Raw genomic sequence first — 230,686 nt, forward strand, 5'->3', positions numbered from 1 at the left:
ATCCGATATCACTACTCAGGTAGTAGGGATGTTGAACGCTTGGAAGCTTATTACGCAAACATTTTCATGGGATGCTATTAACAGTCACTACAAATTGCTTACAGCTATTCAGGAGGGAGACAGTGACGAAATCAAACTGGCTTCAGAAAAATTGGAAAAGGCTTTAGATTCTATTCCCAGAAAAGATAGAGAACATATTACCAACTGCTTTGAGTTGATTGATGAATTTTTGAAAGGGTATGCAGAAGCTAACCCTCGATTCCCACTGGAAGTATTGCAACAGTATATGTTCGTCAGACTATTTATCATATTTACTGGTAGCCTTCAGAATGACGTAAGCCTGTTTTCTCTTGTAACTATTGCCAAGCAATTTGGCATTACCAAAGCAGACGATGAAACGCTAGCGCGGCTGTTTTCAACAGCCGGAGATCGTGGCCTTAAATCCTATTGGGAGAGTCGGTCAGGCTCGGAGTGTGACCTATGGCGTAAAAGTTTGGAGATTTTATTAGCGAAATAACTATCTCATACTGCTTTTGCAGATCGCTAAGATCTGCAAAAGCAAAATCCCTAGTTTCCAGCCACTATCCTTTACTAGTCATATAAGCTCGCCAGCCACCAAAATGAGTAATCTCTTCCGCACCTTCGATTCCACAAGGCTCACAGATAAAGCTGGTTACCCACCGACCATCAGCCAACTCAACCTTTCCCAGCCCTAACGGCGCAGGAATACCAGCTAGGAAACTGCCCACATGCTGCAGAGGCACTGCCCAGGTTTCCACTTCAATTACGGAATCAACCTTTTCATCCCTTACCAGCCCAGGGCGGAATGGAGGGCCGCCAGCTAAGGCATACAGCTTGTGGCCTGGCGCAGTAGTGGTTTTCGAAACCAGGCTGGCATTGCGCTCCTGAAGCTGAACATTTAAAGGCATTCCAGACAGATGCGCTCCGCATACAGCAATCTCCAGGCAACCTTCCGGAACAGGGTTTACTGCTTTTGGTTGCCAAGCAAAACCGGTAGCGCCCATTTGCTCCTGCTGGCTGGCTTCTACAAACTTGTGCCCAAGAGCCAACAGGAACTGATCCGCAAATGCTTGTGAGAAAAGGGTAATACCGAACGGCAATCCTTCCTTTGTAAATCCTGAAGGTACAGACAGCGCTGCGTAGTCCAGCAGATTCATAAAGTTGGTATAAGTGCCCAATCGGCTGTTCAGCTCAATAGGATTATCTTCCAACTCGGCAATGGTGTAGTGGCTGGGAGCTGTTGGTGTGATGATAGCATCCACATTCTCCAGAATCTGGTCAGCCTGTTGCTTCAGTGCCTGCAAACGATAGCTGGAAAGAAAAGCATCTGTGGCAGACTTACCCTTTCCCTGTTCAATAATGGATCGCGTGATTGGCAACATGGCTTCAGGGTTATCATCCAATAACTCTTTGGTAGCCAGATACCTTTCTGTTACCCAGGGGCCTTCATAGAGAAGAGCGGCAGCTTCCTGAAAAGGAGAGAAATCAATTTCTACAACCTCAGCTCCAAGCTCTTTCCAGCTGCTAACAGCCTGTTCAAATAAAACCTGATATTCGGTGTTACCAAAGAAACTTAACTGGTCAGCTTTGGGAACACCTAGCTTTAATACCTGAGGCAGGTTTGCTCTTTCTGCAGCGGATGCTTTTCGTGACCAAGGGTCTTCAGCATCATAGCTAGAAGCAATATCTAACAGCTCTGAACCATCATCCGGGTTCAGGGCAAAGATAGAAACACAATCCAGGCTGGCGCAGGCTGGCACTATACCTTTGGTACTCAGTAAACCACGTGTTGGCTTAACGCCCACCAGATTATTAAAAGCGGCAGGTACTCGGCCGGAACCGGCTGTATCTGTTCCTAAACTAAACGACACCAGACCTTTCGCCACCGATACGGCTGAACCAGAACTGGAACCACCGGAAATATAATCGGGATTGAACGCGTTACGAGTTGCACCGTAAGGAGAACGGGTACCAACCAAGCCTGTAGCAAACTGATCAAGGTTGGTTTTCCCTAAAGGAATAGCTCCAGCTTCCAGAAGCTTCTGAACAACTGTGGCACTGGTCTCTGGTGTGTAGACAAATTCTTCACAGGCCGCGGTGGTTGTTACTCCTGCCAGATCAATATTGTCTTTAATTGCAAAAGGTACACCGTACAGAGGCAATTCTTCTGGCGATTTTCCTTTAAGAGCATCCAACCAGGGCTGGATGTCTTCTTTGGAAAACAGTTTGATCCAGATATTGTCCTGCTTGCTTTCAGCAGCTTTGCTTAACAGTGCTTCGATCAACTCTGCGGGAGTAAAATCACCTTCACTGTAGTGTCGGCGAAGGCTATCCAGTGTCAGGCTTATATTCTTAATATCCATCAGGCAACCTCCTCCTGCTCTTCGCTCAGTACCAATAAACGTTGCCCGGCAGCTACTTGTGCCCCCTGATCCCGGGTTAATGTTTCAACAACACCGGCTACAGGCGCGGTCACTTCAATTTCCATTTTCATGGATTCCAGCACTACAACTGGCTGACCTTCTTCAACTCGATCGCCGGGTTTGACCAGCAGATTCCAGATACTGCCAGCAACATGGCTCTCTACCGCTACACTGCCATCGGGCAACAGGCTCTCATCATCGGACTGACCACCAAGCTCCTGATCACTCTCAAAGTTGATCTGCCCGGTTGCCACCCAACGTTGCAGTTCCTCATCAAAAGCCTGCTGACGTTTATCAGTAAACTCAGAAATTGTGTTTTCATTGTCTGCCAGAAAAGCCTGGTACTCCTTCAGGCTGAAAGAAGACTCTTCAACCTTCAAAGGGTACTGGCCGCGGGGGAAGTCCTTGCGAATCTGCTGCAGTTCTTCGGCACTCACTTCATAGAAACGAATCTGGTCAAAGAAACGCAACAGCCAGGGTTTTGAAAACTCTTTGGTTTGCCGATAGCGATTCCACATCTGCAGGGTTCGACCTACAAACTGGTAGCCGCCTGGGCCTTCCATGCCATACACACAGAGATAGGAGCCACCAATTCCCACAGAGTTTTCTGCGGTCCAGGTACGAGCGGGATTGTATTTGGTGGTCACCAGTCGATGCCTTGGATCAAGTGGCGTAGCAACAGGCGCTCCCAGATAAACATCTCCCAAGCCCATAACCAGATAGCTTGCATCGAAGACGATACGTTTTACTTCGTCGATAGAATCCAGCCCGTTGATTCGACGGATAAACTCAAGATTACTTGGGCACCAGGGCGCATTACTGCGCACTGACTGCATATATTTCTCAATAGCCTGACGACAAGCGTCGTCATCCCAGGACAGTGGCAGATGCACAATTCGGGAAGGAACGGTTTGATCTTCCAAGCCTGATAGTTGCGCTTCACCCTGTTCAAGAAGATCCAGCAAACTTTCAACAGAAAGCTGTTGGCTGTCGTAATGCACCTGCAGAGAGCGAATGCCTGGCGTCAGCTCTTTTATGCCAACAGCATTCTGTTCCTGCAGCCAGAGCATCAATGCATGAACACGGAAGCGCAGCTCAATATCCAGCTCTAGCGGGCCGTACTCCACTAGCAGATATTTATCACCAGACGGGCGATAAACGACTTTTACACCGTATTTCTCTTCAGATATTTCTTTCAGAATTGGGCTGGTAATACCGGACGACTCAAGAGCGCCTTGAGCACCATAAAGTGATTCCAAAACCCGATTCTGCTGAGTTTCAAACTCAACCGCAGCTTCCATGGAAACAGGGATAAAGCGAACCTTGTCTCCAGCCTTTAACTGCCCCATCTTCCAGCGTTCGGCAGAGATAATAGTTACCGGGCAAACAAAGCCGCCCAGTGACGGGCCGTCTGGCCCCAGGATAACCGGCATATCGCCAGTGAAATCTACAGTGCCGATGGCATAGGCATTATCGTGGATATTGGAAGGATGCATGCCTGCTTCGCCGCCGTCTGAGCGAGCCCATTCCGGCTTTGGGCCAACCAGGCGAACACCGGTACGGCTGGAGTTGTAATGAACTTCCCACTCGGCTTCAAAGAAGGTTGCGATATCTTTTTCGGTAAAGAAGTCCGGTGCACCGTGGGGACCACAGATCACATGGATATCCCATTCATTATGAATTACAGGCTTCAGGCTCTCAGGCAGGGTCGCGGCTGGTTGCTGTTCCTCGTGCTCAGAAACCTGTAATACATCGCCAGGGCGCAAAGCTCTGCCAACATGACCGCCAAACTGACCCAGAGTAAATGTAGACTTTGAACCCATATAATCCGGGCATTGAATACCACCGCTGATCAGCAGATAACTACGGGCACCTGCAGCTTCGACTTTGCCAACTTTCAAAACACTGCCAGCAACAACATTCACAACCTGCCAGAATGGAACAGCTTCTCCATCCAGCGTGGCTTTCATTTCTGCACCTGTAAGAACAATCTGGGTATCAGAATTAAAACGCAGAGTTGGGCCATTCAGGGTTATCTCTAAACCTGCGGCATCTTCCGGGTTATTCAGCAGGCGGTTACCCAAACGGAACGACCAGTCATCAAACGGGCCAGAAGGCGGAACGCCAATATCCCAGTAACCGGTGCGTCCAGGATAATCCTGAATAGTGGTCATGGTGCCACCTGCCAGCACATCAATGGTGTTTCCCTGCCACACATAACTGTTCAGCGTTCGGGTCGTTATTTCGCCTTTTTGGAATAGCTCACCCTGCAAGACTGAGCTGACATAACCGATATTGGTTTCAATACCGTAAAGTTCGGTGCTTTCCAGAGCATCAACCAACTGCTGAACAGCCTGCTCCCGTGTGGCTCCAGTAGTAATAACCTTTGCCAGCATGGGATCAAAGAAAGGAGAGACTTCCACGCCGGACTCAACCCAGTAATCAACTCTTACGTTGCTACTGCTTTCAGGAAATGAAACATGGCTCAACAGGCCGGCGGATGGCTGGAAGTTTTTAGCCGGATCTTCGGCATAAACCCGCACCTGAACAGAATGACCTTCAGGCTTCAGAGAGTCTTTCAGTTCATTTAAATGACCAAGCTCTCCCGCACCCTGCTGAATCATCCATTCAACAAGATCAACACCCCACACCTGCTCGGTCACACCATGCTCAACCTGCAGCCGCGTATTTACTTCAAGAAAGTAAAAGTCACTGGTCTTTTGGTCGTAAACAAATTCAACCGTGCCGGCATTTCTGTAGTTCACCTGTTCAACAAGGCGAACTGCAACATCCTGAAGCTGCTGTCGAATCTCATCGGTTAAGCCCGGTGCGGGGGTTTCTTCAATAACCTTTTGATTACGACGCTGGCTGGAACAGTCACGCTCTCCCAGAGCAATGGCTTTGCCCTGACCATCACCAAACACCTGCACTTCAATATGCCGTGCCTGCTCAACAAACTTTTCGAGGAATACACCACTGTTGGCAAAGTTGTTATCTGCCAGTCGTCGTACAGAATCCCAGGCTGCTACCAGTTCACCTTCATCAAAACAGAGCTGCATGCCGATTCCACCGCCACCAGCGGTAGACTTCAACATCACCGGATAACCAATCGCTGCTGCTTCTGCACAAGCCTGCTCTATAGTCTCAAGCAAACCTGTACCGGCCAGTAATGGAACACCAGCCTGTTCAGCCAGTTCACGAGCTGTGTGTTTCAGGCCAAAAGCGTTCATCTGCTCGGGTGTAGGGCCAAGAAACACCACACTGTTTTGTTCACAACGCTCTACGAAATCCGGGTTTTCACTGAGGAACCCGTAGCCGGGGTGAACAGCTTCGGCTCCGCTGTTTTTGATAACTTCAAACAGCTTGTCCTGATTCAAATAGGTATCAGCAGCGGCGCCTTCACCCAATGAATAAGCTTCATCGGCCTGTGAAACATGAAGAGAATCCGCATCAGCTTCGGAGTAAACAGCTACGGACAGAATGCCCATGCTTTTCAGCGTGCGAATTATGCGGGTGGCGATGGCGCCACGGTTGGCAATCAGTACCTTCTTGAACATTCTCTGCTTTGATTATGGTGGGGCAGGTCGTCCTGCCCTTCTTATAGGCAGCCAGAGGTCGTCCTCTGACTGTAATCTTTTACATCAATCCCAGATCAGCACTTCAACCGGAGTCGGGTTATAGGCATTACAGGGATTATTGAGTTGCGGGCAATTGGAGATCAGCGCAATCACATCCATCTTTGCTTCCAGCTCAACATACTTGCCGGAACCACTGATGCCATCTTCAAACGTCAGCCCGCCATCAGGAGTGACCGGCACATTCATAAAGAAGTTGATGTTGTGGGTAATATCACGCTTGGTCATGCCAAATTGCTCGTTCTGGGCAACGGCCAGCAACCAAGAGTCACGACAGGCGTGCATGCACTTTTTTCCCAATGCATAACGTACAGTGTTGGATTCTGTAGCGCAGGCACCGCCAAGAGTGTCGTGACGACCACAGGTATCGGCAGTGATTTCCAGCAGAGTGTTCCCTTCAGTGGACACCAGTTTGGTACCCGCTGTCAGATACACATTGCCCTGCTCGCGAATGGTATCGATGGCGCTGTAACGCTCGGTTGGATCCCAGGCACTATAGAACAGTGTGTCGGCAGCCTGATTTCCTTCCAGATCGAGAATACGCAGGGTCTGACCTTTGCCTACGGTATGCATCCAGTAATCACCGGCGGGGATTACTTTGCGATACATGGCATCATCGGGATTGAGAGTGCTTTCCTTAATCATTATTCCGCTCCTCAACCCTGCAAGTGATAAAGATCATTATTCTTAAAGCCACGCAGATTCTCCGGGCGACTGTTTTTACACTCATCGTTATCCGCTACCGGATTAGCCTTGAGAATCTGATAAGTAATGGGTTTGCGAGGGTATTCTGCAACCGGGTTCAGTGGATGCGGGCAGGTGTGAAACAGCACCAATGTATCCATTTCAAAACGCAACTCTACCGCATCACCTGCACGGGAATAGTTTTCCTGGTAGGTCAAACTACCTTTCGCATCAGGAGCCACCTTGCTGAACCAGTTAACATTGGCAGCCATGTCCTTCTTACCTAAACCGTATTTCGCCAGTTCAGTCAGAAAGCTATCAGTGCCATTCTGGTTTCGATCGTTGTGGTAATCCTGATAGGTCTTTTTGCCCCACTTTTCTTCCACCAAGGCACGGGAAGTATTACCGCATACAGTGTCATGCCAGCCCAGACTGTCGGACACAACAGAGCAGAAAATCCGCCCCATATCAGAGTAGAGACAATGGCCTTGAGTCAGCTTAAAAGTGTGCTGACACTTTAAAGTGTCCGGGGCGTTATAACGCTCCAGCAGGTTGGTTGGGTTGTAGAACAGCATGCCAACATTGGCGCCGCCCTCTTCATCAATCAGACGAAGGATATGGCCACGCTTCATGGTCAAAGACCAGTGCGATGCTGCAGGAATCTGATCCTGATAAAGAACCTTGTCGCTCTCTTCCGTTGTCATTCGAATTGTCACTCCAAACGTTACACAGCCGTGGGTATTGTTGTTCTCCCGGGCTTTTATCCCTCCGTGTAACCTTTGAAATGAAGTGTTGAAAAACACGTTTCAGAAAGGTCGATAACTCTCGGACCAGACACCCCATTCATTGCGTTTTATTGAGCAACGGGATCGGAACCCTAGTTATCCATTACTAATTGTCTAACACCACAGCCTGATTATTTTTGATCAGGCAGCTATTGCTTCTGCCTTGGTTTTTATCTGTTCCTGCAGCGATATCTTGTTTGATTTTTCGGTATACACATCGGTACGTTTCAGTGGCAAATCATAAGTCACTGTCGCGCCATAACGCTCTGGCTGTTCTGCATCGTGGCGAGTTTTATCCACAACCATCAGTCTGCTTCCCAGCCGGAAACCTTCTTCAAGGTCGTGAGTCACCATAAAGACTGTGACACCGGTTCGGTCACACAGCTCCAGCAGCAGATCCTGCATCTCCCGGCGAATACCCGGATCAAGGGCGGCAAAAGGCTCATCAAGAAGTAACACTTTAGGCTGCAGAATCAAAGCCTGAGCAATTGCCAAACGTTGCTGCATTCCACCAGATAAAGCAGAAGGATACTTATCCGCTGCGTGAGCCAGCCCAACTGCATTAAGCATGCTACGGGCTTGGGCCACAGCATCCTTTTTTGCCTGCCCAAACAATTTCCCCAGCCATTTACTGCGCTGCAGTTCCAACCCAACCAACACGTTTTCCAGGGCGGTCAGGTGCGGGAAAACCGAGTACTTCTGGAACACAATACCCCGGTCAGGTGCCGGCTCATTAGCCATAGGTTCATCATTCAACAGAACCTTACCGCGGCTTGGTTTTTCTGTGCCCAACAGCATGCGCAGCAGAGTAGATTTACCACACCCGGATGCACCAACGATGGTGACAAAAGAACCTTGCTCGATAGTGAAGTTCAGGCGTTCCAGAACAACCTGTCCATCATACTCCTGCCAGACATTCTTGAACTCGATCATCAGCGCACCTCCTGTTCTGCGTGATACCAGGGGTACATTTTGCGAGAGAACTGCCTTAAGAACGCATCCAGCACATAGGCCAGCAGAGTGATCCACACTACGTAGGGCAGAATAATGTCCATAGACATATAACGCCGTACCAGGAAGATTCGGTATCCCAAACCTTCGGTAGAAGCGATCGCCTCCGCCGCAATCAGGAACAGCCATGCAGCACCCATAGATAGACGAACAGCGTCTATCAACCGAGGCATAAGCTGTGGCAGAACAACCCGTACAAGTGTCAGCCAGGTTCCCGCGCCAAGGGTTTGAACCTTAACGATCTGCTCCAGCGGCATAGCCTGTGTACGCTGTTGCAGGTCTCGTACAATGAACGGTGCAACACCAAAAACAATCAACGCGACCTTCGAAACTTCTCCCAGCCCGAAAATAATAAACAGGATGGGAAGCAGAGCCAGTGGCGGAACCATTGAAAGCACAGTAACCAAAGGTGACATCTTTGCCCGAAACAACGGTATCAAACCGTTCAGGCTGCCAAACACCAAACCAATCAGGGCACTGATGGCAACACCAATCCCTAAACGTTCAAGGCTTGCTGCCGTGTCTTGCCAGAAAACATACTCACCGGTTCGGCGGCTGGGTTCAAAAGCCAGGCGCTCTATTGCTTCTCCCATAGAGGAGAATGCTGGCAGCAATTTATCTGCGGGGTTTTCTGCCAGACGCATAGACGACGCAGACAGATAAACCAAAAGAAGAACAATGAACGGTGCCAGCCCAAGGGCCACCCCGAGGGGGCGACCAGGGCTGATATTCATCAGCCGTTGCATAATGATTACAACTTACCTTCGGCGGCCATGGTCATGTAATCGTCATTAAAGCGCAGCTTGATGTTGTTTTTGTTACCAAGCACTTCACCAGGAAACTCCATACCGATAAAGCTGGCATCGGCAGCACCTTCACCCAGCAGACCTTTATCGAAGGAGAAGTTGCTTACGTGTTCCATAGTTTCTACCAGCTTCTTGCTGGCTGTAAACTTGGCAGCATCAGCAGCTTTGAAGAACATCTCAGTAGACGCCAGCTGGCTGTTGTAGCCGGCCAGATCGGTACCAGAAGCAGTTGCCATTTGAGTCAGAGCAGCCTGGTCCTTCTCAGCCATCAGACCCATGATTTCATACCAGGCACCCGTCAGAGCCTTACCCAGCTTAGGGTTAGCGTCCAGGGTTTCAGTATTCACAACCAACATGTCTACAATTTCACCGGGAATCATGCTGGAATCAAATACCTTGGCACTCTTTGGCGTTGATTCAATTTCGCTGAGCAGTGGGTTCCAAGTGGTTACAGCGGTCACATCGGAAGTGGACCATGCCGCTACCAGATCAGCATCAGAAGTGTTGACAACCTTGAGGTCTTTTTCACTCAGGCCAACTGAATCAAGAGCACGAGCCAGCAGGTAATGAGATACGGAAAGTTCAACCAGATTCACGTTCTGGCCTTTAATAGCTTCCAGCTTGTCAGCACCTTTCAAAACGATACCGTCGTTACCATTGGAGAAATCACCAACAACCAGAGCTGTGGAATCAACACCACCAGCTGCAGGAATTGTCAGAGCATCCATATTGGTCATGGTGCAGGCATCAAACTCACCAGCAGTGTACAAATTAATTGATTCAACATAGTCGTTAATCTGCACTACATCGATATCAATATCGTACTTATCAGCCCACTTCTTCACTATGCCGCTTTCATTACCGTAACCCCACGGCATCCAGCCCACATAGATTGACCAACACACTTTAAAGCTGTCTTTCGCCTGCACTGATTGTGTCCACGAAAGCAATGATACGCACACTAGCAGTGCAGCTGTGAGACGTGAGAAAAGAGATTTACTGTATTTATTATTCATGGAGGTCCCTCCCGGTTATACAACCCTGTTACCAACACCGTAATGGCACCAGACCCAGGTTGACTGGATTACATGGCGGGCCGTGGAGAATAATGGATAAAATATCCATCAGCGTGTGCAACGCCTGATCTCCCGGGCTTTTATCCCTCCGTGTAACCCCCTACTGCATACCAAGAGGAGGTCGGCGACTCTCGGACCAAACACCTTTTTTCAACTGCCATACAGCAATATAAAAACAGGCCGGAACCCTAGTCCCCTATTCAGCTGCGCATGGTAGTTAATTCACCACCAGCACTCTCCACAGCCTTCACTTAATTTGCACAACCTTATGCAAAGCAATTAACAGGCCAAAATTAAAGCCAAATTAACTGCAACAGCGACTACATAATCAACCAACAGGTGGCGATTATGAACACCAAATCAATCCACGAACGCGACAGGATTATTTAACTTTTCTTGTAGTTCAATCCAGCCGAAAGCCAATGTGTGAACCACGTCACAAAATAAGAAATGGTAATAATATTTAAGATACAAGACTTCGAACAACTATGAATAATGTCCGGTTTTGTAGTACCTGAGACATTAAGGCGGCGCACCCTTAAATATCAAACTGCCTGAATCAGGAAAAATTATTAGGTGTGTAATTACAATTTGGAGTTGGAGCGACAACTGTCGCTACAAAAAATAGACAACTAGGGTTCCGGCTTAATTTCTGCATAGAGATGCAGTGGAGTTATTAAGCGTCTGGTCCGAGAGTTGTCGACCGGTTAATTATCAAACTCTATAAAACGAGCAGGTAATTAAAGGTTACACGGAGGGATAAAAGCCCGGGAGATCAGGATCTGTCAGCAAGGAGTCTGGTGGTGTCTGCTTCATCTCCCAGAGTTTAGAAGTCAATCTGGAGTAACCATGTTCAAATCTTGCCTTGGCCGTTTCAGGCTCTTATCAACAGCAGGTGCATTTGCACTGATTTCTGCTTTCTCAGTACAGGCACAGGATCTTTCCCCTAAACCTCTGATCGATATCATCAACACCCCTGTTGGTGAAGTTAAGCCATCAGATACCATCAAGCTGCCGATGATCACCTGGGGCGGTGATATGTTCACCGTGAATGCCAATGGTTTAAGTAGCTCGACTCAGCCAGGCAGTATTTTTGATCAGGCTGGCCTGAAGGTTGACCTGGTACGTCAGGATGACTTCAAGCAGCAGCTGCGGGAGTATATTTCCGGTGAAACACCCTTCCTGCGCTGCACCGTGGGTATGTGTAATCAGGCTGTAGAGCTTCTTTCCCAAGACCCTCGCACCAAACCTGTTGTTATTTACCAGATGACCTGGTCGAAAGGTGGCGATGGTCTTGTTGCCAAGAAAGGCATTATGAAAACCCGCCAGCTGAAAGGAAAAACCATTTCTCTTCAGGCCTATGGTCCACACGTAGATTTCCTGACGACAATCCTTCAGCAGGAAAAACTGTCTATGAAGGACGTATCTATTAACTGGCAGCCAGACCTGACCCTTTCCAATGATGCTCCCCCTGCTGTGTTCGTAAGAGACGATATTGATGCTGCCTTTATGGTTCTTCCCGATGCGCTGGTACTGACCAGTAATCGCTCCACAGGCACAGGTCGCAGAGGCTCCATCAAAGGTGCCCGTATGATTACCTCCACAATGTACGCCAGCCGCATTATTGCTGATGTATATGTGGTTCGGAGTGACTACCTTAACGCTAACCGTGAGCAGGTCAGTCGTTTTGTAAAAGCAATGATGGCCAGTCAGGCTGACGTTCTTAGCAAGATGGACAACCTGAATTCTCCAAACCGCATAGCCATGCTGGAAACAGCAGCTGAACTGTTGTTGGATGACAAAACTGCCATTGGCCCAATGGAAGACCTGTTTCTGGATGCAGAGCCTGTTGATCTAGAGGGGAATATTCAACTGCTGCAAGACGACAGCTTTGAATTCAACCTGAAAACACTGAACACCAATATTCAGAAAGCATTACTGGATATTGGCCTGCTGCACAAAACTCATCAGCTTCAAGGTGAGGTGTGGGATTACAACCAGTTATAATTCCCACCTATAAAACGAATGAAGGGCAATTCTCTTGCCCTTCATCTTATACAACAATGGGCTTTAACCTACTTCAACCCGATCAACCTTCTGGAATCCACGAGGCAATTTGTTTCCTCGGCGACCGCGCTCACCGCGATAGTGATCCAGATCGGTAGTTTTCAGAGTCAGGTGTCGCTTACCGGCATAAACCGTCAAACTCTGGTGCTCGCCCAGTACAGTCATCGCCACCATAAACTCTTCACGGCTAGAGGCTCGGGCTGACGGAATATTGATTAGCTTATTACCCTTGCCTCGAGCCAGCATTGGCAGGTCTTTCAGTGGGAACAGCAACATACGGCCTTCGTTACTGATAGCCGCCACCATTTGATTCTCCAGGTCTTCAACCTTCACAGGCTGCATAACCCGGGTAAATTTCGGCAGAGTCAGTGTTGTTTTACCGGCCTTGTTTCGGGAAACCATATCGCTGAACTTCACCACAAAACCATAACCGGCATCACTTGCCAGAAGATAATGAGCGTTCTCATCATCAATCACCGCAGCCTCAAAGGTTGAACCCGCTGGCGGATTCACCCGGCCAGTTAATGGTTCACCCTGACTTCGGGCAGACGGCAATGTATGGGTAGCGATGGAATAAGTGCGACCAGTGGAATCGATAAATATTGTCGGCTGGTTACTGCGCCCTTTCACAGTAAAGCCAAGACTGTCACCAGATTTGTAGCTGAGCTTGGCAGGATCAATATCGTGGCCTTTAGCGGCACGAACCCAGCCTTTAGCAGACATAACCACGGTCACAGGATCAGAGCTCATCAGTTCAGTTTCGGAAAGCGCCTGAGCTTCCTGACGAACAGTGATAGCTGAACGACGGTCATCACCAAACTTTTCAGCATCGGCAATAATCTCTTTCTTGATCAGCGTCTTCATACGACGATCAGAGCTTAGAGTCAGTTCAAGATATTCCCGCTCTTTGTTCAGCTCATCCTGCTCGGCACGCAGCTTTTCTTCTTCCAGTCGAGCCAGGTGGCGCAACTTCAATTCGAGAATAGCTTCGGCCTGCTTGTCGCTGAGACTGAAACGGCTCATCAGTTCGGCCTTGGGATTATCTTCGTGGCGAATAATCTCAATAACTTCGTCGATATTCAGGAAAGCGGTAATCAAGCCTTCCAGCAGGTGCAGTCGGCCAAGAACTTTCTCAAGACGAAACTCCAGACGACGGGTAACAGTTGCCTGACGGTAAGTGAGCCACTCCTTAAGCATCGCATCCAGGGCTTTTACCTGTGGACGCCCGTCGGTGCCAATCATATTCATGTTGACCCGATAGGTACGCTCCAGGTCGGTAGTGGCAAACAGGTGATTCATCAGCTGTTCAACATCTACACGGTTAGAACGGGGAGTAATTACCAGACGGGTTGGATTTTCATGATCAGACTCATCACGCAGATCAGCCACCATTGGTAGCTTTTTCTTCTGCATCTGATCTGCGATCTGCTCCAGAACCTTGGCACCGGATACCTGATGAGGCAGAGCCGTGATGACAATATCGCCCTGCTCTTTGATGTACACCGCACGCATACGCAAGCTGCCACGGCCAGTGCTGTACATCTTCTGGATATCAGCAACAGGAGTGATGATTTCTGCATCAGTTGGGAAATCCGGGCCTTTAATATGGCCGCAGATTTCTTCCAAGGTTGCCTTGGGGTGTTCCAATAGATGAACACAGGCTGACGCCACTTCTTTTAGATTGTGAGGCGGAATATCTGTGGCCATACCAACGGCGATACCAGTGGTGCCGTTTAACAGCAGGTTGGGTAAACGAGCTGGCAGGGTTACCGGTTCATCGAGGGTGCCATCAAAGTTTGGCGTCCACTCAACAGTTCCCTGACCCAGTTCACCCAGTAGGACATCGGCATACTTGCCCAGACGCGCTTCGGTATAACGCATGGCAGCGAAGGATTTGGGGTCATCGGGAGAACCCCAGTTACCCTGCCCATCCACCAGCGGATAGCGATAAGAAAATGGTTGAGCCATCAGCACCATGGCTTCGTAACAGGCGCCGTCACCGTGGGGATGATATTTACCCAGAACGTCACCCACAGTACGGGCTGACTTTTTGTGCTTGGAACTATTTTTGAGGCCAAGCTCGCTCATGGCGTAAATAATGCGTCGCTGAACCGGCTTGAGACCATCACCAATATGTGGGAGTGCCCGGTCCAGAATGACGTACATGGAATAATTCAGGTAGGCCATTTCTGTATAGGCCTTAAGCGACTGGCGTTCGACACCATCGTCGCCGATCACGATCTGGTCCGTCATCAGGGTATCCGTAAAAGGAAAACTTCAGAGTATATAAACTTTACTGGCAACAAGTTTGCCAGCTTGGGGGGAATCTGTCAGTTATCACATTTGATTATGTACGGTGTTTACTCCCCTACCTTAGGATAAAAATGTACAAAGAACTCACCATATGAATATTGCCCGATACTCCACGAAGAGCCCCTTGGCTAATGTTCAGCAATTGCTGCTATTGAAAATCATGTCCACACTTTTCTTGATAAATATAAATCACTGCTGTCGTTTCATTATTTTATCCATCAACCAACAGATAGACATTACTATCACGATGTCAGTTTCTAAATGATATGTTAATTATTCGCTACCAATTATGTGAAAAATAAAAATGGTCAGGTTGCCTGCAAATCATAGAATGATTTGTGCTTCGGCAAAGAATAAATTACATAAAAAATAATAAAAAAGGTTAACCCTGTGAAATCTCTCTCAGCTACGTGTTTCCTGGCAGGATTCACGCTTTTCGGCAGCCATGCTGCTATGGCGGCAGACCAGGTCTGCTTCTACGAACACAATCACTATAAGGGCCGCTCTTATTGCCTGACTGGAGACAAATCTCGATTCACGTCCTCCATGAATGATCGGGTCTCTTCTATTAAGGTGTCAGGGCGGAGCTATGCAACTGTGTATCAGCATACCGGTTATAAAGGCGACACTGTTACTATCATGGAAAGTGTTCCTGATCTGGAAAAGCTTAATGACAACATTTCCTCTGCCAAGATTAGAAATAGACAAAGTAATGATTTTGCCTGCCTGTATGAAGATTCAAATTATAAAGGTACACCTGACTGCGCAGAATCTGGTCAGCAACACCGAAACCTTCCCGGGCAGGACTTTAACGATCGAATCTCATCCATCCGAGTGCATGGAAAGGCCAAGGTTACCTTTTGGAGGGATACCTGGCAGGGCAATATCCATTCAACAACACTGGTGGATGTACCCTCTCTGGATCGTATGAATGATGATATTTCTTCCTTTGCAGTCAGTCGTCGTAGCCATGATAACTATGCCTGTGTCTACGAACACCCTGATTTCAAGGGGACACCTTACTGTGTAGAACAGAACCAATCAGCAGGGAATCTCAGTGCTCTCCAGAATCGAGGAAGCTCAATCAAATTGAAGGGGCGGCTGAAAGTTGAAGGCTTTTCCCATCCAAACTTAAGAGAAACACGAACTCTGGTTAAAAGAAGCTGGCGTAATCTGCGCAGTAAACTGGATGGATCCCGTCACTGGAATGATGATTTTGATTCAATCAAAGTTTCTGCACTTAATGAACCCTGCCCAGCCCCATGGAAAGGGGATCAGTGCCAGTTCCTGGACATTCAACCAACGGTATCCGGTGTGGGGCTGGATGTACCTGGCGAATCTACATGGGGTGGCAGTACGGTAGTGGGTGAAGATGGCCGCTACCATATGTTTGTTTCCCGTATGACCAATCAGTGCGGTTTGAACAGTTGGCAGAAAAACAGTGAGTGTGTAAGAGCTTCTTCCAGCAGCCCAATGGGACCTTATGCCATTGAAGAGGTTGTAGATGGCACCTTCTGTCATAACCCTACGGCTTTACGTGCCAGTGATGGTAAGTTTCTACTTTACACAATTGGTACATCACAATCCTCCAGCAGTGAACTGCGGGACTGCAGCAATGGTGCTACCCGCAGTAAACCAAGCACTATTGTTCAGCTGGGTGCCTGCAAAGTACGGTTAAGCACAGCAGACTCTGTTTATGGCCCCTGGAGCGACCCTAAAACAATTTCCCGCCTGGACTGGCCCGGAACCTGCCCAACCAATCCAGCCCCAGTTATCCACAGTGATGATTCTGTCACCATGGTTTATCGCGCCGTGGATCTCGCAGATACAATCCTTGATCGTCGGGGCGTAGAAATGATTTACGTGGCTAAAGCCAATCATTACAACGGGACTTATCGTAAAGCCGCTGATGGAGCCGTTCTCAACAAAGAAGCAGAAGATGCTTTCACATGGTATGACTCTGGTTCAGGCTTATTCCATATGATTTACAACAACAAGTTTGTCGATGGCTGGAATGTAGGTGGGCATGCTGTGTCTTATGACGCAGTGCACTGGGATGATGATGAGCCGGTATACAGTCGCAAAATAGAGTTTTCCGACAAAGCCGACTTGAACAGTAATCGCCGTGAGCGCCCCCAGATTCTCCAGCTTGGCGATGGCAAAGCTGTACTATTCAATGGTGTTCGACCTTCCGGTAGCAATGACCGGGTTATCACCACGGCGGTCCCTATTGGTGGCAGTACAGAGGCAATTAACAGCCTACGCCCCTGACCTGAGCTAACTTCTACACTCTGGGTGAGTTCTAATGATAGGGCTCACCACTCATGTAAAGAGTGAGCAGGCAAGGCTTTACAAGTATTTTTCTTCCTTTGCCTAGCCCCTATGGTCTAAATGCCAAGTAAAGAAGTATTTTGTAGATCATGCTTCTGGCAGACTCCAAAAAGTGCCACACCCCTAGATTACTGCCTGGCACATGATGTTTATCAAGCTTCTGCAACGACTCTCGCGTAAGACTGCTGGAATCAGTGGACGTGTTAAGCCATAAACTAGGCATAAACAGCATCCTTACCCCACCCCATTCTCTTATGTAATTGTGATCTGCAAGAAGAAAACCAGACTCCCCTCTACCAAAAAGATCCATATTTTTCTCTTCAATAGCAGTTACGACAACTTCACTGACAGGAATAGCTGGCGGCATCTCCAGCCCAGACAGAGATTGTTCAAACTCTTCATAAGTTTTGGCTTTCTCCCAGAGAGTTTCTATTCCGTTATAACTCAATGGCAATAACTCCGCCATGCGCTCAAAAATACCATCAGTCAGAGGTGAAGCAATTAAATACTGTGAAGCATCCGGAATGCCCCGTTTAAGGATGGAATCAGTAATCCAGTGTATATCTCGATCATCACCATTTTTATCAACCTGAAAAACTGTACAGGCAGATGGTTTAGATTTGGAAAGTGCTGTGTATTGGCAGGCATATAGAAAACTTTTGAACTCTCCCATTCCAGGAACAATCACCAAACCTGTAATTTCATGCTTCGATAAGCGACAAAGCATTTTTTGTAATGAATTGCTTTGCGCCATTTGGCATTCATTCTGAAAAACCTCCTCATGAGGTTTGATATGAATCTGGGGATTTTTCGTATCAGTGGCATTAGAAAAATAAATACGACCATACTTTTTATCGTTAGTACCAAGATTGAATTCTGCTATGCCCTTTGGTGCAGTGAAAGTCGCCAATTTCCAAGACCAGTTGGGCTCAAACATTTCACCAAAATTTAATAAATTAATGGCAAGTTCAGGAATCGCATAGGCAGCAAACGGCCACCTCTGCCTGAAATTGTTGCACTCAGGCAATACCGCAATACCTGCGGAGAAAACACCTCTAAACATTAACTCCAAAAGATTCTGAGATGTTGAAGCATCCATTGCCAGATTAGAAAAATACCGTAAGGCCGGTAGCAGGTTCGGAGGTAACGCTTTTTTTCCAATAACGTTTATCAGGAAAATGGCTACAAAAACATTAAAGTGCTTAACTTCGCTACGCAGGTGGCTTGCAAAGCGTGTTCTTCCATGAGTGTTAAGATTGCTTTCAAAACCTTCAGGCTGAACCGGATTCACCTGATAAGGCGCTGCATAAGACACTTGCGACAAGACAAATATCACTAATAGGCAACTTATTGTGTTTATTCTGAGTCGAAACATCTCAGTACATCAACAACAAACCAATGGCCATTCAAGATAGATAGTTTCTGAGTAAATAAGTTTTCTATTTGTCAGGACTCGTTAAATTTTGTCCCCGACACTGCCTAATTCGCTGGCCGATACACATATCGTTTAGGCAAGTTCCTGCCAGCGTATATAGACATTCCACTGATAATGCCTCTTGCAAGAGCGGCATGCCGCCAACCGTACTTAGCATGAAGAGGAGTGGTCACAAACCAGGATGACGCAAGCTCACCAATGAGTGACAGTGTAAAAACGAGCTGGTAATCAGAGCGGATTGCTCTTTCAAGACCATCCCTTCGAGCTGGCTCTCGAGGATATCTGCCTGCTGCATGCGCAAGAGTAAAAGCAGCTCCATGCATAAAAGCTGCATACCTGTTATATGCGGGATAACCATCATTAGAAGTTGAACGTAACCTGAACAAAAGAGCGGTCAATCCATCGATTACAATAGGTGCGATGACGCTTTCATTAAAAAGCAGGTTCATAAACTGTGGGGCAAGATTCCAGTACCGTTCAGCAGGTTTACCAATCAGAATTTCCCCCGACGCGCGGACAAGGTCACCTCCTGGCAGAAGGAAATCATTGACAATCAAGGGAGCAAAAAAGCTGATGGCATAAACTATGCCGCCAAAGGTTAAACCTGCTTTAATACTTTCGTAAATGCCTTCTCCCACCTTTGGCGCTGGTGTTGCCAACCATTTCAGAGATTTTTGCGTAAGCTCACTGCCTCGGAATGATTCAAGCGCTTTAATAACCTCAGATATCTCCAGATTATTGGCCGGATAAACCAACTCCGGGTATGAGTCAGGCTTCAATATCCACAAAGGTTGTTGATCATCGTAAAGCAGTATTAGCTGGCCTTCCGTTTCTGGCCTCTGGAATTGCCCGCCCAATAAATAGTGGCCAACAAGCTCAGGAGCATCCCATTCCTTCTTACAGCCTTTCCATAGGCTGATATAACCTCCTTCGCCCACTCTTCCATAGTGAGTGCAGCCAGATTTATCAAAAACACTGTAATACTGAAGATTTTTATCCTCTTCAGACAAGGGAGCAGGCTGCTCTTCTGTTAGCAATAATGGAGATTCAAGAGCCTGTAGTGAGGGAGCCCCCATAAAGGCAACTATTAGAACGCCAAAAATCAAGGGCAACAGATAGGGAGAATCAACTGACTTACGCAGCATTGCTTTCAGGATATTCGTTCGAATACGGAACAGCAGTATAGAAAGGGATTTATTTTCTATTGTGGATAATTGTTTTGATTATGTGTTCTTTGTGAAATAACAGCCCTCTCACAAAGAGAGGACGGTCATCAAATCGCCTCCAGCAACCCTGTACGCCGTTTGGCCCGAAGCTGTCTGATCTGCTTTCTGTCTTCACCTGCAAGGGTTTCTCGCACGTAAACCATATGCTCTTCTGCTGCCAGGCGAGCCTGCTCTGGATGACCTGCCAGAATGGCTTCCATAATGAGCTTGTGCTGCTGAAGCAGCTGAGTGCCCGTTTCCTGATTGTTATAAATACCGCCAATATTGGTAGCAATATTATGTTTCAGAAGGCTGAAAATACCGCGCATGGTATGCAGGAGAATAATGTTATGTGAGGCTTCAGCTATGGTCAGGTGAAATGTCAGGTCAGCCTGGCTTTCCTGATCAGTCCCCATACTGTCTTCCAACAGCTTGAAAGCTTCCAGAAGGTTTTGCTTATCGTCGTCTGTTGCTCTTTGTGCAGCATAAAATGCACAGGTGCCTTCCAGCAGTACCCGAAACTCCAATACATCATCCTGAGCTTCAGGGTGCTTGCTCAACATTTCTACCAGTGGGTCGGCAACCGAACGAGTCAAGGTATCGGTTATGTAGTGTCCGCCACCCTGGCGCGACCGAAGAATACCTTTGGCCGCTAGCGTTTGAAGAGCTGTACGCAGTGATGGGCGGGAAACTTCCAGCTGCTCTGCCAGCTTTCTTTCTGGTGGCAGGCGATCTCCTGGCTTGTAAACACCCTCCACAATCATGGTTTCCAGCTTTGCGGTAATACGGTCTGCCAGGGTTTGTTGCTTCACTTCTTGTTCTCTCTCTTAGCCCCTGCCGGTATTGGAACCGCCTCGGTTAGTAGATGCAAGCCCCGTGTTCAACCGAACAAAAATAAACATTTATTCGTTGACAATACTTATACAGAGTCATTATTCTGCGCGAAAATTGGATAATTGGTAAGACCAATTATTATTTTAAGTGTTTTGTTGGCCGCAAAATAAGAATAAGAGAGGTAACACCCCATGAGTCCTGGCGTTCAGGCCTTGCTGGCTTTTGCTCCCATTCTTGTCACCGCTGTTCTGCTGCTTGGCTTTCGCCTTCCAGCAAGAACCGCAATGCCTGCAGTCTTTCTTCTAACTGCTGGTATTGCCGTGTTTGCCTGGGATGTTTCATTTAACCGCGTAATGGCGTCCTCCCTGCAGGGGCTTGTTATTACAATTGCCGTACTGTGGATAATCTTTGGCGCAATTCTGCTGCTGAATACACTCAAACATTCTGGTGCGATAACAGCGATTAAAGCTGGCTTTGTTGGTATAACACCAGATCAACGTATTCAGGCAATCATTGTCGCCTGGCTGTTTGGTTCCTTTATTGAAGGTGCATCCGGCTTTGGCACTCCAGCGGCTATCGCAGCACCTCTTCTGGTTGCAATAGGGTTTCCGGCACTGGCTGCCGTTATGGTTGGCATGATGATTCAAAGTACACCAGTGTCGTTTGGTGCTGTAGGTACACCCATCATCATTGGCGTAAACAAAGGCCTGGATACTCAAACTATTGGTGAGCAACTGGTGGCTCAGGGTTCCAGCTGGGATGCCTTCCTACAGCTGATTACCAGCGAAGTTGCCATCATCCATGCCGTTGTCGGTACTTTGATGCCTCTGTTCATGGTTATGATGATGACCCGTTTCTTCGGGCGGAATAAATCCTGGAAAGATGGTTTACAGGTTCTGCCATTTGCAATTTTTGCCGGTCTCGCATTCACCATCCCCTATGCGTTTACCGGCGTTTTCCTTGGTCCAGAGTTCCCATCCCTGCTTGGCGGGCTGGTAGGTCTGGCAGTAGTTACAACAGCAGCTAAAGCCGGCTTCCTGATGCCTGAGAAAGTGTGGCAGTTTGCACCGGCTGAAAAGTGGCCTGTAGAGTGGACAGGGAAACTGGAAATCAAGCTGGACAGCTTAAGCGCTGGCAAAGACATGTCCCTGTTCAAAGCCTGGATGCCTTATGTACTGGTTGCAGCACTACTAGTTCTCAGCCGAACCAGTGACACGGTGAAAGCTCTCACGAAATCTGTTTCTCTCAGTTTCAGCAATATTCTGGGAGAAGCGGGCATCAGTGCCATCATTCAACCTTTCTATCTGCCTGGAGGCATACTGGTCGCAGTAGTTTTAGCGACAGTGGTTCTGCATCGCATATCTTTGAAAGAGATGGGGGCGGCTCTCGGGGAATCTACCCGTACGCTGCTGGGAGCTGGTTTTGTACTGATGTTCACCATTCCCATGGTCCGCATACTGATTAACTCTGGTGTGAACGGTGCGGAACTCAGCAGTATGCCAGTGGCTATGGCCAGCTTTGTGGCAGACACGTTTGGCAGCGTTTACACCGTATTTGCTCCGGCCGTTGGGGCACTGGGCGCCTTTATTGCAGGCTCCAATACAGTGAGCAACATGATGCTGTCTCAATTCCAGTTTGGTGTGGCTGAAGCTCTTAGTGTTTCTGGTGCCATGATGGTTGCCATGCAGGCTGTCGGGGCAGCAGCAGGCAATATGATTGCTATTCACAATGTGGTGGCCGCCTCCGCGACGGTTGGTTTATTGGGGCGTGAAGGTGCAACTCTGAGAATGACCATTCTGCCCACTATCTACTATGTGATATTTGCCGGTATTCTGGGCACATTAGCCCTGACTGTTTTCGGTATCACTGATCCTCTGGTCAGCTGATCAGAAATCCGGAGTCGGCCAGGCTGGCTCCGGTTGTCGAGGTTTTCTGTATGTCAGAACTTTTCGTAGATGCCATGGGCGAGAGCAGTCAGCAACCCACGCCCAACGTCCAGAAAAAAAGAGCCTACCCTTCCCGGCCTGAGACAGTGTATTTATACGGAACCTGTCTTGTTGACCTGTTGCAGCCTGAAGCTGGCCTTGATGCTATAAAGCTGCTGGAAAGAGAAGGTATCAGGGCTGTATTTGCAGAACAGCAAACCTGCTGTGGCCAACCCTCCTATACCTCCGGGTATGATGACGAAGCCCGTGATGTTGCCCGTTTACAGATGAACATCATGCCGGAAAACTGGCCGGTTGTGATTCTGTCCGGCTCCTGTGGTGGCATGATGCATCACCATTATCCCAAACTGTTTGCCGGCCACCCTGAAGAAAAGCAGGCTCTCGCATTTGCAGAAAGGGTATTTGAATTCACCGAATTTCTTGTACATGTTCTGGGTTATCAGCCGGAAGATAAAGGCAAGCCAGAAACTGTAGCAGTACATACGTCCTGTGCCGCACGACGAGAAATGAATGTTCATCAAACCGGCTGGGCTTTAGTTGACAGTCTCAGCAACGTTACCCGCATTACTCAGGATCACGAGTTTGAGTGCTGTGGGTTTGGCGGCTCCTTCTGTGTCCGTTACCCGGATATTTCCGGCGCCATGGTAAACGACAAAGTAAAAGCCATTTCCGATACCGGAGCGGATCGGCTGGTAAGTGCAGACTTTGGCTGCCTGATGAATATAAACGGTGCCTTTGAGTTCCAGGATAAGGAAATGAGAGGAGAACATTTGGCCTCTTATCTCTGGGAACGTATCGGAGGTGATAGCTTATGAGCGAACGTATTCCAGCCCAGAACCTGAGTTTTGACGAGCGGGTTGATCGTGACCTGAATAATCCTCTGCTACGCACTAACTTCCGGGAAGCCATGGACTTCCTGATGGATAAGCGCAGTGGTCGCTTTACTGATGATCAACAGCTGCAAATTCTCCGTGATCTTGGGGCAAGCATCCGCAAGAGAGCTCTATCCAAACTTCCGGACTTACTCGAGCAGCTGGAAGTAAAACTGCGTGACAATGGTATTCGTGTGCACTGGGCTGAAACCCCTGAGCAGGCCAACCAGATTGTTCTGGATATAGCCCAGCATCATGGTGCTAAAACCATGATTAAAGGCAAATCCATGGTCAGTGAAGAGACTGAACTAAACGAGTTTCTCGAACGAGAAGGTATTAGTCCGGTAGAAGCCGATATGGGGGAATATATCCTTCAGTTGGCTGAAGACAAACCTTCTCACATTGTGATGCCAGCCATTCACAAGACGAAAGAAGACATTGCCCGCCTGTTTGAAGAAAACCTGGATGAGTGTGAATACACAGAAGATGTTGATGAACTGATTCAGGCCGCCCGTAAAGAACTGCGAAAGGGTTTTCACGGAGCAGATATTGGCCTTACCGGGGTAAATTTCATGGTGGCTGAAACCGGTACACTGGTACTGGTGGAAAATGAAGGCAATGGTCGCATGGCCACCACTGTGCCAAAAATTCATATAGCCATGACCGGCATCGAAAAGGTTATTGAATACCTGGATGACCTGCCGCCTTTGCTTACCCTGCTGACCAACTCGGCAACCGGCCAGCCTATAACCACCTATGTGAATATGATTTCCTCTCCCCGTAAAGGGAGCGAAGACGGGCCGGAAGAAGTGCATCTGGTTCTGCTGGATAACGGTCGCACCATTCCTTATGCCGACCAGGAAATGCGCCAGACTTTGCAGTGTATTCGCTGTGCAGCCTGTATGAATCACTGCCCGGTTTACACGCGTCTTGGAGGTCATGCCTATGGCACCACTTACCCAGGTCCAATAGGTTCAATACTTTCGCCTCACCTGCTGGGTATGGAAGAAACCAAAGATTTACCCAGTGCTTCCACTTTATGCGGTGCCTGTTCAGAAGTTTGCCCTGTGCGTATTCCGATTCCTGATTTACTCAGGCGTCTGCGCCATGAAGGTGTCCGTAAACTCAAGAAGGGTGAAGAGGCCGTTATCCGCGGGCATGGCACCAAGTACACTCATACAGAAAAAGCGGCCTGGCTCAGCTGGAGCAAACTCTACAGCTCGCCGGCTCTTTATAGAAGTTTTGCCCAGTCAGCCACACTTTTCAGAGGTTTAACTCCATCGAAAATGAAAGGCTGGACTGACTATCGAACGTCTCCCAAACCATCAAAGAAAAGCCTGCACAGTCTGGTAAAACAATATAGAAAACAGCAGGGAGGCGCTGACTAATGAGTACAAGTATTGAGTCCAGAACCAATATTTTAAATCGCCTGCGTAAGGGGTTAGGTGAAGATCCAAGCCTTTCCCTGTCTGATGATCGCGGGCAAACAGCTCGTTATGATTGGGATAGCAATCAGCGTATTCAGAACTTTATTACTGCGATGACTGCGGTAAAAACAGAAATTCACCGTACAACTGAAGAACTCTGGCCAGAGCTTCTTACGAAGATACTGTCAGAGAAAAGCATCAACAGCCTGCTGGTATCTTCCAAGAGAGAAACTGGTAAACGCATGGCAACCCAGGAATTCGTTTTTGAATCCGGGTTAACTTTGCAAACCGTGCCAGATGACCCGTTAAGCCTGAAGGACGAACTATTCTTTGATATCCCGGCATCACTGACAACTTGCCGAAGTGCAATTGCTGAAACTGGAAGTCTGGTTCTCTGGCCTGATGAGCATGAGCCCAGAGCCATGTCATTAGTTCCACCTGTCCATTTTGCTCTGCTGAAAGCAAAAGATATCCACAATACCCTTGCCGATGTTATCAGGCAGGAAGACTGGGCTATGGGCATGCCCACAAATGCTTTACTGATTTCCGGGCCATCCAAAACTGCAGATATTGCCCGGATTCTCGCCTATGGCGCACATGGTCCACGTGAACTCATTGTCCTGCTGGTTGAGTAAGCAGTTTGCTGCCCTGCTGCTCAGGTAGAAGAGAGAATAAAAAATGAACACTGCTGTCACCGGCTTTTATAACGCTATCAAAAACGCTATTCCAAAGGATCGCCTGTTAACCGATGCGTCCCGGTTACTGGCATTTGGCACGGATGCCTCTTTTTATCGACTTATTCCACAGCTGGTGATTCTTGCCGAGAACGAGCAGGAGATTCAGTTAATTCTCTCTGAAGCAGATCAGCGACAGGTGCCCGTTACTTTCCGGGCAGCTGGCACGAGTTTGTCCGGGCAGGCCATTACCGATTCAGTATTGGTTATTGCCAGTAAGGGGTGGACAGGACACCAGCTTCTCGAGGATGGCAAAAAAATCACTCTTCAAGCCGGGGTCATTGGTTCGGAGGCGAACGCTATTCTGGCACCGTTGGGGAAAAAGATTGGTCCAGATCCAGCTTCCATCAATACATGCCGGATTGGGGGAATTGCAGCCAATAATGCCAGTGGTATGTGCTGTGGTGTGGCACAAAACACTTACCATACATTAGACAGCATTCGCATGATCATGGCCGACGGCACCCTGCTGGATACAGGCAATACCAACAGCGTTGAGGCATTTCGCAGCAGCCATAATAGGCTTCTGGAAGGTCTGACGACACTGGCCGAAGGGGTTCGACACAACACTGAACTGACGGACAAAATTCGCCACAAATACCGCCTGAAAAATACCACAGGGCTGAGCATCAATGCCCTTGTGGATTTCAGTGACCCCGTGGATATCCTTGCCCATCTTATGGTGGGTTCTGAGGGAACTCTTGGCTTTATTTCTTCAGTCACCTACAACACAGTTCCTGACCATGCCCACAAAGCATCATCTCTGGTTGTGTTCCCCGATGTCGCAACCTGCTGCCGTGCCGTTACAGCACTGAAACCTGCACCGGTATCCTCTGTTGAACTGATGGACAGAAGGGCTATGGCTTCGGTCGAAGGCAAATCTGGATTGCCGGAGTTTATCAACAGTCAATTAGGCGCAGATGCTTGTGCCTTACTGGTAGAAACCCGCGCAGAAAACCAGAGTTCTCTGCAGGAGCAGGTTACAGCAATTGAACATATCATCGCCGGTTTCGAAGTTTTGGAGCGTGTGGCATTTACGGAGGTAGAGGCTGAATACTCCGCACTGTGGGCTATTCGTAAAGGGTTGTTCCCTGCTGTTGGTGCAATACGCCAGACAGGAACCACCGTTATTATTGAAGATGTTGCCTTTCCCGTTGAACAACTGACTGAAGGTGTTATTCGTCTTCAGCAATTGTTTGATAAATACCATTACAGTGAAGCCCTGATATTTGGCCACGCTCTGGAAGGCAACCTCCACTTTGTATTTACCCAGGCTTTTGATTCCACGGAGGAGGTTGAACGCTATCGCCAGTTTATGGATGACGTTTCCAGATTGGTTGCCGTGGAGTTTGGTGGCTCCCTGAAAGCAGAACATGGTACCGGTCGTAATATGGCGCCTTATGTTGAGCTGGAATGGGGCAGTGACGCCTATCAGTTAATGAAATCCGTCAAGCAACTGTTTGACGAAAAAAACCTTCTTAACCCCGGCGTTATTCTTAATGATGATGAAAACGCCCATGTCTCCAACTTAAAGCCTTTGCCTGCAGCCGATGAACTTGTGGATAAGTGTATCGAATGCGGTTTCTGTGAACCTGTCTGCCCATCTCAGGCTTTAACTCTGACTCCCAGAAAGCGCATCGTATTGTGGCGTGAAATCAGCAGGCTTAAGCGAGAAGGACAATCTCCGGAAGAACTTCAGCGTTTACAGGAACTGGAAAGTGAGTACGCCTGGCAAGGCATCGATACCTGTGCAGCATGCGGTCTGTGTTCTACCCGCTGCCCAGTAGAAATCAATACCGGGAAACTTACCCTCAAACTTAGAGCAGATAAGAACAAAGGCTTTAACAACACAGCACAATGGGTCGGAGACCACTTCGGTGGAACCACGGCAGGCGTTCGTACGGCATTAAGAGTTGCTGATACGGCTCACAGCCTTCTGGGAACAAATGCCATGGCTGGAATATCCGGCGCTATGCACAAGCTGTCCGGGCAACGTATTCCACTGTGGAACGATGCTATGCCAAAAGCGGCCAGTCAGACGCCTCTGAAAGAAGACTCTTTGCCAGAGGTGCAGGGGCAAAAAACAGTCGTCTACTTTCCCAGTTGTGCCAGCCGTAATATGGCGCCATCCCGGATGGACTTTGAACAGGAACCACAGGCCACAGTTGTAAAACGTTTGCTGGAAAAAGCTGGCTACAGGGTTGTTATACCAGAATCTGTTTCCAGCCTTTGCTGTGGTCAGCCCTTTGCTTCCAAGGGGCAACCAAATACAGCAAAAAGCAAAGCCGACGAATTACACCAGATACTCTGGGAAGCAAGCAGACATGGTGAGTGGCCGGTTATTTCCGACACCAGCAGTTGCACCGGACAGCAACGAAACGAAGACGGTGCCAGAGGCTTACAAATCTATGACATTGTTGAGTTTGCTTACGAACACCTTCTGGATGAGTTGGACATTCAGCAGGGTGACGAACCTGTAATGGTACATGTTCCCTGCAGCCTCCAGAAACTGGGGGGAGCAGAAAAGATAAAAGCCATTGTCAGCCGCTGTACATCACAAATGGTTATACCAAAAGACATCACCTGCTGTGGCTTCGCAGGTGACAAAGGATTTACCACACCAGAGCTGAATGCGAGTGCCCTGGCGCCTCTTAACACTCAGGTACCGGAGAATTGTCGTGAAGGTGTTTCTGCCAACCGTACCTGTGAGATTGGCTTAAGCCACCATAGTGGTGTGCCCTATCACTCTGTTGCTTATTTGCTGGATCGCTGCATAAGAGATGAAGCTTGAGGAAACGGCGTCAGTCCCAAACCACCATTTCCTGAACAATTGCCCTGCTTTCAATCCAGCCTTTGTAATGTTGCTCTAACTGGTGACGCTTGATCTTCATGGTTGGCGTCACCAACCCATTATCAACAGTCCACTGTTCCCGGGTTATATACACTTTGCCGATTCGTTCGTGGGGCATTAGATTATCGTTTACCTGTTCAACCTCAGATTCTAATTCCTGTTGCAACAGCTCTCTTTCCAACAGCTGGCCAGAGTCGGACAGGCTGACAACCAGAACCGGGGAAGTCATATCCTGCCCCATAAGACAAAGCTGTTCGATGGCGTTATGGGTAGATAAGCGATCTTCAATAGGAACCGGAGCAACAAATTTACCTTTGCTGGTTTTAAAATGGTCCTTGATACGGCCGGTCAGAAAAAGACTCCCATCGTCGTTAACGTGACCAACATCCCCGGTAAAGTACCAACCATCTTTTAAAACCTCTGATGTTTTCTCAGGCTCCCGGTAATAGCCCCGCATAACAGCAGGACTACGGAACAAAACCTCTCCCTGATCATTAAATTTAATCTCACAACCCGGCATAGCTGTGCCAACAGAACCAAACAAAGGTTTGCCACCCTGGGAGAAAGTTCCATAGGCAAGATTCTCAGTCATCCCATAACCTTCGCGGATATCCAGCCCCAAGCGGTTATACCATTGCAGCAAATCTTTTGGAATTGACGCCGCACCAGACAAGCAGATACGAGCCTTATCCAGTCCCAGACCTTTCAATATCTGCTTTGAAAGCAATTGCGACAGAACAGGAATCCGCAAAAGCATCCGCAATCGTTTAGGAGGGATTTTCTCTTCAACACCTGCCTTAAACTTCTGCCATAAACGGGGAACCGAGAAGAACAGTGTTGGCCTGGCATTCTTCAAGTCATCCAGAAATGTATCTATATTTTCCCCGAAATGTACCCTGGCACCGGAGTAAATACTGGCCATCTCAACCACAACTCGTTCAGCCGCATGGGAGAGTGGCAAGTATGAGAGATAGCGATCCCTTGAATCGACATTAAACACTTTCACTATACGGGAGCAGACAAAGGCTACTCCGCCATAGGTGTGCATTACACCTTTAGGGTTGCCGGTTGTGCCTGAGGTATACATGAGCGTGAATACTTGGTCTGGGCCGGGGCGAGGGCTGTCTTTATAGGGCGTTCCAGTTGTCAGTATGTCATCAAGGCTGAAATCCGTTTCCAGCGCACAACCGCTCATACCAATGGTCTGGCAACTCTCAGTGAGCGCCTGTTGCAACCATTCCGGCTGATCCAGACGACCGGCAAAAATCAGTTTTATATCGGCATGCTCAATAATGTAACGAAGGTCATCTGGGGATTGCCCTGGATAAAGCGGCACGCTGATATGGCCGCTCATCATTATGGCCATGTCGGCAATCAACCATTCCGCACAGTTTTTCGCTTGAATGCCTATACGGCTGCCGGCTGGTAAATGTTGGGATTTAATCCAGCTGGTAACAATACGCACCTGCCTGGCAAATGTTTTCCAGGTGTAATCTTTCCACTTTCTATTTACAGGCTGGCGAAGATAGATCTGCTCTGGGTGATTCTGTTCCCAGTAATAGAGCATATCTAGAGGAGTTGTGGTCAGCCCGGAGAGGGGAGCACTCTTTGCTGCCATGATGAAAGTCCATTTTTTATTTTTATTTTTACCCAGTACAACACAATAAAAGGGTGATAGCCAATCGAGGGGTTTTGGTTGCTTGCTGAGGCCAGCAGTGGAACAATCACGTTACTCGGAAAAAAATAAAGCCATACCGATGAAAGATGAAAGGCCGACCAGAACGATAGCCAGTATTTTTGTTCGCTCCTGTCTTGCCGGATATGAAAGCCGAAAAGGTAGTAGTGTTGCTTTACTGGATCAGGCAGGCATTGATCCTAATATCCTCACCAATGCCGAGTTAAGAGCCGACCCAGAGGCTTACAGCAGACTTATTCAATTAATCTGTATTGAGCTTGAAGACGAGTTCTTTGGCCTGTCTGGGCACTCCTCTCCCGCAGGTGCTTTTAATATGATGGCTCGGGCCTGTATTACCAGCGCCACTCTTGGTGATGCCCTGCGTCGCTGCTTTAAATTCTTTTCCATGGTTACCCCCAGCATGAACTTCAGCCTTTCCTGCCAGGGAGAGGAAGCAAGAATTGCGATTGAGCATGTTGATAAGGGAGAGCTGGACGACCACTTCCTTATAGAATCTTTAATGATCTGTCTGGTGCGCTGGAGCAGCTGGCTTATTGGACGTCACCTATTACTTAACCGGGTAGATTTCTGCCACTCAGAGCCAAGGGATATTGATGAGTACAGCCTGATGTTTCCCTGTGCTCGCAACTACGGCCAGCCTGTTAACCTGATAGTGTTCGGCTCCCGTTATCTTTCCATGCCTGTTGTTCAGGATGCTCGTAGCCTGAATGAGTTTCTGTCAGAAGTGCCCGGTAACCTGCTAACCCGTTATCGCCACGATGACAGCCTTTCTGCCCGCATCCGCCGACGTTTGGCCAACACTCGCTATGAAGAGTTGCCCTCCTTTGAAGATATTGCCAGCGGTCTGAATATGTCGACCCAGACTCTGCGCAGGCGCTTGAAAGGCGAAGGTAACTCCTACCGGGAGATCAAGGACAGTATTCGCCGGGATATTGCTGTTTACCACCTGCTGCGCCAAGACATGTCAATTAATGAAATTGCTGAACTGACAGGGTTTGCAGAACCAAGTACTTTCCACCGCGCCTTCAAAAAATGGACAGGACTAACTCCAGGAGCCTGGCGAGAAGAGCGGGTTACGGCTGAATAACAGGTCAGCACAGACATAGTTTTCTATTTTTATGTAAGCACTTGATTTCTATGGCAATGACGCATTGCCATAAAATTTGTCGCGATTGATAGCCTTCCCTTTTGAGTAAATTCGCAGGTAAACTGAAAAAACTCAACGGAGGGGAGAGTGCCATGATAAATAAGAAAAGCCCCAGTTCGGAAAACGGAGTTTACCGACACAAGGACTTGCTCAACCGGTTCAGAGACTCAAGGCAAACCCCCAAAGAGTTTATTACCCAGTGTTTACAAGATGGTATGGTCTCGGGTGCTGACGCTCTTGAGTTGATGTCTGTTCTCAAATCAAAAATCACAACACGCACCTTTGCCCTGGCCGATTTGACTGATGAAGATCACTTTCGCCATGGCTTGTATGAAACCACATTGGAAGACAGTGAAAACAACCCGGTTTTCGTCATTCAATTTGACCAAAAACTCACAGAGCATTCCAAAGAGATTCAAGAGCTGCTGGAAAGTTTTTCAAGAGACGTAGCAGAACTCGTGAGCGAAAGTGAGGATCCGCATATAGACGAAGTTGATGTATGTGTCTCACGGGAAGAAGCGATGGAAACTATTCTTGAGAGCCTTTCAGGGGATGCTGTTCGCCATTAAATCCCCCCATAATCCTAAAAGCCACAACTCTGAAAAGGAGTTGTGGCTTTTTTATTACGTCATCGTATCAGGCAGCAAAGAACAAAATAACAGCGCTCATTACCAAAGCAATGATCAGAAATGGAGCAACCCATTTCAGATAACGATCGTAAGGGATTTTTGCCAAAGCCAGACCTGCAACAAGGTGACCAGCAGTTGGCGCTGCCAGATTGATCCAGCCAGAGGCCGATTGATAGGCAGTGATAACAACATCACGGCCAACATTGGCAAAATCAGCCAGAGGACCCATAAGAGGCATAGATACTGTGGCAAGACCTGAGGTTGATGGGATAAAGAAAGACAACACCACGTGTACAAAGTAAGAAACCACAGCAAATGCGCCGCCTGATTCCATACCTGTCACCATACCTTCTGCCCAGTTGAGGATGCTGTCGATAATCATACCGTTATCCATCACAACATAAATACCGCGAGCCACGGCTACAACCAGAGCAACACCAATCAGGTCTTTCGCACCTTCCAGGAAGCTCTTGATAAACTCCCCTTCCGGCATGCGGTTAATCAGGGCAACCAGAATAGCGGAAGCAAAGAACAGAGTGGAAAGTTCATCAAACCACCACCAGAGAGTAGGAATAGCGGTTACTCCAATATCTTCCAGAGGCATAACGCCGTAAATCATGACAATAAATGACAGGAAGAACACAGCCATAGTGAGCTTTCTGGCACCGGTAAACTCTTCAGCTTTTACCTCCCGACTGAATTCATCGTTAAACTGAATATCAGCCAGAACAGACGCAGCTTTGTCAGCCTTAACCTTGGCGGCATAACGCATAACATAGAAGATCGCTGCGGCTTCCAGAATAATGAACATAACAACCCGCAGGCCAATACCCTCACCAATCTGCAAGCCTGCAAAACCGGAAGCGATACCTGTCGCGAAGGGGTTAACTGTTGAGCAGAGTACGCCAACACCGGAACCAAGAAGGATAACCCCTGCGGTGACCATACGGTCATAACCGGCAGCGCTCATAACGGGTAATATCAATGCCCAGAAGGCAACCGTCTCCTCAGCCATTCCATAAGTAGAACCGCCAATGCCAAACAACACCATCAGGATAGGAATCATCACCTGTTCCTGACCTTTGAACCTAGTGACGATTGAGGCAACACCGGCATCAAGTGCTCCACTCCTCATGATCACACCAAGGTAGCCACCGATAACCAACACAAATAAAGCAACATCTGCAGCCCTATGGAAGCCCTGAATCGGAGCCATTAATACGTTGAAAAAGCCCTGGGGTGATGATTCAAGCTCTGTGAAAGTACCCGGAACAGGAAGCAGTCGCTCATCGCCGCCGTAATCAAGTGATTCAGCGGCCGGAATTAACTGCCCGGTATCTGCTGTTATGTAGTCATATCTTCCCGCTGGAAGAACCCAGGTCAGCAATGCAATCAAGGCGATAATAGCGAACAGTATTGTATATACCGTTGGCATCTTGAATGCCTTCTTTCTGGGTGCAGAGTGAGTGGCTGCAGTATCCATATATCCCCCAGTATTGATTGTTGTATCAACCAGTCGTGACTTCGTTTTTCAGAACGGTCAACCAGAACTTCAGGACAGCACGATATACCCAGAGCACGTGAAATGAGCCCCGAAGGTGTAGTTAGTGTTTGGCAGATATTTAAATTCGTTTTTATGAGTAAATTTTATCAGCCTTAAGTTTTGATAATTTGAGGCAGATCAAAGATGACTTTTATTTTGTCAATTCTTAACAAATTGGGCTTTCATCAAGACAATAATATTGGGAGCCTTCTCTTATTAAAAAGCAAAGCGGAAATAAACTCTTTAAACAGTGAAAGCAAGACAACAACGCCTACGTTTCATTCCTGGTAAATAGTTCTTTAGTCGAAACCTCTCACTGTACGGTATTAAACACGTTTTTTACTGCTGTACCTGTTTGTTATGAACTTCATTGCTGGCAGCGTGTCTATAACCCCTGATTACCTGCCAGATAAAAGGAGTTATCTATGCGTAGTGTATTTGTTGCTGTTTTGGCTTTTGGACTGCTGTTTAGCGGATTAGCCCTGTCTGGAGAAGCAGAAATGGCTCGCCGTATTACTCCCGATGAGAGTTACTGGACTGGCCACGGCGGAACAAATCGTGTCATCCCTTTAGAGGGTCAGAACCCAGTTAAAGCCCACTTTCGCAGACAGAATCTTCAAAATACCTTTTGCCAGACTTTCGTCGAAAAAAAAGGTGCCTGGTATCCCGGCGTTCCCGTATTTGAAAAGACTAAAAACAAAAACGGAAAAGAGTATGACAAAGAATTTTGTTCAGTTATTTTCAAAGATGATACTCAGGAAAAATTCACTAAATTCTTTTACTTGGATTTCTATGAAGTCACATTTGTCGACCAGTCTGCATGGTTTTTTAATCTTTCAAATAATTTCCTGAACCTACCTGATTCCGGCTCTGCGATTTGCCGAGTTAAATTACCGGTTGATGATTCTGAACCCTATCGAGTAAATGACGAATTTCGCTGGTTTGCTGGCATCGTTGTCAGAGATGGCTGGTTTGATAAAGGCTGTGTCATTGGCAGTAAATCCTATGATGAATTCGAATTGATTGTTCCAACCACAAATCGTGACGAGCTGTAATAAATCAACCAATTCCCTCTCTGATTTATAGATAGCTGTGGCCTGTTAGGCCACAGCCTCTGTCTGCTTTGGTCATTGTGACTTTACCTGTCTCCGCTATGTTGTAGGGCACAATTTATGGAGGGGGAACGATCAGTGAGCGAAGCTTATATTTACGATGCCATTCGCACGCCGCGCGGCCGTGGCAAAAAGACCGGTGCACTGCACGAAGTGAAGCCCATCACTCTGGTGGCCGACCTGCTGAAAACTCTGCAGGAGCGCAACGGCTTTGATACTGCCGATGTTGATGACATTGTTCTTGGCTGTGTAACAGCTGTTGGTGACCAGGGCGCAGATATTGCCAAAACCGCCGCTCTGGCTGCTGGCTGGAAAGACGATGTTGGCGGTGTCACCCTCAATCGTTTCTGTGCTTCCGGTGCTGAGGCCGTAAACCTTGCCGCTATGAAAGTGCGTTCCGGCTGGGAAAACCTGGTTGTTGCCGGTGGTGTGGAATCTATGTCCCGCGTACCAATGATGAGCGATGGCGGCCCATGGGCTCTGGATCCTGAAACTAACCTTGATACCGGCTTTATGCCTCAGGGCATTGGTGCAGACCTGATCGCCACTCTGGCTGGTTTCACCCGTGAAGATGTTGATGCTTACGCCGTTGAGTCTCACAAGAAAGCGGCAGCGGCGTGGGAACGTGGCTCTTTTAAAAAGTCTGTGGTTCCAGTAAAAGACACTAACGGCCTGACCATTCTAGAAAAAGACGAGCTGGTGCGTGCGGACTCTTCTGTAGAGGCCCTGTCTGGCCTGAAACCTTCTTTCCAGATGATGGGTGAGATGGGCTTTAACAGCGTTGCCCGCGAGAAATATCCACAGGTTGAGAAGATTGAACACGTTCACCATGCCGGTAACTCTTCCGGTATTGTCGATGGTGCAACCCTGCTGCTGATCGGCAGTGAAGAAGCTGGCAAGAAGATGGGCCTAAAGCCTCGCGGCAAGGTGATCTCGACGGCAGTTGTGGGCACCGACCCAACCATCATGCTCACCGGCCCGGCTCCTGCCACTATGAAGGCTCTGGAACTGGCTGGTCTGTCTATCGACGATATCGACCTGTTTGAAGTGAATGAAGCTTTCGCTTCTGTGGTTATGCGCTTCCAGAAAGAAACCGGCGCATCCTGGGAAAAGATCAATGTAAACGGCGGTTCCATTGCTATGGGTCACCCGCTGGGCGCAACCGGTGCCATGCTGGTTGGCACTGTGCTGGACGAACTTGAAGCCCGTCAGCAGCGTTATGGTCTGGTCACCCTCTGTGTAGGTGGTGGCATGGGTATCGCAACCATCATTGAGCGCGTATAAGGGAGGGATACGACATGTCTAATGCTATTCGCTACGAAAAAGACGCCAAGAATATTGTCCACCTGATCATGGACAACCCCAACGGTTCCGCCAACGTGATGGACAAAGATTTTCAGGACAGTTTTGCTGCTGTGACTGAAAAGCTTGTTGCTGAAGCCGATTCCGTAACCGGTGTTATCTTCCGTTCCGCAAAGAAGACTTTCTTCGCCGGCGGTGACCTGAACAGCATCTACAAGGTTACTCCTGAGCAGAGCCAGGAATTCTTCGATATGGTGGAAGGCCTGAAGGCCAACATGCGCCAGATCGAAACTCTGGGTAAGCCTGTTGTTGCTACTATTAATGGCGCAGCTCTCGGCGGCGGCTGGGAAATCTGCCTCTCCGCTCACCACCGTGTCGCTCTGGATGACGAGCGCATTAAAATCGGTCTGCCAGAAGTGACTCTCGGCCTGCTACCAGGTGGTGGCGGTGTTGTTCGTACCGTGCGTATTCTTGGTTTGGAAAAAGCCTTCCCACTATTGATGGAAGGCAAACAGATGTCTCCGTCCAAGGCATTAAAAGCTGGCCTGATGTCTGAACTGGCTACCGATGCGGACGACCTTCTGGCTAAAGCTGTTACCTTTATCGAAGCTAATCCGAAATCTGCCCAGCCTTGGGATGTGAAGGGTTACAAGATGCCTGGCGGTAAGCCAAGCAGCCCGGCTATGGCGCAGAAGCTGGTTATTGCTCCAGCCATGTTGCGTGACAAGACCAAAGGTTGCTTCCCGGCTCCTGAAGCCATTATGAGCGCAGCCGTTGAAGGTGCTCAAACTGACTTTGAAACTGCTACCCGTATCGAATCTCGCTACTTCACCAAACTGGTTGTTGGTCAGGTCAGCAAGAACATGATCGGTACCTTCTGGTTCCAGCTTAACGAGATTAAAGCTGGCGCTCGTCGGCCAAAAGATATCGAGAAGAAGCCAGTTAAAAAGGTAGGTATTCTCGGTGCCGGTATGATGGGCGCAGGTATTGCCTGGTCCTGTGCCAGTAAAGGCATTGATGTTGTCCTAAAGGATGTGTCTCAGGAATCTGCCGACAAGGGTAAGGCTTACTCGGAAGGTCTGCTGAAGAAACGTTTATCTCGCGGTCGCACCACACCAGAAAAGAGCGAAGCGATTCTGTCTCGCATTCTGCCAACCACTTCTGCAGAAGATCTGAAAGGCTGCGATCTGGTTATCGAAGCCGTATTCGAAAACCGTGATCTGAAAGCCAAGGTAACGCAGGAGGCTGAAGCCCAGCTGGAAAGCTCTGCAATTTTTGCCTCCAATACCTCCACCTTGCCGATCTCCGGCCTGGCAGAAGCCAGTGCCCGCCCCGATAACTTTATCGGCCTGCACTTCTTCTCCCCGGTAGACAAGATGCCTCTGGTAGAAATTATCTGTGGTGAGAAGACATCTGATGCCGCTCTGGCCTTTGCTTACGACTTTGTACTGCAGATCGCCAAGACGCCAATCGTGGTAAACGACAGCCGTGGTTTCTTCACTTCCCGCGTATTCGGCACTTTCCTGAACGAAGGTGTGGCGATGCTGGGTGAAGGTGTTCCTGCGTCGTCTATCGAGAACGCAGGTCTGCTGGCCGGTATGCCGGTTGGCCCTCTGGCTGTAGCTGATGAAGTGAGCCTGGAGCTGACTGCCAAGATCCGTAACCAGACCATCAAGGATATGGAAGCGGAAGGTAAGACCTATACGCCTCACCCTGCAGAAGCTGTGATCGATCGTATGCTCTCCATCGAGCGTGCAGGCCGTCTCGCTGGCGGTGGTTTCTACGACTACCCACAAGGTGGCAAAAAGAAGTTGTTCGGCGAGCTGAAGAGCATGTTTGGCGACGAGAACGATATGTCGCTGGTAGATATCAAAGAACGTCTGCTGTTCATCCAAGCTGTAGAAACCGCCCGTTGTTTTGAAGAGAACGTGCTGACTTCCGTACGTGACGCCAACATAGGCTCCATTTTCGGTATCGGCTTTGCTGCCTGGAGTGGTGGCGCACTACAGTACATCAACCAGTATGGCCTGCCTGAGTTTGTGACCCGCGCCAATGAACTGGCCGGCAAGTATGGCGAGCGTTTCACACCGCCAGCACTGTTGGTAAACATGGCTGAGAAGGGTGAAACCTTTAAGGACTGATAACTGGTTCTTATCCTCCCATAAACCCAAAAGCCCTTGCTGAAGATTTCAGCAAGGGCTTTTTTAATAAGGAGCTGATGAAAACTAACGTGGGCAGTAAGCAAAAACATCAGAATGGAAGTTCTGCTCAGGAAAACCTGCTTCCACCAAAACATCCATCGTCGCATACACCATATCCGGTGAACCGCTGATATAAAAGTGGGCACCAGCCAGTTGCTCTTTGTCATCAAGAATGGCTTTGTAGAGCAAGCCATGACGACCATTCCAGTCGCTGTCTGCTTCAGGCTCACTTACCACAGGATGATAGCGAACACCTTTCTCGCTGGCCCAGTACACCGGCAGGCTTGGCATATAAAAACCGCTGGGATGACGCACGCCCCAGTAAAGGTGCACGGGATGCTTATGCTCTTTGGCAAAGGAAAACTCAACCATGGCTTTCATTTGAGCGAAACCGGTTCCTGCAGCCACCAGCACTAATGGCGCATCCGGACATTCGCCAAGATGGCAATCACCATTTGGCAAACGGATGGTCACTATTTCTTCTGACTCAAGATGGGTAATCACCTGGCGTGCACGTTCATGCCCTGGGAAACACTGGATATGAAGTTCTAGGGTTTGCCCATCTTCCGCAGGTGCTGAAGCAATGGAATAAGCACAGGGATCCCCTGCAGGCATAATAATTTCCAGATACTGACCAGCAGCCCACTGTAATAGTTGACCATCTGTAGCTTCCAGAATGACCTGATAAACATCACCGGAAATTTTGCTCAGTCGCTGAACTTTGACTTGCTTCTGTACTGCTTGCCCAGACACAGGCTCCCCCGATTAAATAATTCTCAGCCGCATAGTAACGACCTGCTACCCCCTTGTGAAGCCAGGGTGTGTTCACGAAGGGTTAAGGAAGAATAAACTTCCATGGATTAGTATTTTCATACTGGCGACCAGAAATTGAAAATGTACTTTCCCCTTTCAAAACAGCTGTGGCATCCCGCACAACTTCAGGGCACTCGGTATAACCCCAATGATCGAACATATTGTTCACCATCCCTACACTCTTGGTGTTGGTGATATCCACAACATACACAAAGTCAGGAAGGTTTTTGGGAGAAGCCGGGCCGCTTCGCCCCAACCTGCGTTTGCCATTTTTTGTATAGCGGGAAACGAGTAAAGCTTCATCGCTGCGGTGCATATACACATGTACACGATCCGCAATAGATGTCAGGCGACGCATACCGCCTTCATCGGCAAAAACATCGTGATCGACATCCGGGTTAAACAGTATGCTCTCCGCGAACAATGGTTTCAGATCATCAGTCTCCAGACTCTTAAGCATGTGATCCAGAACTTGATTTCCCATTGAGTGGGCAACAAGGTGAATATTGTTACGACAGGGTTCGAGACAATCTTTCTCAAACATATCTGCAAAGAACATTCTCAGATTTCGGAATAATCGCCCCAGCATAACTCCAGTATCCCGGGCATCTTCCTGATCACGCTCGTACTTCAGGTCGGACTGAGAAGGCCAGGACAGATAAACAAGATGTTTTACTTTTCTTTGAGGATGCTTTGCACTGTGAAGGTATTGCTCTTTGAGACGCTCAATACCTTCAAACTCATCATGAAGATCGTTTTTAAACCCATGAATGAAGAACATAACATCGCCTGATTTCTCAGTCATATCTTCATAAAGATTTCCGAACAGTGCCTGAGTCCCTTCACGCTGCTCCGCTGGAGTCTCAAGAAGTTTCCGATACCCCCGCAGGCCATAATCGCCCAGCAGTGAGTAGCACTCATGGATTTGCTGATCGCTGATACCTTTTTGGTACTCGTGAAACTTTGCTATCCGAAAATTACTCTGAGCTTTCTCTCTGCCATCTATGGAGATTTGATTATTCTGATCAATTCTGCGGTTCGTTACGATATAAACAGCCACAGCAGTACTCCTTTTTATTCTTCTTAACTAACGGTACTGCTGTGACAGCTAGTGCTATGGCAGCTAGTGACACACCCACTATTTACTCAATACCTAACTCATCCCACAGTTCATCAACCCGGGACTTCACTTCATCAGTCATGGTGATTGCACGCCCCCACTCCCGCTTGGTTTCACCCTGCCACTTATTCGTAGCATCAAAACCAACCTTGGAGCCTAAGCCTGCTTCCGGTGAAGCAAAGTCCAGATAATCAATGGGGGTGTTTTCTATGAAGACGGTGTCCCGCTTGGGGTCCATCCGGGTAGTCATTGCCCAGATAACATCATTCCAGTCACGGGCATTTACATCATCGTCACAGACCACCACAAACTTGGTGTACATAAACTGGCGCAGGAAAGACCACACACCCAACATGACCCGCTTGGCGTGTCCAGGATATTCCTTGCGAATGGTGACAACGGCCATGCGGTAGGAGCAGCCTTCCGGCGGCAGGTAGAAATCAACAATTTCCGGAAACTGTTTCTGCAGAATCGGCACAAAAACTTCGTTCAATGCCACACCCAGCATGGCTGGCTCATCGGGTGGACGACCTGTGTAGGTACTGTGATAAATCGGGTCTTTACGGTGAGTCATACGCTCAATGGTAAACACCGGGAAGCTTTCCACTTCGTTGTAATAACCCGTGTGATCACCGTAGGGGCCTTCATCTGCAAAATCATCCGGGTAGATATAACCTTCCAGAACAATCTCTGCGCTGGCTGGCACCTGCAGATCAGTAATCGTGCCTTTCACAAGCTCGGTGCGAGAGCCGCGCAACAGTCCTGCAAACGCGTACTCAGAAAGACTATCGGGAACTGGGGTTACTGCGCCGAGAATAGTTGCCGGATCAGCACCAAGCGCAACAGCAACCGGGAATGGTTCACCTGGGTTGCGTTCCTGCCAGTCACGCAAGTCTAAGGCACCACCACGGTGGGACAACCAGCGCATAATCAGGCGATTTGGTCCTAACAGCTGCTGGCGATAAATCCCCAGATTCTGGCGTTCTTTCAACGGACCTTTAGTGATGACCAGTGGCCATGTCACCAGTGGAGCAACATCTCCAGGCCAACAATGCTGTATTGGCAGTTTGGTGATATCAATATCATCACCTTCGAGAACAACTTCCTGACAAGGTGCCTTACGAACAACTTTGGGTCCCATATTCAAAACCTGTTTGAATATCGGAAGTTTTTCTAAAGCATCACGGAAGCCCTTGGGTGGATCAGGCTCCTTCAGGTAAGCCATCAGCTTGCCCACTTCCCGCAAGGCATCGGTATTGTCCTGCCCCATTCCCAACGCCACACGCTTAGGGGTGCCGAACAGGTTGGCAAGCAGGGGAACATCTGAACCTTTTGGGTTTTCAAACAGTAATGCCGGCCCACCGCGCCTCAGGGTGCGGTCACTGATTTCTGTAATTTCAAGATAAGGGTCGACTTCTTGTTTTATGCGTTTTAATTCGCCCAGCTTTTCCAGCTGATCGATAAAATCCCGCAAATCACGGTATTTCATTCACTGACCTTTCTACCATGGAGGTACTGCACACAATTTCGCGTACGGTCCCTAGGGTTTCTGCGTGTGTATCATATCTATAAAAGCGCCGATGAGCTAAGAAATGCCTGCCTATACTTGCCGCTCAATTAACGAGAAAGCAGCCGAGGCAGTTGATGAGTTCTGCAGAAGAAACAGAAAAGCCGTTGTTCAACCCGGTTTCACATGTTGGGGGAGTCACATTTGAAGGAACCAATGTTCTGGTTGAGGACTGGATTCAGTGCTGGGATAACGAGCACCCACTTCTAGATATTGGCTGCGGTAACTGTAACAACACCATTCATGCGCTGGATGCAGGTGCCAGGGTTTATGCCACAGAGCTGTCGATTGATACGGTTAACGCCCTGATTCCACAATATTCTCTGCGTCCGGAACTCAGCTTTCACCATCTTAGCCTTCCCGAAAATGTTCCCTTTAATGACAGCACGTTCTCTGGAATTCTTTGCTCTGAAGTTTTTCACTTCCTGCATCATGCGGAGCTTATTGCAACGGTTTGGGAGTTACATCGTTTACTGGTTTCTGGCGGTAAGGCGGTCATTACCTGCTGCAGCGAAAATGCGAAAGCTCTGGAGGGTATTGGGCTGAAAGAACAACGAGCTAAGCAACGCGAACAACGCCCGGATTATTTTACCCCCATTGAAAACATGCTTGAGACAGAGCGGGAAATATTCGCAGTCATTCCACCAACCCAGAAAGCTTTAGATATTCATGAGCTGCATAAACAGATATTACCAAAGCCTTACTTTAATGTTTTTAACCCGGGTCAGCTGGCAATGTTATTTGAACGAATGGGATTTGTGATTGAAAAACTAACAACAGGACCTGCGCCTCAGTATCCATTATGGATTCATGGAGAGAATGATCAGGTGCGCCTTATTGCCAGGAAAAAATAGTTTTCTTCAGTTAAAAACTCTTACTCAAAGAAAAAGCCTTCACACGTTTAATGTGAAGGCTTTTTCAAATCAATAATCAAATATGATTATTTACGCTTCATAGCCTGGAAGAATTCATTATTGGTCTTGGTATGTTTCATACGATCCAACAGGAATTCAACCGCTGCAATTTCATCCATTGGATGAAGAAGCTTACGAAGAATCCACATACGCTGCAGTTCTTCTTCAGTCGTTAACAAGTCTTCTCGACGGGTTCCGGACTTGTTGATATTCATAGCAGGGAAAACACGCTTCTCGGCAATACGACGATCAAGGTGCAGTTCCATATTACCTGTACCCTTGAACTCCTCAAAGATAACTTCATCCATCTTAGAGCCGGTATCAACCAGAGCTGTTGCCAGAATAGTCAGGCTGCCACCCTCTTCAATATTACGGGCAGCACCGAAGAAACGCTTGGGGCGCTCCAGAGCGTGGGCATCAACACCACCGGTCAGAACTTTACCGGAGGATGGAATAACAGTGTTGTAAGCACGAGCCAGGCGGGTAATGGAATCCAGCAGAATCACAACGTCTTTCTTGTGCTCAACCAGACGCTTGGCTTTTTCAAGCACCATTTCCGCAACCTGTACGTGACGGGAAGGTGGTTCATCAAAGGTTGATGCAACAACTTCACCACGAACAGAACGGGACATTTCTGTTACTTCTTCAGGACGTTCGTCAATCAGAAGAACAATCAAATGGCTTTCAGGGTTATTACGGGCAATGTTCGCTGCAATGTTTTGCAGCATTAAAGTTTTACCAGCTTTTGGTGGAGAAACAATCAATCCACGCTGGCCTTTACCAATTGGTGCAACCAGATCAATGATTCGGCCAGTTAAATCTTCTGTTGCGCCGTTACCCATTTCCATAACCAGGCGTTCCTGGGGAAATAATGGTGTCAGGTTTTCAAAGAGGATTTTGCTTCTGGCGTTTTCTGGCTGGTCGAAATTGATTTCATTTACTTTAAGAAGGGCAAAATAACGTTCGCCTTCTTTCGGCGGGCGAATCTTACCGGAAATGCTGTCGCCCGTACGCAGATTAAATCGTCGAATCTGGCTGGGGGAAACATAAATATCGTCAGGGCCGGCAAGATAAGAGCTGTCTGAAGAGCGAAGGAAACCGAAGCCATCCTGCAATATTTCCAGAACACCATCGCCGTAAATATCTTCACCACTGCGGGCATGGCGCTTGAGAATGGAAAAGATTACATCCTGTTTACGGGAACGGGCAAGGTTATCGAGACCTATCTCTTCCGCGATTTTGAGGAGCTCCGGAACACTCTTTTTCTTAAGCTCGGTAAGGTGCATAACTGACCGTGTGGGTTACTTTCTGAAAGGAAATTCTGTGGCTGTCGCTGGGAACGTCAGGCTTGAATTCGTTTTATAACTTTGGATTGAGATTAGCCTGAAAATTTAACCGCTGCACAAAAACTGTAAATCTTTAAAAATTATCACTTGGATAAAATAAATCAGTTTTTAGCTTACATGTCCGAAGCTCAATCAAAAACTGCTTTATAGCTACGGCGGTGAGGCGGCTTGTTGTAAATCTATCACCAACCCCACTGAAGCGTCCAGCATCAGTCTTCACAAAATAGTACGAAAGTTGTTAGAAAAGCAAGAAAAATCTTGCATTTCTAACAGACTGACAAAATCAGAGATTGCTGTCTAAAAACGCTGTCAGTTGGGACTTGGACAATGCACCGACCTTGGTTGCTTCCACACTGCCATTCTTAAACAACATCAGAGTTGGAATACCACGTACATTGTACTTAGGCGCAGTGGCTTCATTATCATCGATATTCAGCTTGCACACCTTCAGGCGATCGGAGTAGTCCCGGGCAATTTCATCGAGCACTGGCGCGATCATCTTGCAGGGGCCACACCATTCGGCCCAGTAATCAACCAGCACAGGAGTGTCAGACTTCAGTACGTCATCTTCGAAGCTGGCATCCGTGACGTTAACGATCTCGCTCATGGAATGTGTTCCTCACGTTGCTATTTTTGAGCTGTGAAAAGCGCAATCATAGCATTGGGAGAATATAGGGATAAACCCTGCATAACATCCAGAGTAAAACCCTCGGGATTTATTAGCATTAATTACTCCGATATTCTGTCGGCATAACCTTCTGGTATGCTACCCCTATGAGCATTCGAGGACAGACAGTGGCCATGAGCCGACCTACGACTGAGCAGACCGATAACGCCCCCCTGATTGCCGCTATAGATCTGGGTTCAAACAGTTTTCACCTTATTGTTGCCCGTGAAGATCATGGTGAATTACGCCCCGTTGAGCGGTTGGGGGAAAAAGTACAGCTTGCCGCCGGTCTTGATAGCAACAACAACCTGACAGAAGAAGCCATGGAGCGCGGGCTCGCCTGCCTGCGAAAAATGGCTCAGTACTGCGCAGGAATGCCGAAAAAATCTATTCGCGTAGTGGGCACCAATGCACTGCGCAAAGCCCAGAACAGCCAGGAGTTTGTACGCCGCGCGGAAGCTGTTCTTGGCCACCGGGTGGACATTATTGCTGGCCGGGAAGAGGCTCGCTTGATTTACCTCGGAGCCGCTCACACCCAATCCGATGACAATGAACGCCGCTTTGTTGCTGACATTGGTGGCGGCAGCACAGAATTTATTATTGGTGAACGCTTCGAACCCAAGATGCTGGAAAGCCTGCATATGGGCTGTGTTGTCTGGACCAGAAAGTATTTCGCCGACGGTAAAATTACTGCCCGTCAGTTTGATGAAGCTTATTATGGCGCGCGTCTGGAACTACTGAATATTGAACAGTCGTTTCGAAACCTGGGCTGGCATGATGCGATTGGTTCATCTGGCTCAATCAAATCGGTCTATACAATTCTTACTGAGCGCGGCCATGACGGCATCACCCGTGAAGGGTTAATGATGCTGAAGAAAGAGCTACTGGCTTGCAAACGCATTGATCGCATTTCCTTCCAAGGCTTGAAACCTGAACGGGTTAATATTTTCCCCGGCGGGCTGGCTATTCTCTGCGCCATTTTCGACAGTATGAAAATAGAAACCATGTCATTTTCAGAAGGTGCCCTGCGGGAAGGTCTTCTCTATGACATGATCGGCCGCAACAATCACGAAGATGTAAGAGACCGCACCCTCAAAGCTATCCAGAAACGTTACCACGTTGATATGGCACAGGCGGAAAGAGTCTCTCGCCAGCTGGATAAGTTATTGCAGGAAGCCAAGAAGCCCTGGGGACTGTCTGATGGCGACTGCCAGTTAGCACTCAGCGCTGCCATGGTTCATGAAATCGGGATGGATATATCCCATACCCAGTTCCATCGTCACGGCTCCTATATTCTCCGCAATGCAGACCTTCTTGGTTTTAATAAACGTCAGCAACAAAGTCTCGCCATGCTGGTAAGAGGGCATCGTCGCTCACTGCCTCTTCAGTCTCTTTTCCAGCTGCCAAGGCCGGAATGTCAGCGTCTGCTGAAACTGGTTATTCTGCTGCGTATTGCGATTCTTCTAAATCACCGCCGTTCAGACAAACACCTGCCGGAATACACCTTCAAGGTTTCCGGAACCAGCCTAACCATTACCTTCCCTGAAGGCTGGCTGGACAATCATCAGCTGACCTCCGCTGATTTTGAACAGGAGCAAGGGTACTTTATTCGGGCCGGTTACCGGTTAGAGTTTCAGTAACAGCTGTAGTCATAAATTACTCGGCCAGAGGTTGTTCACCAGAAACAGGAACAGCCTCTGTGCCCAACCGGTTGTTATCCCTGAACCAAAGAATCAATAACAGCACCAGGCACACAACACCGTTTGCAGTAATCAATTGAAAGGCTCCATCCCAGCCCCAGGAATCAATAACGCTTCCCAGCAACAAGTTTGCTCCCGACGCTCCCAGCAAATAACCAAACAATCCGCAAAAACCAACGCAGGCAGCAACATAACGCCGAGGGGCAATATCAATGATGTGAACATGCAGCAGCACGACACATCCATAAATCAAAAATCCGATAACAGCCAACATGCAAACAGGCTGAAGCCAGTGTTCAGCATTGCAATGCCAGTAACCAAGCAATGCCAGAAGAACCAGCGACATATTCAGTAAATTCACCGGCACTCTTTTGCCGTGAAAAACACGATCTGAGATATAACCGCAGAGCAAGGTTCCAGGAATCGCTGCAAACTCGTAGGTTGCAAAAGCCCAGCTGGCCACTTCAAAGCTGAACCCCCGCCCTTCGGTCATATACAAAGGAACCCAGTCAATCACGCCGTAGCGGATGAAATACACACACATATTCAGAACTGCCAGAAGCCACAGGTCTGGCATTGTCAGACAGGTTTGAACAAAACCTCTGACGCCCCCCGGATCATGGGTATCAAGCTGAGATTGCCCCAATTTTTCCTCGCTCTCTTTTTCCAGTAAAGGAGGGAGGCCACAATCTTCTGGGCGGTCTCGAATCCAGAATATACACAAACATGCACTGCCAATTGCCAGCAACGCTGGCAGTACCAGCTTACTTTGCCAGAAGGTAAATACTGTCAGGGCGAAAATAGCTAGCGGCCCTAACAAACCAGCCCCAAGGTTATTCGACAGATTCCAAAAACTCGTGGCTCGCCCGCGCTCTTCACGCTGAAACCAGTGGGCAATAATTTTGGCACTGGAAGGCCAGCCTAACCCTTGAGCCCAGCCATTAACAGCCATCAATAGTGCAATCACAAGAAACGGGCAGGAAGCCCAGGTTGCTCCGGCAAGAGCCAGAGAAACAATTCCCGAAACAAGTAAACATAACGGCATGATTGTTCGGGTGCTACAGCGGTCCGCAACAAAACCCATAACAAAATTACTGAGCCCGTAGGAGACGGTCATAACAGCCATAGCGGCACCCAGCTCACTTTTACTCCACCCCTCAGATACAAGATCCGGCATCACCAGAACAAAATCTTTTCTCACGAGGTAGTAAGCTGAATAACAGAAGAAAACACTGAAAAGAACCTGCAAACGCAAGCGCGCATAAACTTCGGCTTGAGCCTGATTATAACCTGCAGGTATATCAGGTTTGAAAGATAGTTTCATAGGTGGCAAAGCTGGGTTGTCCAAGCATTGCTCGGGAAACTTAGCAGATGCTGAATGAAATGCAGGGTTATTGTTTTATAGATACAGCCGGTACAATTAACACTTTTTTGGGAGACCCCTCTGCAGTGGCCCGATTGAATGAGCGCCAGGATGAAGCTGTCAAATACGTCTCAGGACCCCTTCTGGTTCTGGCTGGCGCGGGCAGTGGCAAAACCAGTGTTATTACCCAAAAAATCGCTTACCTGATCCGTGAATGCGGATTAAAAGGTCGTAATATTGTTGCTGTAACCTTTACCAACAAAGCCGCCCGGGAAATGAAAGAACGGGTTGGTAAACTGGTTGAAGGGCCAGCAGCACGGGGGCTGACCGTATCCACGTTTCACAACCTGGGGATGAACATTATTCGCAAGGAATACAAAACCCTTGGTTTCAAACCCGGCTTTTCTATTTTCGACCAGCAGGATGCCCGTGCACTGATTGCAGAGTTAATGCACAAACACCTCTCTGACGGTGAAGACAGTGTGGATTTTGTACAACACTGCATATCCAACTGGAAAAATGATCTGGTACTGCCACAGCAGACTCTTGACCGTGTTCGCAATGAGGAAGAGATGCTCGCTGCGCGAGTCTACGTAAGCTACGCCCGCACCCTGAAAGCCTTTAACGCTGTGGACTTTGATGACCTGATCCTTCTGCCTGTACAGCTGTTCCGTGAACATTCCGATGTGCTTGCTCGCTGGCAGGAAAAAATCCACTACATGCTTGTGGACGAGTATCAGGACACCAACTCCAGCCAATATCTTCTGGTTAAACAACTAGTTGGTAATAGGGCCATGTTTACTGTGGTGGGTGACGATGACCAGTCTATCTATGCCTGGCGTGGTGCACGCCCGGAGAATCTGGGATTGCTGCAAGAGGACTTTCCAGCCCTGAAGCTGGTTAAGCTGGAACAGAACTATCGGTCCACCAGCCGCATCCTGAAAGCGGCCAATATTCTTATTGCCAACAACCCCCACGTTTTCGAAAAGAAACTCTGGAGTGAAATGGGTGTTGGCGATGAAATTCGCGTTGTGCGTTGTCGAAATGAAGACAGCGAAGCAGAACGTGTAGCCACTGAAATCCTTGCTCACCGTCTCAAGCATGACACCCACTGGCGTGATTATGCCGTGTTGTACCGGGGTAACTTCCAGTCTCGTTTGCTGGAAATGAAGATGCAGGAGCATCAGATTCCTTACAACATTACCGGCGGAACATCATTCTTTGCCCGTGCCGAGGTGAAAGACATGATGGCTTATCTTCGCCTGCTGGTGAATCCGGATGACGACAACGCCTTCCTGCGTATTATTAATGTTCCCCGCCGGGAAATTGGTGCTGCAACATTAGAAAAGCTCGGCACTTATGCAGGCCAGCGGCATGTCAGCATGTACCAGGCCTGCCATGAATTAGGGCTGGAAGAGACTCTCGACAAACGTTACGTCGAAAAACTCAGGCAGTTCACACACTGGATGGACACTCTCGCACGTACCAGTGATTCCGAACCTATGAAAGCGGTCAACCAGCTGGTTGCCGAGAGTGACTACGAGAGCTGGATTTATCAGAACACATCCAGCGATGCTGTTGCCGAAAAGCGTATGGGTAATATTCACTTTCTGGTGAATTCCATTCAGCAGACTCTGGAACGCGCTGATGAAGATGCCACTCTCGAAGATGCCATCACTCGCCTGATTCTCCGGGATATGATGGAACGCCAGGAAGAGGAAGAAGATGACGACAAAGTTCAACTACTGACTCTGCATGCTTCTAAGGGTTTGGAATACCCCAATGTCTTTATGGTGGGCATGGAAGAAGAACTGCTTCCCCATCGCACCAGCATTGAGGAGGATAACATTGAGGAAGAGCGTCGACTCACTTACGTAGGTATCACTCGTGCCCGTAAGCGACTGACCATGACTCTGGCAGCAACTCGTCGTCAGTTTGGCGAGAATATGGATACAACTCCCAGCCGCTTTATTGATGAACTGCCTCAGGAAGACCTTGTTTATGAAGGTTGGGAACAGCGTTCCACAGAAGAGGAACGTTATGCTCGCGGGCAGGAAGCGCTGGACGATATCCTCAATAGCCTTGATCTGGATCTTTAACCTTTTATTAATATTTCTCCGAAGACAGGTGTTGTTCCATAAATGTGTACAGCGCCTGGACTTTGCGATTGGTTTTCATATCCCGGTGATATGCGAACCAAACAGGATCAATTTCATAATCTTCAACACATTCAAGCTGGCGTAAGTTCAGGTGCCTTTCTGCCGCATCAACCAGCATTGGTCCAATCCCCATTCCTTCAACTACTGCAGACTGCAAATCCAGGAAGTTATTGCTCTGATAAGCCAACTGTTGTGGTTTAAGCTGCTCAACAATAGCTTTGATATAAGGTATCTGTTGTTTACCTCCAGAAGGCATCACCCAGAAGTGCTGATTAAACTCTTCAGGGGAGGATGGAAGGCCATGTTGAGAAATGTATTCTGAAGCAGCGAAATAACCCACCTGAAAATCCATAAGAGGACGGGCAACTACATCCAACTCATCAGGCTGTGACCCCATACGTAAAGAGACATGTGCCATACCGGAAGAAAGAGGAATAATGTCGTCTGTGGCAATGATCTGCAGTTGGACTTCAGGATAGATATCTCGAAACGCTTTGAGTGCTGAATTAATGCGGGGCATATAATCAATAACAGTGGTTATCAAAAGTGGACCACTCAAGCGATTTTCCGTACTGACCAGAAGATTCTCAAGCCTGCTCATACGTTGTTGAATATCTGGCATTTCACTCACAAGTAAACGCCCTGCGTCAGTTAACTGATAACCACGTTGATGCCTGAGAAACAAACGTACATTCAGAGACTCTTCCAGAGCATTCACGCGCCGCAACACTGTCGCATGATTCATACCCAGAACCTTGCCAGCTTTGCTTAACGAACCGGACGAAGCAACCTGCCAGGCAATACGTAACTCATCCCAACTGACTTGACTCATCCCACTCCAACCCCATGCTTTATTTCTGGTTGATGATAACAACCCCATAACACTGTGCATATTTGCACAACTGTTTTGCTTTCCTATGGACTTCTCGTACAGGCAGATATTTCTTTACAGTACACCTGAAAAAGGAGCTGCTAGTGCTAAAAAATTCACAAAATTCTTATGGCTGGATCACAATCGCCATGCACTGGCTGCAGGCTACCACCATTCTGTTTATGTTTGGTTTGGGCCTGTATATGGTTGATCTGACCTATTACGATCCATGGTACAGAGGTTCTCTGCAACTGCATAAAAGCATTGGCATACTGCTGATGGTTTTGTGGGCCATGATGGTTATCTGGCGAAATATTAATCCACGCCCAAAACCAGAACCCGCCCCAAAACATGAACTGCTGGCAGCTAAAGCTATGCACTGGGTTCTGTACCTGACCATTCTCAGCCTGTTGATTACTGGTTACATGATTTCAACAGCAGACGGTCGGAGTATCGCAGTTTTTGACCTGTTTGAAGTACCCGCTCTGCCAAAGCTGATAGAGAACCAGGAATCTGTTGTTGGAGAAATTCACGAAATTCTGGCTTTCACCCTGATGGGATTTGTTGGCCTCCACTTTCTGGCTGCCTTAAAGCACCACTTTATTGATAAAGACCGGACATTACGTCGCATGATCAAGCCTCAGGCTTGATCAGACAGTGCTCCACATTAAGTAAGACATATCTAATAAAACAAAAGGGATACCATGAAAAACTTTCTTAAGGCGGCACTGGTTGCTGCAGCTCTGACTTCCGCTTCAGCAAACGCGGCAGATTATGTGATTGATACTGAAGGCGCTCATGCTTTTGTTCAATTCAAAATCAAACACCTTGGTTACAGCTGGTTGATTGGTCGCTTCAATACTTTTGAAGGCGATTTCAGCTACGATGCTGCCAAACCGGAAGATTCCAAAATCAACGTGACTATTCAAACCGCCAGCATTGATTCCAACCATGCTGAGCGTGACAAGCACCTGCGTGGCAAAGATTTCCTGAATGTTAATAAATTCCCAGAAGCTACCTTTGCCAGCACCGGCTTTACTCCAGATGCAGACGGCATGAGTGGAACTCTGGAAGGCACCCTGACCCTGCACGGTGTCACAAAAAATATTGCATTCCCGGTTAAAAAGATTGGCGAAGGTAATGACCCATGGGGCGGCTACCGCGCAGGTTTTGAAGGGCAGACTACTTTGAAGCTGGCGGATTACGGTATTACTTACAACCTCGGCCCGGCTTCTACAGAAGTTCAGCTGGACTTACTGATCGAAGGTATTCGCAAGTAAATCCAGTTATCAATTGTGTGTGTTTGGGCACCCTCGGGTGCCCTTTTTGGTTTTGTTTAGATTATTTCAAATAGCGGCTTTCAAGGTGATCTTTAAAATACTGCACATTAAGAGTTTCACCTGTTGCCTGCTTTACTAATTCGTCAGTGGTCAGCAAGCTACCTTTGCTCCAGATATTGTCTGAGAGCCAGGTGAATATAGGCGACAAGTTTCCACTTCGAATAACACCGTCAACATCAACAGTCTGCGTCATCACAGCCATATATTGTGCCGCGTACATGGCACCGAGGGTGTAGGAAGGGAAATAGCCAAACGCGCCATCCGTCCAGTGAATATCCTGCATGCAGCCGTTCTTAAAGTTATCTTTAGTCGACAGCCCCAGATAGGCCTGCATCTTTTCATTCCACAGTTCGGGCACATCAGTGTGCTTAATTTTCCCATTCATCAAGTCACGTTCAATTTCATAGCGAAGAATTACGTGCGCCGGATAAGTCAGCTCATCGGCATCAACGCGGATGTAGCCTTTCTCTACGCGGGTATACAGCTTATTGAGATTTTCATGAGACAGTAGCGCAGGGTTATGGCCTTCAAAGTGTTTACCTGCCAGTCGAGCCAGGTGCGCAATAAAGGCTTCACTGCGGCCAACCTGCATTTCAAAGAACAGGGATTGAGATTCATGAACTCCCATTGAGCGAGCTTCACCCGAAGGCAGCCCGGATAAGGCTTCAGGCAATCCCTGTTCATAACGGGCATGACCAGTTTCATGAATAATGCCCATCAGCGACTGGGCAAATTCATTCTCGTTGTATCGGGTAGTAATGCGCACATCGGAAGGCACGCCACCGCAGAATGGGTGTACGCTTTCATCCAAACGGCCATGATCAAAGTCGAACTGGAGCAGTTTCATAACTTCCAGTCCCAGTGCTTTTTGTTTCTCCGTCTCAAAAGTGCCTTCTGGCTGGATAAACTGCTCTGAAGACTGCCTTTCTATCACTTGATCAATAAGCCCCGGCAGCCAGCTCTTTATGCTGTTAAACAAAGTGTCCAGAGATTCTGTGCTGGTACCTGGTTCAAAAACATCAAGCATCGCATCGTAAGGCGTGAGCCCTGTAGCTTCAGCCCTGATCTGCGCTTCTTCCTGAGAAAGCTTGACTACTTCTACCCAGTTTTTTTCGAACCCTTGCCAGTCATTCTCACCACGTTGGGTACGCCATGCATGTTCGCACTTGGAGCCTGCCAGAGACTTAGCCTGAACCAGCTTTTCCGGCAACAGGTTTGACAACTGCCATTGACGCTTTAGCTCTCTCAGGGTCGCTTTATCATCAGCGGCTAGTGATTCTTTTTCAGCCTGATCAAACCACTCTTCTAACTGAGGCTGTGTTTGCAGGCCATGAATATGCACTGACAGCTCCGCCATAGCCTCAGAACGAGCCTGATTACCACCACTGGGCATCACTGCTGCCTGATCCCAGCCGCAAATTGCGCCCAGATGTTTAAAGTGAGAAATTTTTCTAGAGTGAGCTTTGAGTTTTTCAAATGCGCTCATTATTTAGTATCCATGACTGGAAGAAGGGATTGATAAAAAACGAACCTAGTGAGATTACATCGCTGTCATCATTATTAGCAATCAATCGGCGTTACCTGAAAGCTCTGAACAACGACTTAATAGCATGCATGCCTATGGCCTCCCCCCCAAAGATAACTTTTGTTAACTTTGTGCAACTTTTTACCACCAAAACAATCAAAGAGTTTATATACCACTAGTTTTTCTTAAGGATGAGGAGGCTTTCATGGCAAATCAAGCCCCTAATGTAGCCCCAAAAGGGCGCTTTCTAATTACTCTTTTCTGGCTTATTTTTTCAACATTCAGCCTCGCAGACGTACAGGAATCGCTTTTTCAGAAGTTTGACCAGGACGGTGATGGGTTTCTTACGAAAGAAGAGCTGAATGTAAGAGAGCTTCATAAAACCCTTAATCACGATGAAGCGTCCCACTTGTTTCTCTACATCCAGAGATACGGCTCTATTCTACAGCGCTCTAACGATGAATATGGTCCGGAGAACAGTGGTATCACCAGAAGCGACCTTGAACTCCTAAATAGCAAAGAACGCCGTGAGATTGACCAGAACTACATGAAGCTGGAGCAAATCAATAACTTTCCCACATCACCATCACTTTACTATCCCCGTGGCATAGAAAGCATTCAGTCGGAAGGTATTCGCATGTCTCGTAACCTGGAAAACAGTGCATTTATCGCATCTGTTGTATCTCTTGCTGGCACACAGGCGGGGCGTGAAGATATTTATCGCCTGATTGACGAACAGCCCAGCGGTGATGCTGTTGTACACTTTGCAAGTTACCCACCAGTGTTTGTTGAAAAACCTACTCCCATCGATACATTGAGGTATTCCGACACCAGCGGGCGTGGGCACTGGCTTCAAACTATAGAAAGAGCGCTGGCAATTCTTTTAAATCACAATGGTGATCCACAGGGCTATAAAAATTATAAGCAGGATCACCATTATCTAGAAGACAGGCAGTCACGGGACTCATTAACAGCAGCATTCAGCAAATTTCTGCTCACCGGCCACAAAACCAAAACCGTGACTCTTTCCAACATAAGCATTACAGACTGTGAAAGACTTTTACGTAAAGCACTCTATGAAGGCCGTGCTATTACAGCACATATCAGCTTGAGCAAGCATTTGGGTCGTCCTTATAAAAACCTTTCCAGTCGCTACGAGTACAGCGTGGTCGAATACAGCCTTATGAGGCAAACGGTTGTACTGCGAAACCCTCATGGCGAAGGTTCTTATGAAAAGGTAGGTGAAGGCGATATATCAGGCCAATACTATTTTGAAATGCCTTTGCAGGATTTCCATCACTACTTTTACAAGTTGAATTACTGAGAGACCCATATAAAAAGGGTTGCCTCAGCAACCCTTTTTATACGTGAACTTAACTTCAAACAAAGCTAGCTAAGCAACAAGAACGCCTTTCAATTTTTTCAGAGCATTCTTTTCCAACTGACGAATACGTTCAGCGGAAACATCATACTTGGCAGCCAGCTCGTGGAGAGTTGCCTTGCCTTCTTCGTTCAGCCAGCGGCTTTTCAGAATGTCCTGACTGCGCTCGTCCAGCCCGGCCAGAGCGGATTGCAGGCGAGATGTCGAATCCTGATCCCAATCGGCATCTTCCAGCAGAGTGGAAGGGTCAGCAGCACGATCTTCCAGATAATGGGCAGGTGCCTGATAACTGGAATCATCGTCATCATCAGCGTAGCCGTCAAACGCTGTATCCTGGCCAGCCATACGGCTTTCCATTTCCTGAACAACGGCTTCATCAACACCTAGATCTTTGGCTACCGCCGCAGTTTCTTCTTTGTTCAACCAGGCCAGGCGCTTTTTGCTGGAACGCAGGTTAAAGAACAGTTTGCGCTGAGACTTGGTGGTCGCAACTTTTACGATCCGCCAGTTACGCAGAATAAATTCGTGAATTTCAGCTTTAATCCAGTGCACAGCAAAAGACACCAGACGTACGCCCATTTCAGGATTAAAACGGCGTACAGCTTTCATGAGTCCAACATTACCTTCCTGGATCAGATCGGCCTGTGGCAATCCATAGCCAGCGTAGCTCTTGGCAATATGCACAACAAAACGCAGATGGGACATAACCATCTGGCGTGCAGCTTCAAGATCATTGTCGTAGTAAAGGCGGTCAGCGAGCGCTCTTTCCTGTTCGACAGACAACACAGCGATGCTACTGACAGCATGAATATAGGCCTCAAGATTTTGGCCGGGGGTCAGCATATCAACCGGTCGCAGGCTGGTTCCCATTAAAGGTCTCCGTTGTTGAAATCGGCTTGTAGTTTATCATCAATTTCTCTAGACATTGAATAGTACGAAAAGTTCCGAGAAATAGATTTTTTATTTCGTTACTACTACCTGTAGTTTAACAGTTTTCTGATTACTTTTGGCCGCTTTTCACGTATTCCCAGGCCGTACTCGCCATACCAGAATTAGGTGTATCGGTAGACATCAGGAAATACACAACCCCTATACCAACAGCTCCTACTCCAAGAGTGACGCCTGTTCCTACAACAACTTTACTAGCTATTCCCCCGGTTACAGCATTCATTATGGGGAAACCTTTATATATCCCAATTACAGCCGCAGCACTGAGAATTGAAAATACTGGGTAACCCGTTGCCGCAGTGACCCTTTGACTGACCGCTTCCATACCATCCGCTCCCCACTGAGCAAGAGTCGACAAGCTACGCAAAGAGCGTACTGTCAGGTTTTCCACTGTCACAAACGGAAGCCAGAATGAACTTGTAGCTTCATACACGTCTTTTTCCAAAAGGTAGGAAGCAAAAGGCGTTGCCGCTACACCCAGCGTGCCGCCAAGAGCAGCACACCCAACAGCGCCAGCGCCGGAAATCCAACCGCCCACTGCAAAGGCAGCTGTCATGGCTCCAATGCCTCCAGCTTTACCAGACATACTCATGGTCAGATCATAGAGTTGACTATGGTAACCAGCCATAAGTCGATCCAGACTCATAAGATCAACCTTTCCCTCTTTAGTATCCACATAAGTCTTTAACGAGCTTGGAGAAGCGCTGAGAACACCACCACCAGCGTCAACAAGAAAAATTTCTTTCATATACACCGGCCCCAGCTCGAGAACTAGTTTCCCAGCCTCACGGTGATCTTCTATTGGGTTATCATGTACCGGAGCATACGCAATAACACGACCTGTGCCGCTGTGTATAAGGTGATTATCACCTGCTGTAATCCAGATTGTTCCATGCCCCTGCTCAAACCGCCCTTGGTCTTTCAGGATATTCACCACACCTTTTGCAGAACCAGCCTCTGTAGTTGCAAAGCACCAGGACCGGTTGCGTAAGCTGGGGCCAGCATTCTGTCCGGCGCTTTCATTTATCTGTTGGGGGGAATCACTATTCTGCTCCGAAGATTGAGCACTCTGCATTGTTTCCAGGCCTAACCGAGCCATTTCTGTGTCTGTCACCCGTACCAGCGTTTTACTGGTATCCCAGTCAGAAAGCTTATGACCGAGGAATCTCAAATTCTCTTCATTACCATAAAGTCTTTTAAGTACTGCCGAATCTCTGCCTATGTAACAGATCAGGGTATCAACATCACTTATGTCATCAGCTGATATATCTTCATCGGGAATTTTGTCGTAAGGGTTCTCACCCCAACGGTAATACTCGTAATAATCGTTCAGTCCACTGTAGGCCCAGTAGCTGGTACCGGAGATGTAATTGAAAAGTCTCCCGGTAATATTTGAATCAGGACTCTGCTGGGAATCGAACTCCTCACCGGCAGAACCCTGATGCACAAAGTGCTTCGTTCGAAGGATCCGCCCGCCTGACATAATTTCCTCTTCCTCAATTGGTTCTTCAGGCATGAGCAAACCTTCACTTCCATGCACAGAAGCAAAACCAAGTGCACTAACAATACAGAGGAAAGAAAGGGCTTTATTGAACCCTAAGAAATGACATCGGATTTTCATAGTAGCCACGGTAACATCCAAGCATTAAATCGAGATGTTCCAAAGACCACCAATTAAAGCACTGGTTCAAAAAACGATTGCAGATATTGTGCGTTTTTTTGTAAGCGTTTAACCGCACGCAATTCTCTGTTCAGGGATCAATATGACGCAATTGTCGCCAGCTGGACAGAAAGGCTCCAAGCGTTCCCATAACCATTCCGGTCAACGTCAAAGTCAAACATATCTCTATGCCGGGAAAACTGGGGCGAAAAGATGATTGGTACAAACTTGCCAGCTCCTGTGCAGGGCCAGACACTGCAAACCACAATGCAGATGTCATAACAGAAGCGAGCAAACCGCCAAGCAGGCCATACCAGAAACCACTGTAGAGAAAGGGAAGAATAACGAAACCATCAGAACCGCCAACGAGTTTGACCACCCGAATTTCGTCTTTTCGATTAACCACAAGTAAACGAATAGTGTTGCCTACTGCCAGAAGTACCGCCAAAAAGATCAGGATAGAAACACCGGTAAGGATACGGTCTCCCAGTTTCAACATGGCATTGAGGCGTTTTAGCCAGTCACTATCAACCCGTACTTCATCAACACCGCCCATTCGAATCAGGCGATTTTTCAGGTTACTCACAGCAAGAGGAGAAGAACCTGTAGGCTCAATTTCCAGAACCCCAGGAAGCGGGTTGTTATCCAGCAAGCGAAGCGCTTCTCCCAGGCCAGAGTACTTTTCGAATTCTGCCAACCCTTGGGACGGCGAGATATAAATCACCCGTTCAATAGCCTGATCACTGGCAAGATCTTCCCGCATACGGGAGGCCTGATCATCACTGATCCTGCTTTCAAGATACAACGAGACTCGCACAGACGTTACCTGACTGCTGCCGGCAACATCACGGAGATTATCCAGAGTCATGGATAGTGCCGCAGGAAGCGACATCGCCACCCCCAGAACCAGAACAGTTACCAGACTGGCTAAAGGTGTTGCGAAGATTCGAGACAAAGCTTCTTTTGCGACCTTACGATGCAAGGCAATAAGAATCTTCCAATGTCCAAGAGCTGAGCCTGTATAGCCTTTTGAGGCTTTACTCTTGGGAGCGCTCTTTTTCTTCGGTGCTTTCTTTTTGTTTTCGGCAGCAGACTGACTGGGAGGTGTTTTACGCCACGTTGTTACAGCAGCCTTACGGGCTGGTTTATCAGAACCACGACCATCATCCCTGCGACTCATACTTCATCACCTTCAGAGACAAGATTTCCCTCAGAAACAAGACGCCCCTTTTCAAGAGTAATAACCCTGTGACCCATACGGTGAACAAGATCGAGATCATGGGTGGCAATCAGGATTGTCATTCCAGCCTGATTGAAGTGATGAAAGCGCTGCATGATATCTGCAGATAAGTCTGGATCGAGATTACCGGTCGGCTCATCCGCCAGCAAAACCGCAGGACGGTTAACAACAGCCCGGGCAATACCGATACGCTGACGTTCACCACCGGAAAGGGAGAGAGGGTTAAGTTTTTCCTTGTCGAGGAGACCGACCATATCAAGAGAGGCACGAACACGCTTGCCAATATCGTCTTCATCAAATCCAGCCACCAGCAAAGGAATGGCAACATTGTCGAAAACAGAACGGTCGAACAACAGCTGGTGATCCTGGAACACGACACCGATATTACGTCTCAGTGCCGGAATCTGTGCTCTACGCAGGTGAGCAAGACGATGCCCACCCACCTGAATATGACCGCTGCTGGGACGTTCCATCAGCATAATCAACTTCAACAGCGTGCTTTTTCCTGCACCAGAGTGCCCGGTCAGAAAAGCCATTTCCCCACGTTCCAAATGCAGGTTGATATGATCAAGCCCGATATGCCCGTTAGGGAAACGTTTACTTACACTGTCAAAAACAATCATCGGCCAGTCCCTTACTCCCAGACAGCCCCTTACCTTTCAGGGGCTGATCAGCCATCCTAACCAGTGACTGTTTTATATATCAATATCTGCAAACAGAGCATCGACAAACTCATCCGCATTGAACGGACGAAGATCGGCAATCTGCTCACCCACACCAAGGAAACGAATGGGCAGTTGCATCTGCTGAGAAAGAGCAAAGGTCACGCCACCTTTTGCTGTACCATCCAGTTTGGTCAGAGCCATACCTGTTAAACCAACAGCTTCGTCAAACAACTTGGCCTGGCTCAGAGCGTTCTGGCCGGTACCGGCATCAACAACCAGAAGAATCTCGTGAGGTGCTTCAGGGTCAATCTTACCCAGAACCCGCTTCACCTTTTTCAGTTCTTCCATCAGGTTGTCTTTGTTATGCAGACGACCTGCTGTGTCCGCAATCAGGATATCTGCCTGACGAGCTTTGGCGGCTTCAAAGGCATCATAAAGAACGGATGCACTATCCGCTCCGGTATGCTGGGCAATCACAGGAATATCGTTCCGCTCTCCCCATACCTGCAACTGCTCTACTGCTGCCGCACGGAAAGTATCACCAGCAGCCAGCATCACCTTGTGACCTTCACCCTGGAACTGGCGAGCCATTTTGCCGATAGTGGTGGTTTTACCCACACCATTCACACCCACAACAAGAATCACAAAAGGCTTCTTGCTGGTATCAATCACCAGAGGTTTGTGGGCAGGTTTTAAAATCTTTGAGAGTTCAGCTTTCAACGCGTCAACCAAAGCATCGGCGTCATCCAGCTCTTTATAGGCAACCCGTTGGGTCAGGCCATCAATAATCTGGCGGGTCGCATCAATACCCACATCGGATACAAGCAATTGGGTTTCCAGATCTTCCAGCAGCTCGTCATCGATTTCTTTCTTACCGATAAACAGCGTGGTAACGCCATCAACCAGAGATGCGCGGGTTTTGGAGAGGCCGGATTTCATCCGGGAGAAGAAACCGCCCTTTTCTTCTTCGAGCTCTTCTTCAGGCTCAGGCTGAGGAGCTGGCGCTACAGGTGCAGGGGTAGGTTCAGGCTTAACTGCCACTGGTGCTGGTTCTACAGGAGTCGGCTCAGCAGCTGCTGGCGCAGGTTCTTCAACCTTAACCTCTACAGGTTCAACATCCTGAGATTGTTGCTCAGCAGTTACTGTTTCAGCAGCTGGTTGTTCAACAGGTGCTTCAGAAACTGTACTCTCTGCAACCTCTTCTACAGGCTGTTCAGACGCTGCTTCTTCGGATTTCCGGCCAAAGGGCCAGAAACGGCGCTTTGCGCCACTGGTTTTATCGTCTTTTTTGGAACCAAACATCGTATTCGCTAATTCCGGAATTCTGCATCAGGTCAATACAGGTCTAAGTATCAGGTAATACTAACACTATACGTTCCATCCCGGCATACAGAACAACACCTGAAGCTTGTACTAACCTCTGCATTCTCACCTTCTGTATCTCCACAGGCTCATCATGGGACAGATTCACCTTGCCCAGCCGATGCTGACACTCAGCGCCATGCTTCTATTAGCAGTGATTATTATGATGGCGCTGCAGCGTTGTCGCTTTCCTTACACGGTTGGCCTAGTAATAGCCGGGTTAATTACTGGCCTGACTACAGACTATTTCGAACCTCTGGGCAGCCAAAGCGCTAACGCCATCCGCAGTCAGGTCACCCTCAGCCATGACCTGATACTTTATGTGCTGCTTCCGCCACTTGTTTATGAAGCCAGTCTGGCTATGGATGTGCGCCTGCTGCGCAGGAACCTTGCCCCGATTTTACTGCTGGCAGTGGTTGGTCTGCTGATATCAACATTTATCGTTGGCTATCTGGTGAGCTGGCTGACACCTCTTGCACTGCTCCCGGCATTGGTCTTTGGAGCCTTAATTTCTGCAACAGACCCCGTTGCCGTCATCGCTTTATTTCGGGAAGTGCGCGCGCCAGAGCGGTTATCACTGTTAATGGATGGTGAAAGCCTGTTTAACGATGCCACTGCCATCGTATTGTTTCAGGTGATGCTGGGGCTGGTTGTTGCCCCGGTGATTAATGATTCCACGGTCATCTCAGCAATATGGGATTTCCTGCGAATATTTCTGGGTGGAGCAATCGTTGGTGCCATTATCGGATTACTTATCTCCATGCTTGCCAGCCTGCAGACCGATGATCGTATGGTTCAGATTACCCTCTCCAACGTTGCCGCCTGGGGCAGTTTTATTCTGGCAGATCATTATCTGGAATTATCAGGAGTTATGGCCTGTGTCGCCGCTGGGCTGGTCAGCGGTTATTACGCCCGAACCCGCTTAGGCAACAAGGTACTTATGGCTGCCCAGAGGTGGTGGTCTTATGCAACATTTCTGGCAAACAGTTATGTCTTCCTTTTATTAGGGTTGCAGGAAGAGCTGTTGCTGAAACCAAAAGCAATTCTTTCCCTGCACTGGCTGTTTGTTGCTATCGGAGTTGTTCTGGTGGCGCGCTTAGCTGTTATTTATTTGATCCTTCCGGGATATAACCTCTTTGCCAGAGCAGGCCAACATATAAACAACGGCGACAAACTTATTATGTTCTGGGGTGGATTACGGGGAGCCGTGCCTATGGCTTTGATACTGGCACTCGGACCAGACTTCCCGCAAAGAACCATGGTATTCAATATGACGCTGGCGGTAATTCTCTGGACTCTCCTCGTTCAGGGAACAACCATGAAGCCGCTATTAAAACGTCTTCTCCCGAGCAACAAAACCAGCTAAAAGCGGGTAAAATGGCTGTTTGCATTTAAGAATCCAGATTACGGCATGTCCCGACAGCGAAAATCTCAAAGTTCACGAAAGCCAGTCAAAAGCCACGGGGGTGCAGGAAAACTGCGCATTGTTGGCGGAGAATGGCGCAGTCGACAACTACCAGTTGCCGCAGTTGAAGGGCTGCGACCCACTCCAGACAGAATTCGTGAAACCCTCTACAACTGGCTGACCGGTTGGGTTGGCGGAGCCCGTTGCCTTGATGCATTTTCAGGAACTGGCGCACTTGGTCTTGAGGCTTTGTCTCGCGGGGCAGAACACACGACATTCCTTGAATATTCCCCAACAGCTGCAAGAATGCTGAAAGAAAATCTGGATACCCTAAATTGTAAGAGTGCGAATGTTATTCACACTGATGCATCTCTATGGCTCACTAAAAAATCAGCTGCACCTTATGATCTGGTTTTTCTTGATCCGCCATTTAACAAAGGTTTTGTCGCACCGGTGTGTCGCTTGCTGAACGACAATGGCTATTTGTCAGAGAATGGGCTGGTTTATATTGAGTCAGAAATCGGCCTTGGACAACCAGATGTGCCAGATCACTGGCAACTATGGAAAGAGAAAACTGCTGGACAGGTTGCCTGCCGCCTCTACCGAATGTCCTAACTTTTACATAAAAATAAAAACCTGAGGTAAATATTACGATGAAGACCAGTTTCTCCCCCGCATTATGGCTGCCCCACGGTCATATGCAGACAATCTGGTCTCCACTGTTTCGTAAACAGGAGATCCCTGAACGTAAGCGGGAGAAGCTACTGTTACCTGATGGCGATTTCATCAATCTGGACTGGTTTGGCCATAACGATTCCAAACCTTTGACCATTTTGCTCCACGGTCTCACCGGCTGCTCTCAATCAAAATATATCGTTGGGTTGCAGCACTCTTTGGCAGCTTTGGGAATGCCCAGCGTGGCTATGAACTTTCGTGGCTGCGGAGGTGAACCTAATGATTTAACGACGGGCTACCACTCCGGCATCAGCAGCGACCTGAAACTTGTTATCTCCGCATTACGAGAGCGCTTTCCCGGCAGAACATTTATGGCGGTTGGCTATTCGCTCGGGAGCAGCGTGCTGCTGAAGTACCTTGCCGAAGAAGGCGAGAACTCCCATCTCAACGCCGCCGTTGCTGTCTCAGTACCTTTTGAACTTGGGCAATGCTCTCTACGGATTAATGAGGGCTTATCTCGCGTCTATCGGGACAGGTTCCTGAAAGATATGGTCGACTATATAGAAACCAAGAAAGTCCATTTTCAAAAGCAGGGCTGGCATGACCGGCTACAAACTCTGAATGCCCTTGGAAGCATGGATAACTTGAAAACGTTTCATGAGTACGATGATCAGGTCACAGCTCCTCTCCACGGCTTTAATGGTGTAGAGGATTACTATGAGCGTTGTAGCGCCAGAAATCATCTTAACCAGATCAAAACCCAAACCTTGATCCTTCACGCCCACGATGACCCCTTCCTGTTCCCCCACTCCATACCGGATAAATCTGAACTGAGCCCTTGCACCCAAATGGAACTCACTCAAGGCGGTGGACATGTTGGCTTTATAAGTCGGAATGGTCTGAAACCTGTTTACTGGCTGGAGCAGCGTATTCCTGTTTTTTTGGTAGAACAAGGCTCCATGTAGCCCCAAAAGGCCACAACGAACAACAAAGATTCATCTAATCTTTTTCTTAAACCAATTTTGATTGTTTAGGGAAAAGATTGTCATGGAAAGACAGAGCCGCCAGAGCGCCTTCACACTTATAGAACTCATGATTGTTGTCGCCATCATCGGCATTTTGGCAGCCATCGCTATTCCTGCCTACCAGGAAAATGCCGTGCGCTCGAAGGTTGCCGAAGGTTTACAACTGGCCAGTGGCGCCAAAACAGCCGTTATTGAATTTTTCTCCGTGAATGGCGGTTTTCCAGGAGACCCCAATGTGCAGGGGGTTGCTGGCAATACCGTTTATTACTCCTCCAATACCGGCTCTGTTAAGCAGATTACCTGGTCTCCTACCCGAGTCGCTCTTGAAGTCTGGTTCTCCGCAGAGGTTGCAGCGGACATGAATGACAAAATCATTTGGCTCAAGCCTGTGGTGGACGCTGATGGCGGCCTTAGCTGGACCTGCATGAGTAATACTGATCCGCTGTATAGCATCGACAACCCGGCCTATCTGCCTGCCAACTGCCGATAAACAGCTGATTACGAAAATCTCAAGGTGGCAGAGCAGATGAAGCAAGCAACATCCAGAAAAGCGTCAGCCTTTACATTGATAGAGCTGATGATCGTTGTTGCGATCATCGGCATCATTGCCGCCATTGCAGTACCTGCCTACCAAACCTACACCGCCCGTTCGATTGTGGGTGGAGAGCTGATTCCTCAATTGAAGAAAGTGGCAGGTGATGCGACTGAATACTATTCAGTGAACGGTTCTATCAGTGGTTTCTGCCAAAGCATCTGTGTGGATGACTGCAGCTCTCAGGGCGTCACTGTATTGAACGGCACAGAGTTCATGGACAAAATGCGTTGCTGGCCAACAACCACAACAAATTCGCCCTTTCATCTGGCAGCGGTTATCCATCCGGATAAAGCTCCCAGTGACGCGCCCATTGAATCCCGGGTTGTTATGTTTCCTACAATCAGCAACGGCTCCATTGAATGGCACTGTGGCTATCACACCGGAACAAACCTGAGATTTCCCAAAAAGTACCTGCCAGCAGAGTGCCGCAGTAACTACGTAACAAGCACTGTGACTATCCATGTGGATGGAGTTGATGTGACCAGTGACGGTATGCTTATTGAGTAACGGTTAGCAGCATTTATACCGCTACATAATACTCATTAAGCAATTGCTGGAAGTCTTCCCGGTAATCTGGCATTACATAGCTTTTATCAAGCATAAGCACCTGATAGATGCCACGATGAATTGTATTTCTGGAAAACTCCTCATCAGTGCGGGAAGCAATAGTTGCCCCCACAAATCCTACCCAGGACACCAGCACCATCCAGGAGTTGAATATCAGGGCTTCCATATCATGGTCTTCGATTTCACAGAAAATACCTGCAGAAACCATCAACTGGTACAGCTGTTTCATGTGAAGAATCACACTTTGGGACAGCTCCAGCATTCCATTTCTTAACTGTTCATTTTCTGTGAGCAGATATTCAATGTCTTTGTAAATAAAGCGGTAGTGCCACATAAGCTGCACCACGTCTTCCAGCAATTGCCTTTTATCTTCTATGGTGAACTGTTTTTCAGGATCGAAGGTAAGCATTTTCACGGTTTCAAGGGACAACTCGCCAAACAGCGCCTGAATGATCTCTCCCTTGTTTCGGAAGTGGTAGTACAGGTTGCCCGGAGACATCTCAAGAGATGCGGCAATGTGGTTTGTGGATACAAGCCTTTCACCCTGAGAGTTAAACAGCTCTCGGGATGCTTCCAGAATACGGGCTTTGGTTTTTCCAGCCTTACCTGTGCTCATGAATCTCTGATACTTCACTGATACGGAGTTGCGGATGCATTATCCATTTACATTTTAGAGTTACTACTCTAAATTATCCAGCACACAGGGTAAAACAACAACAAGACCCATATCGCCTTTATAGTTGCAGCATTCCTACTACATTGGCGCTCAGAGTTGGAGGAAATTACTATGGCTACCGCCGTTGAAACCATGACTGCTGCTCAGGAAACAAAAGATTCCCTGCGTCCATTACTGGAACGACAGCAAAAAGCCTATCGTGCTGACCCCATGCCTTCTAAAGCAGACCGCATTCGCAACCTGCAGAAGCTCAAGAAGGTTATGATGGACAATCAGGATGCCATTATCAAAGCTATCAGCGATGATTTTGCAGGCCGCTCACCAGAAGAGACCCTGCTTGGCGAACTGATGCCTATCGCCCAGGACATCAACTATACCTGTAAGAAGCTTGGTAAATGGATGAAACCCAGCAAGCGTCATGTGGGTCAGCATCTCCAGCCAGCCAAAGCTGTTGTGCATTACCAGCCATTGGGTGTTGTTGGCATTATGGTGCCCTGGAACTACCCGGTTCAGCTCGCAGTGTTGCCAATGATTGGCGCATTGGCTGCAGGTAACCGCGTTATGGTGAAGATGTCTGAGTTCACACCATCAACGGCAGATCTGTTTGCCAAACTGATGAAAGATAATTTCCCGGAAGACCTGATCTGCGTTGTTAACGGTGATGCCGGTGTTGCTGCAGATTTCAGCAAGCTTCCTTTTGATCATCTGCTGTTTACAGGTTCTACCCAAGTTGGCCGTATTGTTATGCGCGCCGCAGCGGAAAACCTGACCCCTGTAACCTTGGAACTGGGTGGTAAATCTCCTGCGATTGTTGCCGACGATATTGATCTGGAAGAAGCCGCAGAACGTATCTGTTTTGGTAAGTCTTTTAACGCTGGCCAAACCTGTGTTGCTCCAGACTACATCCTCTGCCCAAGAAACAAGCAGGAAGCCTTTATTGAAGCCTACCGCAAAGTCTTCAATAAGATGTACCCCAAGCTTTCCAATAACAGTGATTACACTAGCATTGTGAACGATCGCCAGTACCAGCGTTTGAACAAGCTGGTTGATGATGCCAGAGAGAGCGGTGCCGGTATTCACGTGATTGGTGAAGAGAATGTTAACGACGGCAGCCGTCGCATGCCTTTGCATATTATTACCGATGCCAGCGAAGATCTGGCGGTTATGCAGGATGAAATCTTTGGCCCGGTTATGCCAGTCGTGCCTTACGATTCAATGGACCAAGCACTGTCTTACATAAACGACAGGCCTCGTCCGCTGGCTCTGTACCTGTTCAGTCATAACAACCAGTGCCAGACAAAGGTTCTGGAGGGAACTCACTCAGGCGGCGCCTGCATTAACGAAACCCTGCTTCACGTTGCAGTAGACGATATGCCATTTGGCGGCATTGGTCCTTCCGGCATGGGTCATTACCATGGTCACGAGGGATTCCTAACCTTCACAAAAGCCAAAGGCACATTGGTGAAGGGCAAATTTAATGCGGCCAAGTTTATGTATCCTCCTTATGGCGGTGTACTGGGCAAGATCGTATTCAAATTATTCGTTCGATAGGGCTTCGTGCCGCAAAGGACGGACAAAACACGAAAAAAGCCCTGCCAGATGCCGCAAGCCTTTGAGATTATGAACGGTTCAAAGGCTGCGGCCTCTTTTTGATGAGCAGAAAACCTGGATTGAGCCATTGTGTTTATTCAGCCGTACACAGGTCATCAGGAACATAATAAATATGAATAAAAACACCTCTGCCGAGAAAGCCTCAGGCGGTTTAAACCCCTCCTTAGACAGGCGAACTTTTCTGAAAACCGGCCTGATTGGTGGAGCGATTCTCTCCACAGCAGGCGCAACTCTTTCTCTTGCCGGATCAGCACCAGCTACTAAAGCCAGTGGCTACGCATTTTTTGCAGACACTGATATCCCGTTTATCAGGGCTCTTTTTCGGGGAATCATCGGCAATGCCATTCCTAACGAAGAAACCTTGATGATTGGAGTCAGAGATCTGGATAGGCACAGCGCCAAGCTGTCCCCAGAACTGCAGAAGGTTCTTCGGCTGTTGTTCGATGTTGCCACCATGCCTTTAACCAAAGGTCTCGCAACAGGAGTCTGGAAAGACTGGGATAGCCTGACCACTGAGGAAGTTTACGCCTTCCTGAATCGCTGGCAGCACAGTCGCCTCTATCTCAATCGTATGGCTCATGCTTCCCTTGTACAGCTGACGTCTATGTCATGGTATGGAATGCCAGAATCTTTTAAACACTCCAATTACCCTGGAGCACTTTACCCGAGCGTTCTGATTACAAAACCTAATAACTATTGATTGCTGTCGTATTCAGCGGGGGATTTATGGCTATTAAAGATCTGTTTGCAGAAGGCGTGGCCAGTGGCTGGAAGGTTCATAATGCATCGCGCCTTGAGAAAAACACAACGCTGGAAGCTGATGTTGCCATAGTTGGCACAGGCGCTGGTGGTGGCACAACTGCGGAAATACTGGCAATGGCCGGTTTCAACGTTGTCATGATTGAGGAAGGTCCGCTCAAGTCATCCAACGATTTTAATATGGATGAGCGGGAAGCCTACGCAACGCTTTATCAGGAAGCAGTTGGACGACTCAGCAAAGATGAAGCCATTACCATTCTACAGGGGCGCAGTGTAGGTGGTTCAACAACTATCAACTGGACATCCAGCTTCCGCACCCCTGAACCAACTTTGGATTACTGGACATCAGAACTCGGCGTAAAAGGTACATCAGTTAAAGAGATGGCTCCCTGGTTCGCAGACCGGGAAGAACGTTTGAATGTTCATACCTGGGAAGTGCCGCCCAATGCTAACAACAGTATTCTGCAAAAAGGTTGCGATGCTCTGGGTTACGAATGGAAGATGATTCCCCGTAACATCTCCGGCTGCTGGAATCTCGGATATTGCGGAACAGGCTGCCCAACCAACGCCAAGCAATCCATGCTGGTGACAACCATTCCTGGTGCTCTGCAACGAAACGCAGAACTACTCTTCCTTGCCCGCGCTCATTATCTGCAGCATGAAAATGGCAAAGTGAGTGGCGTTGTTTGCCAGGCTATGGATAAAGACTGTGTTAAACCAACCGGTAAAACCATTACAGTTAAAGCCAAACATTTTGTGCTTTCCGGTGGCGCAATTAACAGCCCCGCTGTGTTGATGCGATCAGCAATTCCTGATCCTTACAACATTGTTGGTAAACGCACATTCCTGCACCCGGTTCCCATGACAACCGCCGTTATGCCAGACAAAATTGATGGTTACTACGGCGCGCCTCAATCTGTTCACAGTGATCATTTCCAGTGGAAAGATGGTGTTACCGGCCCTATCGGTTACAAACTGGAAGTTCCGCCTCTGCAACCAAAACTCGCAGCTGCATTGTTCCGGGCCAGAAGTGAAGACCTGGCTGACAATATGAGCCTGTTGCCGTATATGAACGTGACTCTTGCACTGCTCAGAGATGGCTTCCATGAACAGAGTCAGGGCGGCAGAGTTGAACTGCGCAACGATGGCAGTCCGGTTCTTGATTACAAAATGAACGAATACCTGTGGGATGGAATGCGTCGTGCGATGCTGTCTATGGCAGAAATCCAGTTTGCCGCCGGTGCCAGTACAGTTCGCCCTCATCACTATGGCGCACCGCACTACAAGAGCTGGAAAGAAGCCAAAACAGGCATCAGTGAGTTAAACCTCAGAGAGTATGACACTCTGATTGGCTGCGCCCATGTCATGGGAGGCTGCCCAATGGGAGAAGATCAACAACGCTCTGTTGTAAACAGCCTTGGCGAACATCACCTGATGGATAATCTTTCGGTTATCGACGGTTCGGTGTTCCCCACCAGCATCGGTGCCAACCCGCAACTCTCGGTCTATGGTCAGGCTGCACGGATGGCTACAAACCTTGCCGAAAGGCTCGGATCACCGGTAATTACCAGAACTTAACTGGTAATACGCAGACAGATGGTCTTGTGCAGAAGCCTAGGGTTGGTTAGCATCGCTGGCTTTGCCAGTATTTATGTCGACCTCAGTAGTAAGTGAACGAGAGGACTTGAAAGCCTTGATGAGAACAGTTATCTACCCGGGAACATTCGATCCGATTACCCGGGGGCATTGCGATCTTGTAGAGCGGGCTTCCCTGTTGTTCGATCGGGTGATTATTGCGGTTGCCGAAAGTCCCAAGAAAAAACCTTTGTTTGATCTTGTGGAACGTGTAGATCTAGCAGAAAAAGCAACCGCGCATCTGGACAATGTTGAAGTTCAGGGGTTCAGCAACTTGCTGGCCGATTTCACTAAAGATGTTGGTGCCGGAGTTATTCTGCGCGGCCTGCGTGCGGTATCGGATTTCGAATATGAATTCCAGCTGGCTAACATGAATCGTGTTCTGGCTCCGAATGTAGAAAGCCTGTTCCTGACACCTTCAGAAGCATTCTCCTATATTTCTTCTACTTTGGTGCGGGAAATCGCCTCGCTGCATGGCGACGTTTCCAAGTTTGTTTCTCCGGAAGTGGAGCAGGCTCTGAAAGTGAAGTTTGGCAGCCCTGAGCGCGCATAAAGCTCTGAGCATATAAGTTTTAGAAGAGTGTTATATGGCCCTGAAGATTACTGACGATTGCATTAACTGCGACGTCTGCGAACCTGAATGTCCGAACAGTGCAATCTCTCCAGGCGAAGAGATCTATGAAATTGATCCTACCCTGTGCACAGAGTGTGTTGGTCATTACGACGAACCTCAGTGCCAGATGGTTTGCCCTGTAGACTGCATTCCAAAAGACCCTGAGAACGAAGAAACTCAGGATGAACTGATGGAAAAATACAATATCATCACTGGCAACGCCTGATGATATGCAAAAGCCGCCTGCTCAGGCGGCTTTTTATTTGAAGGGTAAATATTTACGCGCTTTCCTGAACATGGGCTTCTTCTTCGTAATACTTTCCCCACTCCATCAAACCGTAAATCACCGGCCGTAATGTTTTGCCCAACTCCGTTAAACGATATTCCACTCTGGGTGGAACTTCCGGGTAAACTTTTCGAGCTACCAAACCATCTTCTTCAAGGCTGCGCAGCTGAAGTGTCAGCATCCGCTGAGTCACCCGTGGCATAAGCCTTTTCAGCTCACTGAACCGCAAACATTCCAGCTCCAGAAGCTTGTAGAGGATGACCCCCTTCCACTTGCCACCTATAGCGTTCTGCGCCACTTCAACAGGGCATGGTCTTTTTCCACTGGCATAGTCTTGCTCAAGCGCTTCTTTGTTCATACTTCATGAGCTTCAGGTTATTTCTTTAGTATAAAAATGATACTTAAATACATTTCTTTATACTACCTCACATTTCTGTGCTTTCTTCCTTATTTATCCTGAAAAAACTAGACTCCATGACTAACCACTGTTGTATATGGTCCGAGTTATGAAATCCGCCCTGCGCCAGCAAATCATTGATGCTTTTAACTTCCGTCATGCCTGCAAAAGCTTTGACACTGAGAAAAAGATTTCCACAGAAGACTTCAGCTTTATTCTTGAAGCTGCACGTCTTTCGCCAAGCTCTTTTGGTTTTGAACCCTGGAAGTTTCTGGTTATCCAGAATCCTGAACTCAGGGAAAGACTGAAACCTTTATGCTGGGGCGCACAAGGGCAATTCCCGACTGCCAGCCACTTTGTAATCATCCTTGCCCGTAAAGAATCCAGCATGCATTACGGTGCCGATTACATTCAGAACCATATGCGCCATGTGACTCAGTTGCCTGAAGATATCATCAAGATGAAAGGTGATTTCTACAAAGAGTTCCAGACAGATCATTTCAAACTGACAGAATCTCCTCGGGCCATGTTCGACTGGTCCTGCAAGCAAACCTACATTGCCCTCGGCAATATGATGAGCGTTGCGGCACAAATTGGTATCGACTCCTGCCCCATCGAAGGCTTTGATCGTGCACCTCTGGAGGAGCTGATGGAAAAAGAAGGCCTGCTGGATACCAATGAGTTTGGTGTCAGCGTTATGGCAGCTTTCGGTTACCGGGAAAACGAGCCATTCCCTAAAGCCCGACACAGTGAAGATATTGTTGTGAAGTGGTACGAGTAAATCTTCTAAAGGCACCAAAAGGCCATCAATAGATGATGGCCTGTGGTGTTGTTAAAAAACAGCTATCAGATAATCTGATTCAGTTGAACATGGAAGGTTTTAGCAACGGCCTGTTTAGCAGCTCGAGCCCGTCTAAGGCTGCTAAGTTCATACTCTGCAGAGCTTATTAAGCTGCGACACTCAGTAAGCATGTGAATCATACCTTCATCACGGGAAGACTCTGCCTCTTTTTCCAACTCTTTAATATCGTTACTCAGCGCCTTAAAAAGATTATGTGCTTCTGACTCAGTCATAGTAACAAGTCGCTTGGCCAACTTGGCTCCACCTTCACCAAAATGCTGCAAAGTACCGCCAACAACTTCCAGCTCTGTAAGAGCCTTTGCTTCATGCTGATCAAGGCTCCTTAATAAAGAACTAACTTTACCACTATTCAGGTTGCGGGCTTTTTGAGCCGCCTCAGATAAACTTTTTTTCTCCACTACGAGGGTTTTGATAAAAGTAAAAAATTGCTTGATAACAGAAACTTTGCACTTAGCTAACAGCCTTTTCTGTGCTCTAAGCTCTTCACCTGAGAGTTCTTTCTTGGCCTGAGGCTCAACAGTGAAACTTCTGTTTCCGAAGTTGTAAGTTGTTTCTTCACTAGCCTGTGACAAAGGCTTCATTTCAAATGAATTTGTTCTTGCGACATCCGTTGTAGTTTTCAACATAATTCAACTCCATGTGTGTATTTAATTTATTTGATTTAAGTTAAATTATTGTTGCTTTTGATAATCTCTCCATTAGACCAAAGTCTTGAGGTACTCCATTTTGAGCCGACGGTACTGATCCTCAATTCCATACCGTCAGCTCTAAGTCTTATTGCAGCTACAGCCAATCCGTCAGCAGAATTCCAAGGCTAATACGGTTTGAGCTGGCGTTATAATCAATCAGACTCTCGCCATAGCCATTAAAGTACTGCACATACCCCCGCAGCCGCCCCCAGAAGGGGAATGACCAATCCAACTGAACTGCACCTTTGTTCTTATCCCAGCTTCTGAGGTTGTTACGAAACAACATACCAAAGTTATGCTCTCCCCATTTATAGCTGGCTAGCAGCTCTCCGTATCCCATGTATTTCCAGATATCCGGGTTATCATCACCTTTGGGATCATCCGGTGTTTTCTTTTTATCTTCTGGAAGGCGGTACCAGGGTTTGATACCCCAAGCGAAGTTATCGTTTTCAAAAATGAACTCGGTATAAATTCTGTTCCAGCTGCGCGAAAGCTCTTTCGTCTGCCCATTGGATTGATGGGCGATGCCTACATTCATCATTCGTAGATGAGAACCCAGTGCCGGTTTATTCATGGGAAAGCTCAGAAAAATTTCCGGCTGATGATTTGTTTCCCGAAACGGACTGGAGATATCTTTGTTATAAGCCTGCCACCAGGAAGTCATAGTGTAGCCAGCCTTCAGATCGGCCAGGCCCCAAATATCCTGCATAAGCGGGATGGCGATACTGATCTGAAACTTAACCTCTACATCATCCAGATCCCGGTTTTTAACATCGAACTGCTCATAGGGTCTGGTATAAGGTTTGTGCTTGTACGACACAGGGAGAATATAATTACGATCCAGTGGCGTAATGACAAAATCCTTATTCTCTGTTCGCTCCTGCTGCCGCATCCGAATATCAATTGGCGACAGATGTTCCTGCTCAGGTGTTGGTGGCGGGCTGATCGAGTCTTCACACAGCACCAGAGAAGACAAACCAAGCAAAGCAGGTAATACCAGAAGTGATCGCACAGTTGTCATAACAGCAACCGGAACCTTACAGATAAAGCCCTAGAGAATAGTCACAGCTTTCGAATATGGGGCTAATCTGAATGTATTCTGTTTTCCGGAGCACAGGGACCGTGCATTCACATTTGATAGAGCTGTTTAGCAGCCCGACATTCCTCCGCGAAATTGCTAATCAATGCGAAGAACTTGGCCGCTTTCTTAATCTCCCAAAAGAGTCCATAAGCCAGTGCGAACTTGAGGAAATAGAGGGAGAACACAGCTCCTGGGTTGGGCTGCTCAACGTCACGACTACCAAAGCTAGAAAGCGACTGATTCTCAAGCTGTCACCTGCGGGCTATGGTGAACACGAGGTACTCTTTCATCAAATTATAAAAACAGACAGCAATGTACCAACCACTCCGGTACTCGCCTTTGGCACTCTGGAAGACGATACCAGCTTTTTGATCATGCCCGATCAAACAGACACTCACCGCCAGCTCTTTAACGCTGTGCAAACATTTACCGGTTCACGCATCAGCCATTCCCTTCAAACAACAGTGATTAAAGCTCTGGCTACTTTCCATAAAGCTATGGAATCACTCGTTGAACATGCAGGTTATCTTGGAGCTGGGCGATACCGAGACCTGCCCAGACCTTTACTGGAATACGTGACCATCTGCAGCGAACTTGTAGCGGAGTTTCCCGAACGCATACTTCCGCCAGAAGATCACCAGCAAATAAAACAACTTTTGCCTCTGGCTGTTCACTACTGGGAAACATCTCTACGAAAGAGGTTAAGGAGTAAGCAAGGGCTTACAATCTGCCATGGTGACTGTTTTCTTCATCATTTCTGGATGCCAGAGAACAGCCAGCAGGAACCTTTGCTATTTGATTTTGATCTGGCAACTCTCCACAGCCCAACCTGGGATCTGGTTACCCTGCTTTCTACCGGAAACTTTCCTGATATTGAGCGAAGCCTGAAGACCTATCATCTCCATGCAGCCTTGGGCACACCATTTGATGAGTTTAAGGAAGAGTTTGCCTGGTTATCCATCTGCCAGCTTTACCATGTGCTGGCAGATAGAGAGAGGGGATGTGATGAATTGTTATGGAAAGATCGCCTGAAGAACCTTTTGAGATTCAGCGAGTTGATTAGCCTACCCGCCTGATGCCTTTGAACTTACCAGAGCTGTCGTAGCTGATCTCAAACCGGCCATAAATGCCGTGATGGGAAACAAACTGGGCAATGATATCAAAGGGTAAACTGATACTGGTTCCATCATCGGCAACAGCCCGCACCCGCTCCTTCTGCCGCTTGTAGAACTGAAGAACCTGATCAGAGTTAAGGTTGATGGATACTATCGACTTACGCATGCAACATCCCTGCTTTCTGGCTATCCACGGCCGCTATTTCCAGCGGCCACCCATTAATAATAGAAAACCAGTAAATGCATGAAAATTAACGTAATTTTCGAACTCTAAACTGCCTTCCCTTGATCTTGCCACTCTGCAGGCGTTTGAGGGCCCGATTGGCCACAGAACGCTCAATCGCCACATAAGCGCAATAATCAAAGATATCGATTTTACCAACATGCTTACCGGGAATGCCGGCATCGCCGGTCAAAGCACCAAGAATATCTCCCGGGCGCACCTTGTTTTTCTTCCCGCCATCAATATTCAGCGTGACCATTGGAGGAAGAATCTCTGCATCCTGCTCTCTCAGCTCGGCCAGATTGCCATATTCCACCGGCCGCATCTGGTAAGCCTCAATATCTTCAATTTTGTACTGTTCTTTCTCGGTGTACAGACTCAGCGCCAAGCCTTTTTTACCGGCACGGCCGGTACGACCAATACGGTGAACATGCACTTCAGCATCGCGGGTCACTTCATAATTAATTACCGCCTGCAGGTCTTTGATATCCAAGCCTCGTGCGGCAACATCAGTAGCCACCAGAATTGAACTGCTCTTATTGGCAAACTGCACCAGAACACGATCACGATCCCTCTGATCCAGATCGCCATGAATAGCCTGAGCATGGAACCCTTCGTCACATAGAGCGTTCGCAACATCCTGACATTCAGCCTTTGTATTGCAGAACACCACACAGGATTCTGGCTGATAGTGCCCCATCAGTTTCACCAGAGCGTCCCGACGGCCAGAACGAGAGGTTAGGAAGAAGCGCTGCTCTATAACGGAGTCGTCATGGTGAGATTCCACACTTACCTCAACAGGCTTTTTCTGGAACTCACGACTGATTTCCTTAATGCCTTCCGGATATGTGGCGGAGAACAGCAATGTTTGACGATTGGATGGAGTCTGACTGGCAAGATCGGCGATAGCATCACGGAAGCCCATATCCAACATACGGTCCGCTTCATCCAGAACCAGAGTGGAAATATCGTTCAGCTTCAGAGTGCCTTTGCAGGCATGTTCCTGCACACGCCCCGGTGTTCCCACAACAATATGGGCACCATGTTCCAAAGAACCAATCTGCGGGCCAAAAGGCATACCGCCGCAAAGAGTCAGCACCTTAACGTTGTGGGTAAAACGAGCCAGACGACGCAATTCCTTGCCTACCTGATCCGCCAGCTCACGGGTTGGACACAAAACCAGAGCCTGTACGCGATACTTACGCACATTCAGGTTGGACAGCAGGCCGATACCAAACGCGGCTGTTTTACCACTACCGGTTTTCGCACGGGCGATAAGGTCCTGCCCCTTCAGAACATGAGGAATACTCTGCTCCTGAATGGGTGTCATGGTCTGATACCCAAGGGATTCCAGGTTGGCAAGCATATCTCTGGACAGTTCCAGAGAAGAAAAGCGGGAGTCAGACATGATGTTTGGTCAGGCAGGAAAACAAGGCGGGCAATGGTAACAGCTCTGCAGCTGCAGTAAATCCTGTATCATCCGTCGAAAATACGTTTTCTAAGGATTATTTATGTGGTGGCGCATTGCTTTGCTGTCTCTTGCCTACCTGGTTCTGGGCGCTCACTTTCTCCGTTTTGGCAACAGCCTCGTAGCGATAGCTGTAGCACTTGCCCCCTGCCTGCTATTTGTTAAACGATCCTGGGCTGTTTCTTTTCTACAAGCCGGGCTGGTAGCGGGAACGTTTCTGGTTTGGCTGCCAACAACTTACCGCCTGATTTATATACGCATGCAGTTCGAGCAGGATTGGATCCGAATGGCGTGTATTCTGGGGGCGGTGATGATTATCACCCTTATAACCAGCATTCTTTCAGGTGACCTGAAAAGGCATATTTCATAATGTCTCGGAAAGGCGGAAGCGACAACGTCCTCTCCGCCTAGAGTCCGGCATAAAAACTTAAGAAGTTTGCACTTCACCTGTCGTATTTGAAACGGCGTTTTTATTATCCATCCAGCGATGTAACCACAGGCCTGAAGCTTTCATCAGGTAGCCAAACAGAGCCCCGACTAGCAAAGAAGGTATAACTAGCTTCCAGTTACCGTCAGCTGCGAAGGTGGCACAGGAACCAATAAATGTTCCAGGAATAAAACTGAGCCAGCTCTTCTTCGCCTGAATGCACATCATAAACGACACAACAGCGGTAATAACGTAACCAAGAATCTCAAGGCTCATAACAGAAGACAGCTGGATAATTACAACTGCCCAGAATACGCCACTGAGGTTGGTCAGCATGCTCAGGCCAAGCCCTTTCACACCATCAACAGGTGAGGCGAAATAGGTTGTACAGCCAAGGAAGCCAGCCCAGGTGAGCAACCCCAAAGAAATGGAAACCCACCCCCAAAGTCCGGAGAGTATTCCTGTGGTTAGAGCTATTGCAAAAAGAACGGACATAACAATTAAATTAATTTTGTTTATTAAATAACCGTTTTATCGTTCATCCCGTTTCACAACAATACGCGCTTTACATACACAAAACGCGTAACTTACTTACACCCCGCTAACACAGACCTGGCTTTTTCCAGAACTAGCGGAGGAATCTCGTGCTGGCCATCAAAAGCCACAAATTCACCGGAATAGCCGTTATCCACAAGTTTCTTATACAGATCCTGCCCATACTCAAATCCCAGAACAGGGTCCTGCCGCCCGTGGGACTGCAGTAATGCCAGTGGCTGAGAGTTATTAAGTAATGAGTCCAGTTGGGCTTCTGCTATCAGGTTTCCGGAGAACAACCAGAGCGCTTTTATACGATTACTCAGCTGCGGGGCGATATGAGAGCTGATCATGGCTCCTTGAGAAAACCCGCCAACAATCACATTGTCGTATTCTGGCAACAGCTGTTCTATAAACTGCTTGCCCAGTTCAATAGACTTTTGAAACTCTTCAGAATTCTTGTTTTTCAGGTTTCTGGGAGTTCCGGTCATCATGGCGACCTGAAACTCGGCCATATCAATGGGAAACCATGCCCGACCTCCGCCTTCAGCGGTTAACCAGCCATCAGGGAAAAGCCAGTCACAGCTTTTCTCCGGATCGAGATAATCAGAAATCCCGTATAGGTCTGCCATAGACGCGCCATAGCCATGAAACAAAACAACACAGGTTTTGCTTCCATTGCGTGAGCGATTTTCCAGAAACTTCAGTGGTGCTGTGCTCATAATTATTCTCCAGCGCGACTTTAAATTGGGGATACAAAAAAGCCGGACACTCATCCTACATCAGTAGAACCGGCCCGGCTTTTGTAACAGCTCTGACTTATGCCAGTGAACGGAAGCCTACCGCTTCACGCAGCTGCTTCAGGAAAGGTGCGGCTTCTTCACGTGCTTTGTCTGCCCCTTTCTTCAGCTCTGCTTCGATAAAGGCAGGGTCAGCGATCAGGCGATCATACTCTTCACGTGGGCCTTTCAGCTCTTCGTTCAGATACTCAAACAGTTCCTGCTTCAGAGCGCCCCAACCAGCACCTTCTTCGTACTGCTTACGCTTGGCTGCAATCTCTGCTTCGTCTTTAGCAAAAGCGGAGAAAATCTGGAACAGACTGCAACCTTCAGGATCTTTTGGCTCACCCGGCTCAAGGCTGTTAGTTACAACCTTCATAATGTATTTGCGGAATTTCTTCTCAGGGCAGAACAGCGGAATCACATTGCCGTAGCTCTTACTCATCTTACGGCCGTCAAGACCACTCAGAACCGCGTTATTCTCACCAACAACGGCTTCTGGCAAAGTGAAGTAATCGCCTTTGTAGATATGGTTGAAACGGGCACCAATATCACGGGCCATTTCAATATGCTGAACCTGATCACGGCCAACTGGTACACGGTTGGCGTTGAACATCAGGATGTCCGCAGCCATCAGTACCGGGTAGCCATACAAACCCATGGTAACAGCCTTGTCAGGATCATTACCTTCCGCCACGTTGGCATCCATTGCCGCTTTGTAAGCGTGAGCACGGTTCATCAACCCCTTGGCTGCCATGCAGTTCAGCATCCAGCACAACTCTGGAATCTCAGGAATATCGGACTGACGGTAGAAAGTCGCGCGGTCAGTATCCAGCCCTAAAGCCAGCCAGGTAGCGGCAATATTGCGGGTAGATTCATGGATCTGCTCAGGATCCCAGCAGCCGATGATCGCGTGATAATCAGCCAGGAAATAGTAGGACTTGATATCGTCCCGGCGGCTTTCTTCAATGGCCGGCCGGATAGCACCAACATAGTTGCCCAGATGGGGAGTACCGGTGGGCTTGATGCCGGTCAGGGTCTTGATTGTGCTCATGGAGAACCGTCTGTCTCAGTATCGGCACAGAGCATGGATTTACTCAGGCCTGCAAAGGTTCAGGATTATAAGGAACCTCAGGTTTACAGCAATAGTTAAGCAGCCCTGTGCTGGCAAATCACCAAACCAACCTTTATTTACATACTTTAAATCCTGCAACGATTGCACGACATTACCCTCTCCTGTCGCAGAGCCAGAAGTAGAGGAAGTTGAAGATTACCCCTTTGCCTGTGCCTTTCATTCGAAAGGCACAGGCTCTTTCTCATACATCTGCTACTTTCTCCATTCTCTTTTTACTGGCTAAGTAATTCTGGATATGAAGTATTCTCAATGCTTAGGTTTCTTAAAAGGTGCCCTTTTCATTCTGGTAGCATCTCTTTCTTCTTTTGGGAATGCGAAAACTGTGATCAATTCAGATCCGTCCAGAACGCCCCTGATTATTGATACTGATATGGCGGGTGATGACTGGCCAGCCATTCTTTACTTGCTTGCCGACCCCAAAGTTGAAATCAAAGCCATTACCGTAAGCGGAACCGGTCAGGCACACCCAGAGCCTGCCGCATTAAATGTACTCAAACTGCTGGATCTGGCAAATGCTGCTGATATTCCTGTAGCAACGGGTTCTGAAAAAGCTGTAACAGGGAAAAACAGTTTTCCTGAACGTATTCGTAAGAGAGCGGATCAATTACAGGGAATAATCCTGCCGGAATCAGAACGTACAATACGTGATTCAGGCTCAGCCGCAGCGCTGATTGCGGAAGTCATCAATAACTCTGAAAAGCCCGTCACAATTCTCGCTTTGGGGCCGTGGACAAATCTGGCTCATGCCTACTCTCAATTTCCTGAATTAACAGAGAAAACTGAAAGAATAATAGCTATGGGTGGAGCTGTTGATGTTCCCGGAAATGTCCATGCGGTTCCCGAACATCACGATAAAAACGATACAGCGGAGTGGAACTTTTACCTTGACCCCGGCTCGGTTGAACAGGTTGCCAAACTCCCAATAGCTATCGATTTAATTCCCCTTGATGCGACGAATATTGTTCCGATGAATAACGAGTTTCTGCACCATATGATGCAGCAATCACAATCACCAGTGCAGCAATTCATCCTCGATACAATTGAAGGCTGGCGTAATAAAAATGGCGATTTTTCCTGGTATCTCTGGGATCTTCTGGCAGCAGTTGCTGTTTCCAGCCCTGAGGTTGTCACTTATCAGGAAGAAACACTTTCCATTAACACTGAAATGTCGTCTGACAGCGCAGGCGCATTAAAGCTAACCTCATCCGGTAAACAACTGCGATTCGCAGCAAACGCAAACCGGGATTTGTTTTATCAGCTCTACGCAGCTGGAATCAATCTACATTCCTCTCAACCACCCAGTGAATAAGACAGCAATCTGAAAACGACTCACACAATGTGATCTATCCTGTTTGCGTTTCAGGCGGGATAGCATGACCAATGCTAAAAGCAGCATTAAAAAACCCGGTTTTACTGGGAAGTATGGGGGCAACTATTGAGTGGATGGAATACTCCGCTTATCTCTACCTTGTTCCTGTTCTTTCTAAACTGTTTCTTCCTGAAAACAACCCTTCTCAGGCCATGTTCTTTATGTTCTGCCTGTTCTTCGCTACAAACCTGGCCAGACCTTTAGGTGGTTTTGGGTTTGGGTTTGTGTGCGATCATTACGGTCGCAAAACCGGTTTAACAATTTCTGTTGCTTTGATGACGCTGGCAACCACCGGTATAGGTTTTCTACCCACCTATGAAACTATTGGCTTGGCCGCACCCTTATTACTTATGTTGTTCCGGTTTATGCAGGGCTTGGCTGTGGCAGGTGAGTTTACGAACTCCGCCATGTTTATGATTGAACACCGCCCGGGCAATCCTTATCTCGCAGGGTCATGGGCAAACTGGGGAGGAAATTTAGGCATTGCCAGTGGTGCTTTATTAACAGCTGTTGTGAATCTTCCGGGTATGCCGGAGTGGAGCTGGCGGATTCCCTTCCTGTTTTGTTGCTGTTCGGCGTTTCTGGTCATGCTAATGCGCCGAAATCTTCCCGAATCACCAGAATTCGACAGAGAAAAAGTTAAGAAGTTATCTTTTTTCCCGGTGATGACAATCATTCTGAGAGAACATAAAGCAGCTTCTCTGAAAGTTATCTGCCTTGCATCTTTGATGGGCGTAACCACTTACACCGCCAATATGTATTGGAATACGTTTGTTGTGGCCAATGGTTATTTCTCAGCCAGTACCGCCAGCAGCATTGTTGGCCTCGATGCCATAATCGAATTTATTCTTTTACCGGTTATGGCCATGCTGGCTTATAAAACCAATCCAATAAAAGTCATGCTTTGTGGCCTGTTACTCCAAGTCACAGCATCAACCCTGAACTTTTATCTGGCTTCACTTGGCAGCGTATGGGTTAGCAGTGCCGGTATGTGTTTGATGGCATTCGGAACCTGTGCATTTGAAGCTCCGGTATTTAAAATGGTGTTCGACCTGTTCCCGGTTCACCTTCGCTGCACAGCTATAGCCGGAACCTGGGGTTTATCCCAATGTCTTATTTCCGCCCCCTCACCAGCAATTGCACAGTGGCTCGGTGATTATTTCCCCTGGCAAGGTGGTCCGATATGTATTTGGATTTTGAGCATTACCGGCATGTTTGCGCTGCTTTCAATGAAACCCGCTGAAAAGCGCACTGGCAAGAACCCTCAACCGGCTTGATGTGTCAGGTTCTGTTGGCATAAGGTTACCGCAAAAATTTCGATTCAAAATACGATGCCAGAATTACCAGAAGTCGAAACTACCCGCCGTGGCATATCTCCACATATTAAAGGCCATCAGGTTGTAGAGGTTGTTGTTCGTCAACCAAAGTTGCGCTGGCCTGTACGGTCAGACCTGCCACAGCTGTTAAAAGGCCAAATTCTTGAAGCTATTGAGCGCCGTGCCAAATATCTTCTGCTTCATTTCCCCAATGGAACATTAATTGGTCATCTTGGCATGTCTGGTTCCATGCGAATCCTTCCGGCTGGCACGCCTGTCGAAAAACACGACCATGTGGATATTGTTTTCGATAATAACAAGCTGTTGCGATTAACAGACCCACGCCGTTTCGGCGCAATGGTTTGGACGGATCAACCACTGGAACATCACGAATTACTCTCCAAACTGGGGCCTGAACCGTTATCAGAACAGTTCAACGGGGAACTCCTTTTCAATCGCTCCCGCAAACGTAAGCAGGCGGTGAAAACGTTTATTATGGATAACCATAATGTAGTGGGGGTGGGAAATATCTATGCAAACGAAGCACTGTTTATGGCGGGCATCCGACCAGACAGAGCCTGCGGGCAAATTTCCCGTAAACGTTACGATGAACTGGCAGATGCTATCAAAAAAGTTCTGGCACGAGCCATAGAGGTTGGCGGCACAACTTTAAAAGATTTTGTGGGGGGCGATGGTAAACCCGGATACTTTGCTATTGAGCTGACTATGTATGGCCGTGCGGGTGAATTCTGCAAAGAATGTGGAACAACTATTCGTGAGATTCGGCTGAATAACCGCAGCACATGCTTTTGCCCCAACTGCCAACGTTAAACCGTTAGCTCAGGTAACAACCATGCTTTAGCCACGAACTTATCGTTAACAAATGGATCAATTAGTTAACTCTTGGCTAAGAATATTTTAACAAACATGTACACTTTCACTACTCATGGAGAAACCCCAACTCCGCAGTCACAATTTAGTGACTTAGCATCTTACCTCGCCCATGATATCAATCTATACGACGAAGGTATTTTTCAAACGATAGCCAGAGACAACAACATAGTTTTCGCAGCTAAAGGGAGTAAGCCTAATCGTGGGCGTATTGTCTCAGTTCTCGCACACTTTTCAAAACACCTCCCAGAACAAAAAAGCATCCATACAGCAATACAAGAAGCTCTTATCATGAGACGATACATTTCCCATGAGCAAGCAAAAATATTCGTTAATAAATTTTCAGTCGATGATAGTTTATCTGCAGTAAAAGCTATGCATGAAGATAATAGCTTATGTGCAATAGAGGCTATATCTGAAGAAGATGACGATGATGAGAAAATATGCTTGTTAACAAACGACGACTATCGACACCCGTACTACTTATACAAGCCTTACCACAGAACAGAGTTCATTCATTTTGTTAGTAACCACCCCAAAGGATCATCGTTTGCCAAACTCGAAAGCTATCTTCCAGAAGATTATCTCCTTGTACAAGAATCCCCACTTGGTGGTGACTTTAAAGGATGCGATAGGATGTATCCACAAGCTAGAAGAGAAGCATGTAAGCTCTGGCAGGAAGTATTTTCAGAGGTAGATCAAACAAGTCTGTTTGATCAGTTTAGAGGTATAGATTTCTGGCTGGTTATCGACGATCAGGCAAAAACGCGCCTGGCTAGTGCTCGTGGTGAAACTGTTCTTTCCGAAACTTCTAAAGCCATGATGGCAGAATTTCAAAAAGTCATTGTCGCAATGAACAAAGAACTATTCATCCAGTTTTCGCGACATGACAACATTCCCAGAATTAATATTTGTAAACTATTTAAGAAGAAGCAGATTACTGTTTACCCAGAAGATGAAGTACTCACCAGAAGAATAAAGATTGCCGCACTGAGTGTTATGTTTCACCATCTGGATAAATTTCAAATGGTTTCCACCCCTATAGCAATCACCCGCATCAGTTCAAATGATCCATTGCCATTACAAGAGTTAACACTACGATTAATGCCGGTAAAAGCTATTGTTTCTCTTAACCAATCACCAATGTTAATACAAACATTTTTGAGCATTAAGTTCCGGCAGTTAGCCCCACTCATGGGGAAATCAAACTCTCGATTATGGTGAAGGCTTAAATAAAGGCAAATGTGAACGTCTGCAGGAGTTCCAGAAGCGCTTTGAGAGTCTTCTTTGTCCGGCGACCGAAAGCATGAGCAATGACACGCTTGAAGCGAGGTTCCCACGCGTAGAATAACCACCGCTGGTTTTTCTTGCTGCCCACATAAGACCACTGTTCGTCCATTTCGCAGAGAATTGGCACTCTCCCGGTATCTCTGACACCGGCACCATTCATAGCCATATCGACAATGCGCTCATGTGTGCTGGGCTGGTTGGATTTGTAGATAAAGTCTGTTTGGAAGCTGCCTTTGCACTCTCGGCAGAGGTAACGTTAAAGACCGGATGGGGCCTTTCTGTTCCTGACGACATTGCTATCGCTGCCACAATGCACACACACAACTGGAATAGTTGCCATACAAACTCAAAATGCAGAGTTCTACTAACGCTGCGAGCTTAACCTATCCGCAATCAACGCATTTAAACCTTCACCTCAATTATCACTCAAGCATAGGTGATTTTATGTTAGATCAATTAACAACAATGCCAGACAACTCCCAGTGTTTTTCCTGTTTACTTATTGGTTTCAAAAAAACACTGGGTATTTAAAAGATGGCTTCTCAGGCACCGGGCACATATCACTTCAGTTTTTATGGTTCTAAAGATGGATCGGCTTCACCGCCAGTAGAAGATCCACGCAAAACAATATCCAAAAGACAAGGTTACAAAAAGGTGCCCTCTCCCCGCCCGGCAAATCCCCCCTATATGCGCCCTCCAGAGCATTTTGGTTCTCATGGGGAAAAACTACCCGTTTCCAAACGCCAGGTCTCTTTCACAGAATCGGCTCCACCCTCTCCCGGGCTGGTAACACCTGTACCGAACCAGATGCATTCTGAGATCGCACAACTTGATCATAAATTCTCGCAGTCACGGACTCATGATCAGCTGGAGCCATTACTGAAGAGTATCCAGACTCTGGAATCCAAGTATTTCGGCAGTCTGAGTTCTACCGACATACTTGAAATCAGTAGTTTGAAATTAGCTGTGGTGGAGTGTCTCTACCAGTCAGACAAAGCATGCATGAAACCCACCTGGCTTGCCGAAGCTCGACGAATTAATGTTGCTCTGCACAACCCTCGCAGTGGAGGCCTCTGCACAGGGAGCAATCAATTATTTCCCTTTGAAAAAGCGTGTACCAATGTCGAAATGCTTATGGGAATGGGGTTATTTCAGGAAGCTCTGGATCTGCTAGAGGCTATTGAAAAGGATGTATTTCTGATTACACCGCCAAGAGACAATCTACAAACAAAAAATATGGCTATTAAGGCCGTTCTGAAATATCTGACAATGGGCGACCGTGATCAATTCAGGGAATTATTGCCTGCAAGAGACTATCAGGAAATATTCCCTCAAGAGGGCGATCCTGCAACCTCACCGGCAATAAACCTTCGGGATAACACATTTCGGGGACGTGATCTTTCTTCCACACACCGGATTATTGAAGAGCTTGTTAAGGTTTCATGCTTAAAAGGAGATTACGAAGTTGCGATCCGGGCAATTTCCAATAATCTCGCACACCTTCCAGCCACAAATAAAGAAACCAGAATTCGGATGGCATCACTGGGTTTACTCGCCTGTAATGCTCAGTTGAAGAAATTAACTCCTAAAACCGAGGCCCACAGAGAAGTCCTTAAAGTTCACAAAGAATGCCATACCGTTATGGGGCAGGCTTTAGCAGCAAAAGACAGTTTCCTCTTCACCCCAAAACATAGATTACGCCCAATGCTAAGCCCCATAGAAGTTTATGGAGCCGCAGTAGTTACAGATATGAGAAGGCAGGAGAAAAGCTGGCGAGAAATCTTTGACAAAGTAAGAGCCATTCGAGACAACTGCAAACCTTTTGGAGAACACAACCTCAACGCCCTTCTATGTGAGATTGCTACAGCCGCCGCCAGAGAAATTGTTCCGGAAGCCGGATACACGGTCACCAACCTCACGGAGGCCTCAGAGTGGCGCCAACAAGCTTCTGAATTTATCAAAAGAATAAAGGACGCCGGTTCACACGGTGACCGCGCTTTCGTTAACGCAGCCTTCTGTCAGGTTTCTACCCGGTATTACCAATTGAAAAAACAAACAGAAAAGGTTGATGAGATGCAAAAGGGGCAAGAGAAAGAACTGGAAAGTGCGATTAAACGCCATCCTGCTTATGGGGATCTAACAGAAGGTCAAAGTTATATGCAGGCTTTTTCCGACCACGACTGGTTAACTCCGTATACCTCTTAGCCTGAACATTCATAACTGAGAAACCGCAGTGCACAGTTACTTTTCACACTCACAAACAGTCAGGGGTTCAAGGTCTCTTGTGCCCCAGTGTTGCCCTGTCCAGAACAGCCCTTGCTCTCGGCACATCTCAAGACATTGTGGAGGCCGGTCTCCAATATTATTCCAGTCCAATATGTTCGGCTCTCTCACCAGAATATGCTTGCCATCTTCCCAACGTTTTTTGTAATACAGATTTAAAACATATTTTTCCAACTTACATTCACAAAATCCCTGATGCAGGTATTCATTATTACCCCGCTCATAGGTTTTAGGTTCCCAGCGTCCAGTCCAGCTCATATTCGTATCCAGACAATTCTTGCGACAATACGGTTCTGCTTCTTCTATATCAGCAACTTGCTTGAATAGTCGGGAAATAACTACACGGGGCTGATCTTCTTCCGTGTAGATAGGTTCTGGGTGTTCAGAAAAATTCTGCAGTTCTTCTTCATTAAGGCGTTTAACACAAAAATCCCTGATGCTCATTTCCAACAAACTGGAGCCACTATCACCGCTGATAAATCCAAAGTTCTGTGAGCCGGTGTTTGTATCAACCTTCATCATGCTGAAAGGTTGGTTATTGATAAAATAGTAAATACGATCAGTTAACACTCTTGCTTTCACTGCAACCCAGCGCCCGGCCGTATAATTCTTAGAAGCTCTTATATAACGGAACCGCTCAACACCTGTTTTACTATGGTCAGTCAACCACGTTCCTGAAGAGTCGAACCTTAAGCTGAAACCCTTTTCAGGCGGCTGACTCGAACGATTTTTATCTGTCTGAACATAAAATCGGAATCCTCCTCCTATGCCATATGCAGGATGAAGGGCACTGGCATCTGCCCGATTGCGATAACTGAATTTCACTTCGTAGGGTGGTTTTATTGGATTGGGATAAAAGGCACTCGCTGTCTGCCACTTTTTTAAGGTAGTGATCATATTCAGTTGCCCGGGCTGGGGAACCTTCAGATGATCTTTTTTATATTTATAAGCCTCATTGGAGAAAATCCACTTGGGTTCTTTAAAGCTAAAGCAGTGCCCGCCAGCATCTGAAACAGGTGCTGCCCCCACAGACAGAGAGAAAATGAAGCAAATTGCCAGAGAAAGGAATCGAAGCATAATCAAAAGGTGGCCCAATAGTTTCCTGCCTATCATCCATATCGGGCTACTTTTCAGTGACTTGAGCCATTCAAAGATGGAATTTTCTTGTTCTGGAAATGTCTATCCTTAACTTTGCTAGCCAGTACATGGCCTACCTTTACGGGTATGGGCAACGAGCCTGGAAGAGCCAACACCAACCACAAAGCATTGCCGGGGAATAAAGTGCAACAAGATCAGTTTTCTGAGTTAGAGGCACTTTCCGGTTTCCCTTTTCCTGTTTATGCCAGTACTGACAGCGAACCTCAGGCTTTAAAAGTTGCTCAGCGGCTTGAGAAGGCTCACAACTTTTTCAAGACTATCCTTAATCACAAAAACGATCTCCAGTTTCACGTTCTTGTACTCGCTCCAGAACACTGGGAAAAATTCGCTGAGCATCCCGCTTATGGCATGCCCCACTGCATTGGCATGGACATGCTAATAATTGCCAGCCAGAACAGTGAGATGACCCAGGCAGTTGTTCCTCCACTAGCAGAGCTCCACCCAAACACAGTACAAACTCTTCAAAAAGTGTACGGACAATCTGATGGTTCGATAAATATCGCAGACTTTATGGGCTTGCTAGCCGTTCACGAAATGGTGCACTTGTTTATCAACCAGACTGCAAACATAGAAGGTATGGATAAGCCCCGTTACTGGCTGGTCGAACTTCTGTGCAATCTTGGCTTGCATGCTTACGTTATGAATGAAGAGCCTGAGAACACTGACCTTTTAACAGCTTTCCCTCAAGCCGTTGTCAGTTACGGTTATGACCATGTGCCCTATTTCCAATTGGAGGACTTTGAACGCATTTACTTTGAAATGCCTCCGGTTAATTACGCCTGGTACCAGTGCCAGTTTCATGTGGCCGCGCACAAAATATATGATGCCGGTGGCCTCGAACCTTTAAGGGCATTGTTTCGCTACATCACTCAGTCAGAAGAATTCATTTCTGATGAGGAGCTGGCAGCCCAGCTTCAAGCAAGCGTTCATTCCTCCATTGCTGAAGTTTTCATTTCATGGCCGGAATTAAAAACAAACTTTAAACCGTAAATCTGGCTGCCTTTTTCTATAACTGTCCTTTTTTTGCTTTATGGCGCAGCGACATGAAGCACGATTTTACCTCTTGCCAGGCCTTTCTCACTGAGTTCATAAGCCTGACTAATGTTTTCGAATGAAAACTCATGCCCAACAACAGGTCGAAGTAAACCGTTATCGACCAGCCCTGCTATTTTTCCCAAATGCTGGCCATTAAGTTTGATGGACAGAAAGCGTGCCTGTACACCGAAAGATTTGACCTGTTCCAAATCGGGGTAAGTGTTAACAGCCACAAGAATCCCGTTCGGCTTTAGAACAGAGTAAGAATCAACCTGAACCTGCCTGCCAATTGTGTCCAGAACAACATCAACATCACGGACGACTTCTTTAAAACTCACCTTCCTAAAATCTATAACCTCATCAGCTCCCAGAGATGTCACGAAGTCGTGATCCGCTCCGGCAGCGGTAACAATAACGTACGCGCCCTGACTTTTGGCCAGCTGTACCGCAATGCATCCCAGACTTCCCGCACCACCGTGAATCAAAACACGTTGCCCTTTTTTCAATTCACCGCATTCAAAAAGTGCCTGCCACGCAGTGATTGAAGCAATAGGCAAAGACGCTGCAGCAGCAAATGAAACGGTGCGGGGCTTAAGCGCGATGTCTTTGGCTGGCACTGCGATATATTCTGCGTGTGAACCGTTTCGGGAAACTTCCGGGCGGGAGTAAACCGCATCACCGACAGAATACCCGGTCACGTTCTCGCCTACCTGTTCAATAATACCAGCAAAGTCCCACCCCAATGTGTGGGGAAATGAGACAGGTATTAAATCTTTCAGCTCACCTGATCGCAGCAACCAGTCCAGAGGATTGATGGACGTTGCAATCACCTTAACCAGCACTTCATCGGCAGTGATAACCGGCATGGCAACATCTTCAATCGCCAATACCTCAGGACCGCCATAACTGGAAATACGGGCAGCTTTCATATGCGAACTCCTCATTTTTTTAATGATGTGCAATCTGGTTTTCGTGAGCGATATTAGGTAAAAGCTATCCGTCCCAGTAGACATGCTTTGCCGAATGAAAGGTTCTGATTTTGAGTACAATAGACAGTTCAAAACTGAAGCATTTGGCTATTTTTGCAGCGGTTGTTGAGGGTGGCAGTTTTGCAGAAGCAGCTAGAAAACTTCACACCAGCCGTTCAAGAGTCAGTGAACAGGTTGCACAATTGGAAGCAGCGTTGAACCTACGTCTTATTCAACGTTCAACCAGACAACTCTCTCTCACAGATGAAGGCCGAAAGGTTTATGAGCAGGCTCGTCTTTTGCCAGTACTTGTTGAGTGCGTGAATGATATTGCTTCAACGCAGGAACCTGCGGGTACAGTGTCGTTGTCGCTTTCTAACGATGTTGCGCAAACATTTGTTCTGCCTGTGCTGGAAAAATTTCAGGAACAGTTCCCCAAAATCCAGCTCAAACTTTCTATCAGCGACAACACATCCAACTTGATAGCCGAAGATATTGATCTGGCTATTCGCACCAGTTTTCAGGAAAACAGCTCAATGGTCGCCCGGGTTTTGCATCAGGAAAAGCCCGCCATCTATGCCAGCCCCAGATATCTTGAGCAACATGACCTTCCTACCACTCTCACAGAACTGGAGAACCATCGCTGGATAACTCTTACTCAAGCCAGCACTGATGGCTCGCAGCAGCTTTCCTCAAAGGGACAGAAAGTCACCATAACCCCAGCCAATTACCACACCTGTAATTCCCCATACATCATCCAAAGAATGCTGCTCTCCGGGTTAGGTTTGGGATTTGTTCTGCCCGGCTCTGTGCAACAGGAAATTCAATCTGGCCAACTTGTGCCAGTTATGCCCGAACTGCAAGGGGAAACATTAACGGTTTCGTTGATCTATCCCTCCAGGCATCAGCTACCGAAGCGCACTCGCTGCGTGATTGACTACTTGCTGGAGGCAAACAGAGCGAACCGAGAAGAACACCTCTAATGAATAAGGAGTATTCCTTAACCAACTTCGGCCATCTCACAAAACCAAACATCCACAAAACACCTTTCAAACAAAAAACCTGATCGAGTGTGTTTTTTGTTGATCCATGTCTAAAAAAAACACACTTGTACAGATTATGTTCACGCCCAGAAAAACGTTTGCGCAAACGTTTTTATATTTTCTTTTCCAGCAAATTTCTCGGTGGCTTTGTTAATGAGCTTAGGCATGGACCCCATCCTGCAAATGCAGGGCGTTGTAAAGGAGTTTCCCGGAGTCCGGGCTCTGGACAATGCCAACCTCAATATTTATCCCGGCCAGGTTATGGCGCTTCTTGGCGAAAACGGTGCAGGTAAATCCACCTTGATGAAGGTGATGACGGGCATTTACCAGCGGGATGAAGGCGCACTGAAGTATGATGGAAAAGATGTCGCTTTCTCCGGCCCCAAAGATTCCCAGGAACAGGGCGTCAGCATTATCCATCAGGAGCTGAACCTTATTCCTGAACTCTCCATCGCCGAGAATATTTTCCTTGGTCGTGAGCCTCTCGGTCGTTTTGGCCGTATCGACTGGACGACCATGTTCGCAGAAGCCAAAAAGCTGCTCACCATGCTTGATGTTGACTACGACCCAGCCACCCCGGTTGGAAAACTCAGCATTGGTGTTCAGCAGATGGTAGAAATCGCTAAAGCACTGTCCTTCTCCTCCCGGGTTATCGTGATGGATGAACCCACCGATGCCCTCACAGAAAAAGAGACCGAAAGCCTGTTCAAAGTTATCCGCCAGCTGAAAGCGGAAGGAAAAGGCATTGTTTATATCTCTCATCGTTTGAAAGAGATTTTCGAAATCTGTGATCACGCCACCATCATGCGCGATGGTCGCTTTATTGATGAATCTCCGGTCAGCGAGCTGACAGAAGACAAAATTATCGAATACATGGTGGGCCGCTCTCTGGAAGAGCAATACCCACGCATCGAGGTCGCAACCGGAGCCACCACCCTGGAGGTCAAAGACCTCCAGGCTCCGGGTATTAAAGATATCTCCTTCCAGCTACAGGCCGGTGAGATCGTCGGTATTTCCGGTCTTATGGGCGCGGGCCGTACTGAGCTGGTAAAAGCGATTTATGGAGCAAATCCTGCCACGGACGGCACTATTAATATTGAAGGTGAGCCTGTTTCTATCGGCACACCTGGTCAAGGTCTGGCAGCAGGCATTGCTTATATTTCCGAAGACCGTAAAAGCGATGGTCTGGTACTGGAACTGGGCGTACGGGAAAACATGAGCCTGTGCAGCCTTGGCAACTTCACCAGCGGCGGAAAGATCAGCCGTACCGATGAACTGACTTCCGTGCTCGATTTTATCAAGCGTTTCAATATCAAAACCCCGACTGAAGACCAGCTGATCAAAAACCTCAGTGGCGGTAACCAGCAAAAAGTTGCCATCGCCAAAGGCCTGATGACTAACCCGAAGGTTCTGATTCTTGATGAACCAACCCGTGGTGTAGACGTTGGCGCCAAGAAAGAAATCTATCAGTTAATCAACGAATTCAAGGCTCGTGGCATGAGTATCATTCTGGTGTCGTCTGACATGCCGGAAGTGCTCGGAATGAGTGACCGCATCATGGTGATGCACGAAGGTCGAATCACCGGTGAGTTCAGCCACGAACAAGCCACCCAGGAAAATCTGATGCGCTGTGCCGTAGGCAACCAGGCAGTACCAGCAGAAGCGGCATAACGAGAGAAACACAGATGAGCCAGAACATTGCCACTATGAATAACAAACCCTCTTTCCTCAGCAAAGAAACGTTGTTTGAGTACAAATCCGTTATCGCCCTGCTGGTGTTTATGGCAGTGGTTTCCATTATCAGCCCCAGCTTTTTCAGCGCGGGCAATATGCTGAATATCCTGCGACAGACGTCTATTAACGCCATCATCGCCGTGGGTATGACTTTCGTTATTCTTACCAGCGGTATTGATTTGTCTGTTGGTTCTATTCTCGCTCTGACCGGTGCTCTGGCTGCCACTATGATTGGCATGGACTTCAACCTTATGGTTGTTGTTGTCGTGACTCTTATGGCTGGTGCAGCACTGGGTTGCATCAGTGGTCTGATTATTTCCAAAGGTCGGGTTCAACCATTTATCGCAACACTGGCAACTATGACTCTGCTCCGTGGCGCGACAATGGTGTATACCGATGGTCGCCCCATCTCTACTTTTGGTGGCGCCTCCTCTGAAGCCTTTTCCGCTATCGGCACTGGTTACCTGTTTGGTATTCCTTTCCCAATCTATCTGATAGCTCTGGTATTCGCGACAGCATGGTTTGTGCTGAATCACACCCGCCTTGGCCGTTATGTTTACGCTCTGGGCGGCAATGAGTCTGCAACCCGCCTGTCTGGTATTAATGTTGATCGCATCAAGCTGGCGGTTTACTCCATCAGCGGTGCGATGTCTGCGCTGGCTGGCATTATCGTCACCAGCCGTCTGGCTTCCGCACAGCCTACTGCTGGCACCAGCTATGAACTGGATGCTATTGCCGCTGTTGTTCTTGGCGGAACCAGCCTGACCGGTGGTAAAGGCCGCATTATGGGAACTCTGGTGGGTGTGCTGATTATCGGTATTCTCAACAACGCCCTGAACCTGCTGAATGTATCCTCTTACTACCAGCTGATTGCCAAAGCTCTGGTTATTCTGCTGGCGGTTCTTGTTGATACCCGTTCTTCCAAATAACTGATTTATCACTCGCGCTTTCGGGCTGGAACAACCAGCCCTTTAAAACCATGAGGTTGTTGTCCATGTCCCTGTTCAAAAAGCTCTCATCCAAGAAAGGTGCTCTGGCAGTTGCTCTGACTGCAGGTCTGGCGCTTACCGGTTGTTCCGACAACAAGCAGGAAGCCAGCAGCGCTGACACTTCCGCGAAAGACCAGAAGACCCTGGCTTTGGTTGTTTCTACCCTGAATAACCCATTCTTCGTAACCCTGAAAGATGGTGCTCAAGCTAAAGCTGACGAGCTGGGCTACACCCTGACAGTTCTGGACTCCCAGAACGACTCTGCCCGCGAAATGACCAATATTGAAGACCTGACAGTGAAAGGTGTCAGCGCCATTTTGATTAACCCTGCTGATTCCGATGCAGCCGGTAACTCTGTGCGCATCGCTAACCGTGCAGGTATTCCTGTGATCACTCTGGATCGTGGCGTAAACGGTGGTGAAGTGAAGTCCCACGTAGCTTCCGACAACGTGGCCGGTGGTGAAATGGCGGGCAAATACATTGTTGAACAGCTGGGCAACGAAGGTTCTGTTCTGCAGCTGGAAGGTGTTGCCGGTACTTCTGCAGCCCGAGACCGTGGCCAGGGCTTTATGAAAGCACTGGAAGCCAGCAACCTGACTCTGGCCGCCAGCCAGCCAGCTGACTTCGACCGTACCAAAGGTCTGAACGTGACCGAAAACCTGCTGCAGGCTAACCCAGACATCAAAGCTATTTTCGCTCAGAACGACGAAATGGCACTGGGTGCAATCAACGCAGTAAAAGCCACTCAGAAAGACATTCTGGTTGTTGGCTTTGATGGCACTGACGAAGGTATCACTTCCGTGAATAACGGTGACCTCGGAGCCACTGTTGCCCAACAGGCCAGCATGATTGGTTCTATCGGTGTTGAAGTTGCCGACAAGGTTCTGAAAGGTGAAACCGTTGAAGCCTACACTCCGGTTGAGCTGCAGCTGATTACCAAGTAAGCAATTTCCTTTGTTATTGTTTGGGATAGCAGCCTTGTTTTTAAGATCCGGGCCGTTATCCCGAACCACGCCTGATGCCTTATGAAAAAAAAGATTCTTGTTCTCGGCAGCGTTAATGCTGACCACGTTCTGAAAGTAGACAGTTTCCCCCGCCCAGGTGAAACAATCACCGGCTCCCGCTACGACATTATTCCCGGCGGTAAAGGCGCGAACCAGGCTGTTGCCTGCGCACGTCTTGGTGGCAACACCCAGTTTATGGCCTGCATCGGCCAGGACGCTTTCGGCAACGAGATTATTGGAAAGTTTCAGGCAGACGGCATCGACACCATTCTGGTGGAACAGGTGGAAGGCGTGAACACCGGTGTGGCTTTGATCTTTGTGGATAACAATGCCGAAAACTTTATTGGCATTGCCGCGGAAGCGAACAGCCACCTGAACGTTGAACGGGTTCAGCGCCAGACTAAACATATTGCTGATGCTGATTATCTGCTCATGCAGCTGGAAACCCCGGTGGATGCAATTCTTGAAGCTGCGCAAATTGCCCAGAAGAATCAGACTCCGGTTGTTCTGAACCCAGCTCCGGCACGACCTCTTTCTGACGAGCTGTTGTCCTGCATTGATATCATCACCCCCAACCAGACAGAAGCTGAAGTTCTTACTGGCATTGCTGCCGACACTGAAGAAGGCGCGGTGAAAGCAGCTCAAGCTCTGCATAACAAAGGCATTTTCACTGTTGTTATCACCATGGGCAAGCAGGGTGCTCTGATTTCCGAAACTTCAGAATCTGGAATAGCGACCAAACTGATCAGCGGATTCCCGGTTAAAGCGACCGATACAACGGCTGCTGGTGACACCTTTAACGGTGCCCTGCTGGTTGCTTTGTCTGAAGGAAAAACACTGGAAGAAGCTATCCGTTTTGGTAATGCTTGCGGCGCTATTTCTGTCACCCGCCCAGGTGCACAGACATCCATTCCATCCCGGCAGGAAGCCGACAATTTTTTAGCAACTGTTTGAGCAATCAAAAGAAGTAAGAGGCTGTAGTTAGTGGCAACAATCAAGGATGTAGCGAAACTCGCGGGTGTTTCTATTTCTACAGTCTCACATGTTCTTAATGGCACCCGCTTCGTGAGTGAAGAGGCCAGCCTGAAGGTTCACATAGCTGTTGAGCAACTTGACTACAAACCCAGCGCAGTAGCCCGCAGCCTGAAAACCAACAAAACCCGCACCATTGGCATGCTGACAGCGTCCAACACCAACCCATTCTTTGCGGAAGTTATTCACGGGGTTGAAGCCACCTGTTATGAGCGTGGTTATCATCTGGTGCTGTGCAATTCAGAGGGTGATCCTGAGAAACAGATTGCTTACACCAAAACCCTGCAGGAAAAGCGGGTGGATGGTTTGCTAATTATGTCTGCCCATAGTTCTCCGGGTTTCTTCCAGCAGCTCAATGAATACTGCGATACACCACTGGTGATTCTGGACTGCAAGGTTCCGGATATTCATGCTGATGTGATTATGGAAACTCCGGAACAGGGCGGCTTTGACGCCACACAGCACCTGATTGAGCAAGGCTTTAAAAAGATCGGCTGTATCAGCGGGCCACAAGGGCTTTCCCCAAGCAGTGCACGTTATGCTGGTTATTTGAAAGCTATGGAGCAGGCTAATCTGGAAGTTAATCCTCATTGGGTTGTGGAAGGTCAGCTGACAGCAGAATGTGGTTATCAGGCTGCTACCCAAATCCTTGAAAACAACGACATTCCTGAAGCTCTTTTTATCGGAAATGATTTAATGGCGATGGGTGCCATGTGCGCTATTCAAAGCAAAGGCTATCGGGTTCCTGAGGATATTTCTGTTATCGGCTATGACGACATTGAACTGGCAGCCTTTACCTCACCACCTCTGACAACCATGCACCAGCCCAAAGAGGAGCTGGGGCAGTTAGCCGCAGATACTCTGATTAATCGAATTGAAGATCCATCTATAGAGCCAAAGGTGCGTTCTTTAAAATCATCTCTGGTAAAGCGCCAGTCCGTTTCTGTTTAAGAGCTGTCAGGCTTTATCCGATGCCATTGGATTATGCTTTGGCACACCTTTTCTCTTCCTCTTCACAGGCCCGGCAGCCGATGCTTCCTTACCATCGGCGATGGTCAGTAAATCAGAATGAACAACTTCTGCTGTTGGCCTGCATTTAGGGTTGGTAGATTCCATTTTCCGCACGAGAGGCACGAGAAAATCCAAACGTTGGTCGCTGGCCTTTACTTTCAAACCGGCTTCGGTGAACGAAATGAACAGTGACACCGGCCCAGTCTTCGTCCTGTCACGCTTAAGGTCTGCATCTGACACCAGGTTTTCCCATGCCAGAAGCTGATGAATCGTTGCTCCCAGGCAGAAAATATCCACTGCCAATGTTTGCTTCTTCTTGTTAATGACTTCCGGGGCCACATAACGTCTGGTACTTTTACCATCAGTGGGAGCGCCATCCTCCAATAGGTTTACCGCAAATCCAAAATCGCAGAGTCGTACCACTCCTTCTGCATCAATAAGAATATTGTCCGGCTTAATATCCCGGTGAAGGATGTTCTGGCTATGAAGAAACTTCAAACCACAGGCGGATTGGACTGCAATATTAAGGGTAACTCCCAACTCTACAGAATCATGTTGCTCGTAATACCGCACCAGACTCTGGCCGCCATCTTCCATAGTGACTTCCAGCGTTATTGGTCGGCTTGATGTTGAGGGAATACAGTGATCCAGAAATTTCACGATATTTGGATGAGGAGCCAGCGATTTGTGAATTGCCACCTGTCTCAAGAATAATCGCCTGCGATCAGAGAGCTCGTTTGAATCAATAAACTGCCTTCGCTTCACGATATACAGATTATCCCCAAACTGGCCATGAGCAAGGCAGCGCACAACCTTTACCAATAGTTTCCCGGTGTCCTCATCCTTGCTTTTGTGCAGGGTCTCTTCTCCGCCCACTCTATAGGCTGGTGGCAAAAAATCAGCTCTGGTACTGGTTTCACCTGCAATTGCCATAGGTTTACCTCTTTGTAACCCAAGCCCCTTTAGACTCCTTATTCAAATCAAATATCCTGAGTTGTCAGTAATATTGACCAAGGTGTGTTCCGCCTATCACTCCTGAAGGTGCAACTCAGACAAGAACTGATATAGTTGTTAAAAAGACTATTCGCGGGAGGATTAATAATTATGACAACGGGAATCATTAATCTGAGAAAAGCAGCCATGGCTTTAATTACGGCTCTGGCTCTCAGTGTTTCACCAGCTTTCGCTGCCAAAGGGCCAACTCAGGCTCAGGCTGAAAATCCCAGTTTCTTCGCTATGACTGGTGATCTTCTGATCGCCCGCCCCCTGATGCTGGCAACTACTATTGTTGGTGGTGCTGTTTTTGTAGTCAGCTCTCCATTCTCTGCAGCCGGAGGCAACCTGCAAGGCGCTGCGGATACTTTGGTGAAAAAGCCTTTCGACGCTACTTTCCGTCGCTGCCTTGGATGCTCCTTCCCAAGCGAAGAAGGCTTCTAACCCTCCCTGATTATTTGGCACTATCAGATTTTATTGTTCTTCTGGTAGTGCTGAAAACCTCCATTTGTTCACCCTTTTTTAATTAACCTCCTGTCATTGCTTGCGAGCCTTCCTGTTTCACAGGTATTCTTTTACTGCGCACAAAATATGACCATGGTCGTATAACTTAAAAAAACAGATAAATACCCCCTTAAACAACAAGAATGCGCAGTAAAAGGAATTGCAACTATGGAACCCTCCATTTATCAAGCTCCTGAATCGGAAGTCGTAGAATCCAGCAAACAACAATACGGCTCGTTGGAAAAAGGCCTTGCAGGCGATTATGACTTTTCCGTTAGCGAAATCCTTAGTGAAGCCTGGGAAAAAACCAAAGGCAGCAAACTCACTATTCATATTGGTTATGCCATAGCATTTGCTGTGTATATCGGTGCAATCGCCATTATGGTTGGCGCTACTTTTGCTCTGGGTGATTCAGCTCTGGTTGGCATTCTTACCCAGGTCCTGATTACTGCCATCGGTACCCCGCTGATGGTTGGATTGTTCATGCTGGGTATTAAGCGCTCAGTTATGGCTCCACTTTCAGCCTCAGAACCACTGCAGTATTTTCACAAAACCCTGCCACTGCTTGGCTTATCTATCGTCGCCACAATTTTCATGATGGTAGGTTTTCTGCTACTGATTATCCCCGGTATCTATCTTGCCTTCTCGTATATGTATGCAAGTACTCTTTGTGCTGAGAAAAATATGCGGGTGTGGGATAGTCTGGAAACTTCCCGAAAAGTTATTACTCATCGCTGGTTCAGCTTCTTTGGCCTGTTTCTGCTGCTGGGCATTATTAACCTGATTGCATCTATCCCGCTTGGCCTGGGTCTCATCTGGACTATTCCTATGACCAGCATCGCCATGGGTATTGCTTACCGCAATATGTTTGGAGTTGAACCTCAGAATCAAGGGTAAAGCAGGTTCATGGCAGTACCTCACCAACAGATCGATACCACCTGGAAAGTTGAAACTCCGGAAGGTATCGATCTCCATGCCGAAGTTGCAGGCCCGGTACCACGGGCACTGGCCTATATAACCGACCTCCTGATACGGGGCGTCATTATGCTGGTGCTTTCTATCGCCCTTGGCCTGTTGGGATATGCTGGCCAGGGCCTATTGATGATCTGCGCCTTTTTGCTGGAATGGTTTTATCCGGTTGTTTTCGAGGTGTTCCGGCAGGGCCAGACTCCCGGCAAACGCCAGTACGGCATTGCAGTAGTAAATGATGACCTGACACCTGTTATGCCCGGCACATCTTTTATTCGTAATCTTCTACGCACTGCAGATTTTCTACCGTTTTTCTATATGGCAGGTTTGGTGAGCATGTTAACCACCAGACAGTTTCGCCGTTTGGGAGATTTGGCAGCTGGAACACTGGTCATTCATGTTCCACCAAAACAGAACACAGAACAGCTGCCAAAAGTATATCCAACAGCTCCAACGATTCCGCTGAACAGCAATGACCAGACGGCAATCATCGACTTCACCCGCCGTCACGAACAATTAAGCACTCCCCGCCAGCAGGAGCTGGCCAATATTCTCGAGCCACTGTTAAAAGACACGGATGAGAAAGCTGTATCCAAGTTACACAGCCTTGGTGTCTGGTTATTGGGAGGTTCAGGGAAATGAAGCAGCAAACCTTCGAAAAAAACCACGTTGCCACCTGGGAACTGCTGGAAGCTGAGTTTGGAGAGAATGCATCCAAAGGTAAAAACGACGACAAGCCGAAGTTTGATAAAAGCCGCTTCGCTCCTTTGTACCGGGAAGTTTGTCACCACCTGGCTCAAGCCAAACACCGCAGCTATAGCCCACACCTTGTTGATCGCCTGAACCGCCTGGTTCTGGTGATGCATAACACCTTGTACAGCAACAGTTCCCGATTCCGTTATCAGGGGCTTCGTTTTCTGGTTCAGGATTTCCCTCAGGCTTTGTACGACAACAGGCGTTATATCTACATATCCGCCGCACTGTTTCTGCTTCCCGGCCTGTTTATGTTTGTTGCCTGCCTGACCAACGACTCCATGATCTACACCATGATGGAGCCGGTACAGGTGCGTCAATTCGAAGCTATGTACGATCCAGCCAACAGTGCTTTTGGCCGTGAGCGACAGTCTGATACTGATTTGGCAATGTTCGGTTATTACATCCAAAACAATATCGGTATCAGCTTCCGGACCTTTGCCAGCGGCATTGCCTTTGGCTTGGGCTCAATCTTCTTTATGGTCTTCAACGGGCTGAATATTGGTGCAGTGTTTGGCCATATCACCCGCATTGGTTTTGAAGAAACGTTCTATCCCTTCGTAGTTGGTCACGGCAGTTTTGAATTAACGGCAATCGTGTTCAGTGGCGCAGCGGGTTTGAAGATGGGGTTTGCCCTGCTGGCTCCAGGTTCCTATCGTCGGCTCACTGCCCTGCGGCTGGCAGCAAACGACGCTATTCGTATTATTTACGGTTCTACCCTGATGCTGTTAATCGCAGCATTCCTTGAAGCTTTCTGGTCTTCCAGTTCCACATTGCCTGTTTCTGTGAAGTACAGTGTTGGTGCCCTGTTATGGGTACTGGTTCTGGGCTGGTGTACGCTAGCTGCAAGAAAAGTTGGCAGGCGGAGGCTTAGATCATGATGGATCTTGGCCAAATTCGCATCAATCCCCGCCTGCGAACACGATGGGAAGCTGTTGATCTTGGTTTCACTCTGGCTCGCAGCTGGTACAAAAACCTGTTTCTGAGCTGGGTGATTCCTGCTGCCACATTGCTGGCGATTCTTACCTTAGTCTTTCATATCTTTGATTGGCCGCTCTGGGTTCCAACTGTAATTGTCTGGTGGCTAAAACCCCTGTGGGATTCATCACTTCTTCTTTATGGCAGTCGCGCGCTCTTTGGCGACACCCTTTCCGTAGACGATTCTATTAAGGGTTCCTGGAGTTTTCTTAAACCAGACTGGTTTGCATGGTTAACCTGGCGTCGTTTAAGCCCGGCCCGCAGTTTTGTTATGCCGGTAACAGGGCTTGAAGGATTAAAAGGTGAACCTCGTTCTCGCAGGGTTGGCCTGCTGACTCAACGCTCCGGTAGCAGCTCCTTCTGGATAACAATTGTCTGCCTTGTTATGGAAGTCTCACTGACTTTTGGCTTCTATGCCCTGATCCTGATACTTGTTCCTGAAACGGTCGATTTCAATCTGCAGACAATTGCAGAAAGTGAATCTGTCTTTGCCGATATTATCGACAATTTTGTCACGCTTATGGCTTCGGCTCTAATCGCGCCCTTTTACACCATGGCCGGTTTTGCTTTGTACATTAATCGTCGTATAGAGCTGGAAGCCTGGGATATAGAAATTCATTTCAGGGATATGGTTTCACGCCAGCAAAACAGAAAACAGAAAACTCCTACTTCCAAAGCAGCGCAGTTATTTCTGGGAGGCGTTCTTTCAAGCCTGTTACTGTTCTCAACTCCCCAATACGCTGAGGCTGTTCCTCTCAGCCAATTGAGTCAGGAAAGTGCTAAAGAACAAATCACCGAAGTTCTCAAAGGTGAAGATTTCCATGTGATGGAAACCAAAACCGGCTGGCGTCTGAAGGAAAACCCTGAGGAAGATTCTTCTTTCTCCGACAAACTCCCGGAATGGTTTATTAATTTTATTGACTGGCTGGCCGAACTTCTTGGCCCTGCAGGTGGCAGCAGTAGTGGCTCAAGTGTATTCACCATAGCGTCATTCCTTGAACTGCTGGTTTGGGCTGCTGTTATTGGCGCAGTTGGCTGGCTGATTTATCACTACCGTCAGGGAATTCGCGCCCTGTTCACATCTGTGGATCTTTCCAGATCAAACAAACCCAAAGTTGCCGCACCTGAGATTATGTTTGGCCTGGATGTTCGTCAGGAAAGCCTGCCCGATGATATTCCTGCGGAAGCTTCAGCACTCTGGAATAAAGGAGAGTTTCGAGCAGCTCTTGGCCTGCTGTACCGGGCCACATTATCTGAGTTGATCCATCGTTATGAGTTTGAATTCCATCCCGGCCATACCGAGCGTGAGTGCGCTGATCTTGTTCATGAGGGGCAGAATACAGGCCAGGTTTCAGAGCGTCTGAATAACTTTGTACTGAACCTTACAGAGCAATGGCAGTGGACCGCTTACGGGCACAGACAACCCAACCAGAAAGCCTTTGAACATCTCTGCGCGAATTGGCAGGAGGTGTTCCCAGCATGAGCCAGAACAAACATTCAGTACTTCCTGTTGCTTTACCGCTCGCCATTATTGGTGTGCTGGTTATTGGCTTTGGTATCTGGTTGTTTCTCGATCGCTACGAGCAGTATGAAGAAAGCATTGATACCGGCTGGAGTCTGGAAGCCAGAATCAACCCATGGCTGGCAGCACAGCGATACCTTGAACAATTGGGTTACGGCGTTGAAAGCTATGAACGAATGGAAGAGCTGGTGCCTGATCTTCAAGATCAAAATAAGCCCGGCACCATTCTGATAACAGATATCGAACTGGTCATCAGCCAAAGACGTGTTGATCAATTGCTGGAGTGGGCACAATCTGGGGGGCACCTGATCGTTGGCCTGCCCAACTCCCTTGATGGACGCACCCACGAACTGTTGCAGCATTTTGGCGCCTCCGTGATAGAGCCAGAAGAAACCGAAGAAGAGAACTCTAACGAACTGCAATCTCTTGCCGAGCTAATGCGCGAGTTCAACAGACAAAAGGACAGTTCTGACAAAAACAATAAGCAGACTTTTGAACAATGGGCAGAACAGAACCGTCTGAATAGCTGGGAATCCGCCAAAGAGAGAGAGTTTGTGCAGCTGGAATTCTCAGGCATGGACGAACCTGTAGAAATTCATATGAGTCGGTATCAACAGCTGGATCACCCCTGGTTGTATATTGATGAGAAAGACGAGCAAAACTATATCGACGAAAACCCTCGCTCTCATATTCCCGACTACTGGGCCGGCAATGAGGCAGGCATTCAATATATGGAGTTTGCGGAAGGTGATGGTCATGTCACTTTCCTGACCAGCCCAGATATCTGGCAATCCGCCAAGATTGATAAACACGACCATGCCTGGCTGTTATGGAAACTATCACCTTCCGGTAATTTTGCGGTTGTCTACGGCGCCAGCATGCCAGCGCTGTCAGCTGTTATCTGGAAGTTTGCACCAGAAACTGTCTTTGCCTTTTCTGTTTTCCTGCTGTTCTGGCTGATTTATCGGGGCCGACGCTTTGGTGCCATTCGAGAAACCTCAACCACTAAACGCAGAGCCATTGCCGAGCATATTCGCGCCTGTACCGATTATCTGTGGCGTAATAAACAAACCGAAGCATTGCTTGCTCCATTGCAGAAAACGATAGAGTTACGGTGCCAGCAGTTACGCCCAGGGTGGCAGAATCTGGATACAAGCCAACAAATGGAATGGCTCGCCAATCACTGTGGAGCCACTGAAACAAACGACATGGAACAGATAGCTGCCGCCATGGCAGCGAACACCCCAAATAACGAATCAGAGTTCGTACTTCATGTGCGGGTTCTGCAGAAAATCAGGGAATCACTTTTATGACTGACAGTTTTGAAAACAGGGATAGTAATAAAGACGAGCTGCTTCCCTTACTCCAGCAACTTCGCGATCGCATTAACAGCGCAGTCATCGGCCAGCCCCAGGTTGTTGATCAGGTTCTTATTGCCCTGCTCGCCGGCGGACATGTTCTGGTAGAAGGTGTTCCCGGCCTTGGTAAAACGTTGCTGGTTCGCACTTTGGCTGAAACCATTGCCGGAAACTTCCGCCGGGTTCAGTTCACGCCAGATCTTATGCCTGCTGATATTACTGGTCACACCTTGTACGATATGAACAAAGGTGCCTTCCAGATTCGCAAAGGTCCGGTTTTCACCAACCTTTTGCTGGCTGATGAGATAAACCGTGCTCCCGCCAAAACCCAGGCCGCTCTTTTGGAAGTTATGCAGGAGCATCAGGTTTCCATCGAAGGAACATCCCACAAAGTTCCTCAACCATTTATGGTTATGGCTACCCAAAACCCGATTGAGCACGAAGGCACTTACCCTCTGCCGGAAGCAGAGCTGGATCGTTTCCTGCTGAAAGTCTTTATTGATTACCCTTCTCAGGATAATGAAGCCCTTCTGACCAAGATTATTTCCGGCTGCAGCAAAGACACACCGGAAAATACAAATAACTCAGCTGTTTTCAATGCCCAACAAATTGAGCAGTTACAGCAAATCGTCGCCACTATGCCGGTGGATGATCAGGTGGTTGCTTATGCTGTGCGCTTGGTGCGAGCCACAAGGGAAAGTGTTGTTTTTGCCCGTGGCGCAGGAACCCGCGCCTGTATAGCTTTAATCAATACAGCACGAGCTTACGCAGTGCTTCGCGGTGCAGACTTTGTTCTCCCCGACGATGTGAAAGCGATGGCAATTCCGGTTATGCGTCATCGGGTTGCGCGTTCTGTGGATATGGAAATTGAAGGCGTTGATACTGATGCGCTGCTGGCTGATCTTCTGGAGCAGGTTGAAGCACCCAGACTATGAGACCATCCCGTAAGTTTTTACAACTTATTGCCGCATGGCTGGCACTGGCTGTGCCGCTGGCAGTATTGCGGTATCTGGATCAGGTTGATACGGCAGAAAGCCTTTCCAGCCTTTGGTGGATGGTGGGTATTGCTGTGGCAGGTTTTGCCTTTATCGACGTTTATCGGGGAGCAAAATTTAAAGCCATCACCGCATCCCGAAAACTACCCTCTACTCTTGCGGTAGGTATTCATCAGCCTGTTGAAATTACTATTACTAATCCTCTCGATTTTCCGGTTAAAGCGACAGTGACTGATCACTGGCCGGAAGATATAGAGATGACCAAGATGCCGGTAGACTTGGAGATTCCGGCAGGTAATACAGCAGAGATTCGTTACCAGTTAAAAGCCACCCGGCGCGGACAGTTAGAGTCCGGACTTGTAGATATGCGAATTCGTTCAAAGTCAGGATTCTGGGACTTCCGGTTACTGTTGGGAGAATCATCCAAAGCTCGGGTTTATCCAAACTTTGCACCTATCTTTAATGCTGAAACGTTAAGCCTTGATCAACAGATCAACCGTCTTGGCGCTCACCAGCTTCAGCAACGTGGCTCCGGTATGGATTTCCACCAGCTGCGGGAATTTCGTCAAGGGGATGTACTCCGACAGGTAGACTGGAAAGCCAGTTCCCGCCTGCAAAAGCTAATATCCAAGGAATACCAGTTCGAACGGGATCAGGACATTATTTTCTTAATGGACTGCGGTCGTCGTATGCGAGCCAGAGATGAAGGCTTAAGCCACTTTGACCATGCCCTTAATGCCATGTTGCTCACTTCATGGATTGCCCTGAGACAGGGCGATGCCGTGGGATTCCAGAGTTTTGCCAATGGCACACAGCAGGAACAACGCTGGCTGGCTCCTGCCAAAGGTCAGATCACCGTTAATCGCATTCTCCAGCAAACCTATGACCTGCACAGTACAACCACTAACAGTGACTTTGTTGAAGCTGCAGAGCAATTAATTGCTCATCACAGAAAGCGGGCACTTGTTGTTCTGGTCACTAATATTCGGGAAGAAGATCGGGAAGATTTGCGCGCCGCCACCCGACTACTTGCCGGAAAACATATTGTGATGGTGGCCAGCCTGCGGGAGCAGGTTCTGGATCAAATGGTAAAGCAGCCCGTTGAAGGATTTGAACAGGCTCTGCACTACGCAGGTACACAACATTACCTGGATGAACGTAAGCGACTACTCAGCGAGCTTCGAAACTCTGGAGTGCTGGTTGTGGATGCCCTACCGGAAACACTGCATGTAGATATGGTAACGCAATACCTGCAGCTGAAATCCAGCGGCCGATTCTAAACTCTCGAGTTTATTGAAGATGCTGCCAGGCAGACTGCCAGCTTTCATCAAACTCGGGAGGGTGGAGAATGTATGAGCCTTCAACTTTTTCTACCCGATACCCCCGAGCCTTATAGCGATCGATAGCTTCTTCCTTAGCAGCTTGAGGCACCATGTTTTCATCGAAGTACTGCTGGCTACCATGCATACTTCCCGGCAAAAACACGTCCTCTGTATATTTCAGGATGAGACGCCAGCTATGCAGCTGTTCAGCTAAAACGGTATTTTCCAACGCCTCTACACCATCAGCTATTTGCCTTAAGCTTCCTTTAGCCTGTAACCAATTCTTTCGGAAATACTCTTTCTCTTTATCTGAAGCATCACGATCAACAGCACGAATTAATCGGGATAAAAGCTTTTGTGTCAGGATATGCTGTATACCTGCAGGAGCACTGACAATCGGCAGATCGTGAAATACGACACTGTGATCAACTTCATTACTGAATCCCACTTTCGTACGCACACCGAAAGCCAGTGACCAGTTATGCACAAGTATTGATTCCAAGGCCGAATTCCAACATGCGGAATCAATAAACTTCAGCTGACTTCTACCGAGCCCCAATTGTTTAAGTCGTGCCAGCTGAATAATATGTGATGCTGTACCATGAGACAGTCCTCCAGAGAGGAGGGCCAGGTCATAAAATCCTGAAGACCTTGCATGAACAATAGCTTTCTCTGGTGGGATATATCCCAGAAAATAGGGTGCCCTCTTTTCAACAGTTTCTCCCAAAGACTTGAGAATAACAAAGGACAGCAGCTCGAAAGCTGTTTCCCATTGAGTTGTTAAAGTGTCATCGAGAAAACTGAGCTCTCCCCTATGAAGGCTGACATCACCTCCAGTCCAATATGACACCTGAACGCCTGTAGGCACATTAAAAGAAACTGGAATAAACAGCGGCCTGATGGTCGATTGAGGCAATGCATCATTATCATTCCAATGAATAAATGAACGGGAGCTTTGACGCTCCAGATGCATAAGGCGAGATGCAGCATCAGTAATGAAAACCTGCTGATGCTCTAAAAAAATAGAAGGTTTATGTAACTCCAGTTCAGGAGCAACAGAAGCAGAAAGGGCTCGCAAACCACGCCCTAACTCTACTAGTAATGGGAAAATAGTTACTGGGTCTTGAAACTGATCAAACTTATTTAACAAAGCCGCAGGTAAACGAGACTGGCAGCCTGCACGTGAATTCTGGGCAACTATCCAATGATGCCTGGCTTCGGGATTGGTCGCTCCTGCAAGACTCAGGGGTAAGCGGATTTTATGAAGATAATTTGCATACTGGGCCATATCCTGAAGATTGACGGAATGCTGCATATCAGAATCCGCATCCTGCGGATAACAAAATACCATCCGGAGGTTTGGTTGATATCCAAACGACTTATTCTTTATTTTTTCCCTTAACTCCTGCGAATTAAAGAGCTTTCCTTCAGGATGAACAGGACTCCAATGAGAGCAGTTTTCTGACTTTAATTTGTGCACATACTCCGAAAACCGCACAACAACATTTGAATTCTCAGAGAGATATGTCGGACTCAGGTGACCATGAATAACTTCACCATACTCAAGGCTGTAATCATCAATCTGGTGAGTTTCAAAGCAGACATCTGAGTCACCGCAGGTTTCGTCATGAGCCGCTGCTGGAATTGAGGAGAGAACGCCAAGTACAACAATACAGCAGACTGTTTTTATAGATACAGAACAAGAAGAAAAAACCATACCCACCAACCATGTTAAAAACCCCATAGCAGTGAGACGCCGGAGAGCGATGTGAAGTTCTGAGAAACGGTATGGCGATAACGAAAAGGAAGGATTTTGTTAGGACTTCTGACAAGTGGATATTGGTGGTGCGGCAAGCATAGCACCTCATCAGAAGACGAGGCCTATGCCACATAAAACAATCAGCTTAGTGCTTCGAAATCATCTTCCCGAAGCTTTGCTGTTCCATCTTCCTGCAAAACCCATAGCTCGTTGTGAATCACACCGCCGGCTTTGTTCATCTTCCAGCCAGATTTCAGCACTGCACTGTCATCGCTTACAACTTCAATGGAAGGTTCAATATATTCAACGTCTTTAAAACCATCATCAATCAGTTGCTGCCAGAAGGCCTGTATCTGCTCAGTTCCGGTAAAGGTGCCAAACGGGCGGGCATGCATCACAGCATCAGCCTCATATTGCGCTGCACAGCCTGCAGCATTGCCGGTATTAAATGCGTTTTTCCAGGCGGCACTGGCCTTGTTAACTGCGGCAAGAACGTTGTTTGCTGTTGCTTCTGAAGACATCACACAATCCTTAATTTGATTAAAAAACAATGTAGCTCAGCATATATGTGTTATAAACCGGACTAACCAGAAATCACTTTTCGACTCTGCCGAACAATATGCACGACCACCTGCGCCACATGGCTATTTTCTGTGAGATTGTTGATAGCGGCTCGTTAAGCAACGCAGCTCAAAAGCTGTCACTGTCACGTTCTGTTGTTAGCGAACACCTCAAAGCGCTTGAACAGAAAGCCGGTACGCGCCTGCTGCACAGAACAACCCGCCGACAGCAACTCACACGCACTGGTCAGGAGTTTTATAGCCATGCACAACTGATGTGTGCTGAGGCTGAAAAAGCCTGGCAAGTCACCAGACAAACAGAGGAAAATCCTTCCGGGCCTTTAAGAATCAGCGCTCCTCATGCGCTGATGGACAACCTTGTCATTCCCTGTATTAACAGGTTGCTGGATAAACACCCAGATATTGAACCTACACTGAGTGCAGACGATAAACGTGTGGATATTCTGGGAACTGAAACGGATATAGCCATTCGTGTAGGCAAGTTGCCTTCCAGTAGTTTGATACAAAAGCGAGTAGCAAACTTTCGTGATGTTCTGTGTGCCAGCAGTGATTTTGTTAAAAAACACGCTCTATCTCTTGAGAGTTTTATCGCAGAGAACTGCCAACAAAGATCCCTCTCAAGACTGCCATTTATTGCCAATGGCTGGCAGAGCGAAAACATAGCCATAGCAGCCACTGCTCAGGAGCACTCTATTCAGCTTGAGTTCCATGCCACTCGATTTGCAAGCAACGTTTACATAGCTAAAAGCCTTGCTAAGGCTGGAGCCGGTCTGGCGCTGCTGCCTGACTTTCTCGTTGATGATGACTCTGAACTGGTCGATGTTCTGCGGCACTGGAAACTGCCTGAAAACCCGGTTTATGCACTGCATACTTACGGAAGCCAGCCTCCACCAGCAGTCTGTGCTTTTCTGGAAAGTTGCCCAGTGAGTTAGCTTGGCATCTTCCAGGGCCGCCGAACAGGAACTTTCATAAAGCCCTGATAAGCTGAAAAGATTACCTTTGCTTTTAAGGATGAAAGCATTGCTTCACCGCACTTTTTTATTTGTTCTGGTTGCTCTGCTGGCAGCCTGTTCTTCATTCCCTGTTCAATACCTGCCCAGCCAGAACTACAACAGCCGGGTGAAATATATCGTTCTACATTTCACAGCCGGAAATTATCAGGAGTCAGTAGATCACTTAGTTTATGGCCAACGGGTCAGCTCCCATTACCTTATCCCTGAAAGTCACGATGAAACTTACCCCTATGATGACCTCAGAGTTTTTCAGCTTGTCGATGAATCCTATAGAGCCTGGCATGCCGGGGTTAGCCATTGGGCGGGGCAGGATAACCTTAATGACCTGTCTATCGGCATAGAGTTAATTAATGAACCAGAATGTCATCGCCATTCTGGCGAGCTTCTTACCAGGGATATCACAAATCATCCTGAATATTCCCAGCAGCTATGTTTTTACCCGGATTACGATCCTGAACAGATTCAATTGCTGGTTGATCTGATTAAGCGATTACAAAAACAGTATCCGGGAATTAAGCCTAAAAATATCGTTGGTCACTCTGATATTGCTCCATCAAGAAAGAGTGACCCTGGCCCTCGCTTCCCCTGGCACCAGCTTTATCAACAAGGAATTGGAGCCTGGTACAATACGGAGACAGCCACTAACTATTGGCACCAATTTGCGCTTAACCCTCCATCCGTTACTGATATTCAGGAAGCTTTAATGGATTATGGTTATCCCATAGAAATAACAGGAGAAGAAGACAAGCAGACAGAAGAAGTAATTATAGCTTTTCAAACCCACTTCCTGCCATGGAGAGTCAATGGCGATGCTGATTTGATGACTGTAGCTGTTTTATTTGCTTTGGTGGAAAAGTATTAATAAAGCTTTGAAGTTGTCCTCGTCTGACCGGTATGGCGAATAATTAATAAACTCATCTGACAAATCACCTTTATCGCACATCTCCTATCCTTTATCCTCACCACGCCAAACACAAAAACAACGGACAATAAAACCTGTTCAGGGGGAACAATGAACATTCGCCACGTTGCTCATTCAGCATTGGCGGCTGCCGTAGCTGCCATTATCAGTACTTCAACCTTTGCCAGTGAAACTGTCGACCAGGGATTCTCTATTACTGCCGGTGGTGCTTACACCGATTTCGACAGTGAACGTTCCTTGGACAATGCCTTCTCTCCGGAGATTGGTGTCGGATATCGTTACAACAGCCAACTGAGTGTTGAGCTGCTGTACTCTGAGTTCAAAACAGATCAGAGAGGCAACAGCAACGATGCCCGCCTGAAAAACTATCGCCTTGATGGTTTCTATGATTTTGCTCCCCTTGGCAATGGTCTTACACCTTACATTGTTGCTGGCATTGGTGAATTCCAGGAAAAACTGGAACATGCTGATAACCGCGATGACACACGAATGAATGCCGGTGCCGGTTTACGCACCTACCTCACGCCTAATCTCTCATTGCGTGGTGACCTGCGAGCTGTGCGCAGCCTGGATTACAACCAGACTGAGGGCATGATGAATGTTGCCCTGACCTGGACATTCGGTTCTGTTAGCAAACCTGTCGCTGAAGCACCGATTGAACCTGCACAAATTGCAGAGCCAGCAAAGCCTGTTGTTCAGGATGGTGACCGGGATGGCGTTGTTGATGCCAGCGACCTCTGCCCGAACTCTGCTGCCGGTGCTGTAGTCAATGCTTCTGGCTGTGTTGAGCAGGAAGCGATTGATCTGCTGGTTGAGTTTGACTTTGATTCCGACAACGTTCGCAGCTCAGCCCTGGACCGTGTTGAAAAAATGGGTAAGTACCTGCAGCGGAACAACGATGTAAAAATTGTTGTTGAAGGTCATACAGACAGCAAGGGGTCAGCCGTTTATAACAAGCAGCTTTCCCAGAAGCGTGCCGATGCTGTGCGTAAAATTTTGATTGAGCAGTACAACATTGAAGCCAACCGGGTTGAAGCTGTTGGTTACGGTGAAGAAAAGCCTGCTACTTCTAACGCAACTGATGAAGGTCGCCAGCAGAACCGTAGGGTTTTGGCTGTTATTCGCTAAGTGATAAAAAAGGCGGTGTAAACTGCACCGCCTTTCGCATTTAAGCCCGATCATTCACTCTCCAGTCCTCTAAACACAAGCTCAAGCTGGGTCTGAATATGTTCCCCCAAAGGAGCTTCTTTATTACATTCATGGGCGAAAGCGACACCATGCAAATAATCAGCCAGCAAATTTACTGTTGTGCTGAACGTTTCTTCCTCAAGATCTAAAGGGGCAAGAGCAGCCTTCAAACGATCACTGAATAACTGTGCAGGTCCTTCGCAGGACATGGATAACATAGTTTGCAGTAGTCCTTCATAACTCGATAGCAGTTTCAGATAACTCAGGCAAACATTACTTACTTCTACACGCCAGTCCTGTTCTCCATCGGGAAAAACCAGCTCATTCATCAGAGAGCACGTTATTGCTTTCAACAGCTCAGCTTTGTTGGCGAAGTAGTGATAGATCGCCATTGGATCAACCCCCAGTTCTGTTGCCAGTTTGCGAGTACTGGGAACCTTACCTTCTTCCCGTAACAGCTCTTTAGCTGAAGTTAATATTTTTTCTGCTGTCAGCTGCCTTCTGTTTAGCGAAGGGCGGCCTCGTTTTTTCACATTGACACTCAATTTACGAACTCCTAATCTAAGCATTAATTCTACATCGTAGAATTAATGCTTAGATTATGGTTTTACGATTCGCCCAGAATACCGGAACCGGGCTTGGACTTACGACAGGTTTTCTTATGAGCAACACCGTATTTATTGCAACCAGCCTTGATGGATATATTGCTGATGTAAACAACAATATTGACTGGCTTCACGAAGTACCCAATCCAAATAATGTAGACAGCGGCTATAAGAATTTTGTTAGCAGTATCGATGCACTACTCATGGGCAGAACGACTTATGAGACTGTCAGAAGCTTTGATATCCCCTGGCCCTATGAAAAACCGGTATTTGTTTTAAGCACAACCTTGAAAGAAGTACCTGAAGAACTGAAAGGAAGAGTAGAGATTGTTAATGGCAGCATAGAAGAAACACTGAAACATATAAATAGTCAGGGTTTCAAAAATCTGTACATTGATGGAGGCAGAACAATTCAAAGCTTGATGGCAAAAGACCTGATCGACGAACTGATCGTTACTCGAATTCCCGTTGTGCTTGGTGGAGGTATACCACTATTTGGAGATCTCTCTGAACCACTTTGGTTCGAACATGTAAAGACAGAGGTACATATCGATCAACTGGTCCAGAGTCATTATCACCGCAAACGCTAAACCAGCCGCATAAAAAGCGGCTTCAGTAGAACTACAAGCCGCTTTCAAAAAACTGACTGTTGATTAGCCAGTCAAACCGTAGATCTCGAAGAACAGCAGGATAGAGATAACAACACAAACCTGCATGATGATAAATTGCCCTGCACCATTAGAAATATCTGACGTTCTTACTTGCGCTGGCGCTCCACTTAAGATTGAAAGGAATGAAACCAAACAGAAGCATCGGGAACGAAACTTGCCGGTTCATAGCAAGATTAGAACTTACAAACTTAGCAACACAGTTTTAAGCACTTTTCAGCAGCTTTCCTAACGGATCATAGGAAGCTACACACCGATAATTCCCTTCACTGAAAGAGTAGAGCTTTGCCCCCCGGCAAACCCGACTGGTCGTGTCCACAACCAAGTAGCTGACAGGGTATTTGGGCTCTCCATTTTCAAGAACACGTTGAGCGTCGCTCTCACTGAAGTGGGCTCCCAGATCAGAGTGGGAGTAATAAACGACTCTGGATGGATTTGTTTCTTTCAGGCTGCGTTTTAAAAGAGAGTGGTCACACATATCCAGAGAGTGTTCAGCACTATGAACCGTTCCATCGCTATAAATCAGACCACAGACTTCTTTCGGATAAAGTTTATTGCAGTGCTGATAAACTCTTCTCAGGGTCAGCTGGTTCAGTAAATCCATTTGTACTTTTACCTTCCTATACTTCTTTTTACTTTAAGGCCAGAAGAACTCTATATCCTGGAGTTTCTAATATCCTTGGCCGGAATTTTTATTATCACGAAATTCAGCAACATTATCGCCTTACAAAGTACAAGCTTTCCAGTGCAATAGATAACCCCATATGCTGCCCGAGTGGTATTAGAAACCACAAGAAAACCTGTGACAAAGAATGGAGGGGCGGGCTTATACTCTTCAGCAAGTAAAAGAATATCACCCAGATTTTTTGATTATCAGGTGAACCCTTACCCTGTTGTGAAATCTAGGCTACATATTAATAGATCAGAGAGTAAGAGACAGGGATATCTCAATGCATAAGAAACGAACAGGTTTCACGCTGATTGAACTGATGATAGTTGTTGCCATTATCGGAATACTGGCAGCTATTGCTATCCCCGCATACCAAAGCTACACCGTCCGTTCAATGATTGCGGGTGAAGTCCTGCCCCATTTGAAAAAGCTTGCTGGCGATGCGACAGAACATTATGCATCACAGAATACTATTACCGACTACTGTGCCAGCTTTGCTCAAAACGGTGATGGCAAGCATGAGATGGTTGGTGCGAATGGAGCTATTAAATATATTTTCTGCAAGCCTACGGCATCCAGCAGCGAGGCTTTCCGACTGGTCGCTCTTCTGGCAGATAGTGCCATCACTACTGATATGCCTGAAGGTTCCAGAGTACTGTTTATTCCTGTCGTGAACGAGGGGTCTATCCAGTGGTATTGCGGCTACCATCAGAACTATGTAATGCCACCTCAATACTTGCCAGACTCATGCCGCAACAATTACATGGCTTCCAGTGGCGACGACATCATGATTAATGGTATTGATCTCAGTAATAAGGGGCTATTTGAGTAAATTTGCCGTTACAGCAACTCTATTCAAATTGTCCATGTCGACCAGCCCCACGACTGAAACGCATAGCTCCTGCCAACCCTTCCTGTTCCAGGACTTCTCTGGCAGAACGCCCCTCTTCTCTCAGTGCACGTTCAAGAGGCCAGTTCCATTGATTGTGCGCACTTAACCTGTCCGCCTTCATACATTGTTGAGGAAACTCTGCAATCTGTTGAGCCAGTGTCATAGCTTCACTGAGAGCCTTTCCTTCTTCAGAAACTCGATTGACCAGCCCCCAATTCATTGCCTCTTCTGCACTGACAGGACGACCGGTCAGAATCATATCCATAGCGCGCCCCTGACCAATAATTCTTGGCAGGCGAACAGTGCCACCATCAATCAAAGGCACACCCCAGCGGCGGCAGAAAACACCAAACACAGCATTGGAACTGGCTACCCGTATATCGCACCACAATGCCAGCTCCAGCCCACCAGCCACGGCATAACCTTCAACGGCAGCAATAACAGGTTTGGATAACTGCATACGGGTAGGGCCAAGTGGCCCGGCACCATCGGGGTCAATATTGTTTCTGGTTTCAGGATTGGAAACAGCCTTTAAATCGGCACCAGAACAGAACACATCATCAGTCCCTGTCAGCACCGCCACCCGGGCAGTAGAGTCCGCATCAAACTCTTCGAAGGCTTTGTGTAATGCTTCAGCCGTTGGGCGATCTATGGCGTTTTTTCTTTCAGGGCGATTCAAACGAACCACGGTGATGTGATCGTACTTTTCAATAGCAACTGGGGAACGGCTCATGTATTCCTGCCCGATTTTATTATTTTTTATAAAGTAACCTGTTATCAGGCAGGATCAACCCACCTTAGCGATAACGGGAAAGAACCACAGCTATATCACCTCGGTCGTGCATACGTTTAAGCTCTGTGTTCATTTCTGCAATCACAGCGTCGTCTGTATTCTTATTCATCGCCAACCAAAGCTGACTCTGACTAAACGTTAGAACTTTCTTTACCGGAAGATGGAAACTGGAGGCGACATAAGGGCCAGTCAGCGAACTTGAAGCCCAGAGATCAATAGAGCCATTTTTAAGCCTTGCCACGTTCACAGCATCATTACTGGCAAGCTTTGGAGTCAGCCCCTGCTCTTTCAGATAGTCAGTAATGGCATCTTTTGAAAACGAACCAACTGACCGCTGCTTTATATCATCAAGATTGCCTATGCTCTCAATGCTGTCGCCTTTCGCAAGAAGAACCCAGTCCTCGCTGTACAAAGGTCCGACCCATTTAAACAAGTTCTCCCGCTCAGGCGTTCTAAACGTTGAGTAGACACCATAACCACTTTTTTCAGCAGCATTGTTAAAAGCAACATCCCAGCTGCGCTTCATTCGAAACTCGGCAGTGTGGCCTGTATTTTCCAGAAGCCGCCGAATGATATCTGTTGCCAGACCTGATACCTGATCATTACGGGCAATATTTTTTCCAGTACTACTCATATTCAGCGGAGGGAAGTTTTCCGTCATCAAAGAAAACTTTTCAGCCATGACAGGAGAAGAGACAAGGCTCAGGACAAGCGCTATGGATGTGCAGGCTTTGGAAAAACACTGTTTAGAAAGACGCATGAGGAAACGCAACCTGTGTTTTTTAGAGATATTGATGAGTCATTAGTGCAGTTTATGTGCAGATATTACTCAGCAGTCTCAAACACAGTCATGCGTACTTTCCGCAACCCTAAAAGAAATCTGATGCGGTTCCCGGATTAACGGGTTTTCTCAAAAAGAAGATCATACAAGCCTGGAATAGCGGCCAGCATGGCACCGCCTTCCAGCAGGAAGCTTTTATCCATAGGCAGAGTCTGGTTACCCAGCTCCTGATTCAGAAGCACACCCGGCAAAACATCCCAGCTGCTGATTTTGGCCTCAAAGAAACCATCAAACCGGCCAGCCGCAGTCCAGGCTAAACCAATACCGGCGCAGTTCACCCTCCGGAAATCAATTCCCGATGACAGCATGTCGGCACCTACACCATAGAATTGTTCCAGCTCTGGTTTTATGGATGAGCCAATAGAAAAGAGGGCTTCTTCCGGTTTTTTATCCACGCCCTGAGTTAAGGGAACACCGTTTAAGTTCGCGCCAAAACCTTTTGTGGCACTGAACAGTTCGTTGTGCTCTGGGTCGAAGGTTAAACCGATAACAGTTTCACCATCCTTTACCAAAGCCAGAAGCACGCAGTAGACGGGGATACCATGGATAAAATTGCTGGTGCCATCGATGGGGTCTATCACCCAGGTAAAGCCTTCATAGAGAGATTCATCCTGCCCGCCAAACTCTTCGCCAAGAATCTGGTCATCTGGCCATAACTCATTGAGTGCATTGCGGATAGACAGTTCAACCTGCCGATCAGCCTCGGAAACAAAATCCTGCAGACCTTTAGACTGGATGTTCAGACTGCTGCGCTGACGAAAAAAGTCGGCAGCCATAGCGCCAGCATCCCGAATTATCTGCTCAGCCCCCAGCAAACGCTCTCTGATCTCTTTATCCATCGCTTGTCCCGATTCTGATCACGTTTCCACCTTCCGGCACGAAAACCCCAGACATGCCCTCTACATAAGATTTAACGGCCTCACGCAGATCTTCTCGAACGTGATAAAGAAAAAACTGTGTTTCGGGGTGTTTCTTCGCCAGCTCCAGCGAGCGGGGCAAGTGGCCATGCCATAAGCCTGCAGCCTCCTGGACATCAGCAAATGTTTCTACAAAAGCGGTTTCTGCCCCAGCAAGCAGACTTCCAGCCTGCTCTCCAATATAGCCATCCCCGCTATAAAACAGCTGCTGTTCACCTTCCACCAGAACCGCATGATTGGTAACACTGTGGCGCGTCGGAGCAAAACTGAGAGAAAAAGGGCCAGATTGGCGCAGTTGATCTGTGGTTTGCCAGATCAGCTCGAACATTCTGACATCCCCCATTCCCCAGAATGCACTTTTGACCAGTTCCTGCAGTCTTTCGAGGCTGTCTTTGTTGCAGATCACCTGCAAAGGCTTGCTGCGGCCACGAAAAGCCAGCCTTACCAGTAAAGGACCAAAGCCAAAGCAATGGTCAAGATGGGCGTGTGTGAAGTAGATGGCATCAATATCATCGGTTCCCGAATAAAACCGAAACAACTGCTGGGCTGCGGAATAGCCAAGATCTATGACCAGCCGCCAGCCATCCTGTTCAACCACAACAGATGAGTTGGCATGAAATGGATCGGAAGCTTCTCCACACCCAAGAACCCTGACCAACATTAAGTATTCCTCTTTAACTCCCGTCCCTGACACGCATCATCTATCAAACCACCACCTATACTGCCTTGGTTATTTTTTGAGGATGGTGTCATGGGCCAGGGCAAATTTTCCCTGACAACCAAAGTTGTTATCGGCATGGTGACCGGTATTCTGGTTGGCTTCTTACTGCGTTTGTTATTTCCAGAAAGCCCGTTTGTCACAACCTATATAACGGATGGCCTGTTACTTATTCTCGGCAAAATTTTCGTCACTTGCCTGAAAATGCTGGTTGTTCCGCTGATTTTTGTTTCCCTTGTCTGCGGCACCTGCACACTGAAAGATGCTTCAACCCTTGGCCGACTGGGGCTGAAAACTGTTGCCCTTTACATTCTCACGACATGTGTCGCCATAAGCATGGCCATAGCGGCCGCTCTTCTGGTTGAGCCCGGCGTTGGTGCAAACCTTGAAAGTGCCGCTGGTTTTACCCCACAGGAAGCTCCGCCTCTCAGTAATGTTCTGATCAATCTGTTTCCCAGCAATCCCATCGCAGCTATGGCCAAAGGGAATGCCTTGCAGATTATTGTTTTTGCTTTGCTATTCGGTATATCCATTGCCGCATCGGGCAAAAAAGGCCAGCCCATCGCCGATATTTTCATCAGCCTTAATGAAGTTATTATGAAATTAGTCACCCTGCTGATGAACCTAGCTCCCTATGGTGTGTTTGCCCTGATGGCACGTTTGTTCACTACCATTGAATTTGACGCAATATTTAATCTTATAAAGTACTTCTTCCTGCTGCTCGGGGTTCTCGTCCTGCATGTTTGTATCACCTACTTCATTTTGCTGCGTTTCCTCGGTGGACTAAACCCGATTCGTTTTATGCGAAAGATGGAAGATGCCCTTCTGTTTGCATTCAGCACATCCTCAAGCAGTGCCACTATTCCTGTTTCCATGGAAACCGTAAGCCGCCGGCTGGGAGCCAGCAATCGCGTAGCATCTTTTACCATCCCACTAGGAGCCACCATCAATATGGATGGCACAGCGATGATGCAGGGAGTCGCAACCGTTTTTATAGCCCAGGCGTTCAGCATTGACCTGACGTTGGGTGATTACCTCACCGTGATTCTTACAGCAACTCTGGCCTCTATTGGTACAGCCGGGGTTCCAGGGGTTGGCCTGATTATGCTGGCTATGGTTCTGCAGCAGGTTGGCCTGCCACTGGAAGGTATCGCCATAATTATGGGCGTTGATCGTTTACTCGATATGGTGAGAACCGCTGTAAACGTAACCGGCGATTGTGCGGTTACCTGCATTGTTGCCAAGAGTGAAAATGAGTTCGATATGGCCACCTTCGACGATGACCACGCAGGAGAACAGGAAGAAACCATAGACTTCCATCACATCACCGATACACCTGAGCAGTCGTAAGTGTTACCCGTTACACGACAAGGTAACACTCAAGGTAACACTCACGTATATAACTTCAGGAAATGTAACAACCTGTGTATAGAAGAAAATGTATGTATCGGCGCTATCCCTTGGTACACAACGGATTTCATTTTCTGGCACGGTACCTGCTCTATTATAAGTGCAAAAGAGGGAAACAAGGTTCCACTAAGAGAATCATTCCATCAGGCTAAATAAGAAGAAAAACACCAACAAGAATAAAGCCTGTAAACAAGACAAGTCGAATAAGAAGAATACTAATAAAAAGAATAATAACAGACGTATTTCTTTAAATGCCCCGCTTATGCGGGGCGTTGTCTATCTGCTCACTGTATTCGCCCTTTCGGCAGAAATACCGGCTCATAGTGCCTTCGGCACATATCAGTAGATTTTGTAACCATTCGCTGCACACCTTTTGTCAGCTCTTCCTGGGAAGGCCCATACCTCCTTAACCACTCTGGTAACTCCTGCACCTTCTTTCTCATTTTCCAGACTGTTAGCATCTGCCATGCAATCTCGTCATAAATACTTTCAGGTAGCTCGCCGCTAACAGATGATGGGGTTAGTGAACTTGCCCATTCCTCAAGGTCTTTTACCTGCCACTCCCCCTCTTTATCTGCAAAACCAAGCACACTCGGAGCCATAAGCATTCTCTTCTTTATCTTCTGGCAAAATGGTAAAAAATCCTCAGCAGCCTTCCTTGAATAAGGACCAGCAAGATTTTGCAACTCTTCAATTTCCAGTGGGTAATGCTTTGACCGGGGCTTAGCCATACCGGAAGGAATGTAATGCTCAACCCATTCAAGTATCTCTGCTTTCAGACTCTCTCCGGATCCCGCAGCATGATTTTTAATGCGCTCATCGGCAAAGTACTCACAAACCAGTTCTTTAAACCTTCGCTTCCAGATATCCGTATGCACAGTGCTTCCCGTATCTGACAAAGCGAGAAGACGAAGGCGAAGCACAAACATCGCAGACAGGTCATCACATGACCTGACAGCCTCTCCGTATTCCTGCACTGAACCCAGAGGAACTTCATACGCTGCCTGAACAGATCTGCAAGTTGCCTGATTCACTGAACTCGGAACCCTTGCAGATTCTGAAGTATAAATGGCATAACGTGCGGCCAGCGCCTGAACAACCCGGCTCACAAGAGCACGGGCAGATGCTTCTGATGCCAGGTTATCTGGCACAGCATCAAATGCTTTCTGCAATCTCCATAGTTCCCGACGACTCAAATGACAGTTTTCAGGAGCAGCTAAAAGTTTGGCAAACGATTCCCCAAGCCACTCCATTTCAGCTTCTCTTTCCCTGCAAGTCTCCTGCATAGCACGTATTAAAGGTTCAGCTTGTTTAATCCATTTCTCCCTGAGTTTCCTGTTGAGAGTCTCGTAGAAGACCTTGCACCGCTGATAACCCTCTTCGCTAGCGGGTGACTTATGCCGATCTTTCCGTGCACCAGTAAGTGCTTCAGCTGCGCCTTTACCAGCTTGAGAGCGCTCAACAAGATAGTCCGCCGCTTCTGCAGCCAGGCGTCCCTCTCCCTCATTCAGGTATCGATATAAATTCTCTGGAGAAATGGCTCGAACCAATAAATCACTGTCAGAGTGGTACACCTCATGATCAATAAGAACCTCCAGCTCATTAGGCTTCAGAAGGGTTACCCTGCTTGCGTACTGCACTCAAAAACAGCAAAGCCGAGAGAGGTGTATCCAGGCAATCATCCAGCCCACAAATTGTGCAGCCTTCGTCAAGCATGGCCAGAACATGGCCAATCTCAATAAAGCAGCTGTCTGGGAATGTTTTTCTCTGTGCCTCACATCGACAGTCTGCTATCTGCACCACTGCTCGTGCATAACTCAGGGGAAACCTTCCGGGATAGTGTTTTTCCATATAGTGATGAACAAGCTTTTCCAGGCGAGCCGAACCTTTTTTCCTTCTGGGTTTATAGAGTTCTTTTCTGAGGGAGCCCGATACATCTTTTAATTCACTCTCCTCCACAAGAGGTGGCAAATGCAGAGTTAGGTTCTCAAAAGATCCCCCAACGTCACGATTTGGCATTTTAGTTTCAGGCTGGCTAGCAATTTTTCGAAGAGGGTTCCGGGAACCATTAATAAACGATCCAGTTTCATCCTCCTCATGGATGGATGACATTCGTTCAGGCAGGGGTAAATCCTTGAAGCTGGTTTTACTGTCTCTAGAAACCAAAGTAGATCGAGAGCTGGCACGGGAAACCGGCCTGCCAGCCTGCCTGACAACTCCTCCCATTTTTGCTGAGAGGGATTTCCACTTTCTTACTATGTAGGATGGGCGCCTTTGTAAGGGAGGGCGTGATCCGGAGTCCATACGTCACCTGAGAAGAGTCATCATCCATGCATACTCTTCCCAGTTTAGGCTACCGCATCTTAAAGCCTTTGCTGCTGAGGAACTCTTTCATATGAGGACGGGACTCCTTCCCCAGAAGAGCTTCCATATCGGCACTCCAGGTTCGGTTCAGCTTCCCACCACTGCGTTTTCTGTAGTATTCCCGCATCGTGGCATCGTATTCATCAAGCATATCCTGTTGTACCGGCTGCCAGGTTTCTTCCATCAAAACCATATCCACAGGCAGGCGAGGCTTGGTATCGGGGTTCTGGTCGGGATAACCAATACACATACCAAATACTGGATAAACGTTTTCTGGCAGTTCCAGCAATTCACTGGCTTTTGCAGGATTATTGCGAATTCCACCGATATAACAGATACCCAACCCTTCTGATTCTGCAGCAACGGCAACATTCTGGGCAAACAGAGCGACATCAACGGTGGCGATAATAAAGTGCTCTGTCATCCCGTCAGCCAGCTTGCCGCCCTGGGTTTCGCAACAGTAACCGGAACGGTTCAGGTCGGCGCAAAACATGAAAAACACGGCTGCTGATTCCACGTAGCTCTGCCCCCCGGCAAGCTCGGCAATACTGGCCCGGGTATCCGGATTTCTTACCCGGATAACACTGACTCCCTGCAAATTACTGGAGGTAGCAGCACTCTGACCGGCCCTGATCAATTCCCTGACCTGATCTTCATCTACCGGTTGATCGGTAAATTTTCGAATGGAACGGTGTGATTTTAATAATTCGATAACAGAATCGGACATAGCTCCCCCCTCCCATTTATATCCATAACTATACAGATACAATGCATGCATGGGTTAGAATCCTGCTTTCCCACAAAATTCATTAACAGTCGCTGTAGAACACGGCGTAACGGTACACAATGAATCATACCCCTATTGCTCTCACAATTGCCGGTTCCGATAGTGGTGGCGGCGCTGGAATCCAGGCCGATCTTAAAGCCTTCTCCGCACTTGGCGCCTATGGCTGTTCAGTCATCACCGCCCTCACAGCCCAGAACACTATCGGTGTGCAGGGCATTTTCGATGTTACTCCGGAATTTATCCGCTCCCAGATGGATTCTGTATTCTCAGACATTCCGGTTAATGCCGTAAAAATTGGCATGCTGAGCCAGGAGCCCATGATTCGTGCCGTTGCTGAAGGTTTAAAAGAAAATAATGTAGAACTGCTTGTTGTTGACCCGGTAATGGTTGCTACCAGTGGAGACAAACTACTTCAGGATGATGCCATTAACACTCTGAAAGAGTGCCTCATTCCCATGGCAACAGTGATTACACCCAATCTGCCGGAAGCTGCCGTGCTGCTGAACACCAGTATCCCGGAAACCATTGAAGAAATGGAAGACATGGTTGAACCACTGCTGGCGCTGGGAAGCCGTTCAGTTCTTATCAAAGGTGGCCACCTGGGTGGCGAAGAAAGCGTTGACCTGTTCCACGATGGCAAAACTCTGCACCGTCTGTCATCTCCACGCTTCCCAACAGAAAACACTCACGGTACCGGTTGTACTCTGTCGTCTGCTATTACTGCACTGCTTGCCCGTGGTATTGAACTTACCGAAGCTGTGAAGCAGGCAAAAGATTACATCGCACAGGCTATCGCCAAAGCTGATGATCTCTCTATCGGCAACGGCCATGGTCCAGTTCATCATTTTCATGCCTACTGGGAGAATGAAAGTCCGTGAAAGTTTCTGACTTGATTAACAGCTGTGAAAGCGACTGGGAAGAATACACAAAGCATCGCTTTGTAAGAGAACTGGGCAATGGCACTCTGCCAGAGGCCGCATTCCGGCACTACCTGCAACAGGATTACCTTTTCCTGATTCACTTTGCCCGGGCCTATGCTCTGGCGGTGTATAAAAGCGATAACTTTGCTGCCATGCAAAAACCCATGGAAGCTCTGCAGGGTTTGATTGGTCACGAATCCCGTTTGCATGTGGAATACTGCAAAAACTGGGGGCTGACTGAGGAGGATATGCAGGCAATCCCTGAAGCGACTGGCACTGTTGCCTATACCCGCCTTGTGCTGGATGCCGGCCAATCCGGCTCTCTGACAGATCTTTATGCAGCCTTGGCTCCCTGTTCTATCGGTTATGGAGTTATTGGTAAGTGGCTAGCCAACCATGAAGACACAGTGCTTGAAGGTAACCCCTACAGGGAATGGATTGAAACATACAGTGGTGAAGAGTATCAGGCATCCGTCGTTGATACCGTAAACCAGCTGGATGAGCTGCTGGCTGAAATCTCTCCCGAAAGTCAGATGGCAAAGCGGGTGAAAAAGCTGTTCCGTGATGCCACCCGTATGGAAATTGCATTCTGGGAACAAGGTTACGAAACCTGATACCGGAATAAAAAACGGCAGGGTAAAAGAATTACCCTGCCGTTTTTTTGGAGTATATGCAGAGAGATTATCTCTCCTTCACATAAGGCACACCCACAGCCTTAGGTGCAATAGCCTTCCCTATAAACCCTGCCAGCAAAACGACAGTAATTATGTAAGGAATAGCAGAGAACAACTGGCTAGGCAGTTCACCAACCATTGGAATCTCCACATTCTGCATGCGGGTTTCCATAGCCTGCAGGAAACCAAACAATAAGCAGGCCGCTAAAGCTCCACGAGGATGCCATTTACCAAAAATAACGGCTGCCAGAGCAATATAGCCGCGACCGGAAGTCATCTCCCGCTGGAACGCCGCATTCTGGGCAATAGACAGATAAGTACCGGCAAAACCACACAGCACACCGGCAATAATAACCGCACGGTAACGTACCCACGCCACAGAGATACCAGCACTGTCTACAGCATTGGGTTCTTCACCTGTTGCACGCAGGCGCAGGCCAAAGCGAGTGCTGAACAGTGTCCAGTAAGTCAACGCCACAACACCAAAGGCGATATAAACCAGAATGTTGTGCCCGGAAATTACCTGTTCATAGAATGGTCCGATAACCGGAATATTTTCCCCCAACCACTCGGCCCCAGGCAAAGTAATACCTGTAAAGCGCTGCGCATTCGTAAGAGCTGGGGTCAAACCGCCCTGACTATACCAAGCGTGTCCCAGAGTAACCGTTAAACCGGAAGCCAAGAAGTTTACCGCCAAACCGGAAATTACCTGATCCCCACGCATCTTCACTGATGCAAAACCATGCATAATCGACAGTAAAATACAGACAGCAATGCCTCCCAGTAATCCAAAGAATGGATTGCCAGTTTCAAAACTCACGACGGCTGCCGCAAAAGCACCAAACAGCATTTTGCCTTCAAGGCCGATATCGACAACGCCAGAACGCTCAGAATAAATGCCCGCCATGGCCGCAAAAATAAGCGGTGTTGCCATGCGGATAGAGGCTCCCAGCAGGGAGAAAAGCTGATCAAACATATCCATTTCAGTTTCCTCCTGCTGCGGCTGCGTTAGCGTTGGCAATTGCACGACGCTGGAAAAGTGCTTCTACAGGTTCACGGATCAAACGATCCAGCGCACCGGTAAAGAACACCACCAGACCTTGAATAACCAGAACCATCTGAGGGCTGATAGAAGGAATTTCAAACTGCAGTTCCGTTCCGCCCTGGTACAGAGCACCAAACAGCAGAGAAGCCAGTACAATACCGAAAGGATGATTACGACCCATCAGCGCAACAGCAATACCCATAAAACCGAAACCGCTGGTGAAATTCAGAATCAGTCGTCCCTGAGCGGCATAAGCTTCATTGAAAGCCATCATCCCTGCCAGAGCACCGGAAATCGCCATTGTGATAATGATGATCCGGCTGGCATTAATACCAGCGTAAGTTGCCGCATTAGGGTTGCTACCCACAGTACGGATAGCGAAGCCCAAACGGGTACGCCAGATCAATATCCAGACCAGAGCACAGCAGGCCAGAGCTACCAGCAGTACAGGGCTTAACAGAGAGAACGAGGCTTCAAAACCCAGGCTCGGAGCAATCTCATGAACCTTGGGAATCACAGCATCAGAAGCCCAGTAGCGGCTATCAGTGGAGTTACCGCCCAGAGGAGAAATCCACACCACCAGCGCATAACTCATCAAAGCCGTAGCAATGAAGTTAAACATGATTGTGGTTACAACAATGTGGGAACCACGCTTGGCCTGCAGATAGCCCGGAATAACGCCCCAGAGCGCACCGAATGCGGCACAGCCAATTACCACCAACGGCGCGATAAACCAGACATTCAGAGTGCTGTCAAAAGTCAGGCAGACAAGAGCCACTGCCAAACCAGCGACGTATGCCTGACCTTCACCACCGATATTGAACAAACCGGCATGGAAGGCCACCGCAACAGCCAGACCAGTGAAAATAAAGTTGGTGGCGTAATACAAGGTATTACTCAAGCCACCAAATTCGGTACTGATGGCACCGTGAATCATAATCTTAAATGCTCTGACTGGATCTTCTCCAATCATCAGCACCACTAAGCTGGATACTGCTAATGCCAGCACCAACTGCAGTAAAGGTATCAGGCCGATTCTTACCCAGCGTGGGCTTTCGACCGCGGCCAGCTGACTCATGCTACAGCCTCCTCTTTTTTCTTTTCTTTCCCGCTGTTGCCCTTGCCCTCAAAAACGGGAGCATCAGCGTCGGCTGTAGATGTCATCAGAACACCCAGTTCTGTTTCATTGGTTTCACTGGCAACAACCTCACCAGTAATGGCACCGTCATTCATAACAATGATGCGGTCTGCCAGAGACAGGATTTCATCCAGCTCCACAGAAACCAGCAATACAGCAGCGCCTTTATCGCGGGCAGCAATCAGATTCCGGTGAATAAATTCAATCGCACCAATATCCACACCACGGGTAGGCTGACCAATCAGCAGAATATCCGGTTCTTTCATCATCTCCCGAGCAAGCACCAGCTTCTGCTGGTTACCACCGGAGAAGTTTGCGGTTTTGAGAGAAGGCAACTGAGGACGAACGTCGTATGCCTCCATCATTTCAAGAGTGGCATTCACGATGTTTTCAGGTTTGAGCAGTGGGGTGCCGTATTCTTCTTTGTCGTGATAACCAAGAATGGCGTTCTCACTGGCATCGAAGCTCTTTACAACGCCCTGCTGCAGACGATCTTCCGGAACATGCCCCATACCGTAATCACGCATCTGCCCGGCATCTGGCCATTCACCGACTTTCAGAACACGAACTCCAGATCTTGTTTCCAAAGACACGGAACCATCGGAAGGTTGTAGAGCACCGGAAAGAACTTTCATAAGTTCTGACTGCCCATTGCCAGTTACACCGGCAACACCTAGGATTTCACCAGAGCGCAGGGAGAAGCTGATATCTTTCAGGAGTCGTACACCACGGTTATCGACATAACCGATTTTATCAACTGTCATCCGGTTTTCACCGGGGCAGGCTGGTTGCTTATCAACCTTCAGAAGAACTTTACGGCCTACCATCAGCTCAGCCAGCTCTTCAGGATTGGTTTCATCCGTATCACGATGGGCAACCATCTTGCCTGCACGCATAACAGACACATGATTGGTAATCGCCATAATCTCCCGCAGTTTGTGGGTGATCAGCAGAACCGTCACGCCCTGGCTACGCAGAGACTCAAGAATATTAAACAGCTGACCTGTTTCCTGGGGAGTCAAAACACTCGTGGGTTCATCAAGAATCAGAATCTTTGCACCGCGATACAACGCTTTAAGAATCTCTACGCGCTGCTGCAAGCCAACAGGAAGGTCTCCAACAACGGCATCAGGATCAATATCCAGGCCATAGCGAGATGCAATCTCGTTCAGAGCTTTACGAGCTTTACTGCGAGCACGGGACAATAACCCCTGCCCTTCCATTCCCAGCATCACGTTTTCAAGAACAGTGAAAGGCTCCACGAGCATGAAGTGCTGATGCACCATACCAATGCCAGCTGCGATAGCCTGCTGACTGTTCTGGATATTTATCTGCTGCCCGTTGACCAGAATCTGGCCAGTATCAGCAGTATAAAAACCATAAAGAATGGACATTAAGGTCGATTTACCGGCGCCGTTTTCGCCAACAATGCCATGCACTGTACCCGGCATAACCTTAAGGTCGATATCACGGTTCGCCCAAACCGGGCCAAACCGTTTATTAATGGATTTGAGTTCTATTGCAGGTGCAGTCATACCTGATTACCTGACCGGTTTTATGCCAGAAACTGGTTGATTTTGGCCGGTCTGTTTTCCTGAACAACAGGAGAGGTCTTTAAGTCACAAAGCCCGGGTTAACCCGGTATTTGAAGACAGCTGTGCCGGCAAAAATGCCGGCACAGCTGATCTCTATACAGCGGTTTGGATCAATTAGTAGGTGCAGGACTGAGTGTCTTCCCAGTTGTGCACCTTGATATCACCGGCAATAATGCCGTTACGGATCTCGTCCATACGCTTGATATCAGCTTCAGTCAGCAGGTCACGGTTGTACTCGTCCAGAGCCCAGTCAACGCCACCTTCATTCAGACCAACAACTTGCAGACCGGCAGTGAACTTGCCGTTCATTTCGTCTTCGAAAGCAGTCTTGGTTACCAGATCAACACGCTTAACCATGGAGGTCAGCATCTTGCCTGGGTGCAGGTAGTTCTGGTTGCTGTCTACGCCGATAGCGAGGTTGCCAGCATCAACAGCGGCCTGATAAACACCAACACCGGTGCCACCTGCTGCTGCGTAAATTACGTCAACGCCCTTATCAAACTGAGCCTTCGCCAGCTCACCGCCCTTGGTTGGATCGTTCCAGGCAGAAGGAGTGGTACCAGTCATGTTTGCCAGAACAGTTGCATCTTTGTTGATGTACTTGGCGCCCTGCTCATAACCACAACCAAACTTGCGGATCAGAGGAATGTCCATACCACCGATAAAGCCAACAGCGTTGTTGTTACTCTTCATAGCGGCCAGTGCACCAACCAGAAAGGAACCTTCTTGCTCTTTGAAGATAACGGAACGTACGTTTGGCAGATCAACAACGGAGTCGATCATAACGAAATGAGTGTCTGGGAATTGCTTGGCAATTTTTTCAACAATGGGTGCTTGCTGGAAGCCAGCTACAACGATGGGAGAGAAACCACGCTGAGCAAAACGAAGCATAACCTGCTCGCGCTGACCTTCATTGGTGATTTCAAAGTCAGTGTAGTTTATACCGGTTTCTTTCTTAAAGGCTTCAGCACCAGTGTAACTGGCCTGGTTGAAGGAACGGTCAAACTTACCGCCCATGTCGTAGATAACAGAAGGTTTGATTTGCGCCTGAGATACAGCAGCAATGGCGCTCATGGCGATGCCGGCGGCCAGCTTAAAAGCAGTTCGCATTGTCTATCCTTGCGTGTGTGTGTATTTTTTTTGCGCGGGTATGATGTTTGTAGTTGGTAGTTCAATACAACCCACACAGGTCAATAGAACATTATTTAACCGCAAATGGAATAAAAATTTACAAGAACAAACATTTACAGCCTGTTTACCACCCCCTTACACAAGTTCCCCAATCACTAAAGGAATACTTTTCAAGCAATGCACGACACCGTTCGGCTTACTGCTTCCCTCTTCTTTTTGAGTCTTCCCAGGGTTAAACCATATTGTTTTCATGCCAACATCAGATGCTCCCTGGACATCGGTTATCAGGTTATCACCTACATGAATTGTATTTTCTGGTTTAACGCCTGCGAGCTCTAAAGCACGCATAAATACGACAGGATCCGGCTTACTGCGATTCATATCTTCAGCACTCACTGAAAACTGGAAATACTTGCCCAACCCTAAATGAGCCACATCAGCGTTGCCATTGGTTACCACTGCAAGTGGATACTTTTCAGCAAGCTGTTCCAGAACATCTTCCGCACCTTCAAACAGTTCAATCTGGTGGCGCCAGTGATGAAACACTTCAAATGCTTCTCGAGCCAGCGACATAGCTTCAGCTGACTGATAGCCAACACGCTCCAACGCCATTTTCATACCCACCACACGCACTTCACTCACCCGGTGAGCCAGCTCGGGCATGGTGCTTTTGATTTCATCTTTCAAATTGTTTAAAGAAACAGAGTCGTAAACACCTTCTAGCTCAGGGCATTTATTCAGCAGCCAGCCATAACACTCTTTAACGGCCTTACGGATAACCGGTCCGTTATCCCAAAGCGTGTCATCCAAATCGAAAGTAATCAGCTGAATCATTCATTTTCCTGCAACTTGTTTAGCCACTCTCGAGGAGAAACACCATTCTTCTTACGAAATACCCGGGCCAGAGCGGAAGCCGTATCATAACCCACCTCATTGGCAACCCAGCCTACAGGTTTGTCATTTTTCAGCAGGGCTTTCGCCAACTCAATGCGCCAGGAAGTCAGATAGTCTCCAGGGGTTTGCCCTACAGTTTCCCTGAACAATTCTGCAAACCGGGAACGGGACATAGCAGACACTTCAGCCAGCTCCTGTAAAGACCAGTTTTTCTGGGGATTATTGTGTATGGCATCAATTGCCCGTGAAACCTGAGGGTGAGAAAGCCCAGCCAACATCCCCCCATCAACGTCTCCAGCCTCCATCACTCCCCGCAAAAGCTGAATAATCATGATTTCACACAATCTATCCATGACCACTTGCCGGGCACAGCGTGCTGCAAAGGCTTCTTCAAACAACCATTCCACAGCACAGCCAAGCCTGTCATCACGCCCTTTAAGAGGTACAGTCACCACAGAGGGAAGAGATGAAGCCAGAGGGTTATCCGGCCCAGCTCCATAGAGCACTGATGCACAGACAATTTCCGTATTGTCAGCATCATCAGCCTTTATCTGGTGTGCTACTGGCCGGGGGTAGAACAGTAGAGCAGGCCCTTCCAAAACCTGGGGAGATTGTCCCGGCTCGGTGACCTCCAGGCGCCCCTGTTTTAATAAATGAATATGGCCGGTCTGGCTTTTTGGGTCATCAAACGAAGACAATCCACACAGCTGGCCAGAATAAAAAACCCCTGCAGAAACAGTAAATTGCCCCAAAATTCGGGAAAGCTTATCCAATAGAGAGCCCTTTTGTTTTTTGAACCGGACGATTTGAATCAAATAAAAGACTATTTGAACCAGTTCATACTGTCCAGCTACCTATATTTAGGATCGTAAACAGGGTCGCTCAAATTATTCCCATAGAGCGCGATAAATAGAAATGGGAACTCCCTGTCGACACGATTTAGATCTAAATACAAGGATGGATATCATGAAGCAGTTACTGAAAGCGTCTCTTTTCTCCGTACTGGCCGCCGCTCCTTTTCTGAGCCTTAACGCTCAGGCCGGACAGCCAATGATGTACACCCAGCAGACTCCAGCTTCTTCTGTACGTGTACTTGTTTACCAGGATGGTCAGCCTGCAGCCAACGCCAAGGTTAAGCTCTACAGCTCCAGTGGTGACCTGCGTCGTGAATACATGACGAACAACAATGGCCGCGTTGTTATCAGCAATCTTGCTGCCCCAGGCCCATTCAAACTGGTTGCAGAGACCCGCAGCGGTAAGAGCATGTCTCAAAGTTTCAGCCGCTACTCAGGTTACGAGAAGTAATCTGACAAACTTTCATAGTTCTCCGAAGCCGGTCGTCTGACCGGCTTTTTTTATGTCTAGTGTCAATTAAACACCGCTAAGCCACATCTGGATTATCTGAATCAAACCAAAGACGATCTGAACCAAAACAGCTGCCATCCCTTCTTATAGTTTCTCCATGCACTGATGCATAACAACTTATAGAAGTGGAGATGGACATGTCCTTCGTAAAGAATTCAATCAAATCACTGGCTGCAGTTTCTGTATTGGTTTTTGCCGGCACCACGTTTGCCGCTGATGCAGATATGAACGCTGATGCCAATGATGTTGCGCTGCACGGTTACGATCCTGTGAGTTACTTCACTTCCGGAAAGCCAACCAAAGGTTCTGGTGAGTACATGGCCACTTTCAAGAACGCCATTTTCAAGTTTTCCAGCGCTGAAAACAGAGACACCTTTCGTGCCGACCCAAGCCGCTTTGCGCCGCAATATGGTGGTTACTGTGCCTTCGGTGCAAGCCTTGAGAAGAAGTTTGATGGTGATCCAAATGCCTGGAAGGTTGTTGATAACAAACTCTATCTCAATCTGAACTCTGATGTTCAAAAGCGCTGGGTAAAAGATATCCCAGGCAACATCGCCAAGGCTGATCGCAATTGGCCAGAAATTCGCACCATCGGTGCCAAAGAACTTCTCGAAAGATAAGACACTACAAAAACAGTGAGCGGTGTGAATCCACACCGCTCAAATCAAAGTACATAGAAGGGAGGTTTCAAAATGAGTGTTTTGGAACTGGAGAGTACGGCCCAGTTTGACCAAATCAAATCAGAGTCTGAGTGGACTCTTGTTGATTTCTGGGCTCCCTGGTGTGCGCCGTGCCAGCTAATGCTTCCTGTTTTTGGAAAAGTCGCCGAGTCCTTTGCTCCAGAAGTAACGTCAGCAAAAGCCAATGTTGATGACCACGGAGTTCTGGCAAGCCGATTCGGAATTCGTGGAGTTCCCACTCTGGTTCTGCTTCATAAAGGGCAGGCCGTGGACCAACTCAGCGGAGCTCAACCACAAACAGCTGTGGCCAGTTGGGTTCAGAAGCACCTTGATCAACGAAAATAACAGATAACGGATTTAACCATGAAAAATAAAGCTCTTATCACCGCCGGACTCGCTGCTGTTCTTGCAACTGGAGCCGTTTCTACTGCACAGGCTGCATCCAAGGAAAAATGTTATGGCATTGCCAAAGCCGGCCAGAATGATTGTGCCAACCTGGCAGGAACCCATTCCTGTGCAGCACAGGCAAAGACTGACAACGATATTGGCGAATGGAAAACTGTTGCCAAAGGCACCTGCAAAGAGCTTGGCGGTTACAGCAAGGCTGAAGCGAAGAAAATCTTTAAAGAACGGGCATAATCGGAGCAGGGCATTATGAGTTATTCATGGTCACAATCCCGGGTTCCTGTTGGTGTTGGCCTGAGACATGTCCATTACCATGATGCCTTGGTTCACCCAGCAAACCTGGACTTTGTTGAAGTTCATGCTGAAAACTTTTTCGCCCGCGGCGGAGCCACTATTGAAGTGCTGAGAGATGTTGCTGAACACTACCCCCTCAGCATTCATGGCACATCAATGGGGCTCGGCTCCGATGCGGGCATTCCCGATTATTTTCTCGATAAGTTTGCTCATCTTATCGAATGGACAAAACCTGTTCTTGTTTCCGAGCATGCGGCCTTTACCTGGGGTGAACTGGATCACCAGGTTCGCCACGCCGGGGATTTGCTGCCTATTGTTTTTGACGATGACTCCCTGACCACGCTGGCCGAAAACGTGTCACGGGTTCAGGATAAAATCGGCCGACAGTTACTTGTAGAAAACCTCTCTGCCTACATCACACCAGAAGGCAACACGCTTGAAGAAACAGAGTTTCTCAGCGCATTAGTAGATAGAACCGGCTGTCGTTTACTGGTGGATATTAATAACCTTGCAGTGAACGCCTTTAATGCCAGCTCAGGCAATGTCATTACCCGTAGCGATATTCTTACCAGCATAGAAAACTGGCTTGAGCGCGTTCCTGCTGATGCCGTAGGCGAAATCCATCTCGCCGGCTGTACTCCTGCTCCTGCAGGGGAAATCATGATTGATGACCATAGTCGTCAGGTTTCAGATGTTGTCTGGGATGCTTACCGATCAGCCTTAAATCATTTTGGCTCTGTGCCCACATTGATTGAATGGGATACTGACCTTCCGGAATGGCAAGTGCTATTAGATGAAGCCGATAAAGCACGCGCTATAGCCAGCGATACATTTCCTGAAAACACTTTGCACCAGAAAGTTCAGAGTGTTGCGCTATGAACTATCAACCTCTTTTAATGGGGGCCATAGCAAGCCAAGAACCCCATTCGGATTTCGAGAAAAATGGACTTGAAGTCTATCAACGTAATTTATTAGCCAACGCTGCCCGCTCGCTAGCCCTGAGCTTTCCAACAATCGAACAACTTGTTGGTGAAGATTCATTCAAAGTGCTCAGCCGTGACTTTATTACTGCAGCTCCCCCAACACAGGGAGACTGGGCAGAGTGGGGAGAAGAATTTCCTGCATGGCTGACAAAGCATCCCATTGCGGATGAATACCCCTATATACCTGACTGCGCCACACTGGACTGGTTGCATCATCAATGTGAAAGAGCAGGGAACGTTCAGATAAGCACGGAATCTTTTCAGCTACTGGCTGAAGAAGAAGCTGAAAGCGGCTTGCTAATTAGTAATCCAACACTGAAAACAGTTACATCTGAATACCCTGTTTTTGATATTTGGATGGCTCATCATGCTGATGAAGACTTTAGAGAAAAATATCTCACTCAAGCCAAAGAAAAGCTGGATAACAAAACCGGTCAAACCGTTTTGATGTGGAGAAAACAATGGAAAGTTCACATCAAAAGAATTCTTGCTCCTGAAGAGAACTGGATCAACCTGATTAGAAACCACACTCCTTTAGGGCAGGCTCTGGAAGCTATTCAATACGAACCTTTTGCCTTTGAAAGCTGGCTACCTGAAGCCATTAGAGAGCATCTGGTCACAGAATTCCAATTAACAACACACCTTGACACATAAAAACATCTGGAAGATAGCGATGAACAAAGCATCACCATTCAGGACTCTGTACAACGTATATGAGAGTTTTGAACGACTGTTAGACTACCTGCAGCCCGTTGCACTTGTAGGTGCCCGTGCGTATATCGCCTGGGTTTTCTTTGCTGCCGGCTGGCTCAAGATCAGCAACTGGGAAACAACTCTCTTTTTGTTTGAGCTCGAATACGCCGTACCTTTCCTGTCTCCGGTAGCTGCTGCTTATCTTGGTACATTTGGCGAACTGTTTTTCCCTGTTCTACTGTTCTTCGGCCTTTTCGGCCGGATTGGAGCCATCGGACTTTCTTTTGTGAATGTTGTAGCAGTACTAAGTCTTGAAGAAATTGCTCCCGCCGCAATGACTCTGCACCTTCTCTGGGGAGCTTTGCTGGCTGCTGTTGTATTGTGGGGGCCAGGAAAGCTCTCCATTGATACTTTGCTAAAGAAATCCGACTAACCTGTTTCTCCTTGCGGCTGTCTATGAATTATAAATAGGCAGCCGTCTTTTTAATCCAGCCAGAAAGGGAATAATACTCAGAGCTATCATAATTCCTGCAATACAGCTCATGGACGATTCAAAGAAGCTCAGAACAAAAGTCGTGACTGTAACCATTACCATAACTGTCAGAATACACGCCGATGTCACGGTTCCTGCCGAATCAGGATTGCGAGCAACCAGCATGGCTTTGCTGGAAATATAAATCAGCGTAACCGGTAGCAAAAACAGCGCAATCCAAACCACAAAAAGCCAAATATCTTTCTCGCTAAAAAACAGCCCTGCAGCAACAAGTATGCGAATAACCAAAGCGGCTTTAAGAATACCGACAGGTTTAAAGTATCGGGACAAATAATAATTCCACAGGCAGGCAATTCCCTTCATCAGCAGAACAAACGACAGAAACCAGGCTGTTTCCTCACCTTGTACATGAAAGTCATCTTTAAGAAGTAAAGGAACCGAAGACAACAGAGTTATTAAGGAGGCTATAGCGGTTCCCATAGATAACAGCAGAAAACGAGTATCCGGGTTTCTCACATACTCTGCATAAGCTTTGCATTTTTCCAGCAATCGGCTGCCAGTGTCGCTCGATGATTCCTTAACAAAGAAATAAGCCCACACTAATAGGCTGAACCCGTAAGCTACCAAAACCATCATCAGAATACGCCAGCCCACTGTTCCCAAAATATGTTCAGCAGCCAGTGGTACAGCAATGGGCAGTAAACAGGTTAATCCAACGATAACAGACAAACTGCGTGCATTCTGATGTTCACTTGCCTTAGTCCAGTCATTCATTATCGGGAAGGTCACGGTAATCAAAACTCCCATACCCAACCCAAGAATCAAACGTACAGCTAACAGTTGCCAGTATTCACTAATCAATGACAAGCCAATAACCGCAAGAATATAAAGAACCAAACCGATCAAAACTGCATTTCTACGCCCGAACCTGTCAATCAAAGGTCCGGCTCCAACAGCTAAAAGAGCACCGACATGAAGGCTGGTATTGGAAAGCTGAATATCTCCACTGGTAACACCCAACTCTTCGCCAATATCGTTAATAGCTACTAGATAACATTGAGAAGAAAGCCCAAGTACGCCATAAACGGCGGTCAGAAAGCAGAGGATTGATTTAGGCACAAGATGTGGTCTGACTGAAACAAAGAGCCATAGGGTAGCTTCGAATATTTACTACCGCTTATACGCTCTTCTCGATGTCAGTCTTTCTTGCGGGCTCGGGGATGTGTTTTGTCATACACATCCGCCAGGTGCTGAAAATCCAGATGTGTATAAACCTGAGTGGTCGATATATCACTGTGACCAAGCAACTCCTGCACAGCCCGCAGCTCGCCGCTTGATTCCAGAATATGACTGGCAAAGGAGTGCCTTAACATATGAGGGTGAAGCGGGGTATCCAGCCCGTGCTGCTTTCCCCACTCTTTGATGCGAACCTGTACCTGCCGGCGGCTGATTCTGTTGCCATTGCGTGAAACAAACAGCGCTGTCTCATTTTCTTTGGCAAGACTGCCCCGAACTTTCAGCCACTTCCTTAAAGCTTCTCCAGCTTTACTACCGATATGAGTGACACGCTCTTTCTTGCCCTTACCCAGAACAATGGCCTGCCCAGAGCTGAGATCAATATCAAGCAAGTCCAGCCCAACCAGTTCCGACAAACGAATCCCTGCCGAATAAAACAGCTCCAGAATTGCATGATCACGAATGGTTAAAGGAGAATCGCTGGTCACATTCAGCATACTGGATACTTGGTCGGTATCGAGTACTTTCGGTAAGGGTTTGGAGCGCTTTGGAGCCTGAAGGTTTTTAGCAGGATTATTTTCCGCCAGCCCTTCACGCATAAGAAATTCATAAAAGCCGCGAATGGAAGATAGCCAGCGGTGAAGGCTGCGGGATTCCAAACCTTCCATTCGCAGGTTGCCCATAGCTCTGCGAATATCCGCTTCTTTCAAACTGTTCCACTGATCGTTTTGTTCTAATTGTTTCTCAAGCTTTCTTACATCACGAAGATAGGCGGAACAGGTATTGGGCGACATTTGCCGCTCATAGCGAAGAAAGTTCTGCCAGGCTTCCAGCTGCCCGGCTCGACTCTGTTGACTCATTGCGAGAAGTTTCTCATTGAGAGCAAATTGTCACTCAGGTTTTTGTGTTGCCAGTGCTTCAAGGGCTCGTGAAACCACTTCACCAATAAAGCTCAGGTATACCGTTCCGGTACCAGCACGGAAATCTTCTTCATTCCTGCTACCCACAGCAAGAATGCCTAGTGGGCGCTTTAGGTGCAGCGGAACAACGGCGGTGGATTTCACCAGCTTCCAGTGATTGGGGAATAGAAACTTCAGTTCTTTTTCCCGCAACCGCCCGCAAACCACACGATTACCGGACAACAGATCAGAAATACCAGTGCCGCTGTTTATCTCAGCTTTGGTGTGGCAAGGCACTCGGGACGTATTGGCAAAGGTATCCGAGACCAGCATCTGGGAAACATAATCGATACGAAAATCATGGGACAGACTGTCATCAACGGCATCAATAACATCATCGAGGGTTTCTGCTTCCATAACCGACAATACCAGCCTGCGCACACGCTCGAACAGGCGATCATTGTCACGGGCAACACTCAAAAGCTCATTGAGCTTTGAACGCATATCCTGGTTACGTTCACGCAGAACAGACACCTGTCGCTCAACAAGGGAGATAGTATCTCCACGCTGGTGAGGAATGGTGAGTTTGCTTAACAGGTCATCACGCTTACTGAAAAACTCTGGGTTTGCAGTAAGGAAATCGACAACCTGTTCCTCGGTTAATGGTTCCGCCAGTTCAAGTCCGTCGTCACTCATATCCTTATATGCCCTTCGTAGACTCGTGTAGCCGGCCCTGTCATCAGTACCGGCAGATCGTCCTCTTTCCAGGTGATACTCAGTGAACCGCCGGGAAGATTAACCTTAACGGTTGGTTCCAGCAGCCCCTGCAAACGCCCGGCAACCACCGCTGCACAAGCACCTGTACCACAGGCCAGAGTTTCTCCTACTCCACGTTCATAAACCCGAAGATTGACTTCACCCGGATTCACAATTTCCATAAAGCCGACATTGCAGTTCTGCGGGAAACGGGCATGGCGCTGAATCTTGCGACCCAAAATTTCCACCGGTGCTTTCTTGCAATCTTCCACCAGCATTACGGCATGGGGATTCCCCATGGAAACTGCCGCAATCTCATGTTCTTTGCCTTCCACTTCCAGCTTATAGGTAATGGACTGACGCTCTGCCTTAAAAGGAATTTCCCAGGGCTCCAGCTCTGGTTTCCCCATATCAACAGTTATGTCGTCATCCTTACCAATGCGCAGCTCTATATTGCCTTTGGCCGTCTGAACACGAATACGCCGACTGGAAGTCAGCTTGCGCTCCAGAACAAATGTTGCAAAGCAACGTGCACCATTGCCACACTGCTCAACTTCTCCGCCATCAGCATTGAATATCCGGTAGCGAAAGTCCATATCCGGATCACTGGGAGGCTCAACCAGCAACAGCTGATCAAACCCTACCCCGAAGTTACGGTCGCTCAGTTCTTTGATTTTTTCAGGGTGAAGGCGGACATTCTGGGTCACACCGTCCACCACCATAAAATCATTACCGAGACCATGCATCTTGGTGAATTTTAAAAGCATGGACTCTCCCCGGGCAGCGCTTCCAAGGCCAGCTGATCAGCAATAGTTTCCCGGCGACGAACAACGTCTGCCTTATCTCCGGAAACCAGAACCTCTACAGGGCGACCACGGGTATTAAAGTTGGAAGCCATCACCATTCCGTAAGCCCCTGCAGACATGACCGACAGCAGATCACCATCCTGCAGATTGAGAGAGCGATTCTTGCCGAGGAAGTCCGAGGTTTCACATACCGGGCCAACAATGTCGTAAACCAGCTCTTCGCCTTCACGAGGCTTCACCGGAACAATATCGTGCCAGGAGCCGTAAAGCGCCGGACGAATCAGATCATTCATGGCACCATCAATAACGGCAAAGTTCTTGTGCTCGGTATGCTTAAGCATTTCAACCCGAGTCAGCAAAATCCCTGCATTGGCAATAATGGAACGGCCCGGTTCAAACACCAGCGCCAGTTCACGATCACCAACTCGCTCACGCACCGCAGTAATAAAGTCTGCTGTTGCCGGAGGTTGTTCATCTTTATAAGTCACGCCAAGTCCACCACCAAGATCGACATGGGAAAGCTTAATTCCCTTATCGGCCAGGCGATCGACCAGAGCCAGCAGAATATCCAGAGCATCCAGGAACGGATCAAGAGATGTCAGCTGTGAGCCGATATGGCAATCCACACCGGTGACATCAATATTTGGCAGACTATGAGCACGCTCATAGATTTCGTCAGCCCGGTCAATATCCACGCCAAACTTGTTGTCTTTCAGTCCGGTAGAAATATAAGGGTGAGTCTGGGCATCCACATTAGGGTTCACCCGCAGGGAAACCCGTGCGGTTTTTCCCATATCCGCGGCAATAGTCTGCAGACGATCCAGCTCGGGAATGGATTCAATATTGAAACACCAAACGCCGACTTCCAGAGCGCGCCGCACTTCATGTTCCTGCTTTCCGACACCAGAGAACACAACCTTTCCGGCATCACCACCAGCAGCCAGTACTCGCTCGAGTTCACCAACGGAAACGATGTCAAAACCCGCGCCCAGTTCGGCCAGAACATTCAGCACACCGAGATTGGAATTGGCTTTTACGGCAAAACAGACTTTGTGAGGAACGTCCGCCAGTGGTTTGGCATAACCATTCCATGCCGCTTCTATTGCTGCACGAGAATAAATATAGGCAGGAGTACCAACCTTTTCGGCCAGCTGGCTGAGAGGAATGTTCTCAGCGCAAAGTTCACCATTCTTCAGGGAAAACGAATCAGAATACAACGACGACATTAACTCCCTTCGCCTCCCTGTACAGTCAGGTTTGAAGGCTCTGCATCAGGTAGATACAAAGGTCCCTTCTGGCCGCAGGCGGAGATAAATAGACTGAAGGCGATGAGCGCCAGTGCGCGTTTCATGGTGGACTCCCGATTCAAAAGCTATAAGTCAATTCGCGTAATTAGTAATCAGTATACCTGCGGAATTTAGGCCATAACAGACACAACACACGGTTGATAACACAGATCGTTTGCCCAACCGATAACTCTGTACGACAATCCGCTACAGATAACACTCCCCTACCTTCACTTACGCAAAACCATGACTGAATTTGAATTCAACGACCAATTAGATGACCTGATGATGGCAATTGAAGATGCCATCGAAGATATTGATACCGATATTGATTATGAAAACTCTGCCGGCATTCTTACTTTAAGCTTTGAAAACGGTAGCCAGATTATCCTCAGCCGCCAGGGCGCTCTGCGTCAGCTGTGGATGGCTGCGCAATCCGGCGGCTTCCACTTTGATTTTGACGACGAGAAAAATCAGTGGATCTGTGACTCCAATGGTGAAGAGTTTGTGGAACTGTTAAATAAGTGCGCTTCAGCCCAGGCCGGAGAAGCTGTTCTTCTGACTCTGGAATAAATCTTTTTTGCTTCAAACAAAGAGTGGTGATTACGCTGCTCTTTGCCCTTCCTTTAATTGCGCACCATTCCTGTGCACAAGCCTGCATCACCACAACACCATAGTGCACTCCCGTGCATCATATCTGGTCACACCTTCTTAAAATTCAGTACGACCAACACGTAACCCAATGAAATAAATGATTTTTTATTAAATGGCACGATGACTGCTATTCCCTAGTGCGAATGCCGGCCACACCGTTACTGCGATCCGGGAACGGCAATAAAAAGGGGCCAGAGCACGCAGGTGTAACGCACAGATACCAAACCAGTGCACAGGGTAAGACAGAAGTCAGGGGAAAACCCTTATAACACCAGCGTCAAAGGCGTAAACTTGTCCTGACCCCTCAGGACAACCCGGAAACAGCCTTAAGTGCTGTAAAAAATTGCTAGGTCATCCGCTCCACACGGTAACCGGCGCATTAATCAGGAGACAATGTAATGAAGTTAGTTTCAGCGATTATCAAGCCTTTCAAGCTCGATGATGTCCGGGAAGCACTTTCCGACATTGGCGTGCAGGGTATTACTGTTACAGAAGTTAAGGGCTTTGGTCGCCAGAAAGGTCACACCGAACTCTACCGAGGTGCAGAGTACGTGGTTGATTTTCTTCCCAAGGTGAAAATTGAAGTTGCTATTGGTGATGACCTGCTGGATCAGGTTATTGAGTCTGTTACCAAGGCTGCCAACACCGGCAAGATCGGCGACGGCAAGATCTTTGTTACCGAACTGCAGCAGGCCATCCGGATTCGTACCGGCGAGACTGGCACTGCCGCTATCTGATCAAAAGTTTTAAGTCGGCTTTTCCGAGCCGGTCCTGAATAAAAACGCGAATGCCGATGTGGGCGGCAGTCGCAAACACCAAACCTCTTCTCTCAAGAGCTGGTGTTAAAAGAATAAATCCTGGGGGTTACTCAACATGGAAAATCAAATCTTCCATTTGCAATACGCGATGGACACCTTCTACTTCCTGGTGTGTGGTGCACTGGTTATGTGGATGGCGGCCGGCTTTGCCATGCTCGAAGCAGGTCTTGTCCGCTCCAAGAACACAACTGAAATTCTTACCAAAAACGTCGCACTGTTTGCGATCTCCTGCACCATGTACCTGATTGTTGGTTACGACATCATGTACGGCGGTGGTGTTCTGCTTGAAGGCGTTCTGGTTGGTGACAGCCATGTATCTGATACTCTGGCTGAGTTCGCTGCCCGTGAAGACGGTTTCGAAGGTGGCTCTATCTACTCCGGCGCTTCCGACTTCTTCTTCCAGGTAGTATTCGTTGCTACAGCAATGTCCATCGTATCCGGTGCCGTTGCTGAGCGTATGAAGCTGTGGAGTTTCCTGTTCTTCGCGGTAGTGATGACTGGTTTCATCTACCCAATGGAAGGTGCCTGGACCTGGAACGGTGACTCTGTATTCGGTATGTACACTCTGGGTGACCTTGGTTTCTCCGACTTCGCTGGTTCCGGTATCGTTCACATGGCTGGTGCCGCTGCTGCTCTGGCTGGTGTTCTGCTGCTGGGTGCTCGTAAAGGCAAGTACGGCAAGAACGGTGAAATCAACGCTATGCCTGGTGCCAACCTGCCTCTCGCTACTCTGGGTATGTTCATCCTGTGGATGGGCTGGTTCGGCTTCAACGGTGGTTCCGTACTTAAGTTGGGCGATATCGCCAACGCTAACAGCGTAGCCATGGTATTCCTGAACACTAACGCTGCTGCTGCCGGTGGTCTGGTTGCCGCTCTTATCACTGCCCGCCTGCTGTTTGGTAAGGCTGACCTGACTATGTGTCTGAACGGCGCTCTGGCTGGTCTGGTTGCCATCACTGCCGAGCCAAGCACTCCAACTCCAATTCAGGCCACTCTGATCGGTGCTGTCGGCGGTATCCTGGTAGTGTTCTCCATCCTGGCTCTGGACAAGATGAAGATTGACGATCCAGTAGGTGCCATCTCTGTACACGGTACTGTTGGTCTGTTCGGTCTGCTGGTTGTTCCTTTCACCAACAGCGACGTAACCTTCTCCGGTCAGCTGATCGGTGCCGCTACCATCTTCGTATGGGTATTCGGCTGCAGCCTGATCGTTTGGGGCGCTCTGAAAGCTATCACCGGTATCCGGGTTAGCGAAGAAGAAGAGTACGAAGGTGTGGATCTGGCTGAATGCGGAATGGAAGCTTACCCAGAATTCACTAACAAATAAGATCTGATTTAAATCGGCCCTGGAAAAAAGCCCCGCTTTATTCAAAGCGGGGCTTTTTTATTACTAATCAAAAACAACTGTCGCTATAAGCATAAGTTGCCCCCCAGAAAAATACTTCCAATGTTGTTTAACCGGGGCTTACTCAAATTAAGATTCAGCAGGGATGAATAACGTCGCATCAATTTCAAACAGCATGTCATCCAAAGCTAGTCTCGGTACAGGAATCAAAGTACTGGCAGGTAAATGTTCACCAAACAGTTTTACAATTTCTTCATCCAGTGGCCCTAACCATTTTTCGGTATGACCAGCGATAAGTACCTGAATTTTTATGACATGCTCTGGTTTTGCACCAGCCGCTTCAATAGCTAGCTTAAGATTTTTAAAGGTAATCACCATCTGCTCTCCGACGGTCTCACCCAACACTTCACCTTTGGTGTTTGAACTGAGCTGACCAGAAATAAAGACGGTTTTTCCTTTTTCAGGTGTTACTACAACCTGGGTGAACCCGTATTTACGGGTATCTAACAAAGTGTCAGGGTTAATTCTCTGGATCCCAGAGCTGTCATTGGCGTTAGCTGTGTTCATAAGCAATACTCCTACTAAAATTAGCATCAGCCTTTTCATGTTTTACCCTAACTTTTGGATAGAGTTTTAGATCTGTGCCTACCAACTTTTGTAAGCACATTCCAACCTTCCACTCTGGTTCAGGCCTTTGTATGTTCCGGGTGTTGCTCATACCATTCATCCGGATCAAACCCTTCAACACCAAAGGTGAAGTTCGGTGCAATTACATCGGTTCTCAGGTGCTTAACAGCTTGGTACTCCTTGGAATTCCAGAATTCCTGGAGCGCTTTCATTGATGGAAACCTGAAAAGAGTAAATCGAGCGCCTTCGTTCCATTCACCTTCATACATGTCCATAAACTGATTGGGTTCGCCGGCGATCAACAATTCACCGCCAAATTTTTCCATTAATGGGTGAGTTGCTTCTGCGTAGGCATCCAGTGAGCCATGACCTTCAGGCATAAATGAACTTGCAACCAGGTAAGCAGGTTTTTGGTTTACCATGACATTTCTCCGTAGATTAATGAATATTCTTACAGGACTGGGCGACCAAAAAATTCAGATGATTTATGAAAGAAAGATCTTCTTGAGTAACTCAAAAATCATGATGAATGACTTCTACCCAGCCGACCAACTTCAGTGTTTATCGCCGTGCCCCACTCCTCTTTGCTTGTCTCTACCAGTCCAACAGCACCGATAAATCCGTTGCTCATGACCACACTAGATTGATGATTGCGTATTTTTCCCAGACTCTTAACCGCGGCAGCCTCACTGCCACCAAAACCCTTAATCACAAAGATTGTCCAACGACCATCCCATTGAAAGAATGTATTCCCGGTGAGCAGGTAGTTTTTCCCGTGAGGAGATCGATAAAAAAGCAAACATGACTCGAGTCGTTCCCGAATACGATTAAGTGATGCGCCAGCCTCACCCCGGTGGATTAATATCTGGGATTTGATGCCGACTAGGTTTGCTATGTGCTGAAAATCTTCTGCATTATCTGTGTTGTAGAACAGCACGCAGCCTTCAGAGCGTGTTAACAGGTAGGCATAGTTGTTTAACGTGCCGGCGTTATATAAGCAGGCTTGCCAAAGGTCTGGATACAACTGTTTCATTGCCAGATACCTTTCTCTGCTTCAGCCCGGGCAATATCCAGAGTAAAAATGCAGTTTCATCATTTCATCCCGTACCAGAGAACACTCTCAGCAGTAACGCTTAGCAAATAAAAGATAACTCTCATCTATCCAGCCATATGTGATGACCTTTACCACGCCATAATATATTGAGATAAGATAGTTTAAAGTTAATAGTCATCTGATTTACTTATACATATGTTTAATCTTGAGCAGCTCAGAATGTTTGTTGAAACCGCCGAAACAGGGTCCTTCTCGGCCTGTGCCCGGAAATTAGGCAAAGCTCAATCTGCTATTAGCCAGGGAATAGCAAACCTTGAGGTTGATCTGGGAGTGGAAATTTTTGATCGATCGACCCGGCGGGCATCTCTGACACCAGACGGGAGTCGGCTACTAAATTATGCCCGGGTGGTACTTCAACAGACGGAAGAATTGTCGGCAGCCGCCCAATCTATTGTTCTAGAGGAAGAGTCCAGCATTAAGATTGCTATTGAAGACTCACTGCAAATGCCATCATTTGCCCAAGCGTTGTATGAATTTGGGCAACGGTTTACTGCAACGGAAATAGAAGTCTTATCGGTTGCCAGCCCTGATGTGATTGCACTGGTGGAAAGTGGCCGTGTAGACCTTGGCTTGATGCTGTCGGATATGTCATTTAAGCGAAGCGTTAATCTCTGTTTTATCGGCCATATTCAGCTGTGGGCAGTCTGTGGGCCGAACCACCCTCTAGCGCAAATGGATAATATCGATATTTCCCACGTTGCCGGCTACACCCAGATGATCGTTCGCGGAGAGGGAGGCGGAGGGCTGGATCATGAAGCACCGATATCTGCGATGAAATGGTCTTCTAATAATGTCCATTGCATCATCGAAATGATCATGCAGGGCAATGGCTGGGGATACCTGCCGGTTCACCTGGTAAGGGAACACATCGACAAAGGCCGACTTCATAAGATGCCGATGCGCCTGGACAGCAAGCCCTGGAGTCCGCCAGTCGATATGGTTACCCGAAAGAGCCACTCTGCTGGCCCAGGCCTGAATTGGCTATCCGATCGCTTAAAGCACTTTTTAGACAGCTATATAAGTCAATCTTCAGTGGGTGATTTGAATCTGTAAAAATGGGCACTTCCCTAGCCCACTCATAGCTACCCGGGCTTAAACAGCCAAGGTAGCTATGGCAGCGCGTTCGGTTGTAATCAACTTTTCTATATTCGAAAACGGGGCACATTTCTTCAAGATTTAGCATGGGTTCATACGGAATGGCTTTCATCATTCACTTGCCCAACACTTAACGGAGAAAGCACCGGCTTTGAAGAACTTGATATAGAAACTACATGAGCTGAGTTTTCACTTTTACCCCCTTATGAAGGGTCTTATGAACAGGGCATTTATCAGCGATGCGTAACAGGTTTGTCCGTTGCTCTTCAGACAAATCTCCCGTTATTGTCAGTTGCCGTTCAATAACTTCAATGGCTTCACCCTGATTTTCACAATCTGAGCAATCTTCTATGTAGTCCCTGCGATGACTCAGCAGCACCTTTACATGATCTAAAGGCAAGCCTTTATGTTTTGCATACATTCGTAAAGTCATCGCGGTACAGGCACCTAATCCGGCAAGAAGGTGCTCATAAGGATCAGGGCCAACATTATTACCACCGACAGAAATCGGTTCGTCCGCCAGCCAGTAATGGCTGTTACTGCTGACGTGCTGAGAGAAAACATGGTTTTTCTCTTCTACAAGAACATGCCCCTTATCAACTGTCTGGGTATATGTCTCTTCCTGAGGTAAGTAACGGCTAATCCAGGAAGAAATAACTTCTGCCGCGTACTCCGCATCCTGCTTACGTGTTAAAAGATGATCCGCATCATCCAGAGAGATAAAGCTCTTAGGGTGGCGAGCTTCCTTGTAAATTTTCTCGGCCTCGGTAATAGCAACTGTATTATCGAGCGGAGAATGCATAACTAGCAGAGCTTTTTTCATATTGCTGATATCACGCTGCTGGTTTGCCAGATCATCCAGAAACTGTTTCTTGATCACAAACTTCCGTGAACCAAGGCTGACTTCCGCCTCGCCACTCTCTTCTATGGTATCCAGTGAAGCTGAGAAATTATGAGATACATGCTCAGCCTGATGGGGCGCGCCAATAGTCACGACAGCTTTTACCTCAGGAACCTCAGAAGCCATGCCCAAAACAGCCGCGCCTCCCAGGCTATGCCCAATAAGCAGAGCAGGTGCCTGATAATCCTTTCGCAGAAAATCAGCCGCCGCCATTAAATCCTGCATATTTGATGAGAAGTTAGTATTGGCAAAATCACCATCGCTGTTACCAAGCCCTGTAAAATCAAAGCGAAGCACTGCAATTCCCTTGCTTGTCAGGGCACGGGAAATACGGGAGGCCGCCGCTATATCCTTTCCACAGGTAAAACAGTGAGCGAACAGTGCATAACAGCGAATCGAGGATTCAGGGGTTTCCAACATTCCGGCCAGAGTCAGACCGTTGCTTTCAAACTTAACCTTTGTACGCATGTCGATAACCTGTAGGGGCGCTAGAAAGAGTACATATTCACTATAACTGTAATGTATGAACTGTCTTCAGGACAAAATGGTGGAACAGTAAGTAGCTCATACACCATCGCACAACTTGCTCTATGGCTATTGCAATAGCTGGCAATGACAATACACCCTGGACTTAGGCTGGCCTTTATAATTAAAGGTTGCACTTTTTTGCTAAATTTCACTGATGCATTCGATAGATAATAGATACAAAAACTATCTTAAAGGCCGATCAGTGCATTGATAAATCATGCCTACAAGAGTTATTTGCAAATAAAATGACTATTTAGTGAAGTTTACATTACAACAATGTTGGATAGGTTGTCTCACAGCACGTTTTTTTTCATTAAACCGACGAATCGATATTTAATTCACCAAACCAAAATTAATTTATAAATACAGAATCACCACTTAAATAAAATATATTTTCAACAAATTTGCAAAGCATTCATTCACACCAATAGAATGTCATTGTCGGATAAACAAATTTGTAGTTTTTATGAAGTATATATACAGGATGTATTTGTGAATCAGTGACATACCCTTAAAGCAAGGAGATTGGCAGTGACACCTCTGTACTTTCATATTGAACGATTATTCAGTGATGTAGACAACCCACTAATTCTATCGTCTTTAAAAGATGCTTTTTCAAAATCGGAAGATGCCATCGAAACGATAGAAGCATCTTTTAATCTATTCACTTCCCAACAACAGCCTCAAGAAATTATGGCTAGTTTTTTTCATAACTGGAGTATGACAAATAACAGTGCAGTAGGACTGTCTGGTTTCTGCAATAGATTAACAATGCATTGGAAGCAACACGGTCAGGAAAAACACCAGAGTGATTATCTTGCCGTTCTGTCACACCTAAATCGGGTCAGCGATGAAGACCTGGCTGCCACTGGCGGCATTTTGCATTTCGATCTGTATTACCGAATGGCAACAACCATCTGTGGATCAGATGACTGGTTATCCCGCCGTCATCTTTTAGAAGATGGTAAAAAGTACAAGCAGTGGAAAGATTACCAGATGCTTAAAGACAAGGATCTGTTTGTTGGCCTTCTTACAACGTTAATTCATGAAATTTACACCCATGGAGAAGTTGAGTTTATTCTGCCATTGTTCCGCCGCTGGCTAGCCAGCACATCCAACCTTTCCACCAGAGAACAACAACACTGCCTTACCTGGATAGCCTGCCATTGTAGCGGGACCGAGCGAGATCATTTTAATGAAGCCCTGGGTGCAGTTGCCCCCTTAGAGAAACTGCTGGAAACAACTATTTCCAACTACGACCTGACAAGTATTTTCTGTCGTTACCTTGAACATAAAGCTGGAGTAATGGCGGCACTCACAGAGCAGATGAAAGCTGGCATGCCATTTGTAGAAGATGCTGTCTGAGCGAAAAAGGGAGTCATACTACTGTGAGTTTACGATTTTCAATTATTATTCCATTGTTTAACAAAGCTGCTTATGTAGAGCGAGCACTGGCTTCGGTATTCCAACAGAAAACCTTGCCTGCAGAGCTCATTATTGTGAACGATGCCAGCACGGACAATAGTGAAACCATAGCTTCTCGTTATATAAGCCAGCACGCCCCCCAACCTATAACCATCACGCAACTTTCAAATAATCAAAACCTGGGGCCTGGTGCCAGCAGGAATAGAGGTATGAGAGAAGCCACCGGTGACTGGTTGATTTTTCTGGATGCTGATGATGAGTTTGAACCTGAACTACTGAGCCATATTCATGAGTTAGCTATCAAAGATATGGCCAGACTGGTAGTTTTTGGGTTTACGACATGGCCATCCAGCCAGATCAAGCCCGAGTTCCAGAAATATCCGAAATGGCTTGAACGACAGAGTGAAGGCATTTACCAGATTAACCCACCACTGGGGTTTGTATCGGACATTCACTTTCCCGTAGGGCCTGGCAGTAATGTCGCCGTGCAAAAAGATGCCCTGGATGGGCTGGCTTATGATGAATCAGCCAAGGTGTATGAAGGCATCAGCTTCTGGTTTCGGGTCATTCAAGGAATTGATCGCTCCAATGGAAAGGTCTTCTTGTTGCAGGGACCATTTCATAATGTGCATCAATTACCAGACAGTCTTATCAGAAAGCCACTCAGCTTAAAGGAAGTTGAAAAGCCTGGTTTACTTAATCGCTATCGCAATAGCCAGGACCCTGATGAACGGCGCGTATTCAGAAGAATTGCCTTTATGTGGTTTATGAATACCTGGTCCCGCCTCACCAGTTTTCAACACAAGTTAGCTTTCTCATTAAAAAACTCTTCCCTGTTACCAACAGTTTTTAGTTTTTGGTGGTATCAACGGTAGGTATCTCATTCACCCTCGCCCCGGCGGCTAAATAAAACTTAAGAAGAATAAGATTATGAAGAAATCAAAACCTCAGACTCCTATCAGCGTTATCCATGAGCAAATGGATAACAATCCCCACTATCCATTTAATGTACTTAGTGGGTGGATGCCTCACCCAAACAGCCCGAGCCTTAAAAAGTTTGTACACAAGATCATGAATGCTGAGCCAAAGCCTTATGCAAAGTCCATTCAGGATCTTGATAATTTCATTTCGAATAACGATATAGTTCTCTATCTGGTCAACGACGCTTGCCAGCAAAATGAGAATATTCTCGTCTCTCCCTGGGAGGTTGAGTCAGAACTTGAAGAACAAGCCGGTGACACTTCAGGTGATGGCCCCTGGGAAAATCCGGACTACACACCGGTACCCAGAATTGCCAGCAAAACAGATCTATTGAATGCCTTTAACGCTGTTTTGACTGAGGCACCACAGTATGTCGACAATGATCTGGTGGGCCTGCCTTTTTCTGCTATTGTGGTTGGAATAGATCCAACACAAAGCGGTATGACACTGTTCCGTCTGCCTCAATTCAATGAACAGATGAAAGCCGTTCTGGATGAATGGCATCAATTCCTGGCATCTCCCCAGTCCAATACAGTTTTCAGTGTGGACGGACAGAATTGGCTATCACCAGAAGCCAAAAAACAATATCAGTTTGAAATATGGAAGAAAGACAATCAGACACTGCCTTACTGGAACAATTGGGACAGCTTTTTCACTCGCGAGTTTTTAAACCCTGAAGAAGCCCGACCTATTGCAGAAAAAGACAACAACCGAGTTGTTGTGAGTGCCAACGATGGTTCACTCTTCCGTTGGGATGACAACATCGCTCCTAAAGATGTCTACTGGTTCAAAGATATGCAGTACTCACTGGAAGATATCCTTACTACCAGTTACCCGGCTCTTCAGTCCTCCACAGATAAAGACGATCAGGATAAAACAGACCCGATCAAAGATCATAATCTGCTCGAGCGGTTTACCGGGGGATCTATTTTTCAGACTTATCTGAACCCCTATAACTTCCACCGCTGGTGGTGCCCTGTTAATGGCACTGTGCTCTTTGACCCCATAAATATTGAGGGATGTTATTTCAACAAGCTGGTTATTCCTGACCTGGGTGGCGCAACAACAGCCTCTCTTCCCTATCTCGTTCAGGTTAACGCCCGTGGTCTGATGGTGATCAAGACTCCAGACTATGGCTATGTTTGCTGTATTCCTCTTGGGATGAGTGAAGTTTCAACCATCGTTTTTGATCAGGCTATGAAAGGAGGAGCTTCTGTAACTAAGGGTCAGCAAATGGGGTGGTTCCGGTATGGAGGTTCATCCTATGTGATGATTTTCCAGAAGCTGCCTGGTAAGAAGTTGCTGTTCCAGAATGGGACTGGTGATGTTTATGAGAAACATCCAGTTCTGCCGAAAAGCAGCGCCAGCACAGGCTCTAATGTCACTAATATTGGTGCACAGATTGGCGTATGGGTTGACGTTGATACGCAGGTGCTTGCAAACAAACCATGGCAGGATGCTGGTTATGTCAACGAGGATAAACAATACAGCATTCACTACGTTGGCGGGCAGTGGACGGCGAATCCAAATATCAATGATGGCCTGCTGTACGATGCCGCAGGAACGGCCATTTCAGCACCTGATGGTTACCCAATGCCGCAAGAGAACGAAGGCGCACTCATTGCCCGTATTGGCCGCAACCCTCCATTCATTGTTGGAAATGGCCCAGTCACTACTCCAGCCAACCAAACCGGTCAACTTCAGCTCTGTATAAACGATGATCTAAGAGGTCAATTTGGAGCTGGCCTGTCCGACAACGAGGGTTATGTCACAGTAAGTATTACTGAAATGAATTCCTAAAAAGCAAAAACCCACGCTGTTTCAACATCATCTTTGAAGTTGAACAGCGTGGGTAGTCTTCAGTAAAGCACTCAGAAATTTAGAAAATGCCTTTCAAATCTCTGAATACTCACCCTAGCCACTGTTGGCGAACACTTTCCAGTCGCTCAGCCAGCTCTTCCTGGTTAGTTGCCAGAACATTTACATGGCCGATCTTTCTACCCGGGCGAGACGTTTTCCCATACCAGTGCAAAAAGTGATCAGGTTGAACCAGCTCCGTTGGCGGAGTTGTATCATCTGAAAGAGTTTTGCCCAGCAGGTTATACATGCCAGCTACGCCATAATGTTTTGTGCTGCCTAAAGGCAAATTGGCGATAGCACGAACATGGTTTTCAAACTGGCTGGTATCCGCACCGTCCATTGTCCAGTGGCCACTGTTATGAACCCGTGGAGCCAGTTCATTAACGATCAAATCATCACCCAGTACAAAGCACTCTATTGTCAAAACGCCCACGTAACCGGTTTCTTCCAACAAAGTAGCGATATAGCTTTCCGCTTTGGCTTTGATGACATCAGAAAGCTTTGGAGCAGGAACTATGGATGAATGAAGAATACCGCCCTGATGAACATTCTCTCCGGGAATATAGGAGACAATGGAACCATCAACATTGCGAGCGCCAATCACAGAAATTTCACGCTCAAATGGAATTTTCTTTTCAACAATCCACTCAAGCACTCCATGCTTATGCTGGGCTTCACCTTTGAGGATCAGTTTCCGGTCTTCTTCAAAAGCGGCAATCTGATCAGCAGTATCAATCACCCACTGATTATGGCCGTCATAACCATCTTCTGTAGATTTCACCACAACGGGCAGACCGCCAATAGATTCAATAGCATCCGCCAGTGACTCTTCATCCTGAATGCGCGCCCAGGGAGAAGTTGCCAGACCAGATTCTTTAACCAGAGTTTTTTCCCGATGACGATTCTGGATTTTCCAAACCACATCGGGATCAGGGTAAACAGGGCAAAAGTTCTTCAGCTCTTTCATCAGAGCCACATCAACAGCTTCGCGCTCAATAGTGATTGCATCTGGCTGGCCGAGAGTTTGATACATCTCCTGAGCAGACATACCATCAACAATCGTTACTACATCACCAAGCCCTGAGATGCAGGCGGTTGATTCCCCCTGATCCGCAAGGAAGCTGAAATCAATTCCCATGTTCCAGCCGGACAGAGCCAGCATTCTGGACAGTTGCCCACAACCTATAATCGAAATTCGCATGACGAGGTCACTTCTACCCAACTGTTAGAAAGATTCTGTTACTCAACGTCTTCAGGTACTTGCTCAGTCTGGCGGGCACGCCAGTCAATCAATCTCTTAGTGAGATATTCATCGGAAGTCGCAAGAATCTGTGCGGCCATCAAGCCCGCATTCGCAGCTCCGGCATCGCCAATTGCCTGAGTAGCTACAGCCACACCTTTTGGCATTTGCGCAATAGAAAGCAGGCTGTCTACACCGCTGAGAGTCCGGCTCTGAACAGGCACGGCAACCACTGGCAGGTGAGTCATAGCAGCGACCATACCGGGTAAGTGCGCAGCACCACCGGCACCGGCAATAATTACCTTGCAACCTTTATCAGCAGCAGTTTTGGAAAAGTCGACCAGACGATCAGGAGTGCGGTGAGCAGACACCACCTTGGCAACATAAGGAACCTGCAGTTGATCCAGTATCTCTGCAGCCTTTTTCATGGTGGGCCAGTCAGATTGAGAGCCCATTACAATATGAACCAAAGCCGTTGTCATTTAATAGTCCTGCTTTGCTCTTAGAGAGAACGGTAAAAATCTCGAGTCGGGGATTCTATCAGGTTTCTTTTAATTTGGTGTGGTTCTTTTGACGTGGTAATCAAAGCTTAAACGCTGCTGATTTATGAACATCGTCATAAGTTTACTTACACCCTCGATTTGTTAATTATTAATTACAATGCAACCACACTAACTATTTGATTTTAAGGCAATTAAAAATCTGTTAGCTCATAAAGCGTTCTTCTGATTGTGTCACCAGTTACAGAGCAATAGTTATAGTTCATTATTCCGGGAAACGTTCCCGGTTAACCCAGCATTTCCCTAATATGTCTCCCCAGTTCTGGAACAAGCTCCTCTTCAAACCAAGGATTACGGCGCAACCAGAGATTATTACGAGGGCTTGGATGAGGCAGCGGAACTTTATCCGGCCAATAACTGCGCCATGACTGCACAAGCTCTGTAACAGTCGAATGACCTTTCCCAAAGTGGTAAGCCTGTGCGTACTGCCCCAGCACCAGAGTTGTTTTCAAATTCGGCAACTGTTCAAGCAAACGTGTCCGCCAGGATTCTGCACATTCGGGGCGAGGAGGAAGATCGCCGGATTTTCCCGTTCCCGGATAGCAAAAACCCATGGGAATAATGGCGAACAGCTCCGGGTTATAGAACTGCTCGCGGGCCACTCCCAGCCAGTCCCGCAAACGATCTCCACTTGGATCATTAAAAGGCAGGCCTGTTTCGTGAACTTTTCTTCCCGGAGCCTGCCCGGCAATCAAAATCTTCGCTGAAGGGTGAAATTGCAGAACGGGTCTGGGCCCCATTGGCAGATGCTCTGCACACAGTGTGCAGGCATGTACTTCATCAAGTAACTCAGACCAGTCTTTCATTTCAGGCGCCTCAAGACTTACAACAAGGTAACTATCACGAGATTTGATAGTAATTAACTTTTCTTACTCTGGCATGCCATTAAGGTATAGGGCGCTGACTTCTCCGACAGGAGGCAACTTATGAAGCCCTATCTCTCTCCCTGCCAGCTCCGGTTAACGCAGGGCACACAATAACGACAGTCTGTATAGATAAAACTCGAGAGTTTTAATGAAAAATTTACGACGCTGGATGATCTTTATGATCATCATGGCAGGGGGAGGCTTTGCCCTCTACTACCTGAAGTTTTATAACACTGGCGCTGAATACGCTGCTGCCGGTTATGAACCTTCACAAGCCGTTCACCCTGTAACAGCCACCAAACAGGCTTTTCAGGAAGAAGTCATTGTTACCGGCGAAGTTGTGCCTATACAGCAGGTTACTCTTGCTAACGAGCTTGCCGGAAAAATCTCTCGGGTTAACTTTGCGTCTGGCGATATTGTTGAGCAAGGCCAGATATTGCTGGAGATTGATCACAGAGAAGAGCAGGCTCGACTGATTGCCGCAGAAGCCAAGCTGCACATTGCAACCAAAACACTTGCGCGTTATCAGGCTTTACTGAAACAGAATCGCATCAGCCGTGAGCAAGTGGATATTGCAGAGTCTGATCTGCGTCAGGCCCAGTCTGATGTTGCTGTTCTGAAAAACACAATCGACCGTAAAATTCTCAAAGCACCTTTTGAAGCCAGAGTCTCTATTCATGACCTTGAAGAGGGTCAATACCTGAATGCTGGTGCAACCGTTGTCACTCTTGTCGGTGTGCAGAACAGTTTCTGGGTTGATTTCGAGCTGCCACAAATCTACCCCCATCGCGCTTTGGAGACTCGGGTTTCTATATACCCGGTTGGCCAGGAATCAACGTCATACCGCGGTAGCATTGCTTCTATTGATCCCCTGTTAGCCGAAAATACCCGCACCCTGAAGTACCGCGCCAAAGTTACTGTTTCTCAAAACAACGGTGAAGCTCTGCTGAAACCAAACACTCTGGTAAAAGTCACTGTTCCTGTTGAACAGGAGCGTCAGGTGATTACCGTACCTGAACTGGCTGTTCTTCAGGATCAAACAACCAGCTATGTGTATCTTCTGGCACCTGAAGGAGAAGGCACCTTTCGGGCAGTGAAACAACCTGTTGTTCTGGAAGATAGGCACGGTGAAACCGCTGTTATCACTGACGGGCTAGAGCCTGGACAAACAATTGCTGGCCGTGGTGCGTTCAAACTTTACGAAGGCGCACTGGTTACATCTGCCGCTGACCAGCAGCAGGGGTGGTGACTATGGAGCTTTTTGTTCGTCGCCCGATTCTGGCTGTTGTTCTCTCTGTATTGATCTGCCTTGCAGGCCTGTGGGGTGTTCGTAATATTCCTGTTCTGCAGTTTCCGGAAATTGAAAGTTCCAACCTGCAGATCACCACCAACTACACCGGCGCCTCCGCCAGCGTAGTGAAAGGTTTTATCAGTGAACCAATCGAGCGCATAGCCAACACTATTCCTGGTGTTGATTATGTTGAATCCAAAAGTACCGCTGGCACCAGTGTTGTTACTGTCTGGCTCAAGCTGAATGAAGACAGCAACAGAGCTATGACTGAATTGTCTACCCGTTTAAGCCAGATCAGTTTTGAACTGCCTGAGGGTGCCGAAGACCCTGCCATCGCCATTACCCGCGCAGATCGCCCGTTCTCTATCTTTGTGCTGGATGTTCATGCACCCGATATGGATCTGACGACGATGACAGATTTTCTCAGTCGTCAGGTCACACCGGTTATCAGCAATATCGAAGGGGTTCTTAAAACTGAGATTCTCGGTGCTCACAAGCCAAGCATGAGAATATGGCTGGATCTGGACAAGCTGGCGCTCTATAACCTCAGCGCTCAGGAAGTCTTTGATGCTCTGAAAGCCAACAATGCCATTTCCACACTGGGTTATGCGGAGAACAGTCGACAGAAGATAGATTTGGTGGCCGACTCTCTTCTGACAACGGCCTATGAATTTTCTAACCTGATCGTTCAACAAAAAGGCCGGGATGTTGTTTACCTGAAAGACGTTGCCAGAGTGGAAGCTGGTTCTGAAGAGCCTACCTCTGCGGCACGACTCAATCAGCAGGACACCTTGTACCTTTCCGTTTGGTCGCAGCCTGGTTCCAACGAAATACAAATTGCTAACCGTCTTTTTGATCTACTGGATAGAATCAACCCAACTCTTCCCGGCGGCATGAAAATAAAGGTGGCTTATGATGCCACCAACTACATGCGTGACGCGCTGAAAGAGATTTTCACCACTTTGGTTGAAACCGTAATTCTGGTGGGCATTGTAATTATTGCCTTGATGGGTTCTTTCCGAACAGCCCTGGTTCCACTGATCACCATTCCCATTTCAATACTGGGCGCTGTGGGTGCAATGGTTGCCTTAGGCTTTTCTTTGAATCTGCTCACTGTGCTGGCAATTGTATTGTCAGTTGGCCTGGTTGTTGACGACGCTATTGTGGTTGTTGAAAACGTTGCCCGATTAATGCGCGAAGGTATGTCCCGTACACGGGCGGCATTGGTCAGCTCTAAACAACTGTTGGTGCCGATCACTGCCATGACCCTGACTCTGGCAGCCGTTTATGCCCCGATTGGTTTCCTCTCTGGCCTTACCGGTGCCCTGTTCCGGGAATTCGCCTTCACTCTGGCAACGGCAGTAATGATCTCCGGTCTGGTGGCTGTCACTCTTTCTCCTATTATGAGTGCCAGAGTTTCCCCTGAGGGCGGCCGCGAAGGTTGGTTTACCGTAAAAATTAATAATGGTTTCGCCCGTTTACAGCAAGGGTATCGCACCCTTCTTCTGCGCTTGTTTGGCTGGAAGTGGCAAATACTCGCTGGCTCTCTGGTTATTACCGGACTTGCTATGCCCTTCTATCAACAATCAGCCAGCGAACTGGCTCCGGTTGAAGATCAAAGCCATATTTTGTTGATCATGCAGGCGCCACCCGATGCATCGCTGCAATATAACGTCGACAGCGTGAAGCCTGTTGTCGATACCCTGCTCTCGATGGATAAAACCGAACTCATGTGGCAATCCCTTGAAGCTGGCGGCGGGTTTAGCGGGCTGGAGTTTCTTCCTACGAATGAAAGAGATTTCTCCACCCGTGAAGCGATGGGAGAAGTATTTGGCCGTGTTTCCGGAATAAGCGGTCTTGGGGTTCTGCCTATTCTTATGCCGCCTTTGCCAACAGCAGGGCAGTACGATGTGGAACTGGTGGTTCGCTCAACAGCACCTTTCGAAGAGATGAAAGGTTATGCGGATATGCTGATCTGGAAATCCTACGAGAGCGGTCAGTTCCTTTATGCCGACACTGATCTGAAGATCGATGTTCCCCGGGCAGAACTCAAGTTAGACCGGGATAGCATTGCCGATCTGGGCATGACTGTGGCGGATGTCAGCGATCAACTCTCGGTGTATATGTCCACCAACTTTGTTAACCATTATGACGACCGAGGCAAAGCCTATCGGGTTATTCCAGTCGTCAACGACGACTACCGTAGCAATCCAGAAAAGTTGCTGGATCTTTATATCAAATCTCCCGACGGCGTTTATGTGCAAGTGCGTTCCCTTGCCACTTTGAATTGGCAAACCGCTCCACGCAGCCTGGGAACCTTTGGTCAGCAGAATGCTTTTCGCATTTATGGAGCAACCGCGGAAGGTGTCACCAAAGAGCAGGCTCTGGCCACACTTGAGCTGTTGGTCAAAGGTATACTTCCAGCGTCTTATACTGTGGATTACGCCGGTGAATCTCGGGAACTACGCCGTGATGGCAATACTCTGCTCACGGTTCTGGCTGTTTCATTATTGATGGTTTATCTGGTTCTGGTCGTACAGTTCAACAGCTTCCGTGATCCTCTTGTCATACTTCTGGGCTGTGTACCTCTGGCACTGAGTGGTGCTTTGTTGTTGTCCTGGCTGGAACTGACAACCATCAACATATATTCACAGATTGGCTTGATAACATTGGTTGGCCTGATTGCCAAAAACGGTATTTTGATTGTTGAGTTTGCCAACCACATGCAGGAACAGGGTATGAACAGGCTGGAAGCTGTGATTGAAGCGGCAAGCACTCGGCTTCGTCCTATCCTGATGACCACAGCAGCCACTGTTCTTGGCCACTTTCCTCTCGTTCTTGTAACTGGTGCCGGCGCCGAAGCCCGCAATAGCATCGGCATTATTCTGGTGGCAGGTATGATGATTGGCACAGTGTTCACACTGTTTGTGTTGCCAATGTTCTACACCCTGCTGGCCGAAAAACGTTCTTCTGTCTCAGATGAAGTTCCTGAAGGAGACAATCATGAAGCAGCTCCAGCCTGATCTATGGCAAACCGCGATTTATCAATCCGGGACGCTAAGTTCCTATGCCTACCTGCTTACCCGACCGGAGGGCAATGTACTGTTCTACAACACAGCAGATAAAGCAGAGCTGGATCACATCGAAGAGTTGGGAGGCATTCGTTATCAACTGATCACTCATCGGGATGAGGCCACACCTTCTCTTAAAAGGGTCAGGGAGCGGTTCAACTCTCAACTGGGGTATTGTGCTTTAGAAATTCCAGCGATAGAGAAGTACTGCCTGCCTGATATAACTTTTGAACCCGTTGATCAGGAGTTGGAAGATATTCAGGTGTTGTTTACTCCTGGCCATACCAATGGAAGTATCTGCTTTTTCTATCGGTCACCTCATGGCAAAAGCTACCTGTTCACAGGCGATACTTTCTTTCGCTGGGAAGACCGCTGGACGACGTTTATTCTGGGGCAGTTTGGCGGCAGTAAAGAGAGTATGATTCAAAGCTTGAACAAGCTAAAAGGTTTAGCGCCTGATATTGTTATGAGCAGTGGCTGTGTGAATGCTCCCAGTTTAATGGAAGTTACGCCTGAAGGCTGGAGACAGGCGTTAGACCGTGAACAAGATAAGCTGCAGCCAAGCCATTGATCTGGCTTTCATAACTATCGTTTCCACTATTTAAACCTGCTTGTCTTAACGATATGTACAACCTTGAGCAAATAACAATGTTTGTCGCAGCAGCCGAATCCGGTTCTTTCTCGGCTGCTGCGAGAAAGCTGCAAAAAGTACAATCAGCTATCAGTCAGGGCATTTCAAACCTGGAAATTGATGTTGGTGTTGAGTTATTTGATCGCTCTACCCGTAAGCCAACATTAACGCCAAAAGGGGAAAAGCTACTCATCCACGCAAAAGCCATTCTCAATCAGGTAGATGAATTCAATGCAACTGCACAGGCTGTAGAGGCTGATATTGAAACAACAATCTCGATTGTGGTTGACCGTGGACTTCTACTTCCGGAATTACTCACTGCTTTTGAGGAGTTCAGCAAGGAATTTCCAACTACGTCTCTGGAAGTTATTGTTCAGGGAACCCCTGACATCATTCCTATTTTGAGGAATAAACGTGCGGATATCGGGATTATGTTTGCTGAGATGGAGGTTCAGCATGATATTGAATACTGCTTTCTAGGGAATTTACCCTTCACTCCTATCTGCAGCCCCGGGCATGAACTGGCCAGCTATTCGTCCCTTGAGCAGACACAGCTCATTGACCACCGCCAACTCAGTCTTATCGGTGTAAATGAACAAGAGATAATTCACTGCCCTGCAATAGCAAAAGCTATCTGGCAATCCAACGATATGCAGGCGCTCGCGTTAATGGTTCAGCAAGGGCTTGGCTGGGCTTACCTGCCTACCTCTCTGGTTCGAGGGGCTATCAACCAAGGGCTGTTACATGAACTGCCGATACGCATCGAACATACTCCCTGGACAGCTCCTGTCCTGCGAGTGAATTTCAGACGGGACACTTCAGGCCCAGCGTTCAGCTGGTTGACCAATAGAATTAATGGCTTGCTTAAGTGAAACCCTGCCCATTTCTGATGGGTTGCGATGATGCAGCAACAAGTGCTGCATCATCACTTTTTCTACATACCCAGCTGAGTATTGATCTGAGCGATCCCTTCTCGCCATAGCTGTTGCAGCTTAGGTTTCTGACGCTTTTCCTTTTGCCTTAGATCAGCTTCCAGCCTTGCTTCCAACTCTATAAGTTTGGAGAGCAGAACATCCTCATCGGTTGGCAAAGAGCTTTCTTCAAGTTGATGTAATCCTTCCTTAAAAACATGCTCTTCTGCGTTCTGATCCACTCCCAAAGCTTCGTACAACTTTTCGATATCAAGCCATTCTTCAAGGTGCCCGTTATCCACCAGCCAAAAACGATTACAGCTGTTTTCGATAAGATCACGGTCATGGCTGACCAGCACAAACCCACCTTTAAACTGCTGTAAAGTTTCAGCCAGCTCTTCCTTTCCTTCCAAGTCCAGATGGTTGGTTGGCTCGTCCAGGAACAACAGATGATAGTTAGCCAGAGTCAGGCCAATAAACAGTATGCGGGAGCGTTCACCGCCGCTTAACTCTTTCACCTTCTGGTTATGGCGCAGATAAGGGAAACCAGCGCTGATCAAAGACATTTTACGTCGTTCATCTGGCAGAGGCGCGAAATGCCTTAACGCTTCCAGCAGAGTATCTTCATCATTTAGCTGCTGAAGACTCTGATCGTAGTAACCAAGCTCACACCGTGGATGAAAAACCATACCTGATCCACTGACAGACCCTTCGCTAAGCCGGTGAAACTCCGCCCACAGCATGCGCAACAGGGAAGATTTACCACAGCCATTCTTGCCAACAATGGCTACCCGGTCACCGCTCTTTATCTGTTGGTCGAGAGTGTGGAATAGCTTTGGAGCATCTGGTGCCGGGGTCACATCCAGCCCGGAAAGACTCAACAACCTGTTGGCTTTCAAAGCTTCGCCTTTCAGCTCCAGTTTCCACGGCGTACCCGCTGAGAGTTCGGTTTGTTCCTCTTTCAAACGGTCAACGCGCTTTTCCATATTCTTGGCTTTTCGGGAAAGGTCTTCGTTGTCGTACACCTTGCCCCAGATCGCTAAACGCTTTGCGCTCTTTTCAATCCGATCAATTTCCTTTTGTTCAGACTGAAAGCGCTGTTTATCCGCTTCATCCTGTTCAGCCAAAGCCTTTCTGGCTGCAGAACAAGGTAAGCGGAAAAACTGCAGGGTTTTATCCCGGAGAATCCAGGTGCAGTTGGTGACGTTATCCAGAAGACGCTGGTCGTGAGATACCAGAACAAAGCTGCCCTTCCAGTTTTTCAGAAAACCTTCCAACCACATCAGTGTTGGCAAATCCAAGTGGTTACTGGGTTCATCCAACAGCAACAGATCAGGCTGTTTGATCAATGCACGGGCCAACAGTAAACGAGTGTGCTGACCACCACTCAGTGTTCCGGCAGTTAAGCCCCAATGCTGATTTTCAAAACCCATTTCCACCAGCAGCAGTTCCGCCCGCCATTGCTCGGCATCACGAATATTTTTAGAGAGCTGTGCAGTAACGGCATCCAGCATGGAAACGTTATGCAGTTGTTCCGGCAGATGCTGTTCAACCCGTTCAATCAGACAGTGTGATGCTCAGGTTACCGCGCCGGATGCAGGTTGAATCAACCCACTTAACAGTTTTAGAAGTGTACTTTTGCCGCAGCCGTTATGACCGACCAAACCAATGCGGTCAGCTTTTCTCAGGGTGAAGTTAATCTCTTCGAGGAGAGAGCCTGAAGCTACGTCGTAAGATACAGATTGTGCAGATAGTAAAGTGCTCATTACTTACTCAAGATTTACAGGCACTGCTGATGTTCAGCAGAAAATGCCTGGCGTCAAACACCGCTGACGACAACCCGGTAAGCCAGAGAGAAGATGAGACTCTTGCCTATTTTTTGAAAAAACTTCGCTCAAGCAGAGGTTATCGCAGCACGATACCGGTAAAGCTTGAGCAGGGCTGATTACACATAACGTGTGAGAAATAGAATTCACACATAGTAATCGGGGCCTCCTTTTTAAGTTAACTGGTGAATGGAGCGGGTAGGTTATTGATTGGCTTCTCCCATGTCTATAGCAAGACAGCTACATTACAGGGTTAACGGATAAGTAGATAACCCGACCATGCACCTGCATATGGTCTGAAGCAACGCCTTTAAGCTTCTGGAAAAACAAAGATGTGATATCCAGAAAACGTTCCAGTTTTACTGACTTAATACGTACGGCTAATTGGCTGCTTGCCTCGTCCAACCAGACATAACCACTGCCAGATATCAGACCTTTTAGTGGCGAACCGTTAATTGTTACTGCAACTCGCAAATTAAAGTGCAATCGATTCCGGTCTACCCGAATGTCCAGATTATGAATACTGCTGTCTTTTTTCTTTCCCTGACTCGGAGTAGCAACATTGGCAGACAGGTCATTGGCAAAGTTACTCAGTGTTCGCTCACCACGCTCAACCGAATTCAATCGTTTCAGGTTCATACGCCCACTTTGCAGGCAAAGTTTGAGTGCTAGAAAACTGCCTGGCAGATCAGCATCAGAACGGCAGTTCAGACGAAACCCTTCCATTGTCAGATAACCGCGGGGTTCTACTCCATGAAAACGGGTAAAGTCAATTTCCAATATTCCGGTATCACTAAGCAGGTTGAAGTTTTTCATCTCACCGGTTGCCTGATCACTGAAGGTGCCGATGGCATCGGTATAGGGGATAGAGAAGTCGGTAAACACCAGCTGGTATTGATGTTTGCTGGCATCATGCAATAACTCGAACTTACGGTTGTTGCCTTTCGATTGCCCCTGATAAGTAACAGAAGAAACAGTGCCCACACCGCCTGGTTTGGCGTAAAGAAGATTAAGCCCTGACAATTCCAGCTTTTCACTGCTTGCAAAAGAAAAAGTGCTACCCAGAACGAGCAACAACACGGGGAGATAAACACATTTCATCGGGAATCCTTTCCCCTGAATCTTTTGAAATTTTTGGGTATGACTTCAAAAGCTTAGACGGTGCCCGCCACACACAACAGGCACCGCTCTATTACTGCCCCACTCTAATCAGCGGGATGCATACAGTGGCTGATCCTTTTTATCAGTCGCAGACCAGAAGTTAATGTTGAACTGTGCATCATCGCTGATCTCGATGCGGTGCCAGTACTGTGGAGGGCTGGTTGCGAACTGGCCTGCATTGATTACAACTTTCACTTCCGGAGTTTCTGTTTCAGCATCTGGGAAGCCAAAGTAAGTAACTGTGCCTTCCATTACGCACAGCTGGCCGAATACGCCTTCAGCCGTGTTGTGATGGGACAGCAGGGCCGCTGGTACATTATCTTTAGTGAAGAATGGAGTGGAACGCTGAATAGTCCAATCGGCTGGGATTCTGTGATGGCTCATGGTGAATACCTCTTAGAAAACAGTAAATCAGGCTGACTAAGCCAATATTTATTGGGGCTTACGAAAGCGAAGGATGTAATGATCCGGGCAACCGGTCATATCCATGTCTTCAACTTCAAATCCAGCAGCTGTTACCTCATTCACAGCCTGCTGGGGCGTTACCCGGGCATGGTTTCCACGAAAATCAACAAACATCACCTGAGTATTGTGATCGATTTGTTGGAACATATTGGCGAGAAATACATCTCGCTCTTTTATAAATCTGTATACGTTGGCCAGGAACACCACATCCAGACCACCGGGCAAACATGGGTCAGCAAGCTGACTCAGGCCGGTTTCCACATTGTTGCGCTGCTCTTCGGCAAAACGGTTGTCCATGTAGCCAACCATATTGGGCTCGGCATCCAGTGCATAGATCTTTCCTTCTGGCAGAAGATCTGCGAACTGACTGGAAAAGTAGCCGGTTCCGGCGCCCACATCCGCGATTACCATGTGAGGTTTCAGATCCAGCGTGTTCAAAATATGTGAGGTGCGTTGCCACTCTTCACGGTTGGCTGAATCAAAAATTTCGCTCAGGCGTTCCGCTTCGGTAAAACTGATTGGCTTAGGCTGTACCATATTTGCTCTCTTGCTTTAAAAGCTCTTACTTCTTGTTATCTGAACGCTTAACCAAGCATCAGCGGCAGCTGACGCAGCAGCGGAAACGACTCGGACATGCGCGACTCTGTAGTCACAAAACCTGCAAACTGTTCATCAGGGGTGTAAGCACGGGCAACCATACCCATATCATTGCTTTCCACCTGCCAAACCAGATCGTCTCCGGATGTATTACCACTGAACTGCATTGGCAACAGTGGTGTTTTAATGTTCACCATCATGGCTGGCAGGCTCAGAGTGGCCTCATCACCCAGAAGAGTTTTAGCCAGCAGACCTGCGCTCAGCATAATAGGCTGCAGGAATGGCAGAACCTTGCCTTCAATCTCTGCGCAGTCACCCAGTGCATAAATATCAGTGCGGGAAGTCTGCAACTGTCGGTCTACACAGATGCCACGTTCAGTTTTAATACCGGCCTGCTTTGCCAGCCGAACTTCAGGTTTCAGGCCTGCTGCGGAGATAACAGCATCCACTTCATAGCTACGACTATTCTCAAAAGTGACTTCCAGCGCATCACCTTTGTGGTTGATGCTGGAAATCACGGTCTCCAGCTCCATCTGACAGCGCTGACCAATCAATACCTGCAACAGGCGGGATGAAAGGAAGCTGGGCAGCATACGAGGCATCAGTCGTGGCGCACGGTCAGTCATGATCACGTCCCGACCAGAGCTGGCCAGATCCATAGCGATCTCGGTACCCACCAGGCCGCCACCGATTACCATAACTCGCTTGGCGTTGCTGAGCCGCTCCTGCCCGACACGGTATTCATCAAGGCTGTTCAGGGTAATGATCTCATCAACCGCATCACCTTCGACGGTTGGAATAAAAGGCTTTGCACCTGTTGCCAGAACCAGCTTGTCGTAAGCCAGAGTCTGACCATTGGCAACAATGCTCTTGGCCGCCGGATAGATGGCTTCTACCCGGGTCTGGCTCAGCAGCTTAATGTTCTGCTGTTCGGCAAACTCAGCGCCTTTCATCTTCACCATATCGTCCGCAGTCATTTTGCGGGTAAACACATGGCTCAGCTCAGGCTTGGTGTAATCATCACCATTGGACGCAGTCACAACTGTAATGGGCAACTCGGCAGATTGCTTACGCAGCATTCTTACCAGGTGGTAGGCAGCAAAGCCGCTGCCTACGATAACAATTCCATGTTCCTGCTGGGTCATGCCACATTCTCCTCAGCGATCACTGCAAACACATCCTTACCAAGGCTGCATTCTGGGCAGAGGAAGTAATCTGGTACTTCGCTCCAAGGCGTACCGGGAGCAACACCCTGGTTTGGCTCACCCAGCTCAGGATCGTAAACCCACTGGCAAACTGTACAGATCATACAATCACAGCTAGCAGCTTTGCTTTCTTCTTTCGCTTCAACAGGTGCAGAGCCGGAGCAGCAAGACTGCTTTGCAGCTTCCACGTCAGCAACTGGTTCTTTGCGATCAAGAACGGGGCGTATAACTTCTTCTGAGAGGTCACGCTGTGCCCATAGGCGAGCCAGCTTACGACCATGTGCACGACACTCAGCAATCGCTTTACCGTCTGGCTTCCACTTGGACTTCAAACCTTCCGCAGTTTCAAAACCGGCATCAGTCAGGCGGGCGTGAATGCGGTCTACAGCACCACCATTCCAACCATAGCTACCGAAAGCGCCAGCCCACTTGTTCTTGAAGCGCAGGCCAGTAATTTCTTCCAGCATGCCGGCAACCTTTGGCATCATTACATTGTTCATGGTGGAAGAACCCACCAGCACAGCCTTGGAACGGAACACGTTAGCCAGAATTTCGTTCTTATCGTGACGGGACACATTGAACACTTTCACGGCCACCTGAGAATCCACTTCGTGGATGCCCTGGGCAATGGCATCTGCCATCATGCGGGTGTTGTTGGACATGGAGTCGTAGAAGATAGTGATGCGATCTTCCTGGTAATCCTGTGCCCACTCCATGTACTTTTCGATGATCTGGGTTGGGTTCTCACGCCATACACAGCCGTGGGAAGTGGCAACCATATCCACAGGCAGGTTAAAGCTCAGAACTTCTTTGATTTTGGCAACCACCAGAGAACTGAATGGCGTCAGGATGTTGGAGTAATAACGCAGGCACTGCTCCATCAGTTCGCCCTGATCAATCTCGTCGTTGAACAGACGTTCATCACAGTAGTGCTGACCAAAAGCATCATTACTGAACAGTACGGCGTCGCCAGTCATGTAAGTCATCATGCTGTCTGGCCAGTGCAGCATAGGCGCTTCAACAAATACCAGCTGCTTGCCGTTACCCAGATCCAGACTGTCGCCAGTCTTAACTGTGTTGAAGTTCCACTCAGGATGATGGTGGTGACCTACAATGGAGTCGATCGCATTTTCAGTGCAATAGATTGGCGTGTTAGGAATCCGGGACATCAGCTCGGACAAAGCACCGGAGTGATCTTCTTCAGCGTGGTTGATAACGATGTAGTCGATCTCGTTCAGATCAATTTCCTGTTCCAGGTTCAGGATAAATTCACGGCTGAACTTGCTGTCGACGGTGTCAATCAGCACAGTCTTCTCTTCACGGATCAGGTAGCTGTTGTAGCTGGTGCCTTTGGTGGTTTTGTACTCGGTACCGTGGAAGTCACGGATTTCCCAGTCACGTTGGCCAACCCAGTGAATGTTGTTTTTGATGTGCAGTGTCATAGCGATGTCTCCGGTGGGAAGGGCGAGGTAAGTCTCAAGCCCTTCGCAATAAATTCTTAAGTTACTTCCACTAGAGCACATGCCGTGCCAACTTTTATTTCCTTGATTTTAAAGGACTTTTTAAAACGACACTGTCATAATGACACACGCAAAACATTGTCAATACGACAGTGATTGTGTTTTTGACAGTCTTCGGATTTATAAAAATATGCAGTACCACCAGCGGATTGATCTCACCAAACTGGCGCTGGAAATGACTTCTGGTCTTTCCTCGCAGGATCGCTTTGGCCGTATGCTCGCCATTGTCAGAGATCTGTTTGATTGTGAAGCCTCGGCTCTGCTGGCTTTTCAGGAACATAAGTTTGTTCCTCTCTCCATTGATGGTTTAGCGCCAGATGTTCTTGGGCGGCACTTCTCACTGGAAGAACACCCAAGACTCGAAGCCATTGCCCGCGCCGGAGATATTGTTCGCTTCCCGGCAGACAGTGACTTACCTGATCCTTATGACGGTCTTATCCCTTCTCTTGAAGGTGAACTGAAAGTTCATGCCTGTGTGGGTTTACCGCTGATTGCCAATGAACGGCTGATTGGCGCGCTAACCATTGATGGTTTTTCCGCTGACCAGTTCGATGACTTCAGTGATGATGAATTACGTACAGTCAGCGCTATCGCTTCCGCATCTTTAAATAACGCTCTACTTATGGAGAAACTGGAGAATCAGGCTGTAGGCTTCTCCAGCCCTCAGCAAGACCAGCAGGCGTCACCCAGCACCATCAAACAGGTTCAAATGATTGGCCAGTCTGTTTCCATGCAGATGCTTAGAAAAGAAATTGAAGTAGTTGCCAGCACAGATATGACAACCCTGATTCTTGGGGAAACCGGCACAGGTAAAGAGTTGGTTGCCGGTACAATCCACAACCAGTCAGCCAGAGCAGAAAACCCAATGGTTTACCTGAACTGTGCGGCACTTCCAGAATCTGTAGCGGAAAGCGAACTCTTTGGTCATGTAAAAGGCGCTTTCACCGGAGCCATCAGCCATCGTAAAGGTAAATTTGAACTGGCTGATGGTGGCACACTGTTTTTGGATGAAGTGGGTGAACTCAGCCTCTCTCTTCAATCAAAACTATTACGAGTATTGCAGTACGGAGACCTGCAGCGGGTAGGCGACGACAGCAGCCTGAAAGTAAACACCCGCATTGTTGCCGCAACCAACCGGGATTTAAAAAGAGAGGTCAGTGAAGGGCGATTCCGAGCAGACTTATATCATCGCCTGAGCGTATTCCCGATTCATGTTCCACCGTTGCGAGATAGAGGTGAAGATGCGGTGGTACTGGCCGGATTCTTTATTGAGAAATGTCGTGCGCAACTGGGGCTTCGTCATCTCAGCCTGAGTGCCTCCTGCCACCAGCGACTGCTGGAGTATTCCTGGCCTGGTAATGTTCGTGAGCTGGAACACTGTATTCACCGCGCTGCCATCCTGGCACGCTCAGAAGCGATTGATGAATATGTGATGATTTTGCCGGAGCATTTTAATTTAAAAGGGGAACAAGTCGGCCTTAAGAAAGTTCCTACAGCCTCCTCCGCACAGGAACTCTCATTATCCCGGCTCGACAACCTCCGAGAGGCAACTGATAACTTTCAACGCCAGTTAATCAGTGTTGCGCTGAAAGAAAACAAGAATAACTGGGCTGCTACAGCCAAGAAGCTAAGTGTTGATGCAGGTAATTTGCACAGGTTGGCTAAACGTCTTGGCTTAAAGTAAACCTCTGTCGTTTACACCGGAAAGAAAGAAATCAGCGCCTATACTTCCCGGCTTTTTTCAGCCCGAAAGAATCATGAAGCTCTCTGTGCGCCTCTCTGCTGGCCTTCTACTTTTAATGCTTATTTCCCTCAATCTGCACGCCACAGAAGAAAAGACTTATTACATATCGAACGGCTTGTACTTTCTTATAGATAAGTCATTCAAGGGTGACACCTGTGCCATTCCCAATAGCCAGCTTGTTGGTTTACCTGAAGGAAAACACATTAATGGAGAGATGGGCACATATGCTTGTTCCTCAAGTTCCTCAACAAAATGCACTTCCTCTATTTGCTCTGGCTGCGATAAACGCCTCCCCCATTGCCCACGTTCCTCCTGTAAACATAAACCCAAACGGTTTGCTTATCCGGTTGGAGGGGAGAAGGCAGAAGCTATTAAAGATGCAGAAGTGACCTGTCCAATCGAAGGGTGTCCAACGGAAAACCCATTTGCCATTCGAAACATACCCAAACACCTGCAGGATGTGCATCCAACTACTGTCAGTATGGAGGAAAGCAGTAGTGAATCTGACTGGTTTGATTGTCCAGATTGCGACACGTCAGTTTACTCAGCAGGCAGAACTCTTCACAAAAACTTCTGCCCATCTCTATGCAAGGAGTGTGAAGAATTCAAAACAAAGGATGCCAAGGACGTAAGGCTATCTGAGGAATACCTCACCCATAGAAAGTCTGCCTGTGCCGCTTATGCAACCCAGTGTAAAATTTGTGATGCTTGGGTTATGCGAGAAAGAGCGAACTGTCACCTGCAATCGGAGTGTGCCCCAAAAGTTCTGTCGCAACTTGCACATAAAATACCTGAAACCGCCGCTCCAGAATTAAAGGCCGTATCAAAAGCGACAACAGCTCTGGGGGCACTTACTCATCAGCTATCCCGAGAGGTAGGTGAACAAAAAAGACGAGCAGAAATGCTTGACACTAAACTGCAACAGCTTCAAGAAACTTACAACGCTACATGCGCGGGACTAGATATTGCCGTTGGCCAAAAGTGCCAGGAAATAGCTCTTCAAATGCAATTATTGGAAGCCAAACTTACAGGCCAATTGCCTGCAGGGGTTGTTCTTACGGCACCGCAGGAAAGCATTACTACTAGCACTTCTTCACTAACAGATGGTGATGCTACAGAAGGGGTAACAACGTCAGAAGCTGAGGATATACACCACCTTACTATACCTACTAGTGACTCCAACTCTTCCCTATCTTCACAAGCTAAGCCAGCTTATGACGAAAAAGATGAAAGGGCTGAGCTCGAAGAAGCGACAGAGATCTTTGAACCAGCCCCATCGTCCTGGGATATAGAGGTCACATCACATGTAAGACTCAGACCCTTAGGCATAGAACCTGCAATCTGGCCTCCGGTTGGAGGAGAACAGCATCCGAACCCTCAAGATCTTATTTATGGCCGTCAATTTGGAGGACAGTCGACAGAGCTAAAACCAGAGCTTTGCTTTCTCGTCAAAGTGCCAGAGGACGTAACAAGCTATAAGAAGATGCAGTATTTGCCATCCTTTGTATTAGTTCCAAAAGCTCTCGACAAGCAGAGCCAGATGGCTCACATGGCGGTTGTACTCAGAAAACGTGAAACAAGGTTCAATCTCACGCTACATTACTCCAAGAATACCCCCCTTCACCATAATGTTAAAAATCTATTTACCTGGTCTGGTTTTCTGAATAAATCAGGGCTTATCGATGCAAAAAGTACCAACCCTCCACACCACTTAGAGGCTTGGCCTGTTGAGCCTGAACCGTCACCAGATATTCCATGGCACGAGAGAGGCTCATACTTCTCAAAAGGCTGGGCTTTTAAATTCTTTCAAGATACTCCGGAGAATGAACTACTCATTGTCGAGCTTAATGATGAAAAATACCTTGTATTCGTGCTTGCCATTAATCTATCTGAAGATAGCTTTAGTACAGTCCCAGACGCCAGATACAAAGAGCAGGAAGATCAACTTTTGTCGGATGAACCGCCAGCAAAACGTTTCAAAGAAGATTCATGAATCTCTAACAATCACCAGCGTGTGGAGTATATTTCCATGTGAACTTGGTATTTGCGGAACTCAGATATGTGGCAGCAAAAACTTATTCGCCTGACTCCCTACCCTCGGGGCTATCACCTGATTACCCATGAAATCATCCATCACCTGCCAGAACTGAAGGATTATGAAATCGGGTTACTGAACCTGTTTATTCAACATACTTCCGCCTCTCTCACAATTAATGAAAATGCCGACCCTTCTGTTCGTGAGGATATGGAGTGCCATATAAATAAACTCGTTCCTGACAATGAACCCCACTACCTCCATCAGGATGAAGGCCCGGATGATATGCCAGCCCACATCAAAAGCAGCCTGATGGGGGCAGGAGTTGTTATTCCAATTCGCAATGGAAAACTGGCTTTAGGCACCTGGCAAGGCATTACCTTAGGGGAGCATAGAATCCACGGCGGACACCGCCAAATCGTCGCAACCATTCAGGGTCAGAAATTCTGACCGAAATTAACTGGATTGTGTGTCAGATCGGGGATTGAAAAAATTCTGTAAGAAATTATTGGCAAGATTGAAGAAAAGGAATTATAAATGGAAATGCGCGACATGAAGTCAGCGCTAACAATAAAAATAATAAAACACGGTGACACACGAAACTTCACGGAATTATCCAGTGGGGCAGGGTGGAGCCACCAGTAACCAAGAGGACTGGACTATGGCACGGAAAAAGCCAGCAAAAAAAGCGAAAGCTAATGAGGGACCAGATTTTTCCTATCTTGGAAGTAAGGATGAATCTCCGGATGAACGCACTGTCGAATCCCGCCGACGGCTAAGAGAAATGATGAGTGCCCAGATTGAAGAATATCTGGCCAAAGGCGGAAAAATTGAGGAAGTCCCCTCAAACGTAATCTCTGACCCGCCCAAGAAACCCGAATCCAACTACGGCAACAGGCCTATCTGATTCTCTCACAGGATAGAACCTGTCCGACAAGGCCCGCGCTTATGCGGGCCTTTTAGTTACCACTATTAAATCACCGCAATCGGTGAATGCTCTCCAGATTCTCCAGCCTTCAGCTCTCCAACACATTCCAGAGTCAAACCGTAACGCTTACCAGCATCCAGTAATTCCTGTTCATATTGAGAAGAAACCGCTACCAGCAAACCTCCACTGGTTTGAGGGTCACACAAAACCTGCTTTTGGCGATCAGTCAACTCCGGCAGCTTGTGCCCATAACTGGCATGGTTACGACCGGTACCGCCGGGTACACAGCCAAGGTGTCGATAATGCTCAACTTCTGGCAGCAGTGGAACTGCGCCCTCTTTAATCACAGCACTGACACCACTACCTTCACAGATTTCCAGAAGGTGCCCCAGAAATCCAAAACCCGTTACATCAGTCATGGCAGATACACCAGGAATCCGGGCAAACTCTGCACCAGGTTTATTCAGTGTGCACATGGCATCACGGGCAATATGAGTATGTTCCGGTGCAATTTTCTTTTGTTTCTCTGCTGTGGTCAGAATACCAATACCCAAAGGTTTGGTTAGGTAGAGTTTATCTCCGGCTTTAGCTGTGTCGTTCTGCTTTAGATTTTCAAGAGCAACCCGCCCGGTCACTGCCAGTCCAAAAATAGGCTCAGGGGCATCAATACTGTGTCCACCGGCAAGAGGGATTCCGGCATCAAGGCAGGCCTGACGACCGCCATCAACAACCTTTCTTGCTACATCTGGCCCAAGAACATTCACTGGCCAGCCAAGAATGGCAATCGCCATCATCGGGGTTCCACCCATGGCATAAATATCACTGATGGCATTTGTGGCTGCGATTCGGCCGAAATCAAATGGATCATCCACAATCGGCATAAAAAAGTCGGTGGTACTGATAACACCTTCGCCGTTGCCCATATCAAAAACAGCGGCATCATCTTTAGATGCATTGCCAACCAGCAGGCCGGGGAAGTCAGGCAATTGAAGGTCACTCTTCAAAATCTGATCAAGAACCTGAGGAGAAATTTTGCAGCCGCAACCGGCACCATGACTGTATTCAGTGAGTTTAATTTCACTCATGGGGTAACCCTTAATTAGGAAGCTCCGTTCAATAGGGAGCGAAGCCGCCAACTCTAACGCTCAGGAAGGTTTTCTGCCAGTTGTTGTGATACGTACAAGCCCCCACCAGCGAGCATCGTTATTTTTAAAGCGCGCCGTAACCTGATCGTATCTTTTTTCATCAAAGCCATGTTTCAGTAGCAGCGGCCTGAGCTGAACCAAAGTCAGCTCTAATAGTTTCCCTTCTTCATGGTTACCACGTGTCAGAGGTGAATAGGCATGGGCATTCACATCAACAAGGCCGTTCTCCTCGAATAGAGACGCATTCCTATAGCCAGAATAAAGAGAAAAATTGTTATGTTCTTCCAGGGAATCCAACAGACTCTGCACATAGGTGTTCAGATCCGAGTCGCTGAAGAAGCTCTGGAATGAAACACCTGAAGGCAAAAGGCCAATATCCTCAATCATTAATACGCCTCCTGGTTTTAAAGCCCCCACCAGCGATTTCAAAACCTGTTCCCGTTCAGGAATGTGCATCAATACGGCTCGGGCAAAAATAAAGTCATATTGATTCGTGGGAAGATCGTCTGTAACCAGATTCTTTTTTAATACCCGAACATTCGGCAGCTTAATTTCTTCAAGAAACTTTGGCTCCATATCCAGGGCATCAACCAGCCCATCAGGCCCAACTTTATCTGCCAGCCAGCGGGTTACTCCTCCAAGCCCAGCTCCAACATCCAGGCAGTGCCAGCCTTTTTCAATACCAATCTGTTTTAACTGGGAAGATGTACCTGGGTCTAACCAGTTTTCTAACAGTGAAAGCCGTTCCTTCGCTTTATCCCACTTGTTATCCAGTGTGTACTGCTCATCAGCAAATACACTGCCTGCGAAAAAAATCAGGGCAAGAGCAACTAGAAAACGTCTCAACAAAATTCCGGAACTCTGCATTTCGAACCTCCTCCAGAAAGCAGCAGTGTAGACACCAATGCTTCAGTCTGGAGAAAAAGGCATAAAGCCCGAGATTTCCTTTTCGGCCGCGCCTGAGTTTGACCTGTAACAATTCCCCCATTTTCTCCTGTGATACAACGATGTCAGCAATACCCTAAAAGACAACAGACAGGTACATGTCATGATTACCACTGCCATTTTCCCAGGTCGTTATGTTCAAGGGGATCGTGCTCTGGAAGTTCTGGGAGAAGAAACAGAGCGTCTAGGTAAGCACGCTTTAGTTTTGCTGGACTCATTCATCAATGAACATTATGGCGACCGTATCGCCAGCATTCTCGCAGAGAAAATCGGCTTTACCTGCACAACGTTTAATGGTGAGTGCTGCAAGGAAGAGATTGAGCGCATTCAAGGATTGATCGAAAACCACACTGCCGATGTCATCATTGGTATTGGTGGCGGCAAGACTCTTGATACCGCAAAAGCGGCTGCTCACTTCACCCATCACCCGGTTATCATCGTTCCCAGCATTGCCTCCACAGACGCTCCTTGCAGTGCTCTGTCTGTTCTTTACACCGAAGCCGGTGAATTTGATTGCTACGTTATTCTTGATCGCAACCCGGATGTGGTTATTGTCGATAGTGATATTGTTGCTAAAGCACCAGCCCGCATGCTGGTTGCCGGTATGGGTGATGCCTTTGCAACCTGGTTTGAAGCAGAGCACTGCCGTCGCAATCAGGGTACTAACATGACTGGCCGCCAAGGCCCCCAGTCTGCTCTCACTCTTGCTGAACTCTGCCATGAAACCCTGCTGGAATATGGCCCAATGGCTTTGGAAGCCTGTCAGCAAAATGTTGTTACTCCTGCTCTTGAGCGCATTATTGAAGCCAACACTCTGCTCAGCGGTATTGGTTTTGAAAGTGGTGGTCTGGCAGCCGCACACGCGATCCACAACGGTTTAACTGTTCTGCCCGGCTGTCATGGTGCCCTGCACGGTGAAAAGGTTGCGCTTGGTATTCAGGCCATGATGTTCCTGAGTGATCAGGACAGCGAGATGGTTGATATGGTTTACAGCTTCTGTGAAGCCGTTGGCCTGCCAACAACCCTGGAAGCTGTCGGCCTGCACGATATTACCGACGAACAGATCATGGCTGTTGCTGAGGCCGCCTGTGCAGAAGGCGAAACCATTCACAACGAACCTTGTGAAATTAATCCACGTACCGTATTTGCGGCTCTGAAAGTGGCTAATGCGGAAGGTCTGCGCCGTCAGGGTCGATAAGCCTTTAAACACTATTCTCTTTAACCAGACAGGTGTTGTTCATACCCATGAGCTACACCTGTTTTTTATGGCCTGTTTTATTTTGAGGGTTGCAAAACTGTGAGTGTGAAATAAAATACTGGGAAACAGTGTTTCCAATAAAATAATAAAGACAGGTTACACCATGCTTGCTCCCCGTATTGTTTTCCCAGCGGTTATGGCTCTTTGCCTCACTGCTGTCTGGCTTTTGCTGCAAAATGGCGTTCACGAAGGTATTGCTGTATTTGTGGTACTTGTTCCCGGTGCGCTGACTATCGCCTTTCTTGAGAGACTGATGCCCTACCGGCAGGACTGGAATAAGTCTGATGGTGATACCAAGACCGACTTAATCCACCTGGTTATTGCTCAGATTTCCATTCCCCGGTTGATGAAACCGGTATGGCTGGCCTCTCTGGCCACAGCAACTGTCTGGGCAGGGCAAACCTTTGGCCCTGATCTCTGGCCTCATCATTGGAACATCGTCGCACAGTTGTTCCTGATTCTGGTGATTGCTGAATTCGGCCGCTATTGGTTTCACCGAGCGGCTCACAACGTCACATTCCTATGGCGCTTCCACGCCGTTCACCACAGCCCTAACCGCCTTTACTGGATGAATGCCGGACGCTTTCATCCCATCGAGAAGGTTTATCTGCTGATTCCTGAAGTTGTTCCCTTCGTTATTCTCGGCACAAATGCCGAAGCACTGGCCATGTATTTTGTCTTTAACGGGATTCATGGACTGTTCCAGCACAGTAATATTCATGTTCGCCTTGGCTGGCTGAACTACATCTTCTCGATGACTGAGTTGCACCGCTGGCACCATTCCAAGTGGATTGAAGACTCCAACAATAACTACGGCAACAACCTGATTATCTGGGACATTATTTTCGGCACCTTTTACTGGCCTAAAGGTAAAGAGGTGGAAAGCATTGGTGTTTTTAACCCGGAATATCCAAAAGGTTACCTTGGCCAGCTGGCCGCTCCATTCCAGGGTGATATTGATAAAACTTCAACCGATGGCATCTGCCACCACCAGGAGAAGCCAGTATGAGTCGTTTATCTAAATTTATGCACGGCTATGCACTGGTGTTTGCCGCTGTACTGGCTGTTGGAGAAACACTGGTCATTCTTAAAACAAATAAATACTGGCCATTATCACTGGATGATTATCTTGCCGTGCTTGCTCTCGCCGGTCTGGCACTGGCCAGTAGAAAATCACCACGTCTACTGGCGCTGATTCCTGCCGTATGGGCTTTCGTAGCCGGTAACCTTTATGCCATGCTGTTCACTCGGCTGGATCCGGTTCATGGTTCTGGTGAAAGAATTGGCCTTCTGGTTGTTGCCCTGAGCGCAGCTGTAGCAGGTATTATTGGCGCCGTTCGCGTTTGGCACAGCAATAACACTAACAATAATTAAAAGAGGCTGTTTATGAGCGAAAATACCGCAGAGAAAACGTTTAACTCATTTGCTGAGTTTTATCCTTATTATCTGGAAGAACACAGCGACCCTGTTTGCCGCGCCCTGCACTATGTTGGCAGCCTGCTGGTTCTGTCGCTGTTGGGTTATGCCATTGTCACGAGCCAGTACCAGCTACTCTGGTTTCTGCCTGTTGTCGGTTATGGCTTTGCCTGGGTTGGGCATTTTATTTTTGAGAAAAACAAACCCGCCACATTCAAATATCCGTTCTACAGCTTTATCAGTGACTGGGTAATGCTGAAAGATTTCTTTATGGGTCGCTTCCGCAAGTAACTTCTTCACCCCAGAGAATGCGCCTTGGCATTCTCTGGTAATTTTCTCTTCCCAACCTTCTCTTATTTTTTATTTTGATTTTTATCATAGATTTCTACTGTACGGTGCTGTTATAAAACGCCCCCTCGACTCTGGCACGAAGTTATAGGGATAAGTGCCAGTACTTATTTTCTCTAACAATAGAAGACCTATGTCGTACAAAGACAGCAAACTGTGTCTGGTACGCAAGGGTTAAACTTCATGAATGCATTAAAAGCACACGAGATTCGCGGCACCTGGGCGCCTCTGTTTCTGCAAATAAAAGAACACAGTGTTATCGACTTTGGCTTTATTGACGAAGAAATAGCGATAATCCAAAGGTCTGGTGTCAGCGGCGTTTATGCTGGTACAAACTCCAGTGAGTTCTTCAATCTTACTTTTACCGAATACTGCCGCTTGATTGAGCGCTTCGCCTCGTCCTGCCACAGACACGGCATTGCATATCAGTTGGGAGCCTGCCATGCACACCCTTATGAAAGCCTCGAAAGAGTGGCTGTAGCTGCTGACCACGCACCAGCGGCCATTCACTTAATTCTTCCGGACTGGGTTGAAGCCAACCGTCGGGGCGTTCTTCGATTCATGAAGGGGTGCGCCAAGAACTCACGGGATCGTGGCCTGATTCTCTGTAATCCACCAAATGCAAAAATCCAGCTAACACCAGAGGATTATCTTTGGTTAGCTAATGAAGTGCCTGAACTCGTTGGTATCAGCGCATCCGGTGGAGATGACAGCTGGTATGAAACCATGCAACCAGTTATGGAACAAATTACTGTTATGGTTCCCGGGCAATCCCTGGCAACAGGTTTGTCCAAAGGTGCCCATGGTTCCTGCTCAAGCATTGCCGGTATGAACCCCTGCGCCGCGCAGTCATGGAATGAGCTGACTCTCAGAGATCAGGATGCAGGCCTTGAACTGGAAAGGCGCATCCAGCAATTTGTGCGCGAATGTATAAATCCATTGGTCACAGAACATAACTATCCACTGCATGCCTGCAGCAAGTTTATGGCTGTTGCTTCCGGATGGTGTGACGATCTTCATCAGCGATTGCGCTGGCCATACTCCTGGGTTGAAGACAGTCATCTGGAATCTGTTCGCACCCGCGGGAAAGAGTTAATCCCAGAGTTTTTCGAGCATATCAAATAAAACAGCCCATGGAAGGAGTGAGGGCAACAAGAGCCCTCTTCCTCAAACTTACACTACGTACAACTCGCAATATTTTTTTTATTTAGGGAATTCCGCCTGTCCGCAACAGTGCCAGCAAAGCATATTTTCAAGATCAACCCACCCCCCACAGAAAATAAACCCAAATAATAAAGAAAAACAAAAAAACCTATCGAAAAGCCCTTATTTTTCAAGACCTTGTATAAATACTAATGCTTCTATAGAGTGCGCGAAATATTACTAAAACACATAAAACGTGAACATTTTTTGTTCAGGGAGACACTCATTCTATGAGCAACAATCTTGCCACTCGTATTATGATCGCCCTGGCCGCGGGTCTTCTTCTTGGCGGTTTGATTCAGTCTTTTGCAGCACCTGACGGTTTCCTGCAAACCTATCTTGTCCAGAATATTTTCGGCACCGGTGGCTCTCTGTTTGTCGCCATGATCAAGCTGGTTGTTGTACCGCTGATCTTTGTCTCCATTGTTAATGCCGTATGTTCCTTGGAAGATGTTGGCCAGTTTGGTCGTCTTGGCATGAAGACCTTCAGTCTCTACCTGGTGAACACTGTTATCGCTATTGCTGCTGCGATTGGTCTGGCAACACTTATCCAGCCCGGCTTGGGGGCCGACCTGGGTCTTGCCGATGCAACAATGAGCCTGAACATCAAAGAGCCACCTTCCATGCTGGCAATGATCGTGGGTATTGTTCCTGTTAATCCATTCAAGGCTTTTGCAGACGGCAACATCCTGCAAATCCTGTTCATGGCCATCACAACTGGTGTGGCGATTAAGAAGCTTGAGAACCATGAGACTCACAGTGCCAGCAAAGCTTTTGCGGTAGCGAACAGTGTAATGATGAAGCTGATCACCATGATCATGTCTCTGGCTCCATGGGGTGTGTTCTTCCTTACTGCCAAGCTGGGCGCGACTCTGGATACCGCCAGCATTCTGAGCGTACTGTCCTACGTTGGTACTGCCCTGGCTGTTATGGTGTTCTGGTTGTTTGTGTTCTACCCGCTGACCATCAGCCTGATTACTCGTCGCAACCCGCTGGACTTCCTGCGTCAGACTCGTGAACAGATGATGTTTGCACTGTCTACTGCCAGCTCTAACGCAACTATCCCAGTGACTCTGCGCACCCTGACCGACAAGCTGAATGTTTCCAGCCGTGTTGCCGGTTTCTCTGTACCATTGGGTGCAACCATGAATATGTCTGGGGCTGCCATTTACATGGCCGTCGCCACTATCTTTGTCGCGAATGCTTATGGCGTAGCTTTGGGTACAACTGAGCTGGTTACTCTCGGCTTTACCACTTTCCTTCTGGCTATTGCCACTGGTGGTATTCCTGGCGGCGCAGTCGTAACAACAGGTGTTCTGCTGCATACACTGGGTCTGCCTATTGAAGCACTGGGTATCATTATCGCAGTTGACCGTATCTTGGACGCAGCCTGCACCGTGGTTAACGTAGTTGGTGATACAGCTGTCAGCACCATTGTTGCTCATACAGAATCTGCATCTGAAGAGGAAGCCGCCAAACCTGGAGTTATGGCTGCTGCATAATCCGAGATAGTTATAAATAACTTATTAAAAAGCGCCTGCCGGCGCTTTTTCATTTTCTGGCCGGTCAAAAGATCAACAATCACAAATATGATTTATCAACCTCTGGTAGCAGGAGTTCTCCCAATATCGGGATACTGTCCAAGGCTGATACCCTTTCCTCGCCATATTTCTTTTATACACCTGACGACAACAGGTCATCATGATCAAAAGAACCCCGCTACTTTGCAAAGCCGTGACTTACACCCTGTCCGGTGTACTGTTTTCTACTGCGAGCTTCGCAGCCACTGTTGATCTTCGCTTGATAGAGACAACAGACATTCACTCCAATGTTCTGGATTTCGACTTTTATAAAGGCAAATCCACAACCCGTTTTGGTCTTGTTCGCACAGCCTCTGTAGTCAAGCAGGCACGCGCTGAAGCCACCAACAGTGTTCTGGTTGACAATGGCGACCTGATTCAGGGTTCCCCAATGGGAGACTGGCGCGCGGCTGAAGGGCTGCAAGAAGGTGATGTTCACCCTGTCTACAAAGTTATGAACGCCATGCAGTACGACGTTGGCAACATTGGTAATCATGAATTCAACTATGGTCTGGATTACCTCAATGCCGCTCTTGCTGGTGCAGACTTCCCTTACATAAACTCCAACGTGCGTGACGCTGAAACTGGAGAGAACCTGCTGCCTCCTTATCTCATCAAAGAGATAGAAGTGAAGGATACCGACGGCCAGGTGCAATCTATCAAAGTTGGCTTTATCGGCTTTGTTCCACCACAGATTATGCAGTGGGATCGCAAGAACCTTGAAGGCAAGGTCACTGTTACTGACATCACAGCAACAGCCCGTCTGATGATTCCGGAAATGAAATCCAAAGGTGCGGATGTTGTGGTTGCCATTCCTCACTCTGGTTTGAGCGAAGAGCCTTACAAGGCTATGGCAGAGAACTCTGTGTACTACCTCTCTCAGGTTCCTGAAATTGACGCCATTATGTTCGGCCATAGCCACGGTGTATTCCCGAGCAAGAGCTATGAAAATATTCCCGGCGCTGATATCGAAGCGGGTACCTTGAACGGTGTTCCTACTGTGATGCCTGGCCGCTGGGGCAGCCATGTTGGTGTTATTGACCTGACCTTGGATAACGCCAACGGTTCATGGAAGATTGTAAAAACCAATACCGAAGCCCGAGCTATTGCTGAAAAAGACGGCACTGCTCTGGTAGATGCAGACGCCGAACTGTCACAACTGGTTGAAGACGATCGTGCAGCGACTAACGCATTCGTAAACCAGCCGATTGGTAAAGCGTCTGACGTAATGTACAGCTATCTGGCACTGGTTCAGGATGATCCTACTATCCAGATCGTAAACCAGGCTCAGAAAGCTTACGTTGAAAAGTTCATTCAGGGTGACCCTGACTTGGCAGATCTTCCAGTTCTGGCAGCCGGTGCTCCTTTCAAGGTTGGCGGCCGTAAGAATGATCCAACCAACTTTACTGAAGTTGAGTCCGGAGTTCTTTCCTTTAAGAATGCCGCAGACCTGTACCTTTACCCAAATACTCTGGTTACAGTAAAAGTCACCGGTGCTGAACTGCGTGAATGGATGGAGCGTTCCGCAGGTCAGTTTAACCAGATTGATACGACTTCTACTGCACAGCAGAGCCTGATTAACTGGGACACTTTCCGTACTTACAACTTCGATGTTATTGATGGTGTGAACTACGAAATTGATGTTACCCAGCCTTCCCGTTACAACGAAAAAGGTCAGGTTGTTAATGCTGATGCTCGCCGTATCAAAAACCTGAGCTGGAATGGCAAACCTGTTGCCGACAATCAGCAGTTCCTGATTGCAACCAACAACTACCGTGCTTTTGGTGGTGGTAAGTTTGCAGGTACTGGCGAAGACAAAGTGGCTTTTGCTTCTCCAGATGAATCCCGTCAGGTTCTGGCAAACTACATTGCTGAAACCAGCAAAACTGAAGGTGAAATTAAGCCTGCTGCTGATAACAACTGGCGTTTCTCCACCATTGAAACCGAAACTGATCTGAATGTTGTGTTTGAAACAGCGCCTTCTGAAAAAGCTGCTGCTTTCATTAAAGCCAACGCTCAGTATCCAATGGAAATGGTTGGCACTGATGAAGCCGGTTTTGCTCTTTACCAGATCAAACTGACTAAATAATCATCAAAACTCTGCTCTAAAGCTAAAAAGCCCTGCAAGTATTAGCAGGGCTTTTTGGTCAAATAAAAGCAACTCTAACGAATTAAATTTAACTTCAAATAAAACCAAAAGACTTGGGTTAACTAATTTTGATTGGTAAATATGATTTTCACAATAACTTTTTTTGATACATATCATAGCCTTAGAATCCTCACTTTCATTTCTTCTAATTCCTGACAGAAATCAAATAAAACAACTTCCGACTTTGTTTTCCTAATAACGAATTCATCACACCTGCCTCTGTTGCTGATGTTTGTTTAAACACTGGCAGGATGAAATATTTTTGCCAAACAAGGTTGAAGCATGATTACCGGTGGTTTTTCTTTTATTGCATTTATAGTTTGCCTGGCAGCAGGTACTTTCTTTCTTGAGGAAAAAACAAAATCAAAATTCTTTGAATATGTTCCCCCCCTGGTAATTATTTATTTCGCGGCCATGCTGTTCTCCACCTTTGGCCTGTGGTCTCTCTCAATTGATGGCGAAGCAACTGGTGCAGGTATTGCACGTGGCTCCATTCGCAGCGCAATCCTTCCTTCCATGATTTTCCTGATGCTACTGAAGTGCGATATGCGCAACATCATGAAACTCGGCCCTAAAATGCTGCTGGCATTCTTCTCCGCCAGCATCAGTATCATGGTTGGTTTCCTGATTACTTTCGCACTCTTCAAAGGCAGCCTGGCCGCTAACTCCTGGCAGACCTTCGGTGCACTGGCCGGTTCCTGGATCGGTGGTACCCAAAACATGGTTGCGGTACAGCAGGCTCTGGGGCTGGATGGCGCAGGCATGGGTTACACCCTGCTGATTGACTCCATCGACTACTCCATCTGGATCATGATGCTGCTGATGATGGTGTCCACAACCTCCATCGTTAAGAAGTTCAACACTTTCAATAAGGCTGACACTTCCATTGTTGAAGAGATCAGTGCAAAGATTGAAGCCACTGAAAAAGAAGGCCGCAAAGAAGCAACCTTCCTGGATCTGTTCGGCCTGCTGGCTCTGGCTCTTGGTTCCGGTGCATTCTTCACTTTCATCGCCCAGTACCTGCCACAGAGCCAGTTTGTGACCGGCACTATCTGGATGATCATGCTGTCTACCATCGCTGGTATTGGTTGCGCTATGACTCCTCTGAGCAGCGTTCCAGGTTCCAAGCAGCTGTCTAACATCATGCTGTACACCATGGTTGCCCTAATCGCTGCCAGCGCTAACTTCGGTGAGCTGACTGAAGCCCCTGTTTACATCATCGCGGGCTTTATGATCCTCGCTATCCACGCTCTGGTTATGCTGGTTCTGGCTAAAGTCTTCAAGATTGACCTGTTCACCTGCTGCATCGCCAGCTGCGCCAACATCGGCGGTGTTGCCAGCTCCCCAATCATCGCGGGTGCTTACAACGAGAACCTGGTTCCTGTAGGTGTTCTGATGGGCATGCTGGGTGCTGTCATCGGTACCGGTGGCGGCCTGATCGTTGCCCGCCTGCTGTTTATGATGGTTTGATTCAACTCTTCCATTAATTAAAAAAGCCCTGACTAACAAGCCGGGGCTTTTTTATGAATTTGCGAAAATAAAGTCTTTCCCATACCTTGAGATAATATCAACAGGAATAATGACAATGTCGGAACATATAACCCAACAACCGACAGAGGTCTCCACCAGCAGTTCACGACTTCTGCAGAATGCCTTGCTGATTAATGCGTTTTTCTCCTGCATCTGTGGTCTTTCCATGCTGATCTATTCCACAGGGATCAATACATACATCGGTTTAAACAATTATCTGGCTGATGGTTATTTAATGGGATTGGGTGGTGTTCTTGTTTTCTTTGCAGTTTCTCTGTTTATTATCGCCATGCGACCAGCTATTCATAAAGGTTTGGCGCAAACCATCATCTTATTGGATACCCTGTGGGTTGTTGCCAGTATTATTCTTATTGCCTTTCAACTTTCTTCACTGACTCTGGCTGGTGAGTTTATTATTGCTGCCATTGCGCTTATTGTTGCAATACTGGCTTATTCCCAATGGCGCGGCCTTGATAACGTATAGTTTTACCTGCCTGAAATTAGGAAAGTTCATTCTGCTAACCTGAAATCAATCATTTAATCAGGGATGGCAGAATGGAAAGCAAGGGCGTACCACCAGGGGCTGGAGGCACAAAACCTCTCGTTATGGTGACTCCCTCGTCGCCAGAAAAAGGGCCTGTTACAACAACAGAAGCTCATAATCAGATACCCGGAAAAGCTCCTATATGGCAACAAGGCGCTCTGGAAACCAGCCTCTCCAAACGAAGAATATCAACAGCCAAACGCAAAGTTTTTCTGGTTGTTCTTTCTGCTCTCGCCTTCATCAAACCTATAAAGGCCAGACTGGCATGCAGTTATCTGCGCATGGCCAGAGATGCGATAACTCAGGGAGATACTGAAAAAGCTTTAAATCTGACTCATCGCTTAGGGCGCTACGAGGCGACGCTGCGATACCTTGATCAAGAGACTCAGCCCGAGACATTATCCCTCTTCGGCGCTTATCAGGAACTACGCTCTAAAGCGGTTGAAATGTCTGGACAAACAGCCGCAACAAACCTTTCCCAGCTACAGGGGCTTTCCAGTTCCGAAGCAATAGCTTTTATTAATGACAATCACGGTGAACCACGAGAGTTGCCACTCAAAGGAATAGTTCTTGTCGGTGGAGTAGGTTACGGAAAATCCAGTGTACAAAAAGCACTTTGCTCTTTGCCTGGGTCAAGTGAAACGGTAACTCTCAAGGATGTTGACGGGGCAGAAGAAATACAACATTCCCGTGTTCGCTTTAGCGGAGATCATACTATCTCGGTTGATGAGATTGGTGGAAACTCTCCGGAGCAAGAGGACGCTAAGACTATTCCATCTCTTGCACAAAGATTGAAGGGCGGAGCCCAGATAACTCTTTGCCTGAACGGTGCTGGCCGGCTTATCAAAGGCGATTTGGATTTCTGGAAAGCGCTGAAAAAAGCTGCCGATCAAGAAGGTATCACCGACCTCTTCAAGCGCGTGAACTTCTGCCTGCTACGCAGCAATAAAGCCATACCTGATTCATCAAGTGCAGAACCTGTTGAAAAGCATTTACAGGAACAAGTTGAATCTTTCGACGAAGCGATAAGCAAGTACACAGAGAAAGAGCTTGGCATTAACGTTCAGGATGCCAAAACATATTGGGGAGATAGCTGGATAGTTGCTGCAGGGGTAGGAGGAGACGAGCCAGGGGGAGCAGTTAAACCAGGCTGGGAATACAAGCTCTTCCGAAAAGCCGATTAAAGAGACAAGAAAGCCACTCAATTTGAGTGGCTTTCTTCATTTCGAACTCTGAGTTTTAGTGCTGAGTTCTCTGGCGCAAAGCTTCAAACAGGCAAATACCTGTGGCCACAGAAACATTCAGGCTGCTCACAGTACCCACCATTGGAATGTGCACAAGGGCATCACAATGTTCACGGGTTAAACGACGCAGGCCTTTTCCTTCCGCTCCCATCACAATAGCTGTTGGGCCATTCAGATCAGTGCTGTAGATGTTGCTACTGGCTTCACCAGCAGCTCCAATCAGCCAGATACCACGCTCCTGCAATTCACGCATAGTGCGGGCAAGGTTGGTAACCGTGATCAAAGGAATAGTTTCTGCCGCACCACAGGCCACTTTACGGGCAATAGAGTTCAAAGGCGCAGATTTGTCTTTGGCAACAATCACTGCCTGCACACCGGCAGCATCGGCAGAGCGCATGCAGGCACCGAGGTTATGAGGATCGGTGATGCTATCGAGAATCAGCAAAAATGGTGGCTGATCAAGGTTGTCCAGCAAAGTGTAGAGATCATTTTCCCGGTAAACCTTAGCGGCACGCACTAAAGCGACAACACCCTGGTGAACGCCATCGGCTTTGCGATCAATACGCTCACGATCAACAAACTTAACGGGAATACCAGTTTCCCGCGCCTGTTCGATCAGTTTTTCCAATCGGCTGCCGCGGCGGCCTTTCTGAAACCAGACTTCCATAATCTGGTCTGGATGACTTTCCAGTAGCGCCTGTACAGCATGAACACCAAAGGAAATATCGTTATCAATCATTCACTTCTACTCCGCCTGACACTTTATTTTCAAAGAACAAATAAAGTGCCAGGCATTTCATACTTAAATCTAAAGGTTATTTCTTAACGGGGCGCTTGCGCGGAGAGCGCTTGGGTTTTGCAGCCGTTGTTTTACCTGAGTTTTTCACCGCAGGTTTTGTGCTGGTCTTCCCGGTTGTTTTTTTTCTGGAAGCTCGCTTGGCTTTATCCTTACGGACTTTCTTTTTGCCCTTGGACTTTTTACCCGCACCTTCATCCGTAGCTTTTTTGGATCGGGACTGTGGGCGGCTCTCCCAGACGCCATCATCTTTCGAAGCTTTGTCAGGGGTGTTTGGACGAGGCTTACGCCCTGTTGCTCTGCGAGACTGAGCACGTTCACGCTCTCCACCTCGGCTGTCTGCTTTACCTAGAGCTGCTGAACGTCTCCGACCACTGCGCGTCGCCATTGGCGCGCCAGCCATTTCGAAGTCGATGGTTTTTTCTTCCAGGTCAACACGCGCAACCTGAACAGTCATACGATCGCCCAGCTGGAAGCGGGTGGCTGTTTTCTCTCCCATCAACCGCTGGTGAGCCTGTTCAAAGTGATAGTAGTCACCCGGCAACGTACTGATATGAACCAGACCAGTCACAAAGATATCAGTCAGCTCAACAAACAGACCGAAGCCGGTAACTGTAGCGATCACACCTTCATAGGTTTCCCCAAGATGGTTCTGCATGTACTCACACTTGAGCCAGTCAGTGACATCACGGGTTGCATCATCGGCACGACGCTCAGTAAGAGAACAATGTTCGCCCAAAGCCATCATCCCTTCGTTGTCGTAAGGGAAAATAGCTTTCTTGGTCAGCGATTGTGCACCATCAACACGCACCACATGTTTGGACTTTTTCTCCGAACGAATCACATGGCGAATAGCCCGGTGAACAAGCAAATCCGGGTAACGGCGAATCGGGGAAGTGAAGTGCGCATAGGCGGAATAAGCCAAACCAAAGTGCCCGGTATTTTCCGGATCATAAACTGCCTGACTCAAAGAGCGCAGCATCATGATCTGGATAACATGAGCATCCGGACGATCAGCAATAGAACTCAGCAGATGTTGGTAATCTTTGGGAGTTGGCTTGCTACGACCGGGTAAGCTGAGCCCCAGCTCTCCCAGGAAGTTATGCAGGTTCTCCAGCTTCTTGTCTGTCGGCCCTTCATGCACACGGTAAAGTGCAGGTAGCTCATGTTTCTCAAGAAACTTGGCCGTGGCAACGTTCGCGCACAGCATGCACTCTTCAATCAGCTTGTGAGCATCGTTCCGGTAAGTGGGAACAATCTTGTCGATCTTACGATTGGCTCCGAAAACTATACGGGTTTCGGTGGTTTCAAAATCGATAGCACCACGATCGTCACGCACTGCACGCAGAGCATGATAAAGGCGATACAACTCATCCACATGGGGAACTACATCCGCATACTCTTTGCGCAGAGCTGCGCCGTCTTCCCGTTCAGGATGCTCGAGCATGGCGCCAACCTTGGTGTAGGTCAGACGAGCATGGGACTGAATCAAACCTTCATAGAACTTGAAACCGCTGAGTTTACCTTTGGCGCTGATGGTCATTTCACAGACCATTGCCAAACGATCCACATGAGGATTCAGGGAGCAAAGTCCATTAGATAAAACTTCCGGCAGCATGGGAATAACATAGCCTGGGAAATACACGGAGTTACCCCGGTTGTGGGCTTCCAGATCAAGCGCTGAACCGGGCTTCACATAATGGGAAACATCGGCAATGGCTACAAACAGACGCCAGCCGCCAGACTTTTTCTTCTCTGCATAAACAGCATCATCAAAGTCCCGTGCATCTTCACCATCAATGGTGACAAATGGCACAGCACGCATATCCACACGGTGGGCTTTATCGTCTTCGGCGACTTCAGGTTTGAATCGCTTAACCGCATTCAGAACATTCTTGGGCCATTCATGGGGAATGTCATGGCTACGAACGGCGATATCAATCTCCATGCCCGCATCCATACGGTCACCGAGGATTTCCCGAATCACGCCAATGGCCATATGGCGCTTGGTGGGATATTCCTTAATATCCACCAACACAATCTGGCCTTTTGTGGGAACCAGAGCACCGGGTTCGATGACCACATCGTTGGTCATCCGTTTACCTTCCGGAGTCACGAACCCAAGTCCGTCTTCCTCATGGTAAGGACCAACAATCTGGGTAACACTGCGCTCCAGAATATCTACAACTGTGCAGAAGCGGCGGCCACGGGAATCTACATCAGTTTCCCTCACCACAACCCTGTCACCATCAAACAGCTCCTTCATCTGTCTGGCAGTCAGGAAAAGGTCATCGCCTTCACTGGGAATAACAAATCCAAACCCATCACGGTGTCCCTGAACCTTTCCAACGATAAGATCCATTTTGTCTATTAGACCAAAGGCTCCTTTACGGGTCTGAATCAACTGCCCATCCCGCACCATGGCTATCAGGCGCCGTCTTAACCCCTCCTGTTCATCCTCATCTTCCAGGCCAAACTCATCCACCAGAACTTCGTAACGGGCTGGTGCTCCGCGGTTTTCAAGTTGCTGGAAAATAAGAGTTCGGCTGGGAACAGGATTTTCATATTTGCTGGCCTCAAGGCCGGCATCGGGGTCATCGGACCGCCAGGATGTGGACATATTTTTCCCTAAAAGATAATTCTGCTGCCAAGTATACGCCCCACAGGGCTTTCAGGCGATGTAAAGACTCTTAGACCACCTTTAGTCGTATACACAGAACTAATTGCCTAACACTCTGGTCAGAGATGTTAGAAGGACTAACAACTTAAGTCAGCGTTATTTAACATGGAGGTCAATTATGATTAACAATCGTAATAATAATGGTAACGGATCTAGTGTCGTTACACTGCAAGACGTTAAAAACGACTCTTATGGTTATCAGGAGTGTGTAGACGAAATCTGCCTGCGAGCAAGCATAACCAAAGATGGCCACACAATCTCTTTGGTTCCCCCTGAAACAAATCAAATTCCTGAGTTCGAACCGTTCCCCGGTCCTGGCCAAACGACGGGTTATAAGGCTGTAGAAGACGAAGAGGAAATCGTTATTCCAGCAGAAACTCCTTCACATAAGCGCTCTGTAAAAAAGGCTATTACAAATGCTTTGATGAGTCTTGCCTCTGCTATCAAAAAGACTCCAGGTTTTATCGGCAGAGCCGTTTTACGCGCAGCTGACCCAAGAACCTATCTTTTCGGTACTTATAAGCTGAATAGAAAAGTTGAGAATCTGGGTGCCTACCTTTTGAATAACCACTGCAGTGGAAACATTTTCAAGCGTGCTGTTGTAGCAACAGTGGTATTAGCAACGATCGCTACAGTAAAAACCAGCGACTACGTTATTGATGAGATAAGAAAGTGTTTTGCAGACCCGATGGCAGTTGCTGGCAATCTGGGTCTTATGGGTTACGACGTAAGCTTTCTGAATAGTTACTACGAGCATAATCTTCACGACACTGCCGACCGTGCAGCTTTCGGTGCCAAGGGGCTTGGTGATGAAGTAGATCCTGATGGTTATCTGGCTGGGTGTGCCAAGTTTCAGGCCAAGGGCATTGTTCTTAGAAATCTAACTAAGCACCTCTAGATCCACCTAAGGGCAGGTGTAAACCTGCCCCTTCTTCCTCTGTCTAACCATTCTGTTAGTAAACTTCTGCTCTCTTCCGAACTCTAAAGTATTGCCTGTATTAGGTTGGTTCAGAAGATATGGGAGGTTTTCATGGGCTTAAAGACAAACAGGGACGCTACTCAAGCCGTTTTCGATAGAGATTGGAACAGCTCAGAGATTTCTCTGCCATCGAACACTGACGGTGACCCTGTACAGTGGCGGGGGCTGGACGTGGAACCTAGCGAGCCCAAACCTGAGCAGGAATCCAAAAGTCTTAAAGCTGATGACGGTGTTTGTCCGCATCAGGAGAAAGCTCCATCCACCAGCCTTCTGACCCGATTCTGTAAAGCCATAAACCCATTGAGCTATCTGAATCTCTTTCTGCAATATTCTGAGCGGGGCAACAGAAGTCTTGAGCGCATTGGTGGAAATATCTGGCAGAAATATAACCAGAGAAAAACCCATAGTTTTTTCGATACTGCCTGGACTTACGGCCGAGTACTGGCGATAAAAACCTTTGTTGGCGCAAGGCGCTTGGTTGCTGAGGAAATCATTGGCTGCCTTTATGACCAGACTAATGCTGCAGACCATCTGGGCTTTTTCCGGCTAAACCCCATACCTGATGAATATTATATTCATGGGGATTGCCATAGGTACTCCTGCGTTTATCTCGGCGGGAAGCGACTGCAGCCTTATGCCACGGCAGATGACATAGTCGAAATCAAAGGTCGGTTCGCAGTTCTTCAGTTTATCTACAGTTTTTTTGTATAAGTCGACTTGTAGTTTGCGGGCGTTTTCCTGTTATTCTGCCGAACAGAATATTTATAAGGTGATGTATGTTTTTTGATCTCTGGCCCGCTCTTGTTGCACTGGTTTTACTTACAATGGCCCCCGGTGCCGATACCCTGATTGTTATGCGCAATACCAGCCGTGGCGGGCTTGTGGATGGCACTGTCACCAGCCTTGGTATCTGCTCAGGCCTGTTTATTCATGCACTGGTTTCTGCTGCAGGTATTTCTGTTATTCTTCTTCAGTCTGCTGTTGCCTTCAGTGTTTTGAAGCTGGCTGGAGCTGGTTATCTTATCTGGCTAGGGTTGGGAAGCCTGAAGCAGGCCTGGCGGGGTAAAACCAGCCTTGTGACTGGGCAAGTAAAAGAGCATTCATTCTCAGTATCACAATCTTTCCGTGAAGGTTTTCTCTCTAATATTTTGAATCCGAAGACTGTCGTTTTTTATATGGCGTTTCTACCTCAATTTATTAATCCTGAAGGTTCTGCATTGGTGCAGTCTCTGACTCTGGCTGGGCTTCATTTCATCATTGCTATGACTTGGCAAACCATGATTTCTTTAATGATCAACCGGGCTAAAGAATGGCTGGCTAAGCCTTCGGTGAATCAGGCCTTTAACGGTGTAACAGGAACTCTATTAGTTGGCCTAGGGGCTGGGCTGGCAATTCAGAAATAAAAAGCTGTCTGCTAAAACTATCAGATAAAACAAAGGCTCCAATCAGGAGCCTTTGTTTTATTTAGCGCTGAATTTATTCAGCATCAAAGGAGTGGCGCAGAATGATCGTTTCAACACGATCCGGGCCAGTAGAAATAATATCTACAGGAGCACCGATAATTTCTTCTACACGCTTAATGTAAGCGATAGCGTTAGCAGGCAGCTCTTCCAGAGTCTTGGCTCCAAAAGTTGTTTCAGTCCAGCCTGGCAGCTCTTCGTAAACCGGAGTGATTTCTTCCCACTCTTCGGCATCGTTAGGAGTCACAATCTCTTCACCGGCAGAGTTGGTGTAGCTGGTGCAGACCTTCACAGTTTCCAGACCATCCAGAACATCCAGTTTGGTCAGGCAGATGCCAGACACGCTGTTGATCTGAACAGATTGACGCAGTGCAACAGCATCCAGCCAGCCACAACGACGCTCACGACCAGTGGTTGCGCCAAACTCATGACCTTTAGTGCCCAGATGCTCACCAACTTCATCAAACAGTTCAGTTGGGAAGGGACCAGAACCAACGCGGGTAGTGTAAGCCTTGGTGATACCCAGAACGTAGTCCAGATAAAGAGGACCAAAACCGGAGCCTGTTGCGACGCCACCAGCAGTGGTATTGGAAGAAGTTACAAATGGGTAGGTACCGTGATCAATATCCAGCAGGGAGCCTTGAGCGCCTTCAAACAGGATGTTGTCGCCAGCCTTACGTAGTTCGTGCAGGCTGTCAGTCACACGATCTACCATAGGAATAATCTGACGTCCCCACTCCAGAGCCTGCTCCAGAACTTCTTCATAGTTCAGAGGCTCAGCTTTGTAGTAGTTCTCCAACGCAAAGTTGTGATACTCCATCACACCCTTCAGCTTCTCTGCAAAACGCTCAGGATGCATCAGGTCACTCAGACGCAGACCACGACGGGCAACCTTGTCTTCATAAGCAGGACCAATACCACGACCGGTGGTACCAATCTTGGCTTTACCGCGAGCAGCTTCACGAGCCTGATCCAAAGCAACGTGATAAGGAAGAATCAGGGGGCAGGCAGGGCTTAAACGCAAACGGTCACGAACCGGAACTCCACGCTCTTCCAGTTCAGCCATTTCCTTAAGCAGAGCATCAGGAGCCAGAACAACACCATTGCCGATGTAGCAGGTTACGTTTTCACGCAGAATGCCTGATGGAATCAGGTGAAGAACCGTCTTCTCACCATTAATAACCAGTGTGTGCCCGGCATTGTGGCCGCCCTGGAAACGCACAACAGCGGACGCCTGGTCGGTCAGCAGGTCAACAATTTTGCCCTTGCCTTCATCACCCCACTGGGTGCCCAGAATGACTACGTTCTTGCCCATCACTTCATCTCGGTAAAAAAAAAACCGACTGCTCAAACCCTGCGGTTTACAGCATCCGTTTTAGCCAATTATGGCGCTGGCAAAATCACCCCACAGATTTAATCCGTTGAGACAACCTGCCAGTTTCCATCCACTTGTCTCAGCATTCGTCTGTACGTCCGGCTTTCACCGTCGGCACTGTCAGAAAGCTGATTGATTACACACTCGCCTTGAGCACGCAGTTGACGAACAATTTCCGGATCAACATCCAGAGGAGCCAGAATGGCCCCTGTTCGTTCCGGCTCTTCATAAGAGCCGAGACGCAATAAAACTTTAAGATCAGCACTGAAACCTGTTGCGGGTCGGGAACGACCAAACGCTTCGCCAATGCCATCATAACGGCCACCTTTGGCAACCGCCTGTCCTTCACCGGGAACATACGCCGCAAACACGACATCGGTGTGATAGTTGTAACCACGAAGTTCGCCCAGATCGAAGTACAGGGAAACCGCCGGATAAAGCGCGCTGACACGTTCGGCAAGTGCAGCCAGGCTATCAATGGCTTCAAGCACTTCAGCCGGAGCCTGTGCCAACTCTTTTCGTGCAGTATCCAGAACTGAAATATCACCACACAGTTCAGGCAATGCCATCAGCATTCTGCCAGCTTCAGGAACAGTGACACCCGCAATCAAACCCTGCATTTCGCCAATATCTTTGCGTTGCAGGGCATCAAATAGGTTCGCTTCCGCTTCGGAGCTAAGCCCGGCCATTCTCACCAGCTGACGAAAGATTCCAACATGGCCAAGATCAACGGAAGGCTGGCAAATGCCAGACAATGCCAGGGTTTCCAGCATCAGGGAAATCACTTCCAGATCACTTTCCAAACCAAAATGACCATACAATTCAGCACCCAGTTGAATGGGTGTGCGGGAAGCCGCCAGAGTTGCTGGACGAGTATGGAACACACTGCCAGCGTAACAAAGCCTTACCGGGCCATCCTGACGCAAGGTATGGGCATCCATTCGGGCAACAGCTGGAGTAGTATCAGCACGGAGACCAAGAGTGCGACCGGAAAGCTGGTCAGTCACCTTAAAGGTCATCAGATCTAGATCACTGCCAGAACCGGCAGTCAGAGATTCGAGAAATTCGATATGAGGAGGGATAACCAGATCGTAGCCCCAGGAGGCATATAGATCCAGCACTTCACGGCGCATGTGCTCAACCTTCCAGGCTTCGGGCGGGAGCACTTCTTCAATACCATCCGGCAACAGCCAGCGATCCGCTATCGTCATTTTCCCCGTCTCTCGTTGGTTCTCTCGGGAACCTTTATTTTACGCGACAAGTCAGCGCACAAGGTAAAGCAGGACAGTTCCAATAAGCATACTGGCCAGACCTGTTATTCTCAGGCTGCGATCATCTACACGAGCCAGCTGAGCAACGAGTTGCCTCCATCTTTGCGGATACAGAAAGGGAATAATGCCTTCCAGTACCAACATCAGACAGAATGCTACAGCAAGTTCCTGCCAGAAACTCATGGACGCCTCGATACGCTATACACGAAAAAACCGGGTCCCTCGGACCCGGTTTGCGTAATCATACCACTGTACAGTGGTTCAGTTAACCACTGTACAGAGTATTTCTTACTTGCCAGAAGACTTGTTCAAATATTTGAAGAAGTCACTGTCTGGCTCAAGTAGCATGACATCGGAAGCACTGTTGAAGGAACTTCTGTATGCCTGCAGGCTGCGGTAGAAGGAGTAGAACTCAGAATCCTGCTGGTAAGCCTTGGCGTAGATGGATGCAGATTCCGCATCACCTTCACCGCGTAGGATCTCAGCTTTACGGTAGGCTTCCGCAAGAATTACCCGACGCTCACGCTCAGCGTTCGCTCGGATAGCCTTACCCATTTCCTTACCTTTGGAACGGTATTCCTGAGCTTCTTTTTCACGCTCAGATGCCATCCGCTGGAATACGGAGTCACTTACATCTTCAGGAAGGTCGATTTTCTTCACACGAACATCCTTAACAGAGACACCCAGTTCATCAAGGGCAACGGTGTTAAGGTTGGCGGTGATGTCTTCCATCATCTGGTCACGACGACCGGAAACCACTTCATTCAGAGTCAGGCCACCAAAGCTGTTACGCAGACGGGAATCCGCACGCTGAGTCAGCAGCTGGCTGACACGGTACAGTTCACCGTTGGTCGCTTTATAGAACTTCTCAACGTCCTGAATCTGCCACTTGATGTAAGCATCAACAACCACGGCTTTCTGTTCCAGAGTCAGAAAACGTGCCTGAGGAACATCCAGAGGTTGCAGACGGCCATCAAAGATCTTCACGTTATCAATGAAGGGAACCTTGAAGTGCAGTCCTGGCTTGATGTCAGCATCAGTAATCTGACCAAAACGCAGCTGAACACCACGTTCACGCTCAGTTACCATGTACAAGCTGTTAGCCAGAACCAGGAACGCCAGACCCAGCGCAATAACAACAGACATTACTTTAGAACTCATCGTGCAGTCCTCCCTGTACGGCTGTTGCTGACACGACGGTTGATCTCGGCAGTCACCTGATCAGCAATGGTACCGATGTCTTCCTGAGACAGGGCAGTTACTCCTGAACTGTTCGCAGAGCCGCCGGACATTGTTCTGACTTTCTTACCGTCCATCAGTTTATCCAGTGGCAGATACATCATGTTGTTTCCACCTTTTACGTCCACCAGAACCTTGCTGGTTGTACCCAGCAGTTCCTGCATGGTTTCGAGGTAGAGACGCTCCCGGGTTACCCCTGGGGCTTTCTGATACTCGGTCAGCAGCTGGTCGAAACGGGAAGCGTCACCCTTGGCGCGGGAAACAACTTCTTCTTTGTAACCTTCTGCTTCTTCGCGGATACGCTGAGCGTCACCACGGGCTTCAGGAATAATCTGGTTGGCGTAAGCTTCAGCCTTGTTCTTTTCCTGCTGCTCTTCTTCACGGGCACGGATAACATCGTCAAATGCTGTCAGTACCTGACGTGGAGGCTGGGAACTCTCGATGTTGACCTTGATTACGTTCAGGCCGGTTCCATAAGCATTCAGGTACTCCTGCAGACGAGCTTTCACTTCGTCACCAAGAACCTCACGACCTTCGGTCAGCACCTTGTACATCTCAGAACTACCCACCACATGACGCAGGGCACTCTGGGTGGCTTCCTTCAGGCTTTGCTCAGGATTGGAATCTTTCAGTACATAATCTTCCAGACTGGTGATGTTGTACTGAACAGACATGGCCACTTCGACAATATTTTCGTCTTCGGTCAGCATGGACTGACTCAAACGATAAGTATTGATCTGGGTAACCGGCTTCAGATAACGGGATTCGATAGGTGGGAAGTACATGCGCAGACCAGGGCCTACAGTTTCTGTGTACTTACCAAAACGTAGAATTACTGCACGTTCTTTTTCATCTACAACGTAAACAGCGTTCCAGAGATAGGCAAGAATAGCGATAACAACAATGCCAACCCAGAGGCCACCACTGCCAGCAGCACTGCCGGAGCCTCCACGGTTTCCATTGCCGCCTGTAGAGCCGCCCTTGCCACCGAAAATACCTTTCAGTGTCTGTTGAAACTTGCGGAAGGCTTCGTCCAGATCAGGAGGTCCCTGATTGTTGCCTTTGTTTCCGCCCCCCCAGGGATCCTGGTTATTACCACCCGGCTCATTCCAGGCCATAAAGTTCTCCGTCGTCAGCGTTGTCATCCACTGTCTGGTCACGCAGACAGAGTTCAGAAAGCCTGTCTGATAAATTCCTGATAAGTTTTTCAGAAATCCACCCAGTACCTGCCCACTGTCAGTAATGGCCAGTCGCTATACACGCGCGCTGTTCGCTGTACACAGCCTACTGCGACCACCATGGCAAATTGTAGAGTTACTGCGGTATTAGACGCAACCTTCACTACGGCTTATACGCAGCATACATCCAAGTATTTCTCTCGACCTAACTGATAAGCACGGTTAAATCGGCCTATAAATACAAAACGGCACACAGATTGATCATCCTGTCTCCGCAATGCAGTCTGCATCCAGAAATTACGCATCCTTCAACAATAACACTCAAACAGCTCGAGCACATTTAAGCATTCCATTGTTTTCTGGTTCTGAAACTCAGGCTCAAAACCTGCATACAACTTTCAATGGTGCCCTTGCCAATCAAATTCAAGGGTACAACGCAGATTTCTTATTACGATACCGGGAGAAACTCCCGGCATCACATCACCTTTACTCATTCATCCAGGGTTCTTTGTCTGGCAGTTCCCATGGAACTTCCACACCTTCCTGCAGCATGAGTTTCTGCAATTCCTGACGTGGCATACGCAGTTCCAGAACCGGCAAACCTTCTTCATTGAACTCTTCGCTTTGAACCACACCCATTTTGTAGAGACGGGCGCGCAGGCGGCCTTTATCGTGAGGAACCGGAATAAACTCGTGAACCAGATCTTCGCCAAGCAACTCCGCGATCGCCAGCTGCAGAAGGTCGAGACCTTCATTGTTCTGGGCGGATATCCACACCCGTACCGGTTTATTGTTTTCATCCCGATCGATACGGGGCTTCATACCCAGCAGATCAGTTTTGTTGAAAACTTCCAGAGTCGGCAGTTCATTCGCTTCAATTTCTTCCAGCACATTATGAACCTGCTGGATATTGTCCTGACGCTCCACATCAGCGCAGTCAATCACATGAAGAAGCAGGTCAGCCATTGCTGACTCTTCCAGTGTTGCGCGGAATGCCTGCACCAGTTTGTGAGGCAGGTGACGAATAAAGCCTACTGTGTCTGCCAGAATGATTGGGCCCAGATCTTTGATCTGCAAACGGCGCAAAGTCGGGTCCAGCGTAGCAAACAACTGATCTGCTGCATAAACGCCAGACTCAGTGATTGCGTTAAACAACGTGGACTTGCCCGCATTGGTATAGCCCACCAGCGATACCAGTGGAATATCTGCACGTTTCCGGGAGCGACGTGTCTGATCCCGTTGCTTACGCACTTTATCCAGCCGTTTCTGGATGGTTTTGATCCGTGCACGCAACAGGCGGCGGTCTGTTTCCAGCTGGGTTTCACCCGGCCCTCTCAGGCCAACACCACCTTTCTGGCGCTCGAGGTGAGTCCAGCCCCGCACAAGCCGAGTACTCACATGATCAAGTTGGGCCAGCTCTACCTGCAACTTACCTTCATGGGTACGGGCTCGCTGGGCGAAAATATCAAGAATCAGGCCAGTACGATCTACCACGCGGCATTGGAGTTCTGCCTCAAGGTTACGTTCCTGACTGGGGGATAAGGCATGGTTAAACAGCACAACATCAGCATCACAGGCAATAACCTGCTGACGGATTTCTTCCAGTTTGCCGGAACCAACAAAATAGCGGGGGGAGACTTTGGGGTTGGCGACAACAACAAAGGCAACCTGTTCCACATTGGCGGAACGAACCAGCTCCTGAAATTCTCGCGGATCTTCACGCTGCTGATCGTCAAGACACTCAGGATGGACTAGTACTGCTCTTTCACCACGTTCGTGACGCTCAAAAAACAAGCAATCTGCTCCATTTCATTTTATTCAGAAGGGGGATTGTACCCTTTGATTGCTCTGAACAGGGTTTTATTTCTTCAGTATTACATATATTCAATGTTCAGAGGCTTTAACACAGAGTCTGTAAACACATAACGCATAAACAAAGAGCCAGACTCCCGAAGAAATCTGGCTCTTTGAAAATTCGGGCAGCATTAATCTGCTATGCACCTTGAAACGCTGATTGTCTGGTAATTGTGCCAAGTCATTTCAACTCAACAAGACACCACACAAATCAGGGAATCAAAACCAGCAAACACCGGACTCAGGCTGAATAGGCCAATTAGTCCTGTGGCAGCAGGTCGTCGCCTTCCTGATTAGGCATAGGCAGTCGTACAGGACGACCAGGTACAACAGTAGATACTGCGTGCTTGTAAACCATCTGGCTTACAGTGTTTTTCAGAAGAATTACAAACTGGTCGAAAGACTCAATCTGCCCCTGTAACTTGATGCCGTTAACCAGGTAAATGGAAACGGGAACACGTTCCTTTCTCAGGACGTTCAGGTAAGGGTCTTGTAGGGAATGCCCTTTTGACATTTCCGTACTCCTTTTATTTGTCGAATTATAAAAAGCCTGCGCTCAAAGTCCGGCTTGGAACGGCTTACAGGTTAGCAGATACAGAGAAAGCACACAGCTAATTGTTTAATCTGTATACAGCAAAAAGACAAAGAACCTTAAGCCAGCCCCTATGAGCGTTCAATAAGTAATACTAGCTAGGGGTACGAAAGAACCAAGTTCGCTTCCAATACCATGTCCCAGCTCAATTGTTTGCAGACAACCAGATTGCTTTAATTCGTCTAATTCGAAATAAAACTAAATCTGTTTGCCTTCAAGCCATTGCTGCACAAGCAGCATAGTTGAATCTGGAAGATTGGCAGACAAACTGTCTAACCAATGCAAATCCTGCCAACTACGCAACCAGGTAAACTGGCGTTTCGCTAACTGCCTGGTTGCAATGATTCCTTTATCGACCATCTCATCCCGGGATAGTTCCCCATCGAGATAGCTCCACGCCTGCCGGTAACCGACACAGCGGATAGAAGGAAGCCCCGGATGCAGATCATCTCTGGCATACAAAGCTTCAACTTCATCAATAAATCCTGCGTCCATCATAATATGGAAACGCTTGGCAATGCGCTCGTGAAGAACACTACGTTCTTTGGGAGCCACTGCAAGATTTAGTACACGAAATGGTAACTGAGTTCGTTTCTGTTCCGCTACCAGTTCCGTCACAGTTCTGCCACTTACCAGAAAAACTTCCAGTGCCCGCTGCAGTCGCTGTGGGTCTGTGGGGTGAATACGTGCCGCAGATTCCGGGTCAACCTCTCGCAACCGATCGTGTATAGCCTGCCAGCCGTCCTGTTCAGCCTGATCCATAATTTCCTGCCGCACTGTTTCATCTGCAGCTGGAAGATCAGCCAGACCATCTCTCAGAGCTTTGTAATACAGCATGGTTCCGCCCACCAACAGAGGAATCCTCCCCCGGGCGGTAATTTCCCGCATCTGCTCCAGCGCATCTTCCCGAAACTCTGCTGCGGAATAAGCCTCTGCCGGATCACGAATATCAATCAAGCGGTGAGGCGCTCTCGCCAGAAGCTCAGCATCAGGCTTGGCTGTTCCGATATCCATATCCTTGTAAACCAGCGCAGAATCCACACTGATAATGTCGCAGGGTAATTGCTCATGCAGCGTAACGGCCAGATCTGTTTTACCGGATGCCGTTGGTCCCATCAGAAATATTGCGGGAGGAAGGGAGTTGGTCACCTGTCACCTGTAAGTAACGATTAAAAGGCAGGGCGGCGCATTTTATAGCATGATCAGGGAATCCGCAGTATCTGCCCGACTTTTAATGTGTCGTTAACTCTCATGCTGTTGGAGGCCAGAAGCTGATTCAGGCTGACACGGTGGCGGCTGGCAATACCACTGAGAGTATCGCCACTCTTCACTTTGTAACTAACAGCTGTGGAACTTTTCCCACGATTATTGGCAATCCAGGTACCTGCTGGAGGATTCTTAAGGAAAAACTCTTTCACGCCGGTATGAACTGCACGGGCCAATTTACGCTGATGAGCTTTGGTAACCAATTTGCTGGCTTCGGTAGGATTGGAGATAAAGCCGGTTTCCACAAGAATGGAAGGAATATCTGGGTTCTTCAAAACCGCAAAAGCAGCCTGCTCAACCTTCTTCTTGTGAAGTTTATTGATCCGCCCCAGATGAGAAAGAACACGACTGCCAATCTTCTCGCTGCGGCTTTGGCTGTCGGTCATAGACAAGTCCAACAACACACTGGCGAGCACATCATCTTTATCATCCAGACTGACACCATCTTCTCCACCCACAAGGTCAGAGCTGTTTTCCTTGTTTGCCAGCCAACGAGCTGTTTCTGAAGTGGCGCCTCTTTGAGACAGGGTGAACACAGAAGCGCCACTGGCACTCTTGCGGCTGAATGCATCCGCATGAACAGAAATAAATACATCAGCATTCTTTCTTCTGGCCAGCTTTGTTCTTTCACGCAAAGAGATGTAGTAATCACCGGTGCGAACCAGCACGGGTTTAAAGCCTTTGTTCTGTTTAAACAGATAGGCAATTTCCCGAGCAATAGCTAAAACAATATCTTTTTCCCGCGCTCCGCGATGACCTACAGCACCGGGGTCTTCACCACCGTGCCCGGCATCAATGGCAATAATAATATCCCGGTTAGTAGAAATCGGTTCAGGAACACGTGTGGTGGTGGCAGCCGCCTTTACATCAAACAGGTCAATTACAAGACGATGACCGTATGTGTCGTTCGGCTTGAGGACAAAACTTCTGGGAGTGATCTTCTGCTTCAGATCCAGAACAATACGAAGATCATTATTTTTTCTGGTTGCCCAGCGCACGTCTTTGATGGGGGTTTCACCCAGTTCCAGCTTGGAAAGGGAGCCTGGCAAACGGGTGTCTTTGATATCAATAACAAGACGGTGCGGATTGGTCAGTGGAAATATTTTGTGTTCAATACCGCTACTGAGATCAAACACCAAACGTGTTTTTTCCGGAGAGCGCCATAAACGTACTCCCTTAATAGCAGCACTGGCAGCAAGAGCAGATGAAACGGCAGGCAGGGTTAACGAAGCAACTAGAGCAGAAGCCATTTTGGTAAACCGGCGTCTGGACATCTGAGGCTCATCTGAGCCTTTATCCTCTCCCTGCAATGAATCTAACTCCCGCGCCACACTCTACTCCGTGATCATCCCTGAAGGTTTCTACAAACAGTCTGCCCATGTTCGCTGATTGGCTCAACCTCAATAATCCGACTTTCTGGCTGATAGGCGATCTTAATAAGAATATCGGCGGGAGGAAGAAAACCCTTGCCCCGTACAGGCCATTCAACAAGGCACAATGCATGGGGGCCAAAATATTCCCGCACACCCAGAAAATCCAGCTCTTCCGGGTCACCTAAACGATACAGATCGAAGTGATAAACAGACTGATGCTCCATTTCGTAGGGTTCGACCAAGGTATATGTCGGGCTTTTGACAGCACCTTCATGGCCAAACCCTCTCAGGATGCCACGGCTCAGGGTTGTTTTCCCTGCCCCAAGGTCACCTTCCAGATAGAACACACCCCAGCCTTCGCTGGCACGGGCAAGACGCCGACCGAAATCGACCATTTGGTCTTCGCCCTTAAGTTCTATGGGGAAAGTTTTGAAAACTGTTTCAGACATACTTCTGTTATCAATCTCTATTCTTCAGTCAAGCGGTTCAATTGCTTTCGAACCGCTGGAATCAAATCTGTGGCTGCAATGCCAATTTCACCATCTGCGGCGGCACAATCGTCCCCGGCTGTGGCATGGAGCCAAACACCAAGTTTTGCAACATCTATCGTGCAATATCCCTGCGCCAGCAAAGCTCCCATAACACCACTGAGAACATCGCCCATACCGGCAACAGCCATGCCTGGATTACCTGCCCGGCACAGCCATGTTGTATCAGGCGACGCAATCAAGGTACCGGCACCTTTGAGAATGGCGGTTCCACCACACAAAGTCTGCAACTGTTCAACAGCGGCAAATCGGTCAGCCAGAACCTCAGCAATACTGCACCCAAGCAATCGTGACGCTTCACCGGGATGAGGCGTTATCACACAATGAGCACGGGCAGAAAACATATCAGGGTTCTGGGCAATAATATTCAATGCATCAGCATCCATCAGCAAGGGAAGATCAGTTTCCAGTACCTTTTGAAGCAAAGAACGCCCCCACTCTTTTTGCCCCAAACCTGGGCCTATAGCGATAGCAGTTTTTCCTTCCAGAAGAGGTTCAAGATCATCAGCGGAATCAACTCCACGAACCATAACTTCCGGCCTGCGTACGAGACTGGCCATCACGTGTTCAGAACGGGTAGCTAATGTGACGAGACCTGCCCCACAGCGCAGAGCTGTTTCGGCAGTCATGATAGAAGCACCGCCCATACCATGGTCACCACCAATCACCAGTAAATGACCGTGACTACCTTTGTTGGCATCCCTGGTTCTTGGGTGAACAAGTGCCGCCATATCTTTGCGTTCAAGCAGATATGCCGCAGGTCGTGTAATGTCATAGACCCTTTTGGGAACACCCAGGCTGGCAAAGCGAATGTCGCCGCAATAACGGGGAGCGGCTCCAGTAAACAGCCCTCGTTTCATACCAATAAACGTAACTGTTACATCAGCCTTTATAACTGTTCCCAGCTCTGCGCCAGTATCAGCAGAAAGTCCGGAAGGAATATCCACTGCCAGAACAGGTTTTTCGGATTGGTTGATGAGATTTATTGCATCAACAAACTCGCCACGTACATCACCGCTGAGGCCGGTTCCGAGCATGGCATCAATGATCAGATCACCGGTCAGCTTTATCTTCTCAGACCAGGATTCACAGCGGCCGCCAAGATCACGAAACCACTCCCAGGCCTTGCGGGCATCCCCAGTTAAACGCTCGGGTGGCTTCAGGCTGATAACCCGCACCGGAATGTATCTTTGCCGGGCCAGGGCAGCAATAATGTAACCGTCACCGCCATTATTCCCTGCTCCGCAAAAAACCTGCAGGGAACCACCCCGCCCAACCTGTGGCCAGGTTTTCATGGCAACCTCAAAAGAGGCCTGCCCGGCTCGCTTCATCAATTCAATGCCGGGAATGCCGTGATTGTTGATTGTCTCGGCATCCAGATTGCGAGTCTGTTCTGCGGTATACAGTGAATGTGGTAAACTGCCGCCCATGGGCGATCCCCGTTAGTCTTACTGATCGATACTCTTATGGCGCCGTTTTATAAACTGCGCCTTATGTTTGCATTATATCTACCTTGCCTGAATAAGTGACAGATTCACCTAACACTCAATCAATCCCAACTCAGCCAGTTCTTGATAATACAGAATTGGAACAGCTGGCGGTTGATATAAAACGCTGGGCCCGGGAGCTTGGTTTTCAGGATACCGGTATCACCGATATTGACCTCGGTGAACATGAACAGCACCTGAAAGACTGGCTGGCTCGCAACTTCCATGGCGAAATGGATTACATGACCAGCCATGGCAATATGCGCTTCCGGCCAGACGAACTGGTTCCCGGAACCCTGCGTATTATCTCTGTACGCATGGATTACCTGACTGGAGACACCCAGGCGGTTCGAATTCTGAAACAACCAGAGAAAGCCTATATTTCCCGTTACTCGCTGGGGCGGGATTATCACAAACTGATTCGCAAGCGTATTACCCAGCTCGGTAAACGCATCGAAGAAAAGGTTGGCAAGTACGGTTATAGAGCTTTTGTCGACAGTGCTCCCGTCTTGGAAAAAGCACTTGCCGAAAAAGCTGGACTGGGATGGATTGGCAAAAACACTCTGCTGCTAAATAGCAAAGCAGGCTCCTGGTTCTTTCTTGGAGAACTGTTTACCAATTTGCCATTGCCGGTTGATAAACCTCAGTCAACCAATCACTGCGGAAGCTGCTTTGCCTGTGCAGAAATCTGCCCAACTGATGCCATTGTTGCGCCTCACCAGCTGGATGCACGCCGCTGTATTTCTTACCTGACCATTGAGCTGAAAGGTTCGATTCCTGAGGAATTCCGCAAAGCTATCGGCAACCGGGTATTTGGCTGTGATGACTGCCAGATCATCTGCCCATGGAATAAATTTGCTAAACATTCGGCAGAAACAGATTTCCTGCCTCGCCATAAGCTGGACTCCACCGATCTGGCAGACCTGTTTCTCTGGACCGAGGAAGAGTTTCTGGAAAGAACAGCTGGCTCACCCATTCGTCGAACAGGGTTTGAAGGCTGGTTGAGGAATCTTGCAGTTGGGCTGGGTAATGCGCCTTCTTCTGAAAAAGTGATTACTGCCCTTCGAACCAGAGAGAACTACCCCTCCGAGATTGTGCAGGAACATGTGCACTGGGCTCTTGAACAACATTCAAAAGAAACCTGAGTTTTGTGGGAGCACAAGAATTATTCGCTTGTGCTCTGAACCCCGTATGCCTCTAAACTTGCTTTAAAATTTAGGATCTTTGCTTCAGCAGTATTCTGAGCACCAATCTCAATGTAACCATTGCTCGCAAACTGTTCGATTAGCACTCTGACAAAACCAGACATATCCTGCCCAGAACTTGCGAACATTATTTGATAAATATTCTGCGCTACTCCTCGCCAGTGTACCGTAGGTAAAGTTTCAACAGGCTCCTGCAATAAATTCTGTCCAACTTGTTGAACATTCATCAAGGTTGAAGGGGAGATAACACTGTGTAGTTTGAAATGGGGAATAGCCATAAACAGATGCACCATAAGATAAATAACGTCATTTTCACTGGGAGCAACATCTGAAAGATCTAATTGCAATAAAACAGCACCCTGTTGTTGGCCAAGGGGAACAAAATTAATCATTACGCCAGTTAAAACAGCACTAACGATAAAACCCTCAACCCAGGCTTTGTTGTCTAAATAAAAGCGAGTCAATTTGCGCAGTTTATCCTGCCATTCACTGGTGAGTTTCTTTTTCTCAAACAACATACCAAAGTGAAGTGAAGAACGTATCCACAGATCAAACTCCTTTCTTATCAATTCAGGATCATTGCCCGGCATAACTGTTTGCAGGCCCTGCTCAAAAACTTCTCTCCTTTCCTCTGGCACATCAAGCGATAGTTTTTGGAATTCATCTCCTATGGTGAAAACCGGTGTCGCCTCATCAATGCCAGTCTGTTGCGTATCTTTTATAAGTCCGACTGCCATCGACATCAGCCTGCTACCACGCACCCTCGTTTCTTCCGGAACAGGTTTTTGAGTGACCGTTTCGATACCTCCTTCTGTCCCGTCCGCCATCAGAGGGGTACTCCATGAACGACCATAAACTGGTGCAAGTTCGGATGTTGCAGCACTCTCCTGGAGGAGATGAATAAAATGACATCGCTCTGCATACGGACAATACCCTTTCGTGTGAAAGGTTCTGCAAAGCTCAGTTTTATATTTTGGGTGGCGGGGCAGAACACGTAACTCCTTTTTATTGTGAGCAAACATGCAGTTCTCCCCATGAGGACACGGTTCCTCGTTGAGGATATGACGACACCACTCAGTTTTTATTTTCTCTCTTTTTATTTTTGGATGAATTCCATGAGGCACAGACATGGAACGCTGAGCCTTAACCTTTGGCAAGTAGTGATTATTTGTTTGCGGAAAAGGTGCTGGGCGGTAATACCCTGAGGCCTTGAACTCTTCTGATGCCCAGCAAACCCTAACAACAAAAGAGCAGATACCTGTAAGCGTTAAAAGCCAATGAGTAGCTGGAAAGCTCATCAAGCTACAAATCCCCCAATTTTTTTCCGCCAGTCTAGTACAAGACTCCAGACGTACAGGGGGGATATTCAGGCACAAAAAAACCAGAGATTGACTCTGGTTTTTCTATACATCACTTCAAAAATTCAGAGCTTGATAAAGTGTTCCCGGTAGAACTTCATCTCATCGATGGACTCGCGAATATCTTCAATTGCTTTGTGAGAGCCTTCTTTATTCATGCCTTTCAGCAACTCAGGCTTCCAGCGACGCGCCAGCTCTTTCAGGGTGCTAACATCGATGTTGCGGTAGTGGAAGAAGTCATGGAGATCAGACATATAGTTGAACAGGAACCGACGATCCTGACCAATGGTATTGCCACACATAGGTGACTTACCCGGCTCAGCATATTGCTTGAGGAAATCGATGGTCATCCGCTCAGCTTCCGCTTCGCCAATGGTGCTTTGGCGAACCCGCTCGGTCAGGCCGGTTTTGCCGTGAGTTTCTACACACCACTCATTCATTGAGTCGAGAACGGAGTCTGGTTGATGAACGGCAATCACAGGACCTTCTGCCAGAACATTCAAATCTGCATCCGTAACAATAACCGCCACTTCAAGTATGCGGTCTGTCCTTGGATCCAGCCCCGTCATTTCCAGATCGAGCCAAACCAGATTTTCTGCCAGAGACTGTTTGTTTTGCGCCATAATTCAGGGAAGCTGTTACTTGTATTGATTAAGAGTACATCAGTCATCATAATCTGGCCGGATAAGTTCATGCAAACCACCAGTCTTTTTCATTTCCCCCCGGTATTACGTTTTTCATGGCCAAACGCAAACTGAACCGCCGCCAAAACTGGCGTATCCAGAAAATTCAGGACGAGCGCGCAGAACGGGCCAAAAAGCGGGAAACCAAGATTCAGGATCAGCTGAATACCTCAGAACTTGGCCCGGAAGAAGAAGGTCTGGTGATAGCCCACTATGGCGTACAGCTTGATATTGAGCGCCCTTCTGAGCCCGGATCACTCTACCGCTGCCACCTGCGGGCCAACCTTCCGGCTCTGGTGACTGGCGACCGCATTATCTGGCGCCCGGGTAAAGATGATATCGGCGTAGTTGTCGCCCAGCTTCCCAGAGAAAGTGAACTCTGCCGGCCAGATAATCACGGCAAAATTAAACCCGTAGCGGCCAATATTGATTACATTGTTCTGGTTATTGCTCCGGTTCCTACAGCCCACGCCAACCTGATAGATCGCTACCTTGTGGCTGCAGAAGCTGTAGATATTGAGCCAGTTCTGCTGCTGAACAAAACTGATTTGATTGATGAATCCAATCAGGATCGCCTGCTGAACCTTATGGCGACCTATCGGGATCTGGGTTATCAGATCCTGACTGCCTCCACCAAAACAGACCATGGTCTAGATGACATAAAAGAACTCCTGAAAGACCACACCAGCGTTTTTGTAGGTCAGTCAGGCGTTGGTAAGTCTTCTTTGGTCAATGTTCTGCTGCCGGGTATTGAGGCTAAAGTCGGAGAGCTTTCCGAGCAAACCGGTAAAGGCATGCATACCACGACAGCAGCCAAACTTTTCCATTTCCCCGATGGTGGCTCTCTGATCGACTCTCCGGGAATCCGTGAGTTTGGCCTCTGGCATATGGAACCGGAAGATGTGATTAATGGTTTCCGGGAACTCCGGGATTACATTGGATATTGCCGTTTCCGTGATTGTAACCATGAACAGGAGCCTGGCTGCGCCCTGCTGCAGGCCCTTGATGAAGGCAAGATTGAAGAAAAGCGGATGGATTCCTACCGCCAGATTCTGGCTTCCCTCAACGATCTGTAACAGCAGGAATCAGGACTAACGTCTAAGCTGCTCCGGAAAACTCCACCTCTCAGCTGTTGTCAAACGTGGTATTGGGACGTTTGGCAGGGATGAAATCGTATGTTTTCCGGACTTATTCGCTATACCGTTGCTCTGACAGTAGCTCTTGCCGGGCTATTTATTCTGTGTGTTCCTATGTCTCGTGCCGATGAAGGCTACCCGGTTTTGAGCATGTATATGTCCAATACCGGAGTTCAGCTGACCTTCGGCATGAGTGATTCACTAGACCCGCTCGTTGAAGTTTCCAAAAATACTTGGGATGACGCAGAGCTGTTTGGTCACCCACCTTCACTTTATTTCAACGACTCTCCTATCGTTTTTTTCCGGAAAGTTCTGGCTTCTGCCGTTCCTGCGATTCAAAAGGAAATGAATCGCCTGAAACTTTTTAATGCAGACAGTAAGCCAATGCAGGTTTATGTAGCCGCTGCTGGCGCAGATGCGGCAGAACATCTCGGCCTGCCCGACAACAATGCGTATCGGCTTCTTATAAGAGACCAGCAAACCGTTTGTATGAACCCGGGTATGAATCGAAAACAGTTCTTCTCTTGTTTTGCCCGCTTGGAAGTCTTGCGAACTGTTTACCAAAGCCGGGATGAATCCAAAGTGCACGCCCATGTTGAGCAAGATGCCAGTCTAATAGCCGCTATGGCCTCACAACATGCAAGAAGCCTTGATAAAGAAGTTGCCGGGCGCCCCTCACTGGTTGTTCATGCTACGACTATCAGTAACCCATATCTGGTTCGTGACGGTAAAGCTATCGGCATAGGCGGCTGGATTCCCTCAACCATGAACAAGTCTGGAGGCATTTATGAAATCGGCCAGAATTACAGAGATCATTTGATCCAGAATCCTGGAGAGACAACCTCACTGGCAAAAGTTATTGCTTTGGATCCTCGTTCCGCCAATCACCCTCACGGCTATCAGGCAAATAAAGATCGTTTGATTAAGTCTGGCAAAGGCTACAACAACTTTGGCCGTATGGTTGGAGAAACAGCAAGCAGTCTTAACAGGGCTCGTCTTGAAGTGAATAAGCAGTCGCCAATTGATGACTCTTTGTACAAACAGGCCGTGGCCGAAGCACTCCCTATTGTGAACAAAGCCAGAGCGAATTTTGTCGCTCTGACTACCGTCTTATACGCGTTAACTGAACACGAATTTGCCGGTAGAGCTCCCAATGTAATTATTGTTGGAGAAGAGTCAGATGTTCTTTTCCCAACAGCTGAATCATTCGTTTCAAGGGGTTCTGCTATAGCGGCGAACTCAGAATCTCTGGCAGAGCTGGTTTACCCCATCGTATCCAGAAAACAGCAGCGTTTTGAAACCACCAGCAAAACTCAGGAATGGATCAGTGTAAACTCCGGGAAGTTATTCTCCGATGTAGAAACTGTATCCACATCGGAGTTTTCACGCTTTCAGCATCAAGGGGCTGTTAAGCGGCTGCTAATTCCTTCTCAGAGCCCAGCTGCACCGTAACGGGCTTTCATAACATCTTTAAATACCTGAACAGCTGAACGGGTAAGCGCCTGATTCAGCTGTTCACCGTTTATTAGTTCAGGAATCAAAGTACCACCGGACAGTTCCGCAAAGCGTTCTTTCAACACAGGCAGACCTTCCACAGCATCACCATAGAAACCAATAATTTTGATAACAGCAGGCTGTTCCAGCGTAGCTGTTTTCAAGTTCTGGGACAGTGTTACCAGCGAATCCACTGTTTGTGTAACAGAAGACATCAGAAAATCTTTCTCTGTAGCGCTTTCAGGTTCACGCACCAGGCTAGCCAGAACGCCACCAAGTTCATTACGGTTACTGGAACCATACCTGAGACGCACTTCATCCTGACTGTAATCAATGCCTCGATTCTTCCAGAACTCACGGATTCGCCTGTTCAGGTCATCTGATGCTTTGTGGTCTACTCCGGAAAGAACTTCACCCCCCAGATAGCCAAGGTGGAAGTAGCCGCCAGCAGGAATCTTTTTATCCACACGAACAGAATCCCTGCCAACAACCACACCGTCATTTAACCGATAACCTTCGCCGTAGGTATCGTCGTAAATCACCACATTCTCAGATTCAGAACCGGCCTGAAGCACAGCTCTTAGCAGCAGACTGCCATCGTGCACCCCCACCAGAGTATTAAGAGTTATGTCGTTAACCCGAAACTGCTCATCAACAGCCTCTTCATACCTATGCAATACACTACGCCCCTGAACAGGGCTGTATCCGGGAGCTTTGCCATCTACTGCATCCAGGCCAGCTATGCCATAAAGAAATGAGAAACCTGGGTTTTCCCCCAGTTTTCCATCATCCTGAAGCTTCTTAAGCTCTGGCAGCATCTGGGCCAACAGCTCGGCGGTAAGATAAATGGCATTATTCTCTGCCATTACAAATTTTCTGAAAGCAATATTGCCGCTATGGCCAACAAACGCAGGGTTGGTTTTCGAATCGGCAATATTGTGAAGAACCGCTTTATGATCATCGCCATCCATAGGAATCAACCAGGCATCCGCACGGGCATTCCCACTTAACACGGCAATAAGCCATTCACTGGCCGCTGCGGTTCCACCAATCAAGGTAAGAACAATCAGAATACAGCCCTGTACAAGCCTCTGAAATCTCTGCATAAACCACTCTCCCATCACCACAACCTGTAAAAAGCAGCCACAGTAATAGTCCATAGTCCCAATCTCTCAAGAAGGTTTCAGGCTTGCGAAGCGCTATCTCTGCCGTACAATGCCCTCAGCAGACACTGTCTGCCCTGTTTCAACCCGTTATCAGCTATCGTCAGGGTCCAATAACAATGAGTAACAGTCTCCCGTCTGTAGAGCTGATCGAACCTCAGCAGCTGGCCAGTCAACTTGGTGAAGAAAACCTGCTGATTATTGATGTCTGCAACCCGGCAACCTATAAGCAGGTTCATGTTCCCGGAGCGGTTCATATAGCGCCCGGTGAGCTGGTGTGCTGCCAACCGCCTGCTACCGGCATGCTGCCACCACTGGAACATTTGCAGGCTTTGTTCAACCGGATTGGTTATCAGAAAGATAAACATATCGTTGTGTACGACGACGAAGGCGGTGGCTGGGCAGGTCGGTTGATCTGGACTCTGGATCTTATTGGTCACCAGAAAATGTCGTACCTTAATGGTGGCCTTCATGCTTGGCTGGCTGCAGAGCTTCCTCTACAAAAAGACCCGGTGACAACAGAACCTTCATCGGTAGAGGTAGCCATTGTTAACCCTGAAGTTCGCGCCACTGCTGAAGAAATTATGGAAGAACTGAGCCGGGGAGATGAGAGCGATATGACAATCTGGGATGCCCGCTCTCCGGAAGAACATGCCGGTATCAAACAGTTCGCCACCCGGGCTGGCCATATTCCTGGGGCAATTAATTTCGAATGGACCAGCGGTATGGATCACCAGAACCAGTATCGCATTCATCCAAAGCTTTCTTCCGTTCTTTCCGATCTGGGTTTGGGTGCAGACAAAAATATTATTACTCACTGCCAAACCCATCACCGTTCCGGATTTACTTATATGGCCGGGCGCATTTTGGGATATAAGAAGATCAGAGCTTACGATGGCTCCTGGTCAGAATGGGGTAACCGGGCTGATACCCCTATAGCGACAAGCGCAACAGCTGAATAATTACGAGACCTGAGCAGATTACCACTGTGAAAAAAGAACTCTTTATTGCATTCCAGCACATTGTTCCTCACCACCTGATTTCCCGTGGTGCTGGCCTGCTGGCAGAGTGCAAAGTACCAGCCATTAAAAACCCGTTTACCAACTGGTTTGTAAAACAGTACAACGTTGATATGAGCGAAGCTCTGGAAGAAAACCCGGAAGCTTACGAGTCCTTCAACGACTTCTTCACTCGTCCCCTGAAAGACGGCATGCGTCCTCTTCCTGAAGATAAAGACGCTGTAGCCTGCCCTGCCGATGGAGCTATCAGCCAGATTGGTGATATTAAATACAGCCGTGTTTTCCAGGCGAAAGGCCACGATTACAGCCTGACCGAACTTGTTGGTGGTGACACAGAGCTGGCCCGTGAGTTTGAAGATGGGAAGTTCGCAACAGTTTACCTTTCACCAAAGGATTACCACCGCGTTCACATGCCAGTGACTGGCACCCTGCGTAAGATGGTTCACGTTCCTGGTCGTCTGTTTTCTGTTAACCAGACAACTGCGGAAAATGTTCCTCGCCTGTTCGCTCGCAATGAGCGTGCAGTGTGTATCTTTGATACCGAGAAAGGCCCAATGGCTGTGATTCTGGTTGGCGCCATGATCGTTGCCAGCATTGAAACTGTTTGGGCAGGCCTGGTAACTCCACACAAACGCAAAGTTCAAACCTTCGACTACACGCCAGAAGGCAACCAGCCAATTACTCTGGAACGTGGTGCTGAGATGGGCCGCTTTAAGCTGGGCTCAACAGCCATCGTGTTGTTCGGCAAAGATCAGGTGAAGTGGGCAGAAGAGCTGGATGAAACAGTTCCGGTTCGCATGGGTCAGTCTTTAACCTGAAAGCTCTAACCTGAAAAGCATCCCGGAAAGCTGAAACCAGCTTTCCGGAAACTTCCGAAACTTACCTTCCCCAATACCACTTCTGGTTATTACCGCCATGGTAAGCCCACTGGCCAACGTTATCGCTGGAATTCGTACCGTAAGCATCCACTACAAAATTATTGTTGTGTCGGTTACGCAGAACACCACCTGACATATCAAATCGCAGATTGTCACTGTTTACACAATCCCAGATAACAATCTCACCACCATTGTGGGTTTGCCCACGGTTATCCAGGCACTTACCCAGCTTGCTGCGCAGATATCCGTTGCCCGCATCATAGGACCACTTTTGGGCATCCGTTCCATTGCAATGCCACAGCCTTACATTGGTGCCATTTGAGCTATTGCCACCTGCAACATCCAGACAAAGGCTACTACGTCGATCCTTCAATTCACGGAACTGCGGTCTCGTGGTATTGGCCTCTGCCCGCTCCCACATGCGCAGATAAGCTTCTGCTGAATTGAAGATGCTGTTCAGCGCATCACCACCACCAATATTGCGATAATCCTCCAAGTGCTCTGCCAGCAAACCGTAGTGAGCCATACCTTCGGTGTTGTAATCGAAGGTGCGGTTGCCGGTCTTGGGCTTCTCGAAGGTGACGCGCCCATCATAAGAGATGAAGGGATAGCTGACATTACTGCTGCTTCTTGGTGCTGCCTGGGGAGCAATACCATTCACATCGGTACCGAAACCAACACCAACAAACTGGCCATGCTTGCGTTGTTCAGCACTGATGGCATCAATCTGTGCCTTCATCCAGGGAGTTGAGCCATTGTATGGGAAGATCAAACCACCCAGTGCGATTATGCGTTGCTGAATAGGGCTCAGGCTTGGGCCTGAAGCCATCAAACCTGCGTGACCGGAAATAACACCTGAATAATTACGGTTCTCCAGCTGGCTGAGCACTTCACGCTGCATATGAGATGACATATGGTCAATCTCTACAAGCATGCCCTTATCCATCATCCGCTCAATCAGATAACGGCCTCGGTCAGAGATAGTCAGTGCGTTACAGTGCGAAGGCAGATTCTGGTCGTACTGGGGATTCAAGCCAAGGCCATTGAGAATAGGTCTGAACACCGGCAGGTTGCCAATCAGAGGGAAGCCGCTGGGCAACTTACCTTCAGCCTCTTCTGAGCAAGCTTCTACATTATAGAAATGGCCGGATGACATGTGATTGCCTACATTCATCAAGTCACTGGAGCTGGAGAGGTGAGAACCACCGAACTTATTATCAAACCGGTGTACAGGAAACAGTGCCCGTATTCCTTTGTTGTAATACTCGTTCAGCTGATTATCGATATGGGAAGTATTGCAGTTATCAACTTCCCGACAACCAAACAGTTCTGAAACCTCAATGCCAAGCATGACTGCCATCTTGCCTTCAGAAATCACCTTACGGGCTTCCTGAGGTGAATAGACAATACGGAACCAGCCTTTCCCGGGACCGCCTTCCTGAGCATCAATGTAACTCTGCAGGTTGTGAATCATATTAAGTTGATGATCCACACTGTTCATCTCATTACAGTCATTCGGATTGATCCAGCTGGCTGGGTTTACGGTCTTCTGGATATGACAAAGAACACCATTCTCCACCAGGTGATTCACCATAAATTTCACACCGGCCAGATGAGCACGCTCAACCCATTTGTAATAACTCTGCTCGTGGGTCAGTGACTGCCGGTTTGGCCAACTGGGGAAATCCGGATAACCACGGGTATCATGGCGAGCATTCACATCACCAAAGCCTACGGCATTACCGATAATATCCAGCGCCCCCCAAGGACCATGAATGTTTTTACAGTCATGAAGCGCATGGGCAACACCATAACGGTGGAATGGAGACCCGTTATGCATTTTCCCACCAATAAACTCTTTGGCGGTAATGTGGAAGTGAGAGTCGGCGATACCAACAACAGGCTGATTAATATCTGAAGTCTCTGGTATAGAAGTATCAATACGCGCATTCAGGCTGGCTTCAGGGTAGGCTGAACAACCTGTCTGGGCAGTCATCTTGAACCACTGTTCACTGTTCCCGTGATGAATATTGAAAAGGTTGAAGAAGTAATTGAACCCTCTTCCCTTATCAAACCACATCACTTTATTAAATTTCTTGGAGACCAGTTGATACTGGCTTCCACCATTATGAAAACGTCGATTAATACCCCATTCCACAAACTCACCGGGATAAGCACCACGCTGTAAATCTACAGGTAAACGTGTTCCCAGAAATCCGCTTTGCTCATCCTGCAGCATGAACTTTCCAAGCTCTGTTGGCTTGATAAAGAACTTGGCAGCCTGACTATGGGGAACATCCATAAAGCTGAATTCACTATTGTGAAGTGCCAGCTTTTTCCCTGTATCAGGCGAGATAAAGGAATAACAACCTTGAGCCAGTTCATTTGGGTCAAGATTGATTCCCGCAGGGGCATCATTATGGGTTAAAGCCTGAGCAGACAGAGAAACAACCCCTGCTGCCAAAGCGCAGCCTTTTACCCAGTGCTTCATTATTTTTAATGTATTCATTGGTCATCCAGTTGTTTTTATTGTCGAACTTCCAACTGCATCCTTTCGAGTTACCTGCGACCTAATCTCCTTAAGGACGCTGGAGTGAAATACTTCTTGGCGGGTGGTTTGAGATTAAAAGCAATCCTCTCTTTTCCCTGATGGGCGACTCCTTGCACGTGGTAGCGTCCTGACTGCAAATCATGGAATACATCCCATGTCGTCCATGTTGTTGGGACATTCTGGTAGTTAGCCAGATATGCCATGCTTACTTTCCACAACTGGTCTCTGCCATCATATTGATCAACAACCGCAGCACCCCAGCTATCTTCATCAAGATACAAGGTTCGGCGAGAATAGATATGCCGTGCTCCCGGTTTCAGTGTCCCTTCCACAACCCAGACTCTGTGCAGTTCATAACGGGTCAGTTCAGGGTTTAAGTGACCGGCTTGCAGAACGTTCTCTAATTCAGGTGGGTCATTGAGTAACTGCTGGTTGTTGTAAGGAATATAAATCTCTCTCTTTCCTTTGAGTTCCCAATCGTAAAAATCTGGAGCACCGTTATACATATCGGTGTCATCCGCTGTGCGCAGTCCGGGAATGATGGGAGTGTCATAAGAAAGAATTGGAGCGCGGCGAACCCGCCTCAGACCGGGCAGGTATCCCCAGGCTAAACGGGGCTCAGAAACCTGATCCTGAGTTTCATGCACCAGGCTGGCACTGCCGTCATCGTTTCTGGACAGGTAATAGAAAAGAACATTATCCAGGCTCTGTTCAGAGCCACCCGGCTGGTTGTAATTAAACAGCACCTCGTCGGTAGAGATACCTGAGGTAAAAGAACCATCTCTTTCGACATTGGCTTCGACAGTTGGCCTTTTTATAAATTCGCCACGGTAGCGGACGATATGATTCCAGAGCGCCTCGAGACCGTTTGAAGGAACGGGAAAAGGGTAAGCATCATAGGCCCCCCTGAACCCTTTACCACTTTCCAGCAACTCTGCTGTTGAAGAGGCTTTCTTTGTGTTTTCGTAGATTCTCTGTGGGTAACTTGCCGTTCTCCTTGAAGGGTAGATCGACATGCGAAACGTTTTTGGGTAACGCTTAAACAGAGCTATCTGCCCAGGTGTCAGTTTCTTCTGATACTGGCCCAGGTTTTCTGCAGTAATTTCAAAAAGAGGTTTATCCTGTTCAACCTCCCCCATATTCATTTTGCCAGTCCATGCAGGAATTGTTTTCTCAGCGTTAGCTAAAGGGTTGCCACCAAGAGGGGTTAAATCATTGCCCAACCTGATATCGACAGACTCTGCTCCCCACGAAAGTCCAGAAAAAGAAAACAACAGACAACCGGCAAGTATTTTTGTTTTTATTTGCATTGTGATGTTCCTTATCCGCAGAGTCAGAATGAGTAACCAGCGGTGAGAGATAACGTATCTTTGGCCCCATCAAAATCTGGGTTGAATACAAGTCCGGCATTGAAATCCTTGTACTTGGCACCAACAGAAACAGTCATGTTCTCTTTACCACTGTTAAAGCTGCCCGTGAGATGAGAGTTACCACGGACATCCCTCCGGTAACTCATACCGGGGTACAGAATCACACCGGGAAGAACATTATGAATTTCTCCGCCAACGCCCATCGTGAAGCCCCAGGAAAAACGGTCCAGTCGATCCGACTTTTTCTCTTGTGGAAAGCCGCCATTGCCGCCATCAGTCCAGGGGTCTGACTTTGTAGAAACGTAACGGTCGTGGTCATTCAAACCACTGACCTGTTCAAAAGCGGCTTCGCCAATAATTTCCAGCTTGTCCAGACCGAGCTCACGCACAGGGCCAAAGTTATGGATAAAGTTAAGAGAGCCGGTCCATAGCTCCACACGCTCGTAATTCCTGTGCCATTGTCGGGTAATACAGGTCACCTGCCCGGTAGCCTGTGAAGCAGTTACGCAGTCATTTCCCTGAAGAATTGAGCCCATTCCATTGGAGATGCTGTTCACGATATTGTCCGGGTCATCAATCCAGATGGGCATATTCGGCCGATACGCCAATTCACCAGCAACGGACGTTGAGCCAATCACAGTGCTAAAACTGACCCCATACATACGGATAGCTTCAGGGTAAATTCGCCTTGCATTAGCACCACTGGAAATAGCACCAGCGCCAGCAACTGTTCCAGCTATCGCAGCAGCTTGTGCTGAGTTACCACCAGCGGCTCCCTGGAAAAAAGCATAAAGTGGGTTGGTAGTATCGGTGGTCCAAGTCGCCAGATTCGCCTGAGCTCTGGTCACCGCGGCAGGATTCAGATTGGCTTCAATATAAGGTGCATGGGCGTTGTATCGAATAAAGTAGAGTCCGAACTCTGTGTCATTCCATTCTTCAACGAGATACTTCAGGTTAACGCCCCATTGGCCTTCATCTCTCGCATTAACTTTGCCGGAAGTCTCTGCAACAACGAAAAAATCACCTTTGTTTTTAATTCCTGCCAACTCATAAAGACTGCCGAGGGCTCCACCACTTTGTGTTTGCCAGCCTGCCGCAAGAGCTTTCAACTCATCTGGGATTTCGTTGTAGCCATAATCAGCACCATCAACAAAAATATCAGTGTCGTTATAAAAGGTGCCACGGCCTGGCAATACTGTTGATTCCCAGTCCAACTGGTAATAGGCGCCAACCGACAGTTTGTCTGTCAGGCCAAGGTCAAAACTCAGGGCTGTTTGAGGAATAAGAAAGTCTTTTATCTGGGAACCAGGAAGAGTTCCCGAAGCGAGGTTGAATGCGTTGGTGGTATTAATGCCATCTACGTAAAAGAGTCCTTCTCCCCAGTTAATAACCTGTCTGCCAAAACGAACATCCAGCACCATATCGTTATCAAAAAACCAGGAGCCATAAACAAATGCATCCTGTATTTCAGCACCTTTACCCTGACGCTTCTTTACATCATTTGGCCAGCTCTTGCCTGCAGGATAAGTCCCGGTCTGGTCTTTCTCACCAGCAGCAACTTGTCTGGCGTTGTAACGGCTCCACTGATTGGTTCCATCCATAAGAACTGTGTCGTAGAACGCTGTGCCTCTCACATAGAGACCGAAATCCTGATACTTCAGTTCAAGCTCGGGTGATATACGAAAGACATTGGAAACAAGTCCTTTATCAAAAGCCCGACGGCTATCATTCTCGTTAACTGGGTCATCACCTTTTAAACGTGGATCATTAAGCCGCCACAAGGTCCCCCAGGACAAACTGGTATCAAGGCTACCCTGTATCTCTTCTGTTAAATCAAACTTCTGTGTTGCAGATACCGGATAGGCAAAGGATGCTGCGAGTAGACCAGCCCCAAGACTTCGGCCAACTGTTTTTATCATTGTTATAGCCCTTTATTTTTCTTATTTTGAAGCTGACTAACACTCACCTTCTAATGAGGTAATCCACTCACTAACCAGCTGAACACCCTCTTTATGGGATAGAAAACGCCCCAGCTCTGGCATCATTTCACCGGGGTCAGTCGTTTCCATTCGATAAGTCAGAATCGACCCTTCAGGGTGGCCAGGCAGAATGGCAACTTCCCTGTCACCAGTGCCTTTCCCAGCCGCCACTGGCGGTTTACAAAACCCAAGACGCTTTTTGTCCTGAGTCGACATAGTCAACCAGAGTCCACTATTTCGAGCGGGGCCATTACCGTTATGACAGTGCCCGCAATTTATATCGAGATAACTGCGTGCCCTGTGCTCCAGCGTTTCCCCAGCTCTGCCATTGGGCCATAAGGCATTACTGGCAACTTTGTCAGTATCAACATTCACCAGAAGCCCTTTTTCTGCCCAATACTCGAGCTGGTTGAAAGTTCCATCACCGTATGCAACATTGCGATTAAGATGGCGAAGTTTGGGGCCAAGGGGGTGAACGGATTTCCGGCTCATGCCATCGGCATGACAACCGGCACACTGGTTAGCGTCGGGAACGATATATACGAACGGTTCTTTTTCTCCATAGCGAACCAGCTCCATCCGCTTAACATCTCCGGCTTTATCAAGGAACGCCTCGTTTTGTTGCTCATCCCAGATGTAGGGCAGCGCTGCCCAGCCCTGTTCCTGTCGAACCAGAATCCGTGTTTCTATCAGCCTGACTTTATTCAGCGGAACGCCTTTTTCAGGCTTAAAGAAAGTTGCTTCTCCGGAAGTGGCCAGAACTCCATCCCCAGCTACGGGGTAATAAAAGGTTTTGGTTAACACTGTGCCCACTGGATAATCCAGTCGGTCGTTATCTGGTAATGGTTTAATAGCCTGCCCACCAGGAACCCAGATTGTTCTTAACTTGCTGGCGTAATCCGTAAACAACGGCGTGTTAAGGTCATAAGGCAATACACTACTATTCAGTGATAAATAGCCGCCTTCAATGACAAGCAAATTCCAGTCACTTAATTTTTGCGGAAAGTCTTTGCCACTGGTTTTCAGCAACGGCCCTTGCTGTGTACAGCCAAGAAGGTATGCAGCAACAACGCAGGCAATTAGCATGCGATAAAACGTTGTGAACATTTGCTCAACCCCCAAGGCCGTTCAGATCAATTGCTGCAAGCCTTGGTAGCAGACAATTTACCCCGGTCTTATCAGTTGATGGATCAGCAAAGTTATTGCCTGCATCAACATTCAGGAAAGTTGCTTTTTTATCGGTAATACAAACACCCAACTCGTTCGGAAGACGACCTTCAACAAACTTGCCCTCGTCTACAATTCCATCCCAGAGAACATCAGGCAGGCTGCCAGTAAGGCCAAACTTGGCAATCTTTAATGCTTTTAACTCAAGACGCCCCGGAGATTCGCCACCACCAACATAGGTGTTATCAAGAATCTGTATAGCTTCGGGGTAAGGGTCGAAGTTATCTGAGTGCTTGTACTCTTCTGCATAATTTGCAGTAAACAGGCTGCTGATAATGATATGAGCGGTGTCATTGTCTCTCAGCTCATTATCAAAAATTTCTACCTTGTCGTTGGAATTAATCAATATGCCTGAACCGGCAGGTACACTGGCCACAGCAGTGCCTTTAGGAGCAAAGTTATCGGTATTATTTTCGTAAACTTTGTTGTTGTAGATTCGGGTGGTATGACCAGGCTGGGTCAGGCTTGGCATATTAAAAATCAGGATACCGCCAGTATTATTCTTCGCTATGTTTCCGTAAACATCAGCCCCAATTGTATTCTCAATTTCATAACCAGCTACGTTGTATTCGGCACGATTATTTCGCACCACCACATTGTTTGATTGCCCTACATAGATGCCAGCATCCGAGGCTCCGATAACAACGGAGTCTTCAATCAAAGTGTTCTCTGTTAGAACCGGATAGAAGCCATATGAGCCATTGTCTGTACTGGGACCGCCCGTCCACTCTGCTCTTACCCGCCGAATAATGATGTTTTTGCCATCACTGATCTTGAGGGCATCTCCTTTGGTATCCTCTATTGCCAGATCTTCGATAGTGAAGTCACTGGCAGTCACCATAATGCCTTCAGCTCCCGCCAGCTGGTTTTTAAACGTTAGTGTAGTTTTATCAATTCCTGCACCGCGGAGTGTGACTCCATCAATACCAAGAGTGAGACTACGATCCAGTTCATGGGTACCAGCCGGGATTTCGATAACATCGCCCGACTCTGCATTTACCAGTTTCGCCTGAAGTTGTTTACCAAAACCATTATTAGATACAGACTGCGATGAGGGGGGAGTTTGATCACACCCCACAAGAAATGTGCTGGTTAAACAAAATGCAGTAATTAGAGAAAACGGCTTAATCGGCACAGCAGGCTCCTATTATTGTTATACGCCATGCCGAAAAGTTAATGATCTTGCAGATCTACATCCTACTGATTTCTGCTTTTCTATGTCTTATTTCAAAATCAGTCAGTCATTTCAGATTGAGCAGGTTTCTTCTAGCTCTTGTACTGCTTGGTTCTGGCGGGTTTCCCGGAACTGTCGCGGGGTTGCACCAGTTCTGAGCTTAAATGCACGATTAAAAGCACTCAATGAACGAAACCCTGTATCCAGCGCAATAGTTAGAACAGGAGCCTGTTGGGCATTCTCTCTCAACAACCTCTCACAGGCTTCCTTAATTCTGTAGGAATTCAAATAGTCATTAAAATTTCTATAACCCAGCTCCTGATTGATCAACTGGCGAAGCCGGTACTCCTGGATATTGATCCTCTCTGCTACAAACCCAATTGTCAGCCCCTCCTGTCGATACAGGTTTTCTTTTTCCATTACCTGCTTCAGGTTCTCTATATGCGGATCACTTTGCTCTACCACCTTCGGAACCGGTACGTAGCTCTCAGATGAACTCTCTGCCGTTCTCTCTTCATCCAGATCACCTAGAACATCATCTTTGAACTGCAGGCAAATGAGATCAAACACCAGAATAAAAGCTGCCAGCAAAATACTGTTTAACAGCAAAAGTTCCTGATTTAACCCCACAAATTGTTCAACAAAAACAAATGCTGCAATGTAGGAACCTGCACTCCCCAGTACCCAGCCACGCAGTTTGCGCCGGGTTGGTACCAGATCTACCGTGGTAGTTCTAACCACCGTTACCAGTGCATGGCAAATCATCACTATTTCAACAGCCTGGGCTGGCCAGTGCCGAAGATTTGTAAACCACTGGGGGTCTGGCAGAGCAAACAGATGTATTGCCATCCCCAAGATTGGGCTGGTGAGAGTGACAGCTCCCGCAGCAATCAGGAAACTGCGTTCAAAGCGAAAATCATCGTCAAAGGCATAGTTACACAACAGCCAGAAAACACAGGGCAGGCCGTTACGAAAAACTCCGATTAGCCAGTCTGCATAAAAGTTTTCAGCAAGTGCTACAACTGGCTGAACCAGATAAGCAAGTACGCACAACAGAAGCATGGCGAACAGTTGGCGTGAACGTTCATGCCATCCACGGGCAAGAACCAGTACAAGGTTCAGGAGAATAAGTGCAAAGCTGAAAGAAACACACGCAAGGTGCAGAGGCTGGAGCATATTTTGTAATTATTATTTTACTTGAATTGATCAAATAATAAACACAACGAAGGTCAGACGACAAACTTCGTCTGATCTTCGTTGTGCTAAAGCAGGGTTATCCCAACTCTTCCTTTAGCTTATCCAGAAAACCTTGCAGATAAGCGGTGTTCTCTTCTGCCAGCTTACGCCCAGGCTCTGTTTTCATTGTTGCCCCAAGAGTAAGAAGTTTTGTGTAAAAGTGATCCACGCTAAATTCTCGATCATTCAGGTCACGATTTTCTGCCCAGGGATCTGTGGCATCAAACAGTTTGGAGCCCATCTTACCGCCAGTGTAAAAGCATCGAGCAAGACCAATCGCACCGATAGCTTCCATACGGTCAGCATCCTGTACAACTTCCGCTTCTGGTGTTTCTGTTGGGATATTGGCTGAAAAACTATGGGCGGCAACGGCGTGAGATACCCCGGAAATTAATTCTTCGGGAAAATTTAATTCTTCCAGAATCTCTTCTGTTTTCTCCGCAGCCAATTGTGAAGACTTACTGCGATCAGGATGATTCTTGGGAACTGTAACTATGTCGTGGAAATAACAGGCAGCCAGAACTATCAGATGATTCACTTCCCGGGATTCATCGGCAAGAATCTTTTGCGCAGTTCTCCACACACGCTGAAAGTGCGACAAGTCATGGGAATGATCATCGGTTTCATGATCTTCCAGATATTCAATAAAATGTGACTCCCAGAAAGTCAGCAGCCCCGGTTCATTAAAATCCGTCATAGCACTCTCTTTATATTGATCTGCCGCCAATAGTAACAAAAGCGGCAGATTACGTGAGGAAAGTTATTAGAGTCTGTTCTTAGCGAACAGCTTCAAAGGTAAGGGTGTATTTCGTTTCACTCGGCAGGAAAGAACTTGGCTTTCCTTTCAGCCAGTATTTAAAACCTGCCTGATAAAATGAGGAAAGTGGGTGCCCACTCTGGCCTCCCGGTATATGCATAATCCCCTGCTCTTCATAACCGGGGGATACAATCATTCGTTCAGATACACCTTCACTCGGCTTTTGAGCATTGGGAATCCATGCATCTCCTGCAAGTTCAACTGCTGGCATATTCAGCCAGTCACCGACGATAGGTAAAGCACCGGAAAGAGGGTGGTTAATTTTGGCGGTATTACGCTCTCCCCAGGTTCTTTCGGCCAGTTGATGCGGACCGCCCAAATCAGCAGTTACCTCATCAATAATTTCGAGAATTAAATCATTCCAGGAGCTATACACCGGCGGCAACCAATTCTCAGGCTGCTGCTCCAGTAAACGTATTACCGCAGATTCTTCCCGATTCAGATCCTGCATCCAGCTGTCTTCTACTTTTCCTTGGGCTCCTGCCTTTAAAAGAAAATAACGACCTAAATGACTCAAAACTTTCAGCTTGGCAGCATCCTGGAATTCCCGAACCAGCCGGTAACCCACATCATCGGTTGCAGCCTGACCAGACCAGTTATCCACAAGCCGGGCAAATTCCGCTCTGCCTTCTTTTCTGGAGTCATCAGCCTCAACGGCTTTCAACACCACTTCCCGCCAGCTGCTCATATACAAAGCGGAATTATCAAGAGCGATTTCAAGCAGGTCTTCCTCTTTGAATGATTCCTTCCGTGCAAGGGCATCCCTGATCTGCATAGACCGTGGGCCGGGAGCATAACCACCATTGCCAATCTTGTCGTAATCGGCACCACTGGCAACCCGGGAATTGGCTGTCCAGATGCGGCCATTCTCCGGGTTAAGTACCATGGGATAGTTATCCACAGGCAGCCATTCTTTCCAGCTTTCCTCAGCCTGCTGCCAAGTTAACGGGTAAGTGGAATCGACTCCGGAACGTGTGGGGATACGGCCAGCAATAGACCAGCCAACATTCCCTTTGCTGTCTCCAGTTGTAAAATTCTGGGCCGGAATACCGCTGATATTGGCAACGTTAATAGCCTCATAAATATCCTCAGCCTGTTCCAGCAGGTAGAGATTACCATTGGTGGCTTCCGGGTTCTGGGCTGTCCAGCGTAACGCCTGACGCGTTCCATCAAACTTTGATTCTTCTACAGGCCCCCAAATGGTGTAACGGGTTTTGTGGAGAATGGCCTCCTGCCCTTTGATAGCAATAATATCTTTGCGCAGTTCAAACTCTTTCGGGCCTTCAGACGTCATATATTTTCCGTCTTCGGTCAGCTCCAGATTTACCCGATCGTTCCAGTCTCCATAACTGTTGGTAAATGCCCAGGCTACCGAGCCATTACTTCCCACCACAACAAATGGTGTGCCGGGAAGAGTGAGGCCATTAACCCGCCTTTCACTGTTTCTATCTTTATAAACCAGTTGAGCGCGATACCAGGTTGTTGGAACTCGCAGGCCCAGATGCATATCGTCTTCAACAATGGCGCCACCGGTTTTACTTAACCGGCCAGAAACTGCAAAGTTATTACTGCCAATAGCGGAAACAGGTTTAAGAGTTCCTTTTAGGGCTGCATAGGACGCAGCAGGAGTATCCCGTAAATTGACCAGTTCTGGCCCCGGAATGGTTGGTTCACGGCCATTGTCTTCTACCAGAGGAGCGTCCCAGCGGGTTTGTGGAGGAGATAAGAACTCTGTGACGTCTCTACCAGCAACGCTGCTGAGAAAACCTTTAGCCTGATCCATAGCCGCCAGTTCATCATTCAAATCCAGATACATGCTGAATACCGCCAGAAAAGAATCTTCCGGAGACCACTCTCTCGGAGCCTGATTCAGCAACCAATATTCGAAAGGTCGGCTGGCAAGGTCTGATATTCCCTGATTCACACCACTGGTATAAGCCAAAAGAATCTGACGACTGTTTTCATCTAAATCGGCTATTACTTGTCTGGCAACTTCCCTGAACCGGTGAATACGAACTTTTTTGTCATGGTTTAAAGCGATTTCACCAAACAGCTCTGACAGCTCACCAGCGGAATTGCGCCGGTTAAGATCCATCTGGAAAAAACGATCCTGGGCATGGAGATAGCCAGTTACAAATGCCACATCACTGCGACTTTCACCCTGAATGGTTGGAATACCCTGTTTATCTCGGAAGGCCTGAACATTGTTTTTAATGGTTTGCGAGCGAACCTTTCCATCAAGTTCCGGAAGGCTCAAAGAAAGAATGCCGTAAAGAGACAACGCACCAAGAACAGCCATAACAACGATGAACAATGACAGCTGGCGTAACCGGGCAAACATATCCAGACCTCATTTCATTTTTGTTTTTATTGAACTCAAGATTACGGGGAGAGGGGGGAATGCTCCAGAATTATTTTCTGGAGCGATTGAGAGGGAATATTACGCTGGCTTAATAGCCCACACCGCACACCAGCCTTCAGGCTCAACGGATTTCCCTGGGAAAATGTTGCAACCCTTGGTACTCGCGACATAGTGCATACAGTTGTCGCACCGGCTGCCGTCTTTATAGTTCGGCATCTTCTTCGCTTCTTCAGTGGACTTCTTATACTTCAGCGCGACAGCTGTTGGGTCATCTTCTTTCAAAGGAACAAGGTCTGCCCCCTGGGACACCTGTATGTTTAAGGCTGGAATAAGCACGGCACCGGATGCCAGCTTAAGGAACTGGCGTCTTGACTGTTGTGACATGGGATATCTCCCTTAGTGTGTTTTTCATCAGGCTCACAGAGAAATCTAGAAGAGCTCTCCACAGAAGCCAGCTCCCGATTGACTAATTCGGGAGCCAGTCATACACATCGTTACAACACTCAATAACGCTTTTCTAAAAGGTCTCTGAATACACCTTACCAGAGTTTCCTCTTGGTTCTATAGCGAACCGATATTCTCCAGTTTCCAATTCGGCAGGGTTGTACCAGCGAGTTTCCCAAACTGCCATACCATCCTGTGCATTAGCAACCTTTCGAATCTCCAGGTCGTAACCATCATCAGAGATTGGCTTGTTGTCTATTTTAAGCAGTTTCCACCCGTCTTCCGTTTTCACCTCCACGCTCACAAGGCTCTCATGGAGGTTGATATTGGTTACTCCAACATCCTGCCAGCGAAAAGCGATATAGGGTTCTTGATAAATCTTACGGGCTTTCTGGTAAACCGGTTCACTGAGTACCTTCCGCTCACCCAGGCCGGATTCTGGCTCAGGCAGGAAGTCTGCCGCTTTCAGGGCATAAGACCACTCAGGAAGAAGTTCCTGAACATTGCCAGTATCAAGCAGGTCTGCCGCAAGACTTCCCAATTGAGCAGAAATATAAGGCGTCATATTTCGACCATACAAGGTATGGCCACCTTCATAGTTCTGTCGGTCATACTCTTCCGGCGTGGTGGTGTAGCCAAAATAGCCATTGGATGTGCTGATCACTGCCGCATGCTTAAGTGCTGAATCACCGGCTCTGCGATATTCAGCAATCACCTGTTCACCAATACGGCGGCCAGATTCAGCCGTTACTTCAAAAGGCAGTGGCAAAATAGCTAAGTCATTGACCTGCAAAAGCTGGAAAAGAACTGTAGTTGGGAAACTCTCTTTAGGTTCAGCAATTGGCTGTAAAGCGCTGAATCCAAGAATACGCTTGCGCCCCTGGCAGCTGTCTGTGAACCAGTCTCTCCGCGCCATATCATTTCCGCCCTGGAAAATTGGCAGTGCAGCAAGCCAGGGAGTTCGGCGTTCAAATGCTCCACCCGCAAGGGCATTACCTGCAGCCGGGTCTTTGCAGATATCGACACCAGCAACTTTATTATTTTCACGAATATTGATTTCACGGGCTGCGGTACGAAGTGTCAGTGAATCACTTAGCTTTGCACCCAGTTCTTCAAACATTACCCAGGCTTCATTACCAAGCTTTGTTCCCACATCGCGGGATTCTTTCCAGTTGACTGGCAGATGTGCGAACAGGCTATCTCCACGGAAAGGCAGTGCCGGAGCCATATCTCCATGAGCGCCAGTAGTCAGGCCATGAATAACGGACCATTGTGTCTGGTATTTTTCAGCAATATTCCACTCAACTTCACGCTGGGCATAAGCGAACAGATCTGCGTTATACACATCAACAGGTGCACTGATGCTTGTGGCATGAACAGAAAAACTGGAGAAGGCACCTAAAGGTTTCCAGCTGCCCTCATCATCCTGAGCATCAACCCGAATCATATATAGAGCAGGATTCACTGCTTTGAAAATATCATCCTGATTTTCCTGACCGGGGTTTAGCTTATAAGACGACAATGAACGATTACGGTTAATGCCATAAATATCCTTACGGCCAGTAGCGACTTTGGCCGGACGACGATTTGCCCAAGCCTCTTCAACACCTTCTGCTATACGAGTCGAAACGAAATCAAGGAAGCGCTGCTCAAGCCCTGCACCACTGGAAGCATGCTTGTTATAAAAATCATTATGGTGAAAATTGGCAGGTGCCGAATGGGTGTGAGTTCCCATTACGGCGATATCAGCTGGATTCAAACCAGTCTTCTCAGCAACAGCAGATGCCACCTGATGTTGGAGCAACAAAGAACCTGCAAACAGATCCATTTGTATCAAAGCCATAGACTTACCCTGTCCATCATTGAGATAAACAGTTCTGGCCTTTAAGCGAGTGCGAAATCCTTTTCCTTTATTAGCCATCATCGAGTATCCCCCCATCGGCAAACCGGGAGGCGGAGTGATATCCACTGATGATACCCCCGCCATAATGGAACTTTCTGCTGGGGGAATAACAGTTGTCGGTTGTCTGATATTTACCTGAGTAACAGATGAGCAACCGACCAGAAAAAACAGTGCAAAAAAAGCAAGGGATCGCTTCATGGGAAGTTCCTTATTATTTTTATTTGCACCATGGTATCACATTAAGTTTTTTAATCATTATTACCCAAAACACATTGATTAAAGACTCAAAAGCCAAAAAACAGTTTTCACGAACATGTTGACTCATAAATTCAGTTCATATAATTTAATTGAACAGCGTTCAATTAGTGTTTTTATAATATCCCATGGCTAGACGATACGATCACTCCAGAGATGAAATACGACAGCTCACGCTAGAACATGTGAGGAGTGTTCTGGAGCGTGAGTCGGCAAATTCTCTCAGTTTGCGGAAAGTTGCCAGGCTTGTGGAATATACACCCGGAACACTGATCAATATTTTTGGCAGCTATTCAGGCTTACTACTGGCTGTGAATGCAGAAACCCTCGATGAACTATATGCATTCTCTCTGCAGGCGACAGAAGGTAAGGGCAGCGCTACTGAAAAGCTGCATGCACTGGCTCTCGCTTACCTGGAATATGCCTGCTGCCATACCAACCATTGGAAACTTGTATTCGAGCATCAAATGCCGGAAGGAGAAGATATTCCTGAATGGCATCAGCAACGCATCAACAAAATGTTTTCTCTTCTTGATGGTTGTTTAAAAGCTATTGCTCCCGCCAAAACAAGCCCTGAAAGAGAGGTAGCCACTCGCGTTCTGTGGGCCGGTGTTCATGGTATTTGCCTTTTGGCAACAGACGACAAGCTGTTTGTTTCAGAAGATCATGCCGCTGGAGATAGTTTAATCCAGTCGCTTATTAATAATTATTTAAAGAGTTGGTGTTAGTCCTTATCCGCTTAGAAAGAATAAAACTACACAAGATCAGGGAGTGTCAGTATGTCAGAAGCCAGTCAGTTTAATCTGTTAGGAAAAAAGCGGTTCATGCCGTTTTTCTGCACCCAGTTTATGGGAGCATTTACCGACAACATTTATAAAAACAGCCTGATGCTTATGGTTGCCTTTGCCGGGGCTACAAACCTGCCTGTGAATGCTGACACGATGATGAATCTGGCTGCCGGGCTCTTCATCCTGCCATTTTTTCTGTTTTCAGGTACTGCAGGGCAGATTGCAGATAAGTATGAGAAGTCAGCCCTCATCCGTAAAATAAAGATCATCGAAATTGCCCTTATGGCTGTCGCCTGCTTTGCAATACTGACTCAGAATTTCACAGCCCTTTTAGTACTTCTGTTTCTTATGGGAACCCAGAGTTCCTTTTTCGGCCCTGTGAAATATGCCCTTCTCCCTCAGGCTTTAAAAGATGATGAGCTTGTTGGCGGTAACGCTCTGGTTGAAATGGGAACTTTCGTTGCTATTCTCGCCGGCACCATTGGGGCAGGTTTTCTTATTGAGTTTGAAAACTCAGGGATATGGATTGCTGGCTCGGTTATGACCTTTGCAACCCTGGGGTATTTCTTTAGCCGTGGTATACCTGAATCGCCATCTACCAACCCAGACCTGAAACTGGACTGGAACCCTGTTACCCAGACTCTAAGAACCTTACGCTATGCCCGTCAGGACAAAGCAATATTCCAATCCATTCTTGCCATTTCCTGGTTCTGGGCTTTGGGAGCTGCTTACCTTACCCAGCTTCCAAATTTTGCTAAGGATGTTTTGTCTGGTGGCCCTCAGGTCGTGACACTCATGCTTGCCGTTTTCACAATTGGCGTAGCTCTGGGCTCTCTTATATGTGAGCGTCTTTCTGATCAAATCATCGAAATAGGCATTGTCCCGATTGGATCACTTGGCTTAAGCATTTTTGGTATAGATCTGTTTTTTGCCATTGAACCTGCAGCCCTGACAATAATGAATGCAAGTGAGTTCATCTCTCAACCTGGCAATATCAGGGTTCTGTTTGATCTCGGTATGATCGGCTTTTCCGGTGGTGTATTTATCGTTCCCCTTTATGCCTTGATACAGCAACGCGCCAAACCTGAGCAATGTGCCCAGATCATCGCGGCCAATAATGTTTTGAATTCTCTGTTTATGGTGGGCAGTGCGGTAGCAGGTATTATTCTGCTTGGTATTCTTGAGCTGTCTATCCCAGCTTTCTTTTTAATCATCGCGATCGTGAATATCGCAGTGGTAGGTTACGTTTATTCTCAGGTTCCGGAGTTTGTGCTTCGTTTTGTAGTGTGGATGCTGTCGCATACGATGTATCGGGTCACCCACAAGAAGCTGGAAAACATTCCTTCCGAAGGTGCCGCGGTTCTTGTCTGCAATCATGTGTCGTATGTTGATGCACTGCTGATTGGCGGGGCCGTTCGTCGCCCTGTTCGGTTCGTTATGGATCGCAGTATTTACAACACAACAGGGCTGAACTGGTTCTTTAAACTCAGCAAAACCATCCCTATTTGTTCAGAGCACAAAGACCCTGAAACTTATCACCGGGCTTTTGAGAAAATCAGTGAAGAACTCAGGGATGACAACCTTGTATGCATTTTCCCGGAAGGGCGACTGACAACAGATGGGAATCTGGGTGAGTTTAAAAAAGGTATCGACAAGATTCTTGAGAAAGATCCTGTACCTGTTGTTCCCATGGCCCTCAAAGGCTTATGGGGAAGCCTGTTCAGCCACAAAGATGGACACGCTCTTACCAAGCGCCCCAGAAGATTCTGGTCAAAAGTCGAGCTAACAGCAGAACCTGCCAAGCCTGCAAACTCCAGCACCTCTGCAACTCTCGAAAAGAAAGTGGCAGAGATGCTCACGGATTAAAAGCCACACAACCCGGGCCTGACACAAGCTTCAGGCCCGGCAATCATTTCATTTTTTTAGTCACCCCGGACAACCACTGCTTCATTTTTGGCAGTGGCAATGCCCCGGAAACCCGGTCAATTTCTTTTCCTTTATGGAAAACAATCATGGTTGGAATACTGCGGATATTATACGCACCGGCCAGCTGCTGATTTGCCTGTGTATCCAGTTTTGCCAGCCGAACCCCGGGTTCAAGATCCTTGGCAGCCTGAGCATAAGCTGGAGCCATTGCCTTGCATGGCCCACACCAGGGCGCCCAGAAATCTACCACTACGGGAAGGTCTGTCTGGGTCAGAAATCGCTTGAAGTTCCCAGCATTCAAATCAACTGGTTTACCGGTAAAGAGCTGGGTTCGGCACTTGCCGCAAATTGGGCCATCCGACAGGCGATCACCAGGAATACGATTGGGTGCACTGCAACGCCCACATACAACCTGAACGGGCTGAGACATAACAATATCCATCACGGTTTCTACAGAAGCACATTATGCCCGAGCCAAAACCATTTGCAGCACTCAGATTCGCCGAATGCATACCGATAGCCTTGTTATTCAATCAACCTTAACGGTGACAGGAATGCGTCAAAATGAAGACTCAGGGATAAGCTTTAAGGCAATTGTTGTTTGGATAGCAGCTGGATTAATGGCAGTTATTGCCAGCACCGCAAGTACCGCACCAGTAATAAAGAAAGCAAATCCATTATCAGAACTCACAGAGCTGAACGAACGCTGGCCGGAAGTGTTCGCCAACAAAGATATCAAAGCCTTGCCTGAGTTCTACAGCAAAGATGCATTAATGGCTCAATACCCTTATGAGCCAGACAACAACATTCAGGGGCTCGAATCTATCTCTTCCATGTTTGAAAACGGCCCTTTTCAACTGAACGATGCTTCCGTAGAAACATGGACAATGGCCATGGATGCCCGTGAGGACACGGCCCTTATTCTCAAGCGCTGGAGCCTCAGCCATGAAGGAGGGGATTTCTCCGGCCTGGCAATTAAACTGGCAGAGCTCGATAAGAGCTGGCTTTGGAATATTGAGATCAGCGGTGGCGGGATGAAAAGTCTTGCTGATTTTGCAGAGAATGATTACGAATCTGACAATTCAGCATTCAACTATGTCACGTCGCGAATGGTGACTCATAACAAGCCTGGCCACCGAGAGAGACATATAGATTTTGATCTCAGCGCAGTAGAGCAGACAGCTCGTTTTGCCCCCAGCTTTGATAATCTTCTTGCTATTGAAAATGGCGACAGAGGTTTGCTGATTACCAAAGTTTCAAAACAGGGTTATCAGTTTATTGCCTTTGTCGCAGTAAAGCGGGAAAACGGTGAATGGAATAATGCCGTTCGGCTGATAAAGCTTTTAAGAAAACCAAATCAGTAGATTTTAAATTCGATATAAAGCAAAAACCCCGAACACAAAGTGCTCGGGGTTTTCTAATTAAAGCCTGGCGATGACCTACTCTCACATGGGGAAACCCCACACTACCATCGGCGATACTTCGTTTCACTACTGAGTTCGGGATGGGATCAGGTGGTTCCAAAGCTCTTTCGTCGCCAGGCAAAACTGTGATGAAGACGATCTGTTGATCTTTGTGTCTTCACCTAGGAATCTGTCGTTTGTTGCTGACACTGTAGTATGTGTCGATCGTTTCGC

208 protein-coding genes, 1 rRNA gene, 1 pseudogene and 3 riboswitches (1 of these 213 cut by a window edge) are annotated in these 230,686 nt (G+C 47.9%); of the genes and pseudogenes, 104 read left to right on the forward strand and 106 right to left on the reverse strand.

The genetic code is table 11. The annotated features are described in order from the left end of the window. A protein-coding gene (locus tag ACY2RR_RS03930) for a hypothetical protein (protein WP_490106840.1) crosses the window boundary here: on the forward strand, nt 1–517 show its final stretch. Its footprint begins 968 nt before the window's first position; only the last 517 of its 1,485 coding nucleotides appear in the window; the start codon falls outside the window, past its left edge; it ends in the stop codon at nt 515–517. 64 nt (nt 518–581) lie between these two features. Here ACY2RR_RS03930 and atzF read toward each other — a convergent pair whose 3' ends face one another. The 7 genes from atzF to ACY2RR_RS03965 form a co-directional block, all read right to left on the reverse strand. Continuing rightward, nucleotides 582–2,384, reverse strand: a complete 1,803-nt coding sequence (gene atzF / locus ACY2RR_RS03935; RefSeq protein ID WP_490106841.1) for an allophanate hydrolase — start codon at nt 2,382–2,384, stop codon at nt 582–584. Next, nucleotides 2,384–6,001 (reverse strand): urea carboxylase, encoded by a 3,618-nt coding sequence (gene uca / locus ACY2RR_RS03940; RefSeq protein WP_490106842.1) that lies wholly within the window; start codon nt 5,999–6,001, stop codon nt 2,384–2,386. The genes atzF and uca overlap by 1 nt, the downstream gene beginning before the upstream one ends. A gap of 84 nt (nt 6,002–6,085) precedes the next feature. Then, a complete protein-coding gene (locus tag ACY2RR_RS03945) occupies nt 6,086–6,724 on the reverse strand; it encodes an urea amidolyase associated protein UAAP2 (protein WP_490106843.1) in 639 nt (212 codons plus the stop codon). A gap of 11 nt (nt 6,725–6,735) precedes the next feature. Then, complete coding sequence (locus tag ACY2RR_RS03950) at nt 6,736–7,467, reverse strand: urea amidolyase associated protein UAAP1 (protein WP_490106844.1); 732 nt, start codon at nt 7,465–7,467, stop codon at nt 6,736–6,738. Nucleotides 7,468–7,510: 43 nt separating this feature from the next. After that, nucleotides 7,511–7,655, reverse strand: a riboswitch (guanidine-I (ykkC/yxkD leader). A 34-nt stretch (nt 7,656–7,689) separates the two neighbouring features. Then, on the reverse strand, nt 7,690–8,481 hold the full coding sequence (locus ACY2RR_RS03955) for an ABC transporter ATP-binding protein (protein WP_490106845.1): 792 nt from the start codon (nt 8,479–8,481) through the stop codon (nt 7,690–7,692). Continuing rightward, nucleotides 8,481–9,305: an ABC transporter permease gene (locus ACY2RR_RS03960; protein WP_490106846.1), complete on the reverse strand. Its 825-nt coding sequence runs from the start codon at nt 9,303–9,305 to the stop codon at nt 8,481–8,483. The genes ACY2RR_RS03955 and ACY2RR_RS03960 overlap by 1 nt, the downstream gene beginning before the upstream one ends. A gap of 5 nt (nt 9,306–9,310) precedes the next feature. After that, nucleotides 9,311–10,381 (reverse strand): putative urea ABC transporter substrate-binding protein, encoded by a 1,071-nt coding sequence (locus tag ACY2RR_RS03965; protein WP_490106847.1) that lies wholly within the window; start codon nt 10,379–10,381, stop codon nt 9,311–9,313. Between the two features lie 127 nt (nt 10,382–10,508). Further along, nucleotides 10,509–10,644, reverse strand: a riboswitch (guanidine-I (ykkC/yxkD leader). Nucleotides 10,645–11,062: 418 nt separating this feature from the next. After that, a riboswitch (guanidine-I (ykkC/yxkD leader) is annotated at nt 11,063–11,217 on the forward strand. 73 nt (nt 11,218–11,290) lie between these two features. On the opposite strand from ACY2RR_RS03965, the gene ACY2RR_RS03970 reads away from it, so the two are divergent. Next, nucleotides 11,291–12,448 carry an ABC transporter substrate-binding protein gene (locus ACY2RR_RS03970; protein ID WP_490106848.1) on the forward strand — a complete coding sequence of 386 codons (1,158 nt, stop codon included), beginning with the start codon at nt 11,291–11,293 and terminating at the stop codon, nt 12,446–12,448. A 63-nt stretch (nt 12,449–12,511) separates the two neighbouring features. Here ACY2RR_RS03970 and parC read toward each other — a convergent pair whose 3' ends face one another. Next, complete coding sequence (gene parC / locus ACY2RR_RS03975) at nt 12,512–14,761, reverse strand: DNA topoisomerase IV subunit A (protein WP_490106849.1); 2,250 nt, start codon at nt 14,759–14,761, stop codon at nt 12,512–12,514. A gap of 450 nt (nt 14,762–15,211) precedes the next feature. Here parC and ACY2RR_RS03980 point away from each other — a divergent pair, with 450 nt between their 5' ends. Then, nucleotides 15,212–17,092, forward strand: a complete 1,881-nt coding sequence (locus ACY2RR_RS03980; protein ID WP_490106850.1) for a peptidase inhibitor family I36 protein — start codon at nt 15,212–15,214, stop codon at nt 17,090–17,092. Nucleotides 17,093–17,201: 109 nt separating this feature from the next. On the opposite strand, the gene ACY2RR_RS03985 is transcribed toward ACY2RR_RS03980, so the two are convergent. The 3 genes from ACY2RR_RS03985 to ACY2RR_RS03995 form a co-directional block, all read right to left on the reverse strand. Next, a complete protein-coding gene (locus ACY2RR_RS03985; protein ID WP_490106851.1) occupies nt 17,202–18,251 on the reverse strand; it encodes a hypothetical protein in 1,050 nt (349 codons plus the stop codon). A 380-nt stretch (nt 18,252–18,631) separates the two neighbouring features. Then, the gene (locus ACY2RR_RS03990; RefSeq protein ID WP_490106852.1) at nt 18,632–19,732 is read right to left on the reverse strand and encodes a hypothetical protein; all 1,101 of its coding nucleotides are present in this window, start codon (nt 19,730–19,732) and stop codon (nt 18,632–18,634) included. 128 nt (nt 19,733–19,860) lie between these two features. Continuing rightward, nucleotides 19,861–20,604 (reverse strand): FCD domain-containing protein, encoded by a 744-nt coding sequence (locus ACY2RR_RS03995; protein WP_490106853.1) that lies wholly within the window; start codon nt 20,602–20,604, stop codon nt 19,861–19,863. 213 nt (nt 20,605–20,817) lie between these two features. Here ACY2RR_RS03995 and ACY2RR_RS04000 point away from each other — a divergent pair, with 213 nt between their 5' ends. Genes ACY2RR_RS04000 through ACY2RR_RS04020 form a run of 5 tightly spaced genes read left to right on the forward strand, consistent with a single transcriptional unit; the run spans nt 20,818 to nt 28,396 of the window. Beyond that, entirely contained in the window at nt 20,818–22,512 is a 1,695-nt protein-coding gene (locus tag ACY2RR_RS04000; protein ID WP_490106854.1) for an L-lactate permease, read from the forward strand. Nucleotides 22,513–22,562: 50 nt separating this feature from the next. Beyond that, the gene (locus ACY2RR_RS04005; RefSeq protein ID WP_490106855.1) at nt 22,563–23,387 is read left to right on the forward strand and encodes a (Fe-S)-binding protein; all 825 of its coding nucleotides are present in this window, start codon (nt 22,563–22,565) and stop codon (nt 23,385–23,387) included. Next, the gene (locus tag ACY2RR_RS04010; RefSeq protein ID WP_490106856.1) at nt 23,384–24,832 is read left to right on the forward strand and encodes a LutB/LldF family L-lactate oxidation iron-sulfur protein; all 1,449 of its coding nucleotides are present in this window, start codon (nt 23,384–23,386) and stop codon (nt 24,830–24,832) included. Before ACY2RR_RS04005 ends, ACY2RR_RS04010 begins: the two co-directional genes overlap by 4 nt. Further along, nucleotides 24,832–25,506: a LutC/YkgG family protein gene (locus ACY2RR_RS04015; protein ID WP_490106857.1), complete on the forward strand. Its 675-nt coding sequence runs from the start codon at nt 24,832–24,834 to the stop codon at nt 25,504–25,506. The genes ACY2RR_RS04010 and ACY2RR_RS04015 overlap by 1 nt, the downstream gene beginning before the upstream one ends. 43 nt (nt 25,507–25,549) lie before the next feature. Further along, nucleotides 25,550–28,396 carry an FAD-binding and (Fe-S)-binding domain-containing protein gene (locus ACY2RR_RS04020; RefSeq protein ID WP_490106858.1) on the forward strand — a complete coding sequence of 949 codons (2,847 nt, stop codon included), beginning with the start codon at nt 25,550–25,552 and terminating at the stop codon, nt 28,394–28,396. Between the two features lie 10 nt (nt 28,397–28,406). Here ACY2RR_RS04020 and ACY2RR_RS04025 read toward each other — a convergent pair whose 3' ends face one another. After that, the gene (locus ACY2RR_RS04025) at nt 28,407–30,074 is read right to left on the reverse strand and encodes an AMP-binding protein (protein ID WP_490106859.1); all 1,668 of its coding nucleotides are present in this window, start codon (nt 30,072–30,074) and stop codon (nt 28,407–28,409) included. Between the two features lie 97 nt (nt 30,075–30,171). On the opposite strand from ACY2RR_RS04025, the gene ACY2RR_RS04030 reads away from it, so the two are divergent. Continuing rightward, nucleotides 30,172–31,239 (forward strand): AraC family transcriptional regulator, encoded by a 1,068-nt coding sequence (locus tag ACY2RR_RS04030; protein ID WP_490106860.1) that lies wholly within the window; start codon nt 30,172–30,174, stop codon nt 31,237–31,239. A gap of 152 nt (nt 31,240–31,391) precedes the next feature. Continuing rightward, complete coding sequence (locus tag ACY2RR_RS04035) at nt 31,392–31,868, forward strand: hypothetical protein (RefSeq protein WP_490106861.1); 477 nt, start codon at nt 31,392–31,394, stop codon at nt 31,866–31,868. Nucleotides 31,869–31,935: 67 nt separating this feature from the next. On the opposite strand, the gene ACY2RR_RS04040 is transcribed toward ACY2RR_RS04035, so the two are convergent. Continuing rightward, complete coding sequence (locus tag ACY2RR_RS04040) at nt 31,936–33,411, reverse strand: YfcC family protein (protein ID WP_490106862.1); 1,476 nt, start codon at nt 33,409–33,411, stop codon at nt 31,936–31,938. Between the two features lie 560 nt (nt 33,412–33,971). On the opposite strand from ACY2RR_RS04040, the gene ACY2RR_RS04045 reads away from it, so the two are divergent. The 3 genes from ACY2RR_RS04045 (at nt 33,972) to ACY2RR_RS04055 (ending at nt 38,026) form a co-directional block, all read left to right on the forward strand. Next, entirely contained in the window at nt 33,972–34,526 is a 555-nt protein-coding gene (locus ACY2RR_RS04045) for a hypothetical protein (RefSeq protein ID WP_490106863.1), read from the forward strand. 135 nt (nt 34,527–34,661) lie between these two features. Continuing rightward, a complete protein-coding gene (locus ACY2RR_RS04050) occupies nt 34,662–35,867 on the forward strand; it encodes an acetyl-CoA C-acetyltransferase (RefSeq protein ID WP_490106864.1) in 1,206 nt (401 codons plus the stop codon). 14 nt (nt 35,868–35,881) lie between these two features. Beyond that, a complete protein-coding gene (locus ACY2RR_RS04055; protein ID WP_490106865.1) occupies nt 35,882–38,026 on the forward strand; it encodes a 3-hydroxyacyl-CoA dehydrogenase NAD-binding domain-containing protein in 2,145 nt (714 codons plus the stop codon). 84 nt (nt 38,027–38,110) lie between these two features. Here the strand turns inward: ACY2RR_RS04055 and ACY2RR_RS04060 are convergent, their stop codons facing one another. The 3 genes from ACY2RR_RS04060 to ubiD all read right to left on the reverse strand — a co-directional run bounded on the left by ACY2RR_RS04060 (nt 38,111) and on the right by ubiD (nt 41,508). Then, on the reverse strand, nt 38,111–38,839 hold the full coding sequence (locus ACY2RR_RS04060; RefSeq protein WP_490106866.1) for a hypothetical protein: 729 nt from the start codon (nt 38,837–38,839) through the stop codon (nt 38,111–38,113). 82 nt (nt 38,840–38,921) lie between these two features. Then, on the reverse strand, nt 38,922–39,959 hold the full coding sequence (locus ACY2RR_RS04065; RefSeq protein WP_490106867.1) for an alpha/beta hydrolase: 1,038 nt from the start codon (nt 39,957–39,959) through the stop codon (nt 38,922–38,924). Nucleotides 39,960–40,041: 82 nt separating this feature from the next. Further along, the gene (ubiD, locus tag ACY2RR_RS04070) at nt 40,042–41,508 is read right to left on the reverse strand and encodes a 4-hydroxy-3-polyprenylbenzoate decarboxylase (RefSeq protein ID WP_490106868.1); all 1,467 of its coding nucleotides are present in this window, start codon (nt 41,506–41,508) and stop codon (nt 40,042–40,044) included. Between the two features lie 155 nt (nt 41,509–41,663). Here ubiD and ACY2RR_RS04075 point away from each other — a divergent pair, with 155 nt between their 5' ends. Next, entirely contained in the window at nt 41,664–42,440 is a 777-nt protein-coding gene (locus tag ACY2RR_RS04075) for a class I SAM-dependent methyltransferase (protein ID WP_490106869.1), read from the forward strand. 86 nt (nt 42,441–42,526) lie between these two features. On the opposite strand, the gene rho is transcribed toward ACY2RR_RS04075, so the two are convergent. Further along, nucleotides 42,527–43,786: a transcription termination factor Rho gene (rho, locus tag ACY2RR_RS04080; RefSeq protein ID WP_490106870.1), complete on the reverse strand. Its 1,260-nt coding sequence runs from the start codon at nt 43,784–43,786 to the stop codon at nt 42,527–42,529. Nucleotides 43,787–44,129: 343 nt separating this feature from the next. Beyond that, the gene (gene trxA, locus ACY2RR_RS04085; protein ID WP_490106871.1) at nt 44,130–44,453 is read right to left on the reverse strand and encodes a thioredoxin TrxA; all 324 of its coding nucleotides are present in this window, start codon (nt 44,451–44,453) and stop codon (nt 44,130–44,132) included. A 194-nt stretch (nt 44,454–44,647) separates the two neighbouring features. Between trxA (ACY2RR_RS04085) and ppx the strand changes: the two genes are divergently transcribed. Further along, nucleotides 44,648–46,153 carry an exopolyphosphatase gene (gene ppx / locus ACY2RR_RS04090; protein ID WP_490106872.1) on the forward strand — a complete coding sequence of 502 codons (1,506 nt, stop codon included), beginning with the start codon at nt 44,648–44,650 and terminating at the stop codon, nt 46,151–46,153. Nucleotides 46,154–46,169: 16 nt separating this feature from the next. On the opposite strand, the gene ACY2RR_RS04095 is transcribed toward ppx, so the two are convergent. Next, nucleotides 46,170–47,537, reverse strand: a complete 1,368-nt coding sequence (locus ACY2RR_RS04095) for an MFS transporter (protein ID WP_490106873.1) — start codon at nt 47,535–47,537, stop codon at nt 46,170–46,172. A gap of 125 nt (nt 47,538–47,662) precedes the next feature. Here ACY2RR_RS04095 and rep point away from each other — a divergent pair, with 125 nt between their 5' ends. Then, the gene (gene rep / locus ACY2RR_RS04100; RefSeq protein ID WP_490107050.1) at nt 47,663–49,675 is read left to right on the forward strand and encodes a DNA helicase Rep; all 2,013 of its coding nucleotides are present in this window, start codon (nt 47,663–47,665) and stop codon (nt 49,673–49,675) included. A gap of 7 nt (nt 49,676–49,682) precedes the next feature. Here rep and ACY2RR_RS04105 read toward each other — a convergent pair whose 3' ends face one another. Next, entirely contained in the window at nt 49,683–50,567 is an 885-nt protein-coding gene (locus ACY2RR_RS04105) for a LysR family transcriptional regulator (RefSeq protein WP_490106874.1), read from the reverse strand. Nucleotides 50,568–50,710: 143 nt separating this feature from the next. Here ACY2RR_RS04105 and ACY2RR_RS04110 point away from each other — a divergent pair, with 143 nt between their 5' ends. Next, a complete protein-coding gene (locus tag ACY2RR_RS04110; protein ID WP_490106875.1) occupies nt 50,711–51,256 on the forward strand; it encodes a cytochrome b in 546 nt (181 codons plus the stop codon). Nucleotides 51,257–51,310: 54 nt separating this feature from the next. Further along, nucleotides 51,311–51,886, forward strand: coding sequence for a YceI family protein (locus ACY2RR_RS04115; protein ID WP_490106876.1), 576 nt, complete (start codon nt 51,311–51,313; stop codon nt 51,884–51,886). A gap of 61 nt (nt 51,887–51,947) precedes the next feature. Here the strand turns inward: ACY2RR_RS04115 and ACY2RR_RS04120 are convergent, their stop codons facing one another. After that, nucleotides 51,948–53,432 (reverse strand): carboxypeptidase M32, encoded by a 1,485-nt coding sequence (locus tag ACY2RR_RS04120; protein WP_490106877.1) that lies wholly within the window; start codon nt 53,430–53,432, stop codon nt 51,948–51,950. A 244-nt stretch (nt 53,433–53,676) separates the two neighbouring features. On the opposite strand from ACY2RR_RS04120, the gene ACY2RR_RS04125 reads away from it, so the two are divergent. Beyond that, nucleotides 53,677–54,795, forward strand: coding sequence for an EF-hand domain-containing protein (locus ACY2RR_RS04125; protein ID WP_490106878.1), 1,119 nt, complete (start codon nt 53,677–53,679; stop codon nt 54,793–54,795). Nucleotides 54,796–54,864: 69 nt separating this feature from the next. Here ACY2RR_RS04125 and rpoH read toward each other — a convergent pair whose 3' ends face one another. From rpoH to ftsY, 5 genes are all read right to left on the reverse strand, one after another. Continuing rightward, nucleotides 54,865–55,722 carry an RNA polymerase sigma factor RpoH gene (rpoH, locus tag ACY2RR_RS04130; RefSeq protein ID WP_490106879.1) on the reverse strand — a complete coding sequence of 286 codons (858 nt, stop codon included), beginning with the start codon at nt 55,720–55,722 and terminating at the stop codon, nt 54,865–54,867. A gap of 130 nt (nt 55,723–55,852) precedes the next feature. After that, complete coding sequence (locus ACY2RR_RS04135) at nt 55,853–57,316, reverse strand: hypothetical protein (RefSeq protein ID WP_490106880.1); 1,464 nt, start codon at nt 57,314–57,316, stop codon at nt 55,853–55,855. A 235-nt stretch (nt 57,317–57,551) separates the two neighbouring features. Further along, the gene (gene ftsX / locus ACY2RR_RS04140) at nt 57,552–58,640 is read right to left on the reverse strand and encodes a permease-like cell division protein FtsX (RefSeq protein WP_490106881.1); all 1,089 of its coding nucleotides are present in this window, start codon (nt 58,638–58,640) and stop codon (nt 57,552–57,554) included. Continuing rightward, nucleotides 58,637–59,323: a cell division ATP-binding protein FtsE gene (ftsE, locus tag ACY2RR_RS04145; protein WP_490106882.1), complete on the reverse strand. Its 687-nt coding sequence runs from the start codon at nt 59,321–59,323 to the stop codon at nt 58,637–58,639. Before ftsE ends, ftsX begins: the two co-directional genes overlap by 4 nt. 72 nt (nt 59,324–59,395) lie before the next feature. After that, the gene (gene ftsY / locus ACY2RR_RS04150) at nt 59,396–60,667 is read right to left on the reverse strand and encodes a signal recognition particle-docking protein FtsY (protein ID WP_490106883.1); all 1,272 of its coding nucleotides are present in this window, start codon (nt 60,665–60,667) and stop codon (nt 59,396–59,398) included. 154 nt (nt 60,668–60,821) lie between these two features. On the opposite strand from ftsY, the gene ACY2RR_RS04155 reads away from it, so the two are divergent. The 5 genes from ACY2RR_RS04155 to ACY2RR_RS04175 all read left to right on the forward strand — a co-directional run bounded on the left by ACY2RR_RS04155 (nt 60,822) and on the right by ACY2RR_RS04175 (nt 64,934). Next, nucleotides 60,822–62,093, forward strand: a complete 1,272-nt coding sequence (locus ACY2RR_RS04155; protein WP_490106884.1) for a cation:proton antiporter — start codon at nt 60,822–60,824, stop codon at nt 62,091–62,093. Nucleotides 62,094–62,138: 45 nt separating this feature from the next. Further along, complete coding sequence (gene rsmD / locus ACY2RR_RS04160; protein WP_490106885.1) at nt 62,139–62,747, forward strand: 16S rRNA (guanine(966)-N(2))-methyltransferase RsmD; 609 nt, start codon at nt 62,139–62,141, stop codon at nt 62,745–62,747. Between the two features lie 38 nt (nt 62,748–62,785). After that, the gene (locus tag ACY2RR_RS04165) at nt 62,786–63,772 is read left to right on the forward strand and encodes a hydrolase (protein ID WP_490106886.1); all 987 of its coding nucleotides are present in this window, start codon (nt 62,786–62,788) and stop codon (nt 63,770–63,772) included. A gap of 82 nt (nt 63,773–63,854) precedes the next feature. After that, entirely contained in the window at nt 63,855–64,322 is a 468-nt protein-coding gene (locus ACY2RR_RS04170) for a pilin (RefSeq protein WP_490106887.1), read from the forward strand. Between the two features lie 36 nt (nt 64,323–64,358). Then, nucleotides 64,359–64,934 carry a prepilin-type N-terminal cleavage/methylation domain-containing protein gene (locus ACY2RR_RS04175; RefSeq protein ID WP_490106888.1) on the forward strand — a complete coding sequence of 192 codons (576 nt, stop codon included), beginning with the start codon at nt 64,359–64,361 and terminating at the stop codon, nt 64,932–64,934. A 13-nt stretch (nt 64,935–64,947) separates the two neighbouring features. Here the strand turns inward: ACY2RR_RS04175 and ACY2RR_RS04180 are convergent, their stop codons facing one another. Next, complete coding sequence (locus tag ACY2RR_RS04180; RefSeq protein ID WP_490106889.1) at nt 64,948–65,610, reverse strand: TetR/AcrR family transcriptional regulator; 663 nt, start codon at nt 65,608–65,610, stop codon at nt 64,948–64,950. 156 nt (nt 65,611–65,766) lie between these two features. Between ACY2RR_RS04180 and ACY2RR_RS04185 the strand changes: the two genes are divergently transcribed. The 5 genes from ACY2RR_RS04185 (at nt 65,767) to ACY2RR_RS04205 (ending at nt 70,514) form a co-directional block, all read left to right on the forward strand. After that, the gene (locus ACY2RR_RS04185; RefSeq protein ID WP_490106890.1) at nt 65,767–67,221 is read left to right on the forward strand and encodes a coniferyl aldehyde dehydrogenase; all 1,455 of its coding nucleotides are present in this window, start codon (nt 65,767–65,769) and stop codon (nt 67,219–67,221) included. 172 nt (nt 67,222–67,393) lie between these two features. Further along, a complete protein-coding gene (locus ACY2RR_RS04190) occupies nt 67,394–67,981 on the forward strand; it encodes a hypothetical protein (protein ID WP_490106891.1) in 588 nt (195 codons plus the stop codon). Between the two features lie 26 nt (nt 67,982–68,007). Further along, nucleotides 68,008–69,618, forward strand: a complete 1,611-nt coding sequence (locus ACY2RR_RS04195; protein ID WP_490106892.1) for a GMC family oxidoreductase — start codon at nt 68,008–68,010, stop codon at nt 69,616–69,618. 118 nt (nt 69,619–69,736) lie between these two features. Next, nucleotides 69,737–70,228: a pantetheine-phosphate adenylyltransferase gene (coaD, locus tag ACY2RR_RS04200; RefSeq protein ID WP_490107051.1), complete on the forward strand. Its 492-nt coding sequence runs from the start codon at nt 69,737–69,739 to the stop codon at nt 70,226–70,228. A gap of 34 nt (nt 70,229–70,262) precedes the next feature. Then, complete coding sequence (locus tag ACY2RR_RS04205) at nt 70,263–70,514, forward strand: YfhL family 4Fe-4S dicluster ferredoxin (protein WP_490106893.1); 252 nt, start codon at nt 70,263–70,265, stop codon at nt 70,512–70,514. A gap of 52 nt (nt 70,515–70,566) precedes the next feature. Here the strand turns inward: ACY2RR_RS04205 and ACY2RR_RS04210 are convergent, their stop codons facing one another. Further along, complete coding sequence (locus ACY2RR_RS04210; RefSeq protein WP_490106894.1) at nt 70,567–70,932, reverse strand: winged helix-turn-helix transcriptional regulator; 366 nt, start codon at nt 70,930–70,932, stop codon at nt 70,567–70,569. Nucleotides 70,933–71,080: 148 nt separating this feature from the next. Here ACY2RR_RS04210 and ACY2RR_RS04215 point away from each other — a divergent pair, with 148 nt between their 5' ends. Beyond that, the gene (locus ACY2RR_RS04215) at nt 71,081–71,752 is read left to right on the forward strand and encodes an NAD(P)H-dependent oxidoreductase (protein WP_490106895.1); all 672 of its coding nucleotides are present in this window, start codon (nt 71,081–71,083) and stop codon (nt 71,750–71,752) included. Between the two features lie 65 nt (nt 71,753–71,817). Here the strand turns inward: ACY2RR_RS04215 and ACY2RR_RS04220 are convergent, their stop codons facing one another. Both ACY2RR_RS04220 and ACY2RR_RS04225 read right to left on the reverse strand, forming a co-directional pair. After that, complete coding sequence (locus tag ACY2RR_RS04220; protein ID WP_490106896.1) at nt 71,818–72,459, reverse strand: hypothetical protein; 642 nt, start codon at nt 72,457–72,459, stop codon at nt 71,818–71,820. A gap of 157 nt (nt 72,460–72,616) precedes the next feature. After that, entirely contained in the window at nt 72,617–73,543 is a 927-nt protein-coding gene (locus ACY2RR_RS04225) for a phospholipase A (protein WP_490106897.1), read from the reverse strand. 101 nt (nt 73,544–73,644) lie between these two features. On the opposite strand from ACY2RR_RS04225, the gene ACY2RR_RS04230 reads away from it, so the two are divergent. Next, a complete protein-coding gene (locus ACY2RR_RS04230; protein ID WP_490106898.1) occupies nt 73,645–74,679 on the forward strand; it encodes a phosphotransferase in 1,035 nt (344 codons plus the stop codon). Here ACY2RR_RS04230 and ACY2RR_RS04235 read toward each other — a convergent pair. Both ACY2RR_RS04235 and dbpA read right to left on the reverse strand, forming a co-directional pair. Further along, a complete protein-coding gene (locus tag ACY2RR_RS04235; protein WP_281646991.1) occupies nt 74,663–74,884 on the reverse strand; it encodes a DUF2835 family protein in 222 nt (73 codons plus the stop codon). The two genes, ACY2RR_RS04230 and ACY2RR_RS04235, sit on opposite strands and share 17 nt — an antisense overlap. 85 nt (nt 74,885–74,969) lie before the next feature. Then, entirely contained in the window at nt 74,970–76,349 is a 1,380-nt protein-coding gene (dbpA, locus tag ACY2RR_RS04240) for an ATP-dependent RNA helicase DbpA (protein ID WP_490106899.1), read from the reverse strand. Nucleotides 76,350–76,452: 103 nt separating this feature from the next. On the opposite strand from dbpA, the gene ACY2RR_RS04245 reads away from it, so the two are divergent. Beyond that, on the forward strand, nt 76,453–76,779 hold the full coding sequence (locus ACY2RR_RS04245; RefSeq protein ID WP_490106900.1) for a hypothetical protein: 327 nt from the start codon (nt 76,453–76,455) through the stop codon (nt 76,777–76,779). Nucleotides 76,780–76,836: 57 nt separating this feature from the next. Here the strand turns inward: ACY2RR_RS04245 and ACY2RR_RS04250 are convergent, their stop codons facing one another. From ACY2RR_RS04250 to trpS, 3 genes are all read right to left on the reverse strand, one after another. Further along, nucleotides 76,837–77,331 carry a DUF1097 domain-containing protein gene (locus ACY2RR_RS04250; protein ID WP_490106901.1) on the reverse strand — a complete coding sequence of 165 codons (495 nt, stop codon included), beginning with the start codon at nt 77,329–77,331 and terminating at the stop codon, nt 76,837–76,839. Between the two features lie 92 nt (nt 77,332–77,423). Then, complete coding sequence (locus ACY2RR_RS04255) at nt 77,424–78,092, reverse strand: alpha/beta hydrolase (RefSeq protein WP_490106902.1); 669 nt, start codon at nt 78,090–78,092, stop codon at nt 77,424–77,426. 97 nt (nt 78,093–78,189) lie between these two features. Next, nucleotides 78,190–79,203, reverse strand: coding sequence for a tryptophan--tRNA ligase (trpS, locus tag ACY2RR_RS04260; RefSeq protein WP_490106903.1), 1,014 nt, complete (start codon nt 79,201–79,203; stop codon nt 78,190–78,192). 403 nt (nt 79,204–79,606) lie between these two features. Here trpS and ACY2RR_RS04265 point away from each other — a divergent pair, with 403 nt between their 5' ends. The 4 genes from ACY2RR_RS04265 to ACY2RR_RS04280 all read left to right on the forward strand — a co-directional run bounded on the left by ACY2RR_RS04265 (nt 79,607) and on the right by ACY2RR_RS04280 (nt 84,084). After that, a complete protein-coding gene (locus ACY2RR_RS04265) occupies nt 79,607–80,593 on the forward strand; it encodes a nucleoside hydrolase (protein WP_490106904.1) in 987 nt (328 codons plus the stop codon). Between the two features lie 71 nt (nt 80,594–80,664). Further along, nucleotides 80,665–81,930: an MFS transporter gene (locus ACY2RR_RS04270; protein WP_490106905.1), complete on the forward strand. Its 1,266-nt coding sequence runs from the start codon at nt 80,665–80,667 to the stop codon at nt 81,928–81,930. Between the two features lie 54 nt (nt 81,931–81,984). Then, complete coding sequence (gene mutM, locus ACY2RR_RS04275) at nt 81,985–82,800, forward strand: bifunctional DNA-formamidopyrimidine glycosylase/DNA-(apurinic or apyrimidinic site) lyase (protein WP_490106906.1); 816 nt, start codon at nt 81,985–81,987, stop codon at nt 82,798–82,800. A gap of 96 nt (nt 82,801–82,896) precedes the next feature. Next, entirely contained in the window at nt 82,897–84,084 is a 1,188-nt protein-coding gene (locus tag ACY2RR_RS04280; RefSeq protein ID WP_490106907.1) for a hypothetical protein, read from the forward strand. Between the two features lie 4 nt (nt 84,085–84,088). On the opposite strand, the gene ACY2RR_RS04285 is transcribed toward ACY2RR_RS04280, so the two are convergent. After that, nucleotides 84,089–84,361, reverse strand: a complete 273-nt coding sequence (locus ACY2RR_RS04285; protein WP_490107052.1) for an IS1 family transposase — start codon at nt 84,359–84,361, stop codon at nt 84,089–84,091. Between the two features lie 323 nt (nt 84,362–84,684). On the opposite strand from ACY2RR_RS04285, the gene ACY2RR_RS04290 reads away from it, so the two are divergent. Continuing rightward, nucleotides 84,685–86,355 (forward strand): hypothetical protein, encoded by a 1,671-nt coding sequence (locus tag ACY2RR_RS04290; RefSeq protein WP_490106908.1) that lies wholly within the window; start codon nt 84,685–84,687, stop codon nt 86,353–86,355. A 36-nt stretch (nt 86,356–86,391) separates the two neighbouring features. Here ACY2RR_RS04290 and ACY2RR_RS04295 read toward each other — a convergent pair whose 3' ends face one another. Continuing rightward, nucleotides 86,392–87,099 carry a hypothetical protein gene (locus tag ACY2RR_RS04295; protein WP_490106909.1) on the reverse strand — a complete coding sequence of 236 codons (708 nt, stop codon included), beginning with the start codon at nt 87,097–87,099 and terminating at the stop codon, nt 86,392–86,394. 615 nt (nt 87,100–87,714) lie between these two features. Between ACY2RR_RS04295 and ACY2RR_RS04300 the strand changes: the two genes are divergently transcribed. Further along, entirely contained in the window at nt 87,715–88,581 is an 867-nt protein-coding gene (locus ACY2RR_RS04300) for a hypothetical protein (RefSeq protein ID WP_490106910.1), read from the forward strand. A gap of 38 nt (nt 88,582–88,619) precedes the next feature. Here the strand turns inward: ACY2RR_RS04300 and ACY2RR_RS04305 are convergent, their stop codons facing one another. Further along, nucleotides 88,620–89,555, reverse strand: a complete 936-nt coding sequence (locus ACY2RR_RS04305; protein ID WP_490106911.1) for an NADP-dependent oxidoreductase — start codon at nt 89,553–89,555, stop codon at nt 88,620–88,622. A gap of 110 nt (nt 89,556–89,665) precedes the next feature. Here ACY2RR_RS04305 and ACY2RR_RS04310 point away from each other — a divergent pair, with 110 nt between their 5' ends. From ACY2RR_RS04310 to ACY2RR_RS04335, 6 genes are all read left to right on the forward strand, one after another. Beyond that, nucleotides 89,666–90,577 (forward strand): LysR family transcriptional regulator, encoded by a 912-nt coding sequence (locus ACY2RR_RS04310; RefSeq protein ID WP_490106912.1) that lies wholly within the window; start codon nt 89,666–89,668, stop codon nt 90,575–90,577. 225 nt (nt 90,578–90,802) lie between these two features. Beyond that, the gene (rbsA, locus tag ACY2RR_RS04315) at nt 90,803–92,308 is read left to right on the forward strand and encodes a ribose ABC transporter ATP-binding protein RbsA (protein WP_490106913.1); all 1,506 of its coding nucleotides are present in this window, start codon (nt 90,803–90,805) and stop codon (nt 92,306–92,308) included. A gap of 14 nt (nt 92,309–92,322) precedes the next feature. After that, the gene (gene rbsC, locus ACY2RR_RS04320) at nt 92,323–93,300 is read left to right on the forward strand and encodes a ribose ABC transporter permease (protein ID WP_490106914.1); all 978 of its coding nucleotides are present in this window, start codon (nt 92,323–92,325) and stop codon (nt 93,298–93,300) included. Nucleotides 93,301–93,365: 65 nt separating this feature from the next. Then, nucleotides 93,366–94,304, forward strand: coding sequence for a ribose ABC transporter substrate-binding protein RbsB (gene rbsB, locus ACY2RR_RS04325; protein WP_490106915.1), 939 nt, complete (start codon nt 93,366–93,368; stop codon nt 94,302–94,304). An 81-nt stretch (nt 94,305–94,385) separates the two neighbouring features. Continuing rightward, nucleotides 94,386–95,318, forward strand: a complete 933-nt coding sequence (gene rbsK / locus ACY2RR_RS04330; RefSeq protein ID WP_490106916.1) for a ribokinase — start codon at nt 94,386–94,388, stop codon at nt 95,316–95,318. 30 nt (nt 95,319–95,348) lie between these two features. Further along, complete coding sequence (locus tag ACY2RR_RS04335) at nt 95,349–96,347, forward strand: LacI family DNA-binding transcriptional regulator (RefSeq protein WP_490106917.1); 999 nt, start codon at nt 95,349–95,351, stop codon at nt 96,345–96,347. A 6-nt stretch (nt 96,348–96,353) separates the two neighbouring features. Here ACY2RR_RS04335 and ACY2RR_RS04340 read toward each other — a convergent pair whose 3' ends face one another. Continuing rightward, the gene (locus tag ACY2RR_RS04340) at nt 96,354–97,340 is read right to left on the reverse strand and encodes a protein kinase domain-containing protein (RefSeq protein WP_490106918.1); all 987 of its coding nucleotides are present in this window, start codon (nt 97,338–97,340) and stop codon (nt 96,354–96,356) included. Nucleotides 97,341–97,511: 171 nt separating this feature from the next. Between ACY2RR_RS04340 and ACY2RR_RS04345 the strand changes: the two genes are divergently transcribed. From ACY2RR_RS04345 to ACY2RR_RS04380, 8 genes are all read left to right on the forward strand, one after another. Beyond that, nucleotides 97,512–97,844 carry a hypothetical protein gene (locus ACY2RR_RS04345; RefSeq protein WP_490106919.1) on the forward strand — a complete coding sequence of 111 codons (333 nt, stop codon included), beginning with the start codon at nt 97,512–97,514 and terminating at the stop codon, nt 97,842–97,844. A 228-nt stretch (nt 97,845–98,072) separates the two neighbouring features. After that, nucleotides 98,073–98,801 carry a hypothetical protein gene (locus tag ACY2RR_RS04350; protein ID WP_490106920.1) on the forward strand — a complete coding sequence of 243 codons (729 nt, stop codon included), beginning with the start codon at nt 98,073–98,075 and terminating at the stop codon, nt 98,799–98,801. 9 nt (nt 98,802–98,810) lie between these two features. Further along, entirely contained in the window at nt 98,811–99,515 is a 705-nt protein-coding gene (locus ACY2RR_RS04355; protein WP_490106921.1) for an RDD family protein, read from the forward strand. Continuing rightward, a complete protein-coding gene (locus ACY2RR_RS04360; protein WP_490106922.1) occupies nt 99,512–100,507 on the forward strand; it encodes a stage II sporulation protein M in 996 nt (331 codons plus the stop codon). Before ACY2RR_RS04355 ends, ACY2RR_RS04360 begins: the two co-directional genes overlap by 4 nt. Continuing rightward, entirely contained in the window at nt 100,504–102,087 is a 1,584-nt protein-coding gene (locus ACY2RR_RS04365; RefSeq protein WP_490106923.1) for a DUF4129 domain-containing protein, read from the forward strand. The genes ACY2RR_RS04360 and ACY2RR_RS04365 overlap by 4 nt, the downstream gene beginning before the upstream one ends. Further along, nucleotides 102,084–103,439, forward strand: coding sequence for a DUF4350 domain-containing protein (locus ACY2RR_RS04370; protein ID WP_490106924.1), 1,356 nt, complete (start codon nt 102,084–102,086; stop codon nt 103,437–103,439). The genes ACY2RR_RS04365 and ACY2RR_RS04370 overlap by 4 nt, the downstream gene beginning before the upstream one ends. Continuing rightward, a complete protein-coding gene (locus ACY2RR_RS04375) occupies nt 103,436–104,419 on the forward strand; it encodes an AAA family ATPase (RefSeq protein WP_490106925.1) in 984 nt (327 codons plus the stop codon). Before ACY2RR_RS04370 ends, ACY2RR_RS04375 begins: the two co-directional genes overlap by 4 nt. Beyond that, nucleotides 104,416–105,759: a DUF58 domain-containing protein gene (locus tag ACY2RR_RS04380; RefSeq protein ID WP_490106926.1), complete on the forward strand. Its 1,344-nt coding sequence runs from the start codon at nt 104,416–104,418 to the stop codon at nt 105,757–105,759. Before ACY2RR_RS04375 ends, ACY2RR_RS04380 begins: the two co-directional genes overlap by 4 nt. A gap of 10 nt (nt 105,760–105,769) precedes the next feature. On the opposite strand, the gene ACY2RR_RS04385 is transcribed toward ACY2RR_RS04380, so the two are convergent. Then, entirely contained in the window at nt 105,770–107,545 is a 1,776-nt protein-coding gene (locus tag ACY2RR_RS04385) for a hypothetical protein (protein WP_490106927.1), read from the reverse strand. Nucleotides 107,546–107,700: 155 nt separating this feature from the next. Further along, nucleotides 107,701–108,081, reverse strand: a complete 381-nt coding sequence (locus tag ACY2RR_RS04390; RefSeq protein WP_490106928.1) for a YybH family protein — start codon at nt 108,079–108,081, stop codon at nt 107,701–107,703. 98 nt (nt 108,082–108,179) lie between these two features. Here ACY2RR_RS04390 and ACY2RR_RS04395 point away from each other — a divergent pair, with 98 nt between their 5' ends. The 3 genes from ACY2RR_RS04395 to ACY2RR_RS04405 all read left to right on the forward strand — a co-directional run bounded on the left by ACY2RR_RS04395 (nt 108,180) and on the right by ACY2RR_RS04405 (nt 111,204). Beyond that, nucleotides 108,180–109,073 (forward strand): LysR family transcriptional regulator, encoded by an 894-nt coding sequence (locus ACY2RR_RS04395; protein WP_490106929.1) that lies wholly within the window; start codon nt 108,180–108,182, stop codon nt 109,071–109,073. A gap of 88 nt (nt 109,074–109,161) precedes the next feature. After that, nucleotides 109,162–110,016 carry an N-acetylmuramoyl-L-alanine amidase gene (locus ACY2RR_RS04400; protein ID WP_490106930.1) on the forward strand — a complete coding sequence of 285 codons (855 nt, stop codon included), beginning with the start codon at nt 109,162–109,164 and terminating at the stop codon, nt 110,014–110,016. Nucleotides 110,017–110,166: 150 nt separating this feature from the next. Next, nucleotides 110,167–111,204, forward strand: a complete 1,038-nt coding sequence (locus tag ACY2RR_RS04405; protein WP_490106931.1) for an OmpA family protein — start codon at nt 110,167–110,169, stop codon at nt 111,202–111,204. A gap of 50 nt (nt 111,205–111,254) precedes the next feature. Here the strand turns inward: ACY2RR_RS04405 and ACY2RR_RS04410 are convergent, their stop codons facing one another. Next, nucleotides 111,255–111,797, reverse strand: a complete 543-nt coding sequence (locus ACY2RR_RS04410) for a TetR/AcrR family transcriptional regulator (protein WP_490106932.1) — start codon at nt 111,795–111,797, stop codon at nt 111,255–111,257. Nucleotides 111,798–111,925: 128 nt separating this feature from the next. On the opposite strand from ACY2RR_RS04410, the gene ACY2RR_RS04415 reads away from it, so the two are divergent. Next, nucleotides 111,926–112,459 (forward strand): dihydrofolate reductase family protein, encoded by a 534-nt coding sequence (locus ACY2RR_RS04415; RefSeq protein WP_490106933.1) that lies wholly within the window; start codon nt 111,926–111,928, stop codon nt 112,457–112,459. 283 nt (nt 112,460–112,742) lie between these two features. Here the strand turns inward: ACY2RR_RS04415 and ACY2RR_RS04420 are convergent, their stop codons facing one another. Continuing rightward, a complete protein-coding gene (locus tag ACY2RR_RS04420; RefSeq protein WP_490106934.1) occupies nt 112,743–113,141 on the reverse strand; it encodes a hypothetical protein in 399 nt (132 codons plus the stop codon). 346 nt (nt 113,142–113,487) lie between these two features. Here ACY2RR_RS04420 and ACY2RR_RS04425 point away from each other — a divergent pair, with 346 nt between their 5' ends. Next, nucleotides 113,488–114,039 (forward strand): pilin, encoded by a 552-nt coding sequence (locus ACY2RR_RS04425; RefSeq protein ID WP_490106935.1) that lies wholly within the window; start codon nt 113,488–113,490, stop codon nt 114,037–114,039. Nucleotides 114,040–114,058: 19 nt separating this feature from the next. Here ACY2RR_RS04425 and ACY2RR_RS04430 read toward each other — a convergent pair whose 3' ends face one another. From ACY2RR_RS04430 to ACY2RR_RS04445, 4 genes are all read right to left on the reverse strand, one after another. Beyond that, on the reverse strand, nt 114,059–114,832 hold the full coding sequence (locus ACY2RR_RS04430) for a crotonase/enoyl-CoA hydratase family protein (RefSeq protein WP_490106936.1): 774 nt from the start codon (nt 114,830–114,832) through the stop codon (nt 114,059–114,061). Between the two features lie 64 nt (nt 114,833–114,896). Next, on the reverse strand, nt 114,897–115,652 hold the full coding sequence (locus ACY2RR_RS04435; RefSeq protein WP_490106937.1) for a substrate-binding periplasmic protein: 756 nt from the start codon (nt 115,650–115,652) through the stop codon (nt 114,897–114,899). A 137-nt stretch (nt 115,653–115,789) separates the two neighbouring features. After that, the gene (locus ACY2RR_RS04440; protein WP_490106938.1) at nt 115,790–116,572 is read right to left on the reverse strand and encodes an inositol monophosphatase family protein; all 783 of its coding nucleotides are present in this window, start codon (nt 116,570–116,572) and stop codon (nt 115,790–115,792) included. Beyond that, nucleotides 116,565–117,311, reverse strand: a complete 747-nt coding sequence (locus ACY2RR_RS04445; RefSeq protein WP_490106939.1) for an MBL fold metallo-hydrolase — start codon at nt 117,309–117,311, stop codon at nt 116,565–116,567. Before ACY2RR_RS04445 ends, ACY2RR_RS04440 begins: the two co-directional genes overlap by 8 nt. 90 nt (nt 117,312–117,401) lie before the next feature. On the opposite strand from ACY2RR_RS04445, the gene ACY2RR_RS04450 reads away from it, so the two are divergent. Beyond that, a complete protein-coding gene (locus ACY2RR_RS04450) occupies nt 117,402–118,718 on the forward strand; it encodes a dicarboxylate/amino acid:cation symporter (protein WP_490106940.1) in 1,317 nt (438 codons plus the stop codon). 344 nt (nt 118,719–119,062) lie between these two features. On the opposite strand, the gene ACY2RR_RS04455 is transcribed toward ACY2RR_RS04450, so the two are convergent. From ACY2RR_RS04455 to nfsA, 3 genes are read right to left on the reverse strand one after another with little or no spacing between them, the layout of a single operon-like run. Next, entirely contained in the window at nt 119,063–120,418 is a 1,356-nt protein-coding gene (locus ACY2RR_RS04455) for a hypothetical protein (RefSeq protein ID WP_490106941.1), read from the reverse strand. After that, nucleotides 120,381–121,082, reverse strand: a complete 702-nt coding sequence (locus tag ACY2RR_RS04460) for a hypothetical protein (protein ID WP_490106942.1) — start codon at nt 121,080–121,082, stop codon at nt 120,381–120,383. The genes ACY2RR_RS04455 and ACY2RR_RS04460 overlap by 38 nt, the downstream gene beginning before the upstream one ends. Before the next feature lie 49 nt (nt 121,083–121,131). Further along, the gene (gene nfsA, locus ACY2RR_RS04465; RefSeq protein WP_490106943.1) at nt 121,132–121,869 is read right to left on the reverse strand and encodes an oxygen-insensitive NADPH nitroreductase; all 738 of its coding nucleotides are present in this window, start codon (nt 121,867–121,869) and stop codon (nt 121,132–121,134) included. 119 nt (nt 121,870–121,988) lie between these two features. On the opposite strand from nfsA, the gene thiD reads away from it, so the two are divergent. Both thiD and tenA read left to right on the forward strand, forming a co-directional pair. Beyond that, the gene (thiD, locus tag ACY2RR_RS04470) at nt 121,989–122,807 is read left to right on the forward strand and encodes a bifunctional hydroxymethylpyrimidine kinase/phosphomethylpyrimidine kinase (protein ID WP_490106944.1); all 819 of its coding nucleotides are present in this window, start codon (nt 121,989–121,991) and stop codon (nt 122,805–122,807) included. After that, nucleotides 122,804–123,463, forward strand: coding sequence for a thiaminase II (tenA, locus tag ACY2RR_RS04475; protein ID WP_490106945.1), 660 nt, complete (start codon nt 122,804–122,806; stop codon nt 123,461–123,463). The genes thiD and tenA overlap by 4 nt, the downstream gene beginning before the upstream one ends. 67 nt (nt 123,464–123,530) lie before the next feature. Here the strand turns inward: tenA and ACY2RR_RS04480 are convergent, their stop codons facing one another. From ACY2RR_RS04480 to ACY2RR_RS04505, 6 genes are all read right to left on the reverse strand, one after another. Beyond that, a complete protein-coding gene (locus ACY2RR_RS04480) occupies nt 123,531–124,505 on the reverse strand; it encodes an ABC transporter permease (protein WP_490106946.1) in 975 nt (324 codons plus the stop codon). A 1-nt stretch (nt 124,506) separates the two neighbouring features. Continuing rightward, nucleotides 124,507–125,646, reverse strand: coding sequence for an ABC transporter permease (locus tag ACY2RR_RS04485; RefSeq protein ID WP_490106947.1), 1,140 nt, complete (start codon nt 125,644–125,646; stop codon nt 124,507–124,509). After that, a complete protein-coding gene (locus ACY2RR_RS04490; protein ID WP_490106948.1) occupies nt 125,643–127,241 on the reverse strand; it encodes an ABC transporter ATP-binding protein in 1,599 nt (532 codons plus the stop codon). Before ACY2RR_RS04490 ends, ACY2RR_RS04485 begins: the two co-directional genes overlap by 4 nt. 174 nt (nt 127,242–127,415) lie before the next feature. Then, on the reverse strand, nt 127,416–128,411 hold the full coding sequence (locus ACY2RR_RS04495) for a BMP family lipoprotein (RefSeq protein ID WP_490106949.1): 996 nt from the start codon (nt 128,409–128,411) through the stop codon (nt 127,416–127,418). A gap of 156 nt (nt 128,412–128,567) precedes the next feature. Continuing rightward, nucleotides 128,568–129,266 carry an HAD-IA family hydrolase gene (locus ACY2RR_RS04500; RefSeq protein WP_490106950.1) on the reverse strand — a complete coding sequence of 233 codons (699 nt, stop codon included), beginning with the start codon at nt 129,264–129,266 and terminating at the stop codon, nt 128,568–128,570. After that, nucleotides 129,263–130,099, reverse strand: coding sequence for an AraC family transcriptional regulator (locus ACY2RR_RS04505; protein ID WP_490106951.1), 837 nt, complete (start codon nt 130,097–130,099; stop codon nt 129,263–129,265). The genes ACY2RR_RS04500 and ACY2RR_RS04505 overlap by 4 nt, the downstream gene beginning before the upstream one ends. A 193-nt stretch (nt 130,100–130,292) precedes the next feature. On the opposite strand from ACY2RR_RS04505, the gene ACY2RR_RS04510 reads away from it, so the two are divergent. The 7 genes from ACY2RR_RS04510 to ACY2RR_RS04540 all read left to right on the forward strand — a co-directional run bounded on the left by ACY2RR_RS04510 (nt 130,293) and on the right by ACY2RR_RS04540 (nt 134,179). After that, nucleotides 130,293–130,631, forward strand: coding sequence for a carboxypeptidase-like regulatory domain-containing protein (locus ACY2RR_RS04510; RefSeq protein WP_490106952.1), 339 nt, complete (start codon nt 130,293–130,295; stop codon nt 130,629–130,631). Between the two features lie 197 nt (nt 130,632–130,828). Continuing rightward, nucleotides 130,829–131,311, forward strand: coding sequence for a YHS domain-containing (seleno)protein (locus tag ACY2RR_RS04515; RefSeq protein WP_490106953.1), 483 nt, complete (start codon nt 130,829–130,831; stop codon nt 131,309–131,311). Nucleotides 131,312–131,383: 72 nt separating this feature from the next. Next, nucleotides 131,384–131,716, forward strand: a complete 333-nt coding sequence (gene trxA, locus ACY2RR_RS04520) for a thioredoxin (protein ID WP_490106954.1) — start codon at nt 131,384–131,386, stop codon at nt 131,714–131,716. A gap of 18 nt (nt 131,717–131,734) precedes the next feature. Beyond that, complete coding sequence (locus tag ACY2RR_RS04525) at nt 131,735–132,010, forward strand: BufA1 family periplasmic bufferin-type metallophore (protein WP_490106955.1); 276 nt, start codon at nt 131,735–131,737, stop codon at nt 132,008–132,010. 15 nt (nt 132,011–132,025) lie between these two features. Then, entirely contained in the window at nt 132,026–132,949 is a 924-nt protein-coding gene (locus ACY2RR_RS04530; RefSeq protein WP_490106956.1) for an MbnB/TglH/ChrH family RiPP precursor modification enzyme, read from the forward strand. After that, nucleotides 132,946–133,707, forward strand: a complete 762-nt coding sequence (locus ACY2RR_RS04535) for an HvfC/BufC family peptide modification chaperone (protein WP_490106957.1) — start codon at nt 132,946–132,948, stop codon at nt 133,705–133,707. Before ACY2RR_RS04530 ends, ACY2RR_RS04535 begins: the two co-directional genes overlap by 4 nt. A 19-nt stretch (nt 133,708–133,726) precedes the next feature. Next, nucleotides 133,727–134,179 (forward strand): DoxX family protein, encoded by a 453-nt coding sequence (locus tag ACY2RR_RS04540; protein ID WP_490106958.1) that lies wholly within the window; start codon nt 133,727–133,729, stop codon nt 134,177–134,179. A 21-nt stretch (nt 134,180–134,200) separates the two neighbouring features. On the opposite strand, the gene ACY2RR_RS04545 is transcribed toward ACY2RR_RS04540, so the two are convergent. From ACY2RR_RS04545 to lptM, 6 genes are all read right to left on the reverse strand, one after another. Then, the gene (locus tag ACY2RR_RS04545) at nt 134,201–135,358 is read right to left on the reverse strand and encodes an MFS transporter (protein WP_490106959.1); all 1,158 of its coding nucleotides are present in this window, start codon (nt 135,356–135,358) and stop codon (nt 134,201–134,203) included. 77 nt (nt 135,359–135,435) lie between these two features. Next, complete coding sequence (xerC, locus tag ACY2RR_RS04550; RefSeq protein ID WP_490106960.1) at nt 135,436–136,335, reverse strand: tyrosine recombinase XerC; 900 nt, start codon at nt 136,333–136,335, stop codon at nt 135,436–135,438. A 30-nt stretch (nt 136,336–136,365) separates the two neighbouring features. Beyond that, nucleotides 136,366–137,070, reverse strand: coding sequence for a DUF484 family protein (locus ACY2RR_RS04555; protein WP_490106961.1), 705 nt, complete (start codon nt 137,068–137,070; stop codon nt 136,366–136,368). Next, a complete protein-coding gene (gene dapF / locus ACY2RR_RS04560) occupies nt 137,067–137,897 on the reverse strand; it encodes a diaminopimelate epimerase (protein WP_490106962.1) in 831 nt (276 codons plus the stop codon). Before dapF ends, ACY2RR_RS04555 begins: the two co-directional genes overlap by 4 nt. After that, nucleotides 137,888–139,162 (reverse strand): diaminopimelate decarboxylase, encoded by a 1,275-nt coding sequence (gene lysA / locus ACY2RR_RS04565; protein ID WP_490106963.1) that lies wholly within the window; start codon nt 139,160–139,162, stop codon nt 137,888–137,890. Before lysA ends, dapF begins: the two co-directional genes overlap by 10 nt. Beyond that, a complete protein-coding gene (gene lptM, locus ACY2RR_RS04570) occupies nt 139,162–139,287 on the reverse strand; it encodes an LPS translocon maturation chaperone LptM (protein WP_490106964.1) in 126 nt (41 codons plus the stop codon). The genes lysA and lptM overlap by 1 nt, the downstream gene beginning before the upstream one ends. Nucleotides 139,288–139,468: 181 nt before the next feature. On the opposite strand from lptM, the gene cyaY reads away from it, so the two are divergent. The 3 genes from cyaY (at nt 139,469) to ACY2RR_RS04585 (ending at nt 142,021) form a co-directional block, all read left to right on the forward strand. Further along, nucleotides 139,469–139,795 carry an iron donor protein CyaY gene (gene cyaY, locus ACY2RR_RS04575; protein WP_490106965.1) on the forward strand — a complete coding sequence of 109 codons (327 nt, stop codon included), beginning with the start codon at nt 139,469–139,471 and terminating at the stop codon, nt 139,793–139,795. A 479-nt stretch (nt 139,796–140,274) separates the two neighbouring features. Then, complete coding sequence (gene glnK, locus ACY2RR_RS04580) at nt 140,275–140,613, forward strand: P-II family nitrogen regulator (RefSeq protein ID WP_281647761.1); 339 nt, start codon at nt 140,275–140,277, stop codon at nt 140,611–140,613. Nucleotides 140,614–140,749: 136 nt separating this feature from the next. Next, a complete protein-coding gene (locus ACY2RR_RS04585; RefSeq protein ID WP_490106966.1) occupies nt 140,750–142,021 on the forward strand; it encodes an ammonium transporter in 1,272 nt (423 codons plus the stop codon). 147 nt (nt 142,022–142,168) lie between these two features. Here the strand turns inward: ACY2RR_RS04585 and ACY2RR_RS04590 are convergent, their stop codons facing one another. The 3 genes from ACY2RR_RS04590 to ACY2RR_RS04600 form a co-directional block, all read right to left on the reverse strand. Beyond that, nucleotides 142,169–142,645, reverse strand: coding sequence for a RidA family protein (locus tag ACY2RR_RS04590; RefSeq protein WP_490106967.1), 477 nt, complete (start codon nt 142,643–142,645; stop codon nt 142,169–142,171). 80 nt (nt 142,646–142,725) lie between these two features. Then, complete coding sequence (locus ACY2RR_RS04595) at nt 142,726–143,088, reverse strand: DUF1330 domain-containing protein (RefSeq protein ID WP_490106968.1); 363 nt, start codon at nt 143,086–143,088, stop codon at nt 142,726–142,728. A gap of 98 nt (nt 143,089–143,186) precedes the next feature. Continuing rightward, nucleotides 143,187–143,699: a hypothetical protein gene (locus ACY2RR_RS04600; protein WP_490106969.1), complete on the reverse strand. Its 513-nt coding sequence runs from the start codon at nt 143,697–143,699 to the stop codon at nt 143,187–143,189. A gap of 216 nt (nt 143,700–143,915) precedes the next feature. Here ACY2RR_RS04600 and ACY2RR_RS04605 point away from each other — a divergent pair, with 216 nt between their 5' ends. Next, nucleotides 143,916–144,833 carry a LysR family transcriptional regulator gene (locus tag ACY2RR_RS04605; protein ID WP_490106970.1) on the forward strand — a complete coding sequence of 306 codons (918 nt, stop codon included), beginning with the start codon at nt 143,916–143,918 and terminating at the stop codon, nt 144,831–144,833. Nucleotides 144,834–145,047: 214 nt separating this feature from the next. On the opposite strand, the gene ACY2RR_RS04610 is transcribed toward ACY2RR_RS04605, so the two are convergent. After that, a complete protein-coding gene (locus tag ACY2RR_RS04610; RefSeq protein WP_490106971.1) occupies nt 145,048–146,244 on the reverse strand; it encodes a bifunctional alpha/beta hydrolase/OsmC family protein in 1,197 nt (398 codons plus the stop codon). A 591-nt stretch (nt 146,245–146,835) separates the two neighbouring features. Between ACY2RR_RS04610 and ACY2RR_RS04615 the strand changes: the two genes are divergently transcribed. Genes ACY2RR_RS04615 through ACY2RR_RS04625 form a run of 3 tightly spaced genes read left to right on the forward strand, consistent with a single transcriptional unit; the run spans nt 146,836 to nt 150,510 of the window. Beyond that, complete coding sequence (locus tag ACY2RR_RS04615; RefSeq protein WP_490106972.1) at nt 146,836–147,669, forward strand: hypothetical protein; 834 nt, start codon at nt 146,836–146,838, stop codon at nt 147,667–147,669. A 23-nt stretch (nt 147,670–147,692) separates the two neighbouring features. Further along, nucleotides 147,693–148,604: a glycosyltransferase family 2 protein gene (locus ACY2RR_RS04620; RefSeq protein ID WP_490106973.1), complete on the forward strand. Its 912-nt coding sequence runs from the start codon at nt 147,693–147,695 to the stop codon at nt 148,602–148,604. Nucleotides 148,605–148,659: 55 nt separating this feature from the next. Then, a complete protein-coding gene (locus ACY2RR_RS04625) occupies nt 148,660–150,510 on the forward strand; it encodes a phophatidylserine decarboxylase associated domain-containing protein (protein ID WP_490106974.1) in 1,851 nt (616 codons plus the stop codon). Between the two features lie 109 nt (nt 150,511–150,619). Here ACY2RR_RS04625 and ACY2RR_RS04630 read toward each other — a convergent pair whose 3' ends face one another. The 3 genes from ACY2RR_RS04630 to ACY2RR_RS04640 all read right to left on the reverse strand — a co-directional run bounded on the left by ACY2RR_RS04630 (nt 150,620) and on the right by ACY2RR_RS04640 (nt 153,176). Next, a complete protein-coding gene (locus ACY2RR_RS04630; protein WP_490106975.1) occupies nt 150,620–151,771 on the reverse strand; it encodes a 5-(carboxyamino)imidazole ribonucleotide synthase in 1,152 nt (383 codons plus the stop codon). A 38-nt stretch (nt 151,772–151,809) separates the two neighbouring features. Further along, the gene (gene purE, locus ACY2RR_RS04635; protein ID WP_490106976.1) at nt 151,810–152,292 is read right to left on the reverse strand and encodes a 5-(carboxyamino)imidazole ribonucleotide mutase; all 483 of its coding nucleotides are present in this window, start codon (nt 152,290–152,292) and stop codon (nt 151,810–151,812) included. Between the two features lie 305 nt (nt 152,293–152,597). Further along, complete coding sequence (locus tag ACY2RR_RS04640; RefSeq protein WP_490106977.1) at nt 152,598–153,176, reverse strand: uracil-DNA glycosylase family protein; 579 nt, start codon at nt 153,174–153,176, stop codon at nt 152,598–152,600. A 208-nt stretch (nt 153,177–153,384) separates the two neighbouring features. Between ACY2RR_RS04640 and ACY2RR_RS04645 the strand changes: the two genes are divergently transcribed. From ACY2RR_RS04645 to ACY2RR_RS04660, 4 genes are read left to right on the forward strand one after another with little or no spacing between them, the layout of a single operon-like run. After that, nucleotides 153,385–154,485 (forward strand): efflux RND transporter periplasmic adaptor subunit, encoded by a 1,101-nt coding sequence (locus ACY2RR_RS04645; protein WP_490106978.1) that lies wholly within the window; start codon nt 153,385–153,387, stop codon nt 154,483–154,485. 2 nt (nt 154,486–154,487) lie between these two features. After that, on the forward strand, nt 154,488–157,550 hold the full coding sequence (locus tag ACY2RR_RS04650) for an efflux RND transporter permease subunit (RefSeq protein ID WP_490106979.1): 3,063 nt from the start codon (nt 154,488–154,490) through the stop codon (nt 157,548–157,550). Then, nucleotides 157,531–158,169, forward strand: coding sequence for an MBL fold metallo-hydrolase (locus tag ACY2RR_RS04655; RefSeq protein ID WP_490106980.1), 639 nt, complete (start codon nt 157,531–157,533; stop codon nt 158,167–158,169). Before ACY2RR_RS04650 ends, ACY2RR_RS04655 begins: the two co-directional genes overlap by 20 nt. 53 nt (nt 158,170–158,222) lie before the next feature. Beyond that, the gene (locus ACY2RR_RS04660) at nt 158,223–159,101 is read left to right on the forward strand and encodes a LysR family transcriptional regulator (protein ID WP_490106981.1); all 879 of its coding nucleotides are present in this window, start codon (nt 158,223–158,225) and stop codon (nt 159,099–159,101) included. A 62-nt stretch (nt 159,102–159,163) separates the two neighbouring features. Here the strand turns inward: ACY2RR_RS04660 and ACY2RR_RS04665 are convergent, their stop codons facing one another. Together ACY2RR_RS04665 and ACY2RR_RS04670 are read right to left on the reverse strand one after the other, a co-directional pair. Then, a complete protein-coding gene (locus ACY2RR_RS04665) occupies nt 159,164–160,423 on the reverse strand; it encodes an ATP-binding cassette domain-containing protein (protein ID WP_490107053.1) in 1,260 nt (419 codons plus the stop codon). Nucleotides 160,424–160,504: 81 nt separating this feature from the next. Next, a pseudogene (locus ACY2RR_RS04670) lies at nt 160,505–160,906 on the reverse strand (ATP-binding cassette domain-containing protein); the annotation flags it as partial. A 29-nt stretch (nt 160,907–160,935) separates the two neighbouring features. Here ACY2RR_RS04670 and ACY2RR_RS04675 point away from each other — a divergent pair. Then, nucleotides 160,936–161,085, forward strand: coding sequence for a hypothetical protein (locus ACY2RR_RS04675; RefSeq protein ID WP_490106982.1), 150 nt, complete (start codon nt 160,936–160,938; stop codon nt 161,083–161,085). 121 nt (nt 161,086–161,206) lie between these two features. On the opposite strand, the gene ACY2RR_RS04680 is transcribed toward ACY2RR_RS04675, so the two are convergent. The 5 genes from ACY2RR_RS04680 to norV form a co-directional block, all read right to left on the reverse strand. Beyond that, nucleotides 161,207–162,067 carry a hypothetical protein gene (locus ACY2RR_RS04680; protein ID WP_490106983.1) on the reverse strand — a complete coding sequence of 287 codons (861 nt, stop codon included), beginning with the start codon at nt 162,065–162,067 and terminating at the stop codon, nt 161,207–161,209. 108 nt (nt 162,068–162,175) lie between these two features. Continuing rightward, nucleotides 162,176–162,511: a TehB family protein gene (locus ACY2RR_RS04685; protein ID WP_490106984.1), complete on the reverse strand. Its 336-nt coding sequence runs from the start codon at nt 162,509–162,511 to the stop codon at nt 162,176–162,178. Between the two features lie 48 nt (nt 162,512–162,559). Continuing rightward, nucleotides 162,560–163,129 carry a class I SAM-dependent methyltransferase gene (locus tag ACY2RR_RS04690; protein WP_490106985.1) on the reverse strand — a complete coding sequence of 190 codons (570 nt, stop codon included), beginning with the start codon at nt 163,127–163,129 and terminating at the stop codon, nt 162,560–162,562. Nucleotides 163,130–163,176: 47 nt separating this feature from the next. Beyond that, nucleotides 163,177–164,334: an NADH:flavorubredoxin reductase NorW gene (norW, locus tag ACY2RR_RS04695; RefSeq protein ID WP_490106986.1), complete on the reverse strand. Its 1,158-nt coding sequence runs from the start codon at nt 164,332–164,334 to the stop codon at nt 163,177–163,179. Beyond that, nucleotides 164,331–165,836, reverse strand: a complete 1,506-nt coding sequence (norV, locus tag ACY2RR_RS04700; RefSeq protein WP_490106987.1) for an anaerobic nitric oxide reductase flavorubredoxin — start codon at nt 165,834–165,836, stop codon at nt 164,331–164,333. Before norV ends, norW begins: the two co-directional genes overlap by 4 nt. A gap of 208 nt (nt 165,837–166,044) precedes the next feature. Here norV and norR point away from each other — a divergent pair, with 208 nt between their 5' ends. From norR to ACY2RR_RS04720, 4 genes are all read left to right on the forward strand, one after another. Next, entirely contained in the window at nt 166,045–167,598 is a 1,554-nt protein-coding gene (norR, locus tag ACY2RR_RS04705; RefSeq protein ID WP_490106988.1) for a nitric oxide reductase transcriptional regulator NorR, read from the forward strand. 73 nt (nt 167,599–167,671) lie between these two features. Continuing rightward, nucleotides 167,672–169,651 (forward strand): hypothetical protein, encoded by a 1,980-nt coding sequence (locus ACY2RR_RS04710; RefSeq protein ID WP_490106989.1) that lies wholly within the window; start codon nt 167,672–167,674, stop codon nt 169,649–169,651. Nucleotides 169,652–169,717: 66 nt separating this feature from the next. Next, a complete protein-coding gene (locus ACY2RR_RS04715; RefSeq protein ID WP_490106990.1) occupies nt 169,718–170,143 on the forward strand; it encodes a secondary thiamine-phosphate synthase enzyme YjbQ in 426 nt (141 codons plus the stop codon). Between the two features lie 211 nt (nt 170,144–170,354). Next, nucleotides 170,355–170,600, forward strand: a complete 246-nt coding sequence (locus tag ACY2RR_RS04720) for a hypothetical protein (RefSeq protein WP_490106991.1) — start codon at nt 170,355–170,357, stop codon at nt 170,598–170,600. A 65-nt stretch (nt 170,601–170,665) separates the two neighbouring features. Here the strand turns inward: ACY2RR_RS04720 and selD are convergent, their stop codons facing one another. Both selD and ACY2RR_RS04730 read right to left on the reverse strand, forming a co-directional pair. Next, nucleotides 170,666–171,706, reverse strand: a complete 1,041-nt coding sequence (gene selD, locus ACY2RR_RS04725) for a selenide, water dikinase SelD (protein ID WP_490106992.1) — start codon at nt 171,704–171,706, stop codon at nt 170,666–170,668. Between the two features lie 60 nt (nt 171,707–171,766). After that, nucleotides 171,767–172,633 carry a methyltransferase domain-containing protein gene (locus tag ACY2RR_RS04730; protein WP_490106993.1) on the reverse strand — a complete coding sequence of 289 codons (867 nt, stop codon included), beginning with the start codon at nt 172,631–172,633 and terminating at the stop codon, nt 171,767–171,769. A gap of 181 nt (nt 172,634–172,814) precedes the next feature. On the opposite strand from ACY2RR_RS04730, the gene ACY2RR_RS04735 reads away from it, so the two are divergent. The 10 genes from ACY2RR_RS04735 to ACY2RR_RS04780 all read left to right on the forward strand — a co-directional run bounded on the left by ACY2RR_RS04735 (nt 172,815) and on the right by ACY2RR_RS04780 (nt 183,923). Then, nucleotides 172,815–173,909, forward strand: coding sequence for a glycerol dehydrogenase (locus tag ACY2RR_RS04735; RefSeq protein WP_490106994.1), 1,095 nt, complete (start codon nt 172,815–172,817; stop codon nt 173,907–173,909). A 163-nt stretch (nt 173,910–174,072) separates the two neighbouring features. Then, complete coding sequence (locus ACY2RR_RS04740; RefSeq protein ID WP_490106995.1) at nt 174,073–174,978, forward strand: sterol desaturase family protein; 906 nt, start codon at nt 174,073–174,075, stop codon at nt 174,976–174,978. Next, nucleotides 174,975–175,343, forward strand: coding sequence for a hypothetical protein (locus tag ACY2RR_RS04745; RefSeq protein ID WP_490106996.1), 369 nt, complete (start codon nt 174,975–174,977; stop codon nt 175,341–175,343). Before ACY2RR_RS04740 ends, ACY2RR_RS04745 begins: the two co-directional genes overlap by 4 nt. 12 nt (nt 175,344–175,355) lie before the next feature. Next, complete coding sequence (locus ACY2RR_RS04750) at nt 175,356–175,676, forward strand: Mpo1-like protein (RefSeq protein ID WP_490106997.1); 321 nt, start codon at nt 175,356–175,358, stop codon at nt 175,674–175,676. A 240-nt stretch (nt 175,677–175,916) separates the two neighbouring features. After that, entirely contained in the window at nt 175,917–176,858 is a 942-nt protein-coding gene (locus ACY2RR_RS04755; protein ID WP_490106998.1) for a dihydrodipicolinate synthase family protein, read from the forward strand. Between the two features lie 308 nt (nt 176,859–177,166). Continuing rightward, nucleotides 177,167–178,438: a dicarboxylate/amino acid:cation symporter gene (locus ACY2RR_RS04760; RefSeq protein ID WP_490106999.1), complete on the forward strand. Its 1,272-nt coding sequence runs from the start codon at nt 177,167–177,169 to the stop codon at nt 178,436–178,438. Between the two features lie 199 nt (nt 178,439–178,637). Beyond that, entirely contained in the window at nt 178,638–180,605 is a 1,968-nt protein-coding gene (locus ACY2RR_RS04765; RefSeq protein WP_490107000.1) for a bifunctional 2',3'-cyclic-nucleotide 2'-phosphodiesterase/3'-nucleotidase, read from the forward strand. A 342-nt stretch (nt 180,606–180,947) separates the two neighbouring features. Next, on the forward strand, nt 180,948–182,135 hold the full coding sequence (locus tag ACY2RR_RS04770; RefSeq protein WP_490107001.1) for a DUF819 family protein: 1,188 nt from the start codon (nt 180,948–180,950) through the stop codon (nt 182,133–182,135). A 115-nt stretch (nt 182,136–182,250) separates the two neighbouring features. After that, a complete protein-coding gene (locus tag ACY2RR_RS04775; RefSeq protein ID WP_490107002.1) occupies nt 182,251–182,679 on the forward strand; it encodes a hypothetical protein in 429 nt (142 codons plus the stop codon). Nucleotides 182,680–182,750: 71 nt separating this feature from the next. After that, nucleotides 182,751–183,923, forward strand: coding sequence for a hypothetical protein (locus tag ACY2RR_RS04780; RefSeq protein WP_490107003.1), 1,173 nt, complete (start codon nt 182,751–182,753; stop codon nt 183,921–183,923). 55 nt (nt 183,924–183,978) lie between these two features. On the opposite strand, the gene rlmB is transcribed toward ACY2RR_RS04780, so the two are convergent. Next, the gene (gene rlmB, locus ACY2RR_RS04785) at nt 183,979–184,722 is read right to left on the reverse strand and encodes a 23S rRNA (guanosine(2251)-2'-O)-methyltransferase RlmB (RefSeq protein WP_490107004.1); all 744 of its coding nucleotides are present in this window, start codon (nt 184,720–184,722) and stop codon (nt 183,979–183,981) included. A 76-nt stretch (nt 184,723–184,798) separates the two neighbouring features. Continuing rightward, nucleotides 184,799–187,399, reverse strand: coding sequence for a ribonuclease R (gene rnr, locus ACY2RR_RS04790; RefSeq protein WP_490107005.1), 2,601 nt, complete (start codon nt 187,397–187,399; stop codon nt 184,799–184,801). A gap of 178 nt (nt 187,400–187,577) precedes the next feature. On the opposite strand from rnr, the gene ACY2RR_RS04795 reads away from it, so the two are divergent. The 3 genes from ACY2RR_RS04795 (at nt 187,578) to ACY2RR_RS04805 (ending at nt 189,841) form a co-directional block, all read left to right on the forward strand. After that, the gene (locus ACY2RR_RS04795) at nt 187,578–188,357 is read left to right on the forward strand and encodes a hypothetical protein (RefSeq protein WP_490107006.1); all 780 of its coding nucleotides are present in this window, start codon (nt 187,578–187,580) and stop codon (nt 188,355–188,357) included. A 132-nt stretch (nt 188,358–188,489) separates the two neighbouring features. Beyond that, nucleotides 188,490–189,149: a hypothetical protein gene (locus ACY2RR_RS04800; protein WP_490107007.1), complete on the forward strand. Its 660-nt coding sequence runs from the start codon at nt 188,490–188,492 to the stop codon at nt 189,147–189,149. 65 nt (nt 189,150–189,214) lie between these two features. Beyond that, nucleotides 189,215–189,841, forward strand: a complete 627-nt coding sequence (locus ACY2RR_RS04805) for a LysE family translocator (protein ID WP_490107008.1) — start codon at nt 189,215–189,217, stop codon at nt 189,839–189,841. Nucleotides 189,842–189,914: 73 nt separating this feature from the next. Here the strand turns inward: ACY2RR_RS04805 and ACY2RR_RS04810 are convergent, their stop codons facing one another. From ACY2RR_RS04810 to ACY2RR_RS04860, 11 genes are all read right to left on the reverse strand, one after another. Next, a complete protein-coding gene (locus tag ACY2RR_RS04810; protein WP_490107009.1) occupies nt 189,915–191,213 on the reverse strand; it encodes an adenylosuccinate synthase in 1,299 nt (432 codons plus the stop codon). A gap of 98 nt (nt 191,214–191,311) precedes the next feature. Then, entirely contained in the window at nt 191,312–192,484 is a 1,173-nt protein-coding gene (locus ACY2RR_RS04815; RefSeq protein WP_490107010.1) for an ATP phosphoribosyltransferase regulatory subunit, read from the reverse strand. Nucleotides 192,485–192,535: 51 nt separating this feature from the next. Beyond that, a complete protein-coding gene (locus ACY2RR_RS04820; protein WP_281645808.1) occupies nt 192,536–192,727 on the reverse strand; it encodes a DUF2065 domain-containing protein in 192 nt (63 codons plus the stop codon). A gap of 105 nt (nt 192,728–192,832) precedes the next feature. Further along, nucleotides 192,833–193,705 carry a protease modulator HflC gene (hflC, locus tag ACY2RR_RS04825; protein ID WP_490107011.1) on the reverse strand — a complete coding sequence of 291 codons (873 nt, stop codon included), beginning with the start codon at nt 193,703–193,705 and terminating at the stop codon, nt 192,833–192,835. After that, a complete protein-coding gene (hflK, locus tag ACY2RR_RS04830; protein ID WP_490107012.1) occupies nt 193,702–194,901 on the reverse strand; it encodes an FtsH protease activity modulator HflK in 1,200 nt (399 codons plus the stop codon). The genes hflC and hflK overlap by 4 nt, the downstream gene beginning before the upstream one ends. Before the next feature lie 546 nt (nt 194,902–195,447). After that, the gene (gene hflX, locus ACY2RR_RS04835; protein WP_490107013.1) at nt 195,448–196,755 is read right to left on the reverse strand and encodes a ribosome rescue GTPase HflX; all 1,308 of its coding nucleotides are present in this window, start codon (nt 196,753–196,755) and stop codon (nt 195,448–195,450) included. 319 nt (nt 196,756–197,074) lie between these two features. Further along, nucleotides 197,075–197,329 (reverse strand): RNA chaperone Hfq, encoded by a 255-nt coding sequence (gene hfq, locus ACY2RR_RS04840; protein WP_281645804.1) that lies wholly within the window; start codon nt 197,327–197,329, stop codon nt 197,075–197,077. 276 nt (nt 197,330–197,605) lie between these two features. Next, the gene (gene miaA, locus ACY2RR_RS04845) at nt 197,606–198,556 is read right to left on the reverse strand and encodes a tRNA (adenosine(37)-N6)-dimethylallyltransferase MiaA (protein WP_490107014.1); all 951 of its coding nucleotides are present in this window, start codon (nt 198,554–198,556) and stop codon (nt 197,606–197,608) included. A gap of 53 nt (nt 198,557–198,609) precedes the next feature. Next, nucleotides 198,610–200,004: an N-acetylmuramoyl-L-alanine amidase gene (locus ACY2RR_RS04850; protein ID WP_490107015.1), complete on the reverse strand. Its 1,395-nt coding sequence runs from the start codon at nt 200,002–200,004 to the stop codon at nt 198,610–198,612. Between the two features lie 14 nt (nt 200,005–200,018). Then, a complete protein-coding gene (gene tsaE, locus ACY2RR_RS04855; RefSeq protein WP_490107016.1) occupies nt 200,019–200,495 on the reverse strand; it encodes a tRNA (adenosine(37)-N6)-threonylcarbamoyltransferase complex ATPase subunit type 1 TsaE in 477 nt (158 codons plus the stop codon). A gap of 17 nt (nt 200,496–200,512) precedes the next feature. Continuing rightward, a complete protein-coding gene (locus ACY2RR_RS04860) occupies nt 200,513–202,024 on the reverse strand; it encodes an NAD(P)H-hydrate dehydratase (RefSeq protein ID WP_490107017.1) in 1,512 nt (503 codons plus the stop codon). A 95-nt stretch (nt 202,025–202,119) separates the two neighbouring features. Between ACY2RR_RS04860 and queG the strand changes: the two genes are divergently transcribed. Further along, nucleotides 202,120–203,226, forward strand: a complete 1,107-nt coding sequence (gene queG, locus ACY2RR_RS04865; protein WP_490107018.1) for a tRNA epoxyqueuosine(34) reductase QueG — start codon at nt 202,120–202,122, stop codon at nt 203,224–203,226. 20 nt (nt 203,227–203,246) lie between these two features. Here the strand turns inward: queG and ACY2RR_RS04870 are convergent, their stop codons facing one another. After that, entirely contained in the window at nt 203,247–204,584 is a 1,338-nt protein-coding gene (locus tag ACY2RR_RS04870) for a hypothetical protein (RefSeq protein ID WP_490107019.1), read from the reverse strand. A gap of 125 nt (nt 204,585–204,709) precedes the next feature. Then, nucleotides 204,710–205,267, reverse strand: a complete 558-nt coding sequence (gene orn / locus ACY2RR_RS04875) for an oligoribonuclease (protein WP_490107020.1) — start codon at nt 205,265–205,267, stop codon at nt 204,710–204,712. A gap of 116 nt (nt 205,268–205,383) precedes the next feature. Here orn and rsgA point away from each other — a divergent pair, with 116 nt between their 5' ends. Both rsgA and ACY2RR_RS04885 read left to right on the forward strand, forming a co-directional pair. Beyond that, entirely contained in the window at nt 205,384–206,403 is a 1,020-nt protein-coding gene (gene rsgA, locus ACY2RR_RS04880; protein ID WP_490107021.1) for a small ribosomal subunit biogenesis GTPase RsgA, read from the forward strand. A 99-nt stretch (nt 206,404–206,502) separates the two neighbouring features. Then, on the forward strand, nt 206,503–207,915 hold the full coding sequence (locus ACY2RR_RS04885) for a hypothetical protein (protein WP_490107022.1): 1,413 nt from the start codon (nt 206,503–206,505) through the stop codon (nt 207,913–207,915). Here ACY2RR_RS04885 and ACY2RR_RS04890 read toward each other — a convergent pair. Next, entirely contained in the window at nt 207,894–209,117 is a 1,224-nt protein-coding gene (locus ACY2RR_RS04890) for a hypothetical protein (protein ID WP_490107023.1), read from the reverse strand. The genes ACY2RR_RS04885 and ACY2RR_RS04890 overlap by 22 nt on opposite strands. Nucleotides 209,118–209,239: 122 nt before the next feature. Between ACY2RR_RS04890 and ACY2RR_RS04895 the strand changes: the two genes are divergently transcribed. Together ACY2RR_RS04895 and asd are read left to right on the forward strand one after the other, a co-directional pair. Further along, the gene (locus tag ACY2RR_RS04895; RefSeq protein WP_490107024.1) at nt 209,240–210,082 is read left to right on the forward strand and encodes a sulfurtransferase; all 843 of its coding nucleotides are present in this window, start codon (nt 209,240–209,242) and stop codon (nt 210,080–210,082) included. Nucleotides 210,083–210,108: 26 nt separating this feature from the next. Beyond that, entirely contained in the window at nt 210,109–210,957 is an 849-nt protein-coding gene (gene asd, locus ACY2RR_RS04900) for an archaetidylserine decarboxylase (protein WP_490107025.1), read from the forward strand. A 61-nt stretch (nt 210,958–211,018) separates the two neighbouring features. Here the strand turns inward: asd and ACY2RR_RS04905 are convergent, their stop codons facing one another. The 10 genes from ACY2RR_RS04905 to ACY2RR_RS04950 form a co-directional block, all read right to left on the reverse strand. Then, nucleotides 211,019–213,526, reverse strand: coding sequence for a ricin-type beta-trefoil lectin domain protein (locus tag ACY2RR_RS04905; protein ID WP_490107026.1), 2,508 nt, complete (start codon nt 213,524–213,526; stop codon nt 211,019–211,021). A 50-nt stretch (nt 213,527–213,576) separates the two neighbouring features. Next, nucleotides 213,577–214,878 carry a DUF1329 domain-containing protein gene (locus ACY2RR_RS04910; RefSeq protein WP_490107027.1) on the reverse strand — a complete coding sequence of 434 codons (1,302 nt, stop codon included), beginning with the start codon at nt 214,876–214,878 and terminating at the stop codon, nt 213,577–213,579. 23 nt (nt 214,879–214,901) lie between these two features. Beyond that, nucleotides 214,902–216,857, reverse strand: coding sequence for a DUF1302 domain-containing protein (locus ACY2RR_RS04915; RefSeq protein WP_490107028.1), 1,956 nt, complete (start codon nt 216,855–216,857; stop codon nt 214,902–214,904). 36 nt (nt 216,858–216,893) lie between these two features. Beyond that, entirely contained in the window at nt 216,894–218,024 is a 1,131-nt protein-coding gene (locus ACY2RR_RS04920) for an SO2930 family diheme c-type cytochrome (RefSeq protein ID WP_490107029.1), read from the reverse strand. Nucleotides 218,025–218,028: 4 nt separating this feature from the next. Then, nucleotides 218,029–219,222 (reverse strand): parallel beta-helix domain-containing protein, encoded by a 1,194-nt coding sequence (locus tag ACY2RR_RS04925; protein WP_490107030.1) that lies wholly within the window; start codon nt 219,220–219,222, stop codon nt 218,029–218,031. 168 nt (nt 219,223–219,390) lie between these two features. After that, entirely contained in the window at nt 219,391–220,494 is a 1,104-nt protein-coding gene (locus tag ACY2RR_RS04930; protein ID WP_490107031.1) for an AraC family transcriptional regulator, read from the reverse strand. A 97-nt stretch (nt 220,495–220,591) separates the two neighbouring features. Continuing rightward, nucleotides 220,592–221,251: an HD domain-containing protein gene (locus ACY2RR_RS04935; protein WP_490107032.1), complete on the reverse strand. Its 660-nt coding sequence runs from the start codon at nt 221,249–221,251 to the stop codon at nt 220,592–220,594. A gap of 79 nt (nt 221,252–221,330) precedes the next feature. Then, entirely contained in the window at nt 221,331–223,712 is a 2,382-nt protein-coding gene (locus ACY2RR_RS04940) for a penicillin acylase family protein (protein ID WP_490107033.1), read from the reverse strand. A 99-nt stretch (nt 223,713–223,811) separates the two neighbouring features. After that, nucleotides 223,812–224,117: a high-potential iron-sulfur protein gene (locus ACY2RR_RS04945; protein WP_490107034.1), complete on the reverse strand. Its 306-nt coding sequence runs from the start codon at nt 224,115–224,117 to the stop codon at nt 223,812–223,814. Between the two features lie 133 nt (nt 224,118–224,250). Beyond that, on the reverse strand, nt 224,251–226,278 hold the full coding sequence (locus ACY2RR_RS04950) for a neutral/alkaline non-lysosomal ceramidase N-terminal domain-containing protein (protein WP_490107035.1): 2,028 nt from the start codon (nt 226,276–226,278) through the stop codon (nt 224,251–224,253). A gap of 185 nt (nt 226,279–226,463) precedes the next feature. Here ACY2RR_RS04950 and ACY2RR_RS04955 point away from each other — a divergent pair, with 185 nt between their 5' ends. Then, a complete protein-coding gene (locus ACY2RR_RS04955) occupies nt 226,464–227,063 on the forward strand; it encodes a TetR/AcrR family transcriptional regulator (protein WP_490107036.1) in 600 nt (199 codons plus the stop codon). 51 nt (nt 227,064–227,114) lie between these two features. Further along, nucleotides 227,115–228,989 carry an MFS transporter gene (locus tag ACY2RR_RS04960; RefSeq protein ID WP_490107037.1) on the forward strand — a complete coding sequence of 625 codons (1,875 nt, stop codon included), beginning with the start codon at nt 227,115–227,117 and terminating at the stop codon, nt 228,987–228,989. A gap of 43 nt (nt 228,990–229,032) precedes the next feature. Here ACY2RR_RS04960 and trxC read toward each other — a convergent pair whose 3' ends face one another. Next, nucleotides 229,033–229,479: a thioredoxin TrxC gene (gene trxC, locus ACY2RR_RS04965; protein ID WP_490107038.1), complete on the reverse strand. Its 447-nt coding sequence runs from the start codon at nt 229,477–229,479 to the stop codon at nt 229,033–229,035. 124 nt (nt 229,480–229,603) lie between these two features. Between trxC and ACY2RR_RS04970 the strand changes: the two genes are divergently transcribed. After that, a complete protein-coding gene (locus ACY2RR_RS04970) occupies nt 229,604–230,413 on the forward strand; it encodes a hypothetical protein (protein WP_490107039.1) in 810 nt (269 codons plus the stop codon). 62 nt (nt 230,414–230,475) lie between these two features. Here ACY2RR_RS04970 and rrf read toward each other — a convergent pair. Continuing rightward, nucleotides 230,476–230,591, reverse strand: a 5S ribosomal RNA gene (gene rrf, locus ACY2RR_RS04975). Nucleotides 230,592–230,686: the final 95 nt, after the last annotated feature.

This window comes from Parendozoicomonas sp. 2304DJ65-17 (genome assembly GCF_058148445.1).

What these genes read in the sequence shown, in the direction of transcription:
- atzF (WP_490106841.1), bottom strand. Translation starts at nt 2,384, where the DNA reads ATGGATATTAAGAATATAAGCCTGACACTGGATAGCCTTCGCCGACAC.
- uca (WP_490106842.1), bottom strand. Translation starts at nt 6,001, where the DNA reads ATGTTCAAGAAGGTACTGATTGCCAACCGTGGCGCCATCGCCACCCGC.
- ACY2RR_RS03945 (WP_490106843.1), bottom strand. Translation starts at nt 6,724, where the DNA reads ATGATTAAGGAAAGCACTCTCAATCCCGATGATGCCATGTATCGCAAA.
- ACY2RR_RS03950 (WP_490106844.1), bottom strand. Translation starts at nt 7,467, where the DNA reads ATGACAACGGAAGAGAGCGACAAGGTTCTTTATCAGGATCAGATTCCT.
- ACY2RR_RS03955 (WP_490106845.1), bottom strand. Translation starts at nt 8,481, where the DNA reads ATGATCGAGTTCAAGAATGTCTGGCAGGAGTATGATGGACAGGTTGTT.
- ACY2RR_RS03960 (WP_490106846.1), bottom strand. Translation starts at nt 9,305, where the DNA reads ATGCAACGGCTGATGAATATCAGCCCTGGTCGCCCCCTCGGGGTGGCC.
- ACY2RR_RS03965 (WP_490106847.1), bottom strand. Translation starts at nt 10,381, where the DNA reads ATGAATAATAAATACAGTAAATCTCTTTTCTCACGTCTCACAGCTGCA.
- ACY2RR_RS03970 (WP_490106848.1), top strand. Translation starts at nt 11,291, where the DNA reads ATGTTCAAATCTTGCCTTGGCCGTTTCAGGCTCTTATCAACAGCAGGT.
- parC (WP_490106849.1), bottom strand. Translation starts at nt 14,761, where the DNA reads ATGACGGACCAGATCGTGATCGGCGACGATGGTGTCGAACGCCAGTCG.
- ACY2RR_RS03985 (WP_490106851.1), bottom strand. Translation starts at nt 18,251, where the DNA reads ATGGATGCTTCAACATCTCAGAATCTTTTGGAGTTAATGTTTAGAGGT.
- ACY2RR_RS03990 (WP_490106852.1), bottom strand. Translation starts at nt 19,732, where the DNA reads ATGCTGCGTAAGTCAGTTGATTCTCCCTATCTGTTGCCCTTGATTTTT.
- ACY2RR_RS04000 (WP_490106854.1), top strand. Translation starts at nt 20,818, where the DNA reads ATGAGTCCTGGCGTTCAGGCCTTGCTGGCTTTTGCTCCCATTCTTGTC.
- ACY2RR_RS04005 (WP_490106855.1), top strand. Translation starts at nt 22,563, where the DNA reads ATGTCAGAACTTTTCGTAGATGCCATGGGCGAGAGCAGTCAGCAACCC.
- ACY2RR_RS04010 (WP_490106856.1), top strand. Translation starts at nt 23,384, where the DNA reads ATGAGCGAACGTATTCCAGCCCAGAACCTGAGTTTTGACGAGCGGGTT.
- ACY2RR_RS04015 (WP_490106857.1), top strand. Translation starts at nt 24,832, where the DNA reads ATGAGTACAAGTATTGAGTCCAGAACCAATATTTTAAATCGCCTGCGT.
- ACY2RR_RS04020 (WP_490106858.1), top strand. Translation starts at nt 25,550, where the DNA reads ATGAACACTGCTGTCACCGGCTTTTATAACGCTATCAAAAACGCTATT.
- ACY2RR_RS04025 (WP_490106859.1), bottom strand. Translation starts at nt 30,074, where the DNA reads ATGGCAGCAAAGAGTGCTCCCCTCTCCGGGCTGACCACAACTCCTCTA.
- ACY2RR_RS04035 (WP_490106861.1), top strand. Translation starts at nt 31,392, where the DNA reads ATGATAAATAAGAAAAGCCCCAGTTCGGAAAACGGAGTTTACCGACAC.
- ACY2RR_RS04040 (WP_490106862.1), bottom strand. Translation starts at nt 33,411, where the DNA reads ATGGATACTGCAGCCACTCACTCTGCACCCAGAAAGAAGGCATTCAAG.
- ACY2RR_RS04045 (WP_490106863.1), top strand. Translation starts at nt 33,972, where the DNA reads ATGGCTCGCCGTATTACTCCCGATGAGAGTTACTGGACTGGCCACGGC.
- ACY2RR_RS04055 (WP_490106865.1), top strand. Translation starts at nt 35,882, where the DNA reads ATGTCTAATGCTATTCGCTACGAAAAAGACGCCAAGAATATTGTCCAC.
- ubiD (WP_490106868.1), bottom strand. Translation starts at nt 41,508, where the DNA reads ATGAAATACCGTGATTTGCGGGATTTTATCGATCAGCTGGAAAAGCTG.
- ACY2RR_RS04075 (WP_490106869.1), top strand. Translation starts at nt 41,664, where the DNA reads ATGAGTTCTGCAGAAGAAACAGAAAAGCCGTTGTTCAACCCGGTTTCA.
- rho (WP_490106870.1), bottom strand. Translation starts at nt 43,786, where the DNA reads ATGCACCTTACCGAGCTTAAGAAAAAGAGTGTTCCGGAGCTCCTCAAA.
- trxA (WP_490106871.1), bottom strand. Translation starts at nt 44,453, where the DNA reads ATGAGCGAGATCGTTAACGTCACGGATGCCAGCTTCGAAGATGACGTA.
- ppx (WP_490106872.1), top strand. Translation starts at nt 44,648, where the DNA reads ATGAGCCGACCTACGACTGAGCAGACCGATAACGCCCCCCTGATTGCC.
- ACY2RR_RS04095 (WP_490106873.1), bottom strand. Translation starts at nt 47,537, where the DNA reads ATGAAACTATCTTTCAAACCTGATATACCTGCAGGTTATAATCAGGCT.
- ACY2RR_RS04105 (WP_490106874.1), bottom strand. Translation starts at nt 50,567, where the DNA reads ATGAGTCAAGTCAGTTGGGATGAGTTACGTATTGCCTGGCAGGTTGCT.
- ACY2RR_RS04115 (WP_490106876.1), top strand. Translation starts at nt 51,311, where the DNA reads ATGAAAAACTTTCTTAAGGCGGCACTGGTTGCTGCAGCTCTGACTTCC.
- ACY2RR_RS04120 (WP_490106877.1), bottom strand. Translation starts at nt 53,432, where the DNA reads ATGAGCGCATTTGAAAAACTCAAAGCTCACTCTAGAAAAATTTCTCAC.
- ACY2RR_RS04125 (WP_490106878.1), top strand. Translation starts at nt 53,677, where the DNA reads ATGGCAAATCAAGCCCCTAATGTAGCCCCAAAAGGGCGCTTTCTAATT.
- rpoH (WP_490106879.1), bottom strand. Translation starts at nt 55,722, where the DNA reads ATGGGAACCAGCCTGCGACCGGTTGATATGCTGACCCCCGGCCAAAAT.
- ACY2RR_RS04135 (WP_490106880.1), bottom strand. Translation starts at nt 57,316, where the DNA reads ATGCCTGAAGAACCAATTGAGGAAGAGGAAATTATGTCAGGCGGGCGG.
- ftsX (WP_490106881.1), bottom strand. Translation starts at nt 58,640, where the DNA reads ATGAGTCGCAGGGATGATGGTCGTGGTTCTGATAAACCAGCCCGTAAG.
- ftsE (WP_490106882.1), bottom strand. Translation starts at nt 59,323, where the DNA reads ATGATTGTTTTTGACAGTGTAAGTAAACGTTTCCCTAACGGGCATATC.
- ftsY (WP_490106883.1), bottom strand. Translation starts at nt 60,667, where the DNA reads ATGTTTGGTTCCAAAAAAGACGATAAAACCAGTGGCGCAAAGCGCCGT.
- ACY2RR_RS04155 (WP_490106884.1), top strand. Translation starts at nt 60,822, where the DNA reads ATGGGACAGATTCACCTTGCCCAGCCGATGCTGACACTCAGCGCCATG.
- rsmD (WP_490106885.1), top strand. Translation starts at nt 62,139, where the DNA reads ATGTCCCGACAGCGAAAATCTCAAAGTTCACGAAAGCCAGTCAAAAGC.
- ACY2RR_RS04165 (WP_490106886.1), top strand. Translation starts at nt 62,786, where the DNA reads ATGAAGACCAGTTTCTCCCCCGCATTATGGCTGCCCCACGGTCATATG.
- ACY2RR_RS04170 (WP_490106887.1), top strand. Translation starts at nt 63,855, where the DNA reads ATGGAAAGACAGAGCCGCCAGAGCGCCTTCACACTTATAGAACTCATG.
- ACY2RR_RS04175 (WP_490106888.1), top strand. Translation starts at nt 64,359, where the DNA reads ATGAAGCAAGCAACATCCAGAAAAGCGTCAGCCTTTACATTGATAGAG.
- ACY2RR_RS04180 (WP_490106889.1), bottom strand. Translation starts at nt 65,610, where the DNA reads ATGAGCACAGGTAAGGCTGGAAAAACCAAAGCCCGTATTCTGGAAGCA.
- ACY2RR_RS04190 (WP_490106891.1), top strand. Translation starts at nt 67,394, where the DNA reads ATGAATAAAAACACCTCTGCCGAGAAAGCCTCAGGCGGTTTAAACCCC.
- ACY2RR_RS04195 (WP_490106892.1), top strand. Translation starts at nt 68,008, where the DNA reads ATGGCTATTAAAGATCTGTTTGCAGAAGGCGTGGCCAGTGGCTGGAAG.
- coaD (WP_490107051.1), top strand. Translation starts at nt 69,737, where the DNA reads ATGAGAACAGTTATCTACCCGGGAACATTCGATCCGATTACCCGGGGG.
- ACY2RR_RS04205 (WP_490106893.1), top strand. Translation starts at nt 70,263, where the DNA reads ATGGCCCTGAAGATTACTGACGATTGCATTAACTGCGACGTCTGCGAA.
- ACY2RR_RS04210 (WP_490106894.1), bottom strand. Translation starts at nt 70,932, where the DNA reads ATGAACAAAGAAGCGCTTGAGCAAGACTATGCCAGTGGAAAAAGACCA.
- ACY2RR_RS04215 (WP_490106895.1), top strand. Translation starts at nt 71,081, where the DNA reads ATGAAATCCGCCCTGCGCCAGCAAATCATTGATGCTTTTAACTTCCGT.
- ACY2RR_RS04220 (WP_490106896.1), bottom strand. Translation starts at nt 72,459, where the DNA reads ATGTTGAAAACTACAACGGATGTCGCAAGAACAAATTCATTTGAAATG.
- ACY2RR_RS04225 (WP_490106897.1), bottom strand. Translation starts at nt 73,543, where the DNA reads ATGACAACTGTGCGATCACTTCTGGTATTACCTGCTTTGCTTGGTTTG.
- ACY2RR_RS04235 (WP_281646991.1), bottom strand. Translation starts at nt 74,884, where the DNA reads ATGCGTAAGTCGATAGTATCCATCAACCTTAACTCTGATCAGGTTCTT.
- dbpA (WP_490106899.1), bottom strand. Translation starts at nt 76,349, where the DNA reads ATGTCTGACTCCCGCTTTTCTTCTCTGGAACTGTCCAGAGATATGCTT.
- ACY2RR_RS04245 (WP_490106900.1), top strand. Translation starts at nt 76,453, where the DNA reads ATGTGGTGGCGCATTGCTTTGCTGTCTCTTGCCTACCTGGTTCTGGGC.
- ACY2RR_RS04250 (WP_490106901.1), bottom strand. Translation starts at nt 77,331, where the DNA reads ATGTCCGTTCTTTTTGCAATAGCTCTAACCACAGGAATACTCTCCGGA.
- ACY2RR_RS04255 (WP_490106902.1), bottom strand. Translation starts at nt 78,092, where the DNA reads ATGAGCACAGCACCACTGAAGTTTCTGGAAAATCGCTCACGCAATGGA.
- trpS (WP_490106903.1), bottom strand. Translation starts at nt 79,203, where the DNA reads ATGAGCACAATCAAGACCCTGACCGGCATCAAGCCCACCGGTACTCCC.
- ACY2RR_RS04270 (WP_490106905.1), top strand. Translation starts at nt 80,665, where the DNA reads ATGCTAAAAGCAGCATTAAAAAACCCGGTTTTACTGGGAAGTATGGGG.
- mutM (WP_490106906.1), top strand. Translation starts at nt 81,985, where the DNA reads ATGCCAGAATTACCAGAAGTCGAAACTACCCGCCGTGGCATATCTCCA.
- ACY2RR_RS04280 (WP_490106907.1), top strand. Translation starts at nt 82,897, where the DNA reads ATGTACACTTTCACTACTCATGGAGAAACCCCAACTCCGCAGTCACAA.
- ACY2RR_RS04290 (WP_490106908.1), top strand. Translation starts at nt 84,685, where the DNA reads ATGGCTTCTCAGGCACCGGGCACATATCACTTCAGTTTTTATGGTTCT.
- ACY2RR_RS04305 (WP_490106911.1), bottom strand. Translation starts at nt 89,555, where the DNA reads ATGAAAGCTGCCCGTATTTCCAGTTATGGCGGTCCTGAGGTATTGGCG.
- rbsA (WP_490106913.1), top strand. Translation starts at nt 90,803, where the DNA reads ATGGACCCCATCCTGCAAATGCAGGGCGTTGTAAAGGAGTTTCCCGGA.
- rbsC (WP_490106914.1), top strand. Translation starts at nt 92,323, where the DNA reads ATGAGCCAGAACATTGCCACTATGAATAACAAACCCTCTTTCCTCAGC.
- rbsB (WP_490106915.1), top strand. Translation starts at nt 93,366, where the DNA reads ATGTCCCTGTTCAAAAAGCTCTCATCCAAGAAAGGTGCTCTGGCAGTT.
- rbsK (WP_490106916.1), top strand. Translation starts at nt 94,386, where the DNA reads ATGAAAAAAAAGATTCTTGTTCTCGGCAGCGTTAATGCTGACCACGTT.
- ACY2RR_RS04340 (WP_490106918.1), bottom strand. Translation starts at nt 97,340, where the DNA reads ATGGCAATTGCAGGTGAAACCAGTACCAGAGCTGATTTTTTGCCACCA.
- ACY2RR_RS04345 (WP_490106919.1), top strand. Translation starts at nt 97,512, where the DNA reads ATGACAACGGGAATCATTAATCTGAGAAAAGCAGCCATGGCTTTAATT.
- ACY2RR_RS04350 (WP_490106920.1), top strand. Translation starts at nt 98,073, where the DNA reads ATGGAACCCTCCATTTATCAAGCTCCTGAATCGGAAGTCGTAGAATCC.
- ACY2RR_RS04355 (WP_490106921.1), top strand. Translation starts at nt 98,811, where the DNA reads ATGGCAGTACCTCACCAACAGATCGATACCACCTGGAAAGTTGAAACT.
- ACY2RR_RS04360 (WP_490106922.1), top strand. Translation starts at nt 99,512, where the DNA reads ATGAAGCAGCAAACCTTCGAAAAAAACCACGTTGCCACCTGGGAACTG.
- ACY2RR_RS04365 (WP_490106923.1), top strand. Translation starts at nt 100,504, where the DNA reads ATGATGGATCTTGGCCAAATTCGCATCAATCCCCGCCTGCGAACACGA.
- ACY2RR_RS04370 (WP_490106924.1), top strand. Translation starts at nt 102,084, where the DNA reads ATGAGCCAGAACAAACATTCAGTACTTCCTGTTGCTTTACCGCTCGCC.
- ACY2RR_RS04375 (WP_490106925.1), top strand. Translation starts at nt 103,436, where the DNA reads ATGACTGACAGTTTTGAAAACAGGGATAGTAATAAAGACGAGCTGCTT.
- ACY2RR_RS04380 (WP_490106926.1), top strand. Translation starts at nt 104,416, where the DNA reads ATGAGACCATCCCGTAAGTTTTTACAACTTATTGCCGCATGGCTGGCA.
- ACY2RR_RS04385 (WP_490106927.1), bottom strand. Translation starts at nt 107,545, where the DNA reads ATGGGGTTTTTAACATGGTTGGTGGGTATGGTTTTTTCTTCTTGTTCT.
- ACY2RR_RS04390 (WP_490106928.1), bottom strand. Translation starts at nt 108,081, where the DNA reads ATGTCTTCAGAAGCAACAGCAAACAACGTTCTTGCCGCAGTTAACAAG.
- ACY2RR_RS04395 (WP_490106929.1), top strand. Translation starts at nt 108,180, where the DNA reads ATGCACGACCACCTGCGCCACATGGCTATTTTCTGTGAGATTGTTGAT.
- ACY2RR_RS04405 (WP_490106931.1), top strand. Translation starts at nt 110,167, where the DNA reads ATGAACATTCGCCACGTTGCTCATTCAGCATTGGCGGCTGCCGTAGCT.
- ACY2RR_RS04415 (WP_490106933.1), top strand. Translation starts at nt 111,926, where the DNA reads ATGAGCAACACCGTATTTATTGCAACCAGCCTTGATGGATATATTGCT.
- ACY2RR_RS04420 (WP_490106934.1), bottom strand. Translation starts at nt 113,141, where the DNA reads ATGGATTTACTGAACCAGCTGACCCTGAGAAGAGTTTATCAGCACTGC.
- ACY2RR_RS04425 (WP_490106935.1), top strand. Translation starts at nt 113,488, where the DNA reads ATGCATAAGAAACGAACAGGTTTCACGCTGATTGAACTGATGATAGTT.
- ACY2RR_RS04430 (WP_490106936.1), bottom strand. Translation starts at nt 114,832, where the DNA reads ATGAGCCGTTCCCCAGTTGCTATTGAAAAGTACGATCACATCACCGTG.
- ACY2RR_RS04435 (WP_490106937.1), bottom strand. Translation starts at nt 115,652, where the DNA reads ATGCGTCTTTCTAAACAGTGTTTTTCCAAAGCCTGCACATCCATAGCG.
- ACY2RR_RS04440 (WP_490106938.1), bottom strand. Translation starts at nt 116,572, where the DNA reads ATGGATAAAGAGATCAGAGAGCGTTTGCTGGGGGCTGAGCAGATAATT.
- ACY2RR_RS04445 (WP_490106939.1), bottom strand. Translation starts at nt 117,311, where the DNA reads ATGTTGGTCAGGGTTCTTGGGTGTGGAGAAGCTTCCGATCCATTTCAT.
- ACY2RR_RS04450 (WP_490106940.1), top strand. Translation starts at nt 117,402, where the DNA reads ATGGGCCAGGGCAAATTTTCCCTGACAACCAAAGTTGTTATCGGCATG.
- ACY2RR_RS04460 (WP_490106942.1), bottom strand. Translation starts at nt 121,082, where the DNA reads ATGGACTCCGGATCACGCCCTCCCTTACAAAGGCGCCCATCCTACATA.
- nfsA (WP_490106943.1), bottom strand. Translation starts at nt 121,869, where the DNA reads ATGTCCGATTCTGTTATCGAATTATTAAAATCACACCGTTCCATTCGA.
- thiD (WP_490106944.1), top strand. Translation starts at nt 121,989, where the DNA reads ATGAATCATACCCCTATTGCTCTCACAATTGCCGGTTCCGATAGTGGT.
- ACY2RR_RS04480 (WP_490106946.1), bottom strand. Translation starts at nt 124,505, where the DNA reads ATGGATATGTTTGATCAGCTTTTCTCCCTGCTGGGAGCCTCTATCCGC.
- ACY2RR_RS04485 (WP_490106947.1), bottom strand. Translation starts at nt 125,646, where the DNA reads ATGAGTCAGCTGGCCGCGGTCGAAAGCCCACGCTGGGTAAGAATCGGC.
- ACY2RR_RS04490 (WP_490106948.1), bottom strand. Translation starts at nt 127,241, where the DNA reads ATGACTGCACCTGCAATAGAACTCAAATCCATTAATAAACGGTTTGGC.
- ACY2RR_RS04495 (WP_490106949.1), bottom strand. Translation starts at nt 128,411, where the DNA reads ATGCGAACTGCTTTTAAGCTGGCCGCCGGCATCGCCATGAGCGCCATT.
- ACY2RR_RS04500 (WP_490106950.1), bottom strand. Translation starts at nt 129,266, where the DNA reads ATGATTCAGCTGATTACTTTCGATTTGGATGACACGCTTTGGGATAAC.
- ACY2RR_RS04510 (WP_490106952.1), top strand. Translation starts at nt 130,293, where the DNA reads ATGAAGCAGTTACTGAAAGCGTCTCTTTTCTCCGTACTGGCCGCCGCT.
- ACY2RR_RS04515 (WP_490106953.1), top strand. Translation starts at nt 130,829, where the DNA reads ATGTCCTTCGTAAAGAATTCAATCAAATCACTGGCTGCAGTTTCTGTA.
- trxA (WP_490106954.1), top strand. Translation starts at nt 131,384, where the DNA reads ATGAGTGTTTTGGAACTGGAGAGTACGGCCCAGTTTGACCAAATCAAA.
- ACY2RR_RS04525 (WP_490106955.1), top strand. Translation starts at nt 131,735, where the DNA reads ATGAAAAATAAAGCTCTTATCACCGCCGGACTCGCTGCTGTTCTTGCA.
- ACY2RR_RS04530 (WP_490106956.1), top strand. Translation starts at nt 132,026, where the DNA reads ATGAGTTATTCATGGTCACAATCCCGGGTTCCTGTTGGTGTTGGCCTG.
- ACY2RR_RS04535 (WP_490106957.1), top strand. Translation starts at nt 132,946, where the DNA reads ATGAACTATCAACCTCTTTTAATGGGGGCCATAGCAAGCCAAGAACCC.
- ACY2RR_RS04540 (WP_490106958.1), top strand. Translation starts at nt 133,727, where the DNA reads ATGAACAAAGCATCACCATTCAGGACTCTGTACAACGTATATGAGAGT.
- xerC (WP_490106960.1), bottom strand. Translation starts at nt 136,335, where the DNA reads ATGAGTCAACAGAGTCGAGCCGGGCAGCTGGAAGCCTGGCAGAACTTT.
- ACY2RR_RS04555 (WP_490106961.1), bottom strand. Translation starts at nt 137,070, where the DNA reads ATGAGTGACGACGGACTTGAACTGGCGGAACCATTAACCGAGGAACAG.
- dapF (WP_490106962.1), bottom strand. Translation starts at nt 137,897, where the DNA reads ATGCTTTTAAAATTCACCAAGATGCATGGTCTCGGTAATGATTTTATG.
- lysA (WP_490106963.1), bottom strand. Translation starts at nt 139,162, where the DNA reads ATGTCGTCGTTGTATTCTGATTCGTTTTCCCTGAAGAATGGTGAACTT.
- lptM (WP_490106964.1), bottom strand. Translation starts at nt 139,287, where the DNA reads ATGAAACGCGCACTGGCGCTCATCGCCTTCAGTCTATTTATCTCCGCC.
- cyaY (WP_490106965.1), top strand. Translation starts at nt 139,469, where the DNA reads ATGACTGAATTTGAATTCAACGACCAATTAGATGACCTGATGATGGCA.
- glnK (WP_281647761.1), top strand. Translation starts at nt 140,275, where the DNA reads ATGAAGTTAGTTTCAGCGATTATCAAGCCTTTCAAGCTCGATGATGTC.
- ACY2RR_RS04585 (WP_490106966.1), top strand. Translation starts at nt 140,750, where the DNA reads ATGGAAAATCAAATCTTCCATTTGCAATACGCGATGGACACCTTCTAC.
- ACY2RR_RS04590 (WP_490106967.1), bottom strand. Translation starts at nt 142,645, where the DNA reads ATGAAAAGGCTGATGCTAATTTTAGTAGGAGTATTGCTTATGAACACA.
- ACY2RR_RS04595 (WP_490106968.1), bottom strand. Translation starts at nt 143,088, where the DNA reads ATGGTAAACCAAAAACCTGCTTACCTGGTTGCAAGTTCATTTATGCCT.
- ACY2RR_RS04600 (WP_490106969.1), bottom strand. Translation starts at nt 143,699, where the DNA reads ATGAAACAGTTGTATCCAGACCTTTGGCAAGCCTGCTTATATAACGCC.
- ACY2RR_RS04605 (WP_490106970.1), top strand. Translation starts at nt 143,916, where the DNA reads ATGTTTAATCTTGAGCAGCTCAGAATGTTTGTTGAAACCGCCGAAACA.
- ACY2RR_RS04610 (WP_490106971.1), bottom strand. Translation starts at nt 146,244, where the DNA reads ATGCGTACAAAGGTTAAGTTTGAAAGCAACGGTCTGACTCTGGCCGGA.
- ACY2RR_RS04625 (WP_490106974.1), top strand. Translation starts at nt 148,660, where the DNA reads ATGAAGAAATCAAAACCTCAGACTCCTATCAGCGTTATCCATGAGCAA.
- ACY2RR_RS04630 (WP_490106975.1), bottom strand. Translation starts at nt 151,771, where the DNA reads ATGCGAATTTCGATTATAGGTTGTGGGCAACTGTCCAGAATGCTGGCT.
- purE (WP_490106976.1), bottom strand. Translation starts at nt 152,292, where the DNA reads ATGACAACGGCTTTGGTTCATATTGTAATGGGCTCTCAATCTGACTGG.
- ACY2RR_RS04640 (WP_490106977.1), bottom strand. Translation starts at nt 153,176, where the DNA reads ATGAAAGACTGGTCTGAGTTACTTGATGAAGTACATGCCTGCACACTG.
- ACY2RR_RS04645 (WP_490106978.1), top strand. Translation starts at nt 153,385, where the DNA reads ATGAAAAATTTACGACGCTGGATGATCTTTATGATCATCATGGCAGGG.
- ACY2RR_RS04650 (WP_490106979.1), top strand. Translation starts at nt 154,488, where the DNA reads ATGGAGCTTTTTGTTCGTCGCCCGATTCTGGCTGTTGTTCTCTCTGTA.
- ACY2RR_RS04655 (WP_490106980.1), top strand. Translation starts at nt 157,531, where the DNA reads ATGAAGCAGCTCCAGCCTGATCTATGGCAAACCGCGATTTATCAATCC.
- ACY2RR_RS04660 (WP_490106981.1), top strand. Translation starts at nt 158,223, where the DNA reads ATGTACAACCTTGAGCAAATAACAATGTTTGTCGCAGCAGCCGAATCC.
- ACY2RR_RS04665 (WP_490107053.1), bottom strand. Translation starts at nt 160,423, where the DNA reads ATGTGGTTGGAAGGTTTTCTGAAAAACTGGAAGGGCAGCTTTGTTCTG.
- ACY2RR_RS04675 (WP_490106982.1), top strand. Translation starts at nt 160,936, where the DNA reads ATGTTCAGCAGAAAATGCCTGGCGTCAAACACCGCTGACGACAACCCG.
- ACY2RR_RS04680 (WP_490106983.1), bottom strand. Translation starts at nt 162,067, where the DNA reads ATGAAATGTGTTTATCTCCCCGTGTTGTTGCTCGTTCTGGGTAGCACT.
- ACY2RR_RS04685 (WP_490106984.1), bottom strand. Translation starts at nt 162,511, where the DNA reads ATGAGCCATCACAGAATCCCAGCCGATTGGACTATTCAGCGTTCCACT.
- ACY2RR_RS04690 (WP_490106985.1), bottom strand. Translation starts at nt 163,129, where the DNA reads ATGGTACAGCCTAAGCCAATCAGTTTTACCGAAGCGGAACGCCTGAGC.
- norW (WP_490106986.1), bottom strand. Translation starts at nt 164,334, where the DNA reads ATGACCCAGCAGGAACATGGAATTGTTATCGTAGGCAGCGGCTTTGCT.
- norV (WP_490106987.1), bottom strand. Translation starts at nt 165,836, where the DNA reads ATGACACTGCACATCAAAAACAACATTCACTGGGTTGGCCAACGTGAC.
- norR (WP_490106988.1), top strand. Translation starts at nt 166,045, where the DNA reads ATGCAGTACCACCAGCGGATTGATCTCACCAAACTGGCGCTGGAAATG.
- ACY2RR_RS04710 (WP_490106989.1), top strand. Translation starts at nt 167,672, where the DNA reads ATGAAGCTCTCTGTGCGCCTCTCTGCTGGCCTTCTACTTTTAATGCTT.
- ACY2RR_RS04715 (WP_490106990.1), top strand. Translation starts at nt 169,718, where the DNA reads ATGTGGCAGCAAAAACTTATTCGCCTGACTCCCTACCCTCGGGGCTAT.
- ACY2RR_RS04720 (WP_490106991.1), top strand. Translation starts at nt 170,355, where the DNA reads ATGGCACGGAAAAAGCCAGCAAAAAAAGCGAAAGCTAATGAGGGACCA.
- selD (WP_490106992.1), bottom strand. Translation starts at nt 171,706, where the DNA reads ATGAGTGAAATTAAACTCACTGAATACAGTCATGGTGCCGGTTGCGGC.
- ACY2RR_RS04730 (WP_490106993.1), bottom strand. Translation starts at nt 172,633, where the DNA reads ATGCAGAGTTCCGGAATTTTGTTGAGACGTTTTCTAGTTGCTCTTGCC.
- ACY2RR_RS04735 (WP_490106994.1), top strand. Translation starts at nt 172,815, where the DNA reads ATGATTACCACTGCCATTTTCCCAGGTCGTTATGTTCAAGGGGATCGT.
- ACY2RR_RS04740 (WP_490106995.1), top strand. Translation starts at nt 174,073, where the DNA reads ATGCTTGCTCCCCGTATTGTTTTCCCAGCGGTTATGGCTCTTTGCCTC.
- ACY2RR_RS04745 (WP_490106996.1), top strand. Translation starts at nt 174,975, where the DNA reads ATGAGTCGTTTATCTAAATTTATGCACGGCTATGCACTGGTGTTTGCC.
- ACY2RR_RS04750 (WP_490106997.1), top strand. Translation starts at nt 175,356, where the DNA reads ATGAGCGAAAATACCGCAGAGAAAACGTTTAACTCATTTGCTGAGTTT.
- ACY2RR_RS04755 (WP_490106998.1), top strand. Translation starts at nt 175,917, where the DNA reads ATGAATGCATTAAAAGCACACGAGATTCGCGGCACCTGGGCGCCTCTG.
- ACY2RR_RS04760 (WP_490106999.1), top strand. Translation starts at nt 177,167, where the DNA reads ATGAGCAACAATCTTGCCACTCGTATTATGATCGCCCTGGCCGCGGGT.
- ACY2RR_RS04765 (WP_490107000.1), top strand. Translation starts at nt 178,638, where the DNA reads ATGATCAAAAGAACCCCGCTACTTTGCAAAGCCGTGACTTACACCCTG.
- ACY2RR_RS04770 (WP_490107001.1), top strand. Translation starts at nt 180,948, where the DNA reads ATGATTACCGGTGGTTTTTCTTTTATTGCATTTATAGTTTGCCTGGCA.
- ACY2RR_RS04775 (WP_490107002.1), top strand. Translation starts at nt 182,251, where the DNA reads ATGTCGGAACATATAACCCAACAACCGACAGAGGTCTCCACCAGCAGT.
- ACY2RR_RS04780 (WP_490107003.1), top strand. Translation starts at nt 182,751, where the DNA reads ATGGAAAGCAAGGGCGTACCACCAGGGGCTGGAGGCACAAAACCTCTC.
- rlmB (WP_490107004.1), bottom strand. Translation starts at nt 184,722, where the DNA reads ATGATTGATAACGATATTTCCTTTGGTGTTCATGCTGTACAGGCGCTA.
- rnr (WP_490107005.1), bottom strand. Translation starts at nt 187,399, where the DNA reads ATGTCCACATCCTGGCGGTCCGATGACCCCGATGCCGGCCTTGAGGCC.
- ACY2RR_RS04795 (WP_490107006.1), top strand. Translation starts at nt 187,578, where the DNA reads ATGATTAACAATCGTAATAATAATGGTAACGGATCTAGTGTCGTTACA.
- ACY2RR_RS04800 (WP_490107007.1), top strand. Translation starts at nt 188,490, where the DNA reads ATGGGCTTAAAGACAAACAGGGACGCTACTCAAGCCGTTTTCGATAGA.
- ACY2RR_RS04805 (WP_490107008.1), top strand. Translation starts at nt 189,215, where the DNA reads ATGTTTTTTGATCTCTGGCCCGCTCTTGTTGCACTGGTTTTACTTACA.
- ACY2RR_RS04810 (WP_490107009.1), bottom strand. Translation starts at nt 191,213, where the DNA reads ATGGGCAAGAACGTAGTCATTCTGGGCACCCAGTGGGGTGATGAAGGC.
- ACY2RR_RS04815 (WP_490107010.1), bottom strand. Translation starts at nt 192,484, where the DNA reads ATGACGATAGCGGATCGCTGGCTGTTGCCGGATGGTATTGAAGAAGTG.
- ACY2RR_RS04820 (WP_281645808.1), bottom strand. Translation starts at nt 192,727, where the DNA reads ATGAGTTTCTGGCAGGAACTTGCTGTAGCATTCTGTCTGATGTTGGTA.
- hflC (WP_490107011.1), bottom strand. Translation starts at nt 193,705, where the DNA reads ATGAGTTCTAAAGTAATGTCTGTTGTTATTGCGCTGGGTCTGGCGTTC.
- hflK (WP_490107012.1), bottom strand. Translation starts at nt 194,901, where the DNA reads ATGGCCTGGAATGAGCCGGGTGGTAATAACCAGGATCCCTGGGGGGGC.
- hfq (WP_281645804.1), bottom strand. Translation starts at nt 197,329, where the DNA reads ATGTCAAAAGGGCATTCCCTACAAGACCCTTACCTGAACGTCCTGAGA.
- tsaE (WP_490107016.1), bottom strand. Translation starts at nt 200,495, where the DNA reads ATGTCTGAAACAGTTTTCAAAACTTTCCCCATAGAACTTAAGGGCGAA.
- ACY2RR_RS04860 (WP_490107017.1), bottom strand. Translation starts at nt 202,024, where the DNA reads ATGGGCGGCAGTTTACCACATTCACTGTATACCGCAGAACAGACTCGC.
- ACY2RR_RS04870 (WP_490107019.1), bottom strand. Translation starts at nt 204,584, where the DNA reads ATGAGCTTTCCAGCTACTCATTGGCTTTTAACGCTTACAGGTATCTGC.
- orn (WP_490107020.1), bottom strand. Translation starts at nt 205,267, where the DNA reads ATGGCGCAAAACAAACAGTCTCTGGCAGAAAATCTGGTTTGGCTCGAT.
- rsgA (WP_490107021.1), top strand. Translation starts at nt 205,384, where the DNA reads ATGGCCAAACGCAAACTGAACCGCCGCCAAAACTGGCGTATCCAGAAA.
- ACY2RR_RS04885 (WP_490107022.1), top strand. Translation starts at nt 206,503, where the DNA reads ATGTTTTCCGGACTTATTCGCTATACCGTTGCTCTGACAGTAGCTCTT.
- ACY2RR_RS04890 (WP_490107023.1), bottom strand. Translation starts at nt 209,117, where the DNA reads ATGGACTATTACTGTGGCTGCTTTTTACAGGTTGTGGTGATGGGAGAG.
- ACY2RR_RS04895 (WP_490107024.1), top strand. Translation starts at nt 209,240, where the DNA reads ATGAGTAACAGTCTCCCGTCTGTAGAGCTGATCGAACCTCAGCAGCTG.
- ACY2RR_RS04905 (WP_490107026.1), bottom strand. Translation starts at nt 213,526, where the DNA reads ATGAATACATTAAAAATAATGAAGCACTGGGTAAAAGGCTGCGCTTTG.
- ACY2RR_RS04910 (WP_490107027.1), bottom strand. Translation starts at nt 214,878, where the DNA reads ATGCAAATAAAAACAAAAATACTTGCCGGTTGTCTGTTGTTTTCTTTT.
- ACY2RR_RS04915 (WP_490107028.1), bottom strand. Translation starts at nt 216,857, where the DNA reads ATGATAAAAACAGTTGGCCGAAGTCTTGGGGCTGGTCTACTCGCAGCA.
- ACY2RR_RS04920 (WP_490107029.1), bottom strand. Translation starts at nt 218,024, where the DNA reads ATGTTCACAACGTTTTATCGCATGCTAATTGCCTGCGTTGTTGCTGCA.
- ACY2RR_RS04930 (WP_490107031.1), bottom strand. Translation starts at nt 220,494, where the DNA reads ATGCTCCAGCCTCTGCACCTTGCGTGTGTTTCTTTCAGCTTTGCACTT.
- ACY2RR_RS04935 (WP_490107032.1), bottom strand. Translation starts at nt 221,251, where the DNA reads ATGACGGATTTTAATGAACCGGGGCTGCTGACTTTCTGGGAGTCACAT.
- ACY2RR_RS04940 (WP_490107033.1), bottom strand. Translation starts at nt 223,712, where the DNA reads ATGTTTGCCCGGTTACGCCAGCTGTCATTGTTCATCGTTGTTATGGCT.
- ACY2RR_RS04945 (WP_490107034.1), bottom strand. Translation starts at nt 224,117, where the DNA reads ATGTCACAACAGTCAAGACGCCAGTTCCTTAAGCTGGCATCCGGTGCC.
- ACY2RR_RS04950 (WP_490107035.1), bottom strand. Translation starts at nt 226,278, where the DNA reads ATGAAGCGATCCCTTGCTTTTTTTGCACTGTTTTTTCTGGTCGGTTGC.
- ACY2RR_RS04955 (WP_490107036.1), top strand. Translation starts at nt 226,464, where the DNA reads ATGGCTAGACGATACGATCACTCCAGAGATGAAATACGACAGCTCACG.
- ACY2RR_RS04960 (WP_490107037.1), top strand. Translation starts at nt 227,115, where the DNA reads ATGTCAGAAGCCAGTCAGTTTAATCTGTTAGGAAAAAAGCGGTTCATG.
- trxC (WP_490107038.1), bottom strand. Translation starts at nt 229,479, where the DNA reads ATGTCTCAGCCCGTTCAGGTTGTATGTGGGCGTTGCAGTGCACCCAAT.
- ACY2RR_RS04970 (WP_490107039.1), top strand. Translation starts at nt 229,604, where the DNA reads ATGCGTCAAAATGAAGACTCAGGGATAAGCTTTAAGGCAATTGTTGTT.